Origin of the sequence: Butyrivibrio sp. DSM 10294, assembly GCF_028539135.1 — a bacterium.
Classification (GTDB): Bacteria; Bacillota; Clostridia; order Lachnospirales; family Lachnospiraceae; genus Butyrivibrio.
In genome coordinates, this window is sequence record NZ_JANSWL010000073.1 from 57,672 (window position 1) to 229,953 (window position 172,282).

Annotated in this window: 137 protein-coding genes, 2 tRNA genes and 1 riboswitch (1 of these 140 running past the window's edge); of the genes, 121 read left to right on the forward strand and 18 right to left on the reverse strand. The window is 44.3% G+C overall.

Annotated elements, in window-relative coordinates; genetic code table 11:
- Window positions 1-1,018 carry the 3' portion of a hypothetical protein gene (locus tag NXH67_RS08505; RefSeq protein ID WP_272797100.1) on the forward strand. 38 nt of this gene lie to the left of the window's left edge, so 1,018 of the gene's 1,056 nt are visible here — the last part of the coding sequence; its start codon lies beyond the left edge, outside the window; the stop codon is at window positions 1,016-1,018.
- A 40-nt stretch (window positions 1,019-1,058) separates the two neighbouring features.
- Here NXH67_RS08505 and NXH67_RS08510 read toward each other — a convergent pair whose 3' ends face one another.
- The 3 genes from NXH67_RS08510 to NXH67_RS08520 all read right to left on the reverse strand — a co-directional run bounded on the left by NXH67_RS08510 (window position 1,059) and on the right by NXH67_RS08520 (window position 4,528).
- Window positions 1,059-1,604 (reverse strand): ANTAR domain-containing response regulator, encoded by a 546-nt coding sequence (locus tag NXH67_RS08510; RefSeq protein ID WP_022777544.1) that lies wholly within the window; start codon window positions 1,602-1,604, stop codon window positions 1,059-1,061.
- A 28-nt stretch (window positions 1,605-1,632) separates the two neighbouring features.
- Complete coding sequence (gene glnA, locus NXH67_RS08515) at window positions 1,633-2,940, reverse strand: type I glutamate--ammonia ligase (protein WP_272797101.1); 1,308 nt, start codon at window positions 2,938-2,940, stop codon at window positions 1,633-1,635.
- 256 nt (window positions 2,941-3,196) lie between these two features.
- The gene (locus tag NXH67_RS08520; RefSeq protein ID WP_272797102.1) at window positions 3,197-4,528 is read right to left on the reverse strand and encodes an MFS transporter; all 1,332 of its coding nucleotides are present in this window, start codon (window positions 4,526-4,528) and stop codon (window positions 3,197-3,199) included.
- A 282-nt stretch (window positions 4,529-4,810) separates the two neighbouring features.
- Here NXH67_RS08520 and asnB point away from each other — a divergent pair, with 282 nt between their 5' ends.
- The 20 genes from asnB to NXH67_RS08620 all read left to right on the forward strand — a co-directional run bounded on the left by asnB (window position 4,811) and on the right by NXH67_RS08620 (window position 35,629).
- Window positions 4,811-6,520: an asparagine synthase B gene (gene asnB / locus NXH67_RS08525; RefSeq protein WP_272797103.1), complete on the forward strand. Its 1,710-nt coding sequence runs from the start codon at window positions 4,811-4,813 to the stop codon at window positions 6,518-6,520.
- Window positions 6,521-6,624: 104 nt separating this feature from the next.
- Complete coding sequence (locus NXH67_RS08530) at window positions 6,625-8,715, forward strand: glutamine synthetase III family protein (RefSeq protein WP_022777548.1); 2,091 nt, start codon at window positions 6,625-6,627, stop codon at window positions 8,713-8,715.
- A gap of 162 nt (window positions 8,716-8,877) precedes the next feature.
- Window positions 8,878-13,422, forward strand: coding sequence for a glutamate synthase large subunit (gene gltB, locus NXH67_RS08535; protein ID WP_022777549.1), 4,545 nt, complete (start codon window positions 8,878-8,880; stop codon window positions 13,420-13,422).
- A 2-nt stretch (window positions 13,423-13,424) separates the two neighbouring features.
- The gene (locus tag NXH67_RS08540; RefSeq protein ID WP_272797104.1) at window positions 13,425-14,891 is read left to right on the forward strand and encodes a glutamate synthase subunit beta; all 1,467 of its coding nucleotides are present in this window, start codon (window positions 13,425-13,427) and stop codon (window positions 14,889-14,891) included.
- A gap of 209 nt (window positions 14,892-15,100) precedes the next feature.
- Complete coding sequence (locus NXH67_RS08545) at window positions 15,101-16,879, forward strand: ammonium transporter (RefSeq protein ID WP_272797105.1); 1,779 nt, start codon at window positions 15,101-15,103, stop codon at window positions 16,877-16,879.
- A gap of 516 nt (window positions 16,880-17,395) precedes the next feature.
- A complete protein-coding gene (gene flgM, locus NXH67_RS08550; RefSeq protein WP_022777552.1) occupies window positions 17,396-17,671 on the forward strand; it encodes a flagellar biosynthesis anti-sigma factor FlgM in 276 nt (91 codons plus the stop codon).
- A gap of 37 nt (window positions 17,672-17,708) precedes the next feature.
- Window positions 17,709-18,236, forward strand: a complete 528-nt coding sequence (locus NXH67_RS08555; protein ID WP_242830337.1) for a flagellar protein FlgN — start codon at window positions 17,709-17,711, stop codon at window positions 18,234-18,236.
- Between the two features lie 198 nt (window positions 18,237-18,434).
- The gene (gene flgK, locus NXH67_RS08560; RefSeq protein ID WP_022777554.1) at window positions 18,435-20,108 is read left to right on the forward strand and encodes a flagellar hook-associated protein FlgK; all 1,674 of its coding nucleotides are present in this window, start codon (window positions 18,435-18,437) and stop codon (window positions 20,106-20,108) included.
- 26 nt (window positions 20,109-20,134) lie between these two features.
- Window positions 20,135-21,985: a flagellar hook-associated protein FlgK gene (locus tag NXH67_RS08565; protein ID WP_022777555.1), complete on the forward strand. Its 1,851-nt coding sequence runs from the start codon at window positions 20,135-20,137 to the stop codon at window positions 21,983-21,985.
- A gap of 1,062 nt (window positions 21,986-23,047) precedes the next feature.
- Window positions 23,048-25,159 (forward strand): flagellin N-terminal helical domain-containing protein, encoded by a 2,112-nt coding sequence (locus NXH67_RS08570; RefSeq protein ID WP_272797106.1) that lies wholly within the window; start codon window positions 23,048-23,050, stop codon window positions 25,157-25,159.
- Window positions 25,160-25,483: 324 nt separating this feature from the next.
- Complete coding sequence (fliW, locus tag NXH67_RS08575) at window positions 25,484-25,939, forward strand: flagellar assembly protein FliW (protein WP_022777557.1); 456 nt, start codon at window positions 25,484-25,486, stop codon at window positions 25,937-25,939.
- Window positions 25,940-25,980: 41 nt separating this feature from the next.
- Window positions 25,981-26,196: a carbon storage regulator CsrA gene (csrA, locus tag NXH67_RS08580; protein ID WP_022777558.1), complete on the forward strand. Its 216-nt coding sequence runs from the start codon at window positions 25,981-25,983 to the stop codon at window positions 26,194-26,196.
- 529 nt (window positions 26,197-26,725) lie between these two features.
- The gene (locus NXH67_RS08585; RefSeq protein ID WP_272797107.1) at window positions 26,726-27,910 is read left to right on the forward strand and encodes a CgeB family protein; all 1,185 of its coding nucleotides are present in this window, start codon (window positions 26,726-26,728) and stop codon (window positions 27,908-27,910) included.
- Window positions 27,911-27,936: 26 nt separating this feature from the next.
- Entirely contained in the window at window positions 27,937-29,067 is a 1,131-nt protein-coding gene (locus NXH67_RS08590) for a glycosyltransferase domain-containing protein (RefSeq protein WP_272797108.1), read from the forward strand.
- A 165-nt stretch (window positions 29,068-29,232) separates the two neighbouring features.
- On the forward strand, window positions 29,233-29,709 hold the full coding sequence (locus NXH67_RS08595; RefSeq protein WP_272797109.1) for a flagellar protein FlaG: 477 nt from the start codon (window positions 29,233-29,235) through the stop codon (window positions 29,707-29,709).
- 68 nt (window positions 29,710-29,777) lie between these two features.
- Window positions 29,778-31,268: a flagellar filament capping protein FliD gene (fliD, locus tag NXH67_RS08600; RefSeq protein ID WP_272797110.1), complete on the forward strand. Its 1,491-nt coding sequence runs from the start codon at window positions 29,778-29,780 to the stop codon at window positions 31,266-31,268.
- 46 nt (window positions 31,269-31,314) lie between these two features.
- Window positions 31,315-31,716, forward strand: coding sequence for a flagellar export chaperone FliS (fliS, locus tag NXH67_RS08605; RefSeq protein WP_272797111.1), 402 nt, complete (start codon window positions 31,315-31,317; stop codon window positions 31,714-31,716).
- A 12-nt stretch (window positions 31,717-31,728) separates the two neighbouring features.
- Window positions 31,729-32,208, forward strand: a complete 480-nt coding sequence (locus tag NXH67_RS08610; RefSeq protein ID WP_272797112.1) for a flagellar protein FliT — start codon at window positions 31,729-31,731, stop codon at window positions 32,206-32,208.
- Between the two features lie 146 nt (window positions 32,209-32,354).
- Entirely contained in the window at window positions 32,355-33,545 is a 1,191-nt protein-coding gene (locus NXH67_RS08615) for a glycosyltransferase family protein (RefSeq protein ID WP_272797113.1), read from the forward strand.
- Window positions 33,545-35,629 carry a glycosyltransferase gene (locus NXH67_RS08620; protein WP_272797114.1) on the forward strand — a complete coding sequence of 695 codons (2,085 nt, stop codon included), beginning with the start codon at window positions 33,545-33,547 and terminating at the stop codon, window positions 35,627-35,629. The genes NXH67_RS08615 and NXH67_RS08620 overlap by 1 nt, the downstream gene beginning before the upstream one ends.
- A 379-nt stretch (window positions 35,630-36,008) precedes the next feature.
- Here the strand turns inward: NXH67_RS08620 and NXH67_RS08625 are convergent, their stop codons facing one another.
- Complete coding sequence (locus tag NXH67_RS08625) at window positions 36,009-36,356, reverse strand: hypothetical protein (protein ID WP_272797115.1); 348 nt, start codon at window positions 36,354-36,356, stop codon at window positions 36,009-36,011.
- Entirely contained in the window at window positions 36,349-37,146 is a 798-nt protein-coding gene (locus tag NXH67_RS08630) for an ATP-binding protein (RefSeq protein WP_272797116.1), read from the reverse strand. The genes NXH67_RS08625 and NXH67_RS08630 overlap by 8 nt, the downstream gene beginning before the upstream one ends.
- A 436-nt stretch (window positions 37,147-37,582) precedes the next feature.
- Here NXH67_RS08630 and NXH67_RS08635 point away from each other — a divergent pair, with 436 nt between their 5' ends.
- Window positions 37,583-38,866 (forward strand): IS110 family transposase, encoded by a 1,284-nt coding sequence (locus NXH67_RS08635; protein WP_272797117.1) that lies wholly within the window; start codon window positions 37,583-37,585, stop codon window positions 38,864-38,866.
- Between the two features lie 107 nt (window positions 38,867-38,973).
- Here NXH67_RS08635 and istA read toward each other — a convergent pair whose 3' ends face one another.
- Window positions 38,974-40,527 carry an IS21 family transposase gene (gene istA, locus NXH67_RS08640; RefSeq protein WP_272797118.1) on the reverse strand — a complete coding sequence of 518 codons (1,554 nt, stop codon included), beginning with the start codon at window positions 40,525-40,527 and terminating at the stop codon, window positions 38,974-38,976.
- Between the two features lie 449 nt (window positions 40,528-40,976).
- Between istA and NXH67_RS08645 the strand changes: the two genes are divergently transcribed.
- The 5 genes from NXH67_RS08645 to NXH67_RS08665 all read left to right on the forward strand — a co-directional run bounded on the left by NXH67_RS08645 (window position 40,977) and on the right by NXH67_RS08665 (window position 49,635).
- Window positions 40,977-41,852 (forward strand): flagellin N-terminal helical domain-containing protein, encoded by an 876-nt coding sequence (locus tag NXH67_RS08645; RefSeq protein ID WP_272797119.1) that lies wholly within the window; start codon window positions 40,977-40,979, stop codon window positions 41,850-41,852.
- Window positions 41,853-42,083: 231 nt separating this feature from the next.
- Entirely contained in the window at window positions 42,084-42,908 is an 825-nt protein-coding gene (locus tag NXH67_RS08650) for a flagellin N-terminal helical domain-containing protein (protein ID WP_272797120.1), read from the forward strand.
- Between the two features lie 127 nt (window positions 42,909-43,035).
- Complete coding sequence (locus NXH67_RS08655; protein ID WP_272797121.1) at window positions 43,036-44,874, forward strand: glycosyltransferase; 1,839 nt, start codon at window positions 43,036-43,038, stop codon at window positions 44,872-44,874.
- A gap of 13 nt (window positions 44,875-44,887) precedes the next feature.
- Complete coding sequence (locus NXH67_RS08660; protein ID WP_272797122.1) at window positions 44,888-48,724, forward strand: HAD-IIIC family phosphatase; 3,837 nt, start codon at window positions 44,888-44,890, stop codon at window positions 48,722-48,724.
- Window positions 48,725-48,744: 20 nt separating this feature from the next.
- Window positions 48,745-49,635: a LicD family protein gene (locus NXH67_RS08665; RefSeq protein WP_272797123.1), complete on the forward strand. Its 891-nt coding sequence runs from the start codon at window positions 48,745-48,747 to the stop codon at window positions 49,633-49,635.
- A 23-nt stretch (window positions 49,636-49,658) separates the two neighbouring features.
- Here the strand turns inward: NXH67_RS08665 and NXH67_RS08670 are convergent, their stop codons facing one another.
- The 4 genes from NXH67_RS08670 to NXH67_RS08685 are packed head-to-tail and all read right to left on the reverse strand — an operon-like array spanning window position 49,659 to window position 54,070.
- On the reverse strand, window positions 49,659-50,855 hold the full coding sequence (locus NXH67_RS08670; RefSeq protein WP_272797124.1) for a radical SAM protein: 1,197 nt from the start codon (window positions 50,853-50,855) through the stop codon (window positions 49,659-49,661).
- Entirely contained in the window at window positions 50,839-51,825 is a 987-nt protein-coding gene (locus NXH67_RS08675) for a hypothetical protein (protein ID WP_272797125.1), read from the reverse strand. The genes NXH67_RS08670 and NXH67_RS08675 overlap by 17 nt, the downstream gene beginning before the upstream one ends.
- 27 nt (window positions 51,826-51,852) lie before the next feature.
- Window positions 51,853-52,887, reverse strand: coding sequence for a glycosyltransferase family 2 protein (locus NXH67_RS08680; protein ID WP_272797126.1), 1,035 nt, complete (start codon window positions 52,885-52,887; stop codon window positions 51,853-51,855).
- Window positions 52,888-52,891: 4 nt separating this feature from the next.
- Window positions 52,892-54,070 (reverse strand): glycosyltransferase family protein, encoded by a 1,179-nt coding sequence (locus tag NXH67_RS08685; protein WP_272797127.1) that lies wholly within the window; start codon window positions 54,068-54,070, stop codon window positions 52,892-52,894.
- Between the two features lie 195 nt (window positions 54,071-54,265).
- Between NXH67_RS08685 and NXH67_RS08690 the strand changes: the two genes are divergently transcribed.
- The 11 genes from NXH67_RS08690 to NXH67_RS08740 all read left to right on the forward strand — a co-directional run bounded on the left by NXH67_RS08690 (window position 54,266) and on the right by NXH67_RS08740 (window position 67,041).
- The gene (locus NXH67_RS08690) at window positions 54,266-55,663 is read left to right on the forward strand and encodes a glycosyltransferase family 2 protein (RefSeq protein WP_272797128.1); all 1,398 of its coding nucleotides are present in this window, start codon (window positions 54,266-54,268) and stop codon (window positions 55,661-55,663) included.
- 68 nt (window positions 55,664-55,731) lie between these two features.
- Window positions 55,732-56,916, forward strand: coding sequence for a CgeB family protein (locus tag NXH67_RS08695; RefSeq protein ID WP_272797129.1), 1,185 nt, complete (start codon window positions 55,732-55,734; stop codon window positions 56,914-56,916).
- A 12-nt stretch (window positions 56,917-56,928) separates the two neighbouring features.
- A complete protein-coding gene (locus NXH67_RS08700) occupies window positions 56,929-58,137 on the forward strand; it encodes a CgeB family protein (RefSeq protein WP_272797130.1) in 1,209 nt (402 codons plus the stop codon).
- Window positions 58,138-59,148: a glycosyltransferase family 2 protein gene (locus NXH67_RS08705; protein WP_272797131.1), complete on the forward strand. Its 1,011-nt coding sequence runs from the start codon at window positions 58,138-58,140 to the stop codon at window positions 59,146-59,148.
- A 3-nt stretch (window positions 59,149-59,151) separates the two neighbouring features.
- Window positions 59,152-60,600 carry a CDP-glycerol glycerophosphotransferase family protein gene (locus NXH67_RS08710; RefSeq protein ID WP_272797132.1) on the forward strand — a complete coding sequence of 483 codons (1,449 nt, stop codon included), beginning with the start codon at window positions 59,152-59,154 and terminating at the stop codon, window positions 60,598-60,600.
- A 17-nt stretch (window positions 60,601-60,617) separates the two neighbouring features.
- The gene (locus NXH67_RS08715) at window positions 60,618-61,091 is read left to right on the forward strand and encodes an adenylyltransferase/cytidyltransferase family protein (protein WP_022777580.1); all 474 of its coding nucleotides are present in this window, start codon (window positions 60,618-60,620) and stop codon (window positions 61,089-61,091) included.
- Complete coding sequence (locus NXH67_RS08720) at window positions 61,088-62,131, forward strand: asparagine synthase-related protein (RefSeq protein WP_272797133.1); 1,044 nt, start codon at window positions 61,088-61,090, stop codon at window positions 62,129-62,131. Before NXH67_RS08715 ends, NXH67_RS08720 begins: the two co-directional genes overlap by 4 nt.
- Before the next feature lie 8 nt (window positions 62,132-62,139).
- Window positions 62,140-63,795, forward strand: a complete 1,656-nt coding sequence (locus NXH67_RS08725; protein ID WP_272797134.1) for a motility associated factor glycosyltransferase family protein — start codon at window positions 62,140-62,142, stop codon at window positions 63,793-63,795.
- 21 nt (window positions 63,796-63,816) lie between these two features.
- The gene (locus NXH67_RS08730) at window positions 63,817-64,701 is read left to right on the forward strand and encodes an N-acetylneuraminate synthase family protein (protein ID WP_272797135.1); all 885 of its coding nucleotides are present in this window, start codon (window positions 63,817-63,819) and stop codon (window positions 64,699-64,701) included.
- Entirely contained in the window at window positions 64,701-65,888 is a 1,188-nt protein-coding gene (locus tag NXH67_RS08735) for an N-acylneuraminate cytidylyltransferase (RefSeq protein ID WP_272797136.1), read from the forward strand. The genes NXH67_RS08730 and NXH67_RS08735 overlap by 1 nt, the downstream gene beginning before the upstream one ends.
- A 4-nt stretch (window positions 65,889-65,892) precedes the next feature.
- Window positions 65,893-67,041 (forward strand): CgeB family protein, encoded by a 1,149-nt coding sequence (locus NXH67_RS08740; RefSeq protein ID WP_272797137.1) that lies wholly within the window; start codon window positions 65,893-65,895, stop codon window positions 67,039-67,041.
- A gap of 1 nt (window position 67,042) precedes the next feature.
- Here the strand turns inward: NXH67_RS08740 and NXH67_RS08745 are convergent, their stop codons facing one another.
- Entirely contained in the window at window positions 67,043-68,833 is a 1,791-nt protein-coding gene (locus tag NXH67_RS08745; protein ID WP_272797138.1) for a glycosyltransferase, read from the reverse strand.
- Window positions 68,834-68,980: 147 nt separating this feature from the next.
- Between NXH67_RS08745 and NXH67_RS08750 the strand changes: the two genes are divergently transcribed.
- Window positions 68,981-70,186 carry a glycosyltransferase family protein gene (locus NXH67_RS08750; RefSeq protein WP_272797139.1) on the forward strand — a complete coding sequence of 402 codons (1,206 nt, stop codon included), beginning with the start codon at window positions 68,981-68,983 and terminating at the stop codon, window positions 70,184-70,186.
- 9 nt (window positions 70,187-70,195) lie between these two features.
- Entirely contained in the window at window positions 70,196-71,227 is a 1,032-nt protein-coding gene (locus NXH67_RS08755; RefSeq protein ID WP_272797140.1) for a glycosyltransferase family 2 protein, read from the forward strand.
- 39 nt (window positions 71,228-71,266) lie between these two features.
- On the opposite strand, the gene NXH67_RS08760 is transcribed toward NXH67_RS08755, so the two are convergent.
- Together NXH67_RS08760 and NXH67_RS08765 are read right to left on the reverse strand one after the other, a co-directional pair.
- The gene (locus NXH67_RS08760; RefSeq protein WP_272797141.1) at window positions 71,267-72,448 is read right to left on the reverse strand and encodes a glycosyltransferase family protein; all 1,182 of its coding nucleotides are present in this window, start codon (window positions 72,446-72,448) and stop codon (window positions 71,267-71,269) included.
- A gap of 48 nt (window positions 72,449-72,496) precedes the next feature.
- The gene (locus NXH67_RS08765; protein WP_272797142.1) at window positions 72,497-73,690 is read right to left on the reverse strand and encodes a glycosyltransferase family protein; all 1,194 of its coding nucleotides are present in this window, start codon (window positions 73,688-73,690) and stop codon (window positions 72,497-72,499) included.
- Window positions 73,691-74,322: 632 nt separating this feature from the next.
- Here NXH67_RS08765 and NXH67_RS08770 point away from each other — a divergent pair.
- Entirely contained in the window at window positions 74,323-74,709 is a 387-nt protein-coding gene (locus NXH67_RS08770) for a hypothetical protein (protein ID WP_272797143.1), read from the forward strand.
- Between the two features lie 49 nt (window positions 74,710-74,758).
- The gene (locus tag NXH67_RS08775) at window positions 74,759-75,751 is read left to right on the forward strand and encodes a Panacea domain-containing protein (RefSeq protein ID WP_272797144.1); all 993 of its coding nucleotides are present in this window, start codon (window positions 74,759-74,761) and stop codon (window positions 75,749-75,751) included.
- Window positions 75,752-75,796: 45 nt separating this feature from the next.
- Here the strand turns inward: NXH67_RS08775 and NXH67_RS08780 are convergent, their stop codons facing one another.
- Window positions 75,797-76,207 (reverse strand): HEPN domain-containing protein, encoded by a 411-nt coding sequence (locus NXH67_RS08780; protein WP_272797145.1) that lies wholly within the window; start codon window positions 76,205-76,207, stop codon window positions 75,797-75,799.
- Window positions 76,197-76,736: a nucleotidyltransferase domain-containing protein gene (locus NXH67_RS08785; RefSeq protein ID WP_272797146.1), complete on the reverse strand. Its 540-nt coding sequence runs from the start codon at window positions 76,734-76,736 to the stop codon at window positions 76,197-76,199. Before NXH67_RS08785 ends, NXH67_RS08780 begins: the two co-directional genes overlap by 11 nt.
- A 349-nt stretch (window positions 76,737-77,085) precedes the next feature.
- Between NXH67_RS08785 and NXH67_RS08790 the strand changes: the two genes are divergently transcribed.
- The 11 genes from NXH67_RS08790 (at window position 77,086) to NXH67_RS08840 (ending at window position 88,576) form a co-directional block, all read left to right on the forward strand.
- Window positions 77,086-77,751, forward strand: coding sequence for a DUF3990 domain-containing protein (locus tag NXH67_RS08790; RefSeq protein ID WP_272797147.1), 666 nt, complete (start codon window positions 77,086-77,088; stop codon window positions 77,749-77,751).
- Window positions 77,732-78,385 carry a helix-turn-helix domain-containing protein gene (locus NXH67_RS08795; protein ID WP_272797148.1) on the forward strand — a complete coding sequence of 218 codons (654 nt, stop codon included), beginning with the start codon at window positions 77,732-77,734 and terminating at the stop codon, window positions 78,383-78,385. Before NXH67_RS08790 ends, NXH67_RS08795 begins: the two co-directional genes overlap by 20 nt.
- A 510-nt stretch (window positions 78,386-78,895) precedes the next feature.
- Window positions 78,896-79,978, forward strand: coding sequence for a galactitol-1-phosphate 5-dehydrogenase (locus tag NXH67_RS08800; protein WP_272797149.1), 1,083 nt, complete (start codon window positions 78,896-78,898; stop codon window positions 79,976-79,978).
- Between the two features lie 131 nt (window positions 79,979-80,109).
- A complete protein-coding gene (rfbF, locus tag NXH67_RS08805; protein ID WP_022777601.1) occupies window positions 80,110-80,889 on the forward strand; it encodes a glucose-1-phosphate cytidylyltransferase in 780 nt (259 codons plus the stop codon).
- Between the two features lie 51 nt (window positions 80,890-80,940).
- Window positions 80,941-82,878: a thiamine pyrophosphate-binding protein gene (locus tag NXH67_RS08810; protein WP_022777602.1), complete on the forward strand. Its 1,938-nt coding sequence runs from the start codon at window positions 80,941-80,943 to the stop codon at window positions 82,876-82,878.
- 180 nt (window positions 82,879-83,058) lie between these two features.
- Window positions 83,059-83,544: a hypothetical protein gene (locus NXH67_RS08815; RefSeq protein WP_272797150.1), complete on the forward strand. Its 486-nt coding sequence runs from the start codon at window positions 83,059-83,061 to the stop codon at window positions 83,542-83,544.
- Window positions 83,545-83,615: 71 nt separating this feature from the next.
- A complete protein-coding gene (locus NXH67_RS08820) occupies window positions 83,616-84,380 on the forward strand; it encodes an alpha/beta hydrolase (protein ID WP_272797151.1) in 765 nt (254 codons plus the stop codon).
- A 123-nt stretch (window positions 84,381-84,503) separates the two neighbouring features.
- Entirely contained in the window at window positions 84,504-86,078 is a 1,575-nt protein-coding gene (locus tag NXH67_RS08825; RefSeq protein ID WP_022777605.1) for a glycoside hydrolase family 28 protein, read from the forward strand.
- 469 nt (window positions 86,079-86,547) lie between these two features.
- A complete protein-coding gene (locus tag NXH67_RS08830) occupies window positions 86,548-87,525 on the forward strand; it encodes a pectinesterase family protein (RefSeq protein ID WP_272797152.1) in 978 nt (325 codons plus the stop codon).
- Between the two features lie 44 nt (window positions 87,526-87,569).
- The gene (locus NXH67_RS08835; RefSeq protein WP_272797153.1) at window positions 87,570-88,247 is read left to right on the forward strand and encodes a ribonuclease domain-containing protein; all 678 of its coding nucleotides are present in this window, start codon (window positions 87,570-87,572) and stop codon (window positions 88,245-88,247) included.
- A gap of 50 nt (window positions 88,248-88,297) precedes the next feature.
- On the forward strand, window positions 88,298-88,576 hold the full coding sequence (locus tag NXH67_RS08840) for a barstar family protein (protein WP_022780016.1): 279 nt from the start codon (window positions 88,298-88,300) through the stop codon (window positions 88,574-88,576).
- A gap of 72 nt (window positions 88,577-88,648) precedes the next feature.
- Here the strand turns inward: NXH67_RS08840 and NXH67_RS08845 are convergent, their stop codons facing one another.
- Window positions 88,649-89,791 carry a glycoside hydrolase family 88/105 protein gene (locus NXH67_RS08845; RefSeq protein WP_022780017.1) on the reverse strand — a complete coding sequence of 381 codons (1,143 nt, stop codon included), beginning with the start codon at window positions 89,789-89,791 and terminating at the stop codon, window positions 88,649-88,651.
- A gap of 181 nt (window positions 89,792-89,972) precedes the next feature.
- On the opposite strand from NXH67_RS08845, the gene NXH67_RS08850 reads away from it, so the two are divergent.
- From NXH67_RS08850 to NXH67_RS08955, 22 genes are all read left to right on the forward strand, one after another.
- Window positions 89,973-91,265, forward strand: coding sequence for a M18 family aminopeptidase (locus NXH67_RS08850; protein ID WP_272797154.1), 1,293 nt, complete (start codon window positions 89,973-89,975; stop codon window positions 91,263-91,265).
- Between the two features lie 60 nt (window positions 91,266-91,325).
- Complete coding sequence (locus NXH67_RS08855; protein ID WP_022780019.1) at window positions 91,326-92,651, forward strand: SseB family protein; 1,326 nt, start codon at window positions 91,326-91,328, stop codon at window positions 92,649-92,651.
- Window positions 92,652-92,747: 96 nt separating this feature from the next.
- The gene (locus NXH67_RS08860; protein ID WP_272797155.1) at window positions 92,748-93,635 is read left to right on the forward strand and encodes a chemotaxis protein CheX; all 888 of its coding nucleotides are present in this window, start codon (window positions 92,748-92,750) and stop codon (window positions 93,633-93,635) included.
- A 16-nt stretch (window positions 93,636-93,651) separates the two neighbouring features.
- Entirely contained in the window at window positions 93,652-94,005 is a 354-nt protein-coding gene (locus NXH67_RS08865) for a response regulator (RefSeq protein ID WP_022780021.1), read from the forward strand.
- 98 nt (window positions 94,006-94,103) lie between these two features.
- Window positions 94,104-94,826 carry an elongation factor P 5-aminopentanone reductase gene (ymfI, locus tag NXH67_RS08870; RefSeq protein WP_272797156.1) on the forward strand — a complete coding sequence of 241 codons (723 nt, stop codon included), beginning with the start codon at window positions 94,104-94,106 and terminating at the stop codon, window positions 94,824-94,826.
- Window positions 94,827-94,955: 129 nt separating this feature from the next.
- Complete coding sequence (gene trxB / locus NXH67_RS08875; protein ID WP_272797157.1) at window positions 94,956-95,894, forward strand: thioredoxin-disulfide reductase; 939 nt, start codon at window positions 94,956-94,958, stop codon at window positions 95,892-95,894.
- A 174-nt stretch (window positions 95,895-96,068) separates the two neighbouring features.
- Window positions 96,069-97,388 carry a C40 family peptidase gene (locus tag NXH67_RS08880; protein ID WP_272797158.1) on the forward strand — a complete coding sequence of 440 codons (1,320 nt, stop codon included), beginning with the start codon at window positions 96,069-96,071 and terminating at the stop codon, window positions 97,386-97,388.
- A gap of 177 nt (window positions 97,389-97,565) precedes the next feature.
- Window positions 97,566-98,663, forward strand: a complete 1,098-nt coding sequence (locus tag NXH67_RS08885) for a radical SAM protein (protein WP_022779806.1) — start codon at window positions 97,566-97,568, stop codon at window positions 98,661-98,663.
- Between the two features lie 15 nt (window positions 98,664-98,678).
- The gene (locus tag NXH67_RS08890) at window positions 98,679-100,118 is read left to right on the forward strand and encodes a WecB/TagA/CpsF family glycosyltransferase (protein WP_272797159.1); all 1,440 of its coding nucleotides are present in this window, start codon (window positions 98,679-98,681) and stop codon (window positions 100,116-100,118) included.
- 37 nt (window positions 100,119-100,155) lie between these two features.
- Window positions 100,156-101,703 (forward strand): O-antigen ligase family protein, encoded by a 1,548-nt coding sequence (locus tag NXH67_RS08895; protein WP_272797160.1) that lies wholly within the window; start codon window positions 100,156-100,158, stop codon window positions 101,701-101,703.
- Complete coding sequence (locus tag NXH67_RS08900; RefSeq protein WP_272797161.1) at window positions 101,700-103,142, forward strand: sugar transferase; 1,443 nt, start codon at window positions 101,700-101,702, stop codon at window positions 103,140-103,142. Before NXH67_RS08895 ends, NXH67_RS08900 begins: the two co-directional genes overlap by 4 nt.
- 9 nt (window positions 103,143-103,151) lie before the next feature.
- On the forward strand, window positions 103,152-104,228 hold the full coding sequence (locus NXH67_RS08905) for a GDP-mannose 4,6-dehydratase (protein ID WP_022779802.1): 1,077 nt from the start codon (window positions 103,152-103,154) through the stop codon (window positions 104,226-104,228).
- Window positions 104,221-105,690, forward strand: a complete 1,470-nt coding sequence (locus tag NXH67_RS08910) for a DUF6056 family protein (RefSeq protein WP_272797162.1) — start codon at window positions 104,221-104,223, stop codon at window positions 105,688-105,690. The genes NXH67_RS08905 and NXH67_RS08910 overlap by 8 nt, the downstream gene beginning before the upstream one ends.
- Before the next feature lie 13 nt (window positions 105,691-105,703).
- Window positions 105,704-106,129 (forward strand): sugar 3,4-ketoisomerase, encoded by a 426-nt coding sequence (locus NXH67_RS08915; RefSeq protein WP_022779800.1) that lies wholly within the window; start codon window positions 105,704-105,706, stop codon window positions 106,127-106,129.
- A complete protein-coding gene (locus NXH67_RS08920; RefSeq protein WP_272797163.1) occupies window positions 106,122-107,066 on the forward strand; it encodes a glycosyltransferase family 2 protein in 945 nt (314 codons plus the stop codon). The genes NXH67_RS08915 and NXH67_RS08920 overlap by 8 nt, the downstream gene beginning before the upstream one ends.
- Window positions 107,067-107,084: 18 nt before the next feature.
- Window positions 107,085-108,185 carry a DegT/DnrJ/EryC1/StrS family aminotransferase gene (locus NXH67_RS08925; RefSeq protein WP_272797164.1) on the forward strand — a complete coding sequence of 367 codons (1,101 nt, stop codon included), beginning with the start codon at window positions 107,085-107,087 and terminating at the stop codon, window positions 108,183-108,185.
- Between the two features lie 12 nt (window positions 108,186-108,197).
- Window positions 108,198-109,409, forward strand: a complete 1,212-nt coding sequence (locus NXH67_RS08930; protein WP_272797165.1) for a glycosyltransferase 87 family protein — start codon at window positions 108,198-108,200, stop codon at window positions 109,407-109,409.
- Window positions 109,399-110,955, forward strand: a complete 1,557-nt coding sequence (locus NXH67_RS08935) for a glycosyltransferase family 39 protein (protein WP_272797166.1) — start codon at window positions 109,399-109,401, stop codon at window positions 110,953-110,955. The genes NXH67_RS08930 and NXH67_RS08935 overlap by 11 nt, the downstream gene beginning before the upstream one ends.
- 44 nt (window positions 110,956-110,999) lie before the next feature.
- Window positions 111,000-112,019, forward strand: coding sequence for a radical SAM/SPASM domain-containing protein (locus NXH67_RS08940; RefSeq protein ID WP_022779795.1), 1,020 nt, complete (start codon window positions 111,000-111,002; stop codon window positions 112,017-112,019).
- Entirely contained in the window at window positions 112,019-113,755 is a 1,737-nt protein-coding gene (locus tag NXH67_RS08945; RefSeq protein ID WP_272797167.1) for a DUF6044 family protein, read from the forward strand. Before NXH67_RS08940 ends, NXH67_RS08945 begins: the two co-directional genes overlap by 1 nt.
- A gap of 61 nt (window positions 113,756-113,816) precedes the next feature.
- Window positions 113,817-114,779 carry a glycosyltransferase family 2 protein gene (locus tag NXH67_RS08950; RefSeq protein WP_022779793.1) on the forward strand — a complete coding sequence of 321 codons (963 nt, stop codon included), beginning with the start codon at window positions 113,817-113,819 and terminating at the stop codon, window positions 114,777-114,779.
- Entirely contained in the window at window positions 114,772-115,974 is a 1,203-nt protein-coding gene (locus NXH67_RS08955; RefSeq protein WP_272797168.1) for a lipopolysaccharide biosynthesis protein, read from the forward strand. The genes NXH67_RS08950 and NXH67_RS08955 overlap by 8 nt, the downstream gene beginning before the upstream one ends.
- Before the next feature lies 1 nt (window position 115,975).
- On the opposite strand, the gene NXH67_RS08960 is transcribed toward NXH67_RS08955, so the two are convergent.
- On the reverse strand, window positions 115,976-117,178 hold the full coding sequence (locus NXH67_RS08960) for an SGNH/GDSL hydrolase family protein (RefSeq protein WP_272797169.1): 1,203 nt from the start codon (window positions 117,176-117,178) through the stop codon (window positions 115,976-115,978).
- A 170-nt stretch (window positions 117,179-117,348) separates the two neighbouring features.
- Here NXH67_RS08960 and NXH67_RS08965 point away from each other — a divergent pair, with 170 nt between their 5' ends.
- The 35 genes from NXH67_RS08965 (at window position 117,349) to NXH67_RS09135 (ending at window position 161,666) form a co-directional block, all read left to right on the forward strand.
- Entirely contained in the window at window positions 117,349-118,935 is a 1,587-nt protein-coding gene (locus NXH67_RS08965) for an NAD(P)/FAD-dependent oxidoreductase (protein WP_022779691.1), read from the forward strand.
- A gap of 99 nt (window positions 118,936-119,034) precedes the next feature.
- Window positions 119,035-119,973, forward strand: a complete 939-nt coding sequence (locus tag NXH67_RS08970) for a glycosyltransferase family 2 protein (RefSeq protein ID WP_272797170.1) — start codon at window positions 119,035-119,037, stop codon at window positions 119,971-119,973.
- A 14-nt stretch (window positions 119,974-119,987) separates the two neighbouring features.
- The gene (locus NXH67_RS08975; RefSeq protein WP_022779689.1) at window positions 119,988-121,451 is read left to right on the forward strand and encodes an MBOAT family O-acyltransferase; all 1,464 of its coding nucleotides are present in this window, start codon (window positions 119,988-119,990) and stop codon (window positions 121,449-121,451) included.
- 24 nt (window positions 121,452-121,475) lie between these two features.
- Window positions 121,476-122,969 (forward strand): hypothetical protein, encoded by a 1,494-nt coding sequence (locus NXH67_RS08980; protein ID WP_272797171.1) that lies wholly within the window; start codon window positions 121,476-121,478, stop codon window positions 122,967-122,969.
- A 15-nt stretch (window positions 122,970-122,984) separates the two neighbouring features.
- Window positions 122,985-123,605 carry a uridine kinase gene (udk, locus tag NXH67_RS08985; protein ID WP_272797172.1) on the forward strand — a complete coding sequence of 207 codons (621 nt, stop codon included), beginning with the start codon at window positions 122,985-122,987 and terminating at the stop codon, window positions 123,603-123,605.
- A 14-nt stretch (window positions 123,606-123,619) separates the two neighbouring features.
- Entirely contained in the window at window positions 123,620-124,762 is a 1,143-nt protein-coding gene (locus NXH67_RS08990; protein WP_272797173.1) for a DUF6077 domain-containing protein, read from the forward strand.
- A gap of 1 nt (window position 124,763) precedes the next feature.
- Complete coding sequence (locus NXH67_RS08995; protein ID WP_272797174.1) at window positions 124,764-125,552, forward strand: hypothetical protein; 789 nt, start codon at window positions 124,764-124,766, stop codon at window positions 125,550-125,552.
- 13 nt (window positions 125,553-125,565) lie between these two features.
- Window positions 125,566-126,354 (forward strand): LicD family protein, encoded by a 789-nt coding sequence (locus NXH67_RS09000; protein ID WP_272797175.1) that lies wholly within the window; start codon window positions 125,566-125,568, stop codon window positions 126,352-126,354.
- Window positions 126,354-128,165 carry an aminotransferase class I/II-fold pyridoxal phosphate-dependent enzyme gene (locus tag NXH67_RS09005; RefSeq protein WP_272797176.1) on the forward strand — a complete coding sequence of 604 codons (1,812 nt, stop codon included), beginning with the start codon at window positions 126,354-126,356 and terminating at the stop codon, window positions 128,163-128,165. The genes NXH67_RS09000 and NXH67_RS09005 overlap by 1 nt, the downstream gene beginning before the upstream one ends.
- Window positions 128,166-128,168: 3 nt before the next feature.
- The gene (locus tag NXH67_RS09010; protein ID WP_272797177.1) at window positions 128,169-129,134 is read left to right on the forward strand and encodes an ornithine cyclodeaminase; all 966 of its coding nucleotides are present in this window, start codon (window positions 128,169-128,171) and stop codon (window positions 129,132-129,134) included.
- A gap of 18 nt (window positions 129,135-129,152) precedes the next feature.
- A complete protein-coding gene (locus tag NXH67_RS09015) occupies window positions 129,153-130,589 on the forward strand; it encodes an MBOAT family O-acyltransferase (protein WP_272797178.1) in 1,437 nt (478 codons plus the stop codon).
- A gap of 12 nt (window positions 130,590-130,601) precedes the next feature.
- The gene (locus NXH67_RS09020) at window positions 130,602-131,696 is read left to right on the forward strand and encodes a hypothetical protein (RefSeq protein WP_272797179.1); all 1,095 of its coding nucleotides are present in this window, start codon (window positions 130,602-130,604) and stop codon (window positions 131,694-131,696) included.
- A 24-nt stretch (window positions 131,697-131,720) separates the two neighbouring features.
- Complete coding sequence (locus NXH67_RS09025; RefSeq protein ID WP_272797180.1) at window positions 131,721-132,695, forward strand: hypothetical protein; 975 nt, start codon at window positions 131,721-131,723, stop codon at window positions 132,693-132,695.
- Window positions 132,696-132,740: 45 nt separating this feature from the next.
- Window positions 132,741-133,118: a transporter gene (locus NXH67_RS09030; protein ID WP_272797181.1), complete on the forward strand. Its 378-nt coding sequence runs from the start codon at window positions 132,741-132,743 to the stop codon at window positions 133,116-133,118.
- The gene (locus NXH67_RS09035) at window positions 133,115-133,456 is read left to right on the forward strand and encodes a multidrug ABC transporter (protein ID WP_272797182.1); all 342 of its coding nucleotides are present in this window, start codon (window positions 133,115-133,117) and stop codon (window positions 133,454-133,456) included. The genes NXH67_RS09030 and NXH67_RS09035 overlap by 4 nt, the downstream gene beginning before the upstream one ends.
- 78 nt (window positions 133,457-133,534) lie before the next feature.
- Window positions 133,535-136,699 carry a GH25 family lysozyme gene (locus tag NXH67_RS09040; protein ID WP_272797183.1) on the forward strand — a complete coding sequence of 1,055 codons (3,165 nt, stop codon included), beginning with the start codon at window positions 133,535-133,537 and terminating at the stop codon, window positions 136,697-136,699.
- Window positions 136,700-136,764: 65 nt separating this feature from the next.
- A complete protein-coding gene (gene rfbB / locus NXH67_RS09045) occupies window positions 136,765-137,850 on the forward strand; it encodes a dTDP-glucose 4,6-dehydratase (protein ID WP_022779675.1) in 1,086 nt (361 codons plus the stop codon).
- A 28-nt stretch (window positions 137,851-137,878) separates the two neighbouring features.
- Complete coding sequence (gene rfbA, locus NXH67_RS09050) at window positions 137,879-138,748, forward strand: glucose-1-phosphate thymidylyltransferase RfbA (protein WP_022779674.1); 870 nt, start codon at window positions 137,879-137,881, stop codon at window positions 138,746-138,748.
- 109 nt (window positions 138,749-138,857) lie between these two features.
- A complete protein-coding gene (locus NXH67_RS09055) occupies window positions 138,858-139,343 on the forward strand; it encodes a hypothetical protein (RefSeq protein ID WP_272797184.1) in 486 nt (161 codons plus the stop codon).
- Between the two features lie 25 nt (window positions 139,344-139,368).
- Complete coding sequence (gene rfbC, locus NXH67_RS09060) at window positions 139,369-139,914, forward strand: dTDP-4-dehydrorhamnose 3,5-epimerase (RefSeq protein ID WP_022779672.1); 546 nt, start codon at window positions 139,369-139,371, stop codon at window positions 139,912-139,914.
- Complete coding sequence (locus NXH67_RS09065; RefSeq protein ID WP_272797185.1) at window positions 139,890-140,912, forward strand: ABC transporter permease; 1,023 nt, start codon at window positions 139,890-139,892, stop codon at window positions 140,910-140,912. The genes rfbC and NXH67_RS09065 overlap by 25 nt, the downstream gene beginning before the upstream one ends.
- Window positions 140,913-140,938: 26 nt before the next feature.
- Window positions 140,939-142,294 (forward strand): ABC transporter ATP-binding protein, encoded by a 1,356-nt coding sequence (locus NXH67_RS09070; RefSeq protein ID WP_022779670.1) that lies wholly within the window; start codon window positions 140,939-140,941, stop codon window positions 142,292-142,294.
- A gap of 21 nt (window positions 142,295-142,315) precedes the next feature.
- Entirely contained in the window at window positions 142,316-144,484 is a 2,169-nt protein-coding gene (locus NXH67_RS09075) for a class I SAM-dependent methyltransferase (protein WP_022779669.1), read from the forward strand.
- Window positions 144,485-144,493: 9 nt separating this feature from the next.
- Window positions 144,494-146,614 carry a glycosyltransferase gene (locus NXH67_RS09080; protein ID WP_272797186.1) on the forward strand — a complete coding sequence of 707 codons (2,121 nt, stop codon included), beginning with the start codon at window positions 144,494-144,496 and terminating at the stop codon, window positions 146,612-146,614.
- 354 nt (window positions 146,615-146,968) lie between these two features.
- A complete protein-coding gene (locus NXH67_RS09085) occupies window positions 146,969-149,026 on the forward strand; it encodes a glycosyltransferase family 2 protein (protein WP_272797187.1) in 2,058 nt (685 codons plus the stop codon).
- A gap of 62 nt (window positions 149,027-149,088) precedes the next feature.
- A complete protein-coding gene (locus tag NXH67_RS09090) occupies window positions 149,089-150,831 on the forward strand; it encodes a phospho-sugar mutase (RefSeq protein ID WP_022779738.1) in 1,743 nt (580 codons plus the stop codon).
- Window positions 150,832-150,879: 48 nt separating this feature from the next.
- Complete coding sequence (locus tag NXH67_RS09095; protein WP_272797188.1) at window positions 150,880-152,280, forward strand: glycosyltransferase family 2 protein; 1,401 nt, start codon at window positions 150,880-150,882, stop codon at window positions 152,278-152,280.
- Window positions 152,281-152,282: 2 nt separating this feature from the next.
- Window positions 152,283-153,248 carry a glycosyltransferase family 2 protein gene (locus NXH67_RS09100; RefSeq protein ID WP_272797189.1) on the forward strand — a complete coding sequence of 322 codons (966 nt, stop codon included), beginning with the start codon at window positions 152,283-152,285 and terminating at the stop codon, window positions 153,246-153,248.
- Window positions 153,249-154,655: an undecaprenyl-phosphate glucose phosphotransferase gene (locus NXH67_RS09105; protein ID WP_022779736.1), complete on the forward strand. Its 1,407-nt coding sequence runs from the start codon at window positions 153,249-153,251 to the stop codon at window positions 154,653-154,655.
- Window positions 154,656-154,790: 135 nt separating this feature from the next.
- On the forward strand, window positions 154,791-156,131 hold the full coding sequence (locus NXH67_RS09110) for an LCP family protein (RefSeq protein ID WP_272797190.1): 1,341 nt from the start codon (window positions 154,791-154,793) through the stop codon (window positions 156,129-156,131).
- 64 nt (window positions 156,132-156,195) lie between these two features.
- Window positions 156,196-157,128, forward strand: coding sequence for a glycosyltransferase family 2 protein (locus tag NXH67_RS09115; RefSeq protein ID WP_022779734.1), 933 nt, complete (start codon window positions 156,196-156,198; stop codon window positions 157,126-157,128).
- A 10-nt stretch (window positions 157,129-157,138) separates the two neighbouring features.
- Window positions 157,139-157,795, forward strand: a complete 657-nt coding sequence (locus NXH67_RS09120; RefSeq protein WP_272797191.1) for a GTP pyrophosphokinase — start codon at window positions 157,139-157,141, stop codon at window positions 157,793-157,795.
- A gap of 283 nt (window positions 157,796-158,078) precedes the next feature.
- On the forward strand, window positions 158,079-158,606 hold the full coding sequence (locus NXH67_RS09125) for a hypothetical protein (protein ID WP_272797192.1): 528 nt from the start codon (window positions 158,079-158,081) through the stop codon (window positions 158,604-158,606).
- A gap of 120 nt (window positions 158,607-158,726) precedes the next feature.
- Entirely contained in the window at window positions 158,727-160,226 is a 1,500-nt protein-coding gene (locus NXH67_RS09130) for a peptidoglycan DD-metalloendopeptidase family protein (protein WP_272797193.1), read from the forward strand.
- 147 nt (window positions 160,227-160,373) lie between these two features.
- Window positions 160,374-161,666, forward strand: a complete 1,293-nt coding sequence (locus NXH67_RS09135; RefSeq protein ID WP_022779730.1) for a UDP-N-acetylglucosamine 1-carboxyvinyltransferase — start codon at window positions 160,374-160,376, stop codon at window positions 161,664-161,666.
- Between the two features lie 67 nt (window positions 161,667-161,733).
- On the opposite strand, the gene NXH67_RS09140 is transcribed toward NXH67_RS09135, so the two are convergent.
- Entirely contained in the window at window positions 161,734-162,819 is a 1,086-nt protein-coding gene (locus NXH67_RS09140; RefSeq protein ID WP_272797194.1) for an HD-GYP domain-containing protein, read from the reverse strand.
- Window positions 162,820-162,938: 119 nt separating this feature from the next.
- Window positions 162,939-163,056, forward strand: a riboswitch (FMN riboswitch).
- Window positions 163,057-163,170: 114 nt separating this feature from the next.
- Here NXH67_RS09140 and NXH67_RS09145 point away from each other — a divergent pair.
- The 11 genes from NXH67_RS09145 to NXH67_RS09195 all read left to right on the forward strand — a co-directional run bounded on the left by NXH67_RS09145 (window position 163,171) and on the right by NXH67_RS09195 (window position 172,069).
- Window positions 163,171-163,965, forward strand: a complete 795-nt coding sequence (locus tag NXH67_RS09145; protein ID WP_272797195.1) for an ECF transporter S component — start codon at window positions 163,171-163,173, stop codon at window positions 163,963-163,965.
- Window positions 163,966-164,880: 915 nt separating this feature from the next.
- A complete protein-coding gene (tsaE, locus tag NXH67_RS09150) occupies window positions 164,881-165,318 on the forward strand; it encodes a tRNA (adenosine(37)-N6)-threonylcarbamoyltransferase complex ATPase subunit type 1 TsaE (RefSeq protein ID WP_022779727.1) in 438 nt (145 codons plus the stop codon).
- Between the two features lie 27 nt (window positions 165,319-165,345).
- The gene (gene tsaB / locus NXH67_RS09155) at window positions 165,346-166,560 is read left to right on the forward strand and encodes a tRNA (adenosine(37)-N6)-threonylcarbamoyltransferase complex dimerization subunit type 1 TsaB (protein WP_272797196.1); all 1,215 of its coding nucleotides are present in this window, start codon (window positions 165,346-165,348) and stop codon (window positions 166,558-166,560) included.
- 7 nt (window positions 166,561-166,567) lie between these two features.
- Window positions 166,568-167,491 carry a ribonuclease Z gene (locus tag NXH67_RS09160; RefSeq protein WP_272797197.1) on the forward strand — a complete coding sequence of 308 codons (924 nt, stop codon included), beginning with the start codon at window positions 166,568-166,570 and terminating at the stop codon, window positions 167,489-167,491.
- 39 nt (window positions 167,492-167,530) lie between these two features.
- Complete coding sequence (locus NXH67_RS09165; protein WP_022779724.1) at window positions 167,531-168,115, forward strand: DUF6715 family protein; 585 nt, start codon at window positions 167,531-167,533, stop codon at window positions 168,113-168,115.
- 68 nt (window positions 168,116-168,183) lie between these two features.
- Complete coding sequence (tsaD, locus tag NXH67_RS09170; protein ID WP_051139963.1) at window positions 168,184-169,287, forward strand: tRNA (adenosine(37)-N6)-threonylcarbamoyltransferase complex transferase subunit TsaD; 1,104 nt, start codon at window positions 168,184-168,186, stop codon at window positions 169,285-169,287.
- A gap of 38 nt (window positions 169,288-169,325) precedes the next feature.
- Complete coding sequence (gene ispD / locus NXH67_RS09175) at window positions 169,326-170,033, forward strand: 2-C-methyl-D-erythritol 4-phosphate cytidylyltransferase (protein ID WP_022779722.1); 708 nt, start codon at window positions 169,326-169,328, stop codon at window positions 170,031-170,033.
- Window positions 170,034-170,050: 17 nt separating this feature from the next.
- A complete protein-coding gene (locus tag NXH67_RS09180; RefSeq protein ID WP_272797198.1) occupies window positions 170,051-171,151 on the forward strand; it encodes a glycosyltransferase family 4 protein in 1,101 nt (366 codons plus the stop codon).
- Window positions 171,152-171,188: 37 nt separating this feature from the next.
- Window positions 171,189-171,692 (forward strand): acyltransferase, encoded by a 504-nt coding sequence (locus NXH67_RS09185; protein WP_272797199.1) that lies wholly within the window; start codon window positions 171,189-171,191, stop codon window positions 171,690-171,692.
- A gap of 144 nt (window positions 171,693-171,836) precedes the next feature.
- Window positions 171,837-171,922 (forward strand) — tRNA-Ser (locus NXH67_RS09190).
- Window positions 171,923-171,980: 58 nt separating this feature from the next.
- Window positions 171,981-172,069, forward strand: a tRNA-Ser gene (locus NXH67_RS09195).
- Window positions 172,070-172,282 lie beyond the last annotated feature (213 nt).

Below are 172,282 nucleotides of genomic sequence, written 5' to 3' on the forward strand. Positions count from 1 at the left end.
TCATAAATACTATGAGGAGAATCTTGTGTCGGTTCAGACCGGCGTTCTTTCCAGAGATAGCTTTCTGGACTCGCTGAAGGAGCAGGAAAAAAAGAGCTACGATACCCTGGAGCTGACCGGCTCCGAGGGCGATGGAGAGATGGTAAGGAGCGAGGATTATACTGCCCTAAAGCCTGCAAAGAGCCAGTATCTGACGCCTCAGGAGGACAGCTTGCAAAAACAGATCGCAGAGCTGCGGTCCACGCTCCTTGATAAAATCCTGAAACTCCTTCGGCTCCTTGGAGGAGAGGATCAAAGCAGTCACTACAAAGGTCTCATAGATCAGACATCTCAGATGCTTACAAATAACAATTTTGTGAAAGTGACACAGATAACAGCCAGCCATATCGAGGAGGAATCCACCACTTTCAGCGGACAGGGAACAGCCCTCACCGAAGATGGGAGAGTGATTGATTTCGGGGTTAGTTTTTCCATGTCTTCCAGATTTATGGAATATGCGTCGATGGATATTGCTTCGGCTGTGGGATTTATCGATCCTCTCGTTGTCAATGTGGGCAGCGACATCACCAGCATCAGCGACCAGCATTTTTACTTCGACCTTGACTGCGACGGCACCAAGGACAACATCGCCAGCCTCGGTGCAGGTTCCGGGTTCCTTGCCTATGACAAAAACGGCGACGGTATAATCGGCGACGGATCAGAACTATTTGGCACCAGAAGCGGCAACGGCTTCAAGGACCTTGCAGTCTATGACAAGGACAATAACGGTTGGATTGACGAAAATGATGAGATCTACGAGAAGCTCAGCATATGGCTTAGAAATGAAGATGGAACAGATTCACTTCTTTCCCTGAAAGAAGCAGATGTAGGCGCCATCTATCTCGGCAGCGCCTCCACAGAATTCACCCACCGCGGCATGGATTTTGGCATATCCGCCATGACCCGCTCCAGCGGCCTCTTCCTCAAGGAAAGCGGCGGCGTCGGCACCGTCCAGCAAATCGATCTTGCCGCTTTGTGAACATTCTGTGATTGGGGTCTGACCCCAAATTAATATTTAATCAAATATTACGCAGGGAAATTATCATCTCTGCAGTTTCTAACATGTTGGTGCCGGAGTCCATGGCGCATTTTTGGAGGTATTTGTGGGCTTCCGGCTCCGTCATGTGATGACGGTCCATGAGAATCTCCTTGGCTGCAGCGATGGTCTTTTTGTCCTCATCGCTGCGGGCAAGGCGCTTTTCTTTTGCCTTTTTGCGCTTTCTTGCAACGCCCTCCAGCATCAGCTCAAGGGTGGAAAAAAGGTCTGATTTTTTGATCGGTGTGGGTAAGTATACGAGATTATCGGAGGTGAAGTCAGGGGCCTTGTCGGGACCTGCTATCATCAGCATCTGAAAATAGCCGGGAAGATCCTCGGCAAGCTCGGAGTAGAGCATGTCACTTAAGCGGTAGCCACATATAATGACACCGCTTCCAAGATCCTCCATGGCGGACAGCGCCTGTACACCTGACGTGCAGGTTTTCACGGAATCATATCCGCCACGGCTCAATATGCTTTTGAAATTCATAACGTCTGCCTGTTTGGCAAAAGCAACGATAATGTTCACTAAATAGCGCCCCTGACTAATTTACTGTTTAGAAAATATTAAGGTATTTATTTATTTCCCACTGGGTTACGCAAGTGCGGAAATCCTTCCACTCAGCCTTTTTGGCCTCAAGGAACTTGGTATAGATGGGATCACCCAGAATCTCTTTTACAAAAGGATCCTCAGAGTAAGCGCGGATGGCTTCTCCCAGGGTCAGAGGGAGTGTGTCGGGCTCGTTCTTCTGAGCGGACAGCTCCGGTGGAGGAGTCATTTTTTTCTCAATGCCTTCCATACCAGCGGCCAGAATAAGGGCCAGGGCAAGGTAAGGATTGCAGGTGGCATCGGGGTTTCTGATCTCAATCTTGGTACCGCCGGCGCGCCTTGCAGGAATCCTGATGAGAGCACCTCTGTTGGATGATGCTGAGGACCAGGATACATTTACCGGGGCGTCAAATCCCGGAACCAGACGCTTGTAGGAGTTGACAATGGGGTTGGTAACCAAAGTCATGCCTTTGACGTGGGCCAGAACACCTGCGATAAAGGAAAGAGCTGTATCGGAGAGTTCTGAAGTACCGTCTTTTATAAAAAGATTATTGCCGGCATTGTCTTCTGCAATGATATTGAGATGCATTCCTGAGCCGCTGATACCCTCTGCGGGCTTAGGCATAAAGGTGGCATAAAGGCCATGCTTCTTGGCGATAGTCTTAACGGCCATTCGGAAAGTCATGACCATATCTGCGCTCTTTTCCGCCTCGGTCTCTTTGAAATCAATCTCATGCTGCGCAGGGGCAATCTCGTGATGAGAGGATGAGATGTCAAAACCCATTTCCTCAAGATTAAGAATGATATCACGTCTTACGTTTTCGCCCTGATCTGCAGGAGCTACGTCAAAGTAGCTGGCCTTCTCATGAGTCTTGGTGGTAGGCTGGCCGTCATCGTCATAGTCAAAAAGGAAAAACTCCGGCTCGGGATTAACTTTGAAGTTGATGCCCATCTTTTTGGCCTTCTCCGTTACGATCCTAAGGATGTTTCTGGAATCACCAAGGAAAGGCTTGCCGTCTGATGTATACACGTTGCAGAACATTCTGGCTACTTTGCCGGACTGGGGACGCCAGGGATAGATGTCAAAGCTGTCGAGATCCGGGTAGAGATACATGTCGCTCTCATCGCTTCTGGTGAAGCCTTCGACAAAGACACCGTCAAACATGCACTCGTTGTTAAGGGCGCTCTCAAGCTGGCTTGCAGCAATCGCAATGTTCTTCGGAACACCGAAAATGTCGCAAAACTGCAACCTGATAAAAGCCACGTCTTCCTCCTCGACGATGCGGTAGATATCCTCTTTTGTGTACTTGCTCATTTTTACCTCCGTGGGAATTTATTTGAACATTGATGTTGTGTTGATAATTTTGAAAAAAAGGACGCAGAAACAAGAACAGTTAGTTCTGCTTCGGCGCCCTTGCCTATTCGCTCATATTCTTTTTACATACTATACAGTTTGCCTGCAAATGTCAATGTTCAGACCTTCTTGGAAAATTTTTTTACAAAGAATCCAAACACATTGCGGACAAGCGGACCTGCAAAGAAAATCTGCCGGCACAGTGCCATAGGGAAATTCACTCTGCTGCGTTGATATGCTCTCTGTTAGCCAGAACCAGCGGAATCAGCGTCATCAGAAGAATAAACACGCCGGCAAGAAACAGCGTATTTGTTGGCAGGTACTCCGTGAAGCCGTATTCATCCACGAATTCGCCGCTGGTCTTGATGATCGGATTGGAGATAAGAGGCGCAACAACCATTGGAATCAGCACGTAGAAGATGATGCGTATCCCTTCGAACTGTCCTCTTGCATCCTCAGGGTACAGGCGCTTGGACCATACAGTGATGGTTTGCAGGAAAAGAATATAGCCGATGCCCACAAACAGCACTCCGGCCAGAAGGTGCGGATTCCAGATAGTGGACGGATTAACATTTGACGGTGATACGAAAAGCCCGATGATAAAAAGGCCAACTGAATTAAGAAGGATTGCCACCAGGATCAGAAGAGAGGACCTGTCGTCGCGGATAAGTTTGATGGCAGGGATTGTGGTGAACATGGCAAGAAGAAGGCCTACACCCTCGATAAGGCCCATCATTTCTGCGGTGAAGCCCAGATAGTAGATCATGAAATTACCAAGGTGTGAAAAATAAACGTTGAAGGATATGAAGTACACCGCCAGCATCAGGTTGACGAAGACTAGTTCACGGTGCTGAAGGTACTCTTTTAGATTAAATATGGAAATGAACTGATTTGCGAAAGAACCTTTTTTGGATGGCCTAAGGCTCACGGAGTCTTTCATGCCAAAAAGAGAAATCAGGCCAAGTGCGATAACAAGCAGTCCTATAACGACAAAGAGTCTCATGTAATTATCGTCGGAGCCTACAAGGAATCCGCCCAGGACAGTTCCTGCGATGGTGCCGATCACAGGCTGGACAGCCAACGCAGCTCCGAGGGATCCGGAATTTTTTTCATTCATGTGGTCGTTGATCCAGGCGTTAAAACCTATATCATTTCCCATTGAACCAAAGAAGCTCATGATGGCGTCGGCAGCGATTACAGCAAAAGCAACGCCGATAAGAGCAGCTTCGTCACCGCTTTTGTGTTTCAGGAACTGAGTGGTTCCGAAGAGGATGGTAAACACACCCCACAGGATATAGCCGATGGCTACGAGGCTTTTTCTGTTTCCCTTTCTGTCAGAAACGCAGCCAAAAAGAAATGTTGAGATTGTGGTTGCCGTTGCGGAAATCGCCAGCATCCATGAGATTATCGTCGGATCTTTGGCAATCTTGGCATATACGAAGGTGTTAAACCACTGATTTTCCATATTCCAGCACAGCTGCCCGGCAAGGCCAAGGAGCCATACCAGCGACCAGAATCCAAGCGTGTTCCTGCTTACGTTTTTACTCATCGGAATCCCCTCCCAATACTATTCATACATATATCATACTATATGAAAGGATAAATGTGTCCAAATTGTGATTGGGGTCTGACCCCAATTTTGGATAAAAAAAATCAATAAAAAGAGGTTGACAGAGATTCACAACAGGAATAATATGTAAAACATAAATTGTATACAGGAATACAAATTAAGTCGACAATGGCGTTGACGGAAGGCTCGAAACGAGCATTCTGTCAGCGCTTTTTCAGTTTATAGAGATTGTATACAGGCTGTACAATTCAGGAGGTAAATATGTGTTCAATATTAGGAACCACTTCCAAGACAATTTCACAAGAAGAACTTAAGCCTTACTTCGACAGAACCATCCCGAGAGGACCGGATATGTCCAAGCTCATTGAGACCCCCATCGGTTACCTGGGATTCCACAGGCTGGCGATCATGGGACTTCATCCCGAGGGAATGCAGCCATTTGAGCTGGATGGAAACATAGCCGTATGTAACGGCGAGATCTACGGCTTCCGCCAGATGAAAAAAGAACTTCAGGAGAAGGGCTACAGCTTCATAAGCGATTCTGACTGTGAAGTTATCCTTCCTCTTTATAAGGAACACGGAACAAAAATGTTCCCGATGCTGGGGTCGGAATTCGCGGTTATCCTATACGACAGCGAGAAGGAGACACTTATCGCAGGCCGCGATCCCATGGGAATCAGACCTCTCTTTTACGGACATGATAAGAGCGGAGCGATAATGTTTGCTTCAGAGGCCTGCAACCTTGAAGGCCTGTGCAAAGAAATAAAGCCTTTCCCGCCCGGACATTATTACCTGAGGGGCCACTTCCACAAGTTCGAGGAACTGACAGAGCTTAAGTCAACGCTCTACTGGAGAGATGCAGACTTCGAGCCCAAGGATAGAGAGTCGTTGTACTCAACCTCAGATGTGGAGACAGCCTGCAAGGGCATCAGAGAGAGATTCATGAAGTCGGTCAAGGACAGAATGGACGCAGACGCTCCTCTGGGATTTCTTTTATCAGGCGGACTTGATTCCAGCCTTGTATGTGCCATCAGCCAGAGACTTCTTGATATTGAGGCCAGAAAGACCGGACAAAAGGCCAAAAGAATTCGAACCTTCGCCATCGGAATGGAGAAGGACGCCATCGATCTTAAGTATGCAAAAGAGGTTGCAGATTTCATAGGAAGCGATCACACCGAAGTCTTCATGACACCGGATGAGGTTATCAGAGAACTTCCTAATGTAATTAAGCTTCTTGGAACCTGGGATATAACAACGATAAGAGCCAGCATGGGCATGTACCTTTGCTGCAAGGCCATCCATGAGACCACAGATGTGAGAGTTCTCATGACCGGCGAGATCTCAGATGAGCTCTTTGGTTACAAGTACACCGACTTTGCACCGGATGCCGAGGCTTTCCAGCAGGAGGCAAAAAAGAGAGTTGATGAGCTCTACATGTACGATGTGCTTCGCGCCGACAGATGCATAAGCGCCAACAGCCTTGAAGCAAGAGTTCCCTTCGGAGATGTTTCTTTTGTCAAATATGTAATGAGCATCGATCCGGAGATTAAGATGAATAAGTACGACATGGGCAAATATCTGCTGAGACATGCCTTTGAAAAAGATAATCTTCTTCCGGAGAACATCCTCTGGAGACAAAAAGCAGCTTTTTCCGATGCCGTAGGACACAGCATGGTAGACGACCTGAAGGCCTTCGCAGAAGCCAAGTACACCGATGAGGAGTTCGAGACAAGAAGAAAGAGATATGACTACTGCACACCGTTTACCAAGGAAAGTCTTCTCTACAGAGAGATCTTCGAGGAGTTCTATCCCGGACAGGCACCGATGATCAAGGATTTCTGGATGCCCAACAAAGAGTGGGAGGGCTGCAATGTCAACGATCCTTCCGCCAGAGTTCTTTCCAACTACGGCGATTCAGGTGCACAGCTTGAGGCAGTTGAAGAAAAGAGCCAGTTAACCAAGGCAGTATGAATTAAATAAAATAGTATCAGTCAATGGGGACTGTTTTCACCGGTACAAAAATGGGTGCCGGGTGAAGACGGTCCCTGTTTTAATAAAATACGGAGGAGAAAAATATGAAAACAGAAGCAACACATTTACCAGAATTGTTTGGCAGCTATGTTTTTAACGAGGAAACAATGAAAGAGCGCCTTTCATCCGCTTCCTTCAAGGAGTGGAAGAAATGTATCACAGACGGTACACCACTTGAGCTCACAACTGCAAATGAGATTGCGGAATCCATGAAGCAGTGGGCAATCGAGAAGGGCGCAACACACTATACACACTGGTTCCAGCCCATGACAGGAGTTACAGCCGAGAAGCACGACAGCTTCATCGATCCTGTTGGCGGCGGCAAGATCATGATGGACTTCTCCGGCAAAGAGCTGGTAAGAGGTGAGCCCGATGCATCAAGCTTCCCTTCAGGCGGCCTTCGTGCTACCTTCGAGGCAAGAGGCTATACAGCTTGGGATCCCACAGCTTTTGCCTTCGTAAAAGATAATTCACTTTACATCCCTACAATTTTCCTTTCCTATTCAGGTGAGGCCCTTGATAAAAAGACTCCGCTCCTTCGTTCTATGGACGCTGTAAGCAAGCAGTCAATCAGAATCTTAAGGCTCTTCGGAGACACAGAGACCAAGCGTGTCACAGCACAGTGCGGTCCCGAGCAGGAGTATTTCCTTGTGGACAAGGCTCTTTACAAGCAGCGTGAAGACCTGATCATGACAGGAAGAACTCTTTTCGGAAACAAGCCTCCCAAGGGGCAGGAGCTTGAGGATCACTACTTCGGAGCTATCAAGCCCAGGGTTGCAGCTTACATGGAGGATCTCGACAACGAGCTCTGGAAGCTTGGCGTTCTGTCAAAGACCAAGCACAACGAGGTTGCTCCCGCACAGCACGAGATGGCGCCTGTTTACTCAGATGCCAACACAGCTTCCGATTCCAACCAGATTGCAATGGACATCATGAAAAAAGTTGCAGACAGACATAACTTCGTTTGCCTCCTTCATGAGAAGCCTTTTGCAGGAGTTAACGGCTCCGGTAAGCACGACAACTGGTCCATCGGAACAGATACAGGTAAGAACCTTCTTAAACCCGGCAGCACACCAAGCCAGAACGCACAGTTCCTTCTTTTCCTGGCTGCCTTTGTAAAAGGTGTGGATGAATATCAGGATACCTTAAGATGCACAGTTGCATCCGCAGGAAACGATCACAGACTCGGCGCGCAGGAAGCACCGCCTGCAATTATTTCTATTTTCCTTGGTGATGAGCTTGAAGCGGTGGTTGAATCAATCATCGAAGGCAAGCCCTACAAGGATGGTGGCAAGAAAAAGATCCAGATCGGAATTGACGTACTTCCTTCAATTCCTCAGGACAACACAGACAGAAACAGAACATCACCCATGGCCTTCACCGGCAATAAGTTTGAGTTCCGTATGCTTGGTTCATCCCAGTCAATCTCAGGTCCCAACATCGCCCTGAACACTATCATGGCTGAGGAGCTCAAGCAGTTCGCGGATAAGCTTGAGAAGTCCAAGAACTTCCAGGAAGATCTTCAGAAGCTCATCAAGAAGACTTTTACAGATCACAGAAGAATCATCTTCAACGGAAACGGATATGATGCATCATGGGTTACAGAGGCTAAGAAGCGCGGGCTTTCAAACCTTATATCAACAGCTGATGCGCTTCCTCACTACAACGACAAGAAGGCAGTTGACCTCTATGTGGGCAACGGCGTTTACACCAAGGGTGAGGTTGAGGCGAGAGCGCTTATCCATGCTGAGACCTACAATGCCAAGATCGCAATCGAGGCTAACACAATGCTGGATATGATCCGCAGACAGATCCTTCCTGCAGTATCATCCTACGCCGCAGAGCTTTGCGACCGTATGGCAACCCTCAAGGCAGCAGGCTGCGTAACAGCTTACGAGACAGATACTTCAAAAGAGGTTGCAGTTCTCACCGATGCTCTTATGAAGCAGTGCCAGAAGCTTGCTAAGGACATGGACAAGGTTCCCGAGGATCCTTGGAAGGCCCTTGCATACTATCACAAGACAATCATTGCAGATATGGACGCAGCAAGAAAGTCAGCTGATGCGTTAGAGCTTCTTGTGGATGAGCAGTATTGGCCATTCCCTGTATACTCAGATCTGTTGTTCTCTGAGTAATAAAGTTTATTGGTAGCTAAATAGTGGGGCCTGTCCCCATCAACAAACTGTGAACAACACAGTCTGCCGGTAATATAAGTAGTTCACAATTTGTTAATGGGGACAGGCCCCACAGATATGTTAATGGGGACAGGCCCCACAAATAATGAGGAGTAAGGAAAAATGATAAGTGACCAGAAGGGGCAGATGCTTAGCCCAATCCTATATAACGACAATATAGAGCACGACGCCTGCGGTATCGGCGCTGTGGTCAACATCGACGGACATGCTGATTATAAGGTCCTAGACGATGCGCTTTCCATCGTGGAAAAGCTTGAACACAGAGCAGGAAAAGATGCCAGCGGCAAAGTCGGAGACGGTGTAGGCATCCTCCTTCAGATCTCACATGCATTTTTCTCCAAGGCCGCAAGGCGCTGCGGAATTTCCCTCAAGGGCAGCAGAGATTACGGAATCGGTATGTTCTTTTTTCCTCAGGACGAGCTTAAGAGAACCTTTGCCAAAAGAATGTTTGAAGTGATCTGCGAAAAGAACGGCCTTAAGTTCCTTGGCTGGAGAGAAGTGCCCACACATCCAGAGATTCTGGGAGACCTGGCAAGGGATTGCATGCCCTATATCTGCCAGTGCTTCATCGAAAGACCTGAGAATGTGGAGAGAGGCCTTGATTTCGACAGAAAGCTCTATGTCTGCAGAAGAGAGTTCGAGCAGAGCTCAGAGGACACTTATATCACCTCTTTATCCTCAAGAACCATCGTTTACAAAGGAATGTTCCTTGTTAAGCAACTCAGAGCCTTCTACGAGGACCTTCAGAGCGCTGATTACAAGACTTCCATCGCCATGGTTCACTCAAGATTTTCAACAAATACAACTCCCAGCTGGGAGAGAGCCCATCCCTACAGGATGATCGCCCACAACGGCGAGATCAATACAATCAGAGGTAACATCGACAGAATGCTGGCCAGAGAAGAAACAATCGTCTCTCCCATCATGAGCGATGAGGACACCGACAAGATTTTCCCTGTTGTGAACAAGAGCGGCTCTGACTCCGCAATGCTGGATAATACCCTTGAATTCATGTACATGAACGGCATCGACATGCCGCTGGCTGTAATGATGACTATTCCCGAGCCCTGGAAGCACAACCATTTCATGGAGGAGAGTAAAAAAGATTTCTATCATTACTACGCAACCATGATGGAGCCCTGGGACGGCCCCGCAGCCATTATTTTCTCAGACGGTGATATCCTTGGAGCGACTCTGGACAGAAATGGCCTGAGGCCCTCCAGATACTACATAACCGACGACAACAGACTGATCTTGTCCTCTGAGGTTGGCGTACTTGACATTGAATCCTCCCATATAGTGAAAAAATCGAGACTCCAGCCCGGCAAGATCCTACTTGTCGACACACAGCAAAAGAGAATCATCTCCGATGAGGAGTGCAAAAACTACTACGCAGCCCGCCAGCCCTACGGCGAGTGGATTGATGGAAATCTCCTTCACCTTGGCGAGCTGACCATACCCAACAAAAAGATCCCGACCCACACTCAGGAGATGAGAGATAAGCTCTACAAAGCCTTTGGCTACACCTATGAGGACGTCAAGACCGGCATCCTTCCCATGGCCATGAACGGCGTAGAGGCCACAGCCTCCATGGGACACGATGTTCCTCTGGCAGTTCTGTCGGAGAAGCATCAGCCGCTGTTTTACTATTTCAAACAGCTTTTTGCCCAGGTAACCAATCCTCCGATTGACTCCCTCAGAGAAGAGATCGTCACAGACACCACGGTTTACATCGGCTCCGACGGTAACCTTCTTCAGGAAAAAGGCGAAAACTGCAGAGTTTTGGAGGTCAACAACCCTATTCTTACAGGCGTTGACCTTATGAAGATAAGAAGTCTTGACCAGCCCGGTTTCAAGAGCGAAGTCATTTCACTTCTTTATTATAAGAACACATCCCTTAAAAAAGCTCTCGAGCAGCTCTCCATCAGCGTTGACAGAGCCTATGCAAAGGGAAGCAACATAATCATTCTCTCCGACAGAGGAATCGATGAAAACCACGTGGCAATCCCGTCACTCCTTGCGGTTTCCTCAGTGGAGCAGCACCTTGTAAGGACCAAGAAGAGAACCGCCGTTTCCATAATCCTTGAGAGCGGCGAGCCAAGGGATGTTCATCAGATGGCTACAATCCTTGGTTTTGGTGCAAGAGCAATCAACCCGTATCTGGCTCACGAGTGTATTGCCGAGCTCATAGATATCGGAATTTTGGACAAGGACTATCACACAGCTATCAAGGATTACAACTTCGCAATCCTTCACGGAATCGTTAAGACTGCGGCAAAAATGGGTATTTCAACCCTTCAGTCCTACCAGTCAGCAAGGATCTTTGAGGCCATCGGTCTTTCAAAGGAAGTGATAGATAACTATTTTACCGGAACCGTAAGCCGTATCGGCGGTATCGGAATCGAGGAGATTGAGGAAGGCATCAAGTTCAGACATGATCACGCCTTCGATCCTCTGGGACTTTCAACAGATACAACCCTGGACAGCACAGGCTTCCACAAGCTTAGAAGCGGCGATGACAAAGAGGACCACCTTTACAATCCTCAGACCATAATCGCACTGCAGCAGGCCTGCCAGAGCGGAAACTACGACAGATTCAAGGAATACACCGCAATGGTGGACGACGACAGACCGCACACCTTGAGAGGCCTTCTGGAATTTGTACCTAAGAAAAAAGAGATTCCGCTGGACCAGGTAGAACCCGCCTCCGAGATCGTAAAGAGATTCAACACCGGCGCCATGAGCTACGGCTCAATCTCACAGGAAGCCCACGAGACAATGGCAATCGCCATGAACACTCTGGGGGCAAAATCCAATACCGGTGAGGGCGGTGAGAATCCGGAGAGATTCGGAACCATCAGAAATTCAGCAATCAAGCAGGTTGCCTCAGGAAGATTCGGCGTTTCCAGCCAGTATCTTCTGAGCGCACAGGAAATTCAGATTAAGATGGCCCAGGGCGCTAAGCCCGGTGAGGGCGGACATCTTCCGGGCAAGAAGGTATACCCATGGGTTGCCAAAACAAGATTTTCCACACCGGGAGTATCACTGATATCACCTCCGCCTCATCACGATATTTACTCCATCGAGGATCTGGCGCAGCTCATATATGACCTTAAGAACGCCAACAGAAAGGCAAGAATATCCGTCAAGCTGGTTTCAGAAGCAGGCGTAGGAACTATCGCGGCAGGTGTTGCCAAGGCAGGAGCCCAGGTAATCCTGGTATCCGGCTATGACGGAGGAACAGGTGCAGCGCCCCACAGCTCCATACACAACGCAGGACTTCCTTGGGAGCTTGGAGTTGCAGAGGCCCACAGAGCACTTATTGAGAGCGGACTTCGAGATCACGTCATTTTGGAAACCGACGGTAAGCTCATGAGCGGCAGAGACGTGGCTATAGCGTGTCTTCTCGGCGCGGAGGAATTTGGTTTTGCCACAGCTCCCCTTGTAACCATGGGATGCATGATGATGAGAGTCTGCAGTCAGGATACATGTCCTTTCGGTATTGCAACCCAGAACGAGGTGCTGAGGAAGCGCTTTAAGGGTAAGCCTGAATATGTTATGAATTTCATGCTCTTTATCGCAGAAGAGATGAGAGAGATCATGGCAAAGCTTGGTTTCAAGACCGTGGATGAGATGGTTGGAAGAACCGACTGCCTTGAGATGAAGGAGAAGCAGATAACCAAGAGAGCTGAGATGGTTAACCTTTCTCAGATCCTTAACAAGGAATATGCGGACGTATCTGCAAAGCACTTTGATCCTAAGCTTTCTTACGACTTTAAGTTAAAAGAGACTGTTGATGAAGCAGTTCTTTTGCCAAAGTTCGAGAAATATATAGAGACCGGCAAGAAGCATGAGGAGTCGGCGGTTGTGACCAGCACCAACAGATCAGTAGGAACCATCATGGGATCTGTGATAACACAGAAGCTTGGAACCGACGTAAAAGACGACACCTTCGTAGTTAACTTCTCAGGCGGTGCGGGACAGTCCTTCGGAGCATTTATTCCTAAGGGAATGACAATGAGGCTCACAGGCGACGCCAACGACGGTCTTGGAAAGGGCTTGTCAGGCGGTAAGATTGTTGTTGTTCCGCCAAAGGATGCGGCTTACAAAGCTTCTGAAAACATCATCATCGGTAACGTTGCACTCTACGGCGCAACCTCAGGAAAAGCCTATATCTGCGGAGTTGCAGGCGAGAGATTCTGCGTAAGAAATTCCGGAGCAACAGCAGTAGTTGAGGGCTGCGGCGACCACGGACTGGAGTATATGACCGGCGGAAGAGCAGTGGTTCTTGGCGGAACAGGCAAGAACTTTGCAGCGGGAATGAGCGGCGGAATCGCCTATGTTCTTGATATGAATCATGACCTTTACAGAAGGATGAACAAAGAGATGGCTTCGATCCAGGAGCTTACCGAGAAATACGACATCGCTGAGCTACGGGACATTCTTGAGGACTACGTAAAGGAAACCGGTTCGGAACTTGGAAAAGAGGTGCTTGATAATTTCGAGGAGTACATACCTCATTTCAAGAGGATAGTTCCTCACGATTACCAGAGAGTTATAAGTGCCATCGGAAAATATGAGGAGCAGGGAATCTCACATGAGAATGCGGTTCTGGAAGCGTTCAACGAGATTACCAAAGGAGCATAAAGATGGGAAAAGCTACAGGTTTTTTGGAATATAAAAGAATTGAAGATAAGATCATTCCTGTGGATGAAAGAATTCTGAATTTCAAGGAATTCCATAACCATCTGGATGCAAAAGAGAGAAAGCTTCAGGGCGCAAGATGCATGAACTGCGGCGTCCCCATGTGTCAGTCGGCAATTAAGCTAAAAGGCATGGTAACGGGATGTCCGCTTCACAACCTGATTCCTGAGTGGAACGATGAGATATATCACGACCACATACAGCATGCGCTTTCAAGGCTTTTAAAGACCAGCAATTTCCCGGAGTTCACCGGACGTGTTTGCCCGGCTCTCTGCGAAAAAGCCTGTGTCTGCGGGATTAACGACGATCCCGTAACGGTTCACAACAACGAGCTGTACATAATCGAGACCGCTTTTAAGGAAGGCTACATGAAGCCCCGTATTCCCAAGGTAAGAAGCGGGAAAAAAGTTGCAGTAATAGGAAGCGGCCCTTCCGGACTGGCAGTGGCAGATCAGTTAAACAGGCGAGGCCACAGCGTTACGGTCTACGAAAGGGAGGACAGAATCGGCGGACTGTTGATGTATGGTATTCCAAATATGAAGCTTCAGAAGGAGATTATTTTCCGAAGACAGAAGCTCATGGAGGAAGAGGGAGTCGTATTCAAGACCGGTGTGAATGTTGGGATTGATATCACTGCTGAGGAGCTGAATGCAAAGTATGATGCCATCGCACTGTGCTGCGGCGCCAAGAAACCAAGGCCCCTTGGAGTCAAGGGATTTGAAGAGGTTAAGGGTGTTCACTACGCAGTGGATTTCCTTAAGTCCACTACCAAGAGCCTTCTGGAGAATGATCTTAAGGATGGAACCTTCATAAGCGCCAAGGACAAGCACGTAGTTGTTGTAGGCGGCGGAGATACCGGAAATGACTGCGTTGGAACCTGCATCAGACATGGCTGCAGATCAATAACCCAGTTGGAGATGATGCCCGCACCTCCCACAGAGAGGCTTGAGAGTAATCCCTGGCCTGAGTGGCCCAAGGTCCTTAAGACCGATTATGGTCAGCAGGAGGTCATCGCCAAGTTTGGTCACGATCCTCGTATCTACGAGACCACGGTAAAAGAGCTGGTTCTTAAAAAGGACAAGCTTTCAGCAATAAAGACTGTTCAGGTGAAATTCGAAAACGGCAAGCTCACCGAGGTGCCCGGCACCGAGAAGGAGATCAAATGCGAGCTTCTCCTCATCGCCGCAGGCTTCGTTGGCTGTCAGGAGTACACCGCAGACGCCTTCAAGGTTAAGCTCACACAAAGGGGAGTTGTGGAGACCGCCCCCGGCGCCTACAAGACCGGCAAAGACAAAGTCTTCACCGCAGGCGATATGCACCGCGGACAGTCCCTCGTGGTCTGGGCCATCGTGGAAGGCAGAGAATGCGCGATGGAGATTGATGAATTTTTAATGGGATACACGAATCTGTGAACATTCTGTGATTGGGGTCTGACCCCAATTCACACAATTTTCACATAATATATTGACAGCAATGGAGCTGTGAGGCTAATAAAAAGTCTTGCAGCTCCTATTTTTATAAATGTTCAACAGCTGTAATTAGCACCATGAGACGTAAGCGGAAGCATCCTGCAGCCGTTCACGTCCGGGAAACCAATTAAATAAACAGGAGGAGTAATGTTATGACAGAAGAAGCGATTAGGAGTTTGGTATCGGAGTCGTCAACGAGTACCGTGTTTGCCATCTGGTTCCTTATAGGAGCCGCACTGGTATTCTGGATGCAGGCAGGATTTGCCATGGTGGAGGCTGGTTTTACCAGAGCCAAGAACACCGGTAATATCCTTATGAAGAATCTTATGGATTTCTGTATCGGAACAGTAATGTTCATTCTTATAGGTTTCTCCCTTTTACTTGGGGAAGATTTAATGGGATTTATCGGCAAGCCCGGTTTTGACATTTTCACAAGCTATGCAAATTTTGATTTTTCAAATTTCGTATTCAACCTGGTATTCTGTGCAACAACAGCAACCATTGTATCAGGAGCTATGGCTGAAAGAACTAAGTTTTTATCCTATTGTATCTATTCAGGCGTGATCTCAGGTCTCATCTACCCAATTGAGGCACACTGGATCTGGGGCGGCGGCTGGCTCTCGCAGATGGGCTTCCATGATTTCGCAGGATCTTGCGCAATCCACATGGTAGGTGGTATCTCAGCCCTCATCGGCGCAGCTCTTCTTGGTCCTCGTATCGGTAAGTTCACTAAGGACAAGGCCGGCAAGATCACAGAAGTTAACGCTTTCCCCGGCAGTAACCTTGCAATCGGTGCCCTTGGCTGCTTCATCCTTTGGTTTGGATGGTATGGCTTCAACGGCGCAGCAGCAACATCAAAGGAGCAGCTTGCTTCAATTTTTCTTACAACAACAGTAGCACCTGCAGTAGCAACCTGTGTAACAATGGTATTTACCTGGATCAAATATGGTAAGCCCGATGTTTCAATGTCACTTAACGCATCTCTTGCAGGCCTTGTAGCTATCACAGCTCCCTGCGATGTAACAGACTGTTTTGGAGCAATCGTTATCGGTGCAGTAGCAGGACTTCTTGTTTGCTTCGGAGTTTGGTTCCTTGATTATGTACTCAGAGTTGATGATCCTGTTGGTGCCGTAGCAGTTCACATGATGAACGGTATCTGGGGAACAATCGCAGTTGGTCTTTTTGCAACACCTACAGCTCCCGGCAACGAGGAGACAGGCGTAGTTGGTCTTTTCTACGGCGGCGGCTTCCACACTCTTGGAATCCAGCTTGTAGGTTTTGTAACAGTAGCAGCATGGACAGCAATCACAATTACAATCGCATTCCTTATCATCAAGGCTACAATCGGCCTTAGAGTAACTGAGGAAGAAGAGATCCTTGGTCTTGACTCCACAGAGCACGGCCTTACATCAGCTTACGCAGGTTTCTCAATCATGGATATTTCAAACACTCTTACAGTTGATGTTAACGAGAACACAGACCTTGGCGAGGATTCCTACGACCTTGCTTCTCAGGCAAAAAAGGATGCTGCAGTACCTGTAACTGTGGAGGCACCCCTTTCACCGGAATTCGATACCGGTATGCACAAGGTTTCCATTATCTGCAAGCTTGCTAAGTTTGATACCCTTAAGAAGACCCTCAACGAGCTGGGCGTAACCGGCATGACCATGACACAGGTTATGGGTTGTGGCGTTCAGAAGGGTTCCACAGAGAAGTATCGTGGTGCGACAGTAGACTCAACGCTCCTTCCGAAGGTTAAGGTTGAGGTTATCGTATCGAAGATTCCTGTACAGAAGGTTATTGATGCGGCAAAGAAGGCGCTTTATACCGGACATATCGGAGATGGCAAGATCTTCGTTTACAATGTTAGCCGCGTTGTTAAGGTACGTACCGGCGAGGAAGGGGTTGCGGCTTTGCAAGATGTAGAATAATACAGTCCGGGGACGGTTCCTCATCCAATATAGTCAAAGACTTACAACAATAAAAATTTCGCCATAACCTTTCGGGGATTATAGGGCATTTCATCTAGTCAGACGGGCTCATTTCGACTTCGCTCAGAGCAATCGCCCGTCTGCCTATCTGAAACGCTCCTAAATCCACCTCGACGTTATAAGGCGAAATTTTTTTGCTGTAAGCCTTTACCTATATTGGATGAGGAACCGTCCCCTTGTCATCCATGCGTTCCCGGATAATTTTTAAAAAAATTCAAAAAATTGTAAAATAACTATAAAGTATTTTAAAATTCATCCGATATATCTATCGTAGCAAGGATTCCCCATAGCGGGAAAACCAGTAACCATCAATAATATAAAGTATTGCCCGGAGTATTTTTCTATTTCATTCTTAAACGAGGGGGAAAAGTTTAAGAAAAAGGCTAAAGTAAATAAGGAATCTTCCGATAAATGAAGTAGAAAACAAAAATTACTCCAGGGAAGGAGGAAAAGATTATGCGAATAGAAGCATACAGTCAGGTCCAGCAGATCTACTCAAACAACAAAGTCAATAAGACCCAGCAGCTTAAGAAGACCAATGATGTCAGGGATACTGTATCATTCTCTTCTATTGGAAAAGATATCCAGGTTGCAAAACAGGCTGTAAGTGAAGCCCCGAATATCAGGGAAGATATCGTAGCTCCGCTCAAAGCTGCTATTAAAAACGGTACTTATGATGTTAGTGGTGAGGCTTTTGCTGACAAATTACTGGCAAAATTCGAAGGCCTCTGATTATAGAGCAGCCACAGACTAAATTACATACAGGAGGATGATTCCAGTGGCAAGTCTTATGGAAAATCTTGTGGATGTCCTTGATAAGGAATGCACAATGTACGAGCAATTACTGGAGTTATCGAGCCGAAAGACCGTCATCATCATAAAAGGCGATCTAGAGGCACTTGCTAAGATCACGGATGAGGAGCAGTACGTGATAGGCAGTATCCAGATGCTGGAGAAACAGCGTGAAACAGCCATGAAGGATATCGCAAACGTACTCAACAAGGATGTTGATTCATTGAAGCTGACCGATCTGATCGTTGTACTGGAAAAAAGACCGGAAGATCAGAAAAATCTGGCAGTGCAGCGGGACAGACTAAGAGGTGTCACCGCAAATGTCAGACGTGTAAACGGCCAGAACCAGGAACTTCTGAAAAGTTCACTGGAGATGGTACAATTCGAGATGAATATCATCCAGGCGTCTAAGAGTGCTCCACAGACGGCAAACTATTCCAGAGCGTTAGACACTACAGGCGATTGTTTAGGTTACACATCGGGCGGGTTTGATGCAAAGCAGTAAAGCAGTACTTTATGAAGAAAGTGCTGCGGATGCATGTAGATAACTCGCTTAGGTAACCGTAGACAATACGGTAGTGTCTTTTTTGTACCCTTTTTTAGGTGCCTGTCCCCATCAACAAACTGTGAACAACACAGTCTGGAGGCAACCTAAGAAGTTCACAATTTGTTAATGGGGACAGGCACCTTGGAGGTAGTTATTATGTCACTAATGGCGAATTTATACGTAGGCTCCTCCGGCCTGCAGGCAACACAGAACGCCCTGAACACCACGGCCCACAACATGGCCAACATGGATACTGACGGCTACACAAGGCAGCAGGTATCCCAGGGAACAAGAGCATATCAGACTCTTGAGAACAGATTCGATTGTATCGCCCCAAAGCAGATCGGAACCGGAGTTAACTACAATAATTGTAAACAGGTAAGAAGCGAATTTCTGGATATTTCCTACAGGAAAGAGACAGGAAGGTCGTCTTTTTATGACGTTTCGGTAAAAGCGCTGGAGGAGATCGAGGATCAGCTTCAGGAGATGGAGGGAACGGAATTCGCCGATGCCCTCAATAACCTGTGGGTTTCGGTGCAGGAGCTGGCCAAGGATCCCTGCTCGGCGGTTAACCAGAGCGCATTGGTGACAAGAGCAAACGAATTTTTGACAAGAGCAAAAAGTGTTTATGAGGGCTTCGTTTCCTACCAGGAAAACCTGGATTCCATAGTAGTGGGAATGGTTGAAGACATCAACTACATCGGAGACCGCATAAGACAGCTCAATGAAGATATAGTAAGCATTGAATCAGGCAGAATGGAGAAGGCCAACGACCTTCGAGATGAGAGAAACCTTCTTCTGGACCAGCTGGGACAGTACGGCAAGATCGAGTATCACGAAGACATCTTCGGAAATGTTATCTGCCTCTTCGAAGGCTCCAGTTTTATCACCACAGATCACGTGAACCACATCGCCTGCGACAACTCATTATCTGAGGAAAAAGGCGGAAGCCCGGCAGGTTACAATACTCCTTACTGGGAGTACGCAGCAGTTACGGAGCTTAAGAGCGACGGCTCAAGACTGGTGATTTCAATTGACGGAGCACACGTTTTTGACCTTGAAACTCCTATCTCAACCTCAATAGATACAGATATCGGCAAGCTCAAATCAGTTCTTCTGGCAAGGGGCGACAGGAACGCCAACTATCATGACATTGTGGAGGACAAGGATTATTACAATGAAAAAATCGCACAGTCGGTAATCATGAACGTTGAGGCCGAGTTCGACCAGATGATCCACAACATCATGGCCAAGATGAATGAGATCCTTGAAAGCGCCGAGAGTAACCCCGGAGTTCTGGACGATTCAAAGGGAATGCCCTCCGACTTCACTCTTTTCACCGTGGCAAATGAAGATGACAAGCTGGTGTACAGGGTAGGCGAGGACAATCCTCCCGGAACAGTTATTACGGGACTTACCATAAAGAATACCCAGATTAATCCGATACTTATACAGGATCCAACTTATTTCACCTTCAGAACCATCGACGGCAATGAAGATACAGCAACGATGACGGCTCTGAAAGAAGCTTTTACAAAAGAGGAATACGTACTTAATCCCAACGTTTCAACAAGAAACAGTTTTATCACCTACTACAACAGCCTTGTTTCCCAGGTGGCCAACTCAGCGGATGTCTACAACTCCATCAAGGAGGCCCAGGAAAAAACAGTATCGGCGGTATCCTCCGCAAGAGAGCAGATCGTAGGCGTATCCAGCGATGAAGAACTGGAATTCATGATCATGTTCCAGAACGCCTACAACGCATCTTCAAGATACATCAACGTAGTAAGTGAAATGCTTGAACATCTGGTATCGACTTTAGGCGCATAAGAACCCTTTTTTACAGGAGAAAGGCTATGAGTACTTCACAATTCTTTGGACTGAATATCGCAGCATCGGGGCTTAGAGCTTCCAACGCAGCCCTGAACACAACAGCGAATAATATCTCCAACGCCAACACCGACGGCTACAGCAGACAGAAGGTAAAACAGGAGGCCAGCGACGCCCTCAGAGTTTTTGCCACCTACGGATGTGCCGGCGCCGGTGTTGATACCATTGCAATAGAGAGAGTCCGGGACAGCTTCTACGATGTGAAGTACAGAAACAACGCACAGCTCCTGGGAGTGGCCAAGCAGAAGAACTACTACAACAGCCTTATCGAGGAGTACCTCAGCGACGATGGGACCAGCGGCTTCTCATCACTTTTTTCCAAAATGGAGGCCTCGCTGGAGTCGGTAATGACCGCTGCGGGAACCACAGAGACCAAGGCTACTTTCGTATCTAATGTAAAAGCGTTAACCGAATATTTTAACAATGTTTACACCAGCCTTCAGAACGAGCAGGCGGATGTTAACGCGGAGATTAAGCTCTGCGCCGACAGAATGAGTTCCATCGCTCAGGAGGTTGCCTCAATAAATCAGCAGATCAACATCATCGAGATGACAGGAACCACAGCAAATGAGCTGAGAGATAAAAGAGATACTCTTGTGGACGAGCTGTCCAAGATGGTTTCCGTCGAGACCAAGGAAACTCCCGTTGTTGACGAGAACAATCCCAGCAGAGTAACCGGCGCCACCAGATATCAGATCTGGGTTGCGGGGGGCTACGAGCTGGTTGATACCTATGAATACAGGAAAATGATCTGCGTCTCCAGAGAGGACGACGGCTCCACTAACCAGAACGATATCAGCGGACTGTTCGATATCAAGTGGGGAAGCGGCAATTACAAAGATGGCGATAACATCAGCGAGCTGTCATACTTTGAGCTGGATTCCAAGCTTATAGGCGGAGAGCTCCAGGGCCTTCTGGCAATTAGAGATGGCAACAACAATCAGTATTTTCACGGAAAAGGAACCAACGTATACAAGTCAGGTGATACCTACGCCGTGGAGGTGAAGGTTGAGGCTTCTTATCTGAAGGATATGAACAAGTGCTCAATTCCTGAGGATGGCAGCATCCATATCGGAGCTAAGGATTATCGCTATGACAGCTTCGACTACGACGGAGATAGCACCTATACTTTCTATATCGATAAGAATACTTTGACAAGTATTCCCGATAACAATGCCAATGTTTCCATCGGCTACGGAAATGACTATCAGGGAATTCCTTATTACATGTCCCAGATGAATGAGTGGATAAGGCAGTTCTCCGCAGCAACCAATACGATCATGGTAAACGGGTACACTTCAGATTCCCTGGAGGGCGTTAACCTTCTCACCGGCGCCATGGACACCAATTCAGCTGCCCAGTACAGCTACGCACAGCTCACGACACTGTCAGAGAATAAGGGTTACTATAAGCTTCGCGGCGGCAACTTCTCCGTAAACGAAGTTCTGCAGGATAACTCCGATAGACTTGCTACAAAGGCAGACGTTACGGAAGGTGAGTCGGAATTTGTTAACCTTACCAAGTTAAAAACAATGTTTGATACCCAGAAGATCTTCAGAGGAGCCACCTCCGGAGAGTTCCTGACCAAGGTGCTGGCGGATATAGCGCTGAACAGAAGTAATTCCAATACTCTGGAGGATACCTACACCGCCCTTGAGAAGACAATTGGTAACCAGAGATTGTCGGATTCAGGTGTTGATGAAGATGAAGAGGCGTCGAATCTGGTGAAGTATCAGAGTGCTTATAATCTGTCTTCGAAGATGATACAGACATTGACGGAGATTTATGATCGGCTGATACTCCAGACGGGGGTATAAAATATAGGACGGATTTGTAATAGGATGGATAAATAGGATGGAACAGAGAAATGTCTGCTATTCGTATAAAGCGAGTGGCAGGCATTTTTTGCGGATAATGAGGTCTACTATAAGCGTACGCCACCCTTGACAGCACAAAGAATAATTGCTGCGTTGTATCCACCGACGGCGAAGAACTCAGGAACAATTAAGTATTTCTCCGTCGCAGGCAGCAGTGTAGCAATTATTCTTTGCACTATCAAGGGCAAGCCGCTTATGCGGTGGCTGGTTTTCTTACCTCGGGCTCAGAATCTAGGAACAAAAGGAGAGTTACTCGATATTCTAGAATATCTATTTGGGGGTCAGGCATATGAATGAAAGGTAGCGGCATGTATTCGTATGCCTTGATCGGATTATATCGAAGAATAGTTATAGCATTCTAGAGAATAATGCATACTAGATCATTATTTTTCTTTTCATTCGTATGCTCCTTTAGCCTGGAGGGACTTATAGTGGCCCTCGTTATGCATACTGAAGGGAGTTTGTTTTCTGCTTTAATATGCATTTAGAGCTTAAATCATCAACTGATAACTCAATCGGATCTTAGAAATGCATACGAAAGTCATCTAAAATAATAATTTAATATGATAAAAAGCTACACCTCGAAGTATTCTTGTGATAACTAAGGCAAATAGCAAGAACCAAGCCGGCAGCTGCAACAAAGCAGCTGCCTAAGGCTTACAAGTGATTGTTGTGACGCAGTCTCTGAAACATATCGCTTACCATGCAAGGGTTTGTTCAGGTTTGCACTATATAGGAATTATCGCGCCAGGGAACATGCACCGCGGAGCCATAGCACAGGACAAAGTGTAAAATGGCGGGAGGCGCACGAAAACCAGTGTTTTTACGGTGCTTTCGGCGGTCACAACTGTCTCGCCCCTGTCGCCTCCCGTCCTTTTATACTTTGTCAGTCATAGTACGGGTTAAGTTCCCAGCGGCAATTGCCGATAATAGTAGTGAAAATGAATGAATTTGCATGGATGCGTAGGTTTCAGAGACAAGGATTGTCTGTGGAGGTTTTTTATGCGCATCACCAACAAGATCATGCAGAATAATTCTCTTTACAATATCAACAACAACAAGGTCACCGAGGATCAGCTCAACACCATGATGGCCACCGGCAAAAAGATCACCCGCCCCTCAGATGACCCTGTTATCGCAATAAGGGCTCTCCGCCTTCGAAGCAACGTTACCCAGCTCTCACAATATTATGAGAAAAACTGCAAAGACGCCGAAAGCTGGCTGGACATCACAGCCGATGCTCTTTCCACCGTCACTTCTGTTCTCACCGACTGCGTAAAGCAGGCCACCAAGGGCGCCAACATGGACCTTACCGTGGACGACCTGGATATCATTGTTTCACAGCTTGATTCCCTGGCAAAAGAATACTACTCAACAGGTAATGTAGACTACGCAGGAAGATACATTTTTACCGGATACAGAACAGATACGCCTCTTACCTTCGACAAAACCACTTCTGCTGATTATACGGATATCCAGGATCAGTTCGATGCGGTTGATATTTCCGAATCAAAAAGAATGATCGGTAAGCATATGCTTGACGCAAAAGACCTGGTAAGCTCAAGCGTAGAGCCGGTCAAGCAGAGTGACATTTATGAATGTACCGTAGGAAGGATCAGACTGTCCTACGATAACCTAAATTATACTAATCCCGGCGACGACCCCATCGCCCAGGGCGAAACATCAGCAACTCTCAAATGGAGAGAACAACTGACTCAGCCCGCCACCAGTACCGTGACCACCACCACCCAGATAATCAATTTTACCTATACCACAGAGACCAACGAGACCAGATATGTTGCCATTCCTGTGGATCCGGAGGGGGAAAAGAATTACAGGGTTACGGATGAAACAGGAAATACCTACGAGGTAGCTGTTACCAATACCGGTAACTACAACATATATATAAATGGCGACAAATCAGCTCCCGGACTCATAGTAGATCCCAACGGAATCGTGGACAGCGACCACCTGGGAAAAGGAATCGCAGCAGCTCAGACCACAATTGAGACCAAGAGCATTTCCGCCATCACCTATACTGCGGAAGACAATAAGCCTGTGACCGTGAATCTTCCTCTTTTACCAGCGATTGGGCAGTCCTATCAGATCGAGCTCAACGAGGATGGCTTCAGAGCAACGGTCAACAGTGACGGAACATATACGATCGTAGACGAAAGAATTGCTGAAAATGCAGATGGATCAACTTCCCAGAACGTTATTCAGGTAACCGGAAACGGAAGTATCAACAGCTCCTACAAGGAAACCAGCCTTACAATAGGCTATAAAAACATTATTTACTCCACCAGCAGCGAAGAGGAGATTGATGCAGCATATATCGATCTTGAAGAGCATCCCACGGGAGCAAGGGCATATCTCAATGCGGCAACAGGTGAGGTCCTTCTTAACAAGGAACTTCAGGAAAAGCTGGTAACCATGCCTGACCTTATTGGCACCAAGTGTATAGACGTTGTCTATGATAAAAATGAATGGAAGAGCGGCGACATAAGACCCGAGAATCTGTTTGCTTGTGATTATACCGACAGTAACGGCAAGCTTATTCGCTACAACAAGGGTAATGCCGCACACAACATAGCTTACGATGTAGGATTTGCTCAGTCGGTAATAGTTAATACTACTGCAGATGCTGTTTTTACCACGGATGTAAAAAGAAATGTGGAAGATCTTAAGAGAACACTTAATGAGCTTCAACAGATATCAGGAACTCTGGCAACGCTTAAAGACAAAAGAGATTCTTCTACAGATAAAGATTATAAGGAAAAGCTTGAGCAGGATATAGCGGCTGCAACTAAGGTTTATGATCACCTTAGGCAGCAGATCCAGAAGGAATTTGAGCACAAGATCACCTCAATGCAGCAGTGCCTCGACACCGCCAACATCGCGGTAACCGACAACGGAACCAGATCCAAGAGACTCGAACTTGTGAACTCAAGACTCATGACTCAGACCACCACCTTCAAGACCCTTCAGTCAGAGAACGAGGACATAGATATAGCCGAGGCCGCCACTAACCTAACAACAGCCCAGGTCACATATGAGGCCAGCCTCATGGCCACCGGAAAAATCAGTCAGACGAGCTTGATGAACTACATTTGATGATATAGGGATGTAAGTTCGTGAGCAAAACCATGCTCGCATGGTTTTACTCACGAATTTACAGACCGAACAAGAATGAGGAAAAAAGACATGCGTATTTTACCGAATAAGCGAAGGTTATTATTGTATGAGCATGTCGATTTCCGAATTCTTGTAGCATGACGAGAGCGCTTTTTGCGGAGTCATGCGTATATCATCAAAAACTATATTAAAACATTATCGGGTAACCAAATCATCTCAATTTAAAAAATAGTAGCTATGTGTCGAAATAACGTATATAATTAATAAGTAGTAGTGTCTATCAAGGACAATGGAGGTTATAACATGAAATTAGCAACAAGGATTTTTGGCGATGTTGAAATTGAAGATAGCAAGATAATCTCTTTTCCAAACGGCATTATCGGATTCCCGGACTTAAAGCGTTTCACGCTCATGCACGACGAAGAGGGCGGGACCAATACTATTCAGTGGCTTCAGTCAATTGAAGAGCCGAACTTTGCAATGCCTGTTATGGATCCTCTTATTGTATGCCCTGATTACAATCCACAGGTTGACCGTCAGAATATCATAGATATTGGGGAGCTGGTGGATGATGAGCTGCTGGTGCTGGTAACAGTTACTGTGCCTCATGATCTTAAACAGATGACGGTTAATCTTAAGGGCCCCTTCATCATCAATGTACATGATATGAAGGCTGCACAGAGTATCATTGATAACGATGAATACCCGGTAAAATTCCCTATCTATGATATCCTGCAGAAAAACAAAGAGAATGCCTGACCGACACTGACTAATTACGCAACCATGGAGGGAGAAAGAGAATGTTAGCATTATCCAGAAAAAAGAATGAAGCAATTATCATTAACAACAACATTGAGATTACTGTATTGGATATCAGAGGGGATCAGGTAAAGCTTGGAATCGCAGCTCCTAAGGAGATTCCGATCTATCGTAAGGAAGTTTACCTTCAGATACAGCAGGAGAATAAGCAGGCAACTGACGTCGCCAGTCTTGATGCACTCAAGAAGCTGCTTTAAATCTATATTGTTATTTCCGGCGGTTGTCATTAAATGGCAGCCGCTGTTTTCTTTTTAGATAGGACGGGCAAAATGGCGAAGGAAGCAAGTGGCCTGCAGCGGAGAAAATATGGCCGACGAAAGCACTGTGAAAACGCTGGTTTTCGTGCGCCTCGTGATTCTCTAAGGCTCGATGCCAAAGGAATGCCTCCTACTCATGCCTATTCGTGGACAGTCGTCATTCCTTCGACCTCTCGCCTTGACAATCATCTCGTCGTGCGAGAACTGCACGTTTTCCCAGCACTTCCGCCGACCATATTTTCACCGCGCAGGAGGAAGTTTACTGGCGCCATTTTGTCCTGTGCTATGAAAAGAGGAACGGGGGCTGAATCATTTAAAATATGCCATTTCGCCAGAAATAAGGAATACTGAGTTTATGGCGATGCTTACGTTGAGTGTGCAGCAGCAAGATGACTCCTTAGTTGGTGCAATCCTTGGGGAGAATGGGTATCAGTATAGGCTGAAATAGGAAATATTGTGGAGAATTCATATGAATATTCTGTACTATAGCTGGGATGAATTTAATGGAGAGGATTGCCGTGATGCTATGAGAAAACTAGGGCATCACATAGATTTGATTAAGTTTAATACAGGCAATTACGAATTGAATTCCGAGACTTTAAGAGTCTTTGAGGAAAAAGCGATAAATAAGCTGGATGGCAAAAAAAACTATGATTGTGTATTCAGCTTTGACTATATTCCTGCGTTGTCAGAAGCGTGTCAGAAATATGATATTCCATATATTTCATGGGTGTTTGACTGCCCACATTATACATTGGATTCTCATACTATAGGAAATCCGGTAAATAGAGTATATGTATTTGACAAGATACTGTATGAGAGGCTATGTCAGAAAGGCTATAACACAATCAGATATAGTACTTTAGCTGTAAACTCCCAGAGATTACAAAAAATATGTGAAGATCTGGATGCTGAAACCGGCGGAAAGATAGTGTATGAACATGATGTATGCTTTTTAGGCAGCCTATATGATAACGAATACAATTATTATGACAGGGTCAAATATCTCCCGCCTGCATTAAAGGGATACACAGATGCGGTTATTAAGGCACAGGAGAGCCTTTTTGGTGTTGATCTTTTTACAGAATCTGAAATTTATCCCTATGAAAAAATTAAAGAACTGAGAGAGTATATAAAGTTTGAAGAGACAGGTAAATTTGATATAGATTATGACAATGTCATGTTGGATATACTCAGGAAAAAAGTAACAGTAAATGAACGTCATAACATTCTTTTGGAGATGGGAAAGCGCTATGATACTGTTCTATATACTATGCCCGGAGCTAAGCCCATTGAAAATGTTTGTAATCTTGGAACTGCAAATTATATGACAAAAATGCCAAGGGTATTTCATAAAAGTAAGGTTAACCTGAACATTACCTTAAGATCTATATTGTCCGGTATTCCGCTTAGAGTAATTGATATTCTCGCTGCCGGAGGTTTTCTGATAACTAACTATCAGGCTGAAATAGCAGAGTACTTCATCGATGGAGAAGAGCTGGTTATGGCCTATTCTCCGGAAGATATGATTGAAAAGATCGGATATTATCTTGAACATGAGGATGAGCGAAAAGAAATAGCAAGCCGGGGGCAAGAAAAGGTTCTGAGGGATTTTGATTATAAAATACTACTTGAAGGAATTCTTACAATTTAGAGCAAAATGGAAGATTGAGGGCAGTTATGTTTGATGCTATTTCAGTATTAGAAAAAATAGAAAGTGTAGAAAAAAAATCAAATAACCCAAGGTTTTGTCCGGCAAATTACTCCGTGGATCAAAAAATGGAAAGATTACAATTGATACTAGGGATAATTCTGGAAATCAATGAAAATACTTCAGAAATATATAAGCTTAAGGCAGAGTATTTCAAAGGATCCGTTTCTGCTGAAGCTTTGAGCGTTATTATCCATTCTCTGGAGATAGCTGAATCCGAGACCGGAAAAGTAATAGAAGAAGCTTTAGAAGAATGGGACTATTCGGGATATTTGACTTATGTCGGAAATCTTTCGATTTTAGAGAATGTTTACGGGAAATTGTTAAAGTATGAAAATGTCTTGAATAAGTACAAAACAGTTCATGAAAATGTACGTCATATCGTTAGAAACTATTATTCAAGGAAAGAATCTAAAGTATTTACCGGAAAAGGTGCCGTGTACACTGTTATAACCGGAAATTATGATAATTTGAATGAACCGCTTGTTATAGATAAAGACTTAGATTATTACTGTTTTACTGACAATAAAGATATTAAGTCAGAGAATTGGACGATCGTACATATTGAAGATGATATGGGATTGGATCCGATAAGATTAAATCGATATTATAAGTTTCTTATGTTTAAAGTGCTTCCTGAGTATGATTATTCTATCTATATAGATGGTAAAAATCAGATTACTGGTGACTTGAAAGAGTATATCAGATACTATTCTAGGGATAAATCCATGTTATGCGCTCCACATCCGCTGAGACAGAGCATTGAGGATGAGATAATTGAAGTTGGACGGTTAAATAAAGCGGACCCTAAGTTTATGACGGAGCAATTTGAACATTATAAACAAGCCGGATATGACGAGAGTATCCCTCTTATTGAAGGTTGCCTGTTGGTAAGAAATCATCATGATAAGCTTCTTCAAAAAGTTATGGAGGACTGGTTTGATGAGCTTTGTAAGTGGAGTTTCAGAGACCAGATTAGTCTCGGCTATGTATGTTGGAAGAATGGTTATGCTTTCGATCTTAGCGAGATTCTTATTTACGAAAATCCCTATATTAAAGAAATAGGACATGCAGTGAGAACAAGAACAGTAGAGAGATAATTATAAATTTTTTATGAATTTTTTGCCTGAAGGGTAGTTGAAAGCTAAAGAAAAATATCCCATGTCCGATATAAAGGATAAATAGAACTGTCTTACTTTATGTAAAAGGTTAAGAACTATAGATGTAAGGGTTTATTCCTGATTCTGACACGGAGGTATAGAATTATGGGAATTGAAGCAATCAATGGGTTTAGTCCTCTTATTCAGGCGACTCAGCCCCAGGTAAGGACGCAGGTCCAGGAACAGAGTCAGTCTCAGTCTGAGATTGTAAATCAGGAGGCCAATGCCGCTCAGGCTATAGAGCTAAAAGTAGAAGCTGCCGATAATTCTGCAGGTTCTAATAACGGCGCCCAGAGTGGAGCTCAGAATTTCTCGCAATCCCAGACCCATCTTCAGGAAACGGAAGAGCAGATTCAGGCTGACAATGAAAAGGTCAAAAAGGCCATTTCTCAGATGGCCAAGAACATGAGCTCCAATGCAGAAGCGGTATTTGGAATTCATGACAAGACCAACAGAGTAACTATCAAGATGGTGGACAAGGAGACCAAGAAGGTGATCAAAGAGTTCCCGCCGGACGAGACTCTCGATATGATCGCCAAGGTATGGGAAATTGCCGGCATCCTGGTAGACGAAAAGAGATAACTGTAGGTACACCTTTATGGAAATGGATTTCCATGCGGTAACTCACGGATTGAGAAAGGAGAGAAACTATGCCTATCAGAATAACAGGAATGAATTCGGGCCTGGATACCGAGAGCATCATAACCGCTCTTACCAGTTCCAAACAGACCAAGCTTGATAATTTCAAGGGCGACCAGAAGAAACTGACCTGGAAACAGGATAAGTGGAAAGAATTAAATAAAAAGGTTGTTTCTTTTTACAATGGTGCTCTTAGCTCCATGAGATTTTCAACAGCCTATACCAAGAAGACTACAACTGCTTCCAATGCAAATGCGGTATCGGTTGTTACCGGCGAAAATGCAATGGATGCAGTTCAGAACCTGAGCATTACAAGTCTTGCCAAAGCTTCATATATGAGTGGAAAAGAGGTAAAGGCAGGAACTGAGAAAGCCAAGCTGTCCACAGAACTTAGCGAGATTACAGGCTTTACAGCTGGGGATATTAACTTCACTGTTGGTGGAGAGAGCAAGTCGATTACAGTAGAAGATGGCGATACTATAAGTGATGTACTTAGCAAACTTAAAGAGGAAGCCGGAGATAAGATCAATTTTAACTTTGATGAGAGCACCGGAAGGTTCTTTGCTGCAGGTAAGGAAACAGGAACTGCGGCAAACATCTCCTTTGAGGATAGCGACGCCGCAGCTGCTCTTGGTCTCTCCACAGCAACTATTCAGAACGGATCTAAGGCTAAGATTATCCTTAATGATGAAGAGTATGAATCAGACAGCAACACCTTCCAGATAAATGGACTTACAATTACAGCCAATGAGGAGGCTCAGAATATAACACTTACCACCAAGCAGGACACCAGCGGAATTTATGACAATATCAAGAAGCTGATCAAAGAATATAATGACATTATGAAAGAGTTTGCGACTCTTTATAATGCTGATAAGGCTACAAAATATAAAATGCTCACTTCCGATGAGAAGGATGCCATGAGCGATAAGGAAGTTGAGGAATGGGAAGATAAGATTAAAGCCGGACTTCTTAGTGGTGATGAGACAATTGGCACTATAAGGACCGCTCTTCGTGATATTATGGCAAGTTCCTTCGAGGTTACCATGAAAGACGGTTCAACGCAGAATTATTCATTGGCATCCTTAGGAATTGCTACAGGAAGCTATTTCTCAACAGAAGAAAATGAAAGAGAAATGCTTCATATAGATGGAGATCCAGATGACGATTCAACCAGTGGAAATACAGATCTTTTAAAGGCAGCTATTTCAAATGATCCGGCAATGGTTCAGGATCTGTTCACTCAGCTGTCCAGATCGTTGTATTCCAAGCTCTCTGATTTAATGAAGGGAACGGAATACAGCAGTGCATTCACAATCTATGAAGATAAGCTTATGGCTTCACAGTACAGTGCTTATAATACCAAGATTTCCGATGCACAGACAGCTTTAGAGGCTGCTCAGGACAAGTATTATAAGAAGTTCTCCAAGATGGAGACAGCACTTAGTAAGATAAACAGCTCCAGCAGTTCACTGTCAGGATTCTTTGGAGGCGGTGGCTGATAGTAAATAGCAGTAAAAAATATTCGTAGAATGCGAGGGAGCAAATATGCCAGTACTTACAACTCAACAGAAGGCTTATGCACAATATAAAAATAACAAGATAATGAGTGCTTCAAAACCGGAGCTGACTCTTATGCTCTATGACGGGGCTATCAAATTCCTTAATATAGCAGACTTTGCAATTGAAAAGAATGATATATTTAAGGCCCATGAGAATATCGTAAAGACTGAGAAAATAATTGAGTATCTTAGAAGCACTTTAGATATGAAATATCCCGTTGCTCAGGACTTTGAAAATATGTATTCTTATATAGCAAGGAGGCTTGTTGAAGCCAATATCAGCAAGGATAGAGAGATAGTTGCTGAGGTCAACAAGCACATGCATGCAATCAGAGACAATTGGGTTGAAGTCATGAAGGCAAACCATATCATGGTTAAGGATGCGTAAGAGGAGATTTGGATGATAGCTTCTAGTTTGGATATGCTGGAGGATAGCCTTATTAAAAAGATTGAGGTTATGGACCGGATCGAAGAAGAAAACAACAGACAGACGGAAGTTTTAAAGAATTCCGAGGAGGTCGATGAAAAGGCCTTTGATGATACGGTAGAAAAGAAGGGAGAGCTGGTGGACCAGCTCCTTCTTTTGGATGAAGGTTTTCAGTCCCTGTTTGACCGAGTCAAAGAAGAACTTGGTAAAAACAAGGATATGTATAAGGAACAGGTAGGAAGACTTCAGAATCTGATTCATGAAGTTATGGACAGAAGCTCATCCATAGAAGCTCACGAGCATCGAAATAAAAAGCTGGCAGAACAGTATTTCAGCACTACAAGGCAGCGGCTTGAGAATAATAAGAAGAGTTCCGCAGTGGCCTTTAATTATTATCAGACAATGAATAAGTTTAAGGATATTCCACCACAATTTTTAGACCAAAAAAACTGATATTTTTGAAAAACGCTAGTCTAATCATATGGACTAGCGCTTTTTTATGTAATCGCACCATGATATTGTAAAAATATGAACGATATTATGATAAGATTTATATATAAGAATATCGAATGAAGTCGATAAAAAGGAAGGAAAACGATTTGAACATTGTCTTTTATCGATATAGAAATATTTGTGAACAAGATTATATAGATGGGTTTGCAAAACTTGGCTTAACCGTGATTGAGGTTTATGCAAGCGAACTGGATGATAAGGAGCTTGATGAAAAGATGAATAAACTGTCTATTCTGATAGCTCATAATAAGCCTATGTTTGTTTTTTCAATTAATTATTTTCCGTTTATTTCAATTGTATGCCAAAGGGTACATGCGTTTTATGTAAGCGTCAGTGTTACTTGTCCTATGGTGGAATTATTTAATGTGACTATAAGGAATTCTTTTAACAGAGTATTCCTGTTTGACAAAAAACAATACGAGACAGTTGCCAAAGAAAATCCTGAAGGTGTTTTTTATCTTCCATTAGGAGCATCTGTAGAACGTCTTGAAAAGGCTGTGTCAGGCTATAACTCATACAAGTATGATATATCTTTTGTTGGCTCCTTATACAGTGAAAAGGATCCATTTGCAGGATTGAGTATTAGTCCGGAACAAAAAAATAGATATGAGTCTATTATGAAGATGCAGATTCAAAGTAGTTGTAATAGCCAGGAATATCTGGAAAGCCGAATTACAGATGAAGATGTGAAAAGCATAAAATCCGCAGCAAAGGATTTTTACCCCTCTGATCTAAGTGTTCACAATATTGACAGCTTTGTGGCAATAAATAATTATCTTAGTCCCCATATGACCTATATTGAAAGGGTTAAGTTATTAAATGAGATAGCAGACAGGCAGCAAGGAAAGCTTCATCTGTTTACGCAAAGCGATACAAGCTGCCTTAAAAATGTGGCTTGTCATGGACCGGTGGAATCTTTGACTGAAATGCCAAGAGTATTCAGGGAAAGTAAAATCAATCTTAATATTACAACAAGATCAATGAAGACAGGGATAGCACAACGAGTCTGGGATGTCCTGGGATGCGGGGGATTCCTTATAACAAACTATCAGAACGAGATACCGGATTATCTTGAGGTAGGAAAAGATATTGTTGTGTACGAGAGTTCTGATGAGTTATTGGAGAGTATAAATTATTACCTTACGCAGGATGATGAGCGGAAAGCTATTGCTAAAAGCGGATATGAAAAAGTTAGGAAAGCTCATTCAACAACAAACAGAATTATTTCTATGGTAACCATGCTAAATAGAAGCATAGTCGATGATGAGGAAAGGTAATGAGAGCCAAAGTTCAATTGAATGAAAAACCGATTATTGATATCCTCATAGCTACAGCTGCAAATGGAGGCGTTGAAAACTGCATAAATTTAACAGGAAGATTTTTAACTGAGAAGGGATTCAATGTCAGAGTGATTCAATTGGTTTTTCGTGGCTATGAATGGGCAGATCCTTGCATGGAGTTCCATTATCTGATAATGGATAACGAATCCCATAAGTTACAGATATTTATTGACAAGTATGAAAGCTTTCTAAAGGATAACAGAAAACCGGATGTGGTACTGGCCACATGTTGGCCATTAATGAGTCATGTAGCTAAGACGGTTACTACACATTTAAACTTGGAAACCATAGTGGCTTCATGGCTTCATGCACCGGTTAATAGATATGACGCAGCAGGATATGGTGGGATTGAACAATTAAAACTAGCCGATGTTCATTTTGCAATCAGCGATGAGATTGCAGATTCTATTTATAATGCATATCCGGATTCATATATATATCGTATTAATAACCCTGTTGATAAGTCTAAAATACATAAGGTGACAAGTCTGGGAAAACAGACACTATTGTTTGTTGGCAGACTGAGCGCAGAGAAGAATATTCCAATAATTTTAAGAGCATTGAGTCTTACAAAGGAGAGATGGTTTCTTAAACTTGTGGGAGAAGGAGATGAACTTTTAAAATGTAAGGCTTTGTCTGAAGAGTTAGGTATTTCAGAGCATGTGGAATTTCTTGGGTGGTCGGATGATCCATGGAAATATGCTGATGGTGCTACTGCATTGGTTCTTTCATCGATGTATGAAGGATCACCTTTAGTGGCGATTGAGGCATTGAGCTGTGGCCTTCCTGTTATAGCAAATGTTTCCAGCAGAGTATCAGAGATCATAGTTCCCGGGGAAAATGGCTATTTATATCCAGATAATGATAGTGAAAATCTTGCAAAAATACTGGATATGATTGCTGATAATTCTTTCCCAAGCGTGTCATCTGAAGTCTGTTCCGGTTCTGTGAAGTTCTATGATGGGAATATTGCCTTATTTGATTTTTATTCAAAAATTCATGCGACTGTTAATGGACGAATTATTGAGAAACTCCTATGCAAAAGGTCAAAAACAATAATTGATAATGTAAAGATCAGTATTATCATTCCCTGCTATAACGCAGAATCTTATATAGAGAGATGTCTGGACAGTATCATTAATCAAACAATAGGTATAGCTCATATAGAGATCATTGTTGTTAATGATGCATCTACAGATAGTTCATTATCTATATTAACAAAATATGAAGAAGAGTATCCTGAGAATATATGCATAATTAACCTGGAAGAAAACAGTGGACAGGGTATTGCTCGAAATATTGGAATCGACTATGCAACAGGAGATTATGTGATGTATGTTGATGCTGATGACGCGATACATACATGCCTTTTGGAAAAACTGTATATCATCCATCAGTGTTATCCGGTCAATGTTGTAATGTGTGATTTCGAAACTTTCTCGGATACATTGCCGGAAAAAGCCGAGTATTCAGAATTAAAATGTGCTATAGACACAATAGAAGATACCGATGATATGCAAAGGCTTTTTTTGGAAAATGCTTTTTTGACTGGGCCATGGGCAAAGTTATATGTTCGAGATTTTTTGATTAAAAATCCGGACATCAGATTTATGGAATGTTATAAGATGGAAGACATTTATTTCACATATTTGGTGTTGGCGCATGTAAGATCGTGGCTCCATGTTTCTATGAAAGGATATTATTATTTTGAAAACAACGAAGGGACCATGAGATCTGAAAAAATAAAGGATTATTATATGCATGTGTTTGTAGTGTTTGAAAAGGCTGTAGAACAATTAAAACAGTTAGGTTTCTATGATTCATGTAAGAACGAAATAGCTTTTGTGTATATAAAAAAAGTATTTTCGCCTCTTATAAGTTATATGAAAAAAAATATAATTCCGTATCCGGTTGAGAATGAAAAGATTCTGAAAGATTATTTATTAAACATGTTTCCTGACATTACATATAATAAATATCTTACAGCAGAAGAATTGGATGACATAACCGGCTATTTGTAATGAAATGTATATTCCGTCTGAATAGACCACCTTGCACGGCCGATTAGATCACCCATCACGGAGGTTTAGATCAATTGTCACGGAGTGCTGATCAGTGTCCTCCGGACGCCAACCTTGACAGCTAACATATGAGCGATGTCGCGTACACGGCGACGGGAACTCAGGGATATCAGATCATTCATCATCTTCCCGTCGAACTGCCGATTGTATCGCACATATGTTAGCTGTCAAGGCCAAGCCACTAAAGTGGTGGCTGGTTTTCTCCCACTCTTAGTGATAATAGCTCGGGAGAATCTTGGGATATCAGTTGCGGCTGCGCCGCCTGGGCAGGTCATAAACCTTACCCAGACAATGCAGCTTATTCACTTGTTATCATAAATCAATGCCAGCAGGGCCAATTACCCTTGCGGGCTTCCTGTACTTTGACAAGATAATCGCGGAACTCCATTGGATCTCCGCCACTGTACATGAGAGTTTTATACAGCTCATAGGCTGAATCTCCAGAGTATCTGGGGGCAAGATGGGACAAGATATCCATGCGTAGCAGTTCACCTTCTTCTTCATTCATGTACTGACTAAGAAGATGCCTTGTGCTTATGCACTCAAGTTCAAGGAACTGAACATCTGTTACGAGCTTGTCTACCAACTCACACAGTGCAATAACAGCCTCACATCTGTCGGCACAGTCTACTTCATCCAAAAAATCAACGAAAGTGTTATCAGCCATTTGCGCTCACCTCACTTTTCTCTGATCCTGCAAAGGCATGACGTTTTCGCATGGAGATGCGCCCCTTGACATCTATGGAATACTTGTTGTTTATGATCCTATCAAGGATGGCTTCAGCAACTGCACTGTCATCACCCTCTGCGCGGTCACTATCGATGCGGTAGTACCATTCATCTGTATCGTACTGTGTGCAGAGAATCAAAGCGCCCTTACTTGCACAGACCTCAATGATCTCCAAAAGGTTGTAGGACTCTTCTTCAGAAAGAGGCCGCAGGAGCCATTCATCAATGATAAGAAGGTCGAACTTCGCATACGCCATCTTGACTTTGCCTTGCGTATTCAATGCTTTTGCAACAGCAAACTCATTTAGAAGATCTGGGAGTCTTACATAACGGACTTTATAGAGCTTGCGGCATGCTGCAATTCCAAGCGCGTTTGCAATATATGACTTTCCAGCTCCGGTAGCACCTTTGAGTACGACGTGATGGTTTTCCTGAATATAGGAACAGGTTGCAAGCTTTGTGATCAGACCCTTGTTAAGCTCACGATCTTCGTGGTACTCAATTGCTTCTATGCTTGCGGTAGATTCGCTAAGCTTTGCGGCTCGTATACGCCTGTTGATAGTATTCTGATGCCGTGATGAACTTTCTGCATCTACAAGGAGGGCAAGACGGTCTTCAAAGGACAATGCCTTGTAGCGCTGAGGTTCTTCAAGCTGGGACTCTAATTCTCTGGCCATTCCAGGTAAGCGGAGAGCGCGCAGTGTTTTTACTGTTTCAAGATTTATCACTGCTCATCACCTCGTATGATAAGTCTATTCCCAAGATATTTAGGGTTTAGACTTATTTCTTTTTATGATATAGAGAAGACTACTCAGGAGGTTCTCTCCATAGCTTTCATTCTCTATACAACTATTAGTTACATGTTCTATAGCCAAGAGATCCCGGACGCTTATAATAGAGTCCAGAGGATACGTCCAATGGGTACCGCTATTTCACCTTGCAAAGTAAAGATGTCTATGTTGCCACATGTCTCTTTATTATTGCTATCGGAGCTTGCGCCCTTGGCTCCACACTTCAAATGCTTACACAAATGTTGCGCTATTTCGTTAGCTTCCAGCAGAGTATTTTCGAAATAGAAACGCTGATTACGCGAGGCTGCATGGTGTGGTGGTTCGGGATTAGCCCTTGGTTATCCATTATCACTGGAAGAAAGGAGGTGATACCGTGAAAAAACGTATAAAAATCGATCATCTATCAACGTTATGTGTAGGGCTTGATGTCGGTTCACGTAACAACTTCATTACTGCTTTGGATTTTGACTCTAACCCACTCATAAACATGCAGCCTGTTCCTAATGCTGCCAGCGGAGTTGAAGCTATGGAGTCAATGATCCTTGAAGTTCTTGAGGATAATTCCCAGTTCAAATATCTTCTGATAGCCATGGAGTCCACCAGTTTCTATGGTGTCCATGTGGCGAATTATCTTTCTACAAGTGACCGGCTTAAGCCATATTCAGCCAAGGTCTTTTGCCTTAATCCCAAAGAGGTTGCCAATTATAAAAAGTCATTTACTGGTCTCGGTAAAAATGATGGTCTTGATTCATTCATAGTTGCCGATTACATCCGCGTTGGCCGTGTCGATATATCTCCATGGCGCGGTGCACAGTATCTTGCTTTGCAACGTCTTACAAGGCAGCGTAGGCATGTCACAGAGTCTATAACCCGTGAGAAGAATTATGTCCTGAACAATATATTCCTTAAGTTCAGTGAATTCGCCCTTCTTACAGGAGAAGAAAGTCCACTCTCCAATAAATTCAGCGCAACAGCTGAAGCAATACTAACTGAATACAAAACCACCGAAGACATTGCCAATGCTCCTCTTGAAGAACTTGTTGAATTTGTGGCATCTTCAGGTCGTGGTAGATTTTCAGACCCAGATCAGGTGGCTCAGTTGCTTCAGAAAGCTGCCCGTGATTCATACAGGCTAGACAAAACACTATATGAGCCTATTACTACGTCTATAGCTTGCTCTTTCAACTGCATACGTGCATTTGAGAAAGAGAAGAAAGCTCTCGACAAAGCCATAGCAGAGACTGTTGAAGGTCTTAATCCAACTGAGTATCAGATACTGAAATCAATACCTGGTATAGGACCTGTCTATGCAGCAGGAATACTTGCTGAGATGGGCTCTGTCCGTTGTTTCAGTAACAACAATGCTCTTGCAAAATACAGTGGCATTGTTTGGAGAGACAACCAGTCCGGGGAGTTTGACTCCGAAGATACTCCAATGATGAAAGCTGGCAATACCTACTTAAGGTACTATCTCATCCAGGCTGCAGGAAGCGTAGCATCCTACTGTCCTGAATACATGGCTTACTATGAAAAGAAATATGCTGAAGTTCCCAAACATCAGCACAAGCGTGCACTCGCGTTGACCGCCCGTAAATTAATACGTCTGATTTTTGGTCTGCTGGACAATAATCAACTCTACTCTGCGGCAAGAGAGTAGATTAGTTGTATATCGCATTCTTTTTCTGCAAAACCCTGCAGGTCTTTTTTGTGTACCTATTTTTACTTGTTTTAGTTGAAATCTTTTTCTAAACTACTCTTGACATATCACCAAATTGCTCCCCTCCGGAACTGATCCGCACCACGCGTAATACCACGGCTGCGGCGGACAGGCTGGGAAGCTGATGTAGAACTGTCAAGCCTCTGCTTTGAAACTGGATTTTTAAGCAGGATACCTATTCCCCGTATTGATGGTTCTCCGCTGAACAGGAGTATCTGACGGCAGGCCTCTTCAATGCATTCGTTATTGTAACGCTCTGAATATTTTCTGAGGCTGACACATGATTTAAAACCCTGTTCAGGAGCTCTTCCGGACTCCAGAAAGAACTGTACTACCTTTTCTGTATTGGGGCCAATAGTATTAGCCCAGGACTTGAAGTCATCTGGTGTATATGTAAGGTACTGCCGATGGTTTTCCGGCATGTGAGATAGAATCGTAATCGGATCACGTAAGCGCTTGTGATCTCTGATGTGTGCCGCAACACGATTTCCATGGAAGAAGACCTCCACGCTGTCTCTGGTTATGCGGACGCTGACCATTTCGCCAATCAGATCATACGGGACGGAGTATTTGTTTAATCCGTCAGTAACTGTATAATCAAGAAGGACTGTCTGTTCTGACCAGATAGACGGTTCATATGCATTGGCGGGAAGGGGTTGCATGAATTCTTTCTCTTCCAGGAGATAGGCCTCACGACGGTTTCCTTCCCGCTTTTTGAAAGGATAGCCGTTCAGCAGTTCCAGTTTCTCCGCTACAGCAGTTTTTGCATCAGCGAGGGAAAAGAAAGTATCATTTCGCAGTGCCGCCAGAATCCAGGTGGATGCATATGATACGGTGCCTTCAGCATGGCTCTTGTCTTTCGGGGCTTTCACTCTGGTAGGAACAATCGCAGTGCCATAGTGGTCAGCCAACTCGGTATAGCTTCTGTTTATGATGGTATCAAATCTGGTATTCTTTGTAACACCAGTCTTAAGGTTATCCGGGATCAGGAGCCTTGGAACACCATCAAAGTATTCGTAGGCATGTACGTGGCATAAAAGCCAGTTCTCAGATTGCATATCTCCGCAAAGCTCTGCATAAGCATAGCAACTGCAGGGAAGTACTGCGACAAACAGATATGCAGGCGTGGTTTCACCGGTAACAGGATCTGTGATTGGAAGCGTTCCACCAGCCCAGTCGACCTCCATGGCGTCTCCGGGTTTGTGGTGAATACGCATAGTTGCTTTGGACTTTTGAGCCCAACTGCGATAAATATCACAGAATTGTGAGTACTGATAGGGCACGCGTCCCGCACAAGCACACTTGGCCTTGTATTCCGTGTGGAGAAGCGTAAGGTTTACGCCTTTTTGAGCTAACTCCTTATGGATGTAGGCGCAGTCAGGTTCCATGAATACATTTGCTTTTTCCAGCCTTTCAGGATATAGCAGAGCATAGAGCCTTTGGTTTGTAAATTCCTCGTCAAGCGGCCAACTGATACCTTTTTCTTTGGCCAGCTTTTCGACTTCCCGGATTGTGTTCCTTGAGCTGTGTATAGCTTTTGCAATCTGGGTTTGGTTGTGGTTGAGGCTGCTAAGCCTCAGGATTTCGCGATAATTAACCATGATTATCGTCCTCCTTAATAGTAGTCACACTTATGTGTGCCTCCACTATTATATAGAGAACGATTGGTTGTTTATCCCTCCGTGATCACTGATCTATTCATCCGTGAAGGGTGATCAATTTGAGCGTGAAGGGTGGTCTAATCGTCCGTGAAGGGTGATCTTTTCGGATGGAATATATATGAAAGGCTATTTATCCATAATAGATACCATATATCGGATGTTTTTTCCAAAACTTTATAGTAAAATGAAAAAAAGAAGAAAAAGTTTCAAAAATTCGAAAAAAATAGAAAAAATAGTTCATAAAGGGTTAAGTTGGCGAGAATATCGACGATATTATTATTGAAAAGAAAACCAAAGCAGCCATGGAAGGGACTCCGCATTAGGTCTGCACTAAAAATTTAAATGGAAAGGCAGCAGGGAAGCGGGCCCCCTTCATGGAGGATAATATTATGGTAGTTCAACACAATATCACCGCAATGAACTCTAACAGACAGCTTGGTATTACAACAAATGTACAGGCTAAGGCCAGTGAGAAGCTTTCATCCGGTTACAAGATCAACAGAGCAGCAGATGACGCAGCTGGTCTTGCGATTTCCGAAAAAATGAGACGTCAGGTAAGAGGTCTTACACAGGCTTCAGCCAATGCTCAGGATGGTATCTCAGTAGTACAGACAGCTGAGGGAGCTCTTAACGAAGTTCACGACATGCTCCAGAGAATGAATGAGCTGGCAGTTAAGGCTGCAAACGATACTCTTCAGACAACAGACAGACAGTATATTCAGTCCGAAGTTGCAGCTCTTGCAAGTGAAATTACCAGAACTGCCGAGTCAACAGAATTTAATAACCAGCATCTTCTTGATGGATCATTTACAGGTAAATATCTTCAGGTTGGATCTGAAACAAATTCAGAAAATCAGATTATGATCAGTATTATGGCACTGAGTGCTTCAAGTATTGGCGTGGCTGCAATGCATAATACAGCAGGTGGTACAGTAGCGGTTCCACCTACAGATCCAGAAGATCAGATAAATGTTTTATCACATGATAATGCTAAAAACTCTATAGAAAATATTAAAAGAGCGCTTATCTCAATCTCAAAACAGAGATCTGATCTCGGTGCTATCCAGAACAGACTTGAACATACAATTAAGAATTTGGATAACGTTGTTGAGAATACTCAGGCAGCTGAATCACAGATTCGTGATACAGACATGGCAGAGGAGATGGTTAGATATTCAAACAATAACATCCTTATGCAGGCCGGCCAGTCAATGCTGGCTCAAGCAAATCAGACAAATCAGGGTGTTCTTTCACTGCTTCAGTAATACAGATAAAACGATTTTACGGGGCTTGGCCAAACGGTCAGGCCCTTCAATTTGTTTATGGAAAATTTATATTATATTTTTAAAAATAGGGGTAAAGTTTTTAGAATTATAGACGATAATAAAGTTGTAAAGAACAAGGAATGGTTATCAGACCAGCACTGGTAATCATTTCTAAATTAAAACCAAACGAGCTGCAAGGACGCAGCCGTACAAATCAAGGAGGATAAAATTATGGTAGTACAACACAACATTACAGCGATGAATTCAAACAGACAGCTTGGTATCACAACTGGTATCCAGGCAAAGTCAAGTGAGAAACTGTCATCCGGTTACAAGATCAACAGAGCAGCAGATGATGCAGCAGGTCTTGCAATTTCCGAAAAGATGAGACGTCAGGTAAGAGGTCTTACACAGGCTTCTGCTAACGCTCAGGATGGTATTTCAGCAGTACAGACAGCTGAAGGTGCTCTTAACGAAGTTCATGAGATGCTTCAGAGAATGAACGAGCTGGCTACTAAGGCAGCTAACGACACATTGCAGACAACAGATCGTAACTATATCCAGTCAGAGCTGAATGCTCTTTCAACTGAGATTGATCGTACATCTGAGGCTACAGAGTTCAACAATCAGAAGCTTCTTAATGGAACATTTACTCAGAAGGAACTTCAGGTTGGTTCAGAGACTGAAGCTAAGAACCAGATCGAGATTAGCATCAGCCAGATGAGTGCTTCTGCAATTGGTGTTCAGACAGATAATATTTCTGTTAGTGATCATGCTGCAGCTAAGAGTACAATGACTGCTATAAAGAACGCTCTTCAGAGTGTTTCTGAGCAGAGATCTAACCTTGGTGCTATTCAGAACAGACTTGAGCACACAATCAAGAACCTTGATAACGTTGTTGAGAATACTCAGGCAGCTGAGTCAGCTATCCGTGATACAGATATGGCTACCGAGATGGTTAAGTATTCAAATAACAACATCCTTGCACAGGCTGGTCAGTCCATGCTGGCACAGGCTAATCAGTCCAACCAGGGTGTTCTTTCACTTCTCGGCTAATTATATTTGTAACGCTTTGTTTATAAAACGTCTGTTGAAAACATTGCAACTACCCAAAAAGGGCTCCGGGTTACCGGGGCTCTTTTTTCGATTTACAGTGATCATGCATATTGAGTATAATTAGTGTATGATAAACCGTTTGTTGAATGACAAAAAAATATGCATCATTGCATGTATAAGAAAAGGTAATGATGAAGAACTCATATCAGAGATAAGCAAACTCTGCATCCCGGAAGGATTCACTGTGGAATACCTGGGGGTTACAGAGTCTGTTTCCATGTGTGCGGGATATAATGAGGCATTAGAAATAAGTGATGCGAAGTATAAGATATACATTAGAGAAAATACTAAGTTCCAAAGAACAGATATTTTGTACTCCATGACAGAACAATTTAGGATATCTCCTGAGATAGGGATGATTGGGGCTTTTGGTACGGATAGGCTCTCTACAGATATGGTGACTGAACATAGCATACTATACGGGCCTGCCGGCAAGAGGTCTATTCCGGTTGATGAAAACTACAAGGAAGTGGTGGCAATAACCGGAGATTTTATGGCTACTCAGTATGACATTAAATGGGACGAAAGCAATATTACAGATTGGTATATGTATGCTTTATCACAATGTCTGTCTTTCAGGCACAGCGGATATAAGATAGTGGTCCCGGGGCAAATGGACGGAGCATGGATAGAAGAGCAATTAGAGCATAATTATGATTATTCTGATGAAACCACTGAAAAGTGCAGAAGATATGCATTAGTCAATTTCTCTGAAGAAATGGATATAAAACCTTATGCAATCCGCTGCGGAATAATGAGCTTTGAAGAAATATCAGCAGAGGATTTTATTTTGCCTCTAATATTTGCAGGGATTGATTTTTCGGTAATCGAGCTTGGAATATCAATAAACAGTGCTAAAACGGAAGACTATGATTTGCTGAATTCATATCTTTTGGAGCATCATCTGAATGCGGTTATTTCATACAATTTTTCTCCATTATTATCAAAAGTATGCAATTCGCTTGGCGTCAGATATGTTTCCTGGGTATTTGATTGTCCTCAGCAGGCATTGTTCGATGAACAGGTTAAAAATCCAGTAAATTATATTTTTTCTTTTGACAAGAAGCAGGTTGAGACGACAAAAAAATGTGGAGGGATTAACGTTTTTCATCAGCCTCTTGCGTTTACCGTGGCTACAATTACAGAATACGATATTACAGCTGATGACACAGATAGATTTAGTTGTCAGGTGTCCTTCATAGGAAGCTTATATGAAGATGACATATACGAACATGTCAAAGAAAAGCTAAGCGATGTTGCACTTAAGGATTATGAGGAAGCATTTAGAAATGCGTATGGAATGTGGGACGGACTGGACAGAATAACAGGAAGTCTCGCCGGAAGCACTATTGCTGAAATGCAGGCAATGGACTCGCCTGATACAGTGAACAATTTAAAGATGAATGCATCTGATTATTACATTGGAAGAATCCTTGCAAGAGATCTGGCAAATAAAGAGAGAATTGAATTGGTGAGTAGGCTTAATAAGTATGGACTAAGACTTTTTTCAGGAAGTAGTGGTGCACAACTTGAAGGGATCACAGTAGGTCCAAGGTTGAATAGCAAAACAGAACTTCCTAAGGCTTATTATCTGAGCAAGATCAATATCGGAACTACCCTTCATTCCATAACATCAGGCATTCCGCTTAGAACGTTTGAAGTAATGGGAGTCGGAGGTTTTTTGTTAACTAACTTCCAACCGGAGATTCCGGAGCTTTTTGAGATTGGAAAAGAGATTGAAGTTTATAAAGACTTTGATGAAATGGAAGATAAAGTGAAATTCTATCTGGAAAATGAAGAAGCAAGGAAACAGATTGCAATAAACGGATGTAAGGCAGTAAGAGAAAATTACAATATATACAAACAATTAGGAAAAATCTTGGAACAGGCGGGACTTATATTCTGACAAAAGGAGAACTATGGGAATCAATTCGTTTAACACGCTGATAGTCATCACCCCTCAGGATTGCGAAAGGTTATTATCTCTGTACCCAAGGTTGATAAGGCATATGAAGTATGGCCAGGTCTGCTTCGTGGGAACAGATGGAGTAGGTAACCTTGTTAGTGGTGATCCCAATATCGGAAACAGCGCAGGCTTTATTAACGAGGACAGTATCATCCCCTTTAATGAAGTCCATGCCTGCATGACCAAAAAGATGGAGAATCTCCTTAAGGGGCAGGCTCTGCCAAGAGGTGTTACCGGCTGGTACTATCAGCAGTTCCTGAAGATGCAGTATTCACGCATGTGCAGCGACGAATACTACATGGTTTGGGATGGGGATACTATTCCCTGTAAAGACATAGTGATGTTCCAGGAGGAATCCGGGAAGCCCTATATCGACCTTAAGCACGAGTATCACAAAGAGTATTTTGAAACCATGGGAAGGCTCCTTCCGGGCTTTACTAAGGTGATCGAGCGATCCTTTATTTCTGAGCACATGCTCTTTAGAACAGATATTATGCAGGCACTTCTTGCAGATGTCGAGAAAAATGATTCTATCCCCGGAACAACTTTCTGGGAGAAAATAATAAATTCCATTCCGGAAGACCAGATCCAGTCTTCCGCTTTCAGCGAGTTTGAAACCTACGGAACCTATGTGGCCCTGAAATATCCCACAGTTTACAAGCTTAGAGAGTGGCATTCATTTAGACAGGGTGGAACTTTCTTTGATGTGAACACAATCTGCGACAGGGATTTTGAGTGGCTCGCTAGGGACTTTCATTCTATTTCCTTTGAAAAAGGCCATACAGTTAGAGAAGATAATAGGAATCTCTTCGATAATCCAGAGTATCAGGCCAAGCTCTCTCCCAAGCAGATGCTGCAGGCAGCGCAGATGGAGTATAAGGAAGGCTATAAGGAAATCTGGGAGGACGATATTCAGAACAAAAAGGATAAGAACGTCACTTCCGGAGATTATTCCAATGTCTCCACGGTGGATAACAGGGTGACCATTGTTATAGTATCCTACAATGCCCTTTACCTTATGCAGGAAAACATAAAGAGTATCAGAAGTAACCTTCTTAAGGGCACTTACAAAATAGTTGTGGTGGATAATGCCTCCACAGATGGCGTGGCAGAGTGGCTGGCCGAGCAGGATGATATTTTGCTTATAAGAAATACGGAAAATGCTGGCTTTGGTCCTGCCTGTAACCAGGGAGCCAAGGCGGTTCTCGGTACGGACTTTGCTAATGCAGATATTTATCTTTTGAATAATGACACAAGACTTGTGTTTGACAGTGTTTATCATTTGAAAAAAGCGCTTTACTCCGCAGAAGATATCGGTGCGGTGGGCAGTGTGTCCAACTACGCCGGAAATAAGCAGCAGATTGATGTGGAGTTTGATACCGTCGAGGAATACCTGAAGTATGGTGAAAAGATTAATGTTCCTATGGAGAGACCTTGTCTTGAAAAGGTTAGATTATCCGGTTTTTCCATGCTTATAAAGAGAAAAGTATGGGACGAAGTAGGAGGCTTTGATGAGGACTTCGTTCCGGGATATTTTGAGGATGATGCCCTTTCCATGGAGATTTTGCGCCATGGCTACAGGCTCATGGTGGTAAGAAACAGCTTCATCTATCATGCCGGCAGCCAGAGTTTTATTAAGACTGATTATCAGAAGCTTCTTAAGGATAATCACAATCTTTTTGTGGAAAAATACGGTTTTGACATCCTGAAATACGCCCATGCCAGCGGAACAGTGGTTTCACAGATTCCTTACGACATCAACGGACAGTTTAAGGTACTTCACTATGGCTGCGGTCTTGGAGCTGAACTTAAGGCAATCAGGAGCATTTTCCCTTACGCCACAGTTATGGGAATTGAGGAGAATCCAAGGCTTTACGAGATTGCAAAGAGGACAGAGGATGTTTTTAACAGCCTGGATGAGTTCATAGAATTCAACGAGCCCGGAACCTTTGACGTGCTGATAATCAGTAGCGAGGATCAGGACCGCATGGATGATGAAGAGAAGGGTGTTGTGGCAAGCTTTTTTTCACAAAGAGCTGTCGAGATTCTAAAGAACCCTGTATACGAGGACTTCCCTTATGAGAAGATCAAGATGATCATCTGGGATATGGATGATACCTTCTGGCAGGGAATTCTCAGTGAGGGAGAGGTTATTCTTCCTATGGGAAATGCGGATCTTATCACAAGTATCACCGACCACGGCGTTGTTAACAGCATCTCATCAAAGAATGATGAGGAGCCGGTTATGTCTGAGCTGGAAAGGGCCGGAATAGCAAATCTGTTCGTATTTAACAACATCAACTGGGAGGACAAAGGGCCTCAGATTGCCACGAAGATCAAGACCATGGGACTTCGGGCTGAAAATGTTCTTTTTATTGATGATAATCCAAGGAACCTGGAGGAAGCAAGATTCTATGCCAACGGCCTTATGATTGCAGGGCCGGATATAATTCCGTATCTTTGCAATTATTTCTATAAGACAGCCCCTAAGGACAAAGCTCATACCAGGCTTTCTCAGTACAAACTTCTGGAGAAAAAGACAGATGCTGAGTCCGTTAGCATCTCTAAGGAGCAGTTCCTAAAGGACAGCGATATCAGGATCACCATAAATCGCGACTGTCTGGATAATCTGGGCAGGATTGCAGACCTGGTGGCAAGAAGCAATCAGCTTAACTACACCAAGAACAGGGATGACAAGAAGCTTTTGACCAAGCTCCTTTGCAGCGATTGGAATGACTGTGGCTATATCAGGTGCAAAGACAGATTTGGAGACTATGGAATAATCGGATTCTTTGTTTACAATACCAGGGAAAAGAAGATGGAACATTTCCTCTTTTCCTGCAGAGTCCTGGGAATGGGAATCGAGCAGTATATTTATAACTCTCTGGGATGCCCTGAATTTGAGGTGAAAGGGCCTGTTTCCGTGGAATTAAAAAGGGATGCTGTCGTTGATTGGATCAAGGAAGAGAAGGAGTTTGAGATCACTGAGGATACTTCAAAGAAGAATAAGATACGAATTCTTCTTAAGGGCCCCTGCGACCTTGATTCCATTGAGCCGTATCTTGGCGGCGGAAGCATAACTTCAGAATTTAACTATATAAATGAGATGGGATTTGTTACTACAGGGCAGAACCATAGTATGCATATCTGGGAGAGCGCTAACCTCAGTAAGGAAGAGATAGATGAAATCGTAGATAATGTGCCGTTTATTATTGATGGTGACTTTAAGACGAAGCTGTTTGAGGAAGAGTACCATGTTATCTGCTACAGCCTTCTTCAGGACATGGCTTCCGGATTGTACAGGAATAAACGCACGGGAAGCTATATATCTTTTTCCAGCAGGAACTATTCACTGACGGATAAGGCGCTTTCAGGCAGATTTATCAGCGGAGAGATCCAGAACCACGGTTTTGCTTTTGATCAGAAAATAATAGATGACTTTGCGGAAGAGTGGGAGTTTGTAGGAACAACGCCCCTGGATCTGCTATTCAGAAACCTGGACTATATCTATGACAACGTCAAAGGAAAACCTATTATCATTCTGCTTATGGGCAGCGAAGTGGAGTATCTGGGCGATAACGAAGAGTTTGCAGGATTGGCCGAAGTCTATAGGGAGATGAATCCAATCATTCAGGAGTTTGTGGATGATCATGAGAGGATGAGAGCCATAAATATCACTGATTTTATTAACTCTCAGGATGATTATGCTGATAGTATCAATCATTTCAGTAGGAATATATATTTTAAGATCGCAGGTGAGATTTGTAAGTATATAAATGAACTGGTGTAAGCGGATAAGCAGGAGGGATTATGAACGGTAATCTTGATAACTTCAACCTTGAGGAAGAGATAAGATGGGATTTTCTGGTGGATTCAAAGAGAAAAAGGCTTTGGAAAGTCGAAATGAATCTTTTGTGTCTTCTTGATGAGTTTTGCAAGGAAAACAACATTACTTATTATGCGGACTATGGAACCCTTCTTGGAGCTGTAAGGCACAAAGGCTTTATTCCTTGGGACGACGACATTGATGTTACCATGACAAGACCTGATTATATGCGCTTCATAGAGCTTGCACCAAGCTGGTTCAAGTCACCTTATTTTGTCCAGAATTATTATACGGACCATTTTGATAACAGAGTTACCATGTTTACAAGGATAATTGATGACAGAACCACTATGATTCCCAAGGACTGCAATGCCGGGCCCGAGCATCATCAGGGCGTGTTTATTGACGTGTTTCCTCTGGACCCTGCTCCGGCAGAGTTTCCGGTGAGGGAAGTTCCTGACATTATCAAAATAGCCATGGAGTTATGGATGGCAGCAGCTTCTCCAAAGACGATAATAGAGGATATGATTGCAGGGAAAATGCCTGTGGCCGGAATGGATACAATTATAGATATCTTAGGGCTCCCATATGAGGACAGACTGAGATTGTTTGAAGGAATTCTTTTGGATGCATATCCAAAGTTTGATACGATTCATACTTTTTCAAATATATATCGGCATGCACCCATGAAGAAGGAATGGTTTGCAAGTACTGTTTTATTGCCTTTTGAGACTATTATGGTTCCGGCTCCGGTCGGATATGAAGAGGTACTGACGGCACATTACGGTAATTATAGTGTTCCGGTTGTTACTATCGGACACGATATAGAGTTTACTGATCCCGACAGGCCCTATACGGATTATATCTCAAGATAACGAAATCTTTTCACTTTGATTATTTAGAGAACCCAATCATCAAGAGTACTTGGATTGTGAATTGTATGCCAGGGACCGTCTACCGGTTCTGCACAGTATCTGCATCGTTCAAAGGGCTTGCTGATCCGCTGCCTGATAATTTCGGTAGTAAGGCATTCCTCATACAGATCAACAGCTCCATCCTCAGGTAAAGACTCGTTAAAGTACTGATTGAAATACTTTGTTGTAAAAGGCAGGAAGCAAGCGGCTATTTTTCCGTCGTAGAGATTTACGCATCCCTTTTGGAAGCAGGTGTTGAATTTTTTAATTAGGGATTCATCATCGCTTCTCTCAAGCTTTTGCTGCTTTCTGAAGGTTGAGTTTATATCGGATATTCCGTAAGCAACTCCTTTTTCATTCAGGAAGCTTTTCAGATCATCGATTTTGTCATTCATAACAGGGTATAAGGATATCCATATTCCTGAACCGTCATGACAATTTTTTAATGTATCAAAGAATGAATCGGGCATTTTTTGAAGTAACAAAGCGTTTGTTACTATATGTATCATAGCATTTGGGTAAACTGAACCAACCAATTTAATATAATCTTCTATTTCAGGGTTGAGCAGTGGCTCGCCTCCAAGAATTCTGATGAGTGATATTTCATCAAAGAAGAGCTTAAGCCTGTTAAGATCCTGGGAAAACTTTGCAAAATCCGGAAAAACAGGCGTTTTTACCAGCCCTGAATAATGCTCACAATTGGCACAGTTCAGATTACAATGGTCTGCTATATGAAATTCCAGATAGGGAAGCCTTCTGAAGGAGTAATATGGAATAAGGGCATCTACTATAGACTTCGGTGTGCTAAATTCACTTTCAAGGTCAACAATATAGATGTTATCCAGATCAAGCCCAATAGAAAAAAAGAAGGAAAGAAAATCCTGCTGACCTGCATAGTTTTGAGAGGCAATCAGTAGAATGTCAGCTTGCCCGGTTTCGATCATTTCTTTGGCTTTATTGCTATCTATTGATGCAATGCCATCTTCCGGTAAAGGGTCTGAGTGGGATATATTCCAATAGGCTATTATATGTATAGTCTCTTTTCCAAATTCATTAGCTACTTTGTTGTAGCCGTTCTCCATAAACTTAATTAAATACTGGCTGTAGATGTTTTGTCCAAAAACTATGGCATTGATCATTTCTTTCTCCTCTTGCAATGTATCATTACCCAAAGTAGACATTTTCTAAATATGAATCTAATAGAACGGTTGCTTTTTTTGCACCTATATCATTTAGATGATCTGAGTCAAGGAAATCTTCATCGGTGAACTCATCCTGAAAATCATTCATGTCAAAAAACTCAACAGGATAATCCAGTTCATCAAGAACTTTGTATATATCAGGTTTGTAGCCTGAATATATATATTGGTTATAGTACTTTGTGTAAGGGGTAATAAAAAATAAAGGTTTGACCCCGTTGGTGTACAAAAAACTTACCATTTCCTGTATGATTTTTATATTCTCAATATGAGATTCCTCGTACTTTACGTGTTTATTATGACCATTGAGTGTGCGGTCTTTGGCAACATCATATTTTTCTTCTTCTGACAAAGTATTCCAGATAACTTTTCTTACTCCCAGCATATTATGGTTTGCCCTTGAGTTTATGTTGTTGAAAAACGTTCCTTCTTCCATTACTGTTCTATTGCTCCAGAACTCACACCAAGAGCGAATAATGTCTGGGGGATATAAGTCTTTATTATATTCAACTACTGAAAGAGGATCTCTGGCGACAGCATCTACGTAGTTGTGCTTGCCTTCTTCACCAAAAAGATTCATATAGACGTTCGGAACAAGGTATTTGACCAGTTCTGCTCTTGAAACATCCTGATATAGCATGTAATAACCAAAATTTATAAAGCAATTCTTTATTTGTTTTTTGCCATCTGAAAAGGCTTTTTTGATATGCAGAAAATCATAGTATAAATCCTGGGAAGCGATACTGAATTGGATTGTTTTTCCTGCATAGGTAAGATCATGCTCATTTATTCCAAACAAGGCGTGAGATGAACCTACGATAATAGTATCTGCTCCATCAAGCCTGTTCTTTTCATGCATAGCTTTTAAATAGTAGTAATCATAGTTTTTACTTAGATATGACCATGAGATTTTTTCAAAATTTCTGAAGTATTCGCGATCTGAAAAGGACATTTTTGTCTCCTGTTTGGTATATGAGAGCTAGATACCTATAGTTTTAAGGTCTTGTGCAAACTTTTGAAATTCTTTCTTGTTTAATATGTTCAGGCAGCTTTTTAGAATCAGAAGATGAAGCTCAGAAAGCTCGTTGTTTAATATGTGTGGGTTATTCAATATATTCGGAATATGGTTTTTTACTAATGCACATAGTAGTCTGTACAGTGAATATGGTGGTGTATCGTACCGTAGTGCTATCATTTTCCAAAAAATCAATGCACAGGAATAGACAAATTCTATTTCAAGTTCTTCTTTATATTCATCCATGAATCCTCTTTCTTCCAATTCATCCCATAGCATGATCTGATTAGTCAGAAGGTCTACATGATAGAACTCATTGGTGGAGAGAGAGGTGGATACGTCATTTACATAGTAGTGATATAGCTGCTCATTCAGTATATAGGCCTTGGTGTAATACATGTTTAGAAGAACGCCCCAATAGGAATCCTCATAGGCCAGCCCTTCGGAGAAGACTATATTGTTATTTAAAAGCAGTGATTTCTTGATCAATTTACAATGTGGAAGATTATTAATCGTTTTTTTGACTAAAAATTTTTTTCGATCTTCCGGTACGGAAATGACAAGTACTTCATCAGGATTATTTTGTGAATCATCAGTTTCTTTATATATCAGTGTTTTTGAAAAATCCCTGATATACCTGCACTGAACAATATCATAATCATCGGAAAGGGCTATATTGTATAGCTTTTCCAGGTAGTCTTTTTCAAGCCAGTCATCAGAGTCTACAAAGGCAATATATTCGCAGGTAGAATATTCCAAACCAAGGTTGCGGGCGGTTCCTTGGCGTGAGTTAACCGCCAAATCAATGATCATGATATTTTCAGGATATTTGGATTCCCACTGTTGCAAATGTGAAAGTGTAGCATCTGTAGAGCAGTCATTTACACATATTACTTCCAGGGAAGAGAAACCGATTGTCTGCTCTTCGATTGAAGTCAATGCTCTGTCTATATATGCTTCCACATTGTAACAGGGAAGAATCACACTTATCTTTTTCATACATTTACCCGATAAAGACTGAATCTAATATCTTTTCTACAGCTACAGGATAGGTATAATCACGGCATACTCTTTCATAACCTGCCAGAAGAATTGCCATACGGGCACTTTCGTGGGTCAAAAAGAATTTTGCCAGAGCTGCCATTTCTTCAAAGCTGTGATATACAACTATCTCTTTTCCAATCTCAAATAATTCTTCTGTTTCCGGTTGATAGTTGGTCAGTATAAAGCCTCCTGCTCCGATAATGTCAAAGGTCCGAAGGGGCAGACCTGAAAATATGCTGTGTAGAGAGGTTGAAAGGTTTATTCTGGATAAATTGTATGCTTTGGGGAGTTTGTCATTGTAGGTTAAAAAGGGATGATAATCCACTCCTGCAATCTGATCCTTAAGCTCTGCATTTGCTCCATACCATCTGGGATTAAGACCAGCAATTTGCTCCATCATAAGACGTCGCTCTGTGTATGCAACGGCTCTTGCCATAACCACTTCCTCAAAGTAAAGCCTGCTGGGAAGGCCAAGCTTATCCCCCGGATCTTCATCAGATAGAGCGACCATCGCATCTATAAGATCTTCAGACATGGTGTTATGGATTCTGTCTTTGCCATCCCACTTACCCATCATATTAAATGCAATAGAGTTAAGTTGGTCTCTGAGTGCTTCATCTAAATTTGCTCTATAGTAAGCATATCTTCCGTCTACGTATTGCATTCCAACAAAGGATATGTCACAGCTGTAAGCAGTCTCATCAGCTGCATCTATTTTAAGCTGTCCCATCCTGGAGATGTTGGAGGCAAGTGGGAGGTAGTTAACATTCGGAAGGCCTCTCTCAATACAATTATTCATCAGGTATTTGTCGAATATAAAAAAATGATTGGTCTTATTTTGAGCCTCTTTGCTGTATAAAGACTGGAGAGGACAGTCGTAGATCCAGGATGCGTAGGGGATTTCCAGTTCCTTACATGCTGCTGAAACAGTTGGCGAAAAGTTCATTGTCAGCGCTATGTCATAGGGATTGGACCTTACATGCTTAAGGATTTTCTCTACCTCTTTTTCGTCATAAGTCAGCGTTTTACAGGACAATTCAAGGCTGTCACAGGTATTTCCTGATTCAATGGAGCCCCAATATAAATCGTCAAGGACAAGATCTATGCATTTGACAAGTAGGCATCGTTTAGCGTTCAAGTAAAATCCTTTCAATTATCAAACAAGTTATAGATAACATAATTATACACTATATATCGGCCAAAACATAACGCATTTATGATGGAAGACTGTGCAAAAATGAATGCTCAAATGGTAAAATGATTATATGCAAACACGATAGCAAGTTTTTGACATTATTTTGAAAGGATAACTGTGAATACACCTATTATTTCAGTGATCGTACCGGTTTATAATGCTGAAAAATATCTGGATGAGTGTATAGAGTCGATACTTAATCAGTCATTTTCTGCTTTCGAACTGATATTATTGCCGGGGAGCTCAACAGATAACAGCTCACAGATATGTGAGAACTGGAAGAAAAAAGATAATAGAATAAGGATCGTCATTCAGGATATAAACAGCAGTGGATATGCCAGGAATAAAGGGATCAGGGAAGCTGCCGGTGAGTATATCTGTTTTTGTGATGCTGATGACAAGTATTGTGATGATTACCTTAAGAAAATGTATGAAAGCATTACATCAAATAATGCAGATGTCGCGGAGTGTATGTTTTATATAGCAAGCGAGGATTTGCGGTCACAAAGGTTATATCCCTTTCTTGAAGATATAAGATATCTGGAGCACAGCATTATGGAGCGTCAGGGTTCACCTGCGGTTTGGAAGTATATATCTAAAAAAACTTTGTGGATTGACAATGATATAGTTTTTCCTGAAATTAGAATTGCAGAAGATCTTGCTGTCTACACCATGATATGGGCTTATTGCTTGAAAATAAACTATGTCTATGAACCTCTATATATCTACCGAATTGTTGACACATCCTTAAGCAGAACCAAAGTGAAACTGGAGGATAGGATAGCTAATCTCAGAGGCTTTTGTGAATATACAAGTAGTGAGTTTAAAAAGAGAGGGCTATACGAACAATGCAGGTCTACTCTTATAAGCCAGGCTGAATATCATTTAAGTGGCGTGTTCCAATTCATAGAAGATGCAGAGGATAATAAAGATATTTCAGCCCAGATGTCTGACATAATTAAGGATAGCTTTGGAGTTTCTGATACGGTATATGATCATTCTGTTCTTGGGTGGGGAGGAAAAGAAATGCACCCGCTGTGCGCACGGCTTAGAAAAAACCCTTCCAAGGATCTGTTCAGCATAAAGGATATGAGTATGTCTGTGCTGTGTGATCAGGATTTACAAAAGCAGTTCCGGGATTATTGTGATCAAAATGAGCATGATATTGTAATTGTAGACCTTATATCTGAGGCACCTGCGATTCTGGAAGAACTGGCGGATATTTCATCATTTATTCAGAAGTGGGCTCTTGGAGCAGGCATATTTCTGTCATGCATAAACAAAGTGCATCCCAAGGTCTATTTACTGGAGAAGTATGTAGCTGATAATTATTATTCTATGGAAAATACAGGGCTTGTAAACAAGATATTAAAAATGCTCCATGAGAGTTTTATTGGACTATGTCCTGGGTGCAAGTATATACCATCAATACCTGCTGAACTATACAAAAACAATGAAGAGAACGATTACAATATTTCAAAATACGATTGTACTTACTACTACGAGAAGATAGTTGATGACATTCATACACTTTAATACGCTCAATAATACACGATTATATGTTACAATTATAGTAAGGCATAATATAACATTGGGTGATTGTAATGTGCAAAATTCTTTTTCTGGACTGGAACAGCTATGGAAATCTGGACATCCTGTCAGCTATCGATGAACTAAAGGCTTCCGGCAGGGACATCCGGATAGAGCTGTATCCATACGACAATCATATAGAGCGCGATGATAAGCAGTTCGCAGATAAATTCAAAACGGACCTTCAAAAGAAGAGCCCGGATTTTGTCATGTCTTTTAACTTTTTTCCCATTGTTTCAGGGGTATGCAATGAAGTAGGAATTAAATATGTTTCCTGGGTATATGATAATCCCGCTATTAATCTGTATTCATTTACGCTTATAAATCCCTGCAATTATGTATTCCTCTTTGATTCTCAGATGTATGAAGTTTTTGCGAATCAGGGGATCAAAACAGTATATTACCTTCCTATGGCAGCAGCTGTCGAACGGTATGACAGGTTTGAAAAGTCCGATGTTTTCAGAAAAAAGTGGGGAGGAGAGCTTGCATTTGTAGGAAATCTATATACAGAAGGCCATAACTACTATGATCAGATAGAAGATAAACTGTCTGACTATAGTAAAGGATATCTAAACGGCCTTATGCGGGCACAAATGGAGATAAATGGCGCCTGCATTGTGGAAGGCTCAATTCCGGAAAATGTCATGAAGGAGATGGTTGATGCCTTCGGGGCCAAGCCCAACTATGACGGTGTTGAGACCTATGATTACATCTATTCAAATTATGTGGTAGACAGAAAGATTACAGCTCTTGAGAGGACAGAGATGCTTACCATGATTGGTAAAAAGCATTCGGTGAACCTGTTTACAGGGGACAAGAACTTTAAGCCTGAAGGTATTAGTAACCGCGGGAAAGTGGATTATTATAAGGAGATGCCTTATATTTTCAAGAATACAGATATCAATCTGAATATTACTTTACGAAGTATTCAAAGAGGAATCCCGCTTAGGTGCATGGACATTATGGGATGTGGCGGCTTCCTTCTTACCAATTATCAGGAGGACTTCCTTCATTTCTTTGAACCCTTTGAGGATTATGTATATTTCGAGAGCAGACAGGATCTGATGGATAAGATTGAGTACTACCTGACCCATGAAGGGGAACGAAACAGAATCGCAAAATCCGGTTATGAGAAGATAAAGGCAAATCATACATATAGATTAAGACTTGAAGAAATTCTGGATATAGTTGGGAACTAAAGGAAAAAGCATATGAAACTATTGTATCTGGACATACCTATATTTTTTGCTAACAGAGATATGCTGGAAGCTTTCTGGGAATATATGGATGAAGCTGGAGAGCACCTGCAGATACTCAGGTATATGTTTAACTATACTGAGGAATCAGCGAGAAATAATCCGGAGTTCGAGGCAGAATTTCCGGGAATATTGAAGGAACATTCCCCGGATTTTGTATTCTCTTTTAACTTTCTTCCTGTTGTATCTAAAGTATGCAATGCAGAGGGAGTGAAGTATGTTTCATGGATTTATGACAATCCCGAGATACTGCTTTATTCCTATCATGTGATAAATAAATGCAACATCGTCCTGATGTTTGATTCCAAACAGTTTGAGACATTCTGGAAAGGTGGAATCAAGACTGTGGAATATATGCCGTTGGCAGCGTCCACCAGAAGGCTTGATGCAATGATCCCGAATGATGAAACTGTTTCAAAATATAGCGCAGACATTGCTTTTGTTGGATCGCTTTATACAGAACGTAGGAGGTATTATGACGAGATTGCAGAGAAAATAACCCCCTATACCCTTGGATATATTGATGGAATGATAAGAGGGCAGCTCCAGGTGGATGGAGTGAATGTTATGGAGGAAGCTCTGAGACCTGAAATCGTGGACGAGATTCAGAAGGCCAGCAATATCTATCCTCATGCGGACAGCGCTGAGACCAGAGAGTATCTCTACGCAAATTATATTATTAACCGACAGGCGACCATAATAGAACGCAGAGAGATTCTTACGATGATAGGTGAGAAGCATCCGCTTAATCTCTATACCTATGCGGAAAATAATGAATTTAATCCCAAAGGGGTGATCAATAAAGGGGCAGCAGAGTATTTTGTTGAAATGCCCTATGTATTTAAACTAAGCAGAATTAACCTGAACATCACCCTAAGAAGCATACAGAATGCGATACCCCTCAGGTGTTATGACATTCTCGGGGCGGGAGGATTTCTCTTATCAAACTATCAGGTAGATCTGGCCAGACACTTCGTCCCCGGTGAGGACTATGTCTTCTATGGAAACAGGAAGGATATCCTGAATAAGATTGAGTACTATTTAAGCCATGAAGACGAAAGAAAGGCCATTGCGAAAAATGGTCACGACAAAGTACAAAAAGAGCATACCTTCGATGTGAGGGTTAAACAGATTATTGATTTGGTGAAGGCTAAGGAAATATAAATGGCAAAAGTAAGTGTAATCGTACCGGCATATAATTCTCACGATACTTTGGCAACCTGTCTGGGGAGCCTTGTGCACCAGACTCTTCAGGATATAGAGATAATTGTGATCAATGATGCATCCACGGATGATACCTGGGAAATCATGAAGAGGTGTAAGGGACAATTTTCCGATAAGGTCAGAATAATCGACGGAAAGGTTAATCGCGGAAGCGGAGGAGCCAGGAACCAGGGCTTTGATGCGGCAACAGGCGAATACATTGGCCTTGTGGATAGTGATGATTATGTTGCTCCGAACATGTACGAGCTTTTATATAACCAGGCAAAAGAAGGAGACTATGACATAGTAGATAGTGGTTATTATAAAGAGTCAACAGATAAAGCGATTCTTTCCACCGGTGATAACGTCACAGGAACGCTTGATGATGAGAAAAGAAATATTCTAATCGCAGGTGGAGGATACCTTGTAACAAAGATTTTTAGAAGAGAACTTTTTAACTGTCCACCTATAAGGATGAGAGAGAATGTCAGGTGTCTTGAAGATACGGAAATTCTTATATACATGATTCTCAGAGCGAAGAAAATAGGAAATGTAAAGGAAATTTTGTATAAGTATTGCGATATAAAGGGATCAGCTACCAAGCAAATAGACTTGAAAGTATATCTTGATTCAGTAGTCGGTGCAATGAAAGCTATTTATGAGAGGTGTGCTCATCTTTCGGAATATGAGGGGGCAAAAGAATCAATAGACTACATGGCTGCAGTTCTTTATTCCTATGGAATCAACAGATGTTTATTTGAAAATATCAGGAAGTATGGCGCTAAAAAGGAATATATAGATAAATATTTTTTAGGACTAAATGATACACAAAAGGAATATTTGAAGAGTTTATATGGGATAAAGGAACAATGCTTTAGTTTTTTATATGACAAAAACTACATTATACAGCAGAAGTTGGCGGCAATAGATATTGCAATTATGAAAAAGTGTGATCAAATACACAAGGGGTGAATTATGGCTGACGATAAGATCAAGTATTATTCCGTGCTTGTTAGCGAATTGAGTCAAGGTGTGGAAAACGGAGATTTTTCCGGAGAGTTTATCCCGGATAAATATAGATGGGAACATTTGCTTGCACTTTTTTATCTTTCCAAGGCATCAGAAGAAGGCAAGGAAATGTATACGGCTATCTATAACATGGTGATAGCTTCTTCTGAAAAGCGAATTAGAAAAAAAGCAAGGAAAAAGGAAAAAATAAAAATTATATTTCAGAATTACTCCGCAGCCCAATGGCCAGCTATGGACGTATATAACGAATTTGCAAAAGATGAAAGGATAGAAACAGGATTACTGGTTTCTCCAGTTTTAGGCAGGGGAGAGGGGCACTGGGAAGACAGCTATAGCCAGACCTTGAAGTGGTTTAAAGAAAATGATTACAGGATATATGAGGGCGTTAACAATGACGGTAATTTTCCCGGATTTGAGGACTTCGGAGGGACCCCTGATATTGTTTTCATAACATCTTCCTGGTACACAGAATTACCTTATTATCAGCAGTTTATTTCACTTCCGCTTAATTCACTTGTTGCTTATATTCCTTACAGTCTTTACCTTGCAAATAGTATGGATGGTGGATATGGAGACAATAAAGTGTACAACAAAGATACCGTCAATCTAATGTGGAGGGTTTATTGTGACTGTAGCAAAAACTATGAGGGATATAAGAAAAAGCAGTATCTATCAGGAAAAAACGTAAGATTTTCCGGTTACGCTAAAATGGATTATTTTTATCAACAGAGAAACTGGAATGACGACCAGCTAAGAGAAATATGGAAGATTCCGTATAATATAGATGCTAAATCGATGAAAAAAGTGATAGTGGCGCCTCATTACAGTGTTATAGACAAAGGCGTGATTTTGTTTTCCACCTTCAGAAGAAATTTGTGGTTTTTCTTATATTTGGCGCAAAAATATAAGGACGATGTCAGTTTTGTTTTTAAACCACATCCACTTCTTCGTACTGCTTCAGTTAAAGCCGGGTTGTTTAATAGCTATGAAGAATATGATGAATACATCGAAAAATGGGAAGGATTGTCAAATGCGAGAGTAATTCAAGATGCAAGCTATCTGGATCTGTTTGATACTTCCGATGCGATGATAATGGACAGCGGCTCATTTCTTGGAGAATATCTTTATACAGGAAAGCCTTTGCTTTATCTGACAAGACCGGAACAGGCCTTTTTACCGATTGGTGAAAAAGTAGTTGATGTATATTATAAGACGCCCGGTGAGAACTATATGGAAATAGAAAGATTTCTTCAGGATGTAGTCTTAAATGGTAATGACTATATGAGAGAAAAAAGAGAAGCTGTATTTAAAGAGGAATATGATTATAAGACCATCAATGGGATTGGAGCATCAGAGTATATCTGTAACGACGTATTTGATCTAATTAATGCTTAAGAGCGGGAAGGAGCATTATGGTAATTGGTTATACCGCCGGTGTATATGATTTATTTCACGTTGGACATCTGAATCTTCTGAAAAATGCCAAGGGCTTTTGCGACAAGCTTGTTGTTGGAGTTACAGTAGATGATCTTGTTATGTACAAGGGAAAGCAGGCCATGATCCCTTTTGAGGACCGTATTGAGATAGTCAGATCCTGCAAATATGTAGATGCTGCTGTGCCCCAATATGATATGGATAAACTTACCGCATGCAAAAAACTAGGTGCAAGCATACTTTTTGTGGGTGACGATTGGTATGGTACGGATAAATGGAAAGAGTACGAAGCTGAATTTGAAAAGGAAGGAATCAGAATAGTGTACTTTCCGTATACCAAGGGGATTTCTTCAACAAGAATTACAAAGGCATTACAGGAAATTCGTGGTTGGTCTACAGAAGTGGCAAGAAATGCAATTCACTTGAATGTTGATGTGGATGAGGAGAAATGATGGTAGATAAGAATTTTGCTATGAGTTCTTTTCTGGCTCTGAGATATATTGAGAAAAAGGATGTTCACTTTTCTGAAAAATTGCAGTACAGACACCCTATATTATCGAATGATGAACGTATTTATGTCAGGACAGCTGAAGAAATCGGCGAAGCAATTGATAAACAGCTAAATGAGGTTCGCAAAAAAAGCATGAAGACAGGAATTCTTCTCTCAGGAGGCATGGACTCTGCTATTTTAGCATCCTACCTGTCTGGTTGTGATGCATATACATTCAGGTTTCTAGGGGGAGAGTTCCAAAAGGAAGAATTGGAAAGAGCTGAAATATTTGCGAAGGAATATGGCCTTACTCTTCATTATGTTGATATAAGCTGGAAAACGGTTGAAGATAACCTGCCTGCAATTATGATGTCAAAGGGCGGGCCGGTTCATTCCATCGAGCCGCAGATATGTCAGGGGGCAAAACAGGCGCTGCAGGACGGCGTTGACCTGATGATAATCGGAGATGGCAGTGACTATGTGTTCGGAGGGATGGATCAGCTGCTTTCCAGAGATTGGACTTTTGAAGATTTTTACCACAGATATATTTATGTTGAACCTGAAGAAGTTTTGAAGAATCCGGAGAGTATCAGATATCTGTTCGAACAGTACAGGAAGGGTGATGATATAGACTTCTTGAGCTTTATGGATATTGTAGCTACTGAGGAAAGCTATGGCTCATATTCAAATGCTTTCCTGACAGCAGAACTTGACTATTTTGACCCTTATGAAAAGTTGAAAATGGCAGAGCCATTGGATTTAAGCAGAATCAGAAGCGGGGAATCCAAATATCTTATTCGCGAACTGTTTAGGATGAGATATCCGAATATTCCGACTCCCAATAAATTGCCAATGCCAAGACCGGTGGATCAGTATTTTGCAGATTGGGAAGGCCCACATAGAGCTGAATTTAGGGATGACATTGAGATTGACAAGTATAAAGGCAATCAAAAGTGGCTTATCTGGTGCCTGGAACAGTTTTTAGACATGTTGGATGAATAGGGATATTTATGGATTATATTGAACTTAGAGCGAAAATGATAGATTTGGAGCATGAGTGCGCATATTGTGCTATGTGCCTAAGGTTGGAACGATTGGTTTCTGCTTTTGACAGTGTCAAGAAAATTACAACCGGTATTACTGATATTTTGAGTGATTTGGCACAATGTGGAAATGAATATAGTCCTGAAAGCTTTATGATAAAGATTTCCCCTATGCTCAATAGCGTTATTACTTATCAGAAGAGTAACAATTTTTCTCTGTTGGCTGATGTTCTGGAAGTGGAACTAAGTGCATTGATCAGTGACTGGATAATAGATACTACTGAAGCTTATAAGATAGAACACATAGATTATTTTGATAAAAATATAGATGCGCTTTTTCAATGTGGACAAAAGGAAGTCGCACAGCTGCTAAGGGGAAGTACATTTCCTGATACACATTTCATTAGTCCTATTGTTGCGGGGAGCGGAGATATAGTTTTTTCTTTTGAAAGTAAGGCAGAGCAGAAAATTATAGCTGGTTTGGTGAACCCTTATCGAGATGCATTACAGTATGCTTTCTATAATTGCGAGGTAGAAAAACTTGAATATTCCCTGACCGGATTCGAAATGATTTATGAAGCAATGGCGATAATAAGGATGAATTATGGTGTTCCGGTGACTATATGTGAATCGGATATTGTACATGCAAGGCAGGTTCTTACTTATCTGGACTTATCACGGTTTATAGCATCCAATCGTTTGCTCTTTGTGGTCGGAGAAGTTAGAAGCGCCTTATCTGATGCGATAGTAAAAGGGACATTATTGACAAAAGCAGAATCTATTTCAGCTTTTTCAAGTGATGTCAAGGAACTGCTTACAAAGTATCGTGCATTGATGCTCCCAATCAAAGAAAATAGCCAGCTGCTTGCTTTTAACTTTCATAAAAATATTGAGCTGGATGACCCTTGTGTAACAGAAATATCCAATCGGTTTAGGGATAAGGAAATCTATATGGTGGCTGGCGGACCATCACTTTCACCATGCATGCCGCTACTTGAAAAAAGGACAGAAAACAGCCTTATTTTGTGCGTGGGAACGTCTGCCGGAAAGCTCGCTAATCAAGGAATAGATCCTGATTTCATAGTTCTTATAGATGGACTTCCTGCAACAAGGAAGCAGTTAATGCATGATTTTGATTATAAAAAGACTGAATTTATTTACCTTGCGACAGCTTATTATGAGACAGTGAAGCTTTTTGGCGGAAAAAGATATATTGTGTATCAGAATGAATACGAGCTTTCTGAAAATATGGCAACAGAGAAAAGCTTGCCACTATTTAAAACCGGTGGTTCTGTTTCCACCCTGGCACTGGATCTGGCTGTAAAACTTGGGGCAAAGAAAGTGACCTGCTTTGGCCTGGATCTTGCTTACACCTATAACCAATTCCATGCATCCGGAATATCAGATAATAATGATGTCGAAGCTGAGCAGGGAAAGATTATCCTGAAAAGCACAAGCGGAGGCGAAGTAAGGACGGCAAGTAACCTCGCTTCTTACCATGACTGGATTGAGAAGTATATCGCAAGTACAGATAATCTCCCTGAATTAGTGAATATTTCCGACGGCTCATATATAAAAGGCATGAAAAACATAACAGTAAGTGAAGCTCTTAAAATGATGTAAAAAGTACAGAGGCTTAGGCTTATGGAAAAACAGATCAATTTAGGCGGAAGACTTGTAGGCGATGGCTGTGATCCTTACTTCATCGCCGAGATAGGAATCAATCATAACGGAGATCTTGCTGTGGCAAAAAGGCTAATCGATGCTTCTTTTGCCATTGGATGGGATTGCGCCAAATTCCAGAAGAGGACCCCGGACATAGCTGTTCCGGAGAGTCAGAAGAACGTCATGCGCACCACACCTTGGGGCGAAATGACCTATCTGGAATACAAAAAGCGCATCGAGTTCGGCAAAGAGGAATACGACTACATAGATAAATACTGCAGAGAAAAGCCCCTGGCCTGGACCGCTTCACCCTGGGATATTCCGAGCCTTGAGTTCTTGTTGAACTATGATATCCCCTTTATCAAGCTGGCATCCGCCACCAACGGAAGCACAGAGCTGATAAAAAAGGCCTGCGCATCAGGAAAGCCTATTATCATGTCCACAGGCATGTCCACTCAGGAGGAGCTTGATAAAGCTGTTGACCTTCTCGACAGGTTCAGCAATGGAAACTTCGCTCTTTTGCATACCAACTCTGTATATCCGGCGCCCATAGATGAGCTGAATCTTAAATACATCCAGACTCTGAAAAAGAGATACGGATGCGTGGTGGGATACAGCGGCCACGAGCAGAACCTGGAACCCACTGTTGCAGCGGTTACTTTGGGAGCTGACATTGTTGAGAGGCATGTCACATTATCCCATGACATGTGGGGCACGGATCAGAAGGCCAGTTTGGAGATCAACGCCATGTATCTTTTGTATCGCCGTTGCCGTGACATCAAGCGTATGCTTGGGGATGGCGAAAAGAAGCTTGAAGAGGACGAACTGCAGGTTAGAAAAAAACTACGAGTTGAGGAAAAATAATGGAAACAGTTGCATTTATCCCTGTACGAGGCGGGAGCAAATCAATACCTCTGAAAAATATAAAAGAAATCTGCGGAAAGCCCCTGGTCTACTGGACTGTTGCCGCTGCCTGCAAGGCGGAGTGCATTGACAGGGTCTATGTGGCAACGGACAGTGCTGAAATTAAGTCCGTAGTGGAGCAGTTTTCCCAAAAAGAGATTGAAAATGGAAGTGCTTATTTCAGCAAAGCAGAAGTCATTGACAGAAATCCCGAGAATGCCTCTGACACAGCATCTACAGAGTCGGTTATGCTGGAGTTTGCCGAAAAATATGATTTCAAAAATATAGTTCTGATACAAGCCACTTCCCCAATGCTTGAGAGCAGCGATATTGACGGCGGTTTTGAACTCTATAAAATGCCTGACACCGACAGTGTACTGTCTGTGGTACGTCAAAAGAGGTTCTTGTGGGATACAGATAAAAGCGGGTACGCAGTGGCTTCAAACTATGACTACAAGCATAGGCCAAGACGTCAGGAATTTGATGGATATCTTATGGAAAATGGCGCATTTTACATCACTGCAAAGGAGAATCTGACAACGTCAAAGAACAGGCTTTTCGGTAGGATCCGTGCTTATGAAATGAGTGAGGATTCAGCGCTGGAGATAGATGAACCCAATGATTTTATTATAATAGAAGCCCTTCTTCGGAAAAGGGAAAAGAGTATCTGCAATTCAGGTGAAAGACCTGAAATAAAGATGATTGTCACCGATTGCGACGGATGCCTTACAGATGGCGGAATGTATTATTCCGAAAATGGAGATGAATTAAAGAAATTCAATACCAAGGATGGAATGGCGCTGGTAAGAGCCCATGAGAAAGGAATTATCACCGGAATAATTACCGGTGAGTACAGGGAACTTAACAGACGCCGGGCAGAGAAACTGCGAATGGATTTTATCGAGAGTGGGATAAAGGATAAAATGGCAGCTTTAAAAGCGGTTTGCGACAGATTTGGCATTGACCTTCGGAACGTCCTGTATATAGGTGACGATATCAATGACATTGAGCCGATGAAGGCAGCAGGTGTTTCTGCCTGCCCTAAAGATGCAGCGAAGCAGGTAGCAATAGCTGCTGACTATATTTCTGAGGTTAAGGGCGGATATGGAGCTGTACGGGATATTATTGAAATCCTGATTGGAATCTGATGGTATGAACATTCTTCTTTATGATTTTTTAAATTCATATATCCAGCATGATCTTATTTACTTCCTCCAAAAGATGGGGCACAAGTGCAATAACGTGAACTATCACAAGGAAGTTGATAAGTATAATGATGATGCTTTTTTTGAGAGAATGGAAAAGGATCTTAAGGAAGGCTCTTATGATCTGGTCCTTACCACCAATTTCTGGCCAATAGTTGCAAAGGTATGTAAGAAGCATGATCTTAAGTATATTTCATGGTTTTTTGACAGCCCGCCCAATCTTCCAACTGCGGAATGTATGGACTATTCCTGCAATACAATTTTCTTTTTTGCCAGAGCTGACTATGAGACCTATAAGAAAATGGGGCTGGATAACGTTCACTATCTGCCTCTTGCGGTAAACACTAAGAGACTCCGCAGTGTTAAGACAGATTATGCCAAGTACGGCGCAGAGATTTCCTTTGTGGGAAAGCTCTATGAGTCCATGCTTCCGGCATTCATGAGCCATATGACCGAGTATCAGCGGGGATACCTTGACGGAGTGGTGAAGGTGCAGCTGCAGCTATATGGCGGATACATCGTAGATGATGTGGTGACGGAAGAGTTCGCTCAGAGTGTCAGAGACAGATATCTGAGCCTGTCCGAAACGGCTGTGCAGCTGACCAAAAAAGAAATCAGCTGGGCCGTGGCTTCTTACGTGACACATCTCGAGAGAATGACACTTCTTAGTATTTTATCAAAAAAGCATCAGCTCAAACTTTATACTTTTGAGCTTACGGAAGATGAGAAGAGAATGCTTCCTGAAGTGGATTTCTGTGGCTCAGTAAATTACCTTACAGAAATGCCACAGGTTTTTGCGGCAAGCAAGATCAATCTTTGCCCTGTCCTGAAGGCCAACAGATCCGGAATACCCCTGAGAGCATTGGATGTAATGGGCTGCGGTGGATTCCTTCTGTCAAGCTACCAGTCTGAGCTTTACGAGTATTTCATAGATGGCGAGGAATGCGTGATGTATACCTCGTTGGAGGATGCTGTGGAGAAGGCGGAGTTTTATCTCCGGAACGAGGATATAAGAGCTCGTATTGCCTGCGCAGGCTATGAAAAGATACTCGCTGATTTTAGGTATGAGGACAGAATAGATGAATTGCTTTCTTGAATTAATCAACTTCTCTTATGATAAACGTTGATTCAACTCCATATTTTTTTCTGTTAGCAGCATATTTTTGGTCGATAGTATACAGCGCTTGGATCAATTTTCTTCTATGCTCTGAATCTGGTGAAGATGCCAAACCTGATTGACGTTGGTAATAATCATATAAAGGCTCATTTATAAACCTTACATAGTACTTTTGAGAAAATCTTAGAATGAATTCCCAATCTTCATAAACATATATTGATTCGTCAAAACCGCCAATATCCAAGGCCGCTCTCTTTTCTATTAGCATGGCAGATACTTGAAGATCGTTTTTGTACAAAAGCACAGGGAAAATAAAACCATCCTTTTTACAAAGCGGTTTATTCAGACTTGGAATATAAACAGCTTCTGCTTGAGCATGTCCTCTTATCCTTCGAGCATGGTTCACTGCAATCGGGTAGACTGCTTTTATACTGTCGTAGGACGCCCATATCATTGCCATTTCTTTTTCAAGTTTATCGAGCCTGCAAAGGTCATCATCATCATGATATGCGACATAATTCGATGTGGCTGCTTTTAGTCCGATGTTTCGTGTCGCGGTAATGCCTTTGTTTGTCTCGTTTTTTATGTACTTTATTCTTTTATCTGAGAAGCTTTTTACAAGCTGCTCAGTTTCATCGCTAGAAGCATCATCGACAATAATCAGTTCGAAGGCCTGATATGACTGAGCAAGGATATTTTTGATAGATGTGCCTAAGTATTCCTGCCTGTTGTGGGTTGTGATAATTACACTTACAAGGTTGTTCTCACATATATCTGCGTCCAATTCTCCTTGAGTACTGTACGTCTTATTAATGAGTGACAGTGTATCAAGATTTTTGCGGCCTAAATTATATATGAATTCATTCTCAATCCATTTTGGAACAATTTGCAGCATTACATATTGAAGTACTTGGAAAATGGATATCTTTATGGGTGACTTTTCACCGGAAATTCTTCCGAGCCATAGGCTGTAGAGATAGTATTTCTGCACAAAGTGTGCATCAATACTGTCTTTGTACTTAGCATATATATTAGGAATGTTCTGAAGCAGTTGCAACAGGTTTGTCTGAGCGGTCATATTGGCGGCTATTCTGTCAGCGACAGACGTAGGGGAAGCGGTGCTGTCGTACCTGCAGTAACCATGGTCTTTTGTAAATACGACGGAGTCTGCAAAAAGAAAAAGTGGGTATGCGAAAGTGATGTCGTCATCATAAATATCTTCGCTGAAGGCCTGGTTGATCTCCCGTAAGAAATCTGTTTTATAAAGCATAGAGTAATAGCGCTCATCAATGGGAAGATTTCCTAAGAACTGCTTTCGGTCACAGTCACATGTTAAACAGTATTCTTTGAAATTGTATGCGGAAAATGGGTCGTCATCGAAGTATTCGTATTCGTCCCATGCCTTGGTAACCCCGAATGAAACTATATCAGGGAAAGAATGACTTGCGATTATTTCGTCCAGAACAGAGAAGAACTTTTCATGTATTATGTCACCTGCTCGCATGAATAAAAGGTACTGTCCGCTGGCTTCCATAATTCCTTGGTTAAAGGCATCGGCCCTTGTACTGATAGTAGGAGCATCGATTATTATTGTGGAATTATTTAGCTCACAGCAAATAGCATCAAGTTCATTGCAATAATCCGGAACTGTACATATTACAATAATCTCCAGTTCATCTGGAGAGATGCTTTGTTTTAGTATGCTGCTGTATGTTCTTTTGAAGTTTTCGTTTTTGTCTAAAAAAGGAATAATGATACTGTATTTTTTCATTAGGGTTATCCTTATGGATGTATGGCAACGAGTGAATATATACTTTATAATAATTATAGTCGCAATAACGATATGTGTTCAATAATATTTCAACAATGCGGCAGAGGTTATAAATGTGTATCGTCAGAAATAAAAAAGGAAATAACTATGCTTCACAGCAACCATGCACTAATCCTTCGACGTGGAAACATCAATTATGATTCACTGACTTCCTTCTCGGCGCTTTTATCTAAAGCGCTTGGTTCTTGTGGGATAGAAGTGGATTATTGGGATTTGGACAGAAGTAATGAGAAGCTGGATAAAAGGCTTAGCGAGGTGAGATATGATTTTGCCCTGACCTTCAATTCCATTGGTCAGCATAACTATAAGGTGAATGGGGAGAATATCTGGAACAAGCATCGGATTCCTTTCTTTAACTATATTGTGGATCATCCGCAAATGCATTCCATTTATCTTTTTTCGGAGTGCAGTAACTACTATTGCTTGTGCCTTGACAGAGATCATGTGGATTATGCAAAGCGATTTTATAAGGATGTAAAGGATGCTTTTTTCCTGCCTCTTGGAGGAAGCGATTCTGATGAGGAAAAGGTTGATGACAGCTTTGAGGAATTTGAGCATCGTGAGTTTGACGTAGTTTTTACCGGGAGTTATGTGGATAGGGATGAGCTGGATGGAAAGATCCTGGCCCTTCCGGAAGCTGTAAGAAATATCGAGCTGGCATATCTTGACCATATGCTGGATAACAGGACACTGAGTCTGGAAGAAGGCTTGACGGCGATTCTTCCGGATTTCGGAATTGATCCTTCTGATGAAAAAGCATATTTTGGATTCGCCAATGCTCTTTTCCCTATAACAAATAATTATCTTCGTTCCTATACAAGAGAAGAAGCAGTGAGATTCCTGGCTCAGTCAAAGGGGACTATCCATCTGTTCGGAACCGGTTGGGATACCCTGGATGACTTGGAAAATGTGGTTTTGCATGGTTCGTGTACATACCTGGAAACGGCTGCCATTTATAAAAAAAGCAAAATAGTTTTTAATGTAATGCCATATTTCAAGAATGGCGCCCATGACAGAATCCCGACATCAATGCTTGCCGGTGCTGCGGTGCTTACAGATGATAGCAAGTATTACCGGGATGTTTGCGAAAAGGCTGGTCATGAGATTATGAGATTCTGGAACCTTTCTGCACCGGAGGCTTTGCCGTATATTGTTGATGATATGTTATCTGATCCTGATAAGCTGTATGAGATTGCGCAGAGGGGGCTTCATTTGGCTCGAGGGAATATGACTTGGAATAGGACTGCGGAGAAGTTGGTGGGAATTTTGGAAAACAGATGTGATTATGGGTGATGCAATATTATGAAGAAGATTTCGATTATTATTCCATGTTACAATGCAGAAAAGTGGTTGCCGGATTGTTTTAGATCCTTGCAAAAGCAAACTATGAACATCGATGATTTGGAATTTATATTCGTTGATGATGCTTCAAATGACGATGGTGCAACAGTAGAGATGCTTATGGGATTTGAAAAGGAGTATCCTGACAGTGTTCTGATAATACCGTTAGAGGAGAATCTGAGACAAGGTGGAGCGAGAAATGTGGCTCATCAATATGCCTCTGCAGAATATCTTTTGTGTTTGGATTCTGATGATATTTTGTCGCCGAAAGCTTGCGAGGGTTTGTATAAACTTGCTAAGGAATATGATGCGGATCTTTTATTGTTTGGCCATGACAGTATATATGGGGAGTTGCATTATGATGAAGTGGAATTCTCAGATGACAATGAAAGTAAAATAGTATATATGGATTTTAAGGAACATCCTGAGTATAGAAAGCCTTATCTTGTAGGAGCAATAGGTGGCTTTGGCTGTTGGGGGAAACTTTTTAAGAGAAAAAACGTACTAGCAAGTCGTGCCTGTTATGCGGAGCATGTTGTGTACGAGGAACCAAAGTTTGTTCTTCCTCAATACCTTTTTGCGGATAATATGGTGAAGACAGATTCAAAGTATTACATATATAGAAAACGGTTTGAATCAACCATGACCTCGCAGTTAGGGAAAAGGATTCTTGACCATCCTAAAGTGCAGCTGGAATTATATGAGTATCTTTTGGGATTGGGCGAAAAGTATAGAGAGTATAAAGAAGAGTTGGACTTTCATTTTGTTTATTCTTATTATCTGGAAACACTTTTCTTTTATGCAAAGAATTATGGGGCTTTTTTACCATTGGAATATTTTCATGAGATGCAGCAGATATGCAGAAAACTTGTACCCAATATACTCAGTAGTACATATATTTACACTGAAAGCGATAGGCAGTGCTTTGAGACCATTTTTCAAGAGGTGATAAGTCAGGAACAGCTTAAGGGCATAGCTGATAGGATTGTATAATTTCATAACACAATTGGTGTCACTACACCGATGCACAGATTATGTATGAATTACATCACGCATAGTGCTGATTAATTCGGCAAATCGTACATCCCAACTATCATGAGCTTTCGCGGTTTCATAACCTCTTTGGGCAATTATGGAAGCTGCGCTAGGGTGTTCTAAGAGCCATTTTACATCAGCTGCCATCTGGGCAGGATTTGATAAGTCAAAATATATGATATTTTCGCCATCTCTATAATTCATTTCTAAGTAAGAGCTTCTATCTGTGACACATAATGCACCATTAAGCATAGAGTCAAAATTTTTTTCGCTGCATCCTTGTTTATACCAGGGAATAAAGCAGAGAGAGATTTTTGCTTTCCCTATGTAGGGCATGAGTTCTTCCGGTGATATTCTGTCGTGGATGGTAATGTTATCTGAAAAAGGATATGCTTCGTCAATCCAGGAGTTACCACCGAAAATTTCTACTTTTATCCTCATATCATCTAATGCTTTCATGCCGGATAGCTTGGTGAGTCTTCTGGCAATACTTTCTATAAGACCTGCATAATTTAAGTTAAGTTCAAGAAGTATATCTTTTGAAGGCGAGATATTTGTTGAGTCTAAATACAGAGAAATTGCTTCTGCTGTGGAAAGATTCGTGTTTTTTAGTAGCAGAGATATTGTGGAGCTATAAAAGCTAGCTCCATTATCTTCAAATAATTTAATTGAAGGAAAAGAAGGAATGTTTTCTTGGCAGCTTCCCATATATAACACATCTATGGGGCGCTCTTCAAAAGGAATACTATTATCAACTTCAGTGCCACCATTAGGAAAAAAGAAGGTATCTTTTACCAAAGGATAGTATTCCTTAATGAACTGTATATGCTCCAGGTCAAGACATAGAGCATATGTGTCGCAAAAAGGTTTCAAAAGAGCATCGTCATAGTTCCTGGGATGATCCACGAGATGGTCAAAAACAGGAATATTATGTCGTTTCCAATAATTTATACCATCATTGGACTCAAGGCGGATGCCTACGTTGTTTATGGTATACATTACTGTATTGGGTCTGTTGCTGAAATTGTGAAATGCTTCGCTGTTGTAGGATTCCTGAATGTTCGCATCAGCGACATATATATTAATACTATTTGAATGACAGTATTTGATCAGCTGATCTATGAAGTAGTCAACGGTTTTTAACATTCCTTTAAATACGATAATGTTTATATCTGACATTTGTTAGAGCCTCCTTAAAAGGGGGAAATAGATCACAAAGTAAAAATATTAAATATCTGTAATTCCACGCTGCTCCACTATATCAAGAATCTTTTTGGCATATTGTTTCCAGGTAAAATTAGCTAGTGCATATTCTCTACCTCTTTTGGCAGTCAGTGACAGTAAATACTCGTCTTTTAAAATATCATGTATTTTTTCTGCAAAGTCGTCGTCATATGAATATGTAAAGACATAGTTCCCAAGGGTGTCTGATATATATTCGCTTGGATCAGTAAGAACAGCAGCACCTTGCAACATTGTGAATGGAATTCTATCGTGACATCCGTTTTTAAAAAGAGGCATTATATTTAGTACTATCTTTGCATCTGAGTAGATCTCAGGCATTTTTGAGAAGGGAACAGTTCCATGATAAATAGCTTTGTTGTTTGGACATCCATCAAAAAGTCTCTGCATTCCATCACCATAAAGATGAATTGGAATGTTGGATTTTAAGATTGATCCTAGTATTTCTTCCCGTTGGAAAGTTCTCATGAAATGGTTTGCCAGTTGTATTTTGAACATAATATCCAGATATTCGGTGTCTGGAAGCTCGAGCTTTAGCTCTTCATGAATAACATAGTCATATGCTGCGCTAATGTCTTCATTCCTGTAAGATAACATTCTGTCTATCACATATAGGATTATATTATTGTATGGCTCGGGATATTGTTTGAACTCCTCAATCATTGTCTGACAGGATTTTCCAATAAGAGTGCCTGCAAATATAATGTCTTGTGATCTTTCTGAGATTTCCTTAGGTTCACAACTATCATCATAGGCCGCAGCAAGAGGAAGAAAATATGCACCTGCCAGTTTGGGAAAATATCTTTTTAAGAAAGCTACATGGTTTCTATCAACGCAAACAATATGGTAGTTGTTACAAGTGCTTTTTAAACTTGCATAATGGTCCATGGGATGGTCCAGGAGAATATTTATAAACGGTATCTCGTATAAATCATAGATGTTTTTTCCGGCCAAAGAAATATCCTGCTGTCCTACTGCGTTAAATGCAATAGCCGCATCGTATTTTCTGGAGGTGATCACCTCCATGTACTTCAGCACCTGTTCGGGGGCTTGTGAAACATCTATTTCGTCGCATATTATTCCGAGTAGTTCAAACTCTTTTTTGAGATTAACTACCATGGCATTTATAGAGTCATAACAGCTTTCGCCCATCTTAAACAAAACGATTCTACCGAACATACTGGTTGCCTCCTCGGCATGGTTGACATGATATAATTATAAACGAAAATGCGATAAGATATCAACTGATAGCGGGACGATTGGCTCGCTATTGGTAACCTGGGCTTGGTTGGGAAAATATGTCTGGTATCAAAAAAGATGCGATAACAGAATATCGGTACAATTAGCCCCCGAAAGGTTCGATTCCTGTCGAGGATCGAGTTACATACCGTATGGCTGAGCCATTTTATAAATCTTATTTTGCAAAGTGTGTTGTATTCTTATGGACAATAGATGTAATACCGCTAGGCAAGAGAACTTGGGGACGCTGTCCCAAGTTATGATGACAATTCTTATGAACAGCAGATAGTCGCATAGGTTTATTGATTATGTGAACGCTGAAAAGTAGTAAAATAGATTGTTTCCAAGAATAATTAAGCCCGCGGCTTTTTTATGCCATAAAGGTTGCAGAGAAAGTGAAAAACGTGAAAATGAAATACTGTCACGGATGTGGTGAAAGGCTTTGGAATTATGGAATTCTAACATTGAACAGCCGCGGGCTTTATGTAGGCAATAATTGAAAAAGTACACAAATTGACAAAAATGTACTCTTTACATATAATTAACATACATTCTCATGGAGGTGATAGTGTATGGACAAGTGTGAAAAGGATCCAGACGGTTACAGCCCGGATGACATTGTCGCTAAGCTTAGGCGATATATTGATTCGGGCAGAAACGGAATCGATTATACATTTTTGTACAGAGATAAAAATGAAGAGTTTTTTTCAAAGTATATTATCACCGAAAATGATCGTATAGATATTTTGAGAAAGCTTACTACAGATAGTTATAGTGGGTGGGAATATAGCGATAATTCCAATTTTCCTCGAGATATTGTACATGTTTTCAAATATGCAGCGTCTTTTATTCCAAGGGGAATAGAAGATGCTCCGAGTGAAATGGTTAGGCTTTATATTAAAATCACTTGGTCTAAGTACCAAAATAATATTTTACTTATAATATCATTTCATGATTAATTAAGGGGATTTAGCTTTTTTATTGCTTTGGGGATGTAGGAGAGTGTAGATGGATATTTTTATGGATAAGGTTTTATGTGCTGAATGCGGATGTATGCAGGAATATGACATTGTTTCTGAAAAAAGTGAAAGAGTTTGGAATGGAATAACATGTAACTTTAATAAACGGGTCGCATTATGCAAAAAGTGTGGACACAGGGTATATGTTCCCGGAATGGATGATCTCAACGAGAATGAATTTGATGTAAAATGCCGAGAAGAGCATGATTATATTCTTGTTGGAGAAATTGAAGAAATACTTGAGAAATATGATGTGGACAAGAGGCCCCTTTCCAAAGTCTTGGGACTTGGTGAGCATACAATTGAAAACTATCTAAAGGGTCAGCTGCCAAGTAAGCGTTATTCAGATATGCTTCGCAGAGTTCTGGGATGTTATCTTTACATGCAGAATTATTATGAAAGTAATAAAGATAAGTTGAACAAACATGCTGCTGAAAGATTGGAAAAGAGGCTGAACTTCTACGATCAGATTAATTCTCATGAATCAAAAATTGAAGAAGTTGCGTTATATATTCTTAATTCAAAATATGAGATAACCAATATGTCTTTGCAAAAGCTTTTGTATTATATTGAGGCGTTTGCGCAGGTGCTACTTGGCAAAAAGATTTTTGACGAGCGCTGCGAAGCATGGGCATATGGCCCGGTATATCCCAAGATTTATTCTAAATATAAATCCTTTGGAAAATCACAGATTATTGTTGATGAGATTGATTTGACTGATTGCCTGGATGAAAATGTGAAAAACATAATAGATTTTGTTTTGGGGAAATTTGCTATTTATAATGGCGTTACCTTAATGGATCTGAGCCATTCGGAATCCCCTTGGAAGGATGCACATTCCGGATATGGCAAAAAAGAACATTGTACGGAACTGATAACTCATGACGCAATTACAGAATATTTTTCTGCTGTTAATGAAAAATATGATTTAAGCACTGATAATGGAGTAAAGAATTATATCGCATCGTTGGGGGTTATATGAGTAGGGAAACTTGGGGTGCAGTGTAGAAGAACTGATTGACGATTTTTATATTATCCCCTGAGTCTTTAGATAAGCACTGACTTTGCAGAGCAGCTGTCTTGCCTTTGCTACCTGGTCTTCGCATTCTGCCTTGTTGGCTACATAGAAATCATCGTGATCAGATGAATTTCTGATTCTTTCTATACTCTGAAGGATGCGCAGATCATCACGGCTGAAAAAGTCACAGGGTTGATGGATAAATTCCATGTTAAAAGTCTTTATTACTCCGTTATGCGATTCTGAGTCTTTGCCAATAGCTGCCAGAGCTGCTTTGACAGCTGTTTCCCCGGCATAAAAGGCTCTATTGTTAGCGGATTTATAGTGCTCACACTGTAGCAGATCTGTAGCTTCATCAATAAGTTCCTTGGCTCGTTCATATCTTAACTTGGCAAGATCACGCATATTATCAGCGTTCATATAGTATTATTCCGTCCTTTGCGATGTTTTTGAAAAATGGATACCAGGATTTCTTTTCTTCAAATTCCTTTTGGGGAAGACAGACAAAATTTACGACAGCCATGGTATCAAAGCCAATCTGTGTAGCAAGTTCGTCCAGCTGATGGCTGTATTTTTTGACCTGTTCCCTGTCACTGTCGGTGAGAATGGCAATATCTATATCTGAATCGGCTGTATAATCACCTCTTGCGCAGGACCCATACAGTATTATCTTCCGGCAGTCTTCATTCATGATTTGGGGGAGCTCGTTTAGTATAGTATTTTTTATGGGTTCAAGAGTAATCTCAAGATCATACCCCTTATTTGTCTCTACTAATATCTTTTCCGAAATAGCCTGTTTAATAAAAGTTGCTACAGGCAGACCGGATTGCTCGATGGCGGGAAAAATATCATTTTCATACTCTTTTTTTTTGTAACGGACCTTGAGCTCCTGCTGTTTTTCCTTTATGTACTTCATGGTAGCCTTTTTGGAGGCATTATCGTAACTCATGTTGGTACCTCTTTGTCACTCAGTTAATGAATTTGTATCTGCCTAAATTATAACAGTTTACCAAATACATGTCTATAGGGCACTATATCAAGTTGGGATCTGACTCCATGGGGCTGGCATGGAACTTTGGAACTTGGGGACTGTCCCCAAGTTGATTCTGTGAACGCCGAAAAGCTAGTAAAACAGCGCATTTCCAAGAATAATAAAGCCCGCGGCAATAAACGCTGAGGGCATTTTTCGTGCATCAAAGGTGCCATAGCAGATTGAAAATATATCGCTGCAGAGATATAATTTAACTATCTCTAAAGCGATATATAATTGCGGCAAGTAAGTCTTTATTGGAGGAATCATGATAATCTATCACGGCTCGGAAAACATCATCTATAATCCGGTCTTTGGTGGCGGCAATCCAGGCAATGACTATGGAAGAGGCTTTTACTGCACTGAGGATAAGGAATTATCCAAGGAATGGGCATGCAAGAAGGCTTCCGATGGCTTTTCGAACTGCTACGAACTGGATACCAAGGGGCTTTCTATTTGTAATCTTAATGAGGATTATAATATTTTGAACTGGCTTGCTCTTTTGACCAGATACAGAGGCTATTGGCAGAAAAAGAGCATTGCCGAGGAGGCCAAGAACTTTTTACAGACAAACTATCTGGTGGATATATCCGGATTTGATGTGATCAGAGGTTATCGGGCAGATGTTTCCTATTTTTCATTTGTGCAGGATTTCATAATGGGAACCATTTCGCTGCAAAAGCTCTCTCAGGCAATGAAGCTGGGATGCCTTAATGACCAGATTGTGCTAAAGAGTAAAAAGGCCTTTGAGCAGCTTTCTTTTGTCAGCTATGAATCAGCGGAGGCGACAGTTTATTTCCCGCAGATGAGCACAAGGGATAAAAACGCACGCCGGGAATATCAGGAACTTCGGCCATCAACAAGCATACTGGATGAGATATACATTCTGGATATCATGAGAGGAGGTGTTGACCTTGGGAAGCTGCGCATATGATGAGATGTATCTTCCTCTGGCTCAGAGGGTTATGGGGGATATGTATGATTATGCTGTGAATACTCTGGGCATGGACCTTTGCTCTTTTCACGAGATGTTTATTATAAGCGGTATGAGCCGCCAGTTTGAGATTGGAAATCCTACTTATGTAGCGGGCAAAAACGGCTGTGAAGTGGCAAGGGAAGTCATCCATACCTGCTCTGACAGGCGTATTGATGCGGAAGATGTCATGTATATCGATAAATCCAGGGAATACTGGATTGGCTGGGCTCTTGCATATTATCAGTGGTCCTGCGGCAGAAGCTTTAGGAGCATTGAGGAAAAGGTGCCTATCAAACAAATATACGGAATGTATGACACACTTCATGAGGCAGATATATCCTTATTCGTCGAGATTCTTGAAGAAAAATGCATGAAGAGCCTGGAAGAGAGCAGGCTGAAGCGCCTTCGCAGATATGCAGGGCTGTCCCAGAAGGCTCTGGCGGAAAAGGCAGATGTTCCGCTAAGGCAGATACAGTTATTTGAACAAGGACAGCGGGATATCAGTAAGGCTCAGGCCATTACAGTGCTCAAGATAAGTAAAGCCTTGGGATGCAATGTGGAGGAACTAATCGGCAGTGGTAACGATAGGTAACGAATGCTGTAGATGCTGAAGATATTGCGGGCACGGATTCCCTTGGCTTTATGTTGTCTATGGACGATGAGCTCTATGACAGGGCCATAGCGATACATACCACTTTTATTCCCTTCAGAGAATATGCAAGACTTTTGAATATTCACGATATTGGGCGGAAAAAGATAAGGCAATCTGTTATGGGGTAACAGGCGGAGTTGCTCAATATCTGTCTTTGTTTGATCCGAAAAAGAGTCTTGATGATAATATCAAACGATTATTTTTTAATACGGACGGATATCTGTTTGATGAGACGAAAAATCTTCTTATTCAGGAATTTACTGATGTGACACTTGTAAATAACATCATGGGGAAAACAAATCTTGTGTTGATAACAGTGGATGATATGTACAAAAATTCATAAATAATTTAGATTGGTTAATGGTAAAATATACTTAAATACAACAAGAAATATTTGATTATAAAAACACCATAATCATTATAATATCCGTTTGGAGCAGCCACATGCACATGAGAGCCCAGATCCTCTACGGAATCGACAACCTCAAATACGTCGAAATGGAAGCGCCCCCGGCAAGACCCGGCGAGGCGCTTGTTAAGGTTACGGCCTCCGGTATCTGCGGCTCAGACGTTCCAAGGATTTATAAGACTGGCGCCCACAACATGCCCCTTATTCCGGGACATGAGTTTGCTGGCATGGTGGTGAGCTGCCGGGACAGGCCTGATCTTGAGGGCAGGAGAGTTGGCGTTTTTCCGCTGATTCCCTGCGGAAGGTGTCCTGAGTGCGAGAGCAGACGCTTCGAGATGTGCAAGAATTATAACTATCTTGGATCCCGCAGAGACGGCGGGTTTGCTGAGTATGTCAGTGTTCCGATATGGAATCTTGTGGAGCTTCCGGATGAGATAACAGACGAAGAGGCGGCGATGTTAGAGCCTATGTCTGTTGCGGTTCATGCCATGAGACGGATTTTTTTGGACAAAAGAGATACGATCGTGATCTGCGGCCTTGGCACCATAGGGCTGCTACTGTCAATGTTCATATATGATGCGGGCTACCGGAAGCTCTTGTTTGTGGTCAACAAGGATGTTCAGAAGAGTAAGCTCATCGGCATGGGCTTCGACGAGGATCAGATCTGCGATGTGAGATACGGTGATCCCACTGCATTTATTATGGACAAAACAGGTGGCAGAGGCGCTGATGCCTACTTCGAGGCAGTGGGCAGGCAAGAGAACTACGAGCAGGCGGTGAAGTGCACCGCGCCTATGGGCAAGGTAGTGCTGGTGGGAAATCCCGCTTCCGACATGGCTCTTACCAAGGACACCTACTGGAAGATCTTAAGGAACCAGCTGGAACTTGCCGGCACCTGGAATTCCTCATACCTTGGAAGCGAAGGCACAGTCTGCAACGATGACTGGAAGTATGTGATGGACAGGCTGGTGGCCTGGAAGGACAGTGAGCGCGTGGAGGATGCACACTCTTTTGCCCCGGCGGAGCTAATTACTCACAGAATAACGCTGGCGGAGATCCCTGCGGGACTGGATATTATGAAGAGAAAGTCCGAGGACTATGTGAAGATCATGGTGAGGATGTAGATGGGGAGAAAATGTGATACACTGTGTACGGTATTAATTTAGGTACTGACTGATGACATAGAAATGCTACTTACTTATGTTTGGTAGGCCTCAAAGGTCATCATATGATTTATGGAAGGAAATATTTATAGATGAAAGTTGTAATCTTAGCCGGCGGCTTCGGCACCAGAATCAGCGAGGAGAGCCATCTTCGCCCCAAGCCCATGATCGAGATCGGCGGCAAACCCATACTGTGGCATATCATGAAGGAGTACTCCTACTGCGGCTTTAACGAGTTCATTATCTGCGCGGGTTACAAGCAGGAGGTGATCAAGGAGTATTTTGCCAATTATTATCTGCATAACTGCGACGTGACCTTTGATTTCACCGACAGCGGCAGGGTAACCTACCATTCTCAGAAGGCTGAGCCCTGGAAGGTTACCGTTGTTGACACCGGCTACAGCACCATGACCGGTGGACGTATCAAGAGGATTAAAGAGCACGTGGGAGGCGAGCCCTTCTTTATGACCTACGGCGACGGAGTCTGCGACCTTGACATGAACGAGCTTCTTAAGTTCCACAAGTCCCACGGCAAGATTGCCACGGTTACTGCGATCCTTGCGGGCCAGCGCTTCGGCGTTTTTGACATTGATAAAGAAGACAATTCCGTTGTCAGGGACTTCAGGGAGAAGGCCAGCATTGACGGCGCCAGGATCAACGGCGGTTACATGGTGCTGGAGCCGGGAGTCTTTGATTACATCGAGGGCGATGGGACCTTTTTTGAAAAAGAGCCTATGCACAATCTGGTAAGAGATGGCCAGATGGCAGCCTACAAATACGACGGCTTCTGGAAGTGCATGGATACGGCACGTGAGAGGGACGAGCTGTCAGAGCTTATTGGCACCGGCAGAGCACCCTGGATCAAGTGGTAAGCATTAGTAGAGTATAACGGGGGAAGCCCCCTTGGATTAAATGGTAAGAGTATGAGAGTTTCTGATTATATTGCGGATTTTCTGGTAAAAAAGGGCGTCACCGACTGCTTTATGGTAGTAGGCGGTGGCGCTATGTATCTGAATAATTCCTTTGGACACAAGGAAGGGCTTAAGTGCACCCACTTCCATCATGAGCAGGGAGCTGCCATTGCTGCAGAGAGCTACTCAAGATATGAGGGAAAAGTGGCTGTTCTTAACGTGACTTCAGGCCCGGGAGGCACCAACGCCATAACAGGAGTGCTTGGTGGATGGCTGGATTCGCTGCCTATGTTTGTGGTAAGTGGTCAGGTCAGGTATGACACTACGGTGAGATACTGGGAGAAATTGCAGGGGATTGAACCGGGAGCGACTGCAGGTTATGGAGATAGCTGTGTAGGTCACCCCATGCATACTCTCAGATCCCTTGGAGATCAGGAATATGATATCACCAAAATGACCGGCAACATCTGTAAGTATGCCGTTATGTTGGAGGATCCTTCTGATATCAGATATCACCTGGAGAAGGCCTGGCACCTGATGAATACAGGAAGACCCGGCCCTGTCTGGATTGATGTTCCCGTTAACTTTCAGGCTGCGGAAATCGATCCGGAGAGCCTTAGGGGCTTCGAAGCTGAAGGGACGGACGGATGCGTATCTTGTAGTGCCGGCAATGGTATAGTTAAGGACAATGAAGTGTCACAGAATTTGGGCACTGCAGCCCTGGAGGTCTTTGAAGAGATCAAGAAGGCCAAACGCCCTGTGATCTACGCAGGCGGCGGAGTCCGCATCTCAGATGCCTTTGACGTATTCAGGAAAGTTGTCGATATGCTTGGAGTTCCCGTCTGCACCTATTGGAATTCCATCGACCTGATAGAGGATGAGCATCCGCTCTACTGCGGCCGCGGCGGCAATATGGGTGACCGCGCCGGGAATTTTGCGATTCAGAATTCAGACTTATTGCTCGTTATCGGAAGCCGCCTTTCCATCAGACAGGTGGGCTACAACTGGAGCAGCTGGGCAAGAGCCGCCAAGGTCATAATGGTGGACATAGACCCCGCTGAGATGGATAAACATACTCTTCATGTGGATAAAAAAATCTGTGCCGACGCAAAAGATTTTCTGGAGAAGCTGGAAATTCTCTGCAGTGATGAGCTGTCAGAAGGTGGCACAGAAAATTGTGCTTCCTACATCTTCAAGGGCGATGACTGGAGAGCACAGTGCGTTAAGTGGAAAGAAAAATATCCTGTTGTCTCGGATTCCCAGCGCCATACCGGCAAGGAACCCGTTAACGTTTACGGCTTTATCAGAGAATTGTCCGAGAGACTTCCCGCCGGAGAACTCTGTGCGGTAAGTAACGGAGCCTGCTGCGTGGCGGGGCATCAGAGCTGGAAAGTCAAGGAAGGGAGCCGTTTTATCATCAACAACGCAGTTGCCAGCATGGGATACGGTCTGCCGGCAGCCATTGGACTGTGCATAGCTTCAGGCCTTAAAGAGACCATCTGCCTTGAAGGGGATGGCAGCATAATGATGAATCTTCAGGAGCTTCAGACCATTATCACCAACAAGCTCCCGGTTAAGATCTTCCTTATAAATAATGATGGATATCATTCCATCAGGCTCACTCAGAACAATCTGTTCAGCGAGTATTCCAAGGTGGGAATCGGCCCCGAGAGTGAGGACCTGGCATTTCCGACCTTCCGCAAGATAGCCGATGCCTTCGGCTATCCCTACATTGCGATCCATACCGGTGACGACCTTGACGGCAAGCTGGACGAGGCCCTTAGGACCACCACTCCGCTGTTCGTAGAAGTCTTCACCGATACCACCCAGGTCTGGGCACCCAAGAGCAGCGCCCGCCGGGAACCCGACGGAACCCTCACCAGCCCACCCCTTGAGGACCTTGCGCCATTCCTTCCCCGAGAGGAACTCGCAGAAAATATGTACATTTAAAATCAATGAAAATCACCATAGGTGAATGAAATTCCCTGCGGCGGCTGCTTTCAGGCGGTCGCTCTCCATATGTCCAGAAAAAATTCTTTTTTAATGCAATAGTAGGGGAGCACGCGGTATAATATGATATATGATTTTGAAGAGTTTTTGAAAAGACAACTAATTGCCGGGGGATTTACCATGAGCGAAGCTAAACAGATGCTTTTTGCCAGGAACCTTATCTGCGTATGCATCGACGACAATGAGAACGCTGACTATCAGGGGCAGATGTGGCACCAGTATTCGGACGATCCGGTGCCCTTTTCGGGGATATATGAGTTTCTTGTGGCGGCCGACGATCTTTTTGACACCTGGGATTTTCCCCAGAGGAGCCTGGAGAGGCGCGGGTTTGGCCACGATATGACTGAGGATCACAGGGACAAGGGTTTCCCTTTTGCTAATTACAACTCTTCTGATGAGCTTGTCATCGACAAAATCCAGAAACAGAGCGGAACCAGAAACATTCAGGGCAAAAGAGGGAAACTCGGAACCTTCATAATACAGGTGGTCTACAGGCAGCATGCTACCTGGCAGGGCCATGTGATCAATACCGAGACCAATGAAAAGAGTGATTTTATCAGTGCTCTGGAGCTTGTCAGGATCATTGATGCAGCTTTGTTAAAATAGGGTATTCCATTTTGGGACATTATGATGTAAAATTGCCTTCGTTATTTTTATAGATATTGGAGTTTTTAGTTTTGAAGATTTTTAGTAAGATATGGAAGGTTTTGCGGTGGGTGCTGCTTGGGCTGTTCATTATCCTTGCAGTAGCCGCCGTTTGTTTTAAAATTTATACGGGTAATTATTACAGGGCCAACGAGGAGACAATCGAGGATTTCGCAGGAAGCTACAGCACTGTTCATTCCTATTCCAATGACAACGGAACTGTTTTTATCCCAACAGAGGATGAGATCAAGGCAGTTATTGTTTTTTACCCCGGAGGAAAGGTTGAGTACACGGCCTACAGCCCTTTGATGTACGAGCTGGCGGACCGTGGGTATCTGTGCCTTTTGCCCAGAATGCCTGAGAATCTGGCGTTTCTTAGAATTGACGCTGTGGACAAGCTGACAGCAGGCTGGGATGAAGAGGCAGCAACTGTAGAGAACCTTGACTGGTACCTGGCAGGACATTCCCTTGGCGGTGTTGCGGCATCAGTTCACCTTGGGGAGGATGACTCTTACAGAGGACTCATTCTGTGTGGCTCCTATACAGCCACTGACTTCTCGGAGTCAGATATTCGTCTTTTGTCAATCTTCGGAGAAAAGGACGGAGTGATCAGTCGTGAGAACTACGAGGAGAGCAAGACGTTCTGGCCCGAGGACTCAGAGGAGCATGTTATCGAGGGTGGTATCCATTCCTACTTTGGAAGCTACGGCATTCAGGATGGAGACGGAGAGCCCGGCATTACCAATGAGCAGCAGATCACAGAGACCGCAGACGTCATTTCCCATTGGATCGGCTGAAGCTGAAAATGCAGACTTTTATTCAGTATTTTCAAAGGTTTGGACGTGAAAATATGCTATCATGTAAGTGATTATTTCGTTTACATGATAGCTTTTTTGTTATCGTAGTTTTTGGAGGTTTTTATGGATTTTAAAGTAGTAAAAGTATTTAACAGGAGCGTAACTATTGAACTTGATTCCGACAAGATTTTTTGCCAGGATCAGAACTTTGAAGTTTACATAAATAATGATAAGAAGCTGGAATCAGATAGAAATGTGGTAACTGTAGCAGGTCTTTTACCTGATACTGAGTATGAGATCAAGGTAGTTATGAACGGTGAAGAGACGGTTCATACCTTCACTACCAAATATGAGTCAGTGCTTCTTGATGTTACTGCATTTGGCGCAAAAGGCGACGGAGTTACCTGCGACACCGCAGCTATTCAGGCGGCTATCTGCTCCTGCCCCAAGGACGGCACAGTATATCTGCCCAAGGGAGTATATTACTCAACACCTGTTTTTCTTAAGAGTGATATGACTTTCTGGCTGGATGAAGGCGCAGTGCTTCTTGGCGATACCGACAGAAATCATTATCCCATGCTTCCCGGCATGACTCTTTCCACAGATGAAAAGAGCGAGTATAACCTCTCCAGCTGGGAGGGTAACCCTCTTACCAGCTATGCGTCCCTTGTGACTGCAATTGATGCTGAGAACCTGGACATCATCGGTCCCGGAACCATTGACGGCAATGCGGGTAACAGCGACTGGTGGGTTAACGCCAAGGTTAAAAGAGGTGCCTGGAGACCCAATGATCTCTATCTTTGCAGATGCAAAAATGTTAATGTTCAGAACGTAAGAATTCAGAATTCACCCTGCTGGACGGTTCATCCTTATTACAGCGACGATCTGTCCTTCCTTAATCTGTATATTCACAATCCTTCGGATTCACCTAACACCGACGGCCTTGATCCTGAGAGCTGCAGCAATGTCCTGGTTCTCGGAACCGTTATTTCCGTTGGCGATGACTGCATGGCAATTAAGAGCGGCAAATACTACATGGCTCTTGAGCACCACAAGGAGACAGACAACATTCTTATCAGAAACTGCAAGTTCGAAAGAGGCCACGGCAGTGTGACTGTTGGCTCCGAGGCAGCAGGCGGTGTTAGAAATGTCAGGGTTTCGCAGTGCATTTTTGACGGCACGGACAGAGGTCTTAGAATCAAGACAAGACGCGGAAGAGGAGAGAGATCAATCCTTGACGACATCCTCTTTGAGAATATTGATATGACGGGAGTGTTCATGCCTTTTACTGTGAACATGTTCTACTTCTGCGACCCCGACGGTCACAGCGACTATGTTCAGAACCAGGCTCCCGCACCGGTTGATGAGATGACTCCCATTATTGGTTCCATCACCGGCAGAAACATGAAGTGCAAGGGCGTCAGTGCCTGCGTTCTCTGCGCAGTAGGACTCCCCGAGAGACCTATCGGCAAGCTCACCTTCGAGAACGTTGAAGTCGAGTTCCTTCCCGAGGCGGAGCGCACCCCCGTAAGACCCGTCATGATGGACAACTTCGATGAGATGAGCGGCCGCAGCATCTACGCCAAGAACGTTGATAACCTCGTAGTCAACAACATGACTATCGTTGGCAGCGTAGACACCGCTCCGGAACTCATTAATGTGTCAAAGGCAGAGCTCACAGAATTGCAGTATAGATAAGTGGACGGCTCCGGGTGGTAATCTTGGGTGACGGCTCTGCCATTTAGTTGCCTTTATATCAGATCAGGTACTGACTTGTGTAAAAATTCATGTAAACATTCATATATTTGTGGTAAAACGACTGTACATTACGTCTGAATTGCGCTTTCTAAATGGAAAGACGTAGTCCTATTTTTGCTTTACGTCTATAATACTGATTCTGCATATTAGACGTAGTGGTTACAGATATTCAGAGTTATCGGTTACGTCTCGATACTGTTTTTTTATTGTGAGACGTAGTTTGACCTTTTAATAGATGAAGCTATTGTTTATAGCTACGTAATATCGGGGCTTCTTACAAAATAGACGTAAACAAATCTTATAGGACTACGTCAGATATAAAAGCATGACAAATAAGACGTAATGCAAAAATTGGACTACGTCTTATTTTTCTAAATTGAATTATTATACGTAATAATGAGGTACAAAAATGTTAGAAATATATGTTGCTCCTGTAAATGGAGACTTTTCTACTATAACTGAGGCGATTCAGGCTGTTCCCTATGGAGAGGAGGCTGTAATCCGTATTGGGGAAGGGACTTATAGGGAGAAAATTTTCTCTGAGAAAAAGAATATTAGTTTTATTGGAGAAGGGCCGGGGAAGACTGTTTTGGAGTATGGCGATGGAGCCTTTGATGAGATGGCGGATGGTTCCAAAAGAGGGACTTTCAGATCTTATACCGCATTTTTGGGCGGAGAGCGATGTGTTGTTAAGGATATGACCATTAGAAATACTGCAGGAGATGGTCGGACAGCAGGACAGGCGCTGGCAGTATATGCGGATGCGAGGGAGTGTATTTTTGAGAACGTAGATCTGGAAGGCTGTCAGGACACACTGTTCATGGCACCGCTTCCTATGACCGAGAGGCAGAAGAACGGCTTCATGGGACCGAGAGTTATGACAGAGCGTGTTCTTACCAAGCAGTACTACAAGAACTGCCGTATCACCGGAGATGTGGATTTTATCTTCGGCGGAGCAGATGCTGTTTTTGACGACTGCGATATTACCTGCAACAACAGGAATGAAGAGATTAACGGTTACATCACTGCTCCCTGTGGCCTTTCCGGCAACATCGGAATGATATTCAGAAACTGCCGCATCCACGGCGCTGCCGGCTGCAGCGATAATTCCGTATTCCTGGGCCGCCCCTGGAGAGATGAAGCCAAGGCAGTATTCTTAAGCTGCACAATGGATAAGGCTATAGCACCTGAGCGTTTCTCCGGCTGGGGTGCCATCAGCAAAGACCAGCCTGATACATTCTTTGGAGAATATGGCAGTGTCACCGCAAACGGTGATATCATAGACTTATCCCATAAGAACCCCTGGGTCAAAGAAATTGACGAATCCACAGCCCGGGAACTAGGCTCAAAAGCAGACTTTATCATAACAAAGTGCCTGTCACTTTAATTAACTAAAGTGCCTGTCACTTCAACATAATAAAGGATTACGTAATGATGAGAAAAGTTAGAAGAAAACTGGCCGGAGGCAGTGTTTTTGCGCTGATAATGGCGCTGATCCTTATGGCTATAGGCTGCGGAAGGAATGCGCAGAGCGGAAGGATACAGACTACCGCGGATGGGGCATCGGAACTTGTTTCCTTTGAGAGCGCGGTGAACCTAATCGATGATGAGGGGGAGCCCCAACTATCCCAAGGCGACATAGCCTCGGAGGATATATCGGAACCGTCGGCCGCCGAGCCATCGACTACTGAGGCTGCGACTACCGAGACAGCGACTACCGAGGCTGCAACCATCGAAACGATAACTTCGGAAACGACCACTAACACCGCACTTCCCGAAGACGGAACCTACAGCAGCAAAGACGAAGTTGCCCTATACCTTCACACCTACGGCACGCTCCCTTCCAACTTCATAACCAAGAAGGAAGCCAAGAAGCTAGGCTGGACCGGCGGAAGCGTAGAGGACTATGCACCCGGCAAAGCCATCGGCGGTGACTACTTCGGCAACTACGAGGGTCTCCTTCCCGAGGACAAGGAATACCACGAATGTGACATCGACACCCTCGGAAAAAGCAGTCGCGGCGCCAAACGAATCATCTATTCCGATGACGGCTACATCTACTACACCGATGACCACTATGAGAGCTTTGAACTTCTATATGAACCGTAGACAATTGCTGTTTGATAATCAGATAACGCCTATGATACAGGAGGATCATCATGCAGGAAAAAGTATTTTATATCGATATGAGCGAAGTAACCACCAAGGACGAGCTTCAGGATCTCCTTGCAAAAGAGCTTCCTCTTCCCGACTACTACGGCAGAAACCTTGATGCCTTACACGACATCCTGACAGAATCAGCTGAAGGTTGGAATATAATCTTCTATAACACCACAATCGCAGCCCGACTCCTCGGCAAATACTATAACGCCTTAACGAGATTGGCTGAAGAATCCTGTGAAGAAACCGACCAATTAAAAATACGCTTCTACCCATAACAAGGTAGAAGCGTATTTTTACAGTGATTTCGAATGCTGCAGTCCCCAACCGGGAAACCGCTCAAAATTACTTTATTGTCTTCTCAACATTTCAGTATAGGCGAGGATCAGCGGTGCAACACCTTTGGCTTCATTCTCAACTACAGGCTCTGAGAAATAATACTCCAGTGAGCCATCTCTGTGCTGAGGTCCGCCAAGACCTGCCACCAGGCAGATTCCGCCAAGCTTAGGTGAACCGTCTTCGTTGCGGGACAGGTACTTCTCTGTGATTCCGTCGAAGGCCTTCATAGCAACCTCTTCAAATCTCTTGGGAAGATATCCAAGACGCACACCCTTCAAAAGTCCATAGGCGATAAGCGCTGTTCCTGAGGTCTCAAGGTAGTTTCTCTCATCATCTGTCTTGTCCACAACCTGATAGAACATTCCGCTCTCATCCTGGAAAGGAATAAGTGCATCAGCCAGGTTCTTCAGCATTGTCTGCAGATAGCGAAGCTCGTAGTACATTGACTCGTCCATGGCCTCAGCTGTATCAACGAGAGCCACTGTGAACCAGCCAAGAGCTCTTAACCAGAAGTTGGGGCTGCAGCCCGTCTCCTTGTCAGCCCAGTACATCTTACGGCTCTCATCGTAGCCGTGGTAGTAGAGTCCTGTCTTGGCATCCTTCATAAGAGCCTCAACATTCTTGAACTGTCTGAAGGAATCAAGGCAGCCCTGCATCTTGTTGAATCTCTTTTCATATTCCATATAGAAAGGCTGCGCCATATACATTCCATCAAGCCATACCTGGTAGGGATAGATGTTCTTGTGCCAGAAGTTACCGGCCTTGGTGCGGGGCATGGTCTCAAGCTGCGCCCTTACGGTATCCATGGCCTTGCGGTACTTCTCCTTGCCTGTGTATTCATATAATTTAAAAAGGTTCTTGGATGGATTGATGTTATCAAGATTGTACTCAGCAGTGCTGTAAGTCTTGATGGAACCGTCCTCCTGAACGAACCAGCCTACAAAACTGTCGGCAAAATCAAGATACTTTTTGTCCCCTGTCATATCATACAGTGACAGTATGCTGGTGATCATGCATCCGTCTATGTAATTCCACTTGTTGGGCTTACCTCCAAGTACATGTTCAATGTTCCACATAGGATGCTCTGCGTCAGAGTTTGCCAGCAGATAATCAACGTACTCGCTGAGCATTTTGTAGGTTTCTTCTCTTGTCATAATTACCCCGTTTCTATAAAACTATTTTTCCCCGTAGCTATTGTGCTTTATACGTGTAAGCGCTTACATTATAACATAACACCGCAGTATTACAAACCTTTTTTTATTAAGATGACAAAGTCCTTATAATGATGTAGAATTGCGGGAGAAAAACAGATAAGTCTAAAAAGAGGAAATATTTATGGCTAAAAAAACACAGAACATTTATGACGATGTAACAAGGAGAATGCTGGATTTCATCGATGAGAGCCCCAGCTGCTTCCATGTCATCGATAATCTTAAGAAAAAACTTACAAAGGAAGGCTTCAAGGAACTTAAGGAGAGCGAGAACTGGAAGCTTACTCCCGGCAAGTTCTTTGTGACAAGAAACGACTCTTCGATCATTTCCTTCAAGATTCCTAAGAAGGACTTTAGGGGCTTTAACATGATCGCCAGCCACAGCGACTCCCCCTCCTTCAAGATCAAGGAGAACCCGGAGATTGCCGCGGACGGCGCCTATGTTAAATTAAACGTAGAAAAATACGGCGGCATGCTCTGCGCTCAGTGGTTTGACAGACCTCTCTCCGTTGCAGGCAGAGTGATCGTAGCTGACAAAAAAGCCGGCATCAAGACCAAGCTCGTCTACGTGGACAGAGATCTTCTCATGATCCCCGCGCTTGCGATCCACATGAACAGAGAAGCCAACGATGGCTACAAGTACAACGCCCAGGTGGATATGCTTCCGATCATAGGAGATGCCTCCTCCAAGGACAAGCTCTTTGAAATAGTAGCTAAGGCAGCCGGTGTCAAAATAGAAGACATCCTTGGTCATGACCTGTTCCTGTGCAACAGAGTTAAACCCACAGTCTGGGGCGCAAACGAGGAGTTCATCGGAAGCGCAAGACTTGACGATCAGGAGTGTGTATACACCACCTTCGAGGGCTTCCTTGCCGCTGAGCCTACCGATTATTGCAGCGTTCACTGCGTATTCGACAACGAAGAAGTCGGCAGCACCACCAAGCAGGGCGCAGCATCAACCTTCCTTAAGGACACCCTCACCAGGATTAACTACAGCCTTGGCCGCACCTTGGAGGAGTACCACATGGCAGTTGCAGACAGCTTCATGATCTCCGCCGACAACGCCCACGCTGTTCATCCCAATCACGCAGAGAAGGCTGATCCCGTGAACCGTCCCGTTATTAATAAGGGAATTGTTATCAAGTTCCACGCCAACCAGAAATATACAACAGACGCCGTATCCGCAGCCAGATTCAAGGCTCTTTGCAACAAGGCGGGAGTCCCTTACCAGACCTTCACCAACAGATCAGATATGGCCGGCGGCTCAACTCTGGGCAACATTTCCACCCAGCAGGTTGCCGTCAGCACAGTGGATATAGGCCTTGCACAGCTTGCTATGCACTCACCCTACGAGAGCGCGGGAAGCAAGGACCCTGAGTATCTTGCAAGGGTTTCACAAACTTTCTTTGAGAGTTGAAAAACCTGAAGGGTTTCATATATAATGACATCAGTTTTATAGAAAGAGGAACAAATGTAAATGGGTATTTTTGATTTATTCGGGGGTAAAAACAAGGCTGCAGAGGCAGAGGCTGCCGCTGAGAAAGCCGCACTTGAAAAAAAAGAGAAAGAACGTGAGGAGCTTATCAAGGCACATGAGGATCTTACCTGGCCCACAGCCCCAAGGCTCAATCCCGTCAATGTTAAGGACGTTGAAGGTGCTTCCTTTGAAGACACCGTAAGTGATGAGAAGAAGGACGAGATCGGTCCCATGATCTATGAAGAGGACCTGTCACCTGAGTCACTTAAGACTCTGTCCAACCAGGAACTGCTATTCCTTCTGACCGCTCAGGAGGTTTATCACAAGGCATCACCTCTTCCTGAGTTTGAGAAGAACCACAGAAAGGTATATAACGAGCTCCTTAATAGAGTCCGTGATTCCAAGATTCTGTACGTTCTCTACGATGGCGCTACAGGCTATCCTTTCATCGACCACGGCTTTGGTAATGTCTATTTTGAAAAAGAGCTTGCAGAGAGAGGAGCACAGCTTTTCTCCAAGCAGTTCAGAAAGCTCCTTGTAAGAGAGATCAAGGTCGAGAATGAGAACGATCCCACAGGACAGAAGAGAGGCTTCTTTGACTATCTGTATTACATCGGTATAGAGAACCTCTTTGTGGATAACGGAGCATACAGAGCAAGATTCAAGAGAAATGAGATCGTTGCTGCACCCGGCGACTGGAACGCAGAGGCAAGTAAGGACAACGCACCGGTTAATCCCGGACTTAGCTTTGCAATGCTGGATTTCCTCGGAGAGCTCAGATGGCCCGTTAATTATGAGAAGAGAGCTGAGGTTCTTAAGGCCAAGGAAATGAGAATGCTCTCACTTGTCAGGAGTTCTCAGTTCATCGTACCTATGCAGCATGAGGGCCCCGTTGAGGTCCTTGAAGATGGCAAGATGAAGTTCAACAAGGACACCAAGATAAGATTTCTTGTTATGAAGACACCTGATGACAAGCAGTATCTGCCTATCTTCACAGATATGATCGAATTCTCCAAGAAGCCTCAGGACGAAGTATGGAACGCAGCAGTATTCACCTATCAGGATATACTCAAGTTCGTTGCTGACAAGGACGGAATCCGCATCAATCCTCATGGCCAGCAGATCATCATTCCCAAGGACAAGATGATGCTCCTTGAGATGGCAGGCCACCAGGCAGATGTCATGAACAAGAAAAAGGGCGCAGGAAGACCTGTTTCCGCAGCCAACCAGTCCGAGGAAGCAATGGTCAAAAAAGCTCTCGACCAGGCAATGACAAGGCTCAACGAGAAGAGAAACGAAGAAGAATTCGAGGAGCCAAAAGAATAATATAATACAATATATAACTTGTTTGTTAACGGATATTAGTCTACAATATAAGATGTAGACCAATATCCGTTTTCCTTTTTCTTGGAGTAAACAAGTATGTTTGACAGAATAATCGGTAGATATCTGCTGGAGCAGAATCTGATCAATAAATTACAACTTTCCCAGGTTTATCAATTGCAGGAGGCCAACAGGGCCAAATTGGGTGTTATCGCCGTTTCCGAGAAGCTCATGACCATAGCACAGGCAGAGCAGGTCAATGCTCTTCAGGCAACTATGGACAAACGTTTCGGTGACATTGCCATCGAGAAGGGGTATCTTACCGAAACTCAGGTTGGACGCCTTTTGGAGCTGCAGGGCAACGGCTATCTTGCTTTTGTGCAGGCCCTTGTGGATACAAATTATCTGCCTCTTGAACAGATTTATGAGGCGGAGATGAATTTTCAGAAGGCTAATGGCTTTACGGAGTCTGATATGGCTGCCCTCAAGACCGGTGACGTGGCCAAGATAGTTCCGATTTTTGTAAATACCGAGAATCCTCTGTACCGCCAGATGTTCGCCATGGGCATCAAGAACATGTACAGATTGGTGGATTCCCATGTTTATGTCGGAAAGGCCTATAAAGTAAGAAGCTTCAAGGAAGAGGTTATGGGCTTCCAGAAGCTCCACGGAGATCAGAAAGCCACAGTTGCCATTACCGGTAAATATGAAGATGTCCAGAGGATGGCAGTTGCCTACACCAAGGAGGAGTTCATCGAGACCAGAGAGGATGCCCTGGACGCTGTCTGTGAGCTGATCAACTGTATCAACGGTCTCTATGCCACGGAGCAGAGCTGGAACGATAGCAAAATAGAGCTGGAGCCCCCTGAGTTCAAGGTATCCTTCAGCGAGGCCAGCTGCGACGAGATCTGGGTAATGCCGGTATACATCTGTCAGGGAGAGGTCAAGTATATGATCGCAATCTCCGAGAACATGCGAATTAGTTAATGAGCGGGGTGAATATATGAAGAACGTACTTATTGTAGACGATTCAAGAACTTCCAGAAGAATACTTAAGGATATATTGGAAAGAGCAGGTTATGCCATCGCAGGCGAAGCCGTTAACGGTCAGGAGGGCTTTGATGAATTTGTTAAGCTTAAACCCGACATAGTTACCCTTGATATCACAATGCCTGTTATGGACGGTATAGATTGCCTCAAGCTCATCAAAAGAAACAGCCCCGATGCCAAGGTTGTCATGATAACCGCAGCGGGTCAGAAGGAAAAAATGATGGAGGCCGTTAAACTTGGAGCCGCGGAGTTCGTATCCAAGCCCTTCGTTGAGGAGACCGTCATAGAGGCCCTGAAACACTGCTGATTCCATCCGTGTACCGACAAAAAATGCCTTCAAAAGCCAACTTCCCAAATGACAGGAGGTTGGCTTTTTTATATAATGATTAGTGGAGGGCGACGTAAATGAACAGAAAAGTACTGATTACAGGAGCATCAAGAGGAATAGGAAGCGCTGTGGCAGAGGCTTTTGCAGGGGCTGGAGACGAACTGTATCTGACCTGCAGGGAGAACATCGACATGCTCTGCGAGCTTAAGGCTTCTCTTGAGGATAAATACGGCGTTACCTGTCACGCCATATCCTGTGACATGGGGGATTATGGCGATGTGGCAGGCATGTTCGAAGAGATAGATGATCTTGATATAGTGGTTAATAATGCAGGTATCGCATGGCTTGGCCTTTTGACAGATATGACTCCAACGCAGTGGCAGCGCCTCATGGATACCAATCTCAATTCTTTATTCTATACATCCAAATTTGCAGTTCCTATGATGGTAAAAAAGAAATCCGGACGGATTATCAATATTTCCTCAGTATGGGGAAGTGTCGGAGCATCCTGCGAGGTGGCTTATTCTGCCTCCAAGGGCGGAGTCAACGCTTTTACCAAAGCACTGGCCAAAGAGCTTGCCCCAAGCGGCATCACCGTCAACGCCATAGCCTGTGGAGTCATTGACACAGACATGAACAGGAAACACCTGACAGAGGGAGACCTTCAGGACCTTAAGGGAGAGATTCCCGCAGACAGACTGGGAGCGCCTAAAGAGGTGGCTGACCTTGTGCTCAAAGTAGCAGAGGCTCCTTCCTATATGACAGGTCAGATAATCACCATAGACGGTGGATGGATCTGATGATATAGGGATTCAAAGTCATGGAGCAATTCGTATATCATCATTTAATAAAAGGACTTTACAAAATACAAATAATGAATATAATTAAATTGTGTACAATCTAAAACACTTTTTCACAAGGAGGTATTTATGTACGATCTTATAATCATTGGTTCAGGTCCTGCCGGTCTTTCAGCTGCAGTATATGCCAAGAGAGCCGGCCTTAATATGATAATCATAGAGAAGAACCCCGTCAGCGGAGGACAGATAATCGACACCTATGAGGTCGACAACTATCTCGGAATCCCGGGAGTTAACGGCTTTGACCTTGCAATGAAGTTCAGAGAACACGCCGACAAGCTCGGAGCTGAGTTTGTGGATGCCACTGTATCAGGTGTTGAGTGCGTAAGAGAGGCAACGGATACTCAGGCACCTGTCTATAAAGTCAAGACAGATAACGGCGATTATGAAGGACATACTGTTCTTCTTGCAACAGGAGCACATCATTCCAAACTGGGCATTCCCGGCGAGGAGGAATACATCGGCAAGGGCGTATCCTACTGCGCAACCTGCGACGGCGCTTTTTACAAGGGCAAGGTTACAGCGGTTAACGGCGGCGGAGACGTGGCTGTTGAGGATGCAATCTTCCTTTCCAGATTCTCCAGCAAGGTATACCTTATTCATAGAAGAGATGAGCTAAGAGCTACCAAGATACTTCAGGATGAGCTCTTTGGCATAGATAACATAGAGGTTATCTGGGACAGTGTTGTTAAGGAGATCAAGGGTGAGGACAAGGTTACAACCTTAAGTGTTCAGAATGTTAAGTCAGGCGACGAATCCGAACTTAATGTAGATGGTATATTTGTTGCCATCGGAATTCATCCGTCCACAGATCTTTTTGCAGCCCTTGTAAAATGTGATGAAAATGGATACGTAATTGCGAATGAAGACGGAATTACTTCTGCACCCGGAATTTTTGTTGCAGGAGATTCCAGAAAAAAGAGATTAAGACAAATTGTCACAGCAGTCGCAGATGGCGCAAATGCAGTGACCGCCGTTCAGGATTTCCTCGTCGGCAAGGAGAAATAAATTTACAAAGGTCTAAAATAAATGAACTGAATTTTGTAACGAAAAGGTTTGAGAAGTGGTGAATTTATCGGTATTTCGCCACTTCTTAAATTAGTTTAGGGTTGACAAAAAAACATAATTAGTTTATATTTTTTTAAGATGTAACAAATTCCGTAACATTTTAGGAGGTAAGTTTTGAGTAAAGCGAGAATGCAGCTGATCGCTATGGCTATTACAGCTGCGGTAACTTTTTCAGGCTACAGTGTAGACGCTATTGCTGCATCAAATAAGAAGGTTACAACGGTTATGCCCCAGGCAGGAATTACTTATGCAATGGGTAACAATCAGGTTTCAGTCAGCAACCTTCAGCAGTCGGTAGACGAAGATAATGAGAATAATACAGGCGCAGGTAACAAGGCTTCATCTGATATAGTAGAATCTTCTGATGCTATCAAGGATGTAACACCCAGTGCTTCAACCGTTACAGATAAGGTTTTATCAGATATTCAGAACGCAACAGGAGCTATTATCAAGAACACTGCCAAGAATGCAGAGGCAGCATCCGAGGATGCTTCCCGGTCAGAGGAAGAGCGTTTCAAGTCATTGGTTATTGCCAAGGTTTATGACTATGTTAACGTAAGAGATCTTCCCAGCGAGCAGGACGGCAAGATCATTGGTAAGCTTTATGATAAGTCCGTAGGTACTTTTATTGAAGAGACAGATGGCTGGTACAAGATCAAGTCCGGTTCCGTTGAGGGCTATGTCAAGGCTGAGTACTGTGTAACAGGTGACGACGCCGTTGAGCTTGCCAAGGAAGTTGGCACCAGAATCGCAACCGTTACCACCACCACTCTTAAGGTAAGAAGTGGCCCCGGTCTTGATGAGACAGTACTTGGTCTCGTTCCCATCGAGGACGAACTTGTGGTAGTAGAAGAACTTGACGGTTGGGTCAAGGTTAACATCGAGGAAGGTGACGGATATGTTTCAACTGACTACGTTACCCTTTCCACAGAGTTTGTAGAGGCTGAGTCCAAGGAAGAAGAGGAAGCAAGACTTGCCAAGGAGAAGGCAGCAAGAGAGGCCGCTCAGAAGGCAGCCAAGTCCGGTACTTCCAAGTCCTCCTCCAGCTCCAACTACAATTCAGCTCAGACCTATACAACACAGAGCAGCTCCATCGGTTCAGCTGTTGCTCAGTTTGCACTTCAGTTTGTTGGTAATCCTTATGTATATGGTGGAACCAGTCTTACCAACGGCGCTGACTGTTCAGGATTTGTAATGAGTGTTTACAACAACTTCGGTGTAAGCCTTCCTCATTCCTCAGGTGCTGACAGAAGCGTTGGAGCAGCTGTAGACGGACTTGCCAATGCACAGCCCGGCGATATCATCTGCTACTCAGGTCACGTTGCTATCTACATCGGTAACGGCCAGATCGTACATGCATCAACAGCCAAGACAGGTATCAAGGTATCTGATGCAAGCTACAGATCAATCCTTGCAGTAAGACGTATCTTCTAATTAAATTAGACATGCTAAAGAGACATAGACATTCATCGTGGGAGTCTACTCACTGAGGTGAATGGATATGTCTCTTTTTTATACGGTGCATATTTGCCACTGCTTGACCCTATAGGGTATAATGAGATGTTGTCGGAATACTGACATCTGATACTAGTAATTTCGGGAGAGTTATAAATGTCTAAGAAGTTAAACGGAACAGTTATCGTAACCTACAGATGTAATGCCCGCTGCAATATGTGCAACAGGTACAAGGCACCTTCAGATCCTAAGGATGAGATATCCATTGAGACTATAAAGAAGCTTCCGCCCATGTACTTTACCAACATAACCGGCGGAGAACCCTTTATCCGTGAGGATATTAAGGACATCGTAAGAGAACTTCGCAAAAAGAGCGACAGAATAGTAATATCCACCAACGGCTTTTTTACAGATAAGATAATAGATCTGTGCAAGGAGTTTCCTGATATCGGTATCAGAATCTCCATCGAGGGACTTGAGCAGACCAACAATGAGATAAGAGGTCTTCCCGACGGCTTTAACAAGGGTTATACAACTCTTAAGAAGCTCCGCGAGATGGGAATGAAGGATGTTGGCTTTGGAATGACAGTTCAGGACAGAAATGCTCCGGACCTGTGCGAGCTCTACAAGCTCTCCGATGAGCTTGGAATGGAATTTGCAACAGCTTCACTCCACAACAGCTTCTATTTTGTTGAGGCCAAGAATATCATCCATGACAGACCAATGGTCGCTCAGCACTTTGAGGACCTTGTAAATATGCTCCTTAAGTCTAACAGCCCCAAGAAGTGGTTCAGAGCGTATTTCAATCACGGACTTATTAACTATATCTACGGACAGAAGAGACTTCTTCCCTGCGATATGAGTTTTGATACCTTCTTTATCGACCCCTACGGCGATGTAATGCCCTGCAACGGAACCAAGGACAAGGAGGTTATGGGCAACCTCAACGAGCAGTCCTGGGATGAGCTCTGGAACTCCGATCAGGCAGAGGTTGTCAGGAAAAAAGTAAGACACTGCGACAGAGACTGCTGGATGATCGGTTCGGTATCTCCCGCAATGCACAAATATATATGGGTTCCCGCCCTTTGGGTCATCAGACACAAATTCAAGGCTCTGTTTACCAAGAAGCCTTATTCAATGTATGAGCTCAAGGTCGTAAGGGACTACCGCGACGGCAAGGTTACCAAGGAAGAACTTGATAAATGCAGCACCTGCGATATGTGCGCAGTTGTAAATGACGGACTAAAAAAATGATCTGGGAAGAAGAACATGAATAACAGCAGTAAAGTAGCATACCCCAAAAGAAGAGTGTTTATAATAGATGAGCTGGCTTTGATTCTGGCTTTCTTTACTGCGCTTGTCATAAGATATCGCAGCAATGTGGTCAACTGGAAGCAGTTCTATGACGGACTGTACATATCCTTCCTGGTGGTTTTATTCCTGCTACAGATAATTATCTTCCTCCTCTATGATCTGAGGAAAAAGTCCATGTACCTTATGGACCCTGTGGAGAACTTTTTTACCGTAGCCAAGGGCAAGATCCTTCTGATAGCACTGGGACTTTTGTATCTGTATTCTGTGCAGAGAGGCACAGAATCCTCAAGATTTGTTGTGGCAGCCATTCCTCTTATAGACATTGTTTACGATTTTATTTTCAGAATGCTTTTGAAAAAGCAATATTTTGCAAAGGCAACCACTGAGGAAAAATGCAGAACCTACCACGTCTTCAGGCCTTACCCCTCTGTGGAGGATATTACAAGTGCTTTTGCCAAAGGAGACTATGATGAGCTGCTGATCCACGATGCAGACAGTGATAACGAGGAAGCCGCGGAGCAGATCATTGCAGCCGCCGAGGCAGCAGGCATCAGAGCCTACGTGAATATGAACACTCTCGGCTACAGCGTAAGATCCGGCATTGCCACTGATATTGATGATTATGCGGCGATTCCCGTCAGCGTAAGAAAAGAGAAATTCAACCTTTTTGGCATAGAGTATTCCATCGCCAGATGTGAGGAAGCGGTCTTGCATGTCATGAGGCATGTCAAAGAGCTCTCCGGTGAATATATCTGTTTTTCCAACGTGCACACCTGTGTAATGGGCAAGGACGATCCGGAGTACAGACAGGTTCTTAACGATGCGGCCTTTGTGTTCCCTGACGGAGCACCTATAGCCAAGCTTCAGCAGAGGAAGGGCTATATCGGCGCAGAGCGCGTGGCCGGTCCTGATTTTATGGAGCACATATTCAGAGACTCCTGTGACGGCAAGATAACCCATTACTTCTACGGCGCTTCCGAGAACACTATAGAAGAGCTCAAGAAGAGCCTGGCAGAGAAGTATCCGGGAATGGTGGTAAAAGGTTATTATTCACCTCCCTTCAAGCCTCTTACCAAGGAGGAGGACGAGGAAGATGTAAGGCGCATCAATGAATCCGGCGCCGATATTGTATGGATAGGTCTTGGTGCTCCCAAGCAGGAGAAGTGGATGAAGGCTCACAGGGGAAGAGTCAATGGAGTTATGATGGGAGTTGGAGCAGGCTTCGATTTCCATGCCGGTACAATCAAGAGAGCTCCGGTCTTTATTCGCAAGATTGGACTTGAGTGGCTCTACAGGCTGTTTCAGGATCCTAAGAGACTTATCGGGAGATATTTTGTTACCAATTTGAAATTTATCTGTTATTTAACTATCGACAGAATTTTTCACAGGGGATGATTCGGGGAGAAATATGACTTTTTTTTCTGAGGAAAATATGGATAAAAGGGCAAAAATAGGAGAAGGCATATACCTTCTCTATTTTGCTGTTATGATAGGCGCAAGGGCTGCGGGACTCTATGAAGGCATGACAGTGTACAATATTCTGCTGGCTCTTGGGCTGCTATTGTTTGGCGTCAAGTTCGTGGTAACAGCGAGCAGTATTAAGGAATACGCTGGCGCAGCTCTCCTTCTTGGCGTAGCCGGCGTTGTGTATCTGTTTACCGGTGAAAAGGGACTCATTGTCTGCTTCTCCATGCTTCTTGGAATGAAGCTTGTGTCCGTCAAGAAGGTCATAGTCACAGGTATCGCCGTATCAGGGACTCTGATCATAGGTAAGATCCTCTGCGGAGTAACAGGGCTCCTTCCTGAGATTTATTACCCCCAGGAGAGAAGCGGCGTGGGCCTTATGTTCAGACATGCTCTTGGCTATGCCCATCCCAATACGCTTCACATGAATGTGCTGATGCTCAGCATGCTGGTCATGTTCTTTGTAAGTAAATATGTGGCCAAAAAGAATGTAAAGTTTCTTCTTATTTTTTCCATCCTTGTTCTGGCCTTTAATCTCTATGTATTTAACTACTCCGGGAGCAGAACCGGAATCCTGGCCTGCGTAGTGTACCTTGTTATAAATTTCTGGTTCAGTATGCGCCAAAGACCGGGGCTCTTGGAGAAGATCCTGTGCTATATCGCCTACCCTGCGGTGTGCTTCATTTGCATAGCAGGCCCCAGGATACTTCCATGGAGCATTTTTGAACTAGTGGATCAGAAGATATTCACCACGAGATTTACCATCGCCAGATACTTCTGGGAGAATAATCATTTATCACTCTTTGGAATCAGACTTAACAATCCCAATCCCAGGTATGCCACCTACGGAATAGACATGGCTCAGCTCTATCTGTTCCTGCAGCTGGGACTTGTTGCTTTTGCGGTTATCAGCGTGATCACCATGCTGTTTGTTCATCTGAGTCTCAAAAAGGGCAATATGCAGGAACTTGCTGTACTTATGGGAATGCTGTGCCTTGGCATCTGGGAGCCTCTTTTGTATAACCTGGGCTTTAAGAACTTCATCTATGTTTTTATGGGAGCTCTTTTTTACGGACTTATGGGCATGGCAAAAGAGGATGAGACTGCCCTTGATGGCGCTGATTCCCGTACTGTCAGACTTACAAGGCTAATGATGAAGGCAATTGCTTGTGGAATAGCTGCGGGAGTAGCGATATTTTTTGCCTGTATGTTATTTACAACTGTGCCCGGTAATCTGTACGGAGACAGGCAGCAGGATGAGAGCGGCAAGAGCTTCGAGATGCAGGAGATATATCTGTCCGAGGAAGAGGTATCTGACCTTAGGGCAGACGGAGCCATAATTGTCGGATATAAGAACAGTTCCACACCTATGTACGAATACGGCCCACAGATTGCCAAGATGGAGTATGACAAGAGAATCCTTAGCACAGGAGTGTGGGGAGGCGTCATAGTAGCGGCAATATATGTGATGTGCTATACTATTTTGGATAATCAAAGTAAAAGGAACAGGCAATGAATCAAAAAAATAAAGTGCTGCAGACCTATGCGCTATGGATCATAGATATGCTCTGTATCGTGATAACGTATTGTTTTGCAACATGGTTAAGATATCGGAATAATAACGACTGGGGAAACAAGACCCTGCATTATATGGTATGTCTTGTGTTCCTCCTATTTTGCGTTGTATATACTTTCCTCGCTGACTGGAACAGGGACTTTATAACCAGGGGATATATCCTCGAGTTTATCTCGGTGGTGAGGTTCATGGCACTGATGATACTGGTGTCCATGGCGGCGGTTTATTTCCTTAACTGGATCAGCATTCTCTCCAGATTTGTTGTGGGTAACTTCATCTGGATGAACATTCTTCTGACCTATATATCCAGGATCATTTTCAAGAATGCCCTGAGAAAACACATCTCCAACGATGCAAGAGTCACAAGAGTAGTGGTTGTTGCTGAAAAGGAGCTTATTGAGGACACTATCAAAAAACTTGTGGGTAGGAGCAAGGGTCTTGGCTACAAGATAGTAAGAGCCTACTATGTCGAGGATGAGAACAGTAGCGAGACCGCAGGAAGTGACAACGAAGACTGGTATGTGGAGAACGTTCACGTCCACAGAGGAATCGAGAATCTTACTTCCAGACTTATCACAGACCCTTTTGACGAGGTATTTATCAATACCCCCAGCATTCCCCAGAGTCAGATTCAGGACATTATCATTGGTTTTGAGGAAATGGGAATCACCTCCCATTACAATCTCGAGCTCCCCGATGTCAGCAAGGCCGTGACTCAGGTGGATGACTTCCTTGATTACACAGTTATCAGCTACTCAATGTTTAAGAGTAGTTACAAGAGACTCTTTATAAAAAGGATAGTCGACATTATCGGCGGTATTGTAGGACTGATCCTCACCGGCATCATCACGATCTTCCTGGCACCGGCGATCAAGCTGGATTCCCCGGGACCTGTATTTTTCTCACAGGTCAGGATCGGCAAGAACGGAAGGCGCTTCAAAATCTACAAGTTCAGATCCATGTACATAGACGCCGAGGAGAGGAAAAAAGAACTGGAAGCCCAGAATGAGATGAAGGGCCTTATGTTCAAGATGGAGAACGACCCAAGAGTTACCAAGGTGGGAGCCTTCATCAGAAAGACCAGTCTTGATGAGTTCCCGCAGTTTCTCAATGTCCTTAAGGGCGACATGAGCCTTGTGGGCACCAGACCACCCACAGAGGCTGAGTTCAAGCAGTACAACGAGCATTATAGAAGAAGACTCTCCATGACACCGGGACTTACCGGCTTGTGGCAGATCAGCGGCAGAAGCGACATCGAGGACTTCGATGAAGTGGTTAAGCTTGATCTTAAATATATAGATAACTGGAGCCTTACGGAGGATTTCAAGATCCTTATCATGACCGTGGGCGTTGTCCTTTTCGGTAAGGGCGCAAAGTAAAGGAGAAATATGCTTACTAAGAATATTGATTTGGAAAACAAGAGAGTACTTGTAACGGGAGCCGCAGGCTTCATCGGCTCAGGACTTACAACCCAGCTTCTTACAAGATACAAGAACATCACAATCCTTGGTATCGACAACATGAATGACTACTATGATGTAGGCATCAAGGAGGACAGATTAAAGAGGATAGATCAGGTGTCTGAGGGACGTTTTTCCCTTATAAGAGACAGCATCGCTAACAGAGACACCGTTGATAAGATCTTCAGAGACTTTAGACCCGACGTTGTTGTCAATCTGGCTGCTCAGGCCGGGGTTCGTTATTCAATCGAGAATCCGGACGCTTATATCGAGTCCAACATGCTGGGCTTTTACAATATTTTGGAGGCCTGCAGACATTCCTACGACGAGGAGAACAGGAAAGACGGCTATAACGGAGTTCTTCACCTTGTATATGCCTCCAGCTCCAGTGTATACGGCAGCAACAAAAAGATTCCTTACAGCGTAGAGGACAAGGTAGATAATCCTGTTTCCTTATATGCTGCCACCAAGAAGTCCAACGAGCTTTTTGCCCATGCATATTCCAAGCTCTATGGCATTCCTTCCACAGGACTTCGTTTCTTTACGGTATACGGACCTGCAGGAAGACCGGATATGGCATATTTTGGTTTCACCAACAAGCTTGTTAAGGGCGAGACCATCAGAATATTTAACTTTGGCAATTGCAAAAGAGATTTTACCTACGTCGATGACATCGTTGAAGGCGTTATCAATGTAATGCAGAAGTCTCCCGATGAGAACGAGAACGGCGTTAAATACAATGTCTACAACATCGGTAACAACGATCCCGTCAATCTCCTTGACTTCGTGGATATCCTTCAGCAGGAGCTTATAGCTGCAGGAGTACTTCCACAGGACTATGACTTTGAGGCTCACAAGGAACTGGTTCCCATGCAGCCCGGAGATGTTGAGATAACCTACGCTGATGTGACAGCACTTCAGCAGGACTTCGGCTTTAAGCCCGCCACCGATCTTAGAAGCGGACTTAAGCGCTTTGCAGCATGGTACAAGGAGTATTATGGTTAAGCTTAAGGTAAAGCATTTAAGCACGGCCCTTACGGTGCTGTATATACTTGGCATAATACCCATGGTTATTCTGGGGTTCTACAATTTCCCCTCTGCCGATGACTTTTCCATGGCTCTTGAGACCCACCAGAAGTTCGCATCCACGGGGAATGTGTTTGCTGCCCTTGCCCACGGCCTGTATATGGGCTATTGGTACTACATGAACTGGACGGGCTATTTTTTCTCAGCGGCTCTGACAGCTCTGTGCCCGGCAGTATTCACTGAAGGGCTATACAGCCTGACCACGGTGATAATGCTGGCAAGCCTTACCTTCGGAGCATTATTTTTCTTCGATGCTGCTTTGGCCCGAAAGCTTGGTTTACCCCGGGAGTATTCCAAAATCGTTGCGTTTTTGACACTCCTTCCCATGATAGAGAGCATGCCGGCGGGTGGCCCTCGTAACGAGGCCTTCTACTGGTACAGCGGAAGCATTAACTACTGCTTCATGTTCGGCCTTGGACTTATCTATGCCGGAATGATCTTAAGGCTCTCAGAGCGACGACCTGAGCAAAAAAATACCGCTCTTCTTATTGGAACTTCAGTCTTCGGACTACTGCTTGGCGGAGCCAATTACATGACTGCTCTGTCTCTGGCTGTTGTATCAGCTTCATTTGCGGTAATGGATATACTGGTCCGCAGAAAAAGTGATAAGAAGACAAAGAGCTATTTATGGATTCCCGCGATATTTAACCTCCTGGGTCTTATTACTTCAATGATCGCACCGGGAAACAGCGTGCGCGGGGAGATGCTTAATTCCATGAACCCGGTGGTCGCTGTTATCAGATCTATCTACCATGTATTTGATCTGTGCATTAACGGACAGCTTAAGTGGGAAGTAATAGTGATGCTTGCAGCCACTTCGGTTGTATGCTTTACAGCTTCCGGGCAGGTACAGCACCGCTTTGAACATCCGATACTGTTTTCGGTATTCTGCTTTCTTATGGTTGCGGTTAATATCGTGCCACCTCTTTATGCCACAGGAAGCTTCGAGGCAGGAAGAATGGTTTCGATAATATGGATGCAGTTTGTTCTTATGATGGTTCTTATAGCCATGTATGTCAGCATCTGGCTGGGGCAGCGCCTTAGAGCCAAGGACTGCGCCAAGGCAATCAGCGGAGTGCTTCCTCTTGCGGCGCTTCTTGTGACTGGTCTTGTCCTCTCAGTCTATGTGGACAGGGATTACATCACTTCAACCTCTGCCATATCGGAGCTGATGAGCGGCGAGGCATCAGTTTATGCTTCTGAGAACAGACAGCGTCTTGAGATACTTAAGGACAGCACCGCTTTGGATGCAGAATTACCTGCACACAGCGTCAAGCCTTCTTTATTGTACTTCTCGGATATTACTGAGGATACGCAGGACTGGGTAAACAAGGCGGTGGCGGAATATTATGATAAAAACAGCGTTAAGCTTGTGAAATAGAATTGGAGTTATTATGGCGAATTTTGACAACTGTAAATACAGGGTTATAGAGTTCAAGGAACTTGGCGATGAGAGAGGGAACCTTGTGGTTGCCGAAGGGTCAGGCTTCGACATCCCCTTTGACATTCGAAGAGTGTTCTACATCTATGGCTCAGACCCTGATATCAGAAGAGGCAATCATGCCAACAGATATACCAAATTTGTACTTATCAATGTAAGCGGCAGCAGCAAGGTTCTTGTTGATGACGGCGAGAAAAAAGAGATTGTGGTTCTCGACAAGCCCAGAATGGGCCTCTATCTTGGTCCCATGGTCTGGAAGGAAATGTATGACTTTTCCCCGGACTCCGTTCTGTTATGTCTTGCCAGCGAGCACTACATTGAGAGCGAATATATTCGTGACTATGACGCCTTTGTTAAGGAGATAAAAGATAATGAGTAAGATTTCAATCGTAGTTCCCGTGTACTACAATGCCGACACGCTGGAACTTCTGTACGCTGATATGAAGGAGAAGATCCTTGGCAAAATAGGTGACTATGAGCTTGTATTTGTTGACGACGGCTCAGGCGATAATTCCTGGGAGATCATTCAGAAGATAGCTGCAATGGACCCAAACGTTGTCTGCACCAAGCTCTCAAGAAACTTTGGAGAACATGCCGCACTTCTTGCGGGACTCTCAGTATGTACCGGTGACTGCGCCGTTACCAAGCAGGCGGATCTTCAGGAGGATTCCAATCTTATCCTTGATATGTATGAGAGCTGGAAGAGAGGCAACAAGGTGGTTCTTGCCATCAGAGAGTCAAGAGATGAGAACCCCATCAAGAAGTTTTTTGCAGGCTGTTATTACTGGCTTGTGAGAAAGACCATCAACAAGGATATGCCCCAGGGCGGCTGCGACTGCTATCTGGTGGACAGACAGGTCATCAAGGTCCTTCAGATGATGGATGAGAAGAATTCCTCACTGACACTTCAGGTTATGTGGGTAGGCTTTAAGACAGAGAAGATCTACTTCCACAGAAAAGATCGTGAAGTCGGCAAGTCCAGATGGACCCTTGCCAAGAAGGTCAAGCTGGTGGTGGATTCCATGATGAGTTTCACCTATTTCCCCATCAGATTCATGGCAACCATGGGCTTTGTTTTCGCTCTTTTAGCACTTGTCGGAATCATTATGGTCATCAGGGAAAAGCTGGTTCTTGGAACACCGATCCTTGGTTACGCCTCAATCATGAGCGTTGTTTTGTTTGGATTCGGAGTTATTTTCATCATGCTCTCGATACTGGGAGAGTATATCTGGCGAGCCCTTGAGGAAGCCAGAAACAGGCCGCCTTTTATCATCGATGAGGTCAGAAGACCTGACGGGGACGCCAAAAAGGACTGAGCCACATAGGAGAATATTATGGAAAAAATTATGCAGGGCCGCATGGACAGAGGTTTTGAGAGATATCAGAAGGAATATGAGGACAAGGCCTTAGAGGTATTAAGAAGCGGCTGGTATATCATGGGCAAAGAACTGGAGAGCTTCGAAGAGGAGTATGCCCGTTATGTTGGCACCAAGTACGCAGTAGGCGTAGCCAACGGACTTGACGCCCTGTGGCTTGCTTTCAAGGTACTTGGAATAGGTGAAGGCGATGAAGTTATTGTTCAGGGCAATACCTATATAGCCAGCGTTATGGGAATCACAATTAACGGTGCAACTCCTGTAATCGTAGAGCCTGACAAATATTATCAGATCGACGCTGACAAGATCGAAGAGAAGATCACTGACAAGACCAAGGCAATCCTTGTGGTACATCTCTACGGACAGGCTGCCAACATGACCAAGATCTGTGATATCTGCAAGAGACACAACCTGCGCCTTGTGGAAGACTGCGCCCAGTCCCACGGAGCATATCACGGGGATAAGATGACGGGAAGCTTTGGAGATATCGGATGTTTTTCCTTCTATCCTTCCAAGAATATGGGAGCCTTCGGCGATGCCGGAGCCATCACAACAGATGATCCGGAGCTTGCAAGGCTCATGAAGATATACAGAAACTACGGCAGTGAGAAGCGCTATTACAATATGGTAGTAGGCGCCAACTCAAGGCTTGATGAACTTCAGGCAGGACTTCTTCGTGTTAAGCTCACCCACATGGATGAGATCACAAGGGAGAGGGAGGAGCTTGCAGCCCGCTATGATCAGGGGATAGACAATCCCCTTGTGATTAAGCCCGAAGTTGCCGAAGGTTCAACCTGCGTATGGCATCAGTACGTTCTTCGCGTGCCGGGTAGACGTGATGAATTCAAGCAGTATCTTGAGGACAACGGAGTCGGAACAATTATCCATTATCCTATTCCGCCTCATCTTGCACAGGCCTACGAGTATCTTGGAATCAGCAAGGGGAGCCTGCCCATCACCGAGCGGTATGCAAGTGAAGTAATCTCCCTTCCTATCTACACAGGAATGTACAAAGAGGAACAGGAGAGAGTAATAGAGGTTATTAACAGTTTCAGATAATTTGAGGTTGGGATGAAAAAAGAATTGGCCATAGACAGATTTATGCGAAACCTAATAGAGAAGAGGCTTTTTGAGATATGTCTGGGACTTGCGCTTGTTGCTGCGCTTCTCACAAGAGTATTCCTTGCGCATGACACCTTCCTGTCCCCGGATTATGAGACCTATTACAAGGCCTGGGTTGAATTTTACAGACAAAACGGCGGACTTAAGGGCCTGGAATTTGCTCCGGGCGACTACTATGTCCCCTTTAACGTGATATATGCCCTTTGCTCGTATCTTCCCTGGGAACCCTGGGTTTTACTCAGCATTATCCCATGTGTCTGCGAGCTGGTTTCAGCATTTTTTATTTATAAGATACTGAATTTCCTAACCGGCAAAAAAACGTTGTCAGCCTTTGCTGCAACAGCTACCCTGTTCCTTCCTTTCGTTGTTTTCAACGGAGCACTCTGGAAACAGGTGGATGCGGTATATACCTGCTTTCTTATGATATCTTTGTATGAGGTTCTTAAGGACAGGTACCAAGGAGCACTGATATTTTATGGCATTGCCTTTGCCTTCAAGCTTCAGGCTATCATTTTTTTGCCGGCGCTTCTTATCCTGTATATCAACGGCGGGATTAAGAAAAAGGGCTTCAGCATTCTGGAGTTTTTGTGGATCCCTGTGGTGTACCTGATCGCGGGACTTCCCGAGGTAATTGCCGGGCACGGACTTCGTGCCACATATTTTGCATATCTGGCTCAGACACAAGAGCTTCAGAGCGAGGGGTATGGAATGGTTTCCTACTTCCCCAACCTCTATAATTTCGGATTCGACAATTACGATGAGCTTCTGTCTAAGGGAGCTATCCTGTTACTGTTTACGGTGCTGGTGTTCATAGCATTTTTCTGCTACAGGCACAGGGACCGCTTTGACGAGGCAATGGTCATCAATATGGCGGTATGGACTGCATACACCTGCGTAATGCTGCTTCCGGGAATGCATGAGAGATACGATTATGCGATGCTTCTTTTGCTGACACCCTTTGCAATCACCTGCAACAGGAAGATAGTGATACCCATGATCATGGCTAACATCTGTTCCCTTGCAACCTACGGCACAGTGCTGTTCCATGCGGAGCTGTTCCCGATGCATTACATTGCCCTTGTTTATACTGCGGCATATGTCTGGGTTACAATAGATTTTGTGAGAAAGCTTACCAAAGGAGAGGCCGCAATTGAAGCTTAAGAACGGTTTCAACTTAATAATTGTATTTTGCCTCTCTGTAGCAGCTCTGATAGTTTTGGCGGTCAGCTTTTTTACCACGATCTACTATGACATGAATATAGATGTGGACTTCCCGCAGTATGGGAAGGAGAATATACCGGTTCTTCTGATATTAACGGCGGTTTCGCTCTTTGTATTGTACAAGCTATATAGGCGCGGCAAGGCCTTTCTGACAGGGAAGTATGCACTGATATTTGCCCTGGGATTTTGCTTTTGCTACTGCATGATGCTTATTCTTGCAATCAAGCCAAGGGCTGTCAACGACTCCATGTCCCTTAACAGAGTTATCAATGAATTCATGGACGGAGATTACAGCTCCCTTACAACGCCGGGAGAGTACCTGTTTTACTGGCCCTATCAGCTGGGTTATGTGGCCTTTGGACAGATAGTGTGCACGATCTTTGGCAGGGATAATTTTTTTGCCTGGGATATTATCCAGCTGATATCCGTTATGACCACCATGTACCTGCTTCACAGGATTACCCGTGAGATCTTCGACGACGAGGTGGTATGCGGACTTATGGATATGCTGTCCGCCGGGTGTCTGTTTTTCTACAACTATGTTACGTACATATATGGAGACATCCTCAGTATGGGGCCTCAGACCCTTGCACTGTACATGACACTTTTGTATATCAAGAGGGAGAAAAAGAGATATATCCTTGGAGCTGCAGTTTCCATAGCTCTTGCGGTCATGCTGAAAAATAATGCTCAGATCGCACTTATCGCCATGTCGATGCTGATCATCGGAAGTACCGTTAAGGGAGGCTCCGATTTATCCGGAAGGGAAATAGTAAAGAGATTGGTCGAGAGACTTCTAATGGTCCTGATCCTTGTCCTTGCGGTAAAAGCACAGGGCTACGCAGTTGAGAGCTATTACAAAAAAGCTGCGAATCTCACGGCTCTTCCACAGGGCTGCCCCATGGAATCCTACATTGCAATGGGACTTCAGGAGAGCGAGCTTGAGGACGGATGGTACAATGGTTATCACTACACCATCTACGGTGAGTTCAATGATTACAACAAAGATGCTGCAAGGGATCTGGCAATCGCCAGTATAAAAGAGTCCCTTGGAAGTTTCGTTACAAGACCTCTTCACGGCGGCAGATTTTTACTTCGCAAATTCACCACCCAGTGGGCAGATCCGGTGTGCGTTTCGACCCATAATCTGGACCTTGTCAGCCGACATGTTGAGAATCCGACCAAAATGATGTATTATCTTGTTTTTGGAGAGGGAAGTAAGATTCTTATCTGGGTGATGAATGTTTTTATGACAATTTGTTACCTGTGCGTGCTTATCTGCCTTAAGGAAATGCTGAGGAACAAGACAGTATCCCCGGAGGCTATGTTGTTTCTTATTCTTATCTTCGGAGGAATGGTATTTCATGAATTCTGGGAGGGATCTTCCAGATATGCAATGAGATATTATATATATTGGCTACCCTTTGCGGCAGCCGGACTTAAGACTCTGTTTGACAGGATCTGTGTCAAGATCCACGGAGCCTGACGGTAAGTTAACTAATTTTTTTAGATTATAGGAGAGTATTAGAAATGCCAATAAGAGTTAACAGTTTCATGGGAAAATTCGGATGGTTTGCAAGGAAGCATTTTCCTATGCTTGCCAGCAACGCTTATCTTAAGCTTCAGTTCACCACAAGAAGCAAGTCTCAGAAGGCTTATTGTGATTACTTCCTGAATGCCAAGGAAGTTCCCATGCCAAATGTAGTAAATATCGAGACCATCAACAGATGTAATTCAACCTGCGCCTTCTGCACAGCAAATGTTCATGCTGAGTGCAGACCTCTTCGCAAGATTGACGACGATCTTTACAGAAGTATCATCGATCAGCTGGCGGACTGGGGCTATAAGGGACATCTTACTCTTTACGGAAATAATGAACCTCTTCTTGATACCGAGATTGTGGAGAGACACAAATACGCAAGGGAGAAGCTTCCTGACAGCTTTATTTTCATGTCAACCAACGGACTTATCCTTACAATTGACAAGTTAAAAGAGGTTGCACCTTACATCAACCAGCTTATCATCAACAACTATTCCATGGAGATGAAGCTCCATGATAATATTAAGGAAATCTATGATTATGTAAAGGCTCATCCCCAGGAGTTCAAGGATCTTGATATCCAGATCCAGATGAGATACCTCCAGGAGGTTCTTACAAACAGAGCCGGCAGTGCACCTAACAAGAAGGCCACCGAGAAGGTTGTCAAGGAGACCTGTCTTCTTCCCTTCACGGATATGTGGATCATGCCCAACGGAAAGATGGGACTTTGCTGCTGTGATAACTTCGAGACCACAGATTTCGGTGATCTTACCAAGGTCAGCCTCAAGGAAGCCTGGGGAAGCGAGCAGTTCCAGCAGGTTAGAAGAAAGATCGCAGAGGGAAGACAGAACTATCCTTTCTGTAAGCACTGTGACTTTATCGATGCGGGCTTCCGTATGCAGCTTGTAAATGCCATCCTTAGCGGTGACCAGGAAGCTGCCAACAAGCTTGGCGGCCATGAGCGTATGAAGATCGGCAAGAAGAATAACGAGGACGACAATATTAAGTAATGAAGCGCTATATGAAGCATTTCGGAACTGCATTTGCCTGTGTGTTTATATTAGCTGTTATCATCTTTTATGCATGTATAGGTGAGAACAGCTATATTGCCGTGCAGGATAATATGGATCTGTTCATAGCTCAGTTTGCCATGCTAAGAAACTCCGGCACGTTTTTTGGACTGGGGTCTGCAGCGCCCTTCCTCGGAGGTGTCTCGAGGGATGTGCTTCCCAGCGAATTGTCGCTGTACACTCTTTTGTACATGTTTCTGCCAAGCTTTGCAGCGTACGTAACCGGCTATGTTCTTAAGGTGGTAATTGCCATCGTATCCTGCAGGCTCCTGTTTCTTGATATGGTACAGGAAAAGAATGAACACACTGAGAACCTGGCAACTCTGACAGGACTATTATACGGCGTCCTTAATCTTTTCCCTGCTTTTGGAATTCCCTTTTCGGCAATTCCGCTGATAGTGTACCTTCTTAGAAAGGTATATGCAGAAAAAAGCCTGAAATGGTACGCTTTGATCTTTCTGTATCCGTTTATTTCCTATTTTTCCTATATAGGATTTTTCATAATCGGCTATCTCTTTGTGGCAGTGATCATTTTCTGGATCAAGGACAGGAAGTTCCCCTTGAGCCTTTTTATCTCAATGATATTACTGTCTCTCGGAAGCGTAGTGTTCGAGTACAGACTGTTTTACATGATGCTCTTTTCCGACACCGCAACCATCAGAGATACAATGGTTCAGACCTATTTCGGAACAGGGGACATGCTCAGGGAGATGTGGGACGTATTCTTAAACGGAATGATGCACATCGAGGATGTTCATAAATATGTGATCCTTCCTGTGTGCGGCATCTACTTCCTGATCCTGAATGGTTCTTATATAGTCAAAAAGAATGTAAAGGGCATGTTTACCGATATCTTCAACTTATGCGCATTGCTCCTTGTTCTGGACTGCGTCGTTTACGGACTGTATTATTCGGAGTTTGTCAACAATCTTATCAAGACCGTTGTGCCGCCTCTTACGGGATTTCAGTATAACCGTACTGTTTTCTTCAATCCCTTTATCTGGTGCGCAATGCTGTTTATTATTGTGTACAGGCTGTCCGGTATGGGCAAAAAGGCTGCAACCGCCTTGGGTTACATCCTTGTGATGGCAGCAGGAGCGGCAGTTCTTCTGTCCCCTACAAGATATAACGATCTGTACAACACTGCCTTTTACACAGTAAGACAGAATGTCTTCGGCAACGTGAATGATGACCTTAATTACAGGGAATTCTATTCTGAGGATTTGTTCAAAGAGATCAAAAAAGACATCGGCTACGAGGATGGTGACTGGGCTGTCGCCTATGGAATGCATCCCGCAGTCCTTGAGTATAACGGTATATCAACCCTTGATGGTTATCTGGGCTTCTATCCCCAGAGCTACAAGGAGGATTTTCGCAAGATCATAGCTCCTGCTCTTGAGCGTAAGGAGAACACCCGCATCTACTTCGATGAGTGGGGCGCCAGGTGTTATCTCTACTCGGGAACGGATGATACCATTGTCATGGCAACCAAGAGCATGACGGGAGTTACCGACAGGGATATTTATATCGATACAGACGCACTTAAGGATCTTGGCTGCAAATATCTGTTTTCAAGGATCGAATTAAGTAACGCTGCTGATGTGGGACTGTCACTCATCGGTGAATATTCCGGCTATGGTTCACCCTATACCATTTATGTGTATACGTCGGATTGACATGATAGTACAATAATTATTAAAGACTTAAGTCTATGAAATTAAGTAAAAGAGGTTAATTATGGATAAAATAGCGGTTTTGATTCCCTGCTACAACGAAGAAAAGACAATTGCCAAGGTTATAAGAGATGCCAAGAAGGCACTCCCCGAGGCTGCCATATATGTCTATAACAACAATTCCAAGGACAGAACTGCCGAGATAGCCGCTGAGGAAGGTGCTATTGTTCGCAACGAGTATATGCAGGGCAAGGGAAATGTTATCAGGCGCATGTTCAGGGAAATCGACGCCCTTGTCTATGTAATGGTGGACGGAGATGACACTTATCCCATGGAGTCAGCTCCTGAGATGGTGGACAAGGTTCTTAACCACAACGCCGATATGGTGGTTGGCGACAGACTCTCATCAACCTATTATCAGGAGAACAAAAGACCCTTCCACAATTTTGGAAATGACCTTGTAAGAGCCAGCATCAACGGCCTTTTTAAGTGCAATATAAGAGACGTAATGACGGGCTTTAGAGCTTTTTCCTACGAGTTTGTTAAGACCTTTCCCGTTCTTTCCAAGGGCTTTGAGATTGAGACGGAGATGACTATCCATGCTGTCTACAACAACATGCAGATAGACAACGTGATCATCGAATACAGAGACCGCCCCGAAGGGTCAGTCAGCAAGCTTAACACCTATGCCGACGGTTTCAAGGTACTCAGAACTATTTTGAGACTGTACAGAAGCTACAAGCCTTTTGGCTTTTTCTTTGGAATTGCAGTGGTACTGGCAGCTCTCTCAATCGGATTCTTTATTCCGATCCTGTTTGCTTACTGGGAGACACATATGGTGCCCAAGATCCCGACGCTTATCGTGTGCTGCTTCGTGATGATGGCTGCGGTCCAGAGCTTTTTTGCCGGAGTTATTCTCTCCACCATGGCTCTGAACAACAGGCGTGAGTTTGAGATGCAGCTCAATATGCTTCAAAGACACAAGGAAACCGACAGGGAAAAAGACGGAAAGACAGAAAATGAGTGATAAATCCGGAAAAAAGCTTGCATTAAATGCTTCAAGAGATTTTATATTCAGCGTCTGTGCGCTGCTTATCTATAACGGTGTTCTTCAGCTACTCATCTATCCCGGTCTAAATGACCGGATGGGTGCCGAGGCTTTTGGCACCGTTCTTTATTTGATTTCAATTGTATCGGTTATGGGAGCGGGCTTTGGAACCGCAGGGAGCTATTCAAGAATGGTGGCCAAAAAGGACAGGGCGCAGGCCAACGGTGATTACAACCTGTTCCTTGCGGTGATCGCTCTTATCAGTATTCCTGTGACTCTGGTTTCGCTGCTGGTTCTTAAGGAACTGAAGGCCGCTGTGTTTGTTCAGGTCCTGGTTCTCATGATCGTGACGGTGCTAAGGTACTATGCGGATGTGGAATACCGCATGAACATCAGATTTGCGGATTACTTCTTCTTTTTCCTGGCAACGTCTGCAGGCTACTGCCTGGGACTGTTCCTGTATCCCTACAGTAGCAGCTGGGTGCTGTGTCTGTTTCTGGGAGAGGCATTCGGAATTATCTATACGATCATCAGAGGTAAGATATTCAGACCGCCCTTTATGGAGCTGTCGCAGTATTACAAAGAGAACTTCAGGTCAGCCTTTATCATATCCGCCAGCAATCTGATCTCTGCGCTGATCCTTAATTCGGACAGGATATTCTTAAGAGTCCTGGTGGGAGCAAGAGAGGTAACGGTGTTCTATACCGCCAGCCTTATCGGCAAGATAGTTGCCATGCTTACTACGCCTCTTAATGGTATAATCATCAGCTATTTTACCAATTACAAGATCAGGATAACCAGGAAGATTTTTGCCGGAATAGGAGCGGGACTGGTGCTTGTATCTGCGGTTCTTGCTCTTATGTGCAGTGCGGTTTCGTATATTTTTGTGAAAATAATGTACCCCGATGTTTTTGATGAGGCCAGGGCATACTTTTTCCTGGCCAATCTGGGACAGATAATGTTTTTCCTGTCAGGGTCACTGATGGTTGTGGTTCTTAGTTTTACAAAAGAAAAACTGCAGCTTGTTATCAACATTGTATATGTGATAAGCTTCGCTGCAGTTGTTATTCCCGGGACTGTATTATTCGGTCTTGCGGGTATGGCCTACGGCCTTGTTATCGTTAATCTGATAAGACTTGTTGTTACGGTAATACTGGGCCTTAGGGCCTTATGATTTATTGCGGGGGTGCCAACAGGTATTCCCCGTTTTGCATTTTCTCATATTCATCGGGATAATACTCGTGCATCATATCTGCGGGGTATCTGTAGTATTCGTCCGGATTGAATTCTGCGATCTTGATGAAATCCGTCTCCATGTAGGCATAGGGCTCATTTCCTTCGAACCAGTTGGGAATGTGGGCAAGGAGCCTTGCAAATACCTGGCGCCCCTTGAGGCTTAAGTGCGTGCCGTCCATAAGATATTCCTCATAGGTATCAAGGTACAGATCACATTTGGAAATGAACATACAGTCAAAGTCTATTACACCTTCGATCTCAACAACGTTGCCGACCTTTCTTGCGTAATTGGCGAGGGTGTCGATTCCGTTGGAAACCACGTAGGAATCACCGATAAAGTTCCCGCTTCCGTCCTTGTAGATTCCGTAGAAAGGAGTCATGAGAACAATCTTGGCATTGGGACTGATCTTACGAAGTTCGTCGATTCCTGTGTTGAGGGCACCGAAGAAGGTTTTGACATAATCTACGTCAGTTCCGTTGACGTCCAGAGGCACTTTGTTGAAAAAGTCGTTGGCTCCGTATTCCACGAAGTAATAGTCGACCTTGGCGGGATCGATCTTCTCCATTACGCTAAGTACCTCGGGGTTTTTTGAGAGGACCTGTGTGCGGTCTGCTCTTCCCTCAAGGGCATATACGATACCCATGAAGCAGTTGGAGGTGAATTTCTCCGGAGTCAGCTCTGAAGTGGTGGCTTCAAGGGCTGCGGTTGTTCCGCCGATTCCCAGGTTATAGGCTACGGAATTGGGAACTCTTGCGCTTATCAAAGATGCAAGGTCTGTGCCGTCGCTCCTTCCGTTGGCCATCTGGCTGTCACCGATGAAGACCATCTCAACCTTGTCTTCGACCTTCTGCTCTTCCTCTTTATTTTCCTGCGAGCTACTTGCTGCTGAAGAGGCATCTCCGGCGGCTGCTTCCAGCTCCTCGATAATGGGCTCGATAAGGTCCTCTATGACAATGATGTTATCCTCGGAGGATTGCTCCGACGCTGAATCCGATGAAGCTTCCGATGAAGCCTCCGCAGAGGAATCCTCGGATACGTTTTCAGTTGCGGGTTTGGGATCGTCCTTGTGAAGGGAACATCCCGTCAGAGTTATTACCGATGCCATGAAGGCAGCAGTAAATATTTTTGTTATTTTTTTCATACTAGAATCTCCTCAAAAATGAACTACAACCTATATTGTAACAAATTTGAGATTAAATGAAACCTTTTGAGGGAGAAAAAGATATCATTTTAATTTGAAGAAATGGACTTACTGCGTTATACTACTTATGTTGTTTAATAGAGATACTATGTAAATCAGGGGAAAAATCAATGAAAAAAGCGCTAATTATCGGAGCAGGACCCGCAGGACTCACAGCTGCTTACGAACTTTTATCCAAATCCAAGGACTACGAAGTAGTTGTTTTTGAGGAGACTGAGCAGTTCGGCGGAATATCCAGAACCGTAAATTATAAGGGTAACAGAATGGACATGGGAGGACACAGATTCTTCTCCAAGGTTCCCGAGGTCAACGAATGGTGGGACAAGATGCTCCCTCAGCAGGGCTCACCCACATACGACGATATAGTACTGGGCAGACCTATGACCATGGCAGAGGGCGGTCCCGATCCGGAGAAGACAGACAGGGTTATGCTGAAGAGACACCGCGTATCCCGTATTCTCTTTGATTCCAAGTTCTATGATTATCCTATTTCACTTAAGGCAGAGACCTTCAAGAACTTTGGTTTCCTTACAACTCTTAAGGTTGGATTCTCATACATGGGCTCCGTATTCCACAAGAGACCCGAGGACAATCTTGAGAACCTTTATATCAATAATTTCGGTAAGAAGCTCTATCAGATGTTCTTCGAGTACTACACCGAGAACCTCTGGGGCAGACATCCAAGCGAGATCGACGCCTCCTGGGGCAAGCAGAGAACCAAGGGCCTTTCCATCTTCGGAATTATCAGAGACTATCTTGGAAGACTGTTTAAGGTTAAGAACCGTAAGGTTAACACTTCCCTTATCGAGGAATTCAAATATCCCAAGCTCGGTCCCGGTCAGCTCTGGGACGTAACCGCAGATGAGATCAGGAAGCTTGGCGGAACTATTATCATGAATGCCAAGGTTACAGGAATCCGCAAGGACGGCTACCACGTCAAGGGTATTACCTATACTCAGAACGGTCAGAGCATCGATATGGACGGCGATATTGTTATCAGCTCAATGCCTATCAAGGATCTGGTTGCAGGAATGAACGATGTTCCCGCAGACCCCGCAAGAATTGCAGCAGGACTTCCTTATCGTGATTACATGACTCTTGGTGTCCTTGTTCCCAAGCTCAATCTTGTGAACAAGACCAATATCAAGACCATCGGCAACATCGTTCCCGACAACTGGGTATATGTTCAGGACAGAACAGTTAAGATGGGACGTTTCCAGATCTACAACAACTGGTCACCTTATCTTGTCAAGGATCTCGAGCACACCGTATGGGTTGGACTTGAGTACTTCTGCTTTGAAGGCGATGACATGTGGAATATGACAGAGGATCAGTTCGCTAAGATGGCAATTGCAGAGATGGTATCCCTGGGACTTATCGACGATGCAGCTCAGGTTATGGATTATCACATGGAGAGAGTTAAGAAGGCATATCCTGCTTACTTTGACACCTATGATGAGATGGACAAGCTGGTTGCTTATCTTAATACCATCGACAATCTCTACTGCGTAGGACGTAACGGTCAGCACAGATACAACAACATCGACCATTCAATGTGCACATCCTTTGAGGTTGTTAAGAATATCCTTAGCGGCGCTACAGATCGCAGTAACATCTGGAATGTCAACACCGAGGAGGAGTATCACGAGACCAGTTCCGACAAGGAGACTGAGGACGACTCTGTAGAGATAGACTAATACACAAACATTAAATAATGCGGTGCGGTGTTTCATTGCACCGCACTTATTTCGTAGTAGCAATTTGTTTTTTGTAGTTTTATTTTAGAGGTTTTATTTATGAAAAAGATTAGTATTTTGATCCCATGTTTTAATGAAGTGGAGAACGTGGAAGGCATATCATCAGCCGTTGAGGAGGTTCTTAAGACAAAGCTGTCCTCCTATGACTATGAGATTGTTTTCATCGACAACGCCTCCACCGATGGCACAAGAGACAAGATAGAACAGATCTGCGCCGGCAACAGTAAGATCAAAGCAATCTTTAACGTCACCAATTTCGGCCAGTTCAATTCTCCTTTTTACGGAATGATCTCCCTTGACGGAGACTGCGTCATTCCTGTCTGCGCCGATTTCCAGGATCCCGTTGAACTCATCCCCGAATTTGTCAAAAAGTGGGAAGAGGGCCACAAAATAGTCAGCGGAGTCAAGTCCTCCAGTAAGGAGAACGGGTTTATTTATTTCCTTAGAACCCTTTATTACAAGATTATCAAGAATATGTCCAATGTCAGGATGATTGAGCATTTCACCGGCTTCGGGCTCTATGATAAGACCTTTATTGAGCTTCTTAGGAGCCTTCACGATCCCATTCCATTCATCAGAGGAATCGTTGCGGAGTACGGAGAGGGCTTCAACATGACCACCGTTGAGTACGAGCAGCCTAAGAGAAAGGCCGGCAAGACTCACAACAATTTCTATACTCTGTACGATGCAGCCATGTTGAGCATCACCTCTTATACAAAGGTAGGCCTTCGCCTCTGCACCATGGCGGGCTTTGTGATAGCTCTCATCGATATCATCGTGGCTTTGGTGTATCTGGTCCTTAAGCTGACCCACTGGTATAGTTTCCATGCGGGCTATGCGCCCATGATCATCGGAATGTTCATGATGGGAGCGATTCAGCTATTGTTCATAGGTCTTATGGGTGAGTACATTCTCAATATCAACACCCGTGTCATCGGAAGACCTCTTGTGGTAGAAGAAAAAAGGATTAATTTCTAAACTTTGGAGGAGCAATGCAGTTCATATCTTTTGGATTTTTGATATTCCTGCCCATAGTGGTTTTGATAAATCTCATAATCCCAAGAAAATGGCGATATGTATGGCTGTTTATTACAAGTGCCGCCTTTTACTTAAGTATTGATGTAAAGGGCTCGATAGTTCTTGTGCTGTCCATACTTACCACCTATTTTGCAGGACTTCTTTTGGACAAAGAGGGAGACAAAAAAGGCAGAGACAAACTTATCTTTGTACTTTGTCTTATTATCAACATCGGAATGATCCTGGTCCTTAAATACCTGGGCTTTTTCGAGAGAACTGTTTTTGGCATTATCGGGAAAGAAGCGCAGGACACTATAGCATCACGCATCATCGCACCGATTGGAATCTCCTTCTATGTGCTCAAGGCAATAAGCTATCTTATTGATGTCAAAAGAGGAGATCTTAAGGCCGAGAGAAACATAGTCAAATATGCGCTCTATGTATCCTTCTTCCCTCAGATTATATCGGGACCTATTGAGAGAGCAGGAGATCTCCTTCCTCAGTTTTCTTATCCGCTGTCCGTTGACTATGACAGATTAAGGGATGGCTCCATGCAGATGCTCTGGGGATATTTCCTCAAGCTGGTGGTGGCCGACAGACTTGGAATCTTCGTTAACTCCGTGTATTCGGGAAGCGGCACAAGCGGTCTTGTCACGCTTCTTGCCACGATATTCTATACCTTCGAGATCTACTGTGACTTTGGCGGGTATTCACATATTGCCATCGGAGCTGCCAGAATACTTGGCATAGATGTTATGAAGAACTTTGACAGCCCCTACCTGTCCATGTCAATCGCAGAGTTCTGGAGAAGATGGCATATATCTCTCTCAAGCTTTTTCAAGGATTATATCTATATCCCTCTTGGAGGAAACAGGAAGGGAACTGTCAGGAAATACATCAATATCATCATTGTATTTGCTGTGAGCGGTCTGTGGCACGGAGCGAATTACACCTTTATACTCTGGGGACTTCTCCATGCTGTGTATCAGATAATCGGGTTTGTTCTTAAGCCTGTAAGAGATGGAGCAGTTAAGCTCTTTAAGGTAAACCGAAGCTCTTTTTCACACGTGCTCTATAAGGTTATCGTTACCTTCCTGCTGGTTAATTTTGCATGGGTATTCTTCAGGGCTGACAGCGTTTCGCAGGCAGTGGGAATACTTAAGACCTGTATGCATCCCGCGCCCTGGGCACTCACAAGCGGCGAGTTATTTGCTCATGGCCTTAACGAAGCCAATATGCTGCTGGCGTTGATCGGCATCGGCATTCTTGTGATAGTCGACATCATGAATTACAAGGGAGTTGTGATCAGAGAGAAGATTATGGCTCAGGGAATATGGTTTAGATACCTTGTAGCCATCGCGGCGGTTTTGGTGATTCTGGTATGTGGTATCTGGGGTCCCGGCTACGATGCAGCCAGCTTTATTTACCAGCAGTTCTGATAAAAAATACGAAAACAGGTGCTTATGAAAACTAAGATTTTGAATTTCTGTAAAGCGGCAGTTTTTTTCCTACTCCTTGCAGTCTGCATTCTGGCAGCGATAGTGGTGGTGAGAAGAAAAGAGAGCAGCTACAAATACGCAGACTTTTTTGACAAAGCCAAAAACGATCAGATTGATGTGTTGTTTATGGGCTCCTCCCATGTGATCAACGCAGTTAATCCCGCAACTCTGTACAGGAACTACGGCATAACCTCCTACAATATGGGAGGCCATGGCTCCGTAATGCAGGCCACTTACTGGGAGCTCATTGAGGCGCTGGACTACTGCAAGCCCAAGTGGGTTGTGGTTGATGCCTATATGCTTGAGAAGGACTATCAGTATCTTGATGTGATGGAGGAGAATGCAGATCCCGGGGATATTAATACCTCTGTGGAGCAGCTCCATCTCAATATGGATGCATGGCCTCTTGGCAGGCTCAAGATTGCGGCGGTGAACGATCTTATCAAAGACCCGGACAAGAGAAATCAGTTTTTGTTCGATTTCATTGTATATCATGACAGATGGAGCGAACTTGACGAGAATGACTACAGAGCTCTTACTGGAAATGCTGACAGGAATCAGCTTTTTGGAGCTGAGATGAGATATGATGTTGAGAAGACTCCGGTTACTTACCCGGATCCTCAGGAGGGAGCTCTTTTATCGGGGCACACCGTGGGACAGGAGTATCTTCGCAAGATCATCGATGAGTGTCAGAGAGACGGCATAGGAGTTGTTGTTACCTATCTTCCCTTCTGCGCAGATACAGACGACAAGATCGCAGCAAACAGTGCAGGCGCTGTCGCAGGTGAATATGGCGTGCCATATATTAATATGCTTGATAAGGATATAATAGATATTAGGACGGATCTCAACGACACAGGACACCTTAATGCCTCAGGTGCCGAGAAGGTAAGCAGGTTCTTGGGACAGTGGCTTACAGACAACGCGGACCTTGCAGATCATAGAGGAGATGCTTCCTACAGTGACTGGCAGAACAAGGCAGATGCTTACTACGGTAGCATTTCAGATATGGCAGCATCGGAAGACGATCTGTACACGGAGCTTGAACTTCTATCTCTTAATGAGGTATCAGGAATTGTCTACTTCAATCAGGGAAGCGGAGCCTTCCACGATGATACTCTGAGGAAAATGGTGAGTAACATCGCAGGAACAGACACCATCTATCAGGCTAACGGCCCCTACATCCTTATAAACGATGTGGGAAGCGGCAAGACCTATGAGGCCTTTGATGACGGATTTTTGGGAGGCGTTCCCACGGCTATGGGTAACTTAATTTATCAGCCTGTAGAGGCAAGATTCAGGTTCCTCTATGCCGAAGAGAATGAGGAAATGAATTACCTGTATGACGATGAGCACGCTGACTTCGATATTCAGGTCATCACCTATGACCCGGTCAGCGGAGAGGTCCTGACCCACAGATTTTACAGGTCCTATGGAAACAGATACAGAACGGATTAAAGGAAAGGAAATATTATGAGCGAGAAGATTTGTATAGTTGGAATAGCCGGAGGAACAGCTTCAGGAAAGACCACAATAGTACGTAAGATAAAGGAGAGCTTTGGAGACGATATTGTTGTCATCAATCACGACTCCTATTACAAGGCCCATGACGACCTTTCCTATGAGGACAGATCAAGACTTAACTACGACCATCCCGCTTCTTTTGACACCGATCTTATGATCGAGGATATCAAGAAGCTCAAGAACAATCAGGAAATTGACATGCCTGTTTATGATTACACAATCCATAACAGGTCAGATGCCACTGTCCATGTTGTTCCCAAGAAGGTAATCATCGTTGAAGGTATTCTTATCCTTGAGAACAAGGAACTCAGGGACCTTATGGACATCAAGGTCTTCGTTGAGACCGATGCCGACGAGAGACTTATGAGAAGAATCAGACGTGACATGGTGGAGAGAGCAAGATCCATCGACTCAATTCTTATGCAGTACAGAGAGACTGTTAAGCCCATGCACGAGCAGTTCGTTGAGCCCAGCAAAAAATATGCCGACATCATTATTCCAAGAGGCGGTGAGAACACCACCGGAATCGGCATCCTTCAGGAGCATCTTAAGCTCGTAATGTCTAAATGAGAGGATAGTTACCAATGCTTTTAATTCTATGGCTTTTGATTGTTCCGATGCTAATCGGAATATTACTTAACGGCATACTTCCCATATTCAGACGCACCGTGGGCATTACCTTCATACTGGGATATCTTGCTTATTTCGGACTTTTTGAGATCATTGCCATCCCTTGTATGACGAGGATTACCTATGGAGCCTTCGGATACTGTTACAGATATTTTTTCGCTTCTTCAATTGTGCTGGCGGTTCTGGGACTTACAAGACTCATACTTGTGCTTGTAAAAAAAGGACCAAGCTTTTTATCGGTATTTCCAGGAGATACCCATGCGGGAGCCCATGAGCTGATGAGCCCAAGGTCTGATCCCAAGGGGCTTAAACTGGATTATTCAGTGGAGTCCAGGATCTATTGGGGTATCTTTTTTGTGCTTTTAGCGGTTCAGATGGTGCTGGCAGTTGTTATGTCCAGCTTTGACGGTGATGATGCCTATTATGTGGTTGAATCCCTGCTGGCTCAGCAGGCGGATGTTATGAACACAATTCACCCCTATACGGGTATTTCCACCAGCCTGGATATCAGACATGCCTTTGCGGTTATAACAATGTGGATTGCCTTTGTGGCAAAGGGCAGCGGAGTTCATTCGACCATAGTAGCTCACAGTATCATTCCGCTGGTTGTTATTCCTTTTGTGTACCTTGTTTATGTTGAGATAGGAAGAATCCTTTTCAGAAGAAGACAGGAAGTTATCCCTGTATTCATGCTGGTGGTATCCTTCCTTATGATGTTTGGAAATGTGTCAATTTATACCCCGGCCACCTTCTTTCTCATGAGAACCTGGCAGGGTAAGGCTATGGTGGCCAACCTGGTATTTCCCCTTATTCTCTGGATCTTTTTATGGCTCCTTGAGGATATCAGAGAAACCTCAGGAAACGGGAAGCTCACCTGGATGCAGAAGGTGGCGCCCTGGTTCATTCTTACTCTTGTAAATATGCTTTCCGGCATCTGCAGCTCCTTAGGAATAGTCTTCGGAGGAGGTCTGGTAGCTCTTTATACACTGGTACTGTTGTTTTTTAGAAAAAAATGGACATGTCTCTTGGGCGCTTTTGTCAGCGTGATACCAAGTATGATATACGTGCTTGTTTACATGTCTTTACGGGGGGCCTGATATGTACGGAATTTTTATGGAATGCTGGGTGGCCCTTAAGCTATACGGCGGTAACGGAGTGCTGCTGGTACTGTTTTTGGCAGCGGCCATCTATCTTACGTTCAAAGAAGAAAATATCAAAAAGAAGGTCATGTTGGGAATCCTCCCTCTTGTTGTATTGGCGGGATTTCTTTTCCCTGTGACCAAGATTGTTTATGTTGCTGTGTTTAATAGCGATGGAGGCGATACATATTACCGGGTGCTGTGGCTTATTCCCATGTATGCGGTAATAGGTTACGCAGCCTGCAAACTCATCTTTTCTTTTAAGAAAAAAGCGGTTTCACGCATTGTAATGGCGCTTATACTTGCGGTTATAGCAGCCGGCGGCTCACTGGTCTATCTCAATCAGTATGTCTCTGTTGCCCAGAACCTGTACCACATTCCGGATAATGTGATAGAGATCTGCGACAGGATAACCCCTGATGAGGGAAAGCCTCGTGTCAGGGCGGCGTTCCCTTCTGAGCTGGTTCATTTTGTAAGGCAGTATGACACAAATATCCTTATGCCCTACGGCAGAGAGATGCTGGAGCCCGGGAAGGATTACTATAACCCTGTTTTTGAGGTTATGGAAAAGCCAAAGGTCATAAATGCCGAGGAACTTGTGAATGCCACCAGAGAGACCAAGTGCAGCTATATAATCCTTGCGGAGGACAGGAAGATAGATGCAGATCTTACGGAGCTGGGACTTAAGGTGATGGATACCGTGGGAAAATATATTATCTACGTGGATCCGGAAATATTAGAGAATTGATGGAAGATTAAATATGAAAAAAGCAGAATCGATAACCGAGCTTCACAATATTCTTTATGACATGTTGCTGGAGGTTGACAGGATCTGTAAAGAGAACGACATCCGGTATTTTCTTGCTTTTGGCACAGAAATCGGCGCCGTAAGAGACAATGCCTTTATCCCCTGGGATGATGACATAGACATAAAGGTTATGAGAGAAGACTATGAGCGCTTTAAAAGTGCCATGAAAGCAAACCTTAAGGCGCCCTATAAGTTCACAGAGCCAATAGATAACAAGCCTTATTTCTTTGATTTCGTTCCAAGAATAATTAACACGCAGTATATTCTGAAAGAGACAGGAAGCCTTCAGAATCACCCTGCTGTGGACGTTTTTCTTGTGGACCGCATACCGGATGGCAAGGCCCTTAAGAAAATGTATTTTAAGCTGAAGGTGATACATGCCCTTAGCATTTCCAAGAGGGAAAGAATAGATTATAGCGATTATAAAGGCCCTCAGAAGCTTGGAATATTTTTTATCGGCCTGATAGGCAGACTTTTTTCCCTGGAAAAGCTTATCGGAATGTATGACAGGCAGCAGAGAAAATACGAAAATGTTAAGACCCCTTGCAGGTTCACAAGTAATTTTGCCTTTGGAATTCAGGCACTGTACGACTTTGATACCTACGAGGAAGCCACCATGGTCCTTCTGGAAAAAGACAAGTTCCCCTGTCCCAAAGATTATGACAGGGAGTTAAGGCTCGTCTACGGAGACTATATGACACCCAAAAAGATGGGAATAGTACACTTCGAGGAGAACGAATAATGCAGGCAATAATTCTGGCAGCCGGAATGGGTAAGAGATTAAAAGAACTCACCCAGAATAATACAAAATGTATGGTAAAGGTCAACGGAGTATCTCTGATAGAGAGAATGCTTGGCCAGCTTGAAAAAAAGAACTTGTCCAGAATAGTCATTGTTGTTGGCTATGAGGGCAGGAAACTTATTGACTATATCGGAACGCTGGGAATAAAGACACCTATTGAGTATATCGATAATCCCATCTATGACAGGACCAACAATATATATTCATTGTCCCTGGCCGGGGACTATCTTCTGGAAGAGGATACACTTCTTTTTGAATCGGATCTTATATTTGAGGACAGTGTTCTTGATGCTCTTATAGAGGATCCAAGGCCGACACTGGCCCTTGTTGACAAGTATGAAGCCTGGATGGACGGAACCTGTGTCAAACTCTCTGAGGATGACAGCATCGAGGCGTTTATTCCCGGTAAAAAATTCAAATTTAACGAGATAAAGGATTACTACAAAACTGTAAATATATATAAATTCAGCAGGCACTTTTCACAGACCCACTATGTACCGTTCCTTTCGGCATATCAGGCTGCTCTGGGTCAGAACGAATATTACGAACAGGTGCTCAGAGTTATAACCATGCTGGATGATCCCGAGATCAGGGCAAAGAGGCTTGATGGCCAGAGATGGTATGAGATTGACGATATTCAGGACCTGGATATCGCAGAGTCGATCTTCACTCCCGATGAAGACGAAAAGGTAAGACTTCTTCAGGGACGCTATGGCGGATACTGGAGATACCCTAAGCTTTTGGATTTCTGCTACCTGGTAAACCCATATTATCCTCCGGAGAAAATGAAGGATGAGATCAGGGCAAATTTCGATACTCTTTTGACACAGTACCCTTCGGGAATGCGTGTGAACAGCCTTCTGGCGGCCAAGAATTTCGGCGTCCACACTGAGAATATACTTGTGGGCAACGGCGCCGCGGAGCTGATCAAGAGCCTTATGGAGAACTTTGAGGGAAAAACAGGATTTATCCGTCCTACCTTTGATGAGTATCCAAACCGCTATGACACTGACTCTTCTGTTAATTTTGTGCCGGAAAACAAGGATTATTCCTATACCTGTGATGACATTATAAGCTTTTTCGCAGACAAGGATATTAAGAACCTTGTGGTAGTTAACCCGGATAACCCAAGCGGCAATTATATACCTAAAAAAGATCTTCTTCGTCTTATTTCCTGGGCAGGAGAAAAGAACATAAAGCTTGTCATTGATGAATCCTTTGCGGATTTTTCAGACGAGCCGGACAACACCCTTATTGAGCAGAGTATTCTTTCGGAAAACCCGCATCTTTTTGTGATGAAGAGTATCTCCAAGTCCTATGGCGTTCCGGGACTTAGGCTCGGGGTTCTGGCATCCGGAGATATCAGGGTTATAGCATCCATGAAAAAGGATGTGGCAATCTGGAATATCAACTCCTTTGGTGAGTTTTATATGCAGATTGAAGAAAAGTACAAGAAGGACTATGCAGAGGCTTTAAAGAAGTTCAGGGATGAGAGAAAGCGATTTGAAGAGCAGCTTTCAAAAATAAACAAGATCAGGGTGATCCCTTCACAGGCCAACTTTGTAATGGTACAGCTGGATGATGATATTTCTCCTAAAGAGCTACTTAAAAAGCTCCTTATAAAGCATAACCTTCTTATCAAGGAACTGACCACCAAGACCAATGGCCACAATTACCTTCGCCTGGCGGTAAGAAACACTGAGGATAACGATATTCTGCTTGCTGCGCTTAAGGAAGAAATAGGAGACTGATCTATGAAAATAGTTGGATTTGAAGATATTGCAAATTTGAAGGTTTCCCCAAGGGTCTGTTATGAATGGACAGAGAGGATGATCGCTGATAAAGCCGCAGCTTTTCTTCCTGCCAAGACTCATATGAATCTTCCCGGCAATGTTTTTTGCAATGTCATGCCCAGTATAATAGATACTCCCTACGGTAAGATGGGCGGGGTCAAGGTCGTGACCAGATATCCTGAAAGAAGGCCTTCCCTCGACAGTAAGATTCTTTTGTTTGACGCAAAAACCGGCGAGTTTCTTTCCCTTATGGACGGCAACTGGATAACAGCCTACAGAACAGGCGCAGTGGCGGTTAATTCAATTCTTACTTTTGCAAAAAAGAATTTTACCGCCCTTGGATTTATCGGCCTTGGTAACGTATCAAGGACTACCATGCTGATACTTGCATCCATGATCACAGACAGAAAGCTTGTGGTAAAGCTTCTTCGCTACAAGGACCAGGCAGAGGATTTTGCCGAGAGGTTCAAAGACTTTGATAATATAGAGTTCAGGATCGTTGATTCCGTAAAGGAGTGTATTAAGGGCTCAGAGGTAGTGGTTTCCGGTGCTACCTATTTTGAAGATGATATAGCTAAGGATGATTGGTTCGACGAGGGCGTATTGGTGGTTCCTATCCATACACGAGGCTTTACGAACTGCGACCTTTTCTTTGATAAGGTGTATGCTGACGATACAGATCATGTAAAAGACTTTAAGAACTTTTCAAAGTTTAAAAGCTTTGCGGAGGTCTGCGATGTTATCTGCAAGAAGGCCCCGGGCAGAGAGTCTGACAGCGAGAGAATACTGGCCTACAATATCGGCGTTTCTATTCATGATATCAATTATGCTGTACACATTTATCACCTTCTTTTACAGGATCAGCAGGCTTTTTCCAAGCTGACTGATTCAGATATGAAAGAGCCCGTGGAGAAATTCTGGGTTTGATCACAGGGGAAGTCTTTTATGCTTTTTAACTCTTACGAATTTGCACTACTGTTTTTGCCGCTGTTTATGGCGGGATTTTTCATAATAAGAAAAGCACTCAGAGAGAAGCCGGCAGCAGATAAGGTTCTTACCTGCTACTGCCTGGCCGGTTCTCTTATTTTTTATGCCCTTTTTGGCCGGAGGAACCTTATTGTTCTTGGGGCAAGCATTCTTTTTAACCTTGTTATCCTGCTGCTTATCAGGAAGTGCACAGCGGATAAGGTGAAGAAAGTCCTGCTTTTTGCCGGTGTTGCCGGTAACTGCATAGCCTTGCTTTTCTTTAAGTTTGCGGGAGTATTCTTCCCAGTGGCCATCAGCTTTTATACCTTTAACCAGATTTCATACCTGGTGGACTCCTACAGAGAAAAAAGTGAAGATAAGATAACGGACTATCTTTTGTACATACTGTTTTTCCCAAAGCTCCTTCAGGGACCTCTTATGAGATTCGAGGATTTTCAGAGGGAAAAAAGAGCTTCATTCGAAGGCGTCCTTGATTGGGACATGCTTATGAAAGCCCTGCTTTTATTTTCTGTCGGTCTTTTTAAAAAGGTTATCCTTGCGGATACCTTCGGAGCAGCGGTGGATTTTGGCTATTCCTCACTGGAGAGCCTTGGAAGTCTGGAAGCGGTTCTTACAGCCGTGTTCTATTCCTTCCAGCTTTACTTTGATTTCAGCGGTTACTGCGACGTGGCTGCCGCTGTGTGCATGATGATGGGAATGGAGCTGCCCCTTAACTTTGACTCACCCTACAGGGCAGTTAACATCGTGGATTTCTGGAAGCGCTGGCACATCACCCTCACAGGCTTTTTTACAAGATATATTTACATCCCTCTTGGAGGAAACAGGAAGGGAACAGCCAGAACCTACTTGAATCTTATGATAGTGTTCCTTATAAGCGGACTGTGGCACGGAAACGGCTTTACCTTTATTGTCTGGGGAGCCATGCACGGCGTGCTCTATGTCATCACCAGAATGCTTATGGGTGACAGGAAAAACATTGAGACAGGAAATGTTTTTGTCAGAACGGTTAAGACTGTTTTGACCTTTGCATACGTTACAGCGGCCTGGGTATTTTTCAGAGCGAACACCGTAAGTGATGCCCTTAAGCTTTTTACCAAAATGGTTACCGGAGGAAAAAAGGCATTACCGGCAGGCTTTTCCTCCTGCTTCCAGCTGGATGAGATCTGGTATATCCTTAAGGTGACACCCGTAATGAAGCTGAGCTTTGCCTGGGATGTGTGCCTCTGGGGCTTCTTGGCGGCCGCCTGTGTAATGATCTTTTTTAATAAAAATGCAATTAGGAAGGTGAAGGACTGCAGAATAGGCCTTGGAAGTACGGTTCTTACTTTTGTGCTTCTTGCCTGGAGCATAGTGAGCTTTGCCGGCGTCAGCACCTTTTTATATATGAATTTCTAAGGAAAGGAAGCCATGGATAATAACAAAAAAGATAAAAACTCCATAGGAAAGCGGTGCTTTTTGGCCCTTTTGGCGATGCTGCTTCTTTTCTTTGCGGCCTGCAGCTGCCTTGTGATCTATGTGGATCCCTTTTTCCATTATCACGAGCCCCTGGAGAGCTTTCCCTATATAGTGGACAACCAGCTCAGCCAGAATCCGGGCATGGCACAGAATATGAAGTACGATTCCTGCATTATCGGATCTTCCATGACTGTCAATTTTGACACCGACGATTTTCACGAATTCATGGGGCTTAATACCGTGAAACTTAGCTACAGCGGGGCATATCCCAAGGATGACAGCAATATTTTGTCCATCGTATTTGACAGAAGCACCTACGCCAGACATAGCAGCGATGTGAAGGCTGTATTTCTTGCCATGGACGTACCTACGATGACAGCGCAGACGGATACCACCAAATATCCGCTACCCGAGTACCTCTATGATGACAACATTTTTAACGACGTCAAATATGTGCTCAACAAGGATGTGCTGCTGCAGTACATAATGAGACCTCTTATTCAGAAAAAGGGTTCCAATCTGTCAGAGATCTATTTTAGCTGGTGGACACCGGAATATTACAATATTCAGTGGGTAATGCACACCTATGAGGAACCTGAGAAGAACCCTGAGGAAGTGACCTGGGAAATGGTATATCCCAAGACCAAAGAAAACCTCGAGGTCAATATTCTGCCCTTTATTGAGCAGAATCCGGACACGGAGTTTTACGTTTTTTACCCGCCCTACAGTATTCTCTACTGGCACAATGTGATGCAGGAGAATTCCTATGATGCCACCTTTGCCCAGTACAGGTATATTGCGGAGAGGCTTCTTGAATACGATAATGTTCATCTGTACTACTTCCAGAACATGGAGGAGGTTACGGATCTTAATAACTACGCTGATTATTCTCATTACAAGCCTGAGATCAACAGGTATATGGTGGAATGTTTCGCAAACGGAACCCATGAGGTTCACAGCGTGGATGAGATGGACAATGAGCTTCTTAAGATGAAACAGATCATAGCTGATTTTGATTATGATACTCTTTTTTCAAAAGACTGGTAATACCGGTCGGGAAGGATGCTAGGTATGAGTAAAAAAAGAAATGCTGAAAAGGAAAGCTTTTTATCGGAGATCCCTGTATGGGTTCATATTTCGGTACTGGCTGTTATTGTTGTTGTAATTGTATTTTCACTGTACAAGCTGATTAAATGGAACAGCGGAACCGTGGAGACTGAAGGCCAGACAGGAGTTGATGCCGAGGTAGAGGTTCTTGACCAGATCTTTGTGCTGCCTGAGGAAAAGAAGGCAGGCCACGAGGATGACGGCACCGAGACAATACTGTTTCTCGGAAATGATGCGATTACCTATGATCAGGGCGAGACAGGAGTTGTGGAGCAGATAGGCTCCAAGCTTGGCGCAACCGTATATAACTGCGGTTTCCCCGACACTACGGTAGCGCTTAAATATGCTGAGAGACAGGACAATTATCCTGCTGATATCTACAGCTTCAAGAATGTCATCGACTGCATCGTTGACGGCAACCTTGATATGCTTGTGGACAGCGCTTCCAACTATACGGACTACACCTATGAGGACCATGCCAGAAAGCTTCGCGACGTGGACTTTGACAAGGTGGATACTCTGGTTATTTTCTATGATGCTTCCGATTATCTCAAGCTCAGAGTCGGCATGAATCCCGACAACGATCAGGATCCCATCACCTACAGCGGCGCCCTTAACTACGGAATTAAGAGATTCCAGGAGAAGTATCCTCACATCAGGATCGTATGCATGTCCTTTACCATGTGCTATGCCTATGACTCCACGGGAGCACTTGTGAGCGGCGACAGATATGATTTCGGCAACGGCAAGCTTACAACTTACCTGCAGTTTATGATCGACAATTCCGGAGCTACCGGCGTGTCATTTATCGACAATTATTACGGCACTGTTCATGAGGACAACAGCTCAGGCTGGCTTCTTGACAACATTCATACCAACGCAGCCTGCAACGAGCATATAGCATCCCACTTTGTAAGTGCGATCTATAACAGGGATTAAGAAATAGATATCAATACTTAGAATTAAGAGCTACAGGGCGGAATTATGAAAAAGAAAAAATTGGGAATAGTAGATTTATTGCAGCTTCAGAGCGCAGTGGTGGTATATTCACTGTCCACCGTAGCTGCAAACCTTGCCTCCAAGCATGAGTTTTTATCCTGGGGGTACATACTCTATTTTGGGCTTGAGTTTGTTATACTTGCGGCTTATGCCCTTATCTGGCAGCAGATGATCAAGAAGTTCCAGCTGTCCATAGCCTATGCCAACAAGGCTCTGACCCTCATGTGGTCAATGGTATGGAACTTCATAATCTTCCATAACGGTATCACCCCCTTCAAGGTAGTGGGCGTGGTGCTGGTTGTCATCGGTGTCATGGTGATGAACAGCGGAATCTCCGAAGAAGAGGAGGAAAAGAAACAATGAATGTATTTTTCCTTCTTATGATCCTGGCTGAGCTTATCGCCTCCACATCACAGATCCTTCTTAAAAAGAGTGCGGAGAAGGAATATCCCTCTTTTATCAGGGAATACCTTAACGTCCTTGTTATAGGCGGCTACGGAATGCTGATGATATCAATGATCATCTCGATATTCTGTTATGACGGCCTTGGATATATGGGCGTTGTTGTAATGGAGCCTCTGGGATATATCATAGTGATGTTTCTTTCAAGACTTGTGTTCAAGGAGAAGTTCACTATCAGAAAGCTTATAGGCATGGTGCTGATACTTGGAGGCATTGCGGTTTTTTACGGCCTTGGCTGAAAGTTGCCGTCATAGCGGTTAAATGTTAGAATTTTACGTAAGAATGTATATTTTAAGAGCTTTTTGGGGGAGACATTAATGAAAAAAGGTTTGAAATTATTCGGGAGAAAAAACGATACCAAACGCAGCAAAGATTTTGACGCCCGAGAAGAGTATTACGAAGACGATTACTACGAAGATGATTACTATGAGGACGAGGACTCTGACGGGGATTACGAAGAGGACTACGACGAAGAATACGAAGAAGACTACGAAGACGAAGAGTATTCCCAGGAGGAGCTTGAGGAATACTATGAGAAGTCAGGCGTAAGAAGAGTCGAAGAAGAGCCGAAGGCACCCGTTTCCGAGGCTGAGCCTGTTAAGGATTACGAGTTTACGGACGAGGATTATCTTGACGATGATGATTATCCTGAGGATGAGATTCTGCCCGTGGATGAGCCTCAGTCTAAGGCGCCTGATACAGATGAAGTCAATGAGCGCGCTTCTGATAATGCCCGCTCTTACGATGAAGAGCCGGAACATGGCAGCGATGACTACGAAGAGTCTGACTACGAGGACGATTACTACGAAGACGACGGCTACGAAGATGACCGCTATGAAGACAGCGAGTACGACGACTCCTATTATGAAGATGATGAATATGATGAGGAGTACTATGAGAAGAAGCCTGCAAGGAAGTCTGGCAGAGGCTCGGCTGCGCTTTTCTTTGCGCGTATAGGAGATGCTATCGCATCAGCTACAGCTGTTGAGCGTATAGCGGCTGTTTTTGCAATAATACTTGTTACAGGCGCAGTTGTGACAGCAACTCTGTATGCAACCGCCATGAGCAAGAACGACGAACTTGGCGCTTTTGCGGAAGTCGGAGCATCCCTTGATGATGTTCAGGTCGTTGGACAGAGCGGACTTATCGCCATTGCCGATGCCCAGAGAGCCAAGATGATGGCAGCAGAGCTTATCAGCGAGGAAGCTATGGAGGAGCAGGAAGAGGAGCCCGAAGAGGAGCAGAAGGGCTGCGAAGTCAAGGTTACCCTCACCTCCATTAAGAGCGATATCAAGGTCAAGTTCATGGACAAGGAGTCCGGCAAGCTCATAGGCGGAGTGCCTTTTGAGATCTCGGTTGTGACTCCCGACGGAACCACCGTTTCCTATGATGACCATGATCAGGATGGAATCATCTATAAGACCAAGCTTACAGCTGGAACCTACAAGGTAACTCCCAAGGAGCTGCCCTCAAATTATTCAGATTATAAACTCAGCACCGAGACACTGACCATCAAGGTAAAAGATACTGTTGAGATGAAGGCAGTGGATGTTAAGAACGAGATTAAGAAAGAGTCCCAGATAAATGTTGCCCAGGAAGAGGCAAAGGGCGGACAGGAGACAGAATCCGAGCTTGCCGATACCGTTGACTGGGACGGAGAGAGCTGGGTCAAAGACGGCGACGGTGACGGAACAACAACCTATTCCGAAGTTAAGAAGGAAGATGTTCCTGAGCCCAGCGGCTCCTCCAAGGTTACCATCAAGACCCTCGGAAGGTTCTCTGAGAGCCCCCTTTCGGAAAGCGCTTCCGAAGAACTCACCACCGATGAAGAGGAAGGTGGTGAAAACGGAGGCGGCGAAGGAAATACCGGCGAAGGTAACGACTCTCCCGGTGAGAGCGGAACCATAGAAGTGGACGAGCCCAAGGAGATATCCCTTAATAAGACCTCGTTTACACTTGAAGTCGGCGAAATGGATACCATCCAGGCATCTGCAGATGCAACCCTCTATTTCGAGACCAGCGATTCCTCTGTTGTCTATGTTGATGACAATGGCAGAATAACAGGCGCAGCTGAAGGAACCGCAACAATAACCATAACCGCCGAAGGCTACAAAGCCGCATATGTGACAGTAACTGTTACCAAGAAGGAGGAAGAAGTCATCGAGACCGGCAGAGTTCCTCTTGAAAACTACAGCGTGTCAATGTATGTGAAGGAGACCTATGTAATTAAATGTACCGATGATTCTGCCAAGTGCAAATTCTCCTCAGACAACGACTCAGTTGCCAAGGTTGATAAGAAGGGAACTGTAACAGCAGTTGCCGAAGGATCTGCAGTTATTACCGTATCCGCCAAGGGCTATGAGGATGCCAGGGTAGAGGTAACGGTTACCAAGAAGCTCGAGTCAGCTGTGGTTCCTATTGAGATCACAAGCCTTACTCTCTACGAGAAGCAGACCAAGAAGATCAAGGTCAAGGAGTCAGGACTTAAGCTCTCCTTCAGCACCAGCGACAAGAATATCGCCAAGGTATCCGATGACGGAACCATCACTGCTGTCAGCAAAGGAAGCTGCAAGATCACAGTATCTGCTGAAGGCTATGAGGACGCCGTTATTGATGTGACAGTAGTTCATCAGGAGCTTAAGGATAAGGACGGCAATACACTCTATGTCCTTGAGTCCGACGGCAAGTACAGAGTTGCGACCTATGCGGACTATGAGTCCTACAAGGTTTTCTATAAGAAAGTTGAGAACAAGAACAAGATATATCACGGCTGGGCAACCATTGACGGCAAGACATACTTTTATGATAACAGCGGCAATTATGTGACCGGAGAACAGGTCATCAACCATGTAAAATATGTATTCGGTTCAGACGGTGTTCTTGCCAAATCCGCACCTACAGTCGGAATCGATGTCAGCAAGCACAACGGAAACATTGACTGGAAGGCAGTCAAGAACTCCGGAGTAAACTTCGCTATCATCAGATGCGGCTACAGAGGCTATTCAACAGGTGTTATGGTAGAGGATCCAACCTTCAGGACCAATATCAGAGGAGCCCTTGCAGCAGGTCTCAGAGTCGGAGTGTATTACTACTCACAGGCTGTGGACGAGGTTGAGGCGGTAGAAGAGGCCTCAATGGTCATCAATCTCCTCAGCGGCTATGGCATACAGCTTCCTGTTTATATGGATGTTGAGGCCAGCGGCGGAAGAGGAGACTCCATCAGCGTATCCCAGAGAACAGCCAATATCAAGGCTTTCTGCGGAACAATTCAGTCTGCGGGATACAAGGCAGGTGTTTATGCCAATAAGACCTGGCTTACCAGCTATATCAACACCTCCCAGATCAGCAAGTATCATATCTGGCTTGCACAGTACGCCAAGGAGCCTACCTACAGCGCATCACGATATGATATGTGGCAGTATACCTCAAAGGGTAGAATATCGGGTATAAGCGGAAACGTGGACATGAATATTTGCTATTAAATTTGACAAATTTTTGTGGTATACTATTTCGGTAAAAATTTGATTTTTTGGAAAGAAGGTATTAAATGAGAACTTATCTAGTGACCGGCGGAGCCGGATTCATCGGATCTAATTACATTCATTATATGTTTAAGAAGTACGACAACGACATCCGTATCATCAACGTGGATGTACTTACCTATGCAGGTAACCTTGAGAACCTCAAGGATATAGAAGGCAGAGATAATTATACTTTTATCAGAGCCGATATCTGCGACAGAGATGCCATTAACAAGATCTTTGAAGAGAATGACATCGACAGAGTAGTTCATTTCGCTGCAGAGAGCCACGTTGACAGATCCATCGTCAATCCCGAGGTCTTCGTTCAGACCAACGTTCTCGGAACAGCAACAATGCTGAACGCAGCCAAGAAGGCATGGGAGCTTCCCGACGGTTCCTTCAAGGAGGGCAAGAAGTTCCTTCATGTAAGTACAGACGAGGTATACGGTTCACTTCCCGAGGATCCTAACGCATATTTCTATGAGACAACACCTTATGATCCTCACAGCCCTTACTCAGCAAGTAAGGCAAGCTCAGATATGCTTGTTAAGGCTTATATGGATACATATAAGTTCCCTGCTAATATCACCAACTGCTCCAACAACTACGGACCTTACCAGTTCCCTGAGAAGCTTATTCCGCTTCATATCAACAATGCCCTTGCAGGCAGAGACCTTCCTGTATACGGCGATGGCAAGAACGTTCGTGACTGGCTCTTTGTTGAGGACCACGCCAAGGCTATCGATATGGTTCAGGAGCAGGGCAAGCTCTTCGAGACCTACAATATCGGCGGACATAATGAGAAACAGAACATTGAGATCGTTAAGACCATCATTGATGTTCTGAGAGAAGAGCTTGATGATTCAGATCCCAGAAAGGCTAAGATCTCCTACGATCTTATCAAGTACGTATCAGACAGAAAGGGACATGACAGAAGATATGCCATCGCTCCCGATAAGATTAAGGCCGAGATCGGATGGGAACCTGAGACCATGTTCAAGGAAGGTATCAGGAAGACTATCAAATGGTACTTCGAGAATCAGGAGTGGCTGCAGCACGTAACCAGCGGCGACTATGAGAAGTACTACGAAGCGATGTACAGCAACCGCTGATCGTCTATTGTAAAAGGAGATTTATAACATGAAGGGTATTATTTTAGCCGGCGGTTCAGGAACCAGGCTTTATCCTCTTACCAGGGCAATGTCCAAGCAGATGATGCCCGTATATGACAAGCCCATGATCTACTATCCCCTTTCCACACTTATGCTGGCAGGGATAAGAGAGGTGCTTATTATTTCAACTCCCAGGGATCTTCCTATGTTTGAGGAGCTCTTTGGAACAGGAGAGCAGCTTGGAATGAAGTTCTCTTATGCTGTTCAGGAGCAGCCAAGGGGGCTTGCTGATGCATTTATTATCGGTGCAGACTTCATTGGCAAGGATTCGGTAGCCCTTGTTCTCGGTGACAACATTTTCTATGGTCAGAGCTTTAGCAAGCTCCTTAGAGAAGTTTCCTCAAGAGAGAGCGGAGCAACAATCTTCGGATATTATGTAAGAGATCCCAGAGCCTATGGCGTTGTTGAGTTCGATGAGAACGGCAAGGCCATCAGCATCGAGGAGAAACCCGAGAATCCCAAGAGTAACTATGCGGTTCCCGGATTGTATTTCTACGATAACAAGGTTGTTGAGATTGCAGCAAATGTACAGCCTTCTGCAAGAGGTGAGATTGAGATCACCAGCATCAACAATGAGTACTTAAATCGCGGCGAGCTCCGTGTAGAGACCATGGGTCGGGGCTTTGCATGGCTTGATACAGGCAATCACGATTCACTTCTTGATGCAGCTGATTTCGTATGCGCATTCCAGAAGAGACAGGGCCTGTACATCTCCTGCATCGAGGAGATAGCCTACAAGAGAGGTTTCATCACCAAGGAGCAGCTGCTCAAGCTGGCTGAGCCTCTTATGAAGACTGATTACGGTAAATATCTAGTAGAAGTTGCAAACGGTCTATAAGCAGAACTGCGCACGCCGCTGCACAGATCGTGAGAATATGATGCACAACGGATTGTCCTTTTTGCGAAGCAGACTTTCATGACAATCCAATTACGGAGCGAAGCGAAGTATGGATTCTAAAGTATTTAGAATGGCTCTACTTACCATAATTAGTGTTTTTGCACTTATTGCAGTTATTGTCTATGCTACCAACGCAGACAAAATAGGCGGACTTTTCGGCAAAAAGGGTAATAACGCCGCTACCGGGGAGAGCTCTGAGGCGGTTTCTCTTACTCTGGCCGAAGAGGCATATGGAGAGCAGATAGGGGATAACCTTAACGGCTTTTTATATGATGAGGACTTTTTTGACGAGACAGAGAAGGTTCCTTCCGTTGTTGTGATCAAGAAGTCTTCTGCTTCTTCCGAGGCTACGGAGGAGGCAGCCTATGAATCTTCCGAGATGGAGGAAGATACCGCAGGTACCGGCATGGCAATTGTGGGTCAGCTTGAGAACCCTGATGCTGAGGCCGGAGCTGACATTAGCAATGAGGGAGCATCACTCCCTTCAGTGATTCCCGTTTCCGACAGTGTAGAAGGAACTTCGGGAGCACATTAAGAAATCATATTTTGGAGAATTTGAAATGGGACAGATAACAGTAGAAACATGTGAAATAGAGGGACTTAAGGTAATCACACCCAAGGTATTCGGCGATGAGAGAGGCTATTTTGTTGAGACCTACAACAAAAATGATTTTGTTAACGCCGGAATCGATGTGGAATTTGTTCAGGACAATCAGTCAGCAAGTAAGAGAGGAGTTCTCAGGGGCCTTCATTTCCAGAAGGAATTTCCTCAGGACAAGCTTGTAAGATGCATTAACGGTGAGGTTTTCGACGTTGCCGTTGACCTTAGAAGAGATTCCAAGACCTTTGGAAAGTGGTTCGGAGTAGTGCTTTCAGCAGAGAACAAGAAGCAGTTCTTTATCCCCAAGGGATTTGCGCACGGCTTTTTGGTTCTTTCCGATTACGCAGAGTTTGCTTACAAATGTTCTGATTTTTATCATCCTAATGACGAGGGAGGACTTATCTGGAACGATCCCGATATCGGCGTAGAGTGGCCCCTTCAGGATGGAGTAGAACTTATCTTTTCTGATAAGGATACAAAATGGGGAGGAATCAAGGAATATTGAATACCGGACTTAAGAAACTTCCCAAGCATATAGGCTTGGGCGTTTTCTATGTATTGGCCTTTGCCCTTGCCCTGGTGGTGATTCTCCACAATAACCCCCTGGCAGATCCGCATACAGAGATGCTCAAGAAGATCTGCGGATGCACCCTTATCGCTGTGAGCTGCATACTGGTTTTTGCCTGGTATGACAAGCTTACTGTATTGCCTGTGGAGCTGTGGAATTCCAGGAAGCTCATCAAAAGGCTGGCCGTCAATGATTTCAAAAAAAGATATGCAGGCTCTTATATGGGCATAGTGTGGGCACTGGCACAGCCGGTGGTCACTGTTTGCATGTATTATATTGTGTTTGATATTATTTTCAATCAGAGAGCCCAGGCGGTTTCAGGAGGAATTGAAGTTCCCTATGTTCTTTTCCTTACAACCGGTCTTGTTCCCTGGTTTTTCTTTACAGAAGCTCTTACCAACGGAACCACATCGCTGCTGGAGTATAACTATCTGGTAAAAAAGGTACTGTTCAAGATAAGCATTCTGCCGATCATCAAGATAATAGCAGCTATGTTCATTCACATTTTCTTTATCTGTGTTCTTATGATAATCGCCTGCATCTATGGTTATTATCCTAACATCTACTGGTTGCAGATAATTTATTACATGGGTTGTGAGTTTATACTTGTCCTGTCTCTTAGTTATGCTACCTGCGCAATAGTAGTATTTTTCAGGGACTTATTGCAGATCATCAATATCGGACTTCAGCTGTTCCAGTGGTATACACCTATTCTGTGGAACATAGAGATCGTTCCAGACAAGTTTAAGTGGCTGATCAAGCTCAATCCCATGACCTACATCGTTGAGGGCTACCGTAACGCCATCTACGGTGACACATGGTTCTTTGAGCATTTTTATTCTTCAACATATTTTTGGCTTTTTGTAGTGGCAACCTTCTGTCTCGGAGCCCTGATCTTCAAGAAGTCCAAGCCACACTTTGCAGATATCCTTTGATAATACCGCTGCTTTTTGGAGTATAAATGGAAAAAGATATAGCTATTGAGGTAAAAAACCTCACCAAATCATATAAACTCTACGATAAGCCCATGGACAGACTTAAGGACTCGCTTGGACTTGCCAGGAAGAAAAAGTACAAGGAGCACCTTGCTCTTAACAACGTAAGTCTTTCGATTCATAAGGGCGAGACCGTAGGAATCATCGGAACCAACGGCTCCGGTAAGTCAACTATCCTCAAGATCATAACAGGGGTACTCTCACCGACTGCGGGAGAGGTTAATGTTGACGGACATATTTCAGCTCTTTTGGAGCTGGGCGCCGGCTTTAACATGGAGTACAACGGAATTGACAACATCTACTTGAACGGTATGATGATCGGCTTTTCCGAGGAAGAGATAGAGAAAAGGCTGGATGCAATCCTGGAGTTTGCAGACATCGGTGATTACGTATACCAGCCGGTCAAGACCTATTCCAGCGGTATGTTTGTCCGCCTTGCTTTTGCGGTGGCCATCAATATCGATCCTGAGATACTTATCGTAGATGAGGCACTTTCAGTCGGAGACGTATTCTTCCAGGCTAAGTGCTATCACAAGTTCGAAGAGTTCAAGAAGCAGGGTAAGACCATTCTTTTTGTATCCCATGACCTTTCCAGTATCAGTAAGTACTGCGACAGGGCGGTTCTTCTGAACCAGGGCGTACTCCTTGGAGAAGGCACCCCTAAGAAGATGATCGATATCTACAAGCAGGTTCTTGTGGGACAGTATCCTCTTCCCAAGAGCGATATCGACAATCTCCTTGACGATGAGGACATAAGAGAGGCCGCAGCTAATGCCGACAAACGTTCCAAGGATAAGATCAAGGATAGCAGCAGCGACAAGGCTAAAGACAAGACTAATAACAACGCCGGCAAGGCCGATGCAGTCAATCCCGACACTCTTGAATACGGCGACGGAGCAGCGACTATAGAAGAGTATTTCGTAACGGATTCTAATGGCGTTAGAACCAGCTCCATTATAAAGGGAACGGATTTCTCTGTTCATATGAAGGTCAGATTTACCCAGGATGTTCAGGCACCGATTTTCGCCTTTACTTTCAAGAACATTATGGGAATTGAGATAACGGGTACCAACTCCATGGTGGAGAAGGCATTCCTTGAGCCTGTTAAGGCCGGGGATGTGAAGGAGATCACTTTTACCCAGAATATGTCGCTTCAGGGCGGTGAATACCTTATCAGCTTTGGAGTTACAGGCTTTAAGCAGAACGATTTTACCGTGTATCACAGGCTCTACGATGCCCTTAATATCACGGTCGTTTCCGACAAGAACACCGTCGGCTATTATGACATGAATTCCACATGCACAGTAGAAGACGCAGAGTAAACATTTGACAAGGACAAGCAAATGCAGGAAGAAGTTAAGATTGGCAAGGTCACACTGAATTTCAAACATTATTCCGGGGTCGATCTCTATAGCGACGGAGCTATTGAGAACGAGCTTCTTGAGATTGTAAAAAAATACAAGAAGGAAGAATACAACAAGGTCATCGAGGAGAGGGGCAACTGGCCCATTCTCTATCATCTGTCCGAGCAGAGAGCCAACATTGTTGAGTGGATCCCCATGGACAAAAAAGCCAAGGTCCTTGAGGTTGGCTCAGGGTGCGGCGCCATCACCGGTATGCTGTCACAGAAGGCCGGCTCTGTTGTGGCCTGCGATCTTTCCAGAAGACGTTCAGAGATCAATGCCACCAGAAACAGCGACTGCGATAACGTGACTATCCATGTTGGTAATTTCCGTGACATTGAGCCGGATCTTCCCAGGGATTTCGATTACATTTTTCTTATCGGAGTATTTGAGTACGGACAGGGCTACATTGGAACCGACAACCCCTACGAGAGATTTCTTAGAATGCTCGGAAGGCATCTGAAGAAGGGCGGAAGAATCGTCATCGCCATTGAGAACCGTCTGGGACTTAAGTACTTTGCAGGCTGCGCCGAGGATCACCTTGGAACCTATTTCTCCGGAATCGAGGGCTATTCCTCAGACAGCGTTGCCAAGACCTTCACAAGGAACGGTCTTATTAATATATTCAAAAAATGCGGAATGAATGAGTATCATTTCTATTATCCTTATCCGGATTACAAGCTTATGACTCTCCTTCACTCCGATTCATATCTCCCGAAATTCGGAGAGCTTCAGGATAACGTCAGGAACTATGACAGGGACAGACTTGTTCTGTTTAATGAGAAGCATGCCTATGAGGATCTTGTTAAGGACGGTATGTATCCTGATTTTGCCAACTCCTTTGAAGTTATTCTGGGCCCGGGCTTTGACACCATCTACAGCAAATACAGCAACGACAGAGTTGATGAGTTCAAGATAAGAACCGACATTGCCATTGACAGAGCAGGCAGAAGGATTATCAAGAAATATCCCCTTACAGAGGCTGCCAAGGAGCATGTCTACAGCATAAGAGACGCCTATGTGGGACTTGTTGAGAAGTTCAGAGGCGGAGACCTTGAGATCAACGACTGTCAGATCAATGAGAAAGAGGGCTGTGCGATCTTCTCCTTCGTAAACGGAGTTCCGCTGGCATCCCTTCTTGATCAGTGCATAGACAAGGATGATATGGAGGGCTTCAATGCTCTTCTTAACGAATACATCAGAAGGATCAGCTACAAGGATACCTATCCTGTGTCTGATTATGACCTTATTTTCTCAAATATTATGGTCAATGGCCCTATTTGGACTATAATAGATTATGAGTGGACCTACGGAAAATGCATACCTCCGAGGGAACAGGTATGGAGAGCTCTGTATTGTTACAGACTTGAGGACAGAAAGAGAGAGAAGTTCGATCCCAAGCCTGTTTTCCAGAGGCTCGGCTTATCCGAAGAGGATATCAAGGGGCTTATCGAAGAGGAATATGCCTTCCAGAAATATGTCACCGGCAATAGAATGTCCATGGTTGAGATCTGGAAAAAGATCGGAAGAAAGATCACGGTTCCCAAGGATATCAACACCAAGGTAGAGGCTGCAAGACCCGCTGACTGCCTCCAGATATATCTTGATACCGGCGATGGCTACTCAGAGGACGACAGCATTTTCCCTGAGGAGCAGTACGACGATAACAGCACTGTTGAGCTGGATATCAGAGTTGATTCAAGATGCAGGGTTGTTAGAATAGATCCCGCTTTCGCACCCTGTCTTGTGACGATAGCAGATGCCACCTGGAACGGTGCGAGCTTATCCGATTCCGACGTGGATGTTTCGATTCATCCGGTTAATGGGGAATGGATATCGGATGATTCCATGATCTTTGATACAGGTGACCCGAACATTGAATTCGGGCTTACGGGCGAGAATCTGGTGGTTCAGGAGAGAAACCATCTTAAGGTCAAGCTCATAACGACACTTATTCCTCTGTCTTCGGCAGCTGCCATTGTGGAATCCCTTGAGCAGCAGAACCGCAAAGAGGAGAAGTCACCCGCCGACAATCTTATTAAGAAGATCGGCAAAAAGATAAAGCAAAAGCGTGAGGAACGCTATTTTAGAGATGACGAGGAGTATTAAAGGGGGATTATGCTTAAAGATTTAGCCAAGGCTGTTCTTGTAAAGGGCAGAACAACTAAATACAAAAAAGCTGTAAGCAGTAAATCTTCAGCCTACGACAAGTGGCAGCACGCTATTGAGAAACAGAGTGTTGTCCCTGCAGAGGCGCCTGTCAGCTACGAGACTCTTCCCACCGGGGAGATCGTGCCCCACAAGCTTCCTGAGCCCAAGGTCAAGGTGATACCTTATTCCAAGGTCTGGGATATTTCCGAGAACAAGGAAGATGAGTCCGTGGTATACCTCTTTGTCAGCCCCAAGGGTAAACTTACCAGAAGGGCTACAGAGGTGGTCAAACAGTATTTTATCGCTCATCCCGAACATAATCTTGTATACGGAGACGAGGACGAGATCGGCAAGGGAGGAAAATATATCCATCCCTTCTTTAAGCCCGACTGGTCCCCGGATTCATATCTTAATGCTTTTTATATCGGCAGCTTCTTTGCCTGCCGTGCTTCTGTAATGCATGCCTCCGACGGCGAATATGACGGCGCTGTGAGAATGCTGGGTGGAACTGCCAACAAGCGCAATTCACCGGAGCAGGTGGGACTTGAAGCTTCCCTTCTTTCTGCGGATGTTTTATTCTGCATGATCGCTCTTCATGAGCATGCCTTCGCCAAGCGAACAGGACTGGATTTCCCTATCGGACATATCAGAGAAGTTCTTTTCCATAGGAACCCCGAACAGGATGTCTTTTACGGAAGGTCCTTCCATAATTCCAGACATATGCTGCTGAAACCCACAACGGTTTCCATCATCATTCCTTCCAAGGATCATCCCGAGGTGCTTAGGCGCTGCCTTGAGTCCATTGTTGAGACCACCGGGGGCGAGCCCAATATCACCTACGATATTGTTGTCCTTGATAATGGAAGCGATGCCAAGAACCGCGTCAGGTATGGCGTTTTCATAGGCAAGATCCCTAAGAAAAACGGACTTACCCATATCAATTACCTGTACAAGTTGGATGAATTCAACTTCTCCGCTATGTGCAACAAGGGTGTTAAGAATACCAGGGGTGAGTATCTTCTTTTCATGAATGATGACATAGAGGCTGTGAAGGAAGGCTGGATGCGCGAGATGCTGTCCCAGGCTCAGCTTAAGCATGTGGGAGCCGTGGGAGCCAAGCTTATCTACCCCGATACAGACCTTATTCAGCATGCGGGCATTGCCAATGTGAGAAGAGGTCCCGTGCACAAGCTTCAGAAGATGCACGACAACAAGAGCCATTATTTCGGCTACAACAGAGGAATCCACAACACCATCGGTGCAACTGCGGCCTGTCTTATGATCAGCAGGCAGAAGTTCAGGGATGTGGGAGGCTTCCCGGAAGAGCTGAAGGTGGCCTTTAACGATGTTGATTTTTGCTACAGCATTTTTGAGAAGGGTTACTACAACCTGTGCTGTAATCATATATATCTTAAGCACCATGAGTCCCTTTCCAGAGGTCTTGATAACCTTGACCCCAAGAAGATGGAGAGACTTGCCGTAGAGGGCGATACTCTTATGAGACGCCATGCACATCTCTACAATGTGGACCCCTTCTACAGCCCACATCTTACAGAGGATGAGACTATTTCGGCAATCATTCCGAGAGAGGACTACACCCCTGTTGAGGACATTCCCTATTCCATATGCAGTATCCACGACAAGGGAATCAAAGGGGCCAGAGAAGATCAGTGCTTAAGGATTGGCTGTGAGTACAACGCAGCCCTGGACAACTGGCTCTACGGCGTCAATGCTGAGGGCAATGAGGAAGGCTATTATCTTAAGGGCTACAGCTTTGTCATCGGCTCCGACAATGCTCTTTTTGAAAGAAAGCTGCTTCTTCGTCTTGTGGAACGCTACGAGAACGGAGCGGGACCTGTGGGACCCAAGGTTTACAGTTTCCCTATATATACCTGGTATAGGCCTGACATCAGAGTGAGGCTCCAGGATCAGGTCAATGTTGACCTCACAGGCTACAAGGTTAAGATCGAAAAGGGCGTCCTGCCTTCAGGCTATTACCAAATCGGCATGCTCGCCACCGACAAAACCAGCCGCCTCAAACTCATAAACTGGGTTCCAAACGTGATGAGAATAAAGGATTCAAGGTGATACATAGCCTTGCTTGCAAGAGCTCATGTATCACTTTGAAGACTAAACACACATAAGGAAAGAAGGCATGCGAAGTGCAACGAGCATGGCGATTTCCGCATGTGTGTAGGATCGCGAGAGCGCTTTTTGCGGAGTGATCCGTATTCTCATCACGATAGTAGATCATTCAATGACTAAACACACATAAGGAAAGAAGGCATGCGAAGTGCAACGAGCATGGCAATTTCCGCATGTGTGTAGGATCGCGAGAGCGCTTTTTGCGGAGCAATCCGTATTCTCATCACGATAGTAGATCATTCAATGACTAAACACACATAAGGAAAGAAATAGTAATAAACCAAACAAGGAAGTAATATGTCAGAAGAAAAAGATTTTAAGGCCGCCTACGAGCGGGAGAAATTAAAGAGCGCCGACCTTGCGGAGCGTATTGCCGAGCTGGAGGACAAGAACCAGGAGCTTCAGTTCAAGCTGGACAGGATCAAGAATAATCCCATCTGGAAGGCCAGCACCCCTGCCAGAAATGCCATGCACTGGGTTATAAGGCAGAGGGACAGAGTCAGGAACCAGGGATCTCTTAAGGGAGTGATCGCCAAGGTCAAGTACAAGCAGATCGAGAAAAAGGCAATGACCCACTACGGAACCGAGAGTTTCCCTGATGAGGCCACCAGGAAACAGCAGCAGGAGACAGTGTTTGAATACAGACCTCTGATCTCTATACTGGTTCCTTTGTACAACACACCGGAGAAGTTCCTCAGAGACATGATCAGTTCATGCCTCGATCAGACCTACAACAACTGGCAGCTGTGCCTTGCGGACGGTTCAGATGCAGAGCACATCGGCCTTGTATATTCCATTGTCAAGGAATATCAGGCAGATTCAAGAGCACTAAGACCTGACGGTAGTTGCCGTATTTCCTACATGAAGCTTGAAAGGAATGAGGGAATATCAGGTAATACCAACCACTGCCTGGAACTTGCAGAGGGCGAGTACATCGGTCTTTTTGACCATGATGATATTCTTCATCCTGAGGCTCTTTACTGGTATGTGAAGGCTATCAATGAAGAGAAGGCAGATTATATCTACTGCGACGAGACTACCTTCAAGGGCGATGACATCAACAAGATGATCACCATGCACTTCAAACCTGACTACGCCATAGATAATCTTAGGGCCAACAACTATATCTGCCATTTCAGCGTATTCAAGAGAACGCTTCTTGACGGCACAGAGCTGTTCAGGACCAAGTTTGACGGAAGCCAGGACCACGACATGATCCTCAGACTTACGGATAGGGCAGAGCATATAGTTCATGTTCCCAAGCTTTTGTATTACTGGAGATCCCATGCGGGCTCTGTTGCTTCGGATATCAATGCCAAGCCCTATGCGATTGATGCTGCCAAGGGCGCCGTTGCGGATCACTTAAGACGTCACGGCTACGACCACTTCAAGATCACAAGCACAAGGGCCTTTGAAACGATATTCAAGATCACCTACGAGGTACAGGGAACGCCCAAGATTTCCATTGTTATCCCTACCTGCGAGCACAAGGAAGATCTTAAGAGATGCATTGATTCAATATATGAGAAGTCAGTGTATGACAATTATGAGATCATTGTTGTTGAGAACGGCAGCAAGGGCTCAGAGATTAAGGGTTATTATGAGGAGCTCAGAAACGGCTCTCTTAAGGACATTGTCAAAGTAGTTGACTATTACGAGAACGGTCAGCATCTTAACGCTGATGGCACTAAGCCTGCGTTTAACTACTCAGCTGTTGTGAACTACGGAGTTCAGCATTCAAGCGGCGAGTATATCATTCTTTTAAATAACGACACACAGGTTATTACCGTTAACTGGATGGAAGAGCTTCTGATGTATGCTCAGAGATCCGATGTGGGAGCTGTCGGAGCCAAGCTCTATTTCCCCGACAGAAAGATTCAGCACGCAGGAGTTGTGCTTAAACTCGGAGCCCACAGAACAGCCGGACATTCACACTACGGTCAGGCCGGAATGAACCTTGGATATATGGGAAGACTTTGCTATGCACAGGATGTCAGCGCAGTTACCGGCGCATGCCTTATGGTAAGCAGAGCCAAATATGACGAAGTCGGCGGCTTTGGCGAGGACTTCGCAGTTAGCCTTAACGATGTGGACTTTTGTCTTAAGCTCAGGGAAAAAGGGTATCTCAACGTATTTACACCTTTTGCAGAGCTCTTCCACTACGAATCACTTTCAAGAGGTCTTGACCTTGAGGGAGAGAACGCAAGGCGCTATGAATCGGAATCAGAGCATTTCCGCACCAAATGGAAGGCTGTGCTTGATAAGGGGGATCCCTACTATAATCCCAATTTCTCACTGGATCGAAGCGATTTCAGTCTGAATGTGGAAGGATACTCAAGTCTGCGCACACAGTGACGGTTTTGCTGTGATATAATATGAAATAATACAGGGTTTACAACTAATGAGGAGGAACAGGAATGAGCGACGCACAGAAACAATTGGAATACTGGCTTAATGACTCATACTTTGATGAGGAGACCAAGCAGGAACTTCTGGCTATCAGAAATGATGAGGCTGAAGTGGAAGACAGATTTTACAGAGAACTTGAATTTGGTACGGGCGGACTTCGCGGAGTTATCGGCGCAGGTACCAACAGAATGAATAAATACACAGTAAGAAAGGCTACTCAGGGCCTTGCCAACTATATCAAGAAGCACGGCGGACCTGATGCAGCAACTAAGGGGGTTGCAATTTCCTATGATTGCAGAAGATTTTCTCCCGAATTTGCGGATGAGACGGCGCTTTGCCTCGCAGCCAACGGCATCAAGGCATATGTGAGCGATATCCTTCGTCCCACTCCGGAGCTTTCTTTTGCCCTCAGAGAATTTGGATGCATCGCAGGCGTAATGGTTACCGCATCTCACAATCCGCCTGAGTACAACGGTTACAAGGTATATTGGGAGGACGGCGCACAGGTTACACCTCCTCATGATACAGGAATCATCGACGAAGTAGTTGCGATCACAGACTACCACGATGTTCTTACAATGGATAAGAACGAGGCTATTGCCAAGGGACTCTATGTTTCCTTCGGCGAAGAGATTGATGACAAGTACATGGTTGAGCTCAAGAAGCAGATCATCCACAAGGATGTCATCGACGAGATGGCTGACAAGTTCACCATCGTTTATTCACCCTTTAACGGAACAGGTAACCTTCCTGTCAGAAGAGTACTTAAGGAGCTTGGCTTCAAGAATGTATTCGTAGTACCTGAGCAGGAGAAACCCGATCCCAATTTCACAACCCTTGCATATCCCAATCCTGAGGATCCCAAGGCCTTCGAACTTGCTCTCAAGCTGGCAAAAGAGAAGGATGCCGACATCGTTCTTGCAACAGACCCCGATGCAGACAGACTCGGAATCTATGCTAAGGATGCCAAGACAGGAGAATATGTTGCATTCACAGGAAATATGTCCGGAATGCTCATCGGTGATTATATCTTAAGAGAACGTGAGGCAACAGGAACAATGCCTGTTAACCCTGCTTTCGTAACAACTATCGTTACCACCAATATGGCCAAGGCTGTTGCCGAGAAGTACGGACTTCACTATATCGAAGTTCTTACAGGCTTTAAGTACATCGGAGAGCAGATCAAGCTCTTTGAGCAGAACGGCCAGTCCCACAACTACGTATTCGGTCTCGAGGAGTCCTATGGATGCCTTGCAGGAACCCATGCAAGAGATAAGGATGCGGTTGTTGCAGTTATGATGCTCTGCGAGCTCGCTGCATTTTATAAGAAACAGGGCAAGACCGTATGGGATGCCATGATCGATATGTACGAGAAGTACGGCTACTACAAGGAAGGCCAGTACTCCATCACCATGAAGGGCAAAGAGGGTGCTGAGCAGATCGCAGCTCTTATGGACAAGCTTAGGAGCAATCCTCCCAAGACCTTCGGAAGCTGGAAGGTTGAAGAGTTTAGAGATTACAAGACTCACAAGACTCTTAACATGGCCACCGGTGCAGAGGGCGACACAGGACTTCCCACATCCAACGTTCTGTACTTTGCGCTTGATAATGACGCATGGTGCTGCGCAAGACCTTCCGGAACAGAGCCCAAGATCAAGTTCTACATGGGCGTTAAGGGAACAGGACTTGAGGATGCAGCCAAGCTTCAGGATGAGCTCACAGCTGCTGTTAAGGCTGTAGTTGAAGGCTGATCACAGAGCTCATTGATCGAAAATAATAAATCGGAGAAATACTAATAAATGGGTATAAAAAATGCGGTCTCAAAAACAATAGCATATGCTAAACGCAATGGTGCTAAGGCCGCATTTTTTGCTGCCTTTGAGAGAGTTTCAGATAATTTCAGAGATAAATACAAATACCAGCCGCTGGGAAAAGATGTACTTGAGGAACAGAGGCAGGAGTACAAACTGCTGATGCAGGCCGGGAACTGTGTAAGATTCAGTATTGTGGTTCCTCTTTTTAACACTCCCGAGAAATATCTTAAGGAGATGATTGAGTCTGTTATCGGTCAGACCTACGGCAATTGGGAGCTGGTGCTTGCCGATGCTTCCATGAGTAGTTCCGATATGGCACAGGAATATGCTGACAAGGATCCCAGGATCAGGTATTATCACCTGGGAGTCAACAGAGGAATATCAGGTAATACCAATGCGGGACTTGAGAAGGCCCAGGGCGATTATATAGGTCTTTTGGACCACGACGATCTTCTTACCCCCGATGCCCTCTATGAGGTGTCCAAGGTCATAAGAAAGAGCATGAAGACCAACAAACTGGCCAGATACAGCGACTGCCCCTTAAGACTCATATATTCCGATGAGGATAAATACGACGACAACAAGGGTGTTTACTATGAACCCCATATTAAGCCCCCTTTTAATATGGACTATCTAATGTCCAATAATTATATCTGCCATTTCACGGTGATGAGAGCCGATGTGATAAGAAGGCTCAAGCTCAGGGACAAGTATGACGGAGCCCAGGACTATGATCTGTTCCTTAGGGCCTGCGGCGAGGCGGCGCTTACAATGCCCGCAGCCGGCAATCAGATCGTTCATATAGCCAAGGTCCTCTATCACTGGAGATGCCACAGAGGATCCACGGCGGCCAATCCCGCCAGCAAGACCTATGCCTATGAGGCGGGCAAAAACGCACTTTTGGACTTCTGTACCAAAAACAATATCGCTGCGGATGTGGAATCCCTGCAGCATCTTGGCTTTTACAGGATCAATTATACAGAAGACTTTTTTAATTCCAGAAAAGATGTGGGCTGCATAGGCGGCAAACTTCTTGATAAAAAGGGAAGAATCTGCGGAGGCATCTACAAAAAGGATGGAAGCCGTGTCTACGACAGACTCCCGGAAGGCTTTTCCGGAGGCCCTCAGCACAGGGCTGTTCTGCAGCAGGACTGCGCTGCCGTTGATATCAGATGCATCAGCATAAGACCCGAGTTTATTCCAATATTTGAGGATATAACCAAGACTTCCTATTCCGACAGCTTTTTTGCCGCCGGAGTAAACGACAGCTATTTCGAGGCCATGACAGATGAAGTTCTGATGGAGATGAGCCTTAGGTTCTGCGAGGAAGTGCGAAAGAAAGGCCTCAGGATCCTCTGGGATCCCAAGGTTGTCAAAAGGGTTTGAGAATGAATAAGGTAACCGTGATAATTCCTAATTACAATGGGGCTGGGTTTCTTCCTGATTGTCTTAGGAGCCTTAAAAAACAAACATACACAGATTTTTGTGTTATCATAGTGGATAACGGTTCAGGGGACAGCAGTGTTTCCTATGTTAAGAAGAATCACCCGGAGGTACGTCTCATAGAACTCGGGGACAATACGGGCTTTGCCAATGCGGTTAATGTCGGTATCAGAGCCGCTGACTCGGAGTATGTTTTCCTTCTGAACAATGATACTGTCTGCGACGAGAGAGCCATCGAGGCCCTTGTTCGAGTTATGGACAAGAACAGATCGCTTTTTAGCGCTCAGGCCAAGATGCTGCAGCTTAAGGCGCCGGATCTTGTGGATGATGCAGGAGATTATTACTGCGCTCTTGGTTGGGCATTTGCACCCTCCAAGGACAAGGATTCAGACAGATACAGGAAACGCACTTATATAACGTCTTCCTGCGCCGGAGCTGCCATTTACAGAAAGTCCATGCTGGAGGAAGTAGGACTTTTCGATGAGGCGCATTTCTGCTATCTTGAGGATGTGGACCTTGGCTACAGGGCAAGACTCTACGGCTACAGGAACCTGATGGAACCCTCAGCGGTAGTCTATCACGCAGGAAGCGGCAGCAGCGGATCAAGGCACAATGCATTTAAGGTTGAACTTACCGCAGCCAATAATTTATACTTAATATATAAAAATATGCCTTTTTTACAGGTTTTGATTAATCTTCCGCTGATAATAACAGGGATTATTATCAAGCATGTTTTTTATGTGAAAAAGGGGTTGGGGAAAGCCCATATAAAGGGCCTTCTTAGCGGCTTTTCCAAGATATTCAAGGGCCATGGCAAAAGAGTGCCTTTCAGAGGAAAGCAGGCCTTAAACAGCCTTAAACTGCAGCTTGAGCTGTGGCTTAACTGTCTAAGAAGAATTGGTATTGTTTAAATGATAAAAGATAACCAGACACATCTTAATAGGGCGCATGTTGTGGTGGACGGGCTTATCATAGCCGGTTCTTATATGTTGTCCTATTATCTTAAATTTGAATCTATTTTCAGGGACAAGAACCCCGGCGGTGTGCTTTCTATGTCCACCTATTTTTCTGCGCTTTATTATCTTGTGCCCTCATATCTTTTTCTGTACTACATGGTTCAGCTCTACACCTCAAGGAGAGCTCTGAGACTCTGGAATGAGTTCGTGGATATTGTTCAGGCCAATGTGATGGGAATCATCGGCTTCCTGGTTCTTTTATATATGCTTAAACAGGAGCATTTTTCCCGAACCATGCTTGGTATATTTTTTGTGCTCAATATAGCGCTGACCACTCTGGCCCATGGGCTTTTGCGTAAGTTCCTCAGATATATCAGGAAAAAAGGCTATAACATCAAGCACATTCTTCTGGTGGGATATTCAAGGGCTGCAGAGGCTTATATCAGCAGGATCCTTGAGAATCCACAGTGGGGCTACGATATAGCAGGCGTTCTGGATGATTTCGTTCCCATAGGAACCAGCTACCACGGCATCAAGGTTGTGGGTAAGACAGATCAGCTTCAGGACCACCTTACCAACAGTAACTACGACGAGATCACCATCACCCTTCCTCTGGATGACTACGACAGGCTGGAGGAACTGGTTGCCCAGTGTGAGAAGTCAGGTGTTCACACCAAGTTCATTCCTGATTATACTTCGCTGTTTCCAAGTAACCCCTATACTGAAGATGTTCAGGGACTTCCCGTCATCAATATCAGATATGTTCCTCTTACCAACTCTTTTAACAAGATGGCCAAGAGATTTGTTGATATAGTAGGTTCACTGGTGGGAATAGTGCTCACATCACCGATCATGATAGCCGCAGCCATAGCTGTCAAGCTTAGCAGCAAGGGACCGATTATTTATCAGCAGGAGAGGATCGGCCTGGGCGGACAGCCCTTCATGATGTACAAATTCAGATCCATGAAGGTTCAGACTGAGGACGAGGAGAAAAAGGGCTGGACCACCAAGGGAGATCCCAGAGTTACAGGCGTTGGTGCCTTCCTTAGAAAATACAGTATCGATGAGCTTCCTCAGCTCTTTAACATTTTCATCGGACAGATGAGCCTTGTGGGACCAAGACCTGAGAGACCTCAGTTCGTTGAGAAGTTCAAGGAGCAGATACCAAGATATATGGTTAAACACCAGGTAAGACCCGGACTTACGGGCTGGGCCCAGATTAACGGCTACAGAGGTGACACCTCCATCAGAAAGAGGATAGACTACGATATTTACTATATCGAGAACTGGACCATGACCTTCGATTTCAAGATAATTCTTGGTACTTTAAGGTACGGACTCTTTAATAAAAACGCATATTAATTGTGGCCGTCAAGCCGCATGTTTGCTGGCGCTTCGCATATACTTGTATATTTCTTTTGTTTGTGGCAAAATATACAAGTGTATGCGTTTTTGCTTTTACACATAAAAGTTTTATTGGGAAAAAGGAGAATTGACATGTCTAATCGTGATGACGAGTATTATGACAGAGAAGACAGAAACGACAGAAGACCGCCTCGAGATGACAGATATGATGATTATGATGATTATGAGGACAGACCGGTAAGAAGGAAATCCTCACAGGGAGCATCTTCCCAGGGAACCCGCAGAACATCCTCATCCGGCAGGAGCCAGGGTTCAAGACCTGCTTCCAGGAGTAACGGAGCATCCAGGAACGGCTCAGGAAGATCCGGGGCAGCAAGGAAGAGTTCTGGAAGACCTTCACAGTCAGGAAGAAGACCTTCCAAGAAGAAAAAGAACCAGACCAAGGCAATAGCACTTCTGGTAGGAGAGATCCTTATCGCATGTATTCTTGTACTTGTAGCTTATACATTGTTCTTCAAGGTTGACGTTACCAAAGTTGGTAAGGTTAACATGGACGAAGAGGTAATCAGCCAGAGTATCAACGAGACAGTTGCTGAGAATGAGCAGATGTCAGGATATACCAATATCGCACTTTTCGGTGTTGATGCCCGTGACGGAGAGCTTACCAAGAATACAAGATCAGATACAATTATTATTGCATCCATCAACAATGAGAACGGACAGATCAAGCTGTGTTCCGTTTACCGTGATACTTACCTGAACCTTAGCAATGACTCTTACACCAAGTGTAACGCAGCCTATGCAGAGGGCGGCCCTGAGCAGGCTATTTCAATGCTTAACATGAATCTTGATATGGATATCAAGAATTTCATTACCATCGGTTTCAGAGGACTTACAGATGTTGTTGATGCCCTCGGCGGTGTGACTATAGAGGTTACTGACGCAGAGATTCCTCATCTTAACAACTATCAGTCCACAATGGCTTCAGAGCTGGGACTTAAGTACACACCTGTTAACAGTGCAGGACTTCAGACCCTTAACGGACTTCAGGCTACAGCTTATTGCCGTATCCGTTATACCGCAGGTGATGATTTCAGACGTGCTGAGAGACAGAGAACAGTACTTATGGCTTGTCTTGATAAGGCTAAGGGCATGAGCTTCTCACAGCTTGAGGATGTAGCCAACAAGACCTTTAACGAGACCTATACATCACTGGATCTTACCGAGATCCTTGCACTTCTCAAGAATATTGCCAACTACGAGGTTGTAGACAATAACGGATTCCCTGAGGAGAGCATGAGAGCCACCGGTACCATCGGTAAAAAGGGAAGCTGCGTAATTCCTTCAGATCTTTCCTCCAATGTTAAGTGGCTTCATGAGTTCTTGTTTGACGATTCCGAGTACACTGTATCACCTGATGTTCAGAAGTACAGCGACAAGATCAAGTCAGACACAGATCCGTATTTGAACTGATTATGTTAAAGGGGCCGGGCCTTGTGAGGTCCAACCCCTTTTTCTTTTTATGAGTTGAGGTTATATGTATACAGTTGACGTAATTATTCCAACCTACAAGCCTGATATATCTCTTTTCAGACTTATCGATGATCTTCAGAGCCAGTCTGTGCGCCCGGGTCATATTATCATCATGAATACTGAGCGCAAATACTGGGATGAGCTTGTTACAGACAGCTCAGAGAATCCCCTGGACAAATATGACAATATTATAGTGGAGCATGTCTCCAAGGCTGAGTTTGATCACGGAGAGACCAGAAATAGGGGCGTTGCCCTGTCTGATGCGGATTATTTCCTTATGATGACACAGGATGCCTTTCCCAGGGATAAGATGCTTATCTCAAGTCTTGCCAAGGCCCTGGATAGCGATGTGGCAGCTGCCTATGCAAGGCAGTATCCCAAGAGCGACTGCAATCTTGCAGAGAGATATTCCAGGAAGTTCAACTATCCCAATGAGGCTATGAAGAAGACCCAGGCAGATGTGGGAAGACTTGGAATTAAGACCTATTTTTGCTCAAATGTATGTGCAATGTACAGGCGCGACGTTTATAATGTAATTGGTGGTTTTACTCACAAAACCATTTTTAACGAGGATATGGTCTATGCCGGTAATGCCTGTCAGAAGGGATATGCGATCTGCTACGTACCTGAAGCTGGAGTTATTCATTCCCACAATTACAGCGTATCTCAGCAGTTCCACAGAAATTTTGACCTTGGAGTTTCACAGACCGATCATCCCGAGATCTTTGGCATGATCAGTTCGGAAGCTGAAGGCAAGAAGATGGTGAAACAGACTGTTCAGCATTTTAAACATATTGGCAAGGCCTATCTAATACCTCACTACATTATTATGTGTGGTGCCAGGTTTATGGGGTACAAGCTTGGCAGAAATTACAAGAAACTGCCTAAGGCACTGGTTATCGCCTGTGCCATGAACAAGGATTATTTCCGGAATTAAAGGGGAAAAAATGGAACTTGATCTTGCATCAAACAATATCAAAATCTCAGAGGATATTCATTCCTGGGAAGAAGTTAGTCTTATGTACAACTCTGCGCTCAAGCAGATTACAACCAAAATAGAGATCCTTAACGAGGAGTTTCAGGAGGTTCACAGATACAACCCCATCGAGCACGTTAAGGCAAGGGTTAAGACTCCCGAGAGTATAGTCAAGAAACTCAAAAGAAACGGATACGAATCAACCATCGAGAATATGGTCCGCTATATCAACGACATCGCAGGCATTCGTATCATCTGTTCCTTTACTTCTGATATTTACAGAATAGCCGAGATGATAAGTAACCAGAAGGATATTCAGGTTCTTACTGTCAAGGACTACATTATGAATCCCAAGAAGAGCGGTTACAGAAGCTATCACATGATAGTTTCTCTTCCGGTGTACTTATCAGACAGAATCGTCAATGTTAAGGTTGAGATACAGATAAGAACCGTTGCCATGGATTTCTGGGCTTCATTGGAGCACAAGATTCAGTACAAATTTGAGGGTAAGGCTCCCAATCATATTAATTCAGAGCTTCACGAATGTGCCAAGATGGTAGCTGATCTGGATGCCAGAATGTTGTCACTTAATGAAGAGATTCTGGCCATAGAAGATGGAAAAAAATAAAAAACTCCTCATAAAATGAGGAGTGGGTAGACACGTTTCCGCGCCTACCCTATTATGAAAAAATCTATCTTTCGTTGTTTGGAAGCCGTTTGCCATCGGCTATGTTTATAATATACAAGGCAATTATGAATAAATTATGAACAAAAAATGAACAAAGGGTAAAAATGCCCAATAAACTCGTTTTTGCCAAAACAATCTTGTTAATAATTAATAATAAATGTATGATACTATAGTTGAAGTTGCAAAAAAGAACGGTTGGGGAGGGAATGACGTGGATAACTTTATGAATAAGATTGCGGAAAAGATCGGTGCTCAGGATATCATAAGGGCTAATTCACAGGCTGAGGCCAAGGAAGCAGAGAGAATCAGACTTGAGGCAGAGCACTACAAGGCTCTTATGGAGGAGCTTCGTGCCAATGCCGATAATTTCAAGCAGAACGCAGAGGACTTCAAACTTACAGCAGAGGAATACAAGCAGCATCTTAATGAGATGATCTCAGATGCCAAGGCATATAAAGAGAGTCTTGAGGAGCTCAGGGCCGATTACAAGGAACATCAGGAGCTGCTCGAGGCCAATGAGACCCGGATTCACGATGTCGGCGTTCAGGTATACAGAAACGTTCAGGCAGTTGTTGAGAAGAATCAGGAGAAGAATAAGGATGAGTTCAAGGAGGTCGCAAGACGTCTTGAGTCGATCCAGATCGGGGTTGAGACCAAGAACACAGCAGTTCTTCCGGTACTTATCATCACCCTTTTGGTGGCAGGAGCTGATCTTGTCATCAATTTGCTGAGACTTTTCGGCATAATTTAACAAAAACGAACTATAGAAAGATATCCTAGTATGAATTCAAGCAACACAATGTTTCACAAAAAGATAAAGATATGGTTTTTGCATTCTGCTTTGGTGGTTATCACATTGTGGATTTTGTTTATGCCAAGCTTTGTTAAGTTTGAAAAGGGCGGAAATAACATTTTTACTGTGAGACTTAACAATCAGGTTGTTGGTGTTGTGGCATCCAAAAATGATGCCTACGATGCCTTCAGAAGTGCCAGAAGACAGATCGCAAAGGGAAGCGATGAGCTTACTCTCGCAGCCTCAGATCTCAGTATCCAGGGAAGCAATGTTCTCTGGGCTGAAGTAGATTCCACCGCAGATGTGGCAAAGCAGATGGTTGCCGTTATCAATGCCAACAAGAAGAGCACTCTGAACAGAGCCTATTCCATCAAGATAAATGAGTTTTCAGTCAATCTGGCCAGTATTAACGAAGTAATGCAGCTTCTTAACACTGCTTTGGCTACATATGATACCGAGAATAAGTACGAAGTATCTTTGGAGCTGGACGAGTCGAGAGAGGTTAATGTACTTACTCCCAAGGTGCTGAGCAGGGAAGAGGTCAAAAAGGAAGAGGAAATAGCCCAGACCAGTATGCCGGAAGCAGGCTTTTTCCAGACCGTATCCGATATTGTAAATGAGGCAACCCCTATCGCTTATGACAGAGATTTCTCTGATTATGAGCTGGGACTTGTCAGCATAGACTTTGGCGACAAGGTTGAGATCGTGGAGAGTTATCTTCCAAATGAAGAACTCACAGATCTGTCCACTGCTATTGATGATGTCACCAAGGACAAAGAGACCAATCAGATCTATGAGGTTAAGTCAGGCGATACCCTCAGCAGCATCGCAGTACAGTATGACCTTACCGTGGCTGATCTTATTGCCATGAACGAATCCCTTGAGGATGAGTTCACCAGGATCAGACCTGAGGATGAAATTATCGTAACCGTACCCGAGCCTGAACTTTCAGTGGTATATACTATTCAGGAATACTACGAAGAGGACTACGAGGCGGAAGTACAGTACGTTGACAATAATTCCTGGTACACCACACAGACCAAGGTTATCCAGGAGCCATCAGCCGGTCACAGAAAGGTTGTGGCACTTATCAGCTATACCGACACTGCCGAGAACAGCAGGGAGATTGAGAAGGAAGAGATTACCTATCAGGCTGTTCCCAAGATTGTGGAGAGAGGAACCATTGTGCCTCCTACCTACATCAAGCCTATTTCCGGCGGACGACTTACTTCTCACTTCGGAAGAAGAAATGCACCTACCCGTGGAGCCAGCACCTATCATAAGGGCGTTGACTGGGCTACACCTGTGGGAACTGCCGTTGTGGCTTCTTCTTCAGGCCGCGTTACAAGAGCAGGATGGGGAAGCGGCTATGGTTATTGCGTATACATCAAGCATGCGGACGGCAGGGAGACCAGGTACGGACACCTGTCCAAGGTACTTGTATCCGTAGGCCAGTCTGTATCGCAGGGACAGAAGATCGCCCTTTCTGGTAATACCGGTGTATCCACAGGACCTCATCTTCACTTTGAGATTCTAATTAACGGATCTCAGGTTAATCCGCTTAATTACTTGAATTAACAGAATTTCTTCAGTGTCTGTTTTGACACTGGTACATAAATGTGATATAAATATATTTTGTCTGATTATGAAATTTTGACAATTATTGAGTGGAATTTATATGCATTCGGCACAAAAGCTTTTGTGCATTATGCTAAGAGGATTCTTATGGAAAAATATGTTATAAAAGGCGGAATCCCTCTGGTAGGAGAGGTTGAGATCGGCGGTGCCAAGAACGCAGCACTGGCTATTCTTGCGGCTTCTATCATGACAGACGAAACCGTGTATATAGACAATATGCATGATGGATCTGATACCAATGCCATGCTTCAGGCAATGAAGAGCTCAGGAGCCTTCGTTGAGAGAATCGGCAGACATGCGGTTAAGATCAATGCCTCACAGATACGTGATTATATTTTTGACAACGATGACATGAAGAAGATCAGAGGTTCCTATTATTTCCTTGGAGCCCTGCTCGGCAAATACAAGCAAGGCGGAGTTGTTCTTCCCGGAGGCTGTAGCATAGGCCTTCGCCCTATCGACCAGCATATCAAGGGATTTACCGCTCTTGGAGCCAAGGTCAATATCGGACACGGAATAATAGAAGCTAAAGCAGACACCCTGGTTGGAAGCCACATTTATCTTGATGTTGTCAGCGTTGGTGCTACCATCAATATTATGATGGCTGCGGCAATGGCATCCGGTAAGACTATTATCGAGAATGCAGCCAAGGAGCCCCATGTAGTTGATTTTGCCAACTTCCTTAACAGTATGGGAGCTGACATCAAGGGCGCAGGTACTGATGTTATCAGGATTCGCGGAGTTGAGAGACTTCACGGCACAGAATATACCATTATACCCGATCAGATCGAGGCCGGAACTTTCATGATGGCAGCAGCTGCCACCAAGGGTGATATCACAGTCAAGAATGTTATTCCCAAGCACTTGGAGTCCATAAGTGCCAAGCTCATAGAGATGGGATGCCAGATACATGAATCTGACGACGCTGTAAGAGTTGTAGCTACCAAGAGACTTCAGAATACTCATGTGAAGACTCTTCCGTATCCCGGATATCCTACGGATATGCAGCCCCAGATCACCGTTGCGCTGGGACTTGCCAGTGGTATCAGCATTGTTACCGAGAGCATTTTCGAGAACAGATTCAAATATGTTGATGAGCTCACCAGAATGGGAGCCAACATCAAGGTTGAGGGAAGCACCGCTATTGTTGAGGGTGTGGACAAATATACAGGAGCAGTGATATCAGCTCCCGACTTGAGAGCAGGCGCAGCGCTTGTTATTGCGGCTCTTACAGCAGAAGGATATTCAACCGTCGAAGACATTAAGTATATTGAGAGAGGCTATGAGGACTTTGATGCCAAGCTAAGAGAGCTTGGAGCCCAGATTGAGAAGGTTGATTCCGACAGAGAGATAACCAAGTTTAAAATGAAACATGCATAAGTGGATTACCACTTATGCATGTTTTTTTATGTATCGGTTTATGTATGTATTTGTTTTGAGATTTGGATCATATTATTTCCTGGATATAAACACCGGGGCATTTGCTCAGATCGATGTAATCCTCGCCGACCTTTATGGTGGGCCTTGATAAATGAGTTTTGTTGATAAAAATGATCTCACCTATTTCTCCGGTATTTAGCCTTACAGTATTCAGCAGATAGGTGTTAACGATGTTCTGAAGGAATACCATGATTATCTCTGCGTCATATTTGTGAAGACCCTCATCCTCAAACATTGAAATGGCAATGAAGGGACACATGGGACCTCTGTAGTGGCGGGCACTGGTCATGGCATCATATACATCAGCTATGGCCACAGCCTTGGCAAATCTGTCAATCTGCGGTCCCTTTATCTTAAGCGGATAACCGGTGCCATCGCATCTTTCGTGATGCATGAGAGCTGCATTTTTAACATGAGTGCTGATGTTTATGGGCCTTAGTATCTCATAGCCTCTCTGAGGATGAGTCTGTACAATTGAGAATTCATCGCTGGTAAGCTTGCCGGGCTTGGTGATGATGGTGTCGGGAATCATGAGCTTGCCGATATCGTGGAACAGCCCCGCCTGGGTGGCTATCTCCAGTTCCTCGTCATTCCATTTCAGCCACTGTCCAAGAATATTGGTTATAAGAGCCACGTTGATGCAGTGGGTATAGGTGGCATCATCGTACATGCGAAGATTATGCAGCATGTCAAAAATGTTGGTGGCAGTTCGCCCTTTTTTCAGAAGCCCATAAATAGGGGCCATCATATTGTCTAAATTAAAATTGGAATCGTTATTGATAAGGTCATTGATCGCATGCTCGAATCTTGAGGCACATTCCTCAAAGTCCGCACGAAACTCCTTAAACTCTTTGGATTCTTTAAGTCTCTCGGAATAGGATAGACCCGAGGCCGTGGAAATATTCGGCTCAACCACCTCTACAGGGTCATCTTCCACCAGGACATCGATAATAGAATAAAAGGCAAGTCTTGCGATGTCCTTATCCTCAAGAACCATACCTTTATCCAGAAGTTTTATATATGAATCATAGGTATAGACATCATTGGCCAGCACCATTCCCGGTGTCAGCTTTCTTGTCACAACTCTCTTCATCTTAACCTCATAAATGAAATTGCGAAAGTAGGTCACTATATCAATATTACAGATAATTTGATTATAAATTTACGTAAGGTACTTGTCAAATTCGGTATTTGTGCTAGTATATGCATATAATAATTCTTCGGGGCAGGGTGTGATTCCCAACCGGCGGTATAGTCCGCGACCCGCTTAGGCGGCTGATTTGGTGTGATTCCAAAACCGACAGTATAGTCTGGATGAGAGAAGAATGCACAATAGTTCTTATTCTTGTGGCAGCCCCAGGTCTAGGTAGTGACTTGGAGCTTTTTATTTTTCTTTATCTCAATTTTCTAACAACATTACCCGATGAGAAAAGAGGAAAATTAAATGAGTGAAAAACAGAATTTACTTACAACCGTAGCACAGAACTGGGAGCATTTTGTTGCGCTGGTTCTTTTGATCCTGGCAGCTTTCTTCGTTACCTTTATTGTAGAGAAGCTTGCAAGAAAGGAAGAGCTTAAGAGAGACGGAAGAGCTGAGGCTATGTTCAGCGTAAGGAAGATCGCCATTATCGGTGTATTTTCAGCAATTTCCTTTGTGCTCATGTTTTTTGAGTTCCCGCTGTTCTTTGCACCTTCCTTCTACAAATTTGATTTCAGCGACATTCCGGCCCTTATCGGCGGCTTTGCCTGCGGTCCCATGGTTGCTGTGATGATCGAGTTCGTGAAGGTTATGCTCAATATTCTTATACAGGGAACAACCTCCGGATTCGTTGGAGAGATCGCCAATTTCGTAGTTGGAGCTGCCTTCGTTGTTCCCGCAACCGTCATCTACAGATTCAAAAAGAGCAGAAAGACAGCACTTATCAGCTGCCTTGCCGGAACCGTATGCATAGCCTTTGTTGGCGCAGTTCTCAATGCCTTCTTCCTGTTACCTGCCTATGCGGTAATGTTCGGTAGCGGAGTTGATGCATTTATTGAGATGGGAACAGCTATCAATCCTGCGGTTACCAATCTGTTTACATTCTGTGCGCTTTGTGTTGCACCGTTCAATCTGTTGAAGGGTATTGCGGACAGTATTATTACATTTTTGGTGTACAAGCAGCTTAGTCCCATACTCAAGGCTGATAAAACCTCAGTCTCCCGCAAAATACACAAAACCGAAGCTGAGGTAGAAGGCTAAATATAATTATAGGTTTCCATAACGCTCCGGCTCTGCCTTGTGTGTATTTCCTGCAGGCCGTCCATTACACATCAAAAGCATCGTAAAAACACTTGTTTTCGTGCGCCTCGTGATTTTCTAAGTCTCGATGTCGAAGGAATGACTCCTACTCATACCTATTCGTGGACAGTCGTCATTCCTTCAACCTTTCGACTTGAAAATCATGTCGTCGTACAAGAACTGCGCGTTTTTCCGGTGCTTTCGCTATGTAATGGACTACTTAACTGACATCCACCCAAGGCAGAGCCGGAGCTGTTCTTGTCTACCACCACAAATAGTTAATTCCTTATTTCCTATCCTTCTACCATCACCCTTCGTAACAAAAACAACAATCCCAAATCAAGCGGCAAATTGCACAGCGGTGCAATTTGCCGCTTCCCGGCGAAGCCGGTAACCAGCCTCGGCTTAAGCGGAGGCTGGTTTTGCGATTGCGATTGCGGTTGCCCAACAAACTATGATTTGCTTGTAAAGAACTACCATCAAATGATTGGTAGCAGATTCACCATATGTGGAGGGGGAGTGCACAGCAGGAGTGGGATGGAAGAGGGAGGCGGAGGGGAGGACACTGCAGGGGGTAAGCGTCGGAAAAATGCGCAGTTCTTGTACGACGACATGATTTTCGAAGCGAGAGGGAAGGGGAGCGCCGATTGTTCTGAACAGGGTGAAATGAGGTGCTTCCCTTTCATCGAGCTTCAGAAAATCACGAGGCGCACGAAAACAAGTATTTTTAAGGCGCTTACCCCCTGCAGTGTCCTCACCTTCGACTTCTTCTTTCATGCCACTCCTGCGTACTCTGTTCACTACCACAGGTGGATGCTACCAACCCCATTTTTATGGTATACTACAAGTAATTATAGTTTTAATTAGGAGTTTAGTATGGAGATTGTAACCAAGCATGAGTCATTCAGCCCCGACGAAACCTTCGCCATCGGCCAAAGAATCGGTGAGACCGCCCAGCCGGGCCAGCTCTTCACCCTCGTCGGTGACCTTGGCGTCGGCAAGACCGTTTTTACCCAGGGCATAGCCAGAGGCCTTGGAATTGACGGCCCCGTCAGCAGCCCCACCTTCACCATAATTCAGGTGTACGATCAGGGCCGCATCCCCTTTTACCATTTTGACGTCTATCGCATCGGCGACATCAGCGAGATGGACGAGATCGGCTATGAGGATTATTTTTACGGGGATGGTCTGTGCATCGTTGAGTGGGCCAACCTCATCGAGGAGCTTCTTCCCGAGCACTACACAGAGATCGTTATAGAGAAGAACCTTGAGAAGGGCTTTGATTACAGACTCATAACCATGATCAAGAAGTAATTAGGAAAAGGACATTTTTCATAGAATATGAAGATACTTGCAATCGATACATCAGGTCTTGTGGGCGCCGTTGCCATTGCCGACGGCGATATGCTCCTGGCCCAGTTTTCAATTCAATATAAGACAACACATTCCGAGATTCTTATGCCCATGCTGGACGACATGTGCAGGAAGGTTCATCTGGACCTTTCTTCCATCGACGCCATAGCTGTGGCCAAGGGCCCGGGATCCTTTACTGGCCTTAGGATAGGCGCCGCCACTGCCAAGGGACTTGCTCTTGCACTGGATAAGCCTATTATTCCCGTGCCCACCGTGGACGGCATCGCCTACAACCTCTACGGCAATGAGAAGGTCATCTGCCCCATGATGGATGCCAGAAGGAACCAGGTCTACACCGGCCTCTACACCTTCGTGCCCAAGATGCCTGAGGGTAAGAGCATGGAGCGCACCTTCGACATGCAGATAATTCATGGCCAGTACGCCGCTGCTCTTGACGACATCATTAACGAGATCAACACTCTTGGGAAGGCTGTGATCCTCCTTGGAGACGGCGTTCCCGTTTATCATGATCTTTTGGAAAAAAATCTCAAGGTGCCCTATTCAATTGCGCCTCTCCACCAGAACAGGCAGAGTGCGGCAGCCCTTGCGGCTCTCGGAGCAAAGATGGCAGAGGAAGGCATCCTGGTTTCAGCTGATGAGTTTGCTCCTGATTATCTGAGACTCTCTCAGGCAGAGAGAGAAGCCAAGGAAGGCGCTGACCACAAGAAGGACAACAGGAAGTCCGACATCAAGACTCCCGGCATCATTCGCGTAAGGCAGATGACCGCCGAGGACATCGACGACGCAGCTGCGCTGGAGAAACTCAACCTTGGCAAAGAAGCCTGGAACCGCAAACAGCTCCTGGATGCAATGACAAGAGATGACACGATTTATCTCGTTGCCGAGAAGGCCGGAAGAATCGTGGGGCTCTGCGGAGTTCAGAACGTCTCAGGAGACGGAGAAGTCACCAATGTTTCTGTTGCAGGCGACTGCAGGAAGGAAGGCGTTGGCTACAAGATGGTCAAGCAGCTCCTTGAAAGGGGCAGGGGCCTTGGAATAGAGAATTATACACTGGAAGTAAGAAAGGCCAACGCTGCCGCCATCAGGCTCTATGAGAAGCTTGGATTTGTCAGTGAGGGTGTTCGTCCCGGCTTCTACGACGAACCCAAGGATGATGCTGTAATTTATTGGAAAAGGAATTAAGAAATATATGATAGATGTTTGTCTTCTCGGAACAGGCGGAATGATGCCTCTTCCGAACCGATTTCTCACTGCTTTGTTTGTGAGATACAACGGAAAATGCGTGCTGATAGACTGCGGCGAGGCCACCCAGATCGCAATGAAGAAAAAGGGACTTAGTGCCAAACCCATAGATATTATCTGTTTTACCCATTATCACGCAGACCATATCAGCGGTCTTCCCGGAATGCTCCTTACCATGGGCAATGCCGAGAGGACGGAGCCCCTTCTTATGGTGGGCCCCAAGGGACTTGAAAGAGTCGTTAATTCGCTCAGAGTCATTGCTCCCGAGCTTCCCTTTGAGATCAGATTCAAGGAGATCACCGAGGATGAAATGTCCTTTGAACCGGAGGGAATGCCCGGTTTTACCATAAGTGCTTTTAAGGTTAATCACAACATCACCTGCTACGGCTATTCCATGAGCCTTAGAAGGCAGGGCAAGTTCGATGTGGAGGCAGCCCAGAGCGCCGGAATCGACAAGAGATACTGGAATCCTCTTCAGAAGGGGGAAACTGTAACTACCCCCGAGGGCATTACCTATACTCCCGATATGGTTCTGGGACAAGAGAGAAAAGGCATCAAGCTCACCTACACCACCGACAGCAGACCCACCGACAACATAGTACGAAACGCCAAGGATTCGGATCTTTTTATCTGCGAAGGAATGTACGGCGAGCCCGATAAGATCAAGAAAGCAAAAGAATATAAGCATATGACCTTTTATGAAGCGGCGAAGATGGCCAAGGACGCCGAGGTTAAGGAGATGTGGCTTACTCATTACAGCCCTTCTCTGGTGAACCCTTCGGAGTTCATGCCCGAGGTCAAGAAGATTTTTCCCGCTTCCAAGGCGGCCAAGGACGGACGCAGCGTAGAACTTAGATTTGAAGAAGAGTGATGTGAGGCAGTGGGGCCCACAGCTCAGAAATGAGGGGACATGGAAAAAAACAGTGTTAGTTCTGCAGTTGTCAAGTCAATCGTACTGGTTGCTCTCGGAGCAATTATCATTCTGGGAGTGTATCTTCTGCTTAACAGGGGGAAAAAGAGCGGAGGAGAAGAGGTCTATGACCTGACGGTGGTGGACGAGATAACCACCACCAACCTTGATAAGAATTATCCTGCGGATGCCCGCAAGGTTGTGGACCTCTACGCCAGAACAATGAAGGTTCTGTACAAGGAGAAATACTCCGATGAACAGCAGACCAAGATGCTGGATGTGCTGGCGGGAATCATGGACGACGAGCTTCTGGCAGCCCAGAGCAATTTCTATAAGTCCATGAGAGATGAGATTAAGGGCAAGAAGGATGAGGATTATTCAATCCCCGCCTATGTTGTTCAGAGCAAAGAACCCGAAGTTGTCACCGTGGATGGCAAAAAAATGTGCACCGTCAAATGCCTCTTTTCCTTGAGACACGGCACTGTCAGCTCCGCCACTTACTACGAATTCATAATGAGGCAGGACGACCAGGGCAAGTGGAAGATACTCGGCTGGAACATCCTGGAGGATGAGTCCGCTTTCTAAGATTATAAAATTATAACGGTGAATATATGGAAATCAATAAGAATATAGAAGATGACGGCGTTATCTTCATGTCCATCAAAGACAAGGAGAACGCTGACAAAGAGAATACTAATCAAGCTAATAAAGGCGGGGATGTGACAATCCTCGCCATTGAAAGCTCCTGCGATGAGACCGCTGCAGCAGTTGTCAGAAACGGAAGGGAAGTTATGTCCAATATTATCTCTTCCCAGATCGCGCTGCACACCATTTACGGCGGCGTTGTCCCCGAGATCGCATCCAGGAAGCATGTAGAGAAAATGAACGGCTGCATCAGAGCCGCCCTTTCAGAAGCTGGGATTACCCTTGATGATATCGATGCAGTTGCCGTGACCTACGGCCCCGGTCTTGTAGGCGCCCTTCTCGTTGGAGTATCCGCCGCCAAAGCCATCGCTTTTGCCAAGAACAAACCACTTATCGGAGTCCACCATATTGAGGGACATATCAGCGCCAACTTTATCGAGAACAAAGACCTGGAGCCTCCCTTCGTATGCCTTGTGGTATCCGGCGGTCACTCTCATCTCGTGGTGGTTAAAGACTACGGCGAATACGAGATCATAGGCCAGACCAGAGACGATGCGGCAGGAGAAGCTTTTGACAAAGTGGCCAGAGCCATCGGACTTGGATACCCCGGAGGCCCCAAGATTGACAAGGCAGCCAGAGAGGGTAACCCCGATGCTTTCACCTTCCCTCAGGCCAAGATTGGCGATGCGCAGTACGATTTCTCTTTTAGCGGACTTAAGTCCTCAGTACTTAATTATATAAACCAGGCTAAGATGCAGGGACAGGAGCTGAACCAGTCCGATGTTGCGGCGTCCTTCCAGAAGGCAGTTGTGGAAGTCCTTGCGGGACACGCCATCCTTGCCTGCAAAGAATACGGCTACAACAAGCTCGCCATCGCCGGAGGAGTCGCCTCCAACACAGCGCTCAGAGAACTTCTGGAAAAAGAGTGTGCGGCAAACGGCATAAGCTTCTACAGACCTTCGCCTGTTCTTTGTACCGACAATGCAGCCATGATAGGCGCTGCAGCTTATTTTGAATATGAAAAAGGTGTCAGATTCGGCCTTGATATGAACGCCGTTCCCAATCTTCCTCTGGGAGACAGGGAGCGCAGATATCACGCCAACAAGAACTGACTTATTCGTACACCAATAATGCTATCGGGAGGAGCTACATGAAGACAGTAGCCATAGTGCTTGCAGCCGGAAGCGGCAGCAGAATGAATTCAGATGTTAAAAAGCAGTACATGGAGATCGGCGGTAAACCGCTTATATACTATTCTCTCAAGGCCTTTGAAGAGAGCATGATCGACGATATTGTTCTCGTGGTATCCAGGGGAGACATCGACTATGTACGTAAGGAAATAGTGGAAAAATATGGCTTTGACAAGGTTACTGCTATTGTTGAGGGAGGACTCTACAGGTATCACAGCGTCCGCCTCGGACTTGAAGCAGCAGATCCTTCCTGCGACTACGCTTTTATCCACGACGGAGCAAGACCTTTTGTTAACAGAGATATCATAACCAGGTCCCTTCATGCGGTTAAGGAATACGGAGCCTGTGTGGTCGGCATGCCTGTTAAGGACACCATCAAACTTGCCGATGACAAGGGATTTGCCCAGTCCACACCCGATCGCAGCAAGACCTGGATGATCCAGACACCTCAGACCTTTTCCTTTGGGCTGATACTTGATCTGTACAGAAGGCTCGACAGAGAAGAGGGCGAGCTGATGTCCAAGGGCATTAACATCACCGACGATGCCATGGTAGTGGAGTATTTTACCGACAAAAAGGTCAAGCTCGTGGAAGGCTCCTACAATAATATTAAGATAACGACTCCGGAGGATATTCCGGCAGCCGAAGCCATACTAAGAACTATTTGACACTTTTGGGGCAGGATATGGAAAAAGAAAAACGCAGAATCTGCATGATCGTCCAGCAGAGGGATGTTAAGGGCGGGATCGCGGCCGTTACAAACGGCTACTACGGCAGCAGAATAGAGACAGATTACGATATTCGCTATGTTGAATCCTATTGTGATGCATCCAAGTTAAAAATGATACTCAAGGCCCTTAGGGCATACATTGAATTCAGCAAGGTCTTAAGAGATTTCAAACCGGAACTTGTGCATATTCATTCATCTTTCGGAGGAAGCTTCTACAGGATGCAGCCCTTTATCCACATGGCAGGCAAAAGGGGGATTCCCATCCTGGATCACTGCCACGGAGCCGACTTCGAGACTTTTTATGTGAGGGCATCTGATAAAAAGAAGGCCAGGATCAAGACGGTTTTCAGCCGCTTTTCCATGGTGATAGTTCTTTCCGGGGAATGGAAGGAAAGGCTCAGTGCTTTTTTACCAAAGGACAAGTTAAGAGTTATTAACAATTACTGTAAACCAAGGCCTCAGAGTGAAGTTGCAGGATTTCTTGATGCACGTTTTGCAGCGAGACAGATACTGTTTCTTGGAGAACTTGGACATCGCAAAGGCGGTTATGATTTTACGGGCATCGTTTCTCGTGTGACGGAGAGATTCCCTGATGCGGTATTTGTTTTTGCCGGCAGCGGTTCTAAGGAAGATGAAACTGCGATAAAAGGCTCCCTGGAACAGGCGGGACTTATGAAGAACTGCCGTTTTCCGGGCTGGGTTCGAGGCGGAGAGAAGGACAAGCTCCTTAAGGAGTCCTCACTCTTTTTGCTTCCTTCTTATCAGGAGGGGCTTCCCATGGCTATTCTTGATGCGATGGCCTACGGACTTCCTGTGGTTTCAACTAATGTCGGAGGAATTCCTCAACTTATCGTAAGCGGGGAGAGCGGCTTCATTGCAGAACCCGGAGACTGTGACAAACTATCTGACGGAATCTGCAGAATCCTGGATAATGAGACCGACTACAAGGCTTTATCAGCTGAAAGTCACAGAATTGCGGCCGAAGAGTTTGGATTTGACGCTCATTTGGCTAAGCTTGAAAAAGTTTATGAAGAAATTTTGACACAGCGAAGATGATCATCGTATAAACAAATGTAAAGTGAAGGCGGGGGAAATGCGGTCACCAATTATTTACTTAAAAAACCTATTTGGAATACTCGGAAGAAAGATCAGATATGCCGGGCGGTTTTCGGCGGGATGGATCCAGACCTTTGACCATCTTCATACGGAAATATACGGTAAAGGATCCGTTAAGCTTGGGGCATATAACCAGAACAGAGGTAATCTCTACCTGGTTGCCAATAACGGCAAGCTTGAGATAGGCGATCATTGTTTCTTTAATACAGGCTGCTGCGTCACTGCTCTTGAGAGCATCAAGATCGGTAACGGATGCAAATTTGGTAATAATCTGGTTATAGTGGATCATGATCATGATTATAAAAAAGCAATGGATTCAGACTTCATTACCGAAAAAGTTGTCATCGGAAACAATGTTTGGGTGGGAGCAAATGTGACAATCCTAAGGGGGACCACGATTGGCGACAACGCCGTTATTGGTGCGGGTTGCGTCATAAAAGGCAACATCGAACCTAAATCAAAAATCGTTCAAAAAAGATGAAAATATTATTTTTTAAAAAAAAGTTGAAAAACATGCTTGACATGTTATGGCGGCTTTGTTAATATATATCTTGCGCTGCGGTGAGCGCCACAAACGTTCACAACAAGCAATAGTTCTTATTTTGAATATTGAATAAGACAACTCGGAGCGATATCGAAGCGGTCATAACGAGGCGGTCTTGAAAACCGTTTGGCGGCAACGCCACAAGGGTTCGAATCCCTTTCGCTCCGCTTAATTATGAACACGCTGCTACAAACAATATAATATTTATATTGAATCAACTATTTTGCAGAAGTACTCAAGTGGTTGAAGAGACACCCCTGGAAAGGGTGCAGGTCGTTAATAGCGGCGCGAGGGTTCAAATCCCTCCTTCTGCGTTTACCTTGCGTAAACAGTAAGGTCATAATTAAAGTACCTTGACAAATAAACAGTAATGCAACCCTGAAAAATTCCAAGAGAATTATTCAGAATTAACAAACCAAAAGTAATAACGGACAGAACATTAAAGCCAAGCTTTTAGTTCTGGCCGGATTGAACAAAACATTTAAACGTGAGAGTTCGATCCTGGCTCAGGATGAACGCTGGCGGCG

What these genes read in the sequence shown, in the direction of transcription:
- glnA (WP_272797101.1), bottom strand. Translation starts at nt 2,940, where the DNA reads ATGAGCAAGTACACAAAAGAGGATATCTACCGCATCGTCGAGGAGGAA.
- NXH67_RS08520 (WP_272797102.1), bottom strand. Translation starts at nt 4,528, where the DNA reads ATGAGTAAAAACGTAAGCAGGAACACGCTTGGATTCTGGTCGCTGGTA.
- asnB (WP_272797103.1), top strand. Translation starts at nt 4,811, where the DNA reads ATGTGTTCAATATTAGGAACCACTTCCAAGACAATTTCACAAGAAGAA.
- NXH67_RS08530 (WP_022777548.1), top strand. Translation starts at nt 6,625, where the DNA reads ATGAAAACAGAAGCAACACATTTACCAGAATTGTTTGGCAGCTATGTT.
- gltB (WP_022777549.1), top strand. Translation starts at nt 8,878, where the DNA reads ATGATAAGTGACCAGAAGGGGCAGATGCTTAGCCCAATCCTATATAAC.
- NXH67_RS08540 (WP_272797104.1), top strand. Translation starts at nt 13,425, where the DNA reads ATGGGAAAAGCTACAGGTTTTTTGGAATATAAAAGAATTGAAGATAAG.
- NXH67_RS08545 (WP_272797105.1), top strand. Translation starts at nt 15,101, where the DNA reads ATGACAGAAGAAGCGATTAGGAGTTTGGTATCGGAGTCGTCAACGAGT.
- flgM (WP_022777552.1), top strand. Translation starts at nt 17,396, where the DNA reads ATGCGAATAGAAGCATACAGTCAGGTCCAGCAGATCTACTCAAACAAC.
- NXH67_RS08555 (WP_242830337.1), top strand. Translation starts at nt 17,709, where the DNA reads ATGATTCCAGTGGCAAGTCTTATGGAAAATCTTGTGGATGTCCTTGAT.
- flgK (WP_022777554.1), top strand. Translation starts at nt 18,435, where the DNA reads ATGTCACTAATGGCGAATTTATACGTAGGCTCCTCCGGCCTGCAGGCA.
- NXH67_RS08565 (WP_022777555.1), top strand. Translation starts at nt 20,135, where the DNA reads ATGAGTACTTCACAATTCTTTGGACTGAATATCGCAGCATCGGGGCTT.
- NXH67_RS08570 (WP_272797106.1), top strand. Translation starts at nt 23,048, where the DNA reads ATGCGCATCACCAACAAGATCATGCAGAATAATTCTCTTTACAATATC.
- fliW (WP_022777557.1), top strand. Translation starts at nt 25,484, where the DNA reads ATGAAATTAGCAACAAGGATTTTTGGCGATGTTGAAATTGAAGATAGC.
- csrA (WP_022777558.1), top strand. Translation starts at nt 25,981, where the DNA reads ATGTTAGCATTATCCAGAAAAAAGAATGAAGCAATTATCATTAACAAC.
- NXH67_RS08585 (WP_272797107.1), top strand. Translation starts at nt 26,726, where the DNA reads ATGAATATTCTGTACTATAGCTGGGATGAATTTAATGGAGAGGATTGC.
- NXH67_RS08590 (WP_272797108.1), top strand. Translation starts at nt 27,937, where the DNA reads ATGTTTGATGCTATTTCAGTATTAGAAAAAATAGAAAGTGTAGAAAAA.
- NXH67_RS08595 (WP_272797109.1), top strand. Translation starts at nt 29,233, where the DNA reads ATGGGAATTGAAGCAATCAATGGGTTTAGTCCTCTTATTCAGGCGACT.
- fliD (WP_272797110.1), top strand. Translation starts at nt 29,778, where the DNA reads ATGCCTATCAGAATAACAGGAATGAATTCGGGCCTGGATACCGAGAGC.
- fliS (WP_272797111.1), top strand. Translation starts at nt 31,315, where the DNA reads ATGCCAGTACTTACAACTCAACAGAAGGCTTATGCACAATATAAAAAT.
- NXH67_RS08610 (WP_272797112.1), top strand. Translation starts at nt 31,729, where the DNA reads ATGATAGCTTCTAGTTTGGATATGCTGGAGGATAGCCTTATTAAAAAG.
- NXH67_RS08620 (WP_272797114.1), top strand. Translation starts at nt 33,545, where the DNA reads ATGAGAGCCAAAGTTCAATTGAATGAAAAACCGATTATTGATATCCTC.
- NXH67_RS08625 (WP_272797115.1), bottom strand. Translation starts at nt 36,356, where the DNA reads ATGGCTGATAACACTTTCGTTGATTTTTTGGATGAAGTAGACTGTGCC.
- istA (WP_272797118.1), bottom strand. Translation starts at nt 40,527, where the DNA reads ATGGTTAATTATCGCGAAATCCTGAGGCTTAGCAGCCTCAACCACAAC.
- NXH67_RS08645 (WP_272797119.1), top strand. Translation starts at nt 40,977, where the DNA reads ATGGTAGTTCAACACAATATCACCGCAATGAACTCTAACAGACAGCTT.
- NXH67_RS08650 (WP_272797120.1), top strand. Translation starts at nt 42,084, where the DNA reads ATGGTAGTACAACACAACATTACAGCGATGAATTCAAACAGACAGCTT.
- NXH67_RS08655 (WP_272797121.1), top strand. Translation starts at nt 43,036, where the DNA reads ATGATAAACCGTTTGTTGAATGACAAAAAAATATGCATCATTGCATGT.
- NXH67_RS08660 (WP_272797122.1), top strand. Translation starts at nt 44,888, where the DNA reads ATGGGAATCAATTCGTTTAACACGCTGATAGTCATCACCCCTCAGGAT.
- NXH67_RS08665 (WP_272797123.1), top strand. Translation starts at nt 48,745, where the DNA reads ATGAACGGTAATCTTGATAACTTCAACCTTGAGGAAGAGATAAGATGG.
- NXH67_RS08670 (WP_272797124.1), bottom strand. Translation starts at nt 50,855, where the DNA reads ATGTCTACTTTGGGTAATGATACATTGCAAGAGGAGAAAGAAATGATC.
- NXH67_RS08675 (WP_272797125.1), bottom strand. Translation starts at nt 51,825, where the DNA reads ATGTCCTTTTCAGATCGCGAATACTTCAGAAATTTTGAAAAAATCTCA.
- NXH67_RS08680 (WP_272797126.1), bottom strand. Translation starts at nt 52,887, where the DNA reads ATGAAAAAGATAAGTGTGATTCTTCCCTGTTACAATGTGGAAGCATAT.
- NXH67_RS08695 (WP_272797129.1), top strand. Translation starts at nt 55,732, where the DNA reads ATGTGCAAAATTCTTTTTCTGGACTGGAACAGCTATGGAAATCTGGAC.
- NXH67_RS08700 (WP_272797130.1), top strand. Translation starts at nt 56,929, where the DNA reads ATGAAACTATTGTATCTGGACATACCTATATTTTTTGCTAACAGAGAT.
- NXH67_RS08705 (WP_272797131.1), top strand. Translation starts at nt 58,138, where the DNA reads ATGGCAAAAGTAAGTGTAATCGTACCGGCATATAATTCTCACGATACT.
- NXH67_RS08710 (WP_272797132.1), top strand. Translation starts at nt 59,152, where the DNA reads ATGGCTGACGATAAGATCAAGTATTATTCCGTGCTTGTTAGCGAATTG.
- NXH67_RS08715 (WP_022777580.1), top strand. Translation starts at nt 60,618, where the DNA reads ATGGTAATTGGTTATACCGCCGGTGTATATGATTTATTTCACGTTGGA.
- NXH67_RS08720 (WP_272797133.1), top strand. Translation starts at nt 61,088, where the DNA reads ATGATGGTAGATAAGAATTTTGCTATGAGTTCTTTTCTGGCTCTGAGA.
- NXH67_RS08725 (WP_272797134.1), top strand. Translation starts at nt 62,140, where the DNA reads ATGGATTATATTGAACTTAGAGCGAAAATGATAGATTTGGAGCATGAG.
- NXH67_RS08730 (WP_272797135.1), top strand. Translation starts at nt 63,817, where the DNA reads ATGGAAAAACAGATCAATTTAGGCGGAAGACTTGTAGGCGATGGCTGT.
- NXH67_RS08735 (WP_272797136.1), top strand. Translation starts at nt 64,701, where the DNA reads ATGGAAACAGTTGCATTTATCCCTGTACGAGGCGGGAGCAAATCAATA.
- NXH67_RS08740 (WP_272797137.1), top strand. Translation starts at nt 65,893, where the DNA reads ATGAACATTCTTCTTTATGATTTTTTAAATTCATATATCCAGCATGAT.
- NXH67_RS08745 (WP_272797138.1), bottom strand. Translation starts at nt 68,833, where the DNA reads ATGAAAAAATACAGTATCATTATTCCTTTTTTAGACAAAAACGAAAAC.
- NXH67_RS08750 (WP_272797139.1), top strand. Translation starts at nt 68,981, where the DNA reads ATGCTTCACAGCAACCATGCACTAATCCTTCGACGTGGAAACATCAAT.
- NXH67_RS08755 (WP_272797140.1), top strand. Translation starts at nt 70,196, where the DNA reads ATGAAGAAGATTTCGATTATTATTCCATGTTACAATGCAGAAAAGTGG.
- NXH67_RS08760 (WP_272797141.1), bottom strand. Translation starts at nt 72,448, where the DNA reads ATGTCAGATATAAACATTATCGTATTTAAAGGAATGTTAAAAACCGTT.
- NXH67_RS08765 (WP_272797142.1), bottom strand. Translation starts at nt 73,690, where the DNA reads ATGTTCGGTAGAATCGTTTTGTTTAAGATGGGCGAAAGCTGTTATGAC.
- NXH67_RS08770 (WP_272797143.1), top strand. Translation starts at nt 74,323, where the DNA reads ATGGACAAGTGTGAAAAGGATCCAGACGGTTACAGCCCGGATGACATT.
- NXH67_RS08775 (WP_272797144.1), top strand. Translation starts at nt 74,759, where the DNA reads ATGGATATTTTTATGGATAAGGTTTTATGTGCTGAATGCGGATGTATG.
- NXH67_RS08780 (WP_272797145.1), bottom strand. Translation starts at nt 76,207, where the DNA reads ATGAACGCTGATAATATGCGTGATCTTGCCAAGTTAAGATATGAACGA.
- NXH67_RS08785 (WP_272797146.1), bottom strand. Translation starts at nt 76,736, where the DNA reads ATGAGTTACGATAATGCCTCCAAAAAGGCTACCATGAAGTACATAAAG.
- NXH67_RS08790 (WP_272797147.1), top strand. Translation starts at nt 77,086, where the DNA reads ATGATAATCTATCACGGCTCGGAAAACATCATCTATAATCCGGTCTTT.
- NXH67_RS08800 (WP_272797149.1), top strand. Translation starts at nt 78,896, where the DNA reads ATGAGAGCCCAGATCCTCTACGGAATCGACAACCTCAAATACGTCGAA.
- rfbF (WP_022777601.1), top strand. Translation starts at nt 80,110, where the DNA reads ATGAAAGTTGTAATCTTAGCCGGCGGCTTCGGCACCAGAATCAGCGAG.
- NXH67_RS08810 (WP_022777602.1), top strand. Translation starts at nt 80,941, where the DNA reads ATGAGAGTTTCTGATTATATTGCGGATTTTCTGGTAAAAAAGGGCGTC.
- NXH67_RS08815 (WP_272797150.1), top strand. Translation starts at nt 83,059, where the DNA reads ATGAGCGAAGCTAAACAGATGCTTTTTGCCAGGAACCTTATCTGCGTA.
- NXH67_RS08825 (WP_022777605.1), top strand. Translation starts at nt 84,504, where the DNA reads ATGGATTTTAAAGTAGTAAAAGTATTTAACAGGAGCGTAACTATTGAA.
- NXH67_RS08830 (WP_272797152.1), top strand. Translation starts at nt 86,548, where the DNA reads ATGTTAGAAATATATGTTGCTCCTGTAAATGGAGACTTTTCTACTATA.
- NXH67_RS08835 (WP_272797153.1), top strand. Translation starts at nt 87,570, where the DNA reads ATGATGAGAAAAGTTAGAAGAAAACTGGCCGGAGGCAGTGTTTTTGCG.
- NXH67_RS08840 (WP_022780016.1), top strand. Translation starts at nt 88,298, where the DNA reads ATGCAGGAAAAAGTATTTTATATCGATATGAGCGAAGTAACCACCAAG.
- NXH67_RS08845 (WP_022780017.1), bottom strand. Translation starts at nt 89,791, where the DNA reads ATGACAAGAGAAGAAACCTACAAAATGCTCAGCGAGTACGTTGATTAT.
- NXH67_RS08850 (WP_272797154.1), top strand. Translation starts at nt 89,973, where the DNA reads ATGGCTAAAAAAACACAGAACATTTATGACGATGTAACAAGGAGAATG.
- NXH67_RS08855 (WP_022780019.1), top strand. Translation starts at nt 91,326, where the DNA reads ATGGGTATTTTTGATTTATTCGGGGGTAAAAACAAGGCTGCAGAGGCA.
- NXH67_RS08860 (WP_272797155.1), top strand. Translation starts at nt 92,748, where the DNA reads ATGTTTGACAGAATAATCGGTAGATATCTGCTGGAGCAGAATCTGATC.
- NXH67_RS08865 (WP_022780021.1), top strand. Translation starts at nt 93,652, where the DNA reads ATGAAGAACGTACTTATTGTAGACGATTCAAGAACTTCCAGAAGAATA.
- ymfI (WP_272797156.1), top strand. Translation starts at nt 94,104, where the DNA reads ATGAACAGAAAAGTACTGATTACAGGAGCATCAAGAGGAATAGGAAGC.
- trxB (WP_272797157.1), top strand. Translation starts at nt 94,956, where the DNA reads ATGTACGATCTTATAATCATTGGTTCAGGTCCTGCCGGTCTTTCAGCT.
- NXH67_RS08885 (WP_022779806.1), top strand. Translation starts at nt 97,566, where the DNA reads ATGTCTAAGAAGTTAAACGGAACAGTTATCGTAACCTACAGATGTAAT.
- NXH67_RS08890 (WP_272797159.1), top strand. Translation starts at nt 98,679, where the DNA reads ATGAATAACAGCAGTAAAGTAGCATACCCCAAAAGAAGAGTGTTTATA.
- NXH67_RS08895 (WP_272797160.1), top strand. Translation starts at nt 100,156, where the DNA reads ATGGATAAAAGGGCAAAAATAGGAGAAGGCATATACCTTCTCTATTTT.
- NXH67_RS08900 (WP_272797161.1), top strand. Translation starts at nt 101,700, where the DNA reads ATGAATCAAAAAAATAAAGTGCTGCAGACCTATGCGCTATGGATCATA.
- NXH67_RS08905 (WP_022779802.1), top strand. Translation starts at nt 103,152, where the DNA reads ATGCTTACTAAGAATATTGATTTGGAAAACAAGAGAGTACTTGTAACG.
- NXH67_RS08910 (WP_272797162.1), top strand. Translation starts at nt 104,221, where the DNA reads ATGGTTAAGCTTAAGGTAAAGCATTTAAGCACGGCCCTTACGGTGCTG.
- NXH67_RS08915 (WP_022779800.1), top strand. Translation starts at nt 105,704, where the DNA reads ATGGCGAATTTTGACAACTGTAAATACAGGGTTATAGAGTTCAAGGAA.
- NXH67_RS08920 (WP_272797163.1), top strand. Translation starts at nt 106,122, where the DNA reads ATGAGTAAGATTTCAATCGTAGTTCCCGTGTACTACAATGCCGACACG.
- NXH67_RS08925 (WP_272797164.1), top strand. Translation starts at nt 107,085, where the DNA reads ATGGAAAAAATTATGCAGGGCCGCATGGACAGAGGTTTTGAGAGATAT.
- NXH67_RS08930 (WP_272797165.1), top strand. Translation starts at nt 108,198, where the DNA reads ATGAAAAAAGAATTGGCCATAGACAGATTTATGCGAAACCTAATAGAG.
- NXH67_RS08940 (WP_022779795.1), top strand. Translation starts at nt 111,000, where the DNA reads ATGCCAATAAGAGTTAACAGTTTCATGGGAAAATTCGGATGGTTTGCA.
- NXH67_RS08945 (WP_272797167.1), top strand. Translation starts at nt 112,019, where the DNA reads ATGAAGCGCTATATGAAGCATTTCGGAACTGCATTTGCCTGTGTGTTT.
- NXH67_RS08950 (WP_022779793.1), top strand. Translation starts at nt 113,817, where the DNA reads ATGGATAAAATAGCGGTTTTGATTCCCTGCTACAACGAAGAAAAGACA.
- NXH67_RS08955 (WP_272797168.1), top strand. Translation starts at nt 114,772, where the DNA reads ATGAGTGATAAATCCGGAAAAAAGCTTGCATTAAATGCTTCAAGAGAT.
- NXH67_RS08960 (WP_272797169.1), bottom strand. Translation starts at nt 117,178, where the DNA reads ATGAAAAAAATAACAAAAATATTTACTGCTGCCTTCATGGCATCGGTA.
- NXH67_RS08965 (WP_022779691.1), top strand. Translation starts at nt 117,349, where the DNA reads ATGAAAAAAGCGCTAATTATCGGAGCAGGACCCGCAGGACTCACAGCT.
- NXH67_RS08970 (WP_272797170.1), top strand. Translation starts at nt 119,035, where the DNA reads ATGAAAAAGATTAGTATTTTGATCCCATGTTTTAATGAAGTGGAGAAC.
- NXH67_RS08975 (WP_022779689.1), top strand. Translation starts at nt 119,988, where the DNA reads ATGCAGTTCATATCTTTTGGATTTTTGATATTCCTGCCCATAGTGGTT.
- NXH67_RS08980 (WP_272797171.1), top strand. Translation starts at nt 121,476, where the DNA reads ATGAAAACTAAGATTTTGAATTTCTGTAAAGCGGCAGTTTTTTTCCTA.
- udk (WP_272797172.1), top strand. Translation starts at nt 122,985, where the DNA reads ATGAGCGAGAAGATTTGTATAGTTGGAATAGCCGGAGGAACAGCTTCA.
- NXH67_RS08990 (WP_272797173.1), top strand. Translation starts at nt 123,620, where the DNA reads ATGCTTTTAATTCTATGGCTTTTGATTGTTCCGATGCTAATCGGAATA.
- NXH67_RS08995 (WP_272797174.1), top strand. Translation starts at nt 124,764, where the DNA reads ATGTACGGAATTTTTATGGAATGCTGGGTGGCCCTTAAGCTATACGGC.
- NXH67_RS09000 (WP_272797175.1), top strand. Translation starts at nt 125,566, where the DNA reads ATGAAAAAAGCAGAATCGATAACCGAGCTTCACAATATTCTTTATGAC.
- NXH67_RS09005 (WP_272797176.1), top strand. Translation starts at nt 126,354, where the DNA reads ATGCAGGCAATAATTCTGGCAGCCGGAATGGGTAAGAGATTAAAAGAA.
- NXH67_RS09010 (WP_272797177.1), top strand. Translation starts at nt 128,169, where the DNA reads ATGAAAATAGTTGGATTTGAAGATATTGCAAATTTGAAGGTTTCCCCA.
- NXH67_RS09015 (WP_272797178.1), top strand. Translation starts at nt 129,153, where the DNA reads ATGCTTTTTAACTCTTACGAATTTGCACTACTGTTTTTGCCGCTGTTT.
- NXH67_RS09020 (WP_272797179.1), top strand. Translation starts at nt 130,602, where the DNA reads ATGGATAATAACAAAAAAGATAAAAACTCCATAGGAAAGCGGTGCTTT.
- NXH67_RS09025 (WP_272797180.1), top strand. Translation starts at nt 131,721, where the DNA reads ATGAGTAAAAAAAGAAATGCTGAAAAGGAAAGCTTTTTATCGGAGATC.
- NXH67_RS09030 (WP_272797181.1), top strand. Translation starts at nt 132,741, where the DNA reads ATGAAAAAGAAAAAATTGGGAATAGTAGATTTATTGCAGCTTCAGAGC.
- NXH67_RS09035 (WP_272797182.1), top strand. Translation starts at nt 133,115, where the DNA reads ATGAATGTATTTTTCCTTCTTATGATCCTGGCTGAGCTTATCGCCTCC.
- NXH67_RS09040 (WP_272797183.1), top strand. Translation starts at nt 133,535, where the DNA reads ATGAAAAAAGGTTTGAAATTATTCGGGAGAAAAAACGATACCAAACGC.
- rfbB (WP_022779675.1), top strand. Translation starts at nt 136,765, where the DNA reads ATGAGAACTTATCTAGTGACCGGCGGAGCCGGATTCATCGGATCTAAT.
- rfbA (WP_022779674.1), top strand. Translation starts at nt 137,879, where the DNA reads ATGAAGGGTATTATTTTAGCCGGCGGTTCAGGAACCAGGCTTTATCCT.
- NXH67_RS09055 (WP_272797184.1), top strand. Translation starts at nt 138,858, where the DNA reads ATGGATTCTAAAGTATTTAGAATGGCTCTACTTACCATAATTAGTGTT.
- rfbC (WP_022779672.1), top strand. Translation starts at nt 139,369, where the DNA reads ATGGGACAGATAACAGTAGAAACATGTGAAATAGAGGGACTTAAGGTA.
- NXH67_RS09065 (WP_272797185.1), top strand. Translation starts at nt 139,890, where the DNA reads ATGGGGAGGAATCAAGGAATATTGAATACCGGACTTAAGAAACTTCCC.
- NXH67_RS09070 (WP_022779670.1), top strand. Translation starts at nt 140,939, where the DNA reads ATGGAAAAAGATATAGCTATTGAGGTAAAAAACCTCACCAAATCATAT.
- NXH67_RS09075 (WP_022779669.1), top strand. Translation starts at nt 142,316, where the DNA reads ATGCAGGAAGAAGTTAAGATTGGCAAGGTCACACTGAATTTCAAACAT.
- NXH67_RS09080 (WP_272797186.1), top strand. Translation starts at nt 144,494, where the DNA reads ATGCTTAAAGATTTAGCCAAGGCTGTTCTTGTAAAGGGCAGAACAACT.
- NXH67_RS09085 (WP_272797187.1), top strand. Translation starts at nt 146,969, where the DNA reads ATGTCAGAAGAAAAAGATTTTAAGGCCGCCTACGAGCGGGAGAAATTA.
- NXH67_RS09090 (WP_022779738.1), top strand. Translation starts at nt 149,089, where the DNA reads ATGAGCGACGCACAGAAACAATTGGAATACTGGCTTAATGACTCATAC.
- NXH67_RS09095 (WP_272797188.1), top strand. Translation starts at nt 150,880, where the DNA reads ATGGGTATAAAAAATGCGGTCTCAAAAACAATAGCATATGCTAAACGC.
- NXH67_RS09100 (WP_272797189.1), top strand. Translation starts at nt 152,283, where the DNA reads ATGAATAAGGTAACCGTGATAATTCCTAATTACAATGGGGCTGGGTTT.
- NXH67_RS09105 (WP_022779736.1), top strand. Translation starts at nt 153,249, where the DNA reads ATGATAAAAGATAACCAGACACATCTTAATAGGGCGCATGTTGTGGTG.
- NXH67_RS09110 (WP_272797190.1), top strand. Translation starts at nt 154,791, where the DNA reads ATGTCTAATCGTGATGACGAGTATTATGACAGAGAAGACAGAAACGAC.
- NXH67_RS09115 (WP_022779734.1), top strand. Translation starts at nt 156,196, where the DNA reads ATGTATACAGTTGACGTAATTATTCCAACCTACAAGCCTGATATATCT.
- NXH67_RS09120 (WP_272797191.1), top strand. Translation starts at nt 157,139, where the DNA reads ATGGAACTTGATCTTGCATCAAACAATATCAAAATCTCAGAGGATATT.
- NXH67_RS09125 (WP_272797192.1), top strand. Translation starts at nt 158,079, where the DNA reads ATGAATAAGATTGCGGAAAAGATCGGTGCTCAGGATATCATAAGGGCT.
- NXH67_RS09130 (WP_272797193.1), top strand. Translation starts at nt 158,727, where the DNA reads ATGCCAAGCTTTGTTAAGTTTGAAAAGGGCGGAAATAACATTTTTACT.
- NXH67_RS09135 (WP_022779730.1), top strand. Translation starts at nt 160,374, where the DNA reads ATGGAAAAATATGTTATAAAAGGCGGAATCCCTCTGGTAGGAGAGGTT.
- NXH67_RS09140 (WP_272797194.1), bottom strand. Translation starts at nt 162,819, where the DNA reads ATGAAGAGAGTTGTGACAAGAAAGCTGACACCGGGAATGGTGCTGGCC.
- NXH67_RS09145 (WP_272797195.1), top strand. Translation starts at nt 163,171, where the DNA reads ATGAGTGAAAAACAGAATTTACTTACAACCGTAGCACAGAACTGGGAG.
- tsaE (WP_022779727.1), top strand. Translation starts at nt 164,881, where the DNA reads ATGGAGATTGTAACCAAGCATGAGTCATTCAGCCCCGACGAAACCTTC.
- tsaB (WP_272797196.1), top strand. Translation starts at nt 165,346, where the DNA reads ATGAAGATACTTGCAATCGATACATCAGGTCTTGTGGGCGCCGTTGCC.
- NXH67_RS09160 (WP_272797197.1), top strand. Translation starts at nt 166,568, where the DNA reads ATGATAGATGTTTGTCTTCTCGGAACAGGCGGAATGATGCCTCTTCCG.
- NXH67_RS09165 (WP_022779724.1), top strand. Translation starts at nt 167,531, where the DNA reads ATGGAAAAAAACAGTGTTAGTTCTGCAGTTGTCAAGTCAATCGTACTG.
- tsaD (WP_051139963.1), top strand. Translation starts at nt 168,184, where the DNA reads ATGTCCATCAAAGACAAGGAGAACGCTGACAAAGAGAATACTAATCAA.
- ispD (WP_022779722.1), top strand. Translation starts at nt 169,326, where the DNA reads ATGAAGACAGTAGCCATAGTGCTTGCAGCCGGAAGCGGCAGCAGAATG.
- NXH67_RS09180 (WP_272797198.1), top strand. Translation starts at nt 170,051, where the DNA reads ATGGAAAAAGAAAAACGCAGAATCTGCATGATCGTCCAGCAGAGGGAT.
- NXH67_RS09185 (WP_272797199.1), top strand. Translation starts at nt 171,189, where the DNA reads ATGCGGTCACCAATTATTTACTTAAAAAACCTATTTGGAATACTCGGA.